Here is a 230,203-nt window from a genome sequence, read left to right as displayed (position 1 = left end):
CCAGCGACAGCACCACCATCGCGAAGGCCAGCATGGCGTAGCCGCGCAGGTCGAAACGGGTGCGATGGCTGGCGTAGTGGTCGGGCATGATCTTCATCGCCGCGATGAAGCCGATGACACCGATCGGCAGGTTGATCAGGAACACCCAGTGCCACGATGCGATCTCGACCAGCCAACCGCCCAGGGTGGGGCCGATCAGCGGACCGACCAATGCGGGGATGGCGATGAAGCTCATCGCACGCAGGAAGTCCTCGCGTGGCACCGAGCGCATCACCGCCAGGCGCCCGACCGGCAGCAGCATCGCGCCACCGATGCCCTGCAGTACGCGCGCGGCCACCAGCTGATGCAGCTGCTGTGCCATCGCGCAGGCCAGCGAGCCGAGGGTGAACAGGATGATCGCCACCAGGAAGGTGCGACGGGTGCCGTAGCGGTCGGCGATCCAGCCGGAGGCGGGAATGAAGGTGGCCACCGCCAGCGCGTAGCTGAAGACCACCGACTGCATCTGCAGGGGGCTCTCGCCGAGGCTCGCCGCCATCGCCGGCAAGGCCGTGTTGACGATGGTCGAGTCCAGCATCTGCATGAAGATCGCCAGCGAAACCAGCCACAGCAGGGGGCGCTGGCGGGTGTAGGTCGATGGCGCTGTGGACATGGGACGTGGCCGGTGCAACGTGGGGGGCGCCATGATCGCGCACTGCGGGTCACGACGCGATCAACATCGCGCCGTGACTGCATGCGGGATGCTCAGCGTTGGCTGTGTGCGTGCACCGCGTCGACCAGCACCTGTACATGGGCCGGGTCCATGTCCGGCGACATGCCGTGGCCGAGGTTGAACACATGGCCCTCGCGCGAACCGCCATTGCCGGCGGCATAGGTATCGAGCACGCGTGCGGCCGCGGCGGCGATCGCATCGGGCGAGGCATACAGCGTGGTCGGATCCAGGTTGCCCTGCAGGGCAACGCGGCCACCGGTGCGGCGCAGCGCTTCATCCAGGTCCAGCGTCCAGTCCAGGCCGAGCGCATCGGCGCCGGTCTGCGACAGCGCTTCCAGGTGCAGGCCGGTGCCCTTGCCGAACAGGATCAGCGGCGTGCGCTCGCTGCCTTCGCCGCGCTCCAGGCCTTCGGCGATGCGCTGCAGATAGCGCAGCGAGAACTCACGGTACATCGCCGGCGACAGCACGCCGCCCCAGGTGTCGAACACCTGCAGGGCCTGCGCACCGGCGGCGCGCTGCGCGCCAAGGTAGGCGATCACCGCGTCGGTGGTTACTTCCAGCAGGCGGTGCAGGGCCTGCGGATGATTCAGCGCCATCGCCTTGATGCGCGCGAAATCCTTGCTGCCGCCGCCTTCGACCATGTAACAGGCGAGTGTCCACGGGCTGCCGGAAAAACCGATCAGCGGCACCTGGCCGTCCAGCTCGCGGCGGATCAGGCGCACCGCGTCCGTCACGTAGCCCAGGTCCTGTTCCATGTCCGGCACCGCCAACCTGGCGATGGCCGCTTCATCGCGCACCGGGTGGCGGAACTTGGGGCCTTCGCCTTCGACGAAGTACAGCTCCAGGCCCATTGCATCGGGAATGGTGAGGATGTCCGAGAACAGGATGGCCGCGTCCAGCGGGAAGCGGCGCAGCGGCTGCAGGGTGACTTCGCAGGCGATCTCCGGGTTCTTGGCCATGGCCAGGAAGCTGCCGGCCTTGGCCCGGGTGGCGCGATATTCCGGCAGGTAGCGGCCGGCCTGGCGCATCAGCCAGACGGGGGTGCAGTCCACCGGTTCGCGGCGCAGGGCGCGCAGCAGGCGATCGTTGCGGAGAGGGCTGGTCACAGTGGGCATTCCTTGGGCAAAAAGGGCAGCGGCGCAGTCAGTCGCCGTGCGAAAGAATCTGGAAGCCCCGATGCAGTTCGGCATCGCGGGCCTTCTCGTAGGCGTGGCGGGCTTCGTCGGCCTTGAGGTACAGCTCGCGCCGCAGCTGCGAGCGGGCGCCGACGCGGCCGGATTCGCGCAGCAGCTCCCAGCCGCCGAACAGGTCCGGGACCAGGGTCAGGCGCAGGAAGCGCGGTGCCTGGGCACCGTCGGCGGGTTGTTGCAGGTGGACGTGCATGGCGTCGATTGTAGCGGGGGTGGTGTGACCCCTGCCGCAACGCTGATCCGGTAGTGCCGGCCGCTGGCCGGCAACCTCATGAAACCTCCCCGGTAGCGCCGGGCCATGCCCGGCGAATGCGGAAGCGGTCAGCCTTCGCCCAGTACCTTCAGTACCGCCGCTTCATCCACATCCGGCACCACTTCGGCACGACCCATGCCGCGCCACAGCACCAGGCGCAGGCGGCCGGCCACGTTCTTCTTGTCCAGGCGCATGCGGCCGAGCAGGGCCTGCGGGTCCAGTCCGACGGGGATTGCCACCGGCAGGCCCAACTGCTCCAACAGGGCCTGCAGGCGCACCCGGTCGGCGTCGTCGGCCAGGCCCAGCTGAGTGGAGAGGCGGGCCGCCAGCACCATGCCCACCGCCACGGCTTCACCGTGGTTGAGCGCATTGCGCCCCGGTGCGGAGTAGCCCTGTTCGGTTTCGATGGCGTGGCCGAAGGTGTGGCCGAGGTTGAGCAGGGCGCGTTCGCCCTTCTCGAACGGATCGCGCTCGACAATCGCCGCCTTGTGCCGGCAGCTGCGGGCGATGGCCTCGGCGATCACGGCATCTTCGCCGGCCACCAGTGCGTTGGCATGCTGCTGCAGCCATTCGAAGAACACGGCATCACCCAGCGCACCGTACTTCACCACTTCGGCCAGGCCGGCGCGCAGTTCACGCGGCGGCAGGGTGGCCAGCACGCGGGTATCGGCGATCACCGCACGCGGCGGATGGAACGCGCCGACCAGATTCTTGCCGGCCGGGATATCCACGGCCGTTTTTCCGCCCACCGAGGAGTCGACCATCGCCAGCAGCGTGGTCGGCAGCTGCACGCAGTCGACGCCGCGCATCCAGCAGGCTGCGGCAAAGCCGGCAAGGTCGCCGACCACACCGCCGCCGAGGGCGAACACGCAGGCATCGCGGGTCGCACCGAGCGCAGCCAGTGCCTCGATGACCGAGCCGAACTCGGCCAGGGTCTTGGAGGCTTCGCCGGCAGCCAGCACATGCTCAGCCACGATCAGCTCCGGGCGTGCGTCCAGCAGGGTCTGCCTGACGGCATCCAGATAGCGCGGTGCAACCTCACTGTCGCTGACCAGCAGCACATGACGACCACGCACATGGCTGGCCAATGCGGAACCTTCGGTCTGGGCGCCGGCGCCAATGGTGATGGAATAGGGGCGGTCGCCGCCAACGGCGACCTGCAGCAGGGCAGGGGAAGTCATGCAGTGGGGTCCTGTCGCTGCCAGTGCGTGGCCAGCTTGAGCACAAGCTGGGCGGTCGCATCGGCAGCGGTAAACGGGTCGGTATCAAGGGTGACATCGGCCAGCTCGCGATACAGCGGGTCGCGATGCGCCGCCAGATCATGCAGCACCTGTTCGCGGTCCGGCCGCTGCAGCAGGGGGCGCGCCTTGTCGCGTGACAGGCGCTCCAGCTGGGCTGCGACGCTGACCCGCAGGTAGACGACAAAGCCTCGCCGGGCAATAAGGGCACGATTGTCGGGATCGAGTACGGCACCACCGCCGGTGGACACCAGCTGGCCACGGCCGGCCAGCACCTGTGCCAGTGCCTGGCGCTCATGGGCGCGGAAGCCAGCCTCGCCGGAATGTTCAAAGATCGTGGGGATGCTGGCCCCGGTCGCATCGACGATGGCCTGGTCGACGTCGACGAAGTCCAGCGTGAAGCGCTCGGCGAGGCGACGGCCGATGCAGGTTTTACCGGCACCCATGGGGCCGATCAGGATCAGGTTCGGAGCGGGATTCATGCCCTCTGATGCTAACACCTCCGTGCCTTGGCCTTTACGTTCTTCACGTCAGGCTGGGGGTTCCTGCGGGGTTTCCCGCGCCTGACGGAGTACCTGCCATGTCGGTTGCCAAGGTCATCGAAATCAATGCGTCCTCGCCCAAGAGCGTGGAGGACGCGGTGCGCAGCGGATTGAAGAAGGTGTCCGGGACGGTCAAGGGCATTCAGGGCGCTTGGATCAACGAGACCAAGGTGGTCACCGACGGCAACGGTGAGATCACCGAATGGCGGGTGAACCTGCGGATCACCTTCCTGGTCGAATGAACCTGCTCAGCGCAGCGCCTGCACCTGGCGCTGCGCATCCAGCACTACCATCCGGTCGGCAATGGCCGGCAGCGCACGCAATGCCTGCCGGCTGACCCGCTCGTAGTACTGCACGAAGCGCTCCAGCTGCGGCCGGCTCATGCCGTGCCGGCCCGGCTGGCCCGCCTGCAGGTTCTGCTCCTGCTGCCAGCGCCAACGCGGTACCACCGAGAAATCCGGGGGCTGCAGGAACCACAGACGGTCGCAGCGCTGCCACAGCGCCGGATAGTCGCGGGCCAGCGCCTGGTTGCACCAGCGCCGCCAGCAGCCATCGGCATCGGCCTCGCGCTCCAGAGCGTTCAGAGGAGTATCCAGTTCGGAGGCGTCCTGCGCCGGAGTGCCGAGGAACCAGCCCTCGAACACCAGCAGGTCCAGCGGTTTTTCGAGTTGCGGCCACTGCGCTTCGGGCAGGCGCTCGTCGGCCAGTTTGTCGAAGCGGGGCAGGGCCAGGGGCTGTCGTGCGGCCACTGCATCCAGCACCGCATGCGCCAGCGACAGGTCATGGGTGCCCGGCGGGCCACGGGTGATCAACAAGGGATGCACCTGACGTGCCAGGCGCTGGCGCTGCGCGCGGGTGAGGTAGACATCGTCGATGGAGAGCGTTGCGGCGTTCAGGCCACGGGCCTGGGCACGGGCGACCACCTGCGCAGCCAGCGTCGATTTGCCGCTCCCCTGCAGGCCGCTGATCGCCAATACTGGAACGGCTGTACTGCTGCCCAGCGCGTCATCCAGCGCCTGCTCGACCACTGTTTCGAGGAATCCTTTCACCTGGGGCATGTACGCAGCAGCGACCATGCCGCCACAATAGCCCAAACCGTGTGAGAAGAATGCTGTCATGAGCGACCTGTACGCCGAAGCCCTGTCGACCTTTGCCGCCCTGTTTGAAGAAGCGAAACAGAGCCGCGAAGTCGAGCCCAATGCGATGACCGTAGCCACTGCCGATACGCAGGGCCGGCCATCGGCGCGCACCGTGCTGCTGAAGGCGTTCGACGAGCGCGGCTTTGTGTTCTACACCCACCTGGACAGCCACAAGGGCACCGAGTTGCAGGCCAATCCGCAGGCGGCGCTGCTGTTCCTGTGGCGCAGCCTGCGCGAGGCCGGAATCCAGGTGCGTATCGAGGGGCGCGTGGAGCAGGTGGCCGACGCCGAGGCAGATGCCTATTTCGCCAGCCGTCCGCGCATGAGCCAGATCGGCGCATGGGCGTCGCTGCAGTCGAAGACGTTGAGCACGCGCGAGGAGTTCGACGCACGCGTGGCGGAGGTCGAGGCACGTTTCGACGGCAAGGACGTGCCGCGTCCGGACGGCTGGAGTGGTCTGCGGGTGGTGCCTGACCGTATCGAATTCTGGTACGGCGCGCAGTTCCGCCTGCACGAGCGCTGGTGCTATGAGGCCGGTGCCGAAGGGCGCTGGAGCAAGCGTCTGCTGTACCCGTAAGGCGCCGTGATGAGGCGCGTGTGGCACTTGTAGTGCCCCGTGATGCCAGTAGATCCACGCCATGCGTGGATGAGATGCTTGACAGAAGAGCGGTGCGAACCAAGGTTCGCACCCATAGGCATCGGTTCGCACCCACCAGGCAATAGGTGGTTACAACCCTTCCGCGCGCAGCCACCGCCACAGCGTGGTGCGTGAGACGCCCAGCGCCTGTGCCATGCCCTCGCGGTCATTGCGGTGTTCCTGCAGCAGCGCCTCCAACTGCGCACGCGGTGGGCGCTTGCCGTTGCTTTCCAGCGGCAGTGTGGCGGCGCCTTCGCTCACCAGCTCCGGCGCCAGCTGCAACAGGCGTGCTGCATCGATCAGTCCTTCACCGGGCTGCCAGTGGATGCGCAGCCTATCCACCAGGTTGCGCAGTTCACGCACATTGCCCGGCCAATCGGCAGCGCTGAGCAGGGTCATCGCCTCTGCGTCCAGTGGTGCATCGATGCCGCGCAGCTCGCGGAAGAAGTGCGTGGTCAGCAGCGGGATATCGCCGCGACGCGCACGCAGGGTGGGCAGCGCGATGCGCAGCGCCGCCAGCCGGTAATACAGATCGCGACGGAAGCTGCCAGCTGCCGCGCGCTGCTCCAGCGATTGCAGGGTGGCGGCGACCACGCGCAGGTCCACCGGCGTGGGCTCGGTCGCTCCCACGCGCAGCACTTCGCGTTCTTCCAATACGCGCAGCAGGCGGGTCTGCAACGGCAGCGGCAGTTCACCGATCTCATCCAGGAACAGGGTGCCGCCATCGGCGGCCTCGACCAGGCCGACGCGACCACCGCGCCGTGCACCAGTGAAGGCGCCATCGCTGTAGCCGAACAGCTCGGCCTCCAGCAGCGATTCGCTGATCGCGCCGCAGTTCAGCGCAACGAAACGACCGCGACGACCGCTGGCGGCGTGCAGCTGGCGTGCAACCAGTTCCTTGCCGGTGCCGGTCTCGCCGGTAACCAGTACGGTGCTGTCGTGCGGGGCGTACAGCGCGATCTGTGCGCGCACGTCGGCCATCGCGTTGCTGTCGCCGAGCAGCGCATGCGCATCGGCGCGCGGTGCGGTCCTTCGGCGTGCGGCTGGGCGCGCGTCCGCCGAGCGTGCCAGGGTCTGGGTCAGTTCCAGCGCATGCTCAAAAGCCTGCCGCACCGAATCGGCCGAGTACAGCAGCACGCCCGGCAGGCCTGCCTGTTCGGCATGGTCGATGGCCATGCCGGTACCGACGATCACTTCGATGCCGTTGGCGCGCAGGTCGGCGATGCAGTCGCGGGCGTCTTCGCGGGTGACGAAACGGCGATGCTCGATGTCCAGGCCGAAGCTCTGCTGGAAGCTGCTGAATACCGGCACGTCACTGGCGTGGGTGACCAGCCCGATGCGTGGGGCGATGCGGCGCGCCCGCGCCAGCGCTTCCATCAGATCGAAACCGTTGGCCTGGATCGGCACCAGCGGCAGGTCCAGGCGGCCGCGCAGCCAAGCCGCGTTGGAGCCGCCGGCGATCACCACGTCGCAGTGCTCGCGGCGCAGGCGCTGGCCGATCACCGCCACTGCTTCCTCGAAGCCCAGGTTGATCTGCTCGATGCGTGCGCGGCGGTCGAATTCGGGAATGACATCGCCAAGCAGACCGGTCAGGCGCGAAACGCTGACGGTCCAGATCACCGGGCGGCCGGGGTCGGCATCGGCGTGGCGCAGGGGCGAGCGGGGCAGGTACATGGCGCGGGGGTCAGGTGTGGCGATGTTTCATGATACATCTGTTTCAATGTTTCATATGTTTCACTGCGGTTGGCTGGTCATTCCCGTGAAATCAAGCGCTTGCAGGTTGGCACGGTGCTTGCGCTTACCCCTCTGTCCTTCAACCTGGATCGCCGCATGACCGCTTCCACCCCCTTCTCCGCTGGTGCCCGCTTCCGCGAGGCGCTGGCTGCCGAATCGCCGCTGCAGGTGATCGGCGCGATCAACGCCAACCATGCGCTGCTGGCCAAGCGCGCGGGTTTCCGTGCCATCTACCTGTCCGGCGGCGGCGTTGCGGCCGGCTCGCTGGGCCTGCCGGACCTGGGCATCAACACCCTCGAAGACGTGCTGGTGGACGTGCGCCGCATCACCGATGTCTGCGACCTGCCGCTGATGGTCGACATCGACACCGGCTTCGGCCCGAGCGCGTTCAACATCGCGCGCACGGTGAAGTCGCTGATCAAGGCCGGCGCGGCCGCCTGCCATATCGAAGACCAGGTCGGCGCCAAGCGCTGCGGTCATCGCCCGGGCAAGGAGATCGTCTCGCAGGGCGAAATGGTCGACCGCGTGAAGGCTGCTGCCGACGCCAAGACCGATCCGGACTTCTTCCTGATCTCGCGCACCGACGCCATCCAGGTGGACGGCGTGGACAAGGCCATCGAACGTGCCATCGCCTGCGTCGAAGCGGGTGCCGACGGCATCTTCGCCGAGGCCGCCTACGACCTGGATACCTACCGCCGCTTCGTTGACGCGGTGAAGGTGCCGGTGCTGGCCAACATCACTGAATTCGGCGCGACCCCGCTGTTCAGCCGCGACGAGCTGGCCTCGGCCGGCGTGGCCATCCAGCTGTTCCCGCTGTCGGCGTTCCGCGCCGCCAACAAGGCTGCCGAGAATGTCTACCAGACGGTCCGCCGCGAAGGCCACCAGCGCAACCTGATCGACAGCATGCAGACCCGCGAGGAGCTGTATGACCGTATCGGCTACCACGCCTTCGAGCAGCAGCTCGATGCGCTGTTCGCCGCCAAGAAATAAGCAGTACCCTGCACCATCAAGTTTCGGAGGGAAACATGAACGATACGACCGCAACCCCGACCTTCAAGCCGAAAAAGTCCGTCGCCCTGTCCGGCACCGCCGCCGGCAACACCGCGCTGTGCAGCGTCGGCCGCAGTGGCAACGACCTGCATTACCGCGGCTACGACATCCTGGACCTGGCCAACACCAGCGAGTTCGAGGAAATCGCCTACCTGCTGGTGCACGGCAAGCTGCCGACCCGCGCCGAGCTGGTTTCGTACAAGGCCAAACTGAAGTCGCTGCGTGGCATTCCGGCTGCGGTGAAGGCTGCGCTGGAAGAGCTGCCGCCGTCGGCGCACCCGATGGATGTGATGCGCACCGGCGTGTCCGTACTCGGCTGCGTGTCGCCGGAGAAGGACGACCACAACCATCCGGGCGCACGTGACATCGCCGACAAGCTGATGGCCTGCCTGGGCTCGATGCTGCTGTACTGGTACCACTGGAGCCACAACGGCCGCGCGATCGACGTGGAAACCGACGATGACTCCATCGGTGGCCACTTCCTGCATCTGCTGCACGGCGAGAAGCCGCAGGATTCGTGGGTGAAGGCGATGCACACTTCGCTGATCCTGTACGCCGAACACGAGTTCAACGCCTCGACCTTCGCCTGCCGCGTCATTGCCGGCACCGGCAGCGACATGTACAGCGCGATCTGCGGTGGCATCGGTGCGCTGCGCGGTCCCAAGCACGGTGGCGCCAACGAAGTGGCGTTCGAAGTACAGAAGCGCTATGACAACCCGGACGAAGCCGAGGAAGACATCAAGGCCCGCGTCGAGCGCAAGGAAGTGGTGATCGGTTTCGGCCACCCGGTCTACACCGTGTCCGATCCGCGCAACAAGGTGATCAAGGACGTCGCCCGCGAACTGTCCGAAGAACAGTCGAGCCTGAAGATGTACGACATCGCCGAGCGCCTGGAAACGGTGATGTGGGACATCAAGAAGATGTTCCCGAATCTGGACTGGTTCAGCGCTGTCAGCTACCACATGATGGGCGTGCCGACCGCAATGTTCACCCCGTTGTTCGTGATCGCCCGCACCGCCGGCTGGAGCGCGCACATCGTCGAGCAGCGCATCGACGGCAAGATCATCCGTCCGAGCGCCAACTACATCGGCCCGGAAGATCGTGAGTTCGTGGCCATCGACAAGCGTTCCTGATCATCGCCACTGTTGCACTGTTGCACTGCTGCATGCATCCGGCCGGCCCCGTGCCGGCCGGATGTTTTCGCCGCCGCATCGCCGGCACCCGGCCCGCCTCAAGCATTCCGCCAGCCCATGAATATCGACTATCGCAAGAACCTCCCCGGCGCCTCGCTGGACTACTTCGACGCGCGCGCCGCGGTCGATGCCATCCAGCCCGGTGCCTATGCCACGCTGCCGTACGTTTCGCGCGTGCTGGCCGAAAACCTGGTGCGTCGCTGCGACCCGGCCACGTTGACCGACTCGCTGAAGCAGCTGATCGAGCGCCGTCGCGACCTGGACTTCCCGTGGTTCCCGGCGCGCGTGGTGTGCCATGACATCCTCGGCCAGACCGCGCTGGTCGACCTCGCTGGCCTGCGTGATGCGATCGCCGACAAGGGCGGTGACCCGGCCAAGGTCAATCCGGTGGTACCGGTGCAGCTGATCGTCGATCACTCGCTGGCGGTGGAGTGCGGTGGTTTCGATCCGCAGGCGTTCGAGAAGAACCGCGCCATCGAGGATCGCCGCAATGAAGATCGCTTCCACTTCATCGACTGGACCAAGCTGGCCTTCGAGAACGTGGACGTGATTCCGCCGGGCAACGGCATCATGCATCAGATCAACCTGGAGAAGATGTCGCCGGTGATCTACGTGCAGGACGGTGTGGCCTTCCCCGATACCTGCGTGGGCACCGACAGCCATACCCCGCATGTGGATGCGCTGGGCGTGATCGCCATCGGCGTGGGCGGCCTGGAAGCGGAGAACGTGATGCTGGGCCGCGCGTCGTGGATGCGCCTGCCGGACATCATCGGCGTCGAGCTGACCGGCAAGCCGCAGCCGGACATCACTGCCACCGACGTGGTGCTGGCCCTGACCGAGTTCCTGCGCAAGGAACGCGTGGTCGGCGCCTGGCTTGAGTTCTTCGGTGAGGGTGCCGCTGCACTGACCATCGGTGATCGCGCCACCATCTCCAACATGTGCCCCGAATACGGCGCCACCGCCGCGATGTTCTACATCGACGGGCAAACGCTTGACTACCTGCGCCTGACCGGTCGCGAGGAAAAGCAGGTCGCACTGGTCGAAAACTACGCGCGCAGCACCGGCCTGTGGGCCGATGACCTGGCCACCGCACAGTACGAGCGCGTGCTGCGCTTCGATCTGTCGACGGTGGTGCGCAACATGGCCGGCCCGAGCAATCCGCATCGTCGACTGCCGGTATCGGAACTGGTCGAGCGTGGCATCGCCGATGCCGCCAAGCTGGAGGCCGGCAAGGCCGAACAGGCGCAGGGCCTGATGCCGGACGGTGCGGTGATCATCGCCGCCATCACCAGCTGCACCAACACCTCCAACCCGCGCAACGTGATCGCTGCGGCGCTGCTGGCACGCAAGGCCAACGAGCGCGGCCTGCTGCGCAAGCCATGGGTGAAGTCGTCGCTGGCGCCGGGCTCGAAGGCGGTGCAGCTGTACCTGGAAGAGGCCGGCCTGCTGCCGGACCTGGAGAAGCTGGGCTTCGGCATCGTCGCCTTCGCCTGCACCACCTGCAATGGCATGAGCGGCGCGCTGGATCCAGAGATCCAGCAGGAAATCATCGATCGCGACCTGTACGCCACCGCTGTGCTGTCGGGCAACCGCAACTTTGATGGCCGCATCCATCCGTACGCGAAGCAGGCCTTCCTCGCCTCGCCGCCACTGGTGATCGCCTACGCCATTGCCGGCACCATCCGTTTCGACATCGAAAAGGATGTGCTGGGCGTGGACACCGACGGCAACGAAGTGCGCCTGAAGGACATCTGGCCGAGTGACGCCGAGATCGATGCGGTGGTGAAGGCGGCGGTGAAGCCGGAGCAGTTCCGCAGCGTCTACAACCCGATGTTCAACGTACGCGTGGAGCACGCTGCAAAGGTCAGTCCGCTGTACGACTGGCGCGCGCAGAGCACCTACATCCGCCGCCCGCCGTACTGGGAGGGCGCACTGGCCGGTGAGCGCTCGCTGGCCGGCATGCGTGCGCTGGCGGTGTTGCCCGACAACATCACGACCGACCACCTGTCGCCGTCCAACGCGATCCTCGCCTCGAGCGCTGCGGGCGAATACCTGGCGAAAATGGGCCTGCCGGAAGAGGACTTCAATTCCTACGCCACCCATCGCGGTGACCACCTGACCGCGCAGCGGGCCACCTTCGCCAACCCGAAGCTGTTCAACGAGATGGTGCGTAATGAAGATGGCAGCGTGAAACAGGGTTCGCTGGCGCGCGTCGAGCCGGAAGGCAAGGTCATGCGCATGTGGGAAGCCATCGAGACCTACATGGAGCGCAAGCAGCCGCTGATCATCATCGCCGGTGCCGACTACGGCCAGGGCAGTTCGCGTGACTGGGCCGCCAAGGGCGTGCGCCTGGCCGGCGTGGAGGCGATCGTGGCCGAAGGCTTCGAACGCATCCACCGTACCAACCTGATCGGCATGGGCGTGCTGCCACTGGAGTTCAAGCCGGGCACCACCCGCCTGACCCTGGGCATCGACGGCACCGAGACCTTCGACGTGATTGGTGAGCGTACGCCCCGCGCGGAGCTGAGCGTGGTGATCCATCGTCGTGATGGACAGGACGTGATCGTGCCGGTGACCTGCCGTCTGGACAGCGACGAGGAAGTGGCGATCTACGAAGCAGGCGGCGTGCTGCAGCGCTTCGCCCAGGACTTCCTGGAAGGCGCCAAGGTGGCGTGAGACATCCGACGGCCCGGCAACGGGCCGTCTTTCATTGCAAGGAACCGATCCATGGCATTTCTCCCGCAACTCCGTATTCCCGCCACCTACATGCGCGGCGGCACCAGCAAGGGCGTGTTCTTCCGCCTGCAGGACCTACCCGAAGCCGCACAGGTGCCGGGCGCCGCGCGCGATGCCCTGCTGATGCGTGTGATCGGTTCGCCCGACCCGTACGGCAAGCAGACCGACGGCATGGGCGGCGCCACCTCCAGCACCAGCAAGTGCGTGATCATCTCCACGGCTTCCGTGCCGGATCACGACGTCGACTATCTGTACGGTCAGGTCTCGATCGACACGGCATTCGTCGACTGGAGCGGCAACTGCGGCAATCTCAGCACCGCCGTCGGCCCGTTCGCCATCGCCAACGGCCTGATCGATCCAGCGCGGGTGCCGCGCGATGGCCTGTGCACCGTGCGCATCTGGCAGGCCAACATCGGCAAGACCATCATCGCCCACGTGCCGATGCGCGATGGGCAAGTGCAGGAGAACGGCGATTTCGAACTGGATGGCGTGACCTTCCCAGCGGCCGAGATCCAGCTGGAATTCATCGACCCGTCCGACGATGGCGATGCTGGCGCGATGTTCCCCACCGGCAACCTGGTCGATACGCTGGACGTGCCGGGCGTGGGCACTTTCGAGGTGACGATGATCACCGCCGGCATCCCCACCATCTTTCTCAACGCTGCCGACCTCGGTTACACCGGCACCGAACTGCAGCCGGCGATCAACGAAGACAAGGCGGCGCTGGAGCGCTTCGAGAAGATTCGTGCCCATGGTGCATTGCGCATGGGCCTGATCCGGACGCTGGAAGATGCGGCGACCCGCCAGCACACGCCGAAGGTGGCTTTCGTCGCTCCCGCGCAGGACTATGTGTCGTCCAGCGGCAAGGCGATTTCGGCTGCGGACATCGATCTGCATGCACGCGCGCTGTCGATGGGCAAGCTGCACCACGCGATGATGGGTACCGCTGCAGTGGCGATCGGTACCGCTGCGGCCATCCCCGGCACGCTGGTCAATCGTGCGGCCGGTGGCGGCGAGCGTGAGGCCGTTACCTTCGGGCACCCGTCAGGCACGTTGCGCGTGGGAGCGCAGGCAGCCCTCGTTGACGGTCAGTGGACGGTGGCCAAGGCCATCATGAGCCGCAGCGCCCGCGTACTGATGGAAGGCAAGGTGCGGGTGCCAGCCGAGTGATGCTCTGGTAAACGCCAACCAAGGTTGGCGACTGCCGGGCCGCGGAGACCGATTGCTTTGGTAGATGCCAACCTTGGTTGGCATGGTGCACGGGCAACCGTGCACCCCAACGAGGAGACCGAACGATGTCCAACAGCCACCCCCCATCCAACGCGCATGCAGCCTGGGATGCGCTGCTGGTGGACATCGTCGACTACGTGCGTGACACCCGCATCGATTCGCCGCTGGCGTTCCAGACTGCGCATCACTGCCTGCTCGACACGCTTGGCTGCGGGCTGGAGGCGCTGTCCTTCCCCGCCTGCAGCAAGCTGCTGGGTCCGCTGGTGCCGGGCATCAGCGTGGCCAATGGCGCGCGCGTGCCAGGCACCAACTTCGTGCTGGATCCGGTGCAGGCGGCTTTCAACATCGGCGCGATGGTGCGCTGGCTGGATTTCAACGACACCTGGCTGGCCGCCGAATGGGGTCACCCTTCGGACAACCTCGGTGGCATCCTCGCCGTAGCCGACTGGCTCGGCCGCAATGCAGCCGCGCTGCGGCGCCCACCGCCGACCGTGCACGACGTGCTGCTGGCGATGATCAAGGCGCACGAGATCCAGGGCGTGTTGGCGCTGGAGAACTCCTTCAACCGCGTTGGTCTGGACCACGTGCTGCTGGTCAAGGTGGCCACCACCGCCGTTGTCGCGCAGATGCTCGGGTTGGACCGCGAGCGCATGCTCAATGCGGTGTCGCTGGCCTGGGTGGACGGGCAGGCGCTGCGCACCTACCGGCATGCGCCCAACACCGGCTCGCGCAAGAGCTGGGCAGCCGGTGATGCGACCAGCCGTGGCGTGCGCCTGGCGCTGATGGCCGCCACCGGCGAGATGGGCTACCCCAGCGTGCTCAGTGCACCGACCTGGGGCTTCGAGGCGGTATCGATGCATGGCCGGGCGCTGACCCTCGGCCGCCCCTTCGGCAGCTACGTGATGGAGAACGTGCTGTTCAAGATCAGTTTCCCGGCCGAATTCCACGGGCAGACGGCGGTGGAGGCGGCGATCATCCTGCACCAGCAGCTGCGCGCGCAGGGGCGAACGGCCAATGACATCGAACACATCGCGATCCGTACCCAGGAAGCCTGCATCCGCATCATCGACAAGCAGGGCCCGTTGCATAATCCCGCCGACCGCGACCACTGCGTGCAGTACATGGTGGCCATCGCGTTGCTGCATGGACGGCTGGTGGCCGAGGACTACGAGGACGACATGGCGGCCGATCCGCGCATCGACACGCTGCGCGCGAAGATGGCCTGCCATGAAGACCCGCAGCTCAGTGCCGACTACCTGGACCCGGACAAGCGCAGCATCGCCAACGGCCTGAAGGTGCGTTTCGACGACGGCAGCGCGCTGCCGGAGGTGCTGGTGGAGTACCCGCTGGGCCACGCGCGCCGGCGCGAAGAGGGTATCCCGCTGCTGATGGACAAGTTCCGCCGGCACCTGGCGCACCGCTTCCCCACCGCCCAGCAGCAGCGCATCCTGGCCGCCTCGCTGGACCCGGTGGCGCTGGCGGCGATGCCGGTGACCGACTACGTGGACCTGTACCTGCCGGGGTAGGGCGGGGCCCGTTCCGATGCTCCACCGGGCACCCGCGCTGGACCTGCCCTGGTAGATGCCAACCTTGGTTGGCACAGCGCCGGCAGCGGATGCGTGACGCACAGCGCCAACCAAGGTTGGCACCTACCGGGTTTCCGGTACCGGGTGCCCGGCGTCAACGCCTTGACGCGGCGGCCCTATAATGGGCACCTCGATCAAGGAGTGACGACATGAGCGGTCCGGCACGGCGGATGCGGTGGGGATGGACGGCAGCAGTGCTGGCAGGAGGCCTGTTGCTGGGCCTGGCCGGTTGCCGCAACGACAGCGGGCAGCTGCCAAAGGCCAGCGGCGAAGCCATCGCCACCAAGGCCGAGCAGGTGAAGGAGTTCACCCTGCTGCGTGCCTACCCGGACCAGAAGAGTGAAGGCCTGTCGCTGGCGCTGGAGTTCTCGCGCCCGTTGGTCGGCACCCAGGACTTCGACAAGCTGGTGCGCTTCGAAGAGAAAGTCGGCAACGATGACAGCAGCTGGACGCTGTCCGACGACGGCCTGACCCTGCGCTACCCCTTCGTCGAAGCCGGCAAGGAATTCAGCCTGGTGGTCTCGCCGGACCTGCTGGCCGCCGATGGCAGCCGCCTGGGCAAGGAACTGAAGCAGAAGGTGTTCAGCGGCGAGCTGAAGCCGGTAGCCGGTTTCGCCTCGCAGGGCAGTGTGTTGCCGGCCAAGGACAGCCGTGGCCTGCCGGTGGTGTCGGTGAACGTGCCGGAAGTCGACGTCGAGTTCTTGCGCGTGCGCGAAAAGGACCTGCCGACCTTCTTCAGCCAGTACCAGCGCGGCGGTCGCCGTGGCAGCTGGGAGCTGAGCAGCGACTACGAGCGCAGCCCGATCAACAAGCTGGCCGAGCCGGTCTACGTCAACCGCTTCATTCTGGGTGGCAAGCAGAACGAGCGGGTGCTGACCTACCTGCCGACCCAGGACATCAAGGAGCTGCAGGAGCCGGGGCTGTATTTCGCCCTGCTCAAGCGCACCGGTGACTACGAGGGTGAGTTCGATACCGCGTTCTTCTCGGTCAGCGACATCGGCCTGCACACCCGCGCGTACAAGGACAAGCTGTTCGTCCATACCGCCGCGCTGAAGGACGGTGCATCGCTGAAGGGTATCGACCTGCGCGTGCTCGATGCCAAGGGCGAGGTGGTGCTGAAGGGCAGCACCGACAGCAACGGCAATGCGCTGCTGAACTACACCCTGGATGCCACCCACGTGCTGGTGGCCAGCAGTGGCAAGGACACCAGCTTCCTGCCCTTCAACCAGCCCGCGCTGGACCTGAGCGAGTTCGCCGTGGCCGGCCGTGACAACGCCTGGTTCGATGTCTACGCCTGGTCGGGCCGCGACCTGTACCGCCCGGGTGAGACGGTGCGCCTGTCGGCGCTGCTGCGTGACAACGACGGCAAGCCGGTCGGCGGGCCTGGTAAAAGCGCCCAGCCGGTGTTCCTGCGCCTGAAGCAGCCCGACGGCAAGACCTTCCGCGAAACCCGCGTGCAACCGGGCGAACAGGGCTACATCAACTTCGAGCAGACCATTCCCGCCGAGGCGCCGACCGGGCGCTGGCAGGTCGAGTTCCGCACCGACCCGGCCAGCAAGGAAGCGATCCAGGGCATGACCCTGCGCATCGAGGAGTTCCTGCCCGAGCGCATGAAGCTGGACCTGGACAGCGCGCAGAAGACCCTGAAGCCGGGTGAAGACCTGCGCCTGCAGGCCAACGGCGCCTATCTGTACGGTGCCCCGGCCGATGGCAACCGCTTCACCGCGCGCATGGCGGTGGCCGCCGAACAGAAGCCGGTGGAGGGCTTGCCGGGTTACTTCTTCGGCGACCCGACCCTGCAGCTGCCGCGCGAAGCCAAGGATGTGATCGACACCACGCTGCCGGCCAATGGCCAGCTGCGCGAAGACGTGTCATTGCCGGAAGAAGCGGTCAAAGCGAAGGCGCCGATCGCGGTGGTGCTGTCCGGCAGCCTGTATGAAACCGGTGGCCGCACGGTCACCCGCACCCTGAAACGGGTGGTGTGGCCGGCCGCCGCACTGGTCGGCGTGCGCCCGTTGTTCAATCCGAACGACGGTGCTGATTCCAACGGCAACGCGCGCTTTGAACTGATGCGCGTGGATGCGGACGGCAAGCCGCAGCCGGCCAAGGGCCTGAAGATCACCCTGGTGCGCGAGCTGCGCGACTACCACTGGACCTTCAACGACAACCGCTGGGATTACGATTTCACCCGCCGCTTCGAAAACAAGGAAACCCGTACCGTCGATGCCGGCGGCAGCGCGGTGGCCTTCGACTTCCCGGTGGAGTGGGGCGAGTACCGGGTGGACGTGTTCGATCCGTCCACCGGCCTGACCAGCCGCTATCCGTTCCGCGCCGGCTGGAGCTGGGGCGATGACAACCGTGGCCTCGATGCCCGCCCGGACAAGGTCAAGCTGGGCCTGGACAAGACCGGCTACAAGGCCGGCGATACCCTGGAAGTGACGGTGACCCCGCCGCACGCCGGCAAGGGCGTGCTGATGGTCGAGACCGACCGCATGCTGTACGTGCAGGACATCGACGCCAAGCCCGGTGCCACCTACAAGATCCCGGTCACCGCCGATTGGGAGCGCCACGACGTCTACATCACCGCGCTGGTGTTCCGCGGTGGCAGTGCGCCGAGCAAGATCACTCCCGCCCGTGCCGTAGGCGTGGTGCACGTGCCGATGGACCGCAAGGGCCGCACCGTGGCCGTCGGCCTGGCCGCACCCAAGCAGATGCGACCGGAGCAGGACCTGCCGGTGACGGTCAGCGCACCGCAGCTGGCCGGCAAGACCGCGCACGTCACGGTGTCGGCTGTGGACGTGGGCATTCTCAACATCACCCGCTTCCCGGTGCCCGATGCCGGCGCACACTTCTTTGCCCAACGCCGCCTTGGCATCGATGCCTATGACATCTACAGCCGGGTGATCGAGAGCTTCGACGGCAGCAGTGGCAAGTTGAAGTTCGGCGGCGACATGGCGCTGCAGGCGTTGCCGCAGGCCAAGCGGCCGACCGCGCGCGTGCAGACCGTGGATCTTTTCTCCGGCCCGGTGCAGCTCGATGCCAAGGGCATTGCCCGCATCCGCCTGAAGGTGCCGGATTTCAACGGCACCCTGCGTGTGTCGGCGCTGGTCTACAGCGATGACCAGTACGGCAAGCGCGATGTGGAAACCGTGGTGCGCGCGCCGATCCTGGCCGAGGCCAGCATGCCGCGCGTGCTCGCCCCGGGCGACCGCAGCACCGTCACCCTGGACGTGCAGAACTTCACCGGCAAGCCGGGTCAGTTCAATGTGCGCGTTGACAGCGAAGGCCCGCTGAGCCTGAGCGAGGGCACGCGCAGCGTGCAGCTCAATGCTGATGCCAAGACCACGTTGAGTTTCCCGTTGTCCGCGCGCGAGGGCCACAGCGTGGCCAAGGTGCGCGTGCGTGTGGATGGCAACGGCTTCAAGGCCGACCGCCGCTACGATCTGCCGGTACGCGCGGCGTGGCCGCAGGTGCTGCGTTCGCAGGTGCGCACGCTCGATCCGCTGGCGGCGGTAAGCCTGGATGGCAGCCTGATGGATGGGCTGATGTCCGAATCGGTCAATGCCCGCCTGCTGGTCAGCCCGCTGCCGCCGATTCCGTTCGCCAGCGCGCTGCAGGGCGCGCTGAACTACCCGTACGGCTGTGCCGAACAGACCACCAGCAAGGGCTACGCCGCGCTGATCCTGGACCAGGCCACGTCGTCCATGCTCGGCGCTGACGGCCTGGACGCGAAGACCCGTCGCGAGCGCATGGAAGGTGCGTTCGGTCGCCTGGCATCGATGCAGGTGGCCAACGGCAACTTCTCGATGTGGGGTGACGACGGCTACGTGAACCCGTGGCTGACGCCGTATATCGCCGAGTTCCTGCTCGATGCCAAGGACGGTGGTTTCGCGGTGCCGGACAACGTGCTGCAGAAGGCGCTGAACCGCCTGAGCGAAGACCTGCTGTCCGGTGGTAACCAGTTCTATGGCCAGGAAAAACGCGAGAGCCTGAAGTTCGCCAACCAGGCGTACTCGGGTTACGTGCTGGCCCGCGTCAACCGCGCGCCGCTGGGTACGCTGCGCACGCTGTACGACAACGAACGCAGCAAGGCCGTCGGTGGCCTTTCGCTGGTGCACCTGGGCGTGGCGCTGTCGCTGCAGGGCGATGCCAAGCGTGGCCAGGCCGCTCTTGCGGCCGGCTTCGCCAAGTCCAGCAGCGAACGCCCCTCGTACTTCGGCGACTACGGCAGTGCCGTACGTGATGATGCGCTGATGATCGCGCTGACCCACGAGAACAAGCTGGCCAAGCCGGCGTGGGATGCACGCGCGGTCGATCTTGGCCGTGGCCTGGATGCGCGCCGCAGCAGCGGGTGGATGTGGCTGAGCACGCAGGAACAGGTGGCCATCGCCCGCCTCGGCAAGGCACTGGCCGCCAACCAGAAGGCACTGGTGGCCGGCGAACTGGTGATCGGTGGCAGCACCGAAGCCATCGGCGAGCGCAAGCTGTTTGGCCGCAACTTCGATGCAGGACAGCTGGCCGCGGGCGTGCGCTTCACCCCGCAGGGACAGCCGCCGATGTTCGCCAGCATCGACGTGGCCGGCATTCCGCGCAGCGCACCGGCGCCGGACAACAGCGTGATCGGCGTGGAGCGCAGTTACTTCGGCACCGATGGCAAGCCCTGGTCGCCGCGTCCGCTGAAGGAGGGTGAAGCGCTGATCGTGCGCGTCACCGTCACCGCCGACAGCGAGATGCCCGATGCGTTGCTGACCGATCTGCTGCCGGCGGGCCTGGAGATCGAGAACCTCAACCTGGGCGATGCCAAGCAGTGGGCCGATGTGGTGGTGGATGGCATCACCATCAGCGACCGCAGCGAAGCGGCCGATACCAAGCACGAAGAGTTCCGCGATGACCGCTACGTGGCGGCGCTGAAGCTCTCGCGTGGCAGCAAGGCCAATGTGTTCTATCTGGTGCGTGCGGTCACCCCGGGCACCTACACCGTGCCGCCGCCGCTGGTGGAGGACATGTACCGGCCGCAGCTGCGTGGCGTCGGCCGCAGCAACCCGACCACGTTGACGGTGGTACAGCCGTGACCGTGCGGACGGGCCGCGACGGCGCGGCCCGTCCCACTGGATGCCGTGGATGAAGGTGGGATCGCTGAAAACGCGGCTGCCGCGCCTGCGGCAGCGGCTGCAACCGCTGTGGCCATGGCTGCGCTGGGGCACCGCTGCCTTGCTGGCGCTGCTGCTGGTGCTGGATTTCGCCTTCCCGCCGCCGTTGCCCAGGCAACGCGACACCAGCACGCTGGTGGTTGCCGCTGACGGCAGCCCGTTGCGTGCGTTCGCCGACGCCGAGGGCGTGTGGCGCTATCCGGCGTCGGTCGACAGCGTTTCGCCGCTGTACCTGCAGGCGCTGCTGACCTACGAGGATCGCTGGTTCTGGCAGCACCCGGGCATCAATCCGCTGGCGATCCTGCGTGCCAGCGGGCAGTTGCTGCGCGGTGGCCGCATCGTCTCCGGGGGCTCGACCCTGACCATGCAGGTCGCGCGCATTCTGGATCCGCATACACGCACCCCCTGGGGCAAGCTGAAACAGATGCTGCGTGCACTGCAGCTGGAAGTGCACCTGTCCAAGCGCGAGATCCTCGCGTTGTATCTGGAGCGCGCGCCCTACGGTGGCACCATCGAGGGCGTGGAAGCGGCCAGCTGGGCCTATCTGGGCAAACCGGCCGCACAGCTCTCGCATGCCGAGGCCGCACTGCTGGCGGTGCTGCCACAGGCCCCCAGCCGGCTGCGCCCGGACCGCCATCCCGAAGCGGCACAGAAGGCACGCGACAAGGTGCTGGCGCGCATGGCCGAGCTCGGCGCGTGGACGCCGGACGAAGTGGAAGATGCGCGCATCGAGAACGTGGTTGCACGCTCGCTGCGTCCGCCACTGCATGCCGCATTGCTGGCCCAGCGCCTGCACTCCGCGCATCCGGGGCAGGCACGGATCCAGAGCAGCATCGACATCGGCCTGCAGCGCACCCTGGAAGAGCGCGTCGCCAGCTATTTCTCCACGCTGCCCGAGCGCACCTCGGCGGCGCTGCTGGTGGTCGACAACCAGACCTTGCAGGCGCGTGCGTACGTCGGCACGCTGTCTTTCGGTGATCGGCAACGGCTGGGTCACGTGGACATGGTGCAGGCCTGGCGTTCCCCGGGCTCCACGCTGAAGCCGTTCCTGTACGCGATGGCACTCGATGATGGCCTGATCCATTCCGAGAGCCTGCTGGTGGATGCACCGCAGAGTTTCGGCAACTACCGGCCAGGCAATTTCGACATGGCCTTCAACGGACCGATCAGCGCCGCCAGTGCCCTGCGTCTGTCGCTGAACGTGCCGTCGGTCGATCTGCTGCAGCGGGTAGGTGCGGCACGCTTCGCCGCACGCCTGTCGCACGCCGGCATCCAGTTGCGCTTCCCGCCGGGCAGTTCGCCCAATCTGTCGCTGATCCTCGGCGGTACCGGCGCGCGGCTGGAAGACCTGGTCGGTGCGTTCGCTGCGCTCAACCGCAACGGCATTGCCGGCCGCGTGCGCTACACCGATGACGAACCGATGATCGAGCGCCGGCTGGCTTCGCCTGGTGCCAGCTGGATCGTGCGCGAGATGCTGGAATCGAATCCGCGCCCGGGCTATGGCGTTGGCACGTTCGACGTTGGCGGGCGGCCGCGCGTGGCCTGGAAGACCGGTACCAGCTATGGCTACCGCGATGCGTGGGCGATCGGCAGTACCCGCCACTACACCGTGGGCGTGTGGGTGGGGCGGCCCGATGGCACGCCCTTGCCGGGCCAGTACGGTGCGGTCACGGCGTTGCCGCTGATGTTCGAAGTGGTCGACAGCCTGCCGCGTCAGCGCGGCGATGCGGCGGCCGTGCCGATGCCGGCCAGCGTGACCCAGGCGGACATCTGCTGGCCGACCGGTGAACTGGCCGAAGCGTTGCCCACCGCGCTCTGCCAGCGACGGTTGTCGGCCTACCTGCTGGACGGCGCGGCGCCGCCCACGTTCCCGGAGCGCGACGCGCGGCGTTGGCAGCCCGGTCGTCAACGTTATCTGGCCGACGCGCGCACCGGCCTGCGGGTATCGGCTGACTGCAGCGCACCGCATGAAGAGGTCGCGCGTGAAATCGCGCGATGGCCGGCGCTGCTGTCACCCTGGCTGCCCAAGGCCACGCGCGATGCCTCACAGCTTCCCGTGCTGTCAGCGGACTGCCGCGACGATGGTCGTGAGGCCAGTGTGGCCCTGCATATCGATGGCCTCAACGAGGGCGCGACGTTGGCGCGTGCGCCGAATGCCGAGCACGGTGTACGCCTGCAGCTGCGCGCATTGGGCAGCGAACAGGCCGTGGATTGGCTGCTGGATGGCCGCTGGATCGCGCAGACGCGCGGTGCGCAGCTGATGCAGCGCGAGTTTGCCGATCCGGGGGCTCATACGTTGACCGCGCTGGCCGCTGACGGCGCCTGGACGCAGGTACGGTTCAACGTCCTCAGGTAGATGCCGATCTTGGGCATGCCCCGGCGCTACCGATGCACCATGACCCGGTAGGTGCCAACCTTGGTTGGCACGCGCAGAAGCACCCACCAAGGTGGGCGACTACCAAGGCGTTCACCGGGCATGACCCGGCGCTACCGATGTATCAGGACCCGTTCGATGTGCATGGCTCGGCACCCCTGATGCACCATGGCCCGGTAGCTGCCAACCTTGGTTGGCACGCGCAGAAGCTGCCCACCAAGGTGGGCAACTACCAGTGCGTTCGCCTGGCATGCATGGCCCGGCACTACTCCCCGATCCACCCCTCCAGCAGGTCGGCGAACTCATCGGCGTGCTCCTCCTCCTGCGCCAGGATCTCCTCCAGAATGCGCTTGGTGGTGGTATCGCTGTCGCCGATGAAGTTGATCATCTCGCGGTAGCTGTCGATGGCGATGCGCTCGGCCACCAGATTCTCGCGGACCATGTCGCGCAGGTCGCTGCCTTCCCTGTATTCGGCATGCGAGCGTGCGGTCAGCGTGTCCGGATTGAGGTCCGGCTCGCCGCCGAGCTGGACGATGCGCTCAGCCAACTTCCCGGCATGCGCCTGCTCCTGCTGCGCGTGTTCCAGGAACTCGGCCTTCACCGCATCGGCCAGCATGCCCTTGGCCATGAAATAGTGCCGGTAGTAGCGCAGCACGCACACATATTCGGTTGCCAGCGCATCGTTGAGCAGCTTGATCACCACCTTGCGGTCGGCGCTGTAGCTGTCGGTGATCGCTCCGTCCTCGATGTTCTTCCGTGCCCGCTCGCGCAGGGTCTGGCGATCGCTGATGCCTTCGATCCTGGCGGACGGAGAGGTGTTGCTGGCTTTGGCTGGCTTGTTGGACATGGCTGGCCGGTTTCCTGTGCAGTCAGGGTTTCAGGTAGGAAGGTGCTCCAGCACATGCTCGGCCGAAGACACCTCGAACTGTCCGGGTTCCTCGATCCAGGCTGCGCGTACCGTGCCGTCCACCACGTACAGGGCAAAGCGGCGCGAACGGATGCCCATGCCCGACGCACTGGCATCGAGCTCCAGGCCAAGCGCGCGGGTCAGTTCGGCGTTGCCGTCGGACAACATCAGCAGACCGTCGGGCACGTGCTGGTCGGTGGCCCAGGCTTTCATCACGAAAGGGTCGTTGACCGCCACGCAGTAGACATCGATGCCGCGATGGCGGAACGCCTCGAACTTTTCCACGTACCCGGGCAGGTGGCGGGTCGAGCACGTGGGGGTGAACGCACCGGGCACGGCAAACAGCACCACCTTGCGCCCATCGAACAGGGCGTGGGTATCAAGGGTCTCGATACCTTCGCGGATGCGCTTGAGGGTGACTTCCGGGATGCGGTCGCCGACATGGATGGTCATGGGAACTCCTTGCTGGGTGAGGGTAGGGGCCAGGAGGGGACGGGCGCGTCAAGACATTGGAAAACCCACGTATACACCCCATCTCTGTCGTCCGCGGGGGCTGTCAGCCACAGCATGGGGCAGGGCGATGGCTGGTGCATTGCGCTGGATCAGTCGGCCTCACCGTTGCCGCACGACCGGCGGCGTAGCATCGCCGGCGCGTAGAATGAACCCGGGGCAGCGCCACCGGCGCCGCCGAAGCGAATCGAGGTAGCTGGATGGAATTCAAGGATTATTACGCCACCCTGGGGGTGGAACCGAGCGCGGGCGACGCGGAAATCAAGACCGCCTATCGTCGGCTGGCACGAAAGTACCACCCGGACGTCAGCAAGGAGGCCGGGGCCGAAGACAAGTTCAAGGCCATCAACGAAGCCTACGAGGCGCTGCGCGATCCTGAGAAGCGCGCGGCCTATGATCAGCTGCGCGCGCAGGGCTATCGCCCGGGCGAGGAGTTCAACGTGCCGCCGAACTACGGCGGCGGCGGTTTCAATTTCGAGGAAGTATTCGGTGGTGGTGGCGGTGGCCCCAACGGTGGCTTCAGCGACTTCTTCGAGAGCCTGTTCGCGCGCCAGCGCGGCGGCCAGGGCGCAGGCCCCGGTCCGGGCTTCAGCAGCCACGGCCATGCACCCAACCGTGATACCCGGGCCAAGCTGTCGGTACCACTGGAGGCGGCCTACAACGGCGACAGCCTGCGCATCACCGTCAACGGCAAGCAGCTGGATGTGCGCGTGCCCAAGGGCATCCGCCCCGGGCAGGTGATCCGCCTGGCTGGGCAGGGCAATCACGGCGGCAACCTGCTGCTGGAAGTGGAGTACGCCGCGCATCCGCAGTTCGAGGTCGATGGCCGCAACATCCTGTACACGCTGCCGGTCACCCCGTGGCAGGCGGCGCTGGGCACCAGCATCAGCGTGCCGACCTTGGGCGGAGCGGTGGAACTGAAGATCCCGGCCGACTCCGATGCCGGTCGCAAGCTGCGCCTGCGTGGGCGTGGCCTGCCGGGCAGCCCGGAGGGCGATCAGATCGTCGAGCTGGAGATTGTCGCCCCGGCGGCGACCGACGAGGCGCAGAAGAAGGCCTATCGGAATCTGGCCAAGGCGTTTGGCGAAACGATCTGAGATCTGCTTCGGTGGGTGCGGACCTTGGTCCGCACGAATTGCGGTGGTGCCGGCCGCTGGCCGGCAAAGGCGTGCCAACCAAGGTTGGCACCTACCAGAGCAAAGGCGTGCCAACCAAGGTTGGCATCCATCAGGGCGGTGTGTCAGCCCTGGCCGGCGAACACCCGCTCCAGCACTTCGGACAGTTCGTCTTCCGAGAACGGCTTGGTGATGTAGGCCTTGGCGCCCTGGCGCATGCCCCACATACGGTCGGTGTCCTGGTCCTTGGTGGTCACCAGGATCACCGGAATGTGCCGGGTCGCTTCATCACGGGCCAGGGTGCGGGTGGCCTGGAAGCCATTGAGGTTGGGCATCACCACGTCCATCAGTACCAGGTCGGGCAGCTCGGCCTTGGCGGTCTCCACCCCGGCCGCGCCATCGGTGGCGGTCAGGATCTGGTGCCCGAGCTTCTCGACGATGCGCTGTATCCCCAACAGCTGCGACGGTGAGTCGTCGACGATCAGAATGCGTGCCATGTTGTTCCCCATGTGATGCCGGAAGTGTAGTGCCGGCATCCGGTTGGCGGGAGGGCGACAGCTGCCGTCCGTCGCCTGCCTGCGACGTTCAGTCGATCCGCACCACCGTGCGGCCAAGCGAGCCGCCCGCCAGCATGCGGTCGAACACCGCAGGCAGACCGTCCAGACCGACTTCGGCGGTGCAGATGCGGTCCAGGTGCTGCGGTTTCCACGCGTCACCCAGGCGTGCCCACACTTCTTCGCGCAGCGCGCGCGGGGCATTGGCCGACGAAACGCCGAGCAGCGAGACACCGCGCAGGATGAAGGGCATCACGGTCATGTCCAGCGTCGGGCTGGCGGCCAGGCCCGCACTGACCACGCTGCCGTAAGGCACGGTCTGGGCCAGCAGACTGGCCAGCATCGGCCCGCCGGCGTTGTCCAGGCCACCGCCGAAACGTGCCGACTGCAGCGGCCCAGTGTCGGCAAGGGCATCACGCGGCAGCACTTCGGCAGCGCCGATGCCGTGCAGGAAGTCGCTCTGCTCCGGTTTGCCGCTGATCGCGTGCACGGCATAGCCGGCGCGGCTGAAGATGTCCACGGCCAGGGCACCGACCCCACCGCTGGCGCCGGTGACCGCCAGTGGCCCAAGCTCGGGCGTCTGCCGGTTGTCCTGCAGGCGCAGCAGCGCCAGCGCGGCGGTGAAGCCGGCCGTGCCCAGCACCATCGCCTCGCGCGGGCTCAGGCCTGCCGGCTGGGCGATGACCGCGCTCGATTCCAGTCGCACGTACTGGCTGTAGCCGCCATCACGGGTTTCGCTGAGGCCGCAGCCGGTGGCCAGCACCGCATCGCCCTCGTGCCAGGCCGGATCGGTGGAGGCGACCACCGTGCCGGCCACGTCAATGCCGCCTACCAGCGGGAAGCGTCTCAGGATCCGGCCTTTGCCGGTGCCGGCCAGGGCATCCTTGTAGTTGACCGAGGACCAGTGCGCACGGATCAGCACCTGGCCGGGGTTGAGGTCGTCCAGGCTCAGCGGCACCAGGCCGCTGCGGTAGCCGGCGTCGTCTTTTTCGATGCGGAAGGCGGTGAACGGGGCGGTGGGGACCATCGGCGTTGCCTGACTTCGAGGAAAACGCCACCTTACCCGCTCCAGCCCCTTTCAATCCTGCCGGTCAGCCCCATCTTGTATGATCGGTAGTGGTTCATGGCTGGCGTTGCGGGAAGGGCCCGCGTCGCAGCCCACATCTTGATGGAGCGTGCATGGCCTGGAATACACCCGGCGGCAACAAGGGCGGACAAGGCCCCGAAGACAATCGACGCGGGCCGTTCGGGTCGCGCGGCGGTGGCAATGGTGGCGGCTGGGGCGGATTGCCCGGACCGCTGAAGGACCTGTTCGATGGCGGCATCCTGCGTTGGGTGGCGGCGGCAGCGGTACTGCTGGTGCTGTTCTCCAGCTTCCAGCTGATCGGCGAACAGCAGCGTGGTGTCGTGCTGCGCTTCGGCCAGTTCTCGCGCATCCTGACCCCAGGCCCGAACTTCAAGTTGCCCTGGCCGATCGAATCGGTCACCAAGGTCAACGCCACCGAGATCAAGACCTTCTCGATCCAGGTGCCGGTGCTGACCCGCGACGAGAACATCGTCAACGTCTCGTTGAACGTCCAGTACCGCATCGATGACCCGCAGCAGTATCTGTTCGGCACTGTCGATGCCAACCAGGTGCTGGAACAGTCGGCGCAGAGCGCGGTGCGCGAGGAAGTCGGCCGCGCCGACCTCAACGCCGTACTGAACAACCGTGGCCCGCTGGCCGTGGCTGCTGAAGAGCGCCTGCAGACATTGCTGACGGCCTTCAAGACCGGTCTGACCGTGACCGGCCTGACCCTGCAGGACGCCCGTCCGCCGGAGGAGGTCAAGCCGGCCTTCGACGAGGTCAATGGTGCCCAGCAGGTCAAGGAACGTCTGATCAACGAAGCCCAGGCCTATGCGGCCAAGGTCGTGCCTGAAGCGCGTGGCCAGGCCTCGCGTGCCCGTACTACCGCCGAAGGCTACAAGCAGGCCGTGGTGTCCAAGGCCGAGGGTGATGGTCAGCGCTTCAGTCTGCTGCAGGCCCAGTACAAGGACGCGCCGGAAGTCACCCGCAAGCGCCTGTGGCTGGAAACGGTGCAGCAGGTGCTGAGCGAGAACCGCAAGGTCATTGGTGGCGATGGCCGCCAGCTGATCTACGTGCCGATGACCGGTGATACCCGTGCCAGCACCTCGGCACCGGCGCCGGTACCGAACCCGGACGTGGTGATGCCGTCGCTGCCGGGTACCACGGCGGTTGAAGCTTCCCGTGATCCGGGCCGGCCGGTAGGCCGCCCGACCGGGCGTTCGAGCGGCCGTGAGGAGGGCAGCCGATGAGAAATTCCATTTGGATCGCCGCTGTCGTAGCGGTGCTGCTGGGCCTGCTGGGCTCGGTGTATGTGGTCCGCGAGGACCAGACCGCCATGGTCCTGAACCTGGGCAAGGTGGTGCGTTCGGATATCAAGCCGGGCCTGCACTTCAAGCTGCCGGTGGTGGAGACGGTGCGGGTGTTCGACCGCCGCTTCCAGGTGCTGGACACCGCGCCGGCCCGCTACTTCACGGCCGAGCAGAAGGACGTCAGCGTCGACTTCTTCGCCATCGGTTACATCTCCAACGTGGGTGATTACTTCCGTGCCACCGGCGGCGATCCGCGTATCGCCAACGCCCGCCTGGCACCGATCATCACCGACTCGCTGCGCAACCAGATCAACTCGCGCACCCTGCAGCAGCTGGTCTCCGGCGACCGCAGCGAGCTGATCGCCGAGCAGCTGAAGGGCATCAACGAAGCTGTTGCCGGGCTGGGCATGCAGATGATCGACCTGCGCATCAAGCAGGTGGACCTGCCCACCGACAGCCAGGTGATCAATGACGTGTACGAGCGCATGCGCGCCCAGCGTAAGCAGGAAGCCGCCAAGCTGCGCGCCGAAGGCGAGGAGCAGTCGCTGACCATCCGTGCCCAGGCCGACCGTGACAGCACGGTGCTGATCGCAGAAGCCGAGCGCGATGCCCAGCGCATGCGTGGTGAAGGCGATGCCGAGGCCGCGCGCATCTACGGCAAGGCCGGTTCGGCCGACCCGTCGTTCTACGCGTTCTACCGCAGCCTCGAGGCCTATCGCGGCTCGATGACCGACGGCAACGGCGTGATCGTGCTGGACAAGAACGACCCGTTCCTGCAGTACCTCAAGAACGATCGCTGAGACCGCACGGCAGTACTTCACGGGGCCCGGCCATGCGCCGGGCCCCGTGCTTTTCCGGAGTTCCCCCATGAAAGATCTGTTCGCCGCCGTCTGCCTGGTCGCGGTGCTGGAAGGCCTGTTGCTGTTCGCGGCTCCCGTGGCCTGGAAGCGCATGGCCGAACGCCTGCTGGACCTGCCCAGCCCGGCCCTGCGCAGCTTCGGTGGCCTGGTCCTGCTGGCCGGGCTGAGCCTGCTGTGGTGGGTACGGCATTAGCAGGGGGCAGATCCCTTTCCGCAGGAAAGGGATCTGACCCCATTCCGGACGTCCAGACGGGTGGCTGACCGGCTGGTGAAGCCGCCCGTCGGAAAGGTGGCACCGGACCCCGGAAACCCGGATAATGCACAAAAGCCGGACGGGCCTCCCCGTTCGGCTTTTTCCGTGTCTGGGCCTTCCATCGCCGGCCGCTCCCCGTTTGGAGCCGCCACCCAAGCGCTGGCCAGCCCCGCTGCGGTTTACCCGTCCGCGGCCCCGATGGCCGCAACAAATAGAGGAACCCGTCATGGGTCAGTCTGTCGTAGTGCTTGGTGCCCAGTGGGGCGATGAAGGCAAGGGCAAGATCGTCGATCTGCTCACTGAGGAAATCGGCGCGGTCGTGCGCTTCCAGGGCGGCCACAATGCCGGCCACACCCTGGTCATCAACGGCAAGAAGACCGTCCTGCACCTGATCCCGTCGGGCATCCTGCGTGACGATGCGCTGTGCCTGATCGGCAACGGCGTGGTGATCTCGCCGGCTGCGCTGCAGAAGGAAATCGCCGAGCTGGAAACCTCCGGCGTGGAAGTGCGTTCGCGCCTGAAGATCTCCCCGGCCGCGCCGCTGATCATGCCGTACCACATCGCCCTGGACCAGGCGCGCGAACGCGCTGCCGGCGGCAAGGCGATCGGCACCACCGGCCGTGGCATCGGCCCGGCCTACGAAGACAAGGTAGCGCGTCGCGGCATCCGCATCGCCGACCTGCATTACCCCAAGCAGCTGGAAGAACTCCTGCGCACCGCGCTGGATTACCACAACTTCGTGCTGACCAACTACCTGAAGACCGACGCGGTCGATTTCCAGAAGACCTTCGACGAAGCGCTGGCCTTCGGCGAGTACGTGCAGCCGATGAAGTCCGACGTTGCCGGCATTCTGCATGACCTGCGCAAGCAGGGTAAGCGCGTGCTGTTCGAAGGTGCGCAGGGCGCGCTGCTGGACATCGACCACGGTACCTACCCGTACGTCACCAGCTCCAACACCACCGTTGGTGGCGCGCTGGCCGGTGCCGGCGTCGGCGCTGATGCGATCGACTACGTGCTGGGCATCGCCAAGGCCTACGCGACCCGCGTGGGCGGTGGCCCGTTCCCGACCGAGCTGGACGATGAAATCGGCCAGGGCATCCGCGATCGCGGTGCCGAGTATGGTGCCTCGACCGGCCGCCCGCGTCGCTGCGGCTGGATGGACATCGTCGCCCTCAAGCGCGCCGTGGCCATCAACGGCATCAGCGGCCTGTGCATCACCAAGCTGGACGTGCTGGACGGCATGGAGAAGCTGAAGGTCTGCATCGCCTACGAATACAACGGCAAGCGTACCGAGTACGCGCCGCTGGACGCGCAGGGCTGGGAAGAGTGCACCCCGGTGTACCTGGAGTTCCCGGGCTGGACCGAGAACACCCACGGCATCACCAACTGGGACGACCTGCCGCCCGCCGCACGTGCCTACCTGCGTTCGCTGGAAGAGTTGGCCGGTTGCCCGATCAGCATCGTCTCCACCGGCCCGGACCGCGACCACACCATGGTCCTGCAGGATCCGTTCGCCTGAGTGACTGCCTGGTAGCGTGAAGAAAAAGCCCCGCGAAAGCGGGGCTTTTTCGTTAGTGTGTACGCAATGCCAGCAGGGAAGCGGATCGATGCCCGGCGATGTCAGCGTGAAAGGGACGAAGGTGCTGCGGATCACCCTGTGGGTGTTCTGGGGCCTGTGGGCAGCCGCTTGTGTGGTGCTGGCGGTGGGCGCTGTGGCCAACCACCTGGCCTCACGCACCCAGACCCTGCCGCTGGAGCTGAGCCCGGGTGCGAGCGCGGAGATCACGGTCTACCGCTTCATTGACGATCGCCTGCGGTTGCGGCTGCGCTATCCGCCCAACGCTGCCGACCCGGCCCTCGACCCCGACGTGCTGCTGCGCGTCGAAACCCCCAACGAGCATGCGGACTTCCGCGCGAGCGTGCGATCAGGCCCGCCCGCAACGGATGTCGTGCGCAGGGTGGAAACCGTTGAAACGGCGGGTTTCGCCGCCGCGTACTTCGGCTATGGCCGCGGTGACGCATTGCCCCGTGGCCGTTCCTGGCTGCGGGTGACCGTGCTGGAGGTGGAGCCGGCGCTGCTCGGCAGGCCGGCAACCATCGAGCTGCAACCGCCGCTGGATCTTCTGAAACTGACCGACCTGGACTACATCTGGCTGTGGCCGTTCTTCTTCTGGAAACTGGCGGCGCTGTTGCTGCTGATTCCAGGCATCGCACTGGTGATCTTCACCATCGCGCTGCGCAGGCAGAGCCCGCGCGCTGTATAGGCGTCCCGCAGAAACCGTGTGGGTTGCGACTTAATCCCCTCCGTCCCCTTTTTTCAGCAGCGGATAGGGATTGATCGACTCGCCCTTCCACCACTGCTTCTCTGGCCCCAATGTGTGCACTTCGAAATGCAGATGGGGAGCTTCGGGGTTGGCATTGCCGGTGCTGCCGACGTAGCCGATCACGTCGCCGTGCTTGATGGTCTGCTTCTCGGCCAGGCCGTCGGCGTAGCGCTGCAGGTGTGCGTAGTAGTAGCACCAGCGGCCGCTGGGTTCGAACTGGTAGATCGTCAGGCCACCGCGTTTGCTGTCGAACAGTTTCTCGACATGGCCATCGGCCACGGCCAGCACCGGCGTGCCGGCAGCGGCCATGATGTCGATGGCGTCGTGCACACGGCCTTCGCTGCGTGCGTCGGTGAAGGTGTCCTGCAGTTGCGACGGCGCAATGCCCTGTACCGGCAGCAGCAGGCCGGAGGGTGTGTCGCCGGTTGCTGGTGGGGCGGGCGCAGCGATTGCCGTCGCTGCCTGCTCCGCGGGTACGGCAGGTGCGTGGTCCGCCGCAACTACTGCAGAAGGGTGGACAGCCGCGCCATCGGAAGGCTCGCCATCGCGCTGCAGCCACCACCCGGCGGCGACGCCCATCACCAGTCCTGGCACGATCAGTTGCGCAAGTCGCATCGGCTTACTCCTGCATCACCACGACTACCGACGTATCCACCGCCGCGGCCACGCGCAGCGCATCCCAGTTGGTCATGCGCACGCAGCCGTGCGATTCGGTCTTGCCGACGTGGCCGGGCACCGGCGTGCCGTGCAGGCCGTAATGCGGCTTGGACAGGTCGATCCAGACCCGGCCGACGGGATTGTTCGGGCCGGGCGGAATCGTGGCTTTGCGATCGCCCTTCTTCGCGTCCCAGAACAGTTTCGGGTTGTAGTGGAACGGCGGATCCGGATACACACCAAGGATCTTCCACTCACCGATCGGCAGCGGGTCATGCTCGCTGCCCGACGACACCGGCACCTGTGCGATCAACTTGCCCTGTGCGTCCAGCAGCTGCAGGGTGGAGTCGGATTTGTCGACCACCAACTTGGTGGCCTTGGGCAAAGCGGCAGGCGCAATGTTGGGCACCTGGATGCGGCTGCCGGCCTTGCTCAGATCCACGCCGGGATTGAGTGCCTTCAACAGCTCCGGGGCGGCATGGAAACGCTCGCCCAGTGATTCTTCGATACTACTGAAGCCCAGGGATTTCAGTTTGGCCTGTTCGGCGGGCTTTTGGGGAACCGCAACAAACGGACCGGCCACATCCTCGGCGGTCAGCGTGTAGCTGGCCAGCGGACCAACCGAATCGGCCTGCAGGGCCCTCCAGGTGGCGTCGTCCAGTTCACCGCTGACGGTCAGCCCGTGCGCGGCCTGGAAGCCGGACACCGCCCGCCGCTGGTTGCTGCCCACTTCGCCATCGATCTCGCCCGGCGAGAAGTTCGCGCGGTCCAACAGCACCTGTGCGTGCAGAGGCGAGCGCGTTGCGGTGTCAGGTCCGGCCTCTTCGGCGATGGGCGCTGGCAGGCCGGCAGGTGGAGACGTCTGCGCGAAGGCGGGCGACATCAGCAGCGACAGGGCAAGCAGGGCGAGGCGGCATACGGGCATGGGCATTTCCAGACAGATAACGCCTTCACCCTGCCTGCAAACGCTGCGTAGCTGCCGTGAAAGGGAACTGATGCCGGCATGAGCAGCGGGGTGCATCGTCACGCCAAAGATCCACCGCAGAAGCGGAGGACGGCGCCTCACCAAGGTGAACGGCATCCGACGCAGGCGAGCGCGGGGCGATCAAGATTCCCGACAGGCAGGCCGATATGGGCGCATCTCCCCCGTTTTGGATTCACCCCATGAACTACTTGAGGAACGTCAGGGTTGCCTGGCGTCTTGGGCTTGGCTTTGGCCTGTTGTTGCTGCTGGTTGCCGCCGTGGTGGCCACCGGTGCTACCGCCACCACCGTGCAGAAGCGCGCGATGGAGCAGGTGGTCGAGGTTGGCGTAGCCAAGGTACGGCTGCTGTCGGAGATGCTCGATGCCAACAACCAGATGATGGTCGTGCGCCGCGAGATGCTGATCCGCCAGGGCGAAGACCGCGCCAACGACGAGCAGCGCATTGCCGATCTGGTCAAGCGCTACGAGGCCAGCTGGACTGCCTACCAGGCCCTGCCCGGCGATGCCGGGGGCAAGGTGATCGGCGAGACCATCGCCGCCAAGCGTGCGCTCGCCCGTCCGCTCAACAAGCAGACCAGCGAACTGATGGAGCAGGGCGATTTCCCCGGTGCCGTGGCGCTGACCCTGGGCCCGGTGCAGGAAGCGGCCAATGGCTGGAACAAGGCGCTGGCCGATGGCGTGGCCTATGAAGAAAAGGAAAGCCGCGAGGCTGCTGGCGAGGCGATCCGCCTGGGCGAGCGCAGCCTGTTGCAGCTGCTGGTGCTGGGTGGCGTGGCGCTGCTGGTCGGCATCGCCGCGTCGGTGTTGATCGGCCGCAGCATGACCGGCCCGCTGGCGCGTGCGGTGCAGCTGGCCGAGCGCCTGTCCAAGGGCGAACTGGACCAGGAATTCCGCCTTGGCGGTCGTGACGAGCTGACCCAGCTTGGCGAGGCCATGGCCAGTGTGCGCCAGAGCGTGCAGGCGGCGATCGGCGCGCAGCTGCAGATGGCCGAACAGCATGAAGCCGGTGCGATCCGTTACCGGATGGATGCCAGTGCGTTCCCCGGCGACTTCGGCCGCATGGTGCAGGCCACCAACCATCTGGTCGAGTCGCACGTGCAGGTGCAGCTGCTGATGGCCGAGGTGATGCAGCGCTATGCCATCGGCGATCTCAGCCGCGATCTGCCCGAGTATCCGGGCGAGAAGGGCACGCTGACCCGCACCCTGGCGGCGGTGAAGCAGAGCCTGATGGCGATCAACGCGCAGATCGATGAACTGGCCCGTGCCGCGCGCGCTGGCGATTTCAGCGTGCGTGGCGATGCTGCGGCATTCCAGTACCAGTTCCAGGCAATGGTGAACCACCTCAACGGCATGATGGCCAGCTCGCAGGCCAGCATCGCCGATGTCTCCGACGTGCTGCGCGCCATCTCGCATGGCAACCTCACCGCGCGCATGGAAGGCGAGTACGAAGGCGTGTTCGCGCGCATGCGTGACGATGCCAATGCCACCACCACGCAGCTGACCGGCATCGTGCGCGGCATCCAGGTAGCGGCTGACAGCATCAACAACGCGGCACAGGAACTGGCGGCCGGCAACAACGATCTGTCGCGCCGTACCGAACAACAGGCCGCGAATCTGGAAGAGGCTGCCGCCTCGATGGAGGAGCTGACTTCGACCGTGCGCCAGAACGCTGAGCTGGCCCGCCAGGCAGACAGCGAAGCGCATGCGGCCGGCGTTGCCGTACGCGAGACCGAGCAGGCCATGGCGCAGATGGCCACGGTGATGGGCGAGATCGATCAGTCTTCCGCGCGCATTTCGGAGATCTCCACGGTGATCGATGGCATCGCCTTCCAGACCAACATCCTGGCGTTGAATGCCGCAGTGGAAGCGGCGCGTGCCGGCGAACAGGGCCGCGGCTTCGCGGTGGTGGCCAGCGAAGTGCGTACGTTGGCCCAGCGTGCCGGTGTCGCTGCCAAGGAGATCAAGGAACTGATCGAGGACGCCGCTGCCAAGGTGCAGAGCGGCCTGGCCGTGACCGTGCAGTCCGAAGCCGCCATTGCGCGCGTGGCGCAGGCCAGTTCGCGTACCACCCTGCTGATGAGCGATATCGCCGCCGCCAGCAAGGAACAGGCGGCTGGCATCGAGCAGGTCAACCAAGTGGTGGTGCAGATGGACCAGGTGACCCAGCAGAACGCGGCGTTGGTGGAAGAGGCCACCGCTGCCAGCCGTGCGCTGGAAGAGCAGGCACATGCGCTGACCACGTCGGTGTTGGTGTTCCAGCTGGAACAGGGGGTGCGCATGCCCACCGTGTCTGCACGCGCGGCGTAAGCAGTCCGTAGTTGGAAGTTGGATGACGCCCTGCATGCGATGGCCCGCATGCAGGGCGCCGATGGGTCCAAAGGATGGGCACAGCTAGCGCCCGCGCGCGGAACGTTCGATCAACCAACCGGCCGCGTACAGCAGCAGCGTTGGAGGAACCAGCACCGCATACGCGGTCGACCAGTCCAGCTCATCACCCGTCGCGTCTTCATCTGTTGGCCATGCTTCAACGGACGTCGAAGCGCGCCTGCAGGGGCAGGCTCACATTCCGCAGCAGATCCCTGACCACCATCTGCGCGGTCCACGTGCCCCCCGGCCGCGGCGGTGGTGGCCGGTTGGGTGAGGGCGCTGCCCGCTACCGGCTAACCGCCAGCGCGGGTGCGTGCGGCCTTCTTCGCCGCGGTCTTGCGTACCGCCTTTTTTGCTGCACGCGTCTTCGCGGCCTTCTTCGCTGCGGTGCTGCGTGAGGCGGTCTTCTTCGTTGCTTTGCTGGCGGCCGCCTTCTTTGCCGGGGCTTTCTTCACCGCCTTCTTTGCAGCAGTCTTCCTGGTGGCCGCCTTCTTTGCAGGCGTCTTTTTCGCAGCGGTCTTCTTGGCCACCTTCTTCGCAGGCGCCTTGCTTGCGGAAGCCTTCTTCGCCGTTGTCTTTCTGGCCGCCTTCTTCGTTGCCTTGCGGGCGCTGCCGCTGCGCTTGCCGCCACCATCCTGCTTGTTCACGGTGGCCCAGGCGATGCGCTCGGCGGTGCCCTCGCTGGCACCACGTTCGCGCTCGCTCTGCTCGATATGCTCGGCCTGGCGCTTCTGCTTGTCGGTATAGGCGGATTTGTCACCACGGGGCATGGGAATTCTCCTGTCGTATGGTCAGGCCAGCAGGCGCAGCTTCGGCTCGCGTGCCCACTGGCGGATGGCGGCACCGGCGAGGAAGGCCTTGCTGTCTTCGGCCTCCACGGTGCCGGCATCGTTGCCGACGCGCGCTGCCTTCAGCAGGGCCTGTGCGCCTTCGTCACTGGCAATCGCTTTGAGGTGCGCCCAGGCGTCGCTGACGAAGCCGACGGCCGCCGCTTCCTTGGCCAACGCCTTGCCAGCATCGGCACTCAGCACCACCGCGACCGCATCGAAGATCACCGATGGGGTACCGGCCAGCTGTCCGTCGGCGGCCTGCACCTTGCCGTCGCTGAGGGTGGCGCCGCCCACTTTGGGTGCCACCAGCTTGACGCTGGCGCCAGCCTTTTCAGCGGCTTTGCGCAGGTTGGCGATCACTCGCGCATCGGAACCTTCGTCGAACAGGATGCCGATGCAGCGCCCCTGCAGCACTGGCTTGTTGCGGCCGATCACGCGTACTTCGGGTGCGGCGGGCAGGTCCTGCGCGGGGGTTGCCGTCGGTGCCGGGTCGGGCAGGGTACGCAGGGCCAGCCCATCGGCCACGCGTTTGGCCAGTCCTTCGTCGATGTTGCGCAGATGGCTGACGGTGCGCACGCGCACCTTCTCCGTTTCCACCTTCGACAGCTCGAACACCAGCGCCGAGGCCAGGTGCGCCTGCTCCGGTTTCTCCAGGCTGCGGAAGAACATCCGCGCCTGGCTGTAGTGGTCGGCAAAGCTCTCCGCGCGGGTGCGGCCTTTGCGCCCGTCATCGGCGCTGGCGTGGCTGCGGAAACCGGCGGGGGTCTCGCGCGGGCTGTCTTCCTGCAGCGAACTGGGGTCGTAGGCCACGCGCCCCTTCGGCACCTGCATCTGCATGTGGCCATCGCGCTGGTGGTTGGCGAACGGGCACTTCGGTGCGTTGATCGGGATCTGGTGGAAGTTCGGTCCACCGAGGCGGATCAGCTGGGTATCCAGATAGGAGAACAGCCGTCCCTGCAGCAGCGGATCGTTGCTGAAGTCGATGCCGGGCGGCACGTTGGCCGGGCAGAACGCAACCTGCTCGGTCTCGGCGAAGAAGTTGTCCGGCCAGCGGTCCAGCACCATGCGTCCGATCACCTGCAGCGGCACCAGCGACTCGGGGATGATCTTGGTCGGGTCCAGGTGGTCGAACGGGAAACCGTCGGCCTGTTCCTCGCTGAACAACTGCACGGCCAGCTCCCACTCGGGGAAGTCACCGCGCTGGATCGCCTCGAACAGGTCGCGCCTGTGGAAATCATTGTCGGCTGCCTGCAGTTTCAGCGCCTCGTCCCAGATGGTGGACTGCAGCCCCAGCTTCGGGCGCCAGTGGAACTTGACGAAGGTGGAGTTCCCTTCTTCATCCAGCAGGCGGAAGCTGTGGATGCCGAAACCTTCGATGGTGCGCAGCGAGCGTGGGATCGTGCGGTCGCTCATCGCCCACATGATCATATGCATCGATTCGGGCATCAACGAGACGAAATCCCAGAACGTGTCGTGCGCGCTGGCGGCCTGCGGGAACGCGCGGTCCGGTTCCATCTTCACCGCATGGATCAGGTCGGGGAACTTGATCGCGTCCTGGATGAAGAACACCGGAATGTTGTTGCCGACCAGGTCCCAGTTGCCCTCCCTGGTGTAGAACTTCACCGCGAAGCCGCGCACGTCGCGCGGGGTGTCGACCGAGCCAGCGCCGCCGGCGACGGTGGAGAAGCGGGTGAACACCGGCGTCTTCACCCCGACCTCGGTGAGGATCTTCGCCCGGGTCACCTTGCCCAGCGAGCGGGTCAGTTCGAAGTAGCCATGGGCGGCCGAACCGCGCGCGTGGACGATGCGCTCGGGAATGCGCTCGTGGTCGAAGTGGGTGATCTTCTCGCGCAGCAGGAAGTCTTCCAGCAGGGTCGGGCCACGCGGCCCTTGGCGCAGGGAATTCTGGTTGTCGGCGACCGGGATGCCCTGGTTGCTGGTCAGTACCGGATGGGCGCCTCCTGCGAGCTGATGCAGTTCATCGCCCTGGCCGCGGCTGTCACGGTCGGCGGAGGGAGTGGCGGGAGCGCGCTTGCCGGTCGGCTTGCTGGCGGCCATGGAGGATCTCCTGGAGCGGGTAGGGGCAGACTCCAGACACTGGCGCTGGCGGCGTTAATGCACGGTCCCGTAGGAGTGAACGCGCAGACAAATCGGCGGCTCGGGTATGCTTGCCGCATGCGAGTCGAACCCGCCGACATCGAAGCCCTGTTCGACGCCATTCCGGACGTGCTGTTCTTCATGAAGGACCGCCAGGGCCGCTACACCTACGTCAACCAGACCATGCTGCGACGGCTGGGCCTGCGTGCGCGCAAGGACGTGATCGGCCGCACCGCGGCCGAGATCTACCCCACCGGCCTGAGTGCGGACTATGTCGACCAGGACGCACGCGTGCTGTCCGGCGAGGTGATCGAGAACCTGATGGAACTGCACCTGTTCGCCAACCGCGAACCGGGCTGGTGCTTGACCTGCAAACGCCCGTTGGTGGTGGACGGGCAGGTCGAGGGCCTGATCGGCATCTCCCGCGACCTCGGCCAGAAGGACAGCCTGGGCACCCAGTATGAGCAGCTTCGTCTGGCCTTGGCCCACCTCAATACGCACTACGCCGAGAACGTGCGCATGCAGACCCTGCTGGACATCACCGGATTCTCGTTGTCCAAGCTGGAGCGCAGCTTCCGCAAGGTGTTCCAGATGACCCCGCAGCAGGTGCTGACCCGGTTGCGGATCCAGATGGCCATGCACCTGCTGCATGGCAACGAGAGCATCGCCTGCATCGGCCAGGCCTGCGGTTTCAGCGACCAGAGCGCGTTCACCCGCAAGTTCAAGGCTGAAACCGGTTTCTCACCACGCGCCTATCGCGCCCGTATTGGTGGGAATGTCAGCGGTAATCTCGGCGAGCCGGTACCGGCCTGAGTTCCCTGCTGCGCTGTGCCTATCCCCGCGGCGGCTGGACACGGTAAGGTGTCGCCCTTGTCGCCGCCGCCAGCCCTGCCGATGCCCGCCACCCCCGATCAGACCGCTTCGCCCTCCCGCCTCGGCCATTCGCTCAAGCCACGCCAGCTGATCATGATGGGGCTGGGCAGCGCCATCGGCGCCGGCCTGTTCCTCGGCTCCGGCGTGGGCGTGCAGGCGGCCGGCCCGGCGGTGCTGGTGTCCTACCTGGTGGCCGGTGCGCTGGTGATCATCGTCATGAACGCGCTGGGCGAAATGGCCGCCGCCAAGCCGACCAGCGGTGCGTTCTCGGTGTATGCGGCCGATGCCATGGGCGCCACCGCGGGCGCCACCGTGGGCTGGCTGTGGTGGGTGCAGCTGGTCATCGTGATCGCCGCCGAGGCGGTGGGTGCGGCCGGGTTGCTGGCCACGGTCTGGCCGGTGGTGCCGGTACCGATGGCGGCACTGGCATTCATGCTGTTCTTCACCGCGATCAACCTGCTCGGGGTAAAGAACTTCGGTGAGTTCGAATTCTGGTTCGCCATCCTCAAGGTGGCGGCGATCCTGGCATTCATCGCTGTTGGCGTGGCGCTGCTGATGGGCTGGCTGCCGCAGGTGGCCTCGCCGGGCCTGAGCAACTTCACCGAGCACGGTGGCTTCGCACCGAAGGGCCTGGCCGGCATCGGCGCGGCGCTGCTGGTGGTGGTGTTCGCCTTCGGCGGCACCGAGATCGTGGCCGTCGCGGCGGCGGAAACCGAGGACCCCGAGCGCAGCATCGCCCGTGCCATCCGCACCGTGGCCTGGCGCATCCTGGTGTTCTACATCGGTTCGCTGAGCGTGATCATCGCCGTGGTGCCGTGGACCAGCGAAGCGCTGAAATCGCCGTTCGCCGCGGTTCTCGATGTCGCCAATATTCCGGGTGCGGCCACGGCCATCACCCTGATCGCAGTGATTGCCCTGCTGTCGGCGCTCAATGCCAATCTCTACGGCGCCTCGCGCATGATGTATTCGCTGGCGCAACGCCGCGAAGCACCGGCCGTGCTGGGCTGGACCGACCCGCGCCAGGTGCCGGTGATCGCGGTGCTGGCCAGCGTCCTGTTCGGCTTCGCTGCCACCATCATGGAACTGCTGTTCCCGGACAAGGTGTTGCCGGTGCTGCTGAACATCGTCGGTTCCACCTGCCTGCTGGTGTGGACGTTGTCGCTGGTTTCGCAGCTGGTGCTGCGCCGTCGCGCCGACCGCCTGGGCACGCGCCTGCCGTTCCGCATGGCCGGCTTCCCGTGGCTGACCGTCTGCGCGCTGGCGATCCTGGCGCTGATCTTCGGCCTGCTGCTGAGTGAAGCGCATACGCGCCTGCAGTTCCTGTCGATGGTGGCGCTGACGGCGACCATCGCGGCCAGCAGCGCCATTGCACGGCGCATGCGCGAGGCGTGATGGGGCCGCCGGGCATGGCCCGGCGCTACCGATACGCCGCGCCCACATTCCGCGTGCCATCCTGATCGGGTGGGCCATCACCGGCCCGACGAACGGGAGCACCGCATGCTGCGCAGCCGTCCCTTCCTGATGTTCACCGGCCAGGCCGAAGCCGCGCTGGCCCTGTACGCCGAAGCCTTCGCGGAATTCCGCCTGCTGGCCCTGCAGCGCCATCCGGACGGGGCGGGCGCGGGCGTGCCCGGACAGGTCCGCCAGGCCATTTTCCTGCTCGGCGGCACCCACTACCTGTGCTTCGACAGCCTGGATGTGCATGACTTCACGTTCACGCCCTCGATGTCGCTGTTCGTGGAATGTGCGGGTGCCGAATCGTTCGAGCGTGCCGCGCGCGTGCTGGGCGACGGCGGGCATTGGCTGATGCCGGTGGGCGACTACGAGTTCAGCAGCCGCTATGGCTGGGTGCAGGACCGCTTCGGCGTGTCGTGGCAGTTGAGCCTGGGGCAGATGCCGGACCCGTGACGGCAGGGCATCCACGCATGGCGTGGATCTACTGCAAAGGAAAACGGCCCGCTTGCGCGGGCCGTTCTCAATTCCGGTACCGCGAAGGCTTACGCCTCTACTTCATCGTACTTGTAGGCATCGACCGGGATGCAGGCACACATCACGTTCTTGTCGCCGTACACGTTGTCGACGCGTGCCACCGGCGGCCAGTACTTCTGCAGCTTCAGGCTCGGCAGCGGGAACGCGGCCAGCTCGCGCGGGTAGGCGTGGGTCCATTCGCTGGCGGTCACTGCGGTCGCCGTGTGCGGCGCGTTCTTCAGCGGGTTGTCCTCGCGGTCCAGGCGGCCGTCTTCGATCGCGGTGATCTCTTCGCGGATCTGGATCATCGCGTCGATGAAGCGGTCCAGCTCGTGCAGCGATTCGCTCTCGGTCGGCTCGACCATCAGCGTGCCGGCCACCGGGAAGCTCAGGGTCGGGGCATGGAAGCCGAAGTCGATCAGGCGCTTGGCCACGTCTTCAGCACCGATGCCGCTGGTCTTCTCCAGCGGACGCACGTCCAGGATGCACTCATGCGCGACCAGGCCGTTGCGACCGGTGTACAGGGTCTTGAAGTGCGGGGCCAGGCGCTTGGCGATGTAGTTGGCGTTGAGCTGGGCGACCTGGGTGGCCTTGCGCAGGCCTTCGGTGCCCATCATCGCGATGTACATCCAGCTGATCGGCAGGATCGAGGCGCTGCCGAAGCTGGCGGCGCTGACCATGCCGACCGGACCGTTGTCACCCAGCTTGCCCGGCAGGAACGGGGCAAGGTGCGACTTGACCGCACACGGGCCAACGCCCGGGCCGCCGCCGCCGTGCGGGATGCAGAAGGTCTTGTGCAGGTTCAGGTGCGAAACGTCCGAACCCCACTTGCCCGGCTTGGCCACGCCGACCAGGGCGTTCATGTTGGCACCGTCGGTGTACACCTGGCCGCCGTGCTTGTGGATGATCTCGCAGATCTCCACCACCTCTTCCTCGAACACGCCGTGCGTGGACGGGTAGGTCATCATGATTGCGGCCAGGCGGTCGCTGTACTTCTCGGCGTTGAGGCGGATGTCCTCGACGTCGACGTTGCCGTTGGCATCGGTCTTGGTGACCACGACCTTCATACCGCACATCTGTGCCGAGGCCGGGTTGGTGCCGTGCGCCGAATCCGGGATCAGGCAGATATCTCGGTGATCTTCGCCACGCGAGCGGTGGTAGGCGCGGATCGCCAGCAGGCCGGCGTACTCGCCCTGCGCACCGGAGTTCGGCTGCAGGCTGACGGCGTCGTAGCCGGTGCACTCGACCAGCATCGCTTCCAGCGAATCGATCAGTTCCTTGTAGCCCAGCGCCTGCTCGGCCGGCACCAGCGGGTGGATCTGCGAGAACTCCGGCCAGGTCACCGGAATCATTTCGGCGGTGGCGTTGAGCTTCATGGTGCACGAGCCCAGCGGGATCATCGTGCGGTCCATCGCCAGGTCCTTGTCGGCCAGCGAACGCAGGTAGCGCAGCAGTTCGTGCTCGCTGTGGTGGGTGTTGAACACCGGGTGGGTCAGGAACGCGGACTGGCGCAGCAGGCCGGCCGGCAGTGCGTCGGCGGTGCTGGCATCCAGCGCGTCCACGTCAACGTTGGCACCGAACAGCGCGCCCACGGCGACGATGTCGGCGCGGGTGGTGGTCTCGTCCAGGCTGATGCCGACCGAGCTGCTGTCGATCGCACGCAGGTTGTAGCCGGCAGCACGGGCCTTGGCATGGATCGCGTCGGCGTCGATACCGGTGACGTGCAGGGTGTCGAAGAAGTCGGCACCGACCTGCACACCGGCGGTGCGCAGCGCGCTGGCCAGGATCGCGGCCAGGCGATGGGTGCGGCGGGCGATGCGGGTCAGGCCTTCCGGACCGTGGTAGACGGCGTACATCGAGGCCATCACCGCCAGCAGCACCTGTGCGGTACAGATGTTGGAGGTGGCCTTCTCGCGGCGGATGTGCTGTTCGCGGGTCTGCAGGGTCAGGCGGTAGGCCGGGTTGCCCTGCGCGTCGATGGAGACGCCGATCAGGCGGCCCGGCATCGAACGCTTGTAGGCGTCACGGCAGGCCATGAACGCAGCATGCGGGCCACCGAAGCCGAACGGCACGCCGAACCGCTGACTGTTGCCGACCACGATGTCCGCACCCCATTCGCCCGGGGCGGTCAGCAGGGTCAGTGCCAGCAGGTCGGTGGCCACGGCCACCAGGCCGCCGCGTGCGTGCACGGCATCGACCAGCGCCTTGTAGTCGCCGACCTGGCCGAAGGTGTCCGGGTACTGCAGCAGCAGGCCGAAGGCTTCCGCTTCCAGCGCTTCGGCCGGGGTGCCCACGCGCAGCACGATGCCCATGGGCTCGGCGCGGGTGCGCAGCAGTTCCAGCGTCTGCGGGTGCACGGCGTCGTGCACGAAGAAGGTGTCCGACTTCGACTTGGCCGAACGCTTGGCCAGGGTCATCGCTTCAGCGGCGGCAGTGGCTTCGTCCAGCAGCGAGGCGTTGGCGATTTCCATGCCGGTCAGGTCGGCGCACAGGGTCTGGAAGTTGATCAGCGCTTCCATGCGGCCCTGCGAGATCTCCGCCTGGTACGGCGTGTAGGCGGTGTACCAGGCCGGGTTTTCCAGGATGTTGCGCAGGATCACGTTCGGCGTGTGGGTACCGTAGTAGCCCTGGCCGATGAAGCTGCGCAGCACGGTGTTCTTGTCGGCGATCGCGCGGATCTTCGCCAGCGCCTGCACTTCGGTGATCGACTCCGGCAGCGCCAGCGGTGCCGGCGACTTGATCTTGGCCGGCACGATGGCATCGGTCATTGCATCCAGCGACGCGTGGCCGATGACGCCGAGCATCTGCGCGATCTCGGCATCGTTGGGGCCGATGTGGCGCTCGACGAACGCCGAATGGTGCTCGAGCTCACGCAGGGAAGGGGTGTTCTGGGACATGGCGAAGGATCCGTCAGGAAAGGGCACACGCACGGGCACAAGCCGCCGGTCGGCGGTCTGCGGGCGCCCCTCTGTCCTTTTGCCTGAGAGTTTAAAAGCGCGGAAAACCGCAGCTTCGTGCCCCTTCGGCGCCGGATCGAACCGGTCTCTCCAGAGTTCTGTTACGGGTGGTATCGGGCCTGAGCGATTACGGGCGTTGCGCCTTCGGCAGCGGTGACCTGCTTCTCCCACCGTGTTGCCCGCCGATTATAGCCTCTTGCCGACGCCCGACGGTGGTCCGGATCGGCCTCACGGGCCTGAATGGCCGATGGCCCGGGCGTGCGTTCTGTGCACCCGTGCATGGCATCGCACGCATTCCCCACCTATCATGGACGAATTCTCGTATTCATCTGGCGCTGTCCCTGCTGCAGGGGATCGGCGCCCGCCGTGCGTGTCATGCATGGCCCTGCCGGACGCTTGCCCGATGACCGCCGCTGTTGCTCCTTCCACCCGCCGCATGGCCCTGTTGCTCGCTGGCCTGGCCATGTTCGGTCCGTTCTCGATCGACACCATCTTTCCCGCGTTTCCGCAGCTGGCCCAGCGCTTGGCGGTGGACGAGGTGGCGGTACAGCAGACCATCAGCGTCTACCTGCTGTTCTACGGCCTGATGAGTCTGGCGCATGGTCCGCTGTCCGATGCATGGGGGCGCAAGCGGGTGATCCTCGGCGGCCTGGTGATTTTCGTCGGCGCCTCGGTGGGCTGTGCGCTGTCCACCGACCTGACCACGCTGCTGATGTTCCGTGCACTGCAGGGGCTGTCCGCCGGCGTGGGCATGATTGTCGGCCGCGCGGTGATCCGCGATCTGTACCACGGCCACGACGCGCAGCGGCTGATGAGTCAGGTGTCGATGCTGTTCGGCATCGCTCCGGCCATTGCGCCGATCATCGGCGGCTGGATCCTGCTCAGCGGTGCCGGCTGGCCGCTGATCTTCTGGTTCCTGGTGGTGTTCGCGCTGGTGCTGCTGGCGGCCACCGCGCGCTTCCTGCCGGAAACCCATCCGGTGGAGGCCCGCATCGCCCTGTCGCCACGCACGTTGATGCGCGATTACGTGCGCATCGGCTTCAACCCGCGTTTCCTGCGCCTGGCACTGGCTGGCAGCATCGGGTTTGGCGGCATCTTCCTGTACATCTCCTCGGCGCCGGCTATCGTGATGCAGCACCTGCATCTGGGTGAAGGCGGCTTTGCATGGCTGTTCATTCCCACCATCGGCGGCATGACCACCGGTTCGTTCCTGTCCGGGCGCATGGCCGGGCACAGCACACCGGCCCGGCAGGTCTCCCTCGGCTTCACCCTGTGTGCGGTCTCAGCCGCGTTGAACATAGGCTACGTCAGTCTGGCGCCGCAGTTCGCGCTGCCGTGGGCGGTGATGCCGATCTTCCTGGGCGGCATGGGCATGGCGCTGATCTTCCCGATCCTGGCGCTGGCGGTGCTGGACATGTATCCGTTGCAGCGCGGTCTGGCGTCGTCGCTGCAGGCCTTCGTGCAGCTGATGATCAGCACCGTGGTGGCCGGCGTGGTATCGCCACTGCTGCACGACAGCCCGCTGCATCTGGCACTGGGACAGGCGGCCTTCTTCGCGGCCGGCTTCGTGTTCTGGTACTGGGAGCACCAGCGCGAGCGCGCATCAGAGGCAGCCGGCACGGCGCATTGAGCGTCGCGCAGGGGTAGGGTGCGCCATCACGCGCGGGCCCGTTGCGGCGCCGGGAGCAAGGATTAGGCTGGGGTTTCCAGCGAGCCGGTTCGTGGATGCACGACAGCCAGCCATCCCGATGTCGTCGTATGAGGTACCCGCATGGCTGCGCAGCAGACCTACCGCCTGTTCGAGGTGGCGCTGAAGGAGCGCCGCGTTCTTTCTCCTTCCCTGGACCGCATGGTGTTCACCGGCGCCGACGTAGCGCGCATGAAGACCGAAGGCCCGGACCAACGCATCAAGGTGTTCTTCCCCTTGCCCGGCCAGGACGCGCCAGACGTACCCAGCGGCGAAGACTGGTATGCCCGTTACCGGGCACTGCCCGATGACGCGCGGCCGCCGATGCGCACCTTTACCCTCCGCCAGCTGCGCGCCCAGGAGTGCGAGGTCGACGTCGACTTCGTGCTGCATGGGCAGACCGGGCCGGCCTCGCGCTGGGCCATGCACGCACGGCCGGGCGACCGCGTGGTGCTGCTGGCCCCCGATGCCGACTGTGCGGACAGCAGCGATGGCTGGGAGTGGAAGCCGCCAGCTGGGGTTGGCCAGGTGTTGCTGGTGGCCGATGAGACCGCATTGCCGGCGGTGGCCGGCATCCTCGAGGAACTGGCCGGGCTGGCCGATCCGCCGCGCACGCTGGCCCTGCTGGAGATCGCCCAGGCGGGTGATGCGGTGCGATTGAAGGCACCGGCCACGGCCGAACTGGTGTGGTTGCCGCGCGGGCAGGAGGCCCATGGGCAGCGGTTGCTGCAGGCTGTGCAGGCGCGGCTGGCGGCGGCCTCGGCCGTGGCCGAAGGCGCAGAACTGGACGACATCGACGTCGACGCGCAGATCCTGTGGGAGCAGGCTGACGCCAGCGCGGACGGCGCGATGTATGCCTGGGTAGCGGGCGAGGCCGGCGCGGTAATGGCGATCCGCCGGCATCTGGTGAAGGACTGCGGCCTGGATCGCCGCGCGATCACCTTCATGGGCTACTGGCGGCAGGGGCGGGTGCTGGACTGAGCCGATGCCGTAGCGGTGTGAACCGGCATGCGGGGGGCGTGGGTTATCCTTGCGCCCCCGCAATGCAAGCCCCACTGATGTCGACCTCTTCCAAATCCCGCCGCGACCAGCGCCGTCGCCAGGAACAGCAGGCTGCCAACAAGGCCGCCGCCACCGCCTCGCCCGTCGAGCCGCACGCCGAACTGCGCGACACGCAGCGCACGCTGCTGGCCGGCGTCGTCCGTCGCGATGGCGAATGGGTGCTGGGCATGGATGGCCGCATCGCCGGCCAGAGCGAAAGCGCGGCACAGGTGCTGGCGCTGATCATGCAGGCCGGTGAACTGCACGAACGGCAGGGCACGCCGGTGCGCTTGATCTATTCGGATGCGCTGCGCGATGCGGCGCAGGCCGAAGCCAACGAGAAGGGTCAGACCTTCGAGGAATTCAAGGCCGCGCTGGCCGCGCAGTTGGCGGCCAAGAAGAGCAACTGATCGCGCCGAATCTGTAGAGCCGAGCCATGCTCGGCTTACCGTGCGCAGCACGGTGGAAAAGCAGCCGAGCATGGCTCGGCTCTACAACACCTGGAAAGGGGCGGATCCTCGCGGACCCGCCCCTTCGTTCATTTCGCCGCCGCTGCCGGTGCCGCGTTGGCCTGCCAACCGCACATCTGGCCTTCGTTCTGCTGCTTCAACCAAGCGTTGACCGGGCTGAAGTACTCGATCATCGGGCCGGCATCGAGTTTGTCCGAGCCGGTCAGTTCCTTCAGCGTGGCCTGCCACGGCTGGCTGGCGCCCTTGCTCAGCATCGCCCAGTACTTCTGGCCAGCTTCCTTGTTGCCGTAGAAGGTGCACTCGTGCAGCGGGCCCTTGAAGCCGGAGGCATCGCACAGGCCCTTGTAGAACTGGAACTGCAGGATGCGCGCCAGGAAGTAGCGGGTATACGGGGTGTTGCCCGGCACGTGGTACTTGGCACCCGGATCAAAGAACTCCTCGCCACGGGTGCTGGCCGGTGCCACGCCCTGGTACTTGGCCTTCAGGTCCCACCAGGCCTTGTTGTAGTTGTCCGCGGTGATCGAACCATCGAACACGCCCCAGCGCCAGCGGTCGATCATCAAGCCGAACGGCAGGAACGACACGCCCGAAAGCGCCATGCGCATCTGGTTGTTGATGACCGCCTCGCGGCTCTCGGTCGGCGCATCGACCAGGCCGATCGAACTGAGGTACTTCGGCGTCATCGCCAGCACGATGGTGTCGCCGATCGCTTCATGGAAGCCATCGTTGGCACCGCCCTGGAACAGCGGCGGCAGTGGGTTGTAGGCCAGGTCGTAATAGATGTGGCCCAGCTCGTGGTAGATGGTGGTGAAGTTTTCTTCGTTGGGCTTGATGCACATCTTGGTGCGCACGTCGCCTTCCATGTTCATGTCCCAGGCACTGGCGTGGCAGACCACGTCGCGGTCGTCGGGCTTGATGAACTGGGTCTTGTCCCAGTACGACTGCGGCAACGACGGCATGCCCAGCGATACGTAGAAGTCCTGCGCACGCTCGGTCATCTGCTTGGCGGTGCGCAGTTCGGCTTCGCGCTGTGCCTTGTACTGCGCGGCCACGTTCGCATCCTTGCCGGCCTTGGCCAGCGCCGCGCTCAGGTTGGTCTGGTACTGCTTTTCCAGCGCCGCGGTGATGTCCAGGCTGCCGGCGCCCGGGTACGGTTCCAGCTGGTCCCACAGGTTGGACCAGTCCTGCTGCCACATGTTGCCCATCAGGTGCGCGGCGATCAGGCCATTGCCCACCTCGGCCTTGTCCTTGCCATAGGTCTTGTCCAGCTTGCCGCGCGCATAGCAGTGCAGCTGCTCGTACATCGGCTTGACCTGTTCCCACAGGCGATCGGTTTCCGGGCCGATCTGCTCCGGCGGCATGTCATAGCCACTGCGCCACATCTGCCCGGCATCGGTGAAGCCCATGCCCTTGGCACCCTCGTTCACCAAGCCGACGAACTTCTGGTAATCACCGCGCATGCTCTTGGTGGTGCTGTGCCAGCCCTGCCAGGCATCGAGCTGCTGGTCATAGTCGCGGCTGCGCGCCAGCACCTGCTCCAGTTCGCCCAGCTGGCGACACGAGTTCGGATCGTTGGCGTCGGTGCAGTACTTGCCTGCGCCGTAGCTGCCTTCCATGCGGGTGGCGATCTGGGTCAGTTCGGCCAGCTTGGCCGGGTCGCGCGGTGCCGGCATCGACGACATCAGCTTCAGCAGGTGGATCGCGCGCTTGCTGTCCTCGCTCATCGGCTTGCCGTCGAACTTGCCGGCCTGCTCGATCCAGCTGTTGAGCTGGGTCAGCGAACGCTCGTTGGCCTTGGCTGCGATGCGCTCTGAATCACTGTTGATGTAGGTGGAGGACAGCCATTGGGCCGAGGTCATCTCCGGGTAGGCCGCCTTGAACTCGGCATTGATGCGGGCCACGAACTGGTCGGCGGTTTCGCCGGCCGGTGCGCTGCTGCTGGCGGTATCGGCGCCTGGGGCAGCTTCCTTGTTGCAGGCGGCCAGGGCCAGCGTAGCGGCGGCGATTGCCGAAGCCAGCAGGAGATGACGATGTTTCACGGGCGATCCTTGGGTGGTGAACGACCGCCGAAGGCTAGTGGGCAGGGCTTGCCACCGCAAGTGGCGGAAGTCGGCCGGGCGGCGCCCGGCGCCCGCAGAGGCCCTCAAGCAACGTCAAAAGCCGGAGCAACAGCAAGAGCCGGCCATCTTTGGTTTGGCGGGGCGGTGTGGGCTTGCAGGACACGCCGTAAACCCATCCATGGGGGCTCGATGGCGCCATCCATGGCGCCAACGGTCCTGCAAGCCCACACCGCCCCACCTCTGACAGTTTTCCGCGATCTGGTAGATCCACGCCATGCGTGGATGAAATCTGTCAGGTATCGAAAATCAAAATGGGGTCGGATCCGTTTTCCGGAGGAAAACGGATCCGACCCCGAGAGATGGCCTGACAGATCGCGGCCAACTGTCGAAGGCGGGGTGGGTCCGGTTGCGGGGGCGTGAGCCGCATGGATGCGGCGACCGAGCTTACATGGACGTACTTGCAGCGTCCCCCGCAACCGGACCCGCCCCGCCCCCCTCAGAAAACCCGCTTCTGCTGTTGCTTCGGCCGTTGCTGTTGCCGTTGCCTCTGCGGGTGCAGGGCGCAGCCCTGCCGACAAACCCTCAACTCTCGCAGTTGGCGAACAGGTCGCGATCACGCTCGTACAGCGACGTCTTCACCTGCATCAGCCCAAGCACCGAGGGGAACAGGTTGTCGTGGTCGGTGTAGCTGGCCGAGCGCTTGCGCACGCACTGCAGATCCAGCCCACGGCTGCTGGCAAAGCCCGGTGAGAACCACATCGTCATCGGTACCCGGGTCTGCTCGGCCGGTGCGATCGCGTATGGCACGCCGTGCAGGTACAGGCCCTTTTCGCCCAGCGACTCACCGTGGTCGGACAGGTAGATCATCGCCGTGTCGTAGTCCTGCAGACCCTGCAGCGTGCCGATTGTCTTGCTCAGGAAGTGGTCGGTGTACAGCACGGCGTTGTCGTAGCTGTTGGTGATCTCTTCGCGCGTGCAGCGGCCGATGTCGCGGGTATCGCAGGTCGGGGTGAAGCGGCGGAAGGCAGGTGGGTAGCGCTCGAAATAGGCCGGGCCATGGTTGCCCAGCTGGTGCATCACTACCACCCGGTCACCCGGGCGCGCACGCACCTGGGTCGCCAGGTCCTGCAGCAGGATCTCGTCCATGCAACGGCCATCGGCACACAGCCCCGGCGTGGTCGCGTCCGACAGTGACTGGAAGTCCAGGCCCTCGCATACGCCTTTACAGCCGGACTGGTTGTCGCGCCACAGCGGCGCGATGCCTGCGCGGTTCAGTACATGCAGCAGTGATTGGTGCGCACGGATCTTCTTTTCGTCGTACTCGTGGCGTCCCCACGGCGAGAACAGGCACGGCAGCGACACCTCGGTACTGGTGCCGCAGGAGTGCATGTCCGGGAAATTGACCACCGCCGCCTGGGCCAGCTCCGGCGTGGTATTGCGGCCACCATTCAGGCCCCAGTTCTGCGCACGCACCGTTTCGCCCATCACGATCACCAGCAGGCGTGGCTTGCTGGTCGGCGCGCGCGGGGTCGCCTTGGCATCGGTGCCGATCGGCAGCTTCGGCGCGCGTTGTACCGGGTTGTCGCCGCGTAGCGCACGCGGCAGCCCCAGCAGCACATTGGCGGGCGTTGCCAGGTAGCGCACCTCGCGCTGGTTGCGCATCAGGGCCGACACATCCTGGAAGGACACCAGCGCGCCACCGAGTGCGGTGGCCGCAGCGACCAGCAGGAAGCCGATGCGCCACAGCAGGCTGCGGCCCCAGCTGCGGCGGCGCAGTTCAACGCGCCACAGCACCACCATCGGCAGCGCGGCCAGCAGCAGTACCGGCCACAGCAGCGACATCGTCAACAGTTCGCGGCTTTCCTTCGGGTCGGTCGCCAGCACATTGCGCAGCATGTCCGCATCCAGATAGATGTGGTAACGGCTCATGTAGTGCGCGGCAAACGCGGTGACCAGCAGCAGTACGCTGATCACCACCTTGGCATTCCAGCGCCACACCAGGATGCCCAGCAGCACGCCGTGTGCACCCAGCAGCAGCAACAGCAGCGAAAGCGCATAGCGCAGGCTGCCCGGATGGCTGGCCATGGCGCTGTGCCAGAACAGTCCATTGCCGGCCACAGCGAAGAACAGGCTGGTCAGCACGATCAGTGATTCGGTGGACAGCTGCGGCCGCCATGCGCGGATGCTGGCCAGTGTCGGCAACCGCAAGGAACGTTGCACCGATGCGTTCATGCCATCGCCTCCTGGCGGGTCGAGCGGTCCAGCTGGCGACGAACCATCAGGTACAGGCCCAGCGACAGCAGCCAACATATCAACGCGGTGGCAACGTCATGCGAGAGGAAATGGGCACCGCGCAGCTGCTGGCCGATACCGAACACCAGGCCACTGCCGAGGCCGATCCACAGTCCGGCCCAACGCCAGGCGGGGCGCCACAGCAGTGCGAAGAAGTACAGGCACAGCCATGCATATCCCGCGCTTGCATGGCCGGCGGGGAAACAGGCGCGGGCGGCCATGCTGGTCGGGCGGCTGCTGAAAAGGCCGACGAACGGTTCGTGTCCGCCATAGCGCAGCAGATCCCACGGACAGTCCATCGGTACCAGCGACTTCAGCAGCGAGATCAGCCCGGTGCCGAGTGCCACAGCCATCACCACATACAGCAGCGCCCAACGCAGCGTGCGATCGCGGCCACGGCGCCAGTGGTGGAAGCACAGCAGCATCGCCACCAGGGCCGCAGTGGTGCTCAGCCACTTGCCGGCCTTGTGCACCACCGAACGTGTCAGCCACGCATCCTGCAGTGCCCAGTGGCCGCCTTCCAGCCGGAACAGTTGGTCGGCCAGCCACTGGTCGCCACCGAAGCCCATCAGCAGGGTGAACATCGCAACGCCGATGACAGAGGGCAGCCAAAGATGGGTAACGGCAAAACGCGACGCCAATAGCGATGGCGCGAAGGAGGCTGCCGGGGCAAGAGGACGAGCGGGCATGCAGGGAAGGGGCCGTTACGGGAATCCGCGGCCATGCTCGTCACTGGCATGTCGGAGAAGGGTCGTACGTGCGTTTGCGCCGGGTTAATACGTGCGCGGCGCAAATCGTCGTTCAGTCTTCATCGTCGTTGGCGCCGGCGCGTTCGGCGTGGCATGCCGGGTCCCACGCAGTACCCGGAAGCAATTGCCAACGATTGCGGTTTGCAACACCGATCTCGATGACCTGGGTCGGATCGACACAGGGGCTCATCGCCTTGTCCAGCACCAGCAACCAGCGCTTGTCCGGGACCTCGGCCAACCATGGGCCAGCGTCATGCCACTGCTCCGCCCACGGTCGCTTGAAGCCGAACTCGCGCACCGGCCGGTCGGCCTGCAGCAGGTTCTGTTCGCGCCAGGCCACCAGCGCAAGTTCCGCATCGGGGCCGATCCGCATGCCCACCCGGCGCATCACCGCCGACGCCGAGGCATAGGGGTCCAGCGCAGGTATCAGCACCAGTCCGTACAGCATCCACAGCAGGCCGTGGGTGAGCAGCACGAGCGTGGCCGCGCGTCGTACCCGCAACCACACCGCCAGCGTCGCCACGGCGATGGCGAAGGTCAGCAGGCCATCGCCGAATACGGGCAGCAACGTGTCGGGCATCGCCCGCCGTGCCAGTTGCGCCTGTGCCCAGGGGTTGTCGGTCAGCATCATCACACCAAGCGCGCCGGTGGCCAGCATCAGCAGCAGGCTGTAGCCGAACAGGTAGCGGCGCACGCACTGGCGACGCAGCAGGCCGGGCAGCAACGGTGCAACTGCCAGTGCCATCGCCGGCAACATCGGCAGTACATACACCTCACGCTTGCCAGGACTGGCAGTGAAGAACAGCAGGACCAGCGCGGCCCAGCCCAGCAGCAGCCATTGGCGCTGGTCACCGCGACGCAGGCGGCGCCACCATGGCTTGACCATCAGCGGCAGCAACAGGGCGCCGGGCAGCCACAGGGTGGCGATCACCTGCAGGTAGTACCAGACCGGTTGGCGATGGTGCCAGGCGTTGGCGTAGCGGGTGCCGGTCTGCTTGAACAGCAGTTCGTGTGCGTACGACTGCAGCGATGCACTGGGTTCATGCAGCAGCGCCCAGCCCAGCGGCGCCAGCCATACGGCCGTGCCGAGCAGGAACGCCGGAATCAGCCACAGGAGGCTGGCGGGGTGGGGGCCGTCCACCACCTGGCCGCGACGGCGTTGGTACAGCCACCAGCCGAACCAGGGCAGCACCATCAGCAGCGGCAGGAAGCCCACACCCTTGGTCACCGTGCCGACGCCAGCGGCGAAGCCGGCCAGCCACAGCGCCGGCAGGTTGCGGCGCTCGCAGAGATGGCGCAGCAGGCCCCACAGGGCCAGCGTGGTCATGCCCACCAGCACCATGTCGATCTGCGCGCGCTTGGCCATCAGGCCGAACTGCAGGGTGCAGAACAGTGCGCCAAGCGCGTACAGCGAATGGCGTGGCGACCACAGCCGGCGCGCCAGGTCCGAAACCAGCCACAGGCTGAGCAGGGCGGCCAGCAGCGACGGCAGCAGGAACGACCACTGCCAGCTGCCGACCACCTGATGGGCAGCGGCCTGCAGCCACATGAACACCGGCGGCTTTTCGGCGTACAGCTCGCTGCCCCGGTGCGGCAGCAGCCACTCGCCGCTCTCCACCATGGCCCGCGCGGCCAGTACGAACCGTGGCTCGTCCGGTGGCTGCGGCTGGCGCATGCCAAGACCGGCAGCCAGCGCCATCACGATCAGCAGCCACAGCAGGGGAAGGTGCCAGCGGCGGGGCAGGGCAACGGGCACGGGGGGGCTCCGGCAGCAAAACGGCCATTCTGATGAGGGGCACGTGGGAAAGCCGTCAGAGCCGCTGCCACGGCGACCGCATTCCGACATCTGCGGCGCTACCATGGTGGCACTTCCCGTGGATGTGTCGTGCATGCGCCTGTTGGTGATCGAGGACAACCGTCAGCTGGTGGCCAACCTGTTCGACTACTTCGAGTCACGCGGGCATGTGCTGGACGTTGCCCCGGATGGCATCACCGGCCTGCACCTGGCCGGCAGCCACCCGTACGACGCGGTGATCCTGGACTGGATGCTGCCGCGCATGGAAGGCCCCGAGGTGCTGCGTCGGCTGCGCTCCGAGCACGCGTCGGAAGTGCCGGTGATCATGCTGACCGCGCGCGACGAGCTGCCGGACAAGATCGCTGGCTTCCGTGCCGGAGCGGATGACTACCTGACCAAACCGTTCGCATTGCCGGAACTGGAAGTGCGCCTGGAGGCGCTGCTGCTGCGCGCGCAGGGCCGCAATCCGCGCAAGCGCCTGCAGGTGGGCGACCTGGTGCTGGACCTGGCGACCCTGGAGGCGCAGCGTGCTGGCCAAGTGCTGCACCTGTACCCGGCCTGCCGCAAGCTGCTGGAAGTGCTGATGCGGGCCAGCCCGGGTGCGGTGACCCGGCAGCAGCTGGAATTCGCCCTGTGGGGTGATGAACCGCCGGACGGCGACCTGCTGCGCTCGCATGTGTACGAGCTGCGGCGCAGCGTGGACGGTCCGTTTGCCGACAAGCTGATCCACACCCTGCCGCGGGTCGGCTACCGGCTGGCGTCCACTGCAGATGCCGACACCCGGAACGATGACGATGGCGCGTAAACCCGGGCCGCTGTACCGGCGGGTGGTGTGGTGGCTGTTGGGCTACCTGGCGCTGATTTCGCTGGCGGTGTTCAGCGTGGGCAACTACGTGCACGAACACGCCGAGCACGCCGCGTGGCGTGCGCTGCTCAATTCGGAACTGGACAGCATTGTCGATCACACCGAGCACGAGCCGCACTATCGCTGGCAGGACTCGGATACGCTCAGCCTGTTCCGCTTCAATGAAGCCAACATGCCCGCCAGCCTGCGCACCCTGCATCCGGGGTTGCATGACGGGGTGATGATCGGCGAGCGCGAGACGGCGGTGATGGTGCGCGATACCGGTTCGATGGGACGGGTTGCGCTGGCCCTGGACATCTCCGATTTCCACGACCTGGAACAGTTCGCCACACGCTGGGTGATGCTCGCCGGCATCATCATGATCTTCGTCACCGTGTTGATGGCCTCGTTCGGCATGGAGCGCATGGTGCGCCCGCTGAGCCTGCTGGCCCAGCACATCGGTGCACTGCGGCCAGGCGTGCAGGGCCAGCGCATCGACGTCGATCCGCGCGGCAGTTCCGAGCTGCATACCATTGCCGATGCGCTGAACGATTACCTTGACCGCAATGAGCAGTTCGTCGAGCGCGAGCGGGTGTTCATCAGCACCGCAAGCCATGAACTGCGCACGCCGATCGCGGTGATGACCGGTGCCGCCGAGCTGGCCCTGGAACAGCCGGGCCTGCCTGAGCGCGCACGCCAGCAGGTGCAGCGCGTACTGCGTACCGCGCAGGGTGTCGAACAGCTGATCGAGTTGTTGCTGGTGTTGGCGCGTGATCCCGCGCGTCTGGCTACCCGTGCCGAGCGCATCGCCCTGGACCAGCTGCTGCCGGAGATCGTCGATGACCATCGCCACCTGCTGGGCGATAAGGACCTGAGCATCGGTATCCAGGCGGCGCCGGTGGACATCGTCGCACCTCTGGCCGTGGTGCAGGCAGCGATCGGCAACCTGCTGCGCAATGCGATCGAGAACAGCGGCCGCGGTCATATCGAGCTGCGCCTGACCTCGGCAGCGGTATTGACCCTGCAGGATCCCGGCCACGGCATGAGCCCGGAGGAAATCGCCGCGATCCACGCGCGGATGGCACGCGGTGAGCGTGGCGATCGCGGCGGCATCGGCCTGGAACTGATCGCGCGGCTGTGCGAGCACCTGGGCTGGACCCTGCAGCTGCAGCCCTGCAAGCCGCGCGGTACGCGGGCCACCCTCGATTTTGGTACATCGCGGCCAGGCTGACCTGTCCGTCGACCAAGGTCGACGCCTACCAAGCAATGGCCGCGTGCGTTCTGGTAGGTGCCAACCTTGGTTGGCACGCTGGCCGCGTCACCGCCCCGTTGGCCGCGCCACATGCTGGTCGATCAGGATCACGTTGCCATCCGGATCGGCCAATTGCAGATAGGCGGGACCTGCGCCATCGGGATCGGCACGTGCAGTGAGCGCAATGCCCTTGGCATCCAGTTCTGCCTGTATCTCGCGTACGTCCTGGAAGGATGCCAGTTCCTGCTTGTGCTGGTCCCAGCCAGGATTGAAGGTCAACAGGTTGCCCTCGAACATGCCCTGGAACAGGCCGACCACGATGCCGTTGTTGCGCAGTACCAGCCAGTTCTGCGCCGCATCACCACCGGTCACCGAGAACCCGAGCGCCTCATAGAACGCGTGTGAGGTGGCCAGATCCTTCACCGACAGGCTGACCGAGAAAGCACCAAGTTGCATGGATGAGGCCGGGAGGGCGATGCCGCGATTCTCGGCGGGCCCGCGTCGTGCCGCAAGCAGCGAAGCATGACCCTGCGTGAAGACAATGTTAATCTCGACTTGCGCCGCCTCATGCGGCGTTTTTATTTCCCGCTCTTTCGATCGACAGAGGATCCCATGCCGACCGAACCCGCTACTGCCCTGATCAGCAACGACATCGTTGGCCTTGGTCTGATCGCCGCCACTCTCGCCCTGATTTTCTGGTCTGCCAGCGGCCCGACGCCCCTGCTGAAGAAGATCTTCGCCTGGGTACCTGCACTCCTGCTGTGCTATTTCATCCCCGCCATCTACAACACCGCCGGTGTCATCGATGGCCACAACACCTCGCTGTACAACCCGGTCGCACGTGATGTGCTGCTGCCGGCGGCACTGGTCCTGCTGACCCTGTCGATCGACCTGAAGGGCATCGCCAAGCTTGGACCGAAGCTGCTGCTGGTGTTCAGTGCCGGCACTGCAGGCATCATGCTCGGTGCCATCGTCTCCTTCCAGGTGATGAAGCTGATCCACCCGGAAACAGTCGCCGGTGACACCTGGGCCGGAATGGCGGCATTGGCGGGCAGTTGGATCGGCGGTGGCGCCAACATGGTCGCCATGCGCGAAGTGTTCGGCACCGATGCCACCACCTTCGGCCAGTTCGCAGTGGTCGACGTGGCGTGCGCCAGCCTGTGGATGGCGATCCTGCTGTTCATGGCCAACCGCGCCCAGCAGATCGATGCCCGCAATGGCGCCGACACGCGCGCCATCGATGAGATGAAGGCGCGTATCAGCGCCTACGAGGCACAGAACGCGCGCATTCCCAGCATGACCGACCTGATGGTGATTGTCGGTGTGGCACTGGGTGCCGTCGGCCTGGCCCATGCCATCGCCGCACCGCTGTCGGGCTGGTTCAAGGCCAATGTCAGCTGGGCCAGCCAGTTCAGTCTCGACAGTCAGTTCGTGTGGGTGATCCTGTTGTCCACCGCGATGGGCCTGACCCTCAGCTTCACCCGTGCACGACGGCTGGAAGCGGCAGGCGCCTCGCGCCTGGGTACCGTGTTCCTGTATTTCCTGATCGCCTGCATCGGCATGCAGATGAACCTGTTGTCGCTGCTGGATCGTCCGTGGCTGTTCCTGCTGGGGGCAATCTGGATGGCCACCCACGTGCTGGTGCTGTGGATCGTGGCCAAGCTGGTGCGTGCCCCGCTGTTCTTCTTCGCGATTGGTTCGCAGGGCAACATCGGTGCTGCAGCGTCGGCACCGGTGGTGGCGGCGGCGTTCCACCCGACGCTGGCGCCGGTGGGCGTGCTGCTCGGCACGGTCGGTTATGCCACCGGTACCGGACTGGCGTACGTGACCGGGTTGATCCTGAAGTGGATGGCCAACGGCTGAGTGGTCCAGCCGGGCGGCGCCCGGCACCCGCGGTAGTATCGGCCGCTGGCCGGCAACCTCATACAGCAACAGCAACAGCGGGCATTCCGTGTGATGGCGGGGTGGGTCCGGTTGCGGGGGACGGCGCAAGTACGTCCATGTAGCCTCGGTCGCGCCATCCATGGCGCTCACGCCCCCGCAACCGGCCCCACCCCGCCTCCGACAGTTTTCCGCGATCTGCTGGATCCACGCCATGCGTGAATCAATTCCATCGGTATCCATGAACAAAGAAGGGGTCGGCTCCGTTTTCCAAGGAAAACGGAGCCGACCCCAGATGTTTCGCACCGTCAGCGGAAATCTGTCAAAGGTGGGGCGGTGTGGGCTTGCAGGACCGTTGGCGCCATGGATGGCGCCATCGAGCCCCCATGGAAGGGTTTACGGCGTGTCCTGCAAGCCCACACCGCCCCGCCAATCCCACAGAAACCCAGAGCCGACGCTTCGGCCGTTGCAGTTGCAGTTGCCGTTGCCGTCGCTTCTGCGGGCGCCGGGCTGCAAGCCCGGCGCCCACCGAGAACCTCAACAGCAGCGACCGCCGTTGCGCCCGCCATACCGCGCTTCCTGCCGCTCGCGGAAGAACGTCTTGTAGTCCATCGGCTCACGGTCCGGATGCTTCTCCCGGACATGCCGCACATAGTTGTCGTAGTCGGGAATGCCGCAGCACAGGCGCGCCGTCTGCACCAAGCGTCGCCAGATCCGGCGATGCGCCTGGTACTGCCCCACCGGAACCAGTTGTGTACTCATTACAGGTCCACCATTTCATGCGGCTTCAGCGCCACGTACGGGGTCTCGCGGTCGCTGCGCTGCGGATTGCGGCGCGCCGCCACGATCGTCTTGATCGAATACACCAGCACCGACGCCACCACCAGCAGGAACAACGCGGTCAGACCGGTGTTGACATAGGCGTTGACCACGATCTGCTGCATCTGTGCCACCGACTTGGCCGGTGCGGTGATGGTGCCGCTGGCCAGGGCGTCCTGGAACTTGTGTGCCTGGGCCAGGAAGCCCTGCGCCGGATTGCTGTCGAAGATCTTGATGAAACCGGCGTAGGTGGTGCAGATCAACAGCCACACCGCAGGCAGCGCAGTGACCCACGCGTAACGGTCACGCTTCATCTTGAACAGCACCACCGTACCCAGCATCAACGCGATGCCCGCCAGCATCTGGTTGGAGATGCCGAACAACGGCCACAACGTCTGGATGCCGCCGAACGGATCGACCACGCCGGTGTACAGCAGGTAACCCCACAGCGCCACGCAGCCGGCCGTACCGATGATGTTGGCGGTCCACGACTCGGTCTTCTTCAGTGCAGGAATGAAGTTGCCGAGCAGGTCCTGCAGCATGAAGCGACCGGCACGGGTGCCCGCATCCACAGCGGTGAGGATGAACAGTGCTTCGAACAGGATGGCGAAGTGGTACCAGAACGCCATCATCGCGTCGCTGCTGCTGGGAATCGCCTCATGCAGGATCTGCGCGATACCCACCGCCAGGGTGGGTGCACCACCGGCACGGTGCAGGATGGTCGGTTCACCGATCGCTGCCGCCGTGGCGGTCAGCTGTTCGGGGGTGATGGTGAAGCCCCAGGTGTTGGTGATGTAGTGCGCGGCCGACGCTGCATCGGTACCGATCACGGCTGCCGGGCTGTTCATCGCGAAGTAGATGCCCGGATCGATGATCGAAGCGGCCACCAGCGCCATCACGGCCACGAACGATTCCATCAGCATGCCGCCGTAGCCGATGTAGCGCATGTGCGCTTCGTTGGCCAGCAGCTTCGGTGTGGTACCCGAAGAAATCAGTGCATGGAAGCCTGACACCGCGCCGCAGGCGATGGTGATGAACAGGAACGGGAACATCCCGCCCTTCCACACCGGGCCGTCGCCGCTGGCAGCGAACTGGGTGAGTGCCGGCATCTTCAGTTCCGGCATCACCACCAGGATGCCGATGGCCAGCGCGATGATCGTGCCGATCTTCAGGAAGGTCGACAGGTAATCGCGTGGGGCCAGCAGCAGCCAGACCGGCAGCACCGAGGCGACGAAGCCGTAGCCGATCAGCATCCAGGTGATCTGGGTGCCGGTGAAGGTGAAGGCCGGGCCCCAGGTCGGGTCTGCGGCCACCTTGCCACCGAACCAGATCGCGGCGAGCAGCAGCACCAGGCCCACCACCGAGATCTCACCGATCTTGCCTGGCCGGATGTAGCGCATGTAGACGCCCATCAGGATCGCGATGGGCATCGTGGCAATCACCGTGAACATGCCCCACGGACTTTCCGCCAGTGCCTTGACCACCACCATCGCCAGCACAGCCAGGATGATGATCATGATCAGGAAGGCACCGAACAACGCGATGGTGCCGGGCACCTGGCCCATCTCCTCGCGCACCAGGTCACCCAGTGAGCGGCCGTTGCGGCGGCTCGACAGGAACAGGACCATGAAGTCCTGCACCGCGCCGGCCAGCACCACACCGACCACCAGCCATAGCAGGCCGGGCAGGTAGCCCATCTGCGCGGCCAGCACCGGGCCGACCAGCGGGCCGGCACCGGCAATGGCGGCGAAGTGGTGGCCGAACAGCACGTGCTTGTTGGTGGGTACGTAGTCCAAGCCATCGTTGTTGATCACCGCCGGGGTGGCCCGGCTCGGATCGATCTGCATCACCTTGTCGGCGATGAACAGGCTGTAGAAGCGGTAGGCGACCAGGTACAGCGATACCGCCGCCACCACGATCCACAACGCATTGATGTGCTCACCGCGTCGAAGCGCCACCGTACCCAGGCAGAACGCGCCGAGCAGGGCGAGCGCCGCCCAGCCTATTTTGGAAAAACCTTTCATGAGGTGCTCTCTCCCGGAAAGACAGGCAAAGAGTCCCGCGTGCCCCTGGCAGGGTCAATGTGCACGGGACCATTCAGCGGTAGTACTTTGGTCGTACATGGGTGTGGCAGGTGGCGATGTTCCCTCGCTGCCCACAACGCAGGCGGTGCCGGCGTGCGGACATGACATGCGGCGAACACCAGGGATGGAACAATCGGTTGCGACGGCATCCATTGGCGTTGCGCGCTGCAGCGTCCATTTTTACTGGCATCCATCCAACAGGAGTCACCATGAGCCTTCCCGAGCCGGTCCGCGTCCTGCGCACCATCCGTGGCATGCCCACCTCCGACGGTGCCGGTGTTCGCCTGACCCGGGTCATCGGCGGTCCGTCGCTGCCCGACCTCGATCCGTTCCTGCTGCTCGATGAATTCGGTACCGATCGCGCCGAGGACTACATCGCTGGTTTCCCCGAGCATCCGCATCGTGGTTTCGAGACCGTTACCTACATGCTCGATGGCCGCATGCGGCATCGCGACAATCACGGCAACGAAGGCCTGCTGACCCCGGGCAGCGTGCAGTGGATGACCGCCGGCCGTGGCCTGGTGCATTCGGAGATGCCCGAGCAGGAAAGCGGGCACATGCGCGGCTTCCAGTTGTGGGTGAACCTGCCGGCGCGCGACAAGATGACCGCGCCGAAGTACCAGGAATTCGCTCCAGAGAAGATTCCGGTGGTAGGCCCGGCCGAAGGCGTGCAGGTCAAGGTGATCGCCGGCACGGTCGAGGGCACGGTGGGCCCGATCGCACAGCCGGCTACTGACCCGCTGTACCTGGATATCGAACTGGCCGCCGACCGTGCCTGGACCTATCTGCTGCCGGAAGGCCACAACGCGTTCGTCTATGTGTTCGAAGGCGGGCTGACGGTGGGTGAGCAGGATGCTGCGCGCGACGTGGCGCGGCAGGAACTGGCGGTGCTGGGCGGCGGCGAGCAGCTGCATCTGTCGGCAGGTGCTGACGGCGCACGGTTGATCCTGGTGGCGGGTCGTCCACTGCGCGAGCCGGTGATGCGTCATGGCCCGTTCGTGATGAACACACGCGAAGAACTGATGCAGGCGTTTGTTGATTTCCAGGAAGGCAGGTTCTGAGGGGCAGCGCCGGGCCATGCCCGGCGGATGCCCGGCGTGCCGGATCCTGCGGGGACGCTGCAAGGCAGTCATCCCCGCAGCCCCTCAGCGGCCGTCGGCCACGGCAGAGGGCGTCAGGTTCATGCCCTGCGCAAGCTGCTGCAATGTGCCCAGTTCCTGGGAGCTGTCGGGATACAGCGCGATCTGCGCGTAGCGGCCCTTGTCCAGCTTGACCACGCTGATGCGGCGCTCGGCATAGCCCGGCGGCTGCTGGCCGCCCAGATCCGGCTGATACCAGTACATCGATTCACCGGCAAAGCTGCCCTTTTCCTGGCGCAGCGAGCGGGTCAGTGGAATGCCCGGATCGCGCTGGCTGAGCATCAGGCTCAACACTTCGCGACCATCACTGGTAGCTGCGCGGCAGACCAGGAAACCGGACTGTGCCTGCTGCTGCCATTGCAGGCCGCTGCTCGCGGGCAACGAAGGACAGTCGACCGGGGCCTGCGCGAAGGCAGATGCCGCAACGAACAACAGGCTCGACAAAACAACAGGCGCGAACTTCATGCATCCCCCAAGGTGGCGTGTCGTTGGCACCGCCGGTGTCACCGGCGGTCGAGGCATCCCATCCCCGGATGCCGTCCTGCCCGGCACAAGCGCGGGCGGATGACCAGACCTTAACGGAACGTGAGCGATCGCACAAATCGCGGTTACATCCGCAACCATTGCGGCCGAAGGTCGGCCGCAATGGCACGGTCACGGCTCAGCGGTCGTTGCCGATCCACTTGTAGATGATGCCGCCGCTAGCACCGCCCAGCAGCGGGGCGACCCAGAACAGCCACAGCTGGCCGGTGGCGCCACTGCCGGCAAAGAAAGCCACCGCCGTGGAGCGGGCCGGGTTCACCGAGGTATTGGTGACCGGGATGCTGATCAGGTGGATCAGGGTCAGGGCCAGGCCGATGGCCAGTGGCGCGAAGCCTGCCGGAGCCTTCCCATGGGTCGCGCCCATGATCACGATCAGGAACACCGCCGTGAGCACCACTTCGCACAGGAACGCGGCCGCCACACTGTAGCCACCGGGCGACAGCGCGCCATAGCCGTTGCTGGCGAATGCACCGGCCTGGCTGCCATCAATGGCGAAGCCGCTGGCGCCGGAGGCAATCTGCAACAGGATGAAGCCGGCCAGCAGGCCGCCGGCCACCTGGGCGATGATGTAGGGCACCAAATCCTTGGTCGGGAAGCGGCCGCCGGCCCACAGGCCCACGCTGACCGCAGGATTGAAGTGCGCGCCGGAGATATGGCCGAACGCGTAGGCGCCGGTCACCACGGTCAGGCCGAAGGCGAGGGCCACGCCGAGGAAACCGATACCCAGAGGATTGCCATCGCCACCGAACTTGGCGGCCAGCACCGCACTGCCACAGCCACCCAGTACCAGCCAGAACGTGCCGAGGAACTCGGCGGACAAGCGTTTACCCATGCTCATGTGTTGCACTCCTTTGACGGTCTAAATTGTGATTTATGTCACATTTCAGTGATCAGCGGGTGACTGTAGTGTCAACGCCGGGTGCAGGGATACACCTTTGGATGTGTGCAACACGCGATGCTCAATGCTCGGGCAGGGGAATGAATTCCTTGTCGTCGCCGGGAATGGTGCCGAAACGCCCGGCTTCCCAGTCGTGCTTGGCCTGCTCGATGCGTTCCTTCGAACTGGAAACGAAGTTCCACCACAGATGGCGCGGGCCATCCAGCGGCTCGCCGCCGAACAGCATCGCCTTCACCGGCGTCTTTGCGCGCAGGCGGCCGCGCGCACCGGCTTCGGGAATCACCAGGTGCTGGGCGGGAATGTCCACGCCGTCCAGCTGCGCTTGGCCTTCGAGGATGTACAGCGCACGCTCGCGGTGGCCATCATCGATGTCGATCTCTGCATCGGGGTCGAGGTCGATCGCTACATTGAGGGTGTCGGCGAACACCTTTACCGGCGACTCCTCGCCATAGGCGCGTCCGGCGATCACTCGCAGCCAGGCGCCGTTGCGACGCTGCTCGGGCAGCGTGGCGGCAGCATGGTGGTAGAACGCCGGTTCGATTTCCTCATGCGACTTCGGCAACGCGACCCAGGTCTGCATGCCGTGGATCGGGTTGTCATGGTCGCGGTCCGGTTGCGGCGTGCGCTCGGAATGGGCGATGCCGCGGCCGGCGGTCATCCAGTTGACGTCACCGGGACGGATCACCTGGTCCGAACCCAGCGTGTCGCGGTGGCCGATGGCGCCCGACCACAGATAGGTGACGGTGGCCAGGCCGATATGCGGGTGGGGGCGCACGTCGATGGCCGTACCGGGGTGCATGAGTGCCGGGCCCATCTGGTCGACGAACACGAACGAACCAATGCTGCGGGCCTGCAGGGTGGGCACTGCCCGGCGTACTTCCAGGCCGCCGATGTCGTGCACGCGCGGGGCGATGATGGTGGTCATGCGGGCGTTCTCGCTGGCAGGGATCAAGGTGGTCAGCATCGCATGCTGTCGTGAGGGTGACATTCCCCGTTCGGGTAACAGGTTGTTCCAGCCAACGGCGCAGCCTCTCGTGGCTGGTGGTTGGTCGCTGAAGGCAAAAGCAGAAGCCGCGCTTGGCCGGGCGGGTGGGTTGCGCAGGGGGCGCTGCAAGTACGTCCCTGTAAGCTCGGGCGCCGCATCCATGCGGCTCACGCCCCTGCGCAACCCACCCGCCCGGCCTCTGACAGTTTCCGTGTGCCGTCCAGCCACGGAGAAGAAAAAAGAAAATCAAAATCAAACGCTGGTCGCTTCGCTCGCATCCACGCATGGCGTGGATCAAGCGTGTCGACCAAGGTCGACACCTACCAGCAATCGCAGTTCACTGACCGTCACCGGGAAACTGTCAGGGGTGGGGCGGTGTCGGGTTGCGGGGTGTCCGCGGCATGGATGCCGCGGCCAAGCCCCCAAGGTGAAGTGACCCCCAAAAGCTGGACAGTTGGGCGGTCAGGCGGCCAGCTTGGCCTGTTCCCGGTACTTTACCGGGCTCATGCCCTTCAACTTCAGCTTGATGCGGTCTTCGTTGTAGTACCTGATGTACTCAACCAGGCCCGCTTCCAGGCTTTCGATACTGTCAAAGCTGTTCAGGTAGAAAAATTCCGACTTCAGTGTCCCGAAGAAACTCTCCATGGCCGCGTTGTCCAGGCAGTTGCCACGTCGGGACATGCTTTGTTTCAGGCCGCGCCTCTCGAGCTTGTGCCGGTAGTTCTCGTGCTGGTAGTGCCATCCCTGGTCAGAGTGGATCATCGGTCGATCTTCGGGTGAGAGCTTTTTGATCGCCTGATCCAGCATCTGACCCACCAGATCGAACACCGGCCGACGCTTCATCTGGTAGGCCACGATTTCGCCGTTGTAGAGGTCCATGATCGGCGAAAGATAGAGCTTCATGCCCTGCACTTTGAACTCGGTTACATCGGTCACCCACTTCTGGTTGGGAATTTCGGCTTCAAACTGACGGTCCAGTTCGTTGGGAACCACGACATTGGCTGTGCCCTTGAACGCGCGGTAGCGCTTGATGCGTACGCGCGACTGCAGGCCCAGCTCGGCCATCAGGCGCTGCACCCGCTTGTGGTTGATCGCCTCGCCCCGATTGGCCAGTTCCAGTGTTATGCGGCGGTAGCCATAGCGCCCTTGGCTTTCGTCGTAAATCGCGCGGATGCGCTCACGCAGTTCCACCTCGCCCTCATCAGGATGGGCCAAGGCATGAACCTGGTAATAGAACGTGCTGCGCGACAACTCGGCCGCCTCGAGCAAAAGCGGCAGGGAGTGGGCCTGCCTCAATCCTTGGACGGCTTGCGCTTTGTGCGCTGTGCCGCCTGCTCTTCCTGGATCAAGGCATCGAGCTTTTTTAAGTAGGCCGTCTCCGCACGCAGGTAGGCTACTTCCTTAAGGAGCTCATCGCGGCTCATGTCCTCGGCTGGCTTGGACGAGCGGGTCTTCTTCATCGGCTTTGGGGGCGGTAATGGTGGCGGCGCCAACGCTTGGGCGCCACCGTCAGCATACAGCCGTTGCCATTGCCCCACCGCGCCGGCATCTCCGATCTGGAAATAGGTCGTGGCCTCGCGCCCAGACATCCCTTCTTGACGCATCTTTTCAAGGACATCCAGCTTGAACTGGAGATCGTAGGACCGGACTTTGCGGTGAAACCCACGCCAACCATGCAGCCGGTAGGTCGCTGCCCAACGCCGGACCGTCGAAAACTCCAGACCGTGGCGACGGGCCACCGCCTTGACGGATGTGGAGGTCTTGCAGGCCTCCTTGGCGACCTGAAGTTTGAAGCGCGCGTCATACCTATTCATGAAATCCTCGGAGTTGGACGGGGTGTCCAACTTCCGGGGGTCACTTCAAGGATGGGTTTACGGCGTCCCCGCAACCCGACACCGCCCCGCCCAACAAACAGAAAAGCCAGAGCCGCTTTGGCTCTGGCTTCTGCTGTGGAACTTGACGTTGCCTCTGCGGGTGCCGGGCCGCAGGCCCGGCCGATCAAACCACCGGTTCGCGCAGAAGCGGGTTGTCCCAGCCCGGGCGCGGTGCGAAGCGGTCGCCGTGACGCTGCTGCAACGCCTTCAGGCGTTCCACCAGTGCATCGGCACCGACTGCACGGATGTGCTGGATCGGACCGCCGCGGAACGGTGCGAAACCGGTACCGAAGATCACGCCCGCGTCCAGCAGGTCCGCGTCGGCCACCACGCCCTCGTGCAGGCACGCCACGGCCTCGTTCAACAGCGGCAGGATCAAGCGATCTTCCAGATCGGCAGGCGCCTGGTAGTCGCGCGCTACGTCCGGCTTCTTGGCCCGGCCGTTTTCCCAGGTGTAGATGCCCTGGCCATCCTTCTTGCCGCGCTTGTCCGGTTCCACCGTCTGCAGCGCCGCCGGAATCTGCAGGCCCAGGAATGGAGCCAGTTCCTTGCCCACGCCAGCAGCCACGTCCAGGCCCACGGTGTCGATCAGTTCAATCGGGCCCATCGGCATGCCGAACTTCACCGCCGCCTTGTCGATCACCGGGCCCGGAATGCCTTCAGCGTATGCGGTGGCCGCTTCCAGCATGTACGGGAACAGCACGCGGTTGACCAGGAAACCGGGAGTGCCGGCCACCGGCACCGGGAACTTGCCCAGCGCCTTGCAGAAGGCTGCCAGGCGACGCTCGGTTTCAGCGGCCATGCCATCGTGATGAATGATCTCCACCAGCGGCATCTGTGCCACCGGGTTGAAGTAATGCAGGCCGGCGAACTGCGCCGGACGCTGGATGTGATCGCGCAGTTCCACCAGCGGAATCGACGAGGTGTTGGTGGTCAGCAACGCGTCGAGCTTCATCTTCGGCTCCAGCGTCTGGTACAGCGCACGCTTGGCTTCCGGGTTCTCGATGATCGCTTCGATCACCAGATCGGCCTGCGCCACGCCGTTGCCTTCCAGATCGGCACGCAGGCGCGCGGCGACGGCCGGGCGCTTGCTCTCGTCACGCACCTTCTTGGCGAACAGCGCCTGCGCGCGTTCCATGGCCGGGTCGATGAAGCGCTGCTCGCGGTCCTGCAGGGTCACGTCGAAGCCCTTGTAGGCCGCCCACGCGGCGATGTCACCGCCCATCACACCGGCACCGACCACGTGCACGTGGCGGATGCCGGAATCACCACCACCGAGGCCCTTCAGGCGTTCGGTCAGGAAGAAGATGCGGATCAGGTTGCGTGCGGTCGGTGTGCTGGCCAGCTTCACCACCGCGCGTCGTTCGGCATCCAGGCGTGCCTGCACCGGCTTGCCGCCGCTGCGCTGCCAGGTGTTGATCAACGCATACGGCGCCGGGTACTGGTCCTTCTTCGCCTTGCGCGCGACCTGCTTGACCATCTGCGGGGCCAGCAGCTGGCGTGCAAGCCAGGTATTGGTTGCCCACGCCGTCGCACGCTGCTTGAACGGGCGGGTGGTGCCGGACAAGGTCAGCGCCACGGCGGTGTCGAGTACTACGGCCGGTGCCACCACCTTGTCGACCAGGCCGATGCCGCGTGCGGCCGAGGCCGACAGCGTGCGTCCGGTCAGCATCATGTCCATCGCAGCGGGCGCGCCGACCAGCTGCGGCAGGCGCGCGCTGCCACCCCAGCCCGGGAAGATGCCCAGCTGGGTTTCCGGCAGTCCGATGCGGGTGGAACTGTCATTGGACGCGACGCGGTAGCGACAGGCCAGGGCCAGCTCGGTGCCGCCGCCCAGGCAATGGCCATGGATGGCGGCCACGGTCGGGCAGGGTAGTTCGGCCAGCTTCTGGTAGGTCGACTGGCCACGACGGATGGCGTCGTTGACGGTGCCGCGGCGATCGAATTCCTGGAATTCCTTCAGGTCGGCGCCGGCGATGAAGCCTGCCTTCTTGATCGACTGGATCACCACGCCCTTGGGCGGGTCCATGGCGATGCGCTCCAGCAGGTCGCCCAGCTCCAGCAGGACATCCTGCGACATTGCGTTGACACTGCTGTCCTGACGATCAAGGGAGAGGACCACCACGCCATCGTCGCGGATCTCGGGGTGCCAGTGGCTGAAGCGGAGACCATCGAAGCTTGAGAGCATGGACGTTCCATCCGGTTGTGTATGGAGAAGGGGGCTATGATCCAGAGGTTGTTTCCCCCGCGTCAAATCCCAATAGCAGGGGTGTGGCGCCCCGGATCGCAGGCCTTGGACCGGAACGTTAACGGAACGGTGGTTAAAAGCTGGTGCGGCGCCAGGTGATCGGCGACTGAACTTTTCCCGGGATTGGCAGTCTCATTGCCCGACGTCGGTTGGGCTGACAGGAGTGCGGCCCCTCATGGCCGATGTTGATACACCTCAGGAGCTGGATCTGGAACTGGTCCGGCGCGTGCAGCACGGCGAGAGTGCCGCCTTTGATGTCCTGGTGCGCAAGTACCAGCATCGGGTCGTGGCCCTGGTCGGTCGCTACATCGCCGACTGGAGTGAATGTCAGGACGTGGCCCAGGACACTTTCATCCGTGCTTACCGTGCGATTGGAAGCTTCCGCGGCGACGCCCAGTTCTCAACCTGGTTGCATCGGATCGCCGTGAATACCGCCAAAAATCACCTGGCTTCGCACAATCGCCGCCCGCCGACCGATGACATCGACATCGGCGACGCCGAGCAGTTCGACAGCGGCACTCGCCTGCGCGACACCGACACGCCCGAGCGCGAGTTGATGCGCCAGGAACTGGAACAGACGGTGATGAAGGCCGTCAATGCGCTGCCGGAAGAACTCCGGTCAGCGATCACCCTGCGCGAGGTGGAAGGCCTGAGCTACGAGGAAATCGCGCAGAAGATGGGGTGTCCGATCGGCACCGTGCGTTCCCGGATCTTCCGGGCGCGCGAGGCGATCGACACCGAACTCCGGCCGCTGTTGGACATCGGCAGTGCCACCCGCGAGAAGAACCGTATATGACCCGCATTCCGAACAACGAATCGCACAACCACCAGTCTCCCGCCGGGCAACGCCTGGACGAACGCCATCGCCAGCAGCTGTCGGCGCTGGTCGACGGCGAACTGGGTGCAGATGAGGCGCGCTTCCTGGTGCGCCGCATGGAACACGATCCGGAACTGGCCGGCTGCCAGGAACGCTGGCACCTGTTGGGTGATGTCATGCGCGGCCAGGCGTCGCTGCTGGCACCGGCCGGTTTCAGTGCCGCCGTGGCTGCCGCCATCGCCGCCGAGCCTGCACCGCTGGCCGAGCCGAAGCGTCAGGCCCGCCGCAGTGGTTGGCGTGCTTGGGGTGGTGGCGCACTGGCTGCTTCGGTTGCTGCCGTGGCGCTGTTCGTCGGCCGCGAAAAGCTGCAGGAGGCGCCCCCCGTCGATGTCTCCGCACCGCAGGTGATCGCCAGCCAGGCGCAGTTGCCACCGGCATCCGGGCAGCCTGCGGCTGTCACCGAGGCATCGGTGGACACCGCCGCGATGGCCGTGGCCAGCGTGCCGGCGGTGGCCATGGCAGCGGCCAGCCGTCGCCAGGACGCGCGCCGCGCCAGCGCCACCCGCAGCCAGCAGGCCGCACGCGTGGCCCAGCGCGATGACGCACCGCTGCGCGCGGTCGCCAGCCAGGCGCCGCTGACCCCGACCGTGCCCGCCAGTAGCGCGCGCAACCTGCCATTTGGCGAGGTCGGCAGCCTGCAGGCACGGCCGTGGCCGCGTTCCAGCCTGGCGCCCGCCGCCGCTGGCGCTCTCAATGCCAGCTTCCCGGCCCATGCCGGTGGCGCCGCGTTCTATCCATTCGAGCCACGCCTGCAGGACGACCTGCCGGCGTCGCCACGCCCGCGCGACTGAGCCGGGTACCGTCCCACGCCCCGCCGTCGGCGGGGCGCATTTTTCCCTTTCCATCCGACCCGGAGGTTGCCGTCCGATGACTCCCCGACTGCGCACACATGCCATTGGCCTGTTCGCCCTGACCCTGCCGCTGGTGGCCTGTGCCCAACCGGCGGCGCCTGCCGCCCAGCCGCAGGCCGCAGCCGCTGCTGCGGCGCCGCGCGCACCGGCGCAGCCGCTGGTCAGCGGCCTGCCTGACTTCACCAATCTGGTCGAGCAGGTCGGCCCCGGTGTGGTCAACGTCGACACCACCATCGTCCGCAGCAACCGCCAGGCACGCGGCGGCATGGGCCCGGGTGATGACGAGATGCCTGAATTCTTCCGCCGCTTCTTCGGCCCGGATTTCCCGATGCCGGGGCAGGGCCCCGGCGGCCAGGACGGCGGACCCAGCATCAAGGGCCGCGGCATGGGCTCGGGCTTCATCATTTCGCCTGACGGCTACGTGCTGACCAATTACCACGTGGTCGCCGACGCCAGTGAAGTGAAGGTCAAGCTCGGTGATCGTCGCGAGTTCACCGCCAAGGTGGTCGGCAGCGACCAGCAGTACGACGTCGCCCTGCTGAAGATCGACGGCAAGAACCTGCCGACCGTGCGCGTGGGTGATTCCAACAGCCTGAAGCCCGGTCAGTGGGTTGTCGCGATCGGTTCGCCGTTCGGCCTCGACCACTCCGTCACCGCCGGCGTGGTCAGTGCCCTCGGCCGCAACACCGGTGGGCCGGACCAGCGCTATGTGCCTTTCATCCAGACAGACGTGGCGATCAATCAAGGCAACTCCGGCGGCCCGCTGCTGAATACCCGTGGCGAAGTGGTCGGCATCAACTCGCAGATCTTCTCGGCCTCGGGCGGCTACATGGGCATCAGCTTTGCGATCCCGATCGATCTGGCGATGAGCGCGGTCGAGCAGATCAAGAAGAGCGGCAAGGTGACCCGTGGCCAGCTCGGCGCGGTGGTCCAGGAAATCGACGGCCTGAAGGCACAGGCGATGGGCCTGCCCGATAGCCGTGGTGCGCTGGTCAACCAGATCGTGCCGGACAGTGCCGCGGCCAAGGCCGGGGTCAAGATCGGTGACGTGATCCGCACGGTCAACGGTGCGCCGGTCAACAGCTGGTCCGATCTGCCGCCGCTGATCGGTGCGATGGCACCGGGCAGCCGGGTCACTCTGGGCGTCATCCGCGACGGCAAGCCGCGTGACCTGAGCGCGACCCTGACCGCTTTGGCAGAGGATGCGCAGGGCAATGCCCGCAGCCCCTCCGCAGGCAATGACACGGCAGCGCCGCAGACCGGGGCCAATGCCCTGCTTGGGTTGGAGGTTGCCGACCTGACCGCGCCGCAGCGCAAGCAGCTGGGCCTGGAGGCGGGCGAAGGCGTCCGCATCACCGCAGTGAAGGGCGAGGGCGCCCGTGATGCCGGCCTGTCGGGCGGCATGGTGATCCTGCAGGTGGCCAGCACCCCGGTCGGCAGCGTCGAAACCCTGAACCGTGCGCTGTCCGGGTACAAAAAGGGCGACGTGGTCATGCTGCTGGTCCGTACCGGCAGCGGCAACAGCGCCTTTGTGGCGGTCAAGGCCGGACCGTAACAACGCATGTCCGCCTTCACGGCGGTCCTTGTGGTACCCCCAAAGCCCCGCCCTGGCGGGGCTTCGGCCATTCCGGGGCTTGCCCGGACAGGCCAACCACGCGGCTACCCTCCGGGCGTGCGATAATCGACCGTTACCCTGACGACGCCGCGCGCCGCCGCCACCTCTCTATGTCCTCTGATTCGATGCGGAACATCCGCAACTTCTCCATCATCGCCCACGTCGACCACGGCAAGTCCACGCTGGCCGACCGCATCATCCAGCTCTGTGGCGGCCTCCAGGCGCGCGAGATGGAAGCGCAGGTGCTCGACTCCAACCCGATCGAGCGCGAGCGTGGCATCACCATCAAGGCGCAGTCGGTGTCGCTGCCGTACGTGGCGAAGGACGGCCAGACCTACCATCTGAACTTCATCGACACCCCCGGCCACGTCGACTTCTCCTATGAAGTCAGCCGCTCGCTGGCCGCCTGCGAGGGCGCGCTGCTGGTGGTCGATGCGGCGCAGGGTGTGGAGGCGCAGTCGGTGGCCAACTGCTACACCGCCGTGGAGCAGGGGCTGGAAGTGGTGCCGGTGATCAACAAGATCGACCTGCCCACCGCCGATATCGAGCGTGCCAAGGCCGAGATCGAGGCCGTGATCGGCATCGATGCCAGCGACGCAGTCCCGGTCAGTGCCAAGACCGGCCTGAACGTGGTCGACGTGCTGGAAGCGATCGTGCATCGCATTCCGCCGCCGGTGCCGCGTGATACCGACAAGCTGCAGGCGCTGATCATCGACTCGTGGTTCGACAACTACCTGGGCGTGGTCTCGCTGGTGCGCGTGATGCAGGGCGAGATCAAGGCCGGCGACAAGCTGCAGGTGATGTCCACCGGCCGCAACCACCAGGTCGACAACGTCGGTGTGTTCACCCCCAAGCGCAAGGTGCTGCCGGCACTGCGTGCGGGCGAAGTGGGCTGGGTCACCGCCAGCATCAAGGACGTGCACGGCGCGCCCGTCGGTGACACCCTCACCCTCGCTGCGGATCCCGCGCCGAAGCCGCTGCCGGGCTTCCAGGAAATGCAGCCGCGCGTGTTCGCCGGCCTGTTCCCGGTCGATGCCGAGGATTACCCGGACCTGCGCGAGGCGCTGGACAAGCTGCGCCTGAACGATGCCGCGCTGCGCTTCGAGCCGGAAAGCTCCGAAGCGATGGGCTTCGGTTTCCGCTGCGGCTTCCTCGGCATGCTGCACATGGAAATCGTGCAGGAACGCCTGGAACGCGAATACAACCTGGACCTGATCAGCACCGCGCCGACGGTGGTGTATGAAGTGCTGAAGACCGATGGCACGATCATCAACATGGACAACCCGGCCAAGCTGCCGCCGGTGAACCATGTGCAGGAGATCCGCGAGCCGATCATCCGCGCCAACGTGCTCACCCCCGAGGAGTACATCGGCAACATCATCAAGCTGTGCGAAGAAAAGCGTGGCAGCCAGCTCGGCATCAACTACCTGGGCAGCCAGGTGCAGATCAGCTACGAGCTGCCGATGGCCGAAGTGGTGCTGGACTTCTTCGACAAGCTGAAGTCGGTCAGCCGTGGCTATGCCTCGCTGGACTATCACTTCGTGCGCTTCGATGCCGGTCCGTTCGTGCGCGTGGACGTGCTGATCAATGGCGACAAGGTCGATGCGCTGTCGCTGATCGTGCACCGCAGCCATGCCGATCGTCGTGGTCGCGAGCTGTGCGAGAAGATGAAGGACCTGATCCCGCGCCAGCAGTTCGACGTTGCCATCCAGGCGGCCGTCGGCTCGCAGATCATCTCGCGCACCACGGTCAAGGCCATGCGCAAGAACGTTCTGGCCAAGTGCTATGGTGGCGACGTTTCGCGCAAGAAGAAGCTTCTGGAAAAGCAGAAGGAAGGCAAGAAGCGCATGAAGCAGGTCGGCCGCGTGGAAATTCCGCAGGAAGCCTTCCTGGCCGTGCTGCAGATGGACAACAAATAAGCCCCGAAACCGGCCTTCGGGCCGATCGTCCGGTGACGTTGCAAAGGACCCTGAATGAAACTGTTTGAGATCCTCCTGGTCGTGCTGACCCTGGCCTCCGGCCTGATCCTGCTGGCCGACAAGCTGTACCTGGCCAAGCGTCGCGCCCAGCGCGCCGGCCTGCTCGACACCGAGCCGGTGCTGGTGGACTACTCGCGTGCGTTCTTCCCGGTGCTGGCGATCGTGCTGATCGTGCGCAGCTTCATCGCCGAGCCGTACAAGATCCCGTCCAGCTCGATGATGCCGAACCTGCTGATCGGCGATTTCATCCTGGTCAACAAGTTCTCCTATGGCCTGCGCCTGCCGATCACCAATACCCGCTTCGTGCCGGTCGGTGATCCGGCCCGCGGCGACGTGGTGGTGTTCCACTTCCCCGGCCATGGCGACAACGATCCGGCCAAGGGCGAGAACTTCATCAAGCGCGTGATCGGCGTGCCGGGCGACACCATCGTGTTCGAAGGCGACGGTGTGATCCTCAACGGCGAGCCGCTGAAGTACGACAGCAAGGGCATCTACGCCGGCCACAAGGGCCAGGGCGAGGGCGCCAACCTGCTGGTCGAGCACCTGCCGGGCCGTACCCATACCGTGCTGGAGACCGACTATCCGCGTGGCCAGGGCCAGTGGACCGTACCGGCCGGCAAGTACCTGGTGATGGGCGACAATCGCGACAACAGCGACGACGGCCGTTTCTGGGGCCTGCTGCCGGAAGAGAACCTGCGCGGCAAGGCATTCCTGATCTGGCTGAACTGCCAGGGCTGGTTCTGCAAGGATGGTTTCGAACCGTCGCGGATCGGCTCGAGCATCAACTGACTTCACATCCACTCGCGTATCTGGGGAGAACGCAATGAAGACGATGAACACGCAGCGCGGCATGACCCTGACCTCGTTCCTGACGGTCCTGATCGTGGTTGGCTTCTTCCTCTACATCGGCATGAAGCTGTTCCCGATGTACCAGGAGTATTACGCGGTGCGCTCGGCGATGAAGAGCCTGGCCAAGGAACCCGGCATCGGCAGCATGGCGCCGGCCAACATCCAGGACCTGTTCTTCAAGCGGCTGTACATCAACTACTCGGACAACGTGAAGCCGGCCAACGTCAAGTTCGACCGTCGCGACAATGGCTGGACCCTCAAGGTCAACTACGAAGTGCGCCGCCAACTGGTCGGCAACCTGGATGTGGTTGGCAAATTCGATTCTTCCCAGGACCTGACCCGTAGCGGTGCCGAATAAATCTTTCCAACGTGAAGACCTGATCGGTCACACCTTCCGCGATCCAGGCCTGCTCAAGCAGGCGCTGACCCATCGCAGTGCCGGCGCGCCGCATAACGAGCGGCTGGAGTTCCTCGGCGACAGCATCGTCAACATGATGGTCGCCGAGGCGTTGTACCTGCGCTGGCCCAAGGCGGACGAAGGCGCGATGACCCGCGCCCGCGCCGAGCTGGTGCGCGAGGGTGCGCTGGCGGTGATCGCGCGCACTCTTCAGCTGGGTGACCGGCTGACCATGGGGCCTGGCGAAATGAAGTCCGGCGGTCATCGCCGCGACTCGACCCTGGCCGATGCATTCGAGGCCGTGGTTGCGGCGATCTACCTGGATGCCGGCTTTGAAGCCTGCCGGGCGATGGTCCTGCCCTGGTTTGCCGCCTCGATGGAGGCGCTGCCGGCCACCGGGCGACCGGAGAAGGACCCCAAGACCCGCCTGCAGGAATGGCTGCAGGGCCGACAGAAGGCGTTGCCACAGTACGAACTGGTGTCAGAATCCGGTGACGACCACGCCAAACACTTCCGGGTACGCTGCAACGTAGCCGACCCCGCCGCCAGCACCGAGGGCGAAGGCTCCTCGCGGCGGATCGCCGAACAACAAGCGGCTGCGGCCGTCCTTGAACAACTGGATTCCAAGTGAGCGAACAAACCCCCCATCATTGCGGCAGCGTGGCCGTCATCGGCCGCCCGAACGTGGGCAAATCGACCCTGACCAATGCCTTGGTCGGGGCCAAGGTCAGCATCGTGTCCAACCGGCCGCAGACCACCCGTCACCGCCTGCTGGGCATCGCCACCTACCCGGAAGGGCAGCTGGTGCTGGTCGACACGCCCGGTCTGCACAAGGTGCAGAAGCGTGCGATGAACCGGGTCATGAACCGCGCTGCCCGCGGTTCGCTGGAAGGCGTCGACGCCGGCCTGCTGGTGATCGAAGCCGGTCGCTGGGACGAAGAGGACAGCCTGGCTTTCAACGTGCTGCGCGACGCCGGTATCCCGGTGGTGCTGGTGGTCAACAAGATCGACCGCATGAAGGACAAGGGGGCGCTGCTGCCGTTCCTGCAGGAAGTGACCGCCGGCCGTGACTTCTCGTCGGTGCATCCGATTTCGGCGCAGAAGCGCAACGGCCTGGAAGCCCTGGTCCGTGATGTGCTGGCGCTGTTGCCGGAAGCCCCGCCGATGTTCGGCGAAGACGAAATCACCGACCGCAGCCAGCGTTTCCTGGCTGGCGAACTGGTGCGTGAACAGCTGATGCGCCAGTTGGGCGAAGAGCTGCCGTACGCCACCACGGTGGAGATCGAGCGCTTCACCGAGGACGGCAACCTGCTGCGCATCGGTGCGGTGATCTGGGTCGAGCGCGAAGGCCAGAAGGCGATCGTGATCGGCAAGGGCGGTACCCGCCTGAAGGAGATCGGGGCCAAGTCCCGCCTGCAGATGGAGCGTCTGTTCGGGGCCAAGGTGTTCCTGGAAACCTGGGTGCGCGTGCGTGAGGGCTGGTCCGATGACGAGGCCGCGCTGAAGGCCTTCGGCTACGACTAAGCCGCGACGGTCGCTTCGATGCTGATCGAGGACGACACCGGCTTCGTGCTGCATGCGCGGGCCTATCGCGAGACCAGCCTGCTGGTCGAGGTATTGAGCGCCGAGCACGGCCGGATCGGCCTGCTCGCGCGTGGTGTTTCCACGGCCAAGGGCCAGGTGCTGCGAGCGGCCCTGCAGCCCCTGCAGTGGATCCGCTTCAGCGCGCTGCAACGTGGCGAACTGGCCCAGCTGCGCGGTGCTGAAGCGCTGGATGTGGCGCCGCGCCTGCTCGGCCAGGCCATGCTGGCCGGGTTCTATTTGAGTGAACTGACCCTGCGCCTGGCGCCGCGCCAGGATCCGTTGCCGGAGTTATACCTGGCCTACGGCGAAGCGCGTGCACGCCTGGCCGTGGGTGCCGGATTGGCCTGGACCCTGCGCCGTTTCGAGCGCGAGCTGCTGGCGGCACTGGGCGTGGGCTTCGATCTGGAGACTGCCAGCGATGGCCAGCCGATCGACCCGGCGGCGCGTTATGAACTGGACCCGCAGGAAGGACCGCAGCGCCTGCTCAGCGAGCGCGGCGGCGAGCGTGGTGCAGCGGCTACTGGCTCAGCACTGTTGGCCCTGGCGGCCGACGACGAGCCGGACGCAGCCGATCTGGCCAGCCTGCGGCTGCCGATGCGGCGGGTGCTGGCTCATCACCTTGGCGCACGCGGCCTGAAATCGTGGGAGATGCTGGAGCAGCTCGCGCCCAGGCGTTGAGGGGTGTTCGGCAGGGCTTGCAGCCCTGCACCTGCCGAATCAACGTCAACGTCAACGGCAAGAGCTGGTTATCCGTGGGTAGGCGGGGTGGGCCCGGTGGCAGGGGACGCCGTAAATACGTCCCTGTAGGCTCGGTCGCCGCATCCATGCGGCTCACGCCCCTGCCACCGGACCCACCCCGCCTTCGACAATTGTCCGCGAGCTGTCGGAACGGCTTCCGGCTCTGGTAGGTGTCGACCTTGGTCGACGCGTAGATCCACGCCATGCGTGGATGCTCTTCGTTCAATTCTCGAAATATTCGATTTCGATGGAGATTCATCCACGCATGGCGTGGATCTACCAGACACCGGGAAACTGTCAGGGGTGGGGCGGCATGGGTTGGCAGGACCGTTGGCGCCATGGATGGCGCCATCGAGCCCCCATGGATGGGTTTACGGCGTGTCCTGCCAGCCCATGCCGCCCCGCCATCCCGCAGGAAGCCGCTTTGGCTTTGGCCGTTGCTCCGGCTGTTGCCTCTGCGGGTGCCGGGCGCAGCCCGGCCGAACCCCTCTTAGTGCAGCAGAGCCGCTACGGCGGCGCGGAACACCGCCTGTGCCTGCCCCGATTCGGGCGTGTGGTGCAGCTGCCGCACCGCGCGTGCCAGTCGCGCTGCACCCACGAACCCGCAGCTGGCCTGCAACCGGTGCAGCTGGCTGCGCAGCTGGCGCTCGTCGTGCTGGTCCACGGCCTGTTCGACCGCGTCGCGCACGCCCGGCAGTTCGGCCAGGAACAGTTCGCGCAGGGCGATCAGGTGGTTGCGCTGGCCATTGAGCGCGGCCAGAGCGGCGGTTTCATCCCAGTCCTCCAGCGCCAGCTCGACCGCCGCTGGCGGCACTGTGGAGCCGGCGGGGCTGTTGACCAGCGCACGACGGACCGCCTTCAGCAGCTGGTCGCGACCCAGCGGTTTGACCAGGGTATCGCTGAAGCCAGCCTCGCGCAGGCGTGCGTGAATGGCGGCATCGCCGTCGGCGGTGTGCGCCAGCGCCGGGGTGTCCGGATGCGAGCGGCGCAACTGGTGCAACAGCTGGGCACCATTGCCATCGGGCAGGTTGACGTCGATCAGCCACAGATCGTGGGCACCGGGCTCGGCGCGCGCCAAGGCGCTGGCCAGTGAGTCGGCGGTATCCACATCCGCTGGTAACGTTTCCAACGCCGCTTTGAAAAAACCGCGGCTGATGATGTCGTCCTCGACAAGCAGGAAGCGGGGTCGACTGGCCCGCGGGGTCATCTGCATCAGGGCTGCCTCCATGTCAGCTGGGGTCAATCATCAAGCACGGCGGCGGCGGGCGCAAGCGGCCAGCGGCCCTGCTGGTCAGGATCTGCGACAATACGCCCCCACTTTTGCCCGCAGCCTGTTGCCACGTGGCCCGATCCCGCTCCCGCATCGACCGTACTCCCTTCCAGACCGAGATCCTCGACCTCAGCCATGATGGTCGCGGTGTTGCCCGCCGTGAAGGCGAGGGCGGCAAGGTCACCTTCATCAGCGGCGCCCTGCCGGGCGAAGTGGTGATGGCCGAACAGACCGCCCGCAGCCGCCACTTCGATGAGGCGCGCACGGTGGAAGTGCTGCAGGCCTCGCCGCAGCGGGTGACCCCCAAGTGCCCGCATTTCGGCACCTGCGCCGGCTGCGTGCTGCAGCACCTGGACGAAGACCAGCAGATCGTCGCCAAGCAGCGCGTGCTGATGGACAACCTGGAGCGCATCGGCCATGTGAAGCCGGGCACCGTGCTGCCGCCGCTGGTGGGTGACAGCTGGGGCTACCGCCGCAAGGGCCGGTTCTCGGTGCGCCGGGTCGAGAAGAAGGACAAGACCCTGGTCGGCTTCCGCGAGCAGGACCCGCGCTTCGTCGCGGACCTGCAGCAGTGCCTGACCGTGATTCCGGAAATCGGCACCAAGGTGGAGGTGCTGTCGACCTTCATCGAATCGCTGGACGGCAAGCGCGACATCCCGCAGATCGAGTTCATCGCCGGTGACCAGGCGGTGGTGCTGACCGTGCGCCACCTGCAGCCGCTGAGTGGCGCCGATCGCGCAGCCTGGGCGGCCTTTGGCCAACAGCAGGGCTTTGTCATCTACCTGCAGTCGGGCGGCGTGGATACCGTGCAGCCGCTGGACGGGCAGGGCGTGGCGCTGTCGTTCCGGCTGGCGCCGTGGGATGTCGAACTGGCGTTCCGTCCGCTGGATTTCATCCAGGTCAATGCCAAGCTCAACGAGAAGATGATCGCCCACGCGCTGGACCTGCTTGAACCGGGTGCCGACGAGCGCGTGCTGGACCTGTTCTGTGGCCTGGGCAACTTCACCCTGCCGCTGGCACGCAAGGTGCGCGAAGTGGTGGGCGTGGAAGGTGATGCCGGGCTGGTGGCGCGTGCGCGCGAGAACGCCGAGCACAACGGACTGGCCAATGCGCAGTTCTACAGCGCCGACCTGACCCAGGACCAGCGCAGCACGCCGTGGATGCGCCAGGGCTTCGACAAGCTGCTGCTGGATCCGCCGCGTTCGGGCGCCATCGAAGTGCTGCAGCAGCTGCCGTTGAAGCAGTTCAAGCGCATCGTCTATGTCAGCTGCCATCCAGGCTCGCTGGCCCGCGATGCCGGTTACCTGGTCAACGAACAGGGCTTCACCCTGGTCAGCGCCGGTGCGATGGACATGTTCCCGCATACCGCGCACGTGGAAAGCATCGCGGTGTTCGAAAAACGTTGATGCCTGCGGCGCCGGGGGCTGCCCGGCGCCTGCCTTGCCGTTTGCACGGAAGCAACGCGGTCAGTCGCCCGGGGCGTTCTGCCACTGGCCGTCCACGCGCACGAAGGCCATGGACTGCTCGCCTTGCTCGTTGCCATCGCCCGCGCGCACCGTGCATTCGATGACGGCCCTGTCGCTGGCAACGTCGCAGCTCCTCACTTCCTGCACCTGCAAGGTGCCGGCCGCCTGCTCGTAGCGTGCGCGCAGGGTGGGGTCGGCCTGCTGCTGCGCCTGTACGGCGATCCGTTCCCGCAGCAGGGCCTGCACCCGATCCTTCGGCGGCGCCGGAACGGGGACATCGCGCTGGTCAGGCAGGGTCCACACGCCGCCCACCAGAGCCAACCGCAGCAGCTGCGGTCGCGAATTGATGCCTGCGCTGGCGGTGGCGATGCAATCGACGGCGTCGCCGGCCTCGGCGGGCGCGCAGCTGTCCAGGGCTTGCAGGCGGGGCCGGAAGGTCTCGGCAACCAGGCGGCTGCTGTCGCTGGCGGGGCGATCGGCAATGGCCTGATCGAACATCCGGTCCATCGCAGCCTGTGCCTGCTGCAGCGATGGCATCGCCGTTGATGCGGCATTGGCGGCCACACACGGCAGCAGTGCCGACAGGACAAGACAGCGGCGAAGACGACGGGGAAGTGTCATGAGCGACCATTCCTTGGTTGGGGGCCGCGCAGTGTAGTCGTGCCTGTCGCTGCGCCGATAGGCAGCGTCTGGCGTGAGTCGCATACTGTGCCCATGGGCATCGAAATCGAACGCAAATTCCTCGTCACGCATGATGGGTGGCGCACCGCCGCGCACCGGGTCATTCCGATGGCGCAGGGCTACATCAGCGATCTGGGGGCGCTCGACCGCGGCACCCAGAACGCCTCGGTGCGGGTCCGCATCGAAGGCGACAAGGCCGCCCTGAACCTGAAGTCGCGAACCTTGGGCCATACCCGGCAGGAGTTCGACTACCCGATTCCAGTGCAGGATGCGCGCGACCTGCTGGCGCTGTGCGTCGGCGGCCTGATCGACAAGCGCCGGCACCTGGTCCAGCACGCCGGCCTGACCTGGGAAGTGGACGAGTTCCTTGGCGACAACGCCGGCCTGGTGGTGGCCGAAGTCGAGCTCGACAGCGCTGACCAAGCGATCGACCTGCCGGACTGGATCGGCGCCGAAGTGACCGACGACGCGCGCTACTACAACGTGGCATTGGCCAATAATCCCTATTCACAGTGGTGAAGGCCTGGAACAGGGGCGAAGGGAGTAGCGACTTGATTTCCCTCCGTCCCCTTTTTTCGGCGGCGAGCAGGCCACATGTCGCAGTGATGAGAATCGACATCTACTCCGACGTGGTCTGCCCTTGGTGCTGGATCGGCAAGCGTCGCTTCCAGCAGGGTGTGCAGTTGCTGGGCGCCGACGCGCCTGAACTTGAAATCCACTGGCAGCCGTTCCAGCTCGACCCGGATGCGGACGCCACCCCGGTGCCGCTGCGGGAAGCCTATGTGCGCAAGTTCGGCGGTGCCGAGCGCACCGAGCAGATTCTTGGCCAGACCCAGACCACCGCGCGGGCCGAGGGCCTGCCGATGGACTTCAGCCAGGGCCAGGTGCGGGTAACCACGCTGCCGGCGCATCGCCTGCTGTGGCTGGCTGGCCAGCATGGCGCGCAGGAGGCGGTCGGCGAGGCGCTGTTCCGGGCGCACTTCGAGCATGGACGGAATCTGGCCGACCCGGCGGTGCTGGTCGAGGCCGGCGCCGCAGGTGGTCTGGGCGGAGATGAGATCCAGCAGATGCTGGCCGGCGATCGTGGCCTGGCCGAAGTGGAAGCGGGCCTGGCGCAGGCCCATGCCCTGGGTATTTCCTCGGTGCCCACCTTCGTCATCGACGGCCGCTGGGCTGTTTCCGGCGCCCAGCCCCCGGAAGCCTTCGCCAACGCCCTGCGCCAGATTGCTGCCGAGCAGGCGGGGCAGGGCGCGCAGGATGCCCCGGATGGCAGCGGCGGCGCCTGCGGCGCGGACGGCTGCAAGGTCTGACCGGACCGCAAAAGGGGACGGAGGGGATTAAGTCGTATTCGGCACCAGTGGGTCGATTGCGCGTTAATCCCCTCCGTCCCCTTTTTTCACCACTGCGCCTGTTGGCCGGTTCTGCGACAATGCGGCACTGCGCCATGCGGGCGCCCGTTGTGGAGATCGACCATGCTGCTGATCGGCGTTGCCGGTACTGAACTGACCGCCCAGGAACGTGACTGGCTGCAGCACGATGCTGTGGCCGGGGTGGTGCTGTTCAAGCGCAACTTCGCTTCGCGGCAGCAGGTGACCGAACTGTCGGCGGCAATCCGCGCTGCCGTACCGCGTCCGCAGTTGATCTGCGTGGACCAGGAAGGGGGGCGCGTGCAGCGCTTCCGCGAGGGCTTCAGCGAGCTGCCGCCGCTGCAGGACATTGGTGTCCAGTACGCCAAGGACCCCGACGCTGCACTGGCGCTTGCCGAGCAGCACGCCTGGCTGATGGCCAGTGAAGTGCGTGCCAGCGGTGTGGACCTGAGCTTCGCGCCGGTGGTTGACCTTGGCCGTGGCAATCGCGCCATCGGCAACCGTGCCTTCAGTGAAGACCCGCAGGTCGTGGCCGCATTCACCGCCGCCTACGTGCGTGGCATGCATGCGGTCGGCATGGCCGCCACCCTCAAGCATTTCCCCGGCCATGGCACCGTGCTGGAAGACACCCATGTGGACACCGCGATCGATCCGCGCGCGCTGGACGAGCTGCGCGCACAGGATCTGGTCCCGTTCGCGGCCGGTATCGCCGCCGGCGCCGATGCAGTGATGATGGCGCACGTGATCTATCCGCAGGTCGCGCCGGAACCCGCTGGCTACTCGCCGCGCTGGATCCAGCAGATCCTGCGTGACGAGCTCGGCTTCCGCGGCGTGGTGTTCTCCGATGACATCGGCATGGCCGCCTCGCACAGCGCCGGCGGCGTGCCGGCGCGCGTGCACGCGCACCTGGATGCCGGCTGCGATGTGGTGCTGGTCTGCCACCCGGAACTGGTCGATGAAGCCCTGCACGCGGTGCAGGGACGCTCCCTCAATACCGCTGCGCTGCTGGGCCTGCTCGGCCGCGGCGCGCTTGGCTGGGATGGCCTGCTGGCCGATGCCCGCCATGGCGACACCCAATCCCGTCTGCTTCAAACCCTTGGAAGAACCGTCTGATGCCGAACCTCACCATTTCCCAGGCCCTGGCCCAAGCTGACCTGCTGGTCGACCGTCCCACCATCGACAAGGCCATTGCCGGCATCGCCGACGCCATCGCGCGCGATTACCAGGGCGAGGTGCCGCTGTTCCTGTCGATCATGCATGGTGCGCTTCCGTTCGCAGGCCAGCTGGCACTGGAGCTGGGCGCGCGCGGCCAGGACGTGCAGTTCGATTACCTGCACGCCACCCGTTACCGCGGCGAGACCACCGGTGGCGACCTGGTGTGGAAGCACAAGCCGGCCACCGCGCTGTTCGGCCGTCGCGTGCTGCTGGTCGATGACATCCTCGACGAGGGTTACACCCTGCAGGGCGTGCGCACCTGGTGCCTGGAGCAGGGCGCGACCGACGTGCGCATTGCCGCGATGACCGTGAAGAAGCACGATCGCGCGCTGCCGGACGTCACCGCCGACTACGCCGGCATCGAACTGCCGGATCGCTACGTGTTCGGTTTCGGCATGGACGTCAACGAAACCCTGCGCTGCGTGCCGGCCATCTACGCGATGAAGGAATAACAACGCGGCCGACTGCGGCCTGCGTTTCCTGTCGCCGGCATCCTCGGGTGCCGGCGTTCTTTTTTCTCTGGAGTGCTTTTCATGCAACAGATCGCCCTGGCCGTGATTGGCGGCACCGGTGTGTACAACCTGGCCAAGCTTGACGACGTGCAGACCCACGAAGTCTCGACCCGTTTCGGACAGCCGTCCGGCCCGGTGCGGGTCGGGACATTGCTCGGTCATCGCGTGGCTTTCCTGGCGCGCCACGGTGAAGGTCATTCGCTGCCGCCGCACAAGATCAACTACCGCGCCAACCTGGCCGCGCTGCAGCAGATCGGTGCGCAACGGGTGTTGGCACTGAATACCGTGGGTGGCATCGGTGACGATTTCGGTCCGCGCGTGCTGGCCTGTCCGGATCAGGTAATCGATTACACCTGGGGTCGTATCAGCACGATCTGCGAAGAAGAAGGCACCGACGTGGTGCACGTCGACTTCGGCCATCCGTACACGCCGATGCTGCGCAGCAAGATCCTGGCGGCGGCGAAGGTGACCGGTGTGAAGGTCCACGACGGCGGTTGCTACGGCGCAACGCAGGGCCCGCGGCTGGAAACCATCGCCGAAATCGCGCGCATGCGCCGCGATGGCTGCGACCTGGTAGGCATGACCGGCATGCCCGAAGCGGCGCTGGCACGCGAGCTGGGGCTGGATTACGCCTGCCTGGCGATCGTTGCCAACTGGGCTGCCGGGTGCGGTGACGGCGAGGAAATCACCATGGCCGAAGTACTGGCCAATGTGCAGGCCGCCAGCAACGGACTTCCGGAACTGGTCGGCGAATTGGCGCGGGGGTGATTGTCTTCGCGTAACAAGCTTTGCATACTCAGCTTGTGCGCGGGTTCAGCGTACACCACCCATTCATTGCATAAGGTCACGCATCACCATGCCGAACGGTACCGTCAAGTGGTTCAACGACGCCAAGGGATTTGGCTTCATCTCGCCGGAGGACGGCAGCGCCGACGTCTTCGCGCACTTCTCCGCGATCAACTCCAAGGGCTTCCGCAGTCTGCAGGAAGGCCAGAAGGTCACCTACGACGTGACCCAGGGCCCGAAGGGCGCCCAGGCCTCGAACATCGTTCCGGCCGAGTGATCCACTCGATAGTGCGTTGAGAACCCCGCTTCGGCGGGGTTTTTTTTGCGGGCCGTGAAGATGCTCTTGCTGCGGGAGCGCCTGTCCCTGCGTGCGAATGTCCCCCGGCGCCGGCCTACGGCCATCGCCTCCTCCTTTACTTCGCACGCAAGGACAGGCACTCCCGTTGCGGAATCGCGCGCGCCAACAGAGGCCATGAAAGCCGAGCGCCGCCACCACTGCCGGCTCTCCTGCGAAGTAAAGGAGGAGGCAGCCGCGCAGAGGCTGCCGGGGGACATTCGCAGGAGAGACGGCAGTGGTGGCGGAGCCCGATGCAAATCTGCTCGGAAGAGGAGGCGGTCGATGTACCACCCCTGCGCCGATGGCACAATGCGGGCATGACGGAACGACTGCGCATCGCCGTAATTGGATACGGCACCGCTGGCCAGGCATTGGCCATCCTGCTCACCCGTGACGGCCACGAGGTGGAGATCTTCGAACGCGTGCCGACGCCAGGGCCGGTGGGCGCAGGGTTCCTGCTGCAGCCCAGCGGACTGCAGGTGCTGTGGCAGATGGGCCTGCTCGATGCCGTGCGTGGCTACGCCATGCCGGTGCGCCGGCTGTATGGTGATACCCCGTGCGAGCGCGCGGTGATGGACATGGGCTATGACGGCCTGGATGCGCGCCTGCACGGCCTGGGCATGCAGCGCGGGGCGTTGTTCTCGGTGCTGGACAAAGCGCGTGAAGGCGCCGGCGAACTGCATGTGGGTACGACCGTCGTCGAGGTCGATCACCAGCAGGGGCGCTTGCGCGACAGCGACGGCCGCACGCATGGACCGTTCGATCTGGTGGTTGCCGCCGACGGCGCTGCATCCACGCTGCGCAACGGTATCGAAGGCGGCGCGGCGCTGGATCGGGTGTACCCCTGGGGCGCGCTGTGGTGCCTGTTGCCGGCCGAAGACTGGCCGCACATGCAGCAGCTGCGGCAGCGCTACGTCGCCGCGCGCAAGATGATCGGCCTGCTGCCGGTCGGTACCCGTCCGGGTGACGATACGCCTCGCCTGAGCTTCTTCTGGAGCCTGCCGCGCGCGGATTTCGAGCGCTGGCAGGGCGACGGCATGGCGCCCTGGCTGGAAGAACTGCATGCGCTGTGGCCACAGGCGGGCGCGCGCTTCGCCCATCTGCAGGACGCTGGGCAACTGGCACGGGCGGTGTACCGCGATGCCGTGATGAAGCGTTGGCACCAGGGCCGGCTGGTACTGGTCGGTGATGCAGCACACGCGATGAGCCCGCAGCTGGGGCAGGGCGTGAACATGGCGCTGCTGGATGCGCTGGCACTGCGCGACGCGTTGCGCACCCATGGTGGCCGTGAACCGGCATTGCAGGCCTATCAGGCGCAACGGCGCGCGCATGTGGCGGTCTATCAACGCTGGAGCCGCTGGCTGACGCCGTTGTTCCAGTCCGATCGCGATGCGTGGGCGAAGGCGCGCGACGTGCTGCTGGGGCCGATGGGACGATTGCCTGGCGGGCGCGGACACATGCTGCGCGTGCTCAGCGGAACCCAGCACGGGTGGCTGGGCGCGTTGCCGCTCGATCCCGCATTCATCGAGGCGCTTGCCGCTGCGCCCGTGCCGGTACCGGGCGTGGCGATGCCGGCCATCGCGTGAAGCTCTTCGTCAGGTCACTTAACGATTGCCTCACCCCGTTTATGCGACAAGAGATGAGCACGCGGCAGCCGCGTCGCCCGCTTTCCTTTTCGTGATCGATCATCGCGTGGCCCGGGTGGCGCCGCCGTCGCTGCCTGCTGCGGCCCGGATGCGCCGCACGATGCACGAGGAGGACGCCATGTTGTTCGCGGTCGAGAAGCTGGAATCGGAAATCTGCAAGCTGCGCGGTCTGCTGCGGATGCTGCACGAGGACCAGCCCGACGTACTGGAAGATGTGTTCGAGTTCCATGTCGGCAATTTGATCAGCCACGCATCACCGGAAAGCCACGACCATATCCGCGCCTGCGCCCACGAGATGCTGGTGGCGATACAGGCACTGCCGCGCCACGCTGACGAGGAAGCGCCGGATTTCAGCCTGATGCCCGGGATCGTCGCCCGCCCGTCGTAATTGCAGGCCAGGCCTCGACGCAGGCCTCGACGAATCAGCGAACCGGCAGCGGCACCACGCTGTCTTCCACACAGGCGAGCAGCTGTTCGCCCGGTGCCAGTACAGGCACGACACCGGCGGTGAATGCCGAGAATGCCGGCAGGATGGTGATGCCCTTGCGCAGCCAGAACGCGGGAAAGCGTCGACGCAGCGCCGGCAACGCAACCTGCGGGTGCACATGGCCGGCCAGGACGTGCGCGGAGGCATCGGCCAGCGGCTCGTGCCGCAGCAGGAACGGCCCCAAGCGTGCGTCGTCATGCATCTGTACCTGCAGCGCTGCCTTCGGCAGATCACGATCGTGATTGCCGCGCACCACGTGGATGTCCAGGGCCGCGTGCTGCTCGCGCCAACCGAGCCATTGCTGATACCAAGCTGCGCGATGCACCGGGCCATGCAGGACGTCGCCGAGGATCCATAGTTGCTGGCACTGGCGCATGGTTACCATGTCCTGCAGGCGCTGCAGGTCATTGCCAGTGCCGCCCGACGGCAGGGCGATTCCCGCACGCCGGAACACGTCCGCCTTGCCCAGGTGCAGGTCGGCGATCAACAGCGTGCGACGCGCCGGCCACAGCAGCGCCCGACCGCCCAGCAGCAGCATCGACTCACCGCCCAGCTGCAGCGGCAGATCAGCGGCCATGGCGGCGCTCCAGCTGCTGCGCAGCACGCTGCACGCGCGTGCGCCAGTCTTCATTGCTGAACTGCCCACGCAGGCGTTCGGCCCACAGCGGGAATGCCAGCGGGGTCAGTGACGATGGCTGCTGCAGCGACAACGAACGCGTGGCGATGCCTGCCAGCACCTGCTGCAGCCCGGGCAGATCCAGGCTGTCGTGCAGTACTTCCTGCTCGGCCAGTGCCAGCAGCAGATGTTCCGGATCGTGCTCGCGCAGCACGTCATGCAGCAGTCCGGCGGAGGCCTGCAGTTGGCGCAGCGAGCGCGGCATGCCGCCAGGCAGGCTGGGTACCAGCAGGCCCGCCACGCGCGCGATGCCGCGGAACTGGCGGCGTGCCAGCTCGCCCAGGTTCACCGCTTCGCGCAGGTCCTGCAGCAGGTCGCCAGCGTCCAGCATCGCGCGCCAGTCTGGTTCCTGCAGATCCAGCGGCGTGGCTGGAGCGAGCACCAGGCCATGGTCATTCACTGCATAGCCGATGCTGTTGCGTTGCCGACGGGTGCAGCGCAGGGCCAGCAGCGCGGCCAGCGCTTCATGCACATGGCGGCCCGCAAAGGGATAGACGAACAGAAACTGGCCTTCGCGTCGGCGCACGTCTTCCACCAGCAGGTGGCCGGGCGATGGCGGCGCAGACAGCTGCGACTGCAATGCCAGCAGCGGCGCAAGCCACCGCGACTCCGCGCTCTGGTCGGCGCCTGACAGCACCTTTTCCAGTTCGCGGCCCAAGGGCATCGACAGTGGCAACTGCCCACCTTGCCAGCGCGGCACCACACCATCACCACCACCGCGCGCCATGCGCACGAACGCAGTCATGTCGCGCAGCTGCACCAGTTCCAGCAGCCGCCCTGCAAACTGGAAGCGGTCGCCGCGGCGCAGGCGGCTGGCGAACTGCTCTTCCACCGCGCCCAGGCTGCCGCCACGCAGGAACTGCACGCGCACGCTGCCGTCGCTGCTGATGGTGCCGATCGACAGCCGATGGCGCAGCGCCTGGCGGCGACCGGGCATGCGGTAGATGCCATCGGCATCGCGTACCACCTTGTGGAACTCCGGATACCGGGACAATGCACGTCCGCCCTGTACGATGAAATCGAGCACGGCATTCCACTGTGCGTCCTCCAGCGCGGCGAAGGCATGCGTGCCACGGACCTGTTCCAGCAGTGCATCGGCGTTGAAGCCGCCCGCCAGCGCGCGGCTGACCGCGTGCTGGGCCAATACGTCCAGCGACAACGTTGGAGGACGTCGCGCTTCGATCACACCGTCATGCAACGCGCGTCGGGCCGCCGCGTACTCGGCCAGTTCCAGCGCATGGCTGGGAATGCACAGTATTTCGCCACTGGCACCGGGCCGATGGCGCGCACGCCCGGCGCGCTGGCGCAGGCGGGCCACCCCCTTCGGACTGCCCAGCTGCAGCACCTGGTCCACTTCCGGAAAGTCCACGCCCAGATCCAGACTGGACGTGGCGACCACGCACCGCAGCGTGCCCGCACGCAATCCGTCTTCAACCTGCTGGCGCAGCGCGGGATCCAATGAGCCGTGGTGCAGGGCGAGCGTGCCGGCATCCTCCGGCCACACCGCTGCGAGGGCCTGGTGCCACAGTTCCGCCTGTGCACGCGTATTGGTGAAAAACAGGCTGCTGCGTGCGCGGAACACTGCATCGAGCACGCGCGGAAGCTGGGAAAGACCGAGATGCCCGGCCCATGGAAAGCGTTCGCCGGGTTCGGGCAGCAGGCTGCGGATCGTTACCGGCCGCTGCCGGGCACCTTCCACGATGGGTGACTGTGGCCGGTGTGGCAGCAGTACGTCGCGTGCCTGCGGCAGGTTGCCCAATGTGGCCGACAGCCCCCACAGCTGCATCGCGGGCGCCGCCGCACGCAGCAGCGCCAGGTTCAACTGCAGCAGCACGCCGCGCTTGTTGCCCAGCAGTTCGTGCCATTCGTCCACCACCACGCAGCGCAGCCTGCGCATGCGCTCGAGGGTGTCGGGATAGCTGAGCAGCAGCGCCAGCGATTCCGGTGTGGTCACCAGCACGTCGATGCGACCTTCACGCGCCAGGCGCCTGTCGCGAGTGCTGGCATCGCCGCTGCGCAACCCCACGCGCCAACCCAGGCCAAGGCCGTCGATCGGCGCCTGCAGCGCACGTGCGGTATCGCTGGCCAGCGCCCGCAGCGGTGTCACCCACAGCACCTGCAGCGGGCGTACCGCGCTGGCGCGACGTGGTGCGGGGGGCGGGTCGAGCATCGTCTGCAGCAAGGGGCCGCCGAACATGGCAAGCGTCTTGCCGCTGCCGGTGGGGGTATGCAGCAGGCCCGATTCGCCAGCCAGGTAGTGGCGCCACATCACGCGCTGGAAGGGCAGGGCGCGCCAGCCGCGGCTTCCGAACCAGTCGTTCAGGCGCTGCAGCGCATCGCTGCGCTTCATCGCGCCAGCGCCTGCAGCTGGGCCAGATGGTCGGCTTCGGCAGCCGGCTTGTCGTGGCGCCAGCGCAGGATGCGTGGAAAGCGTACGGCGATGCCGGATTTGTGGCGCGCGCTACGGTTGACCGCTTCGAAGCCGAGTTCGAACACCTGCTCGGCACTGACGCTGCGCACCGGGCCGAAGCGTTCGCGGGTATTCGCGCGGATCCAGCGGTCGAGGGCGAGGATCTCCTTGTCGTCCAACCCGGAATAGGCCTTGGCCACTGGAACCAGTGTCTCGCCGTCCCAGACCCCGAAGGTGTAGTCGGTGTAGAGCGTGCTGCGCCGGCCATGGCCTGCCTGCGCATACAGCAGTACGGCATCGATGGTGAGCGGCTCGACCTTCCACTTCCACCAGTCGCCACGACGACGCCCGGACTGGTACATCGAGTCGCGGCGCTTCAGCATCAGCCCTTCCACGCCGCGATCGCGCGATGCTTCGCGCAGCTGCGCGGCATGCTGCCAATCGTCGGCGGGTACCTCGGGCGACAGCTGGATGCGCGGATCGCCGAGCGCGCCGACCACCTCGGCCAACTGCGCGCGCCGTTGCTGCAGTGGCAGCGCACGCAGGTCCTGACCGTCGCGTTCAAGCAGATCGTAGGCGAGTACGCGCACAGGCGTGTTGCGCAGGGTGGCGGCGCCCGGCTTGCGGCGCTGGATGCGGGTCTGCAGCGCGGTGAATGCACGCGGCAGATTGTCGGCGTCGTCCCATGCCAGCAGCTCGCCATCGAGCACGCAGCCATCGGGCAGCGATGCTGCGGCCTGCTCGATCTCCGGGAAGCGACCGTCCAGCCGTTCTTCGCCGCGCGACCACAAGGCCACCTCGCCCTGGCGCCGCAGCAGCTGCAGGCGGATGCCATCCCATTTCCATTCCAACAGCCAGTTGCTGATCTCGCCCAGTCGCTCGGTGGGCTCACCTTCCAGCGGCGAGGCCAGAAAGAATGGATAGGGCTGCTGGCGATCGGTCGGCAGTTCTTCGGCAGACAACAAAGTGGCCAGCAGGCCAGGGGAAGGCACCCAGTCGCCTAGCATGCGTTGGGCGATGCGGGCGATGTCCAGCCCGGACCACTCGGCCAATGCCTGCTGCACCACGCGCTGCGATACGCCAACGCGCAGTGCGCCGGTCAGCAGCTTGTTGAAGACCAGGCGTTCGGCCGATGCAAGCTGTCGCCAGCCCTCGACTACAGCGGCACGACGCACGGGCTCCGGCTGGTTGGCGACGGCAAGCAGGTGCTGTTCGATCCAGTCGGCCAGAGGGCGATCCTCGCCTTCGCTGGCAGGATCATCCAGCAGCAGCGTGAGCGTTTCCGCAAGGTCGCCGACCTGCGCGTAGCTGTCCTCGACCAGCCATGGCGGCAGGCCGGATTCTTCGGCGATCCACGCCCGCAGTTCGCCACTGCCTGCGATCTTGCGGCGCGCGCCGCCCACCTTGCCACCACTGAGCAGGTACAGCGCCCACGCTGCGTCGTGCGGACGTGCGTGCTGGAAGTAGTCGATCAGCGCCGCGCGCTTGTCCAGCGTCGCCGTGCTGCGATCCAGCCGCTGGTACAGCGCGGCGAAGGCCTTCATTCCTCGCCTCCGAAATCGGTGCGGAAGGCTTCGGCGGCAATGCCGCGTTCGCGCAGATACGGAATAAGCGCATCGGTGTTGCCGTGGGTGGCGATGATCCTCCGTGCGCCGGTCTGCGTGATGGTCTGCAGCAGCGCCGGCCAATCGGCATGGTCGGAGATCACGAAGCCGCGGTCGACGTTGCGGCGCCGACGATTGCCGCGCAACTGCATCCAGCCCGAGGCGAAACCGAGCTGGTGGCGACCGAACCGGCGCAGCCAGGGCGTGCCGGCGGCCGAGGGCGGCGCCAGGATCAGCTGGCCTGCGGCATCGGCCTGACGTCCCTGTTCGGCAACCGTGAGCGTTTCGAGCATGGGTACGCCGGCCTGCCGATAGACGGCGACGCCGTTGGCGATAGCGCCATGCAGCCACGCAGGCTGGTCATCCACCGCGCGCAGCTCGGCAAGCACGCGTTGCGCCTTGCCCAGCGCGTAGCAGAGCAGCACGGCCGCTTCCCCCCGCAGCGCGCACTCGCGACGCCAGGCGGCGATCTCTGCCGCCACGGCGCGTGTATCGGGCCAGCGATAGATCGGCAGCGCAAAGGTCGCTTCGGTGATGAAGGTATCGCAGGGCACCACTTCGAACGGGGCGCAGGTGGGGTCGGGCTGACGCTTGTAGTCGCCCGACGCCACCCAGACCTGCTCACCGTCGTCGATGCGTACCTGCGACGAGCCGAGCACGTGGCCGGCCGGATGCAGCGATACCTGCACCCGGCCCAGCGCGAACGGCACGCCCTCGGCATGCGCGTGCAGCGGCACATCGCCCAGGCGCCAGTGCAGGATCGGCACGCTGCCGGTGCTGCAGTGGTATTCGCCCATGCCGGGTCGCGCATGGTCGCCATGGCCATGGGTGATGACCGCGCGCGGTACTGGCCGCCAGGGATCGATATGGAAATCGCCTGCCGCGCAGTACAGGCCTTCCGGCCGCAGTACCACCAGATCGTCATTGCCTGCCATGCCATCACTGTGGCGCGCCGGTCGTGCACGCGGCGAGAATCGGCCTGAACGCGGGGTTGCCGGACGATACGGCACAATCGGGCCGCACACCTCTTGCCGGCGGGGAAGGAACCGATGAGTGGACCGAGCTTCAACAGCAGCGCTCCCTACGAAACCCACGTGGTGCTCAACCAGCCGCCACCGTTCGCCGGTCGCCAGTTGTGGACCGACGACATCGCACTGATGGAGGCCGTGCAGCGCGAGGGTGCGGCAGCGTTCGCGCCCCGCCTGGCGGTGTATGGAGGGCTGGCTGGCGACGCGTTGTACCGGCTGGGCTTCGATGCCAACCGCGATCGCCCGCGCCTGCGCACCCATGATGCGCAGGGACATCGCATCGACACCGTGGAGTTCCATCCGTCGTATCACCAGTTGATGCAGACGGCCAAGGAGCATGGCGTTGCCGGGCTGTCCTGGCACGAGCCACAGCCCGGCGCGCATGTCGCGCGCGCTGCGCTGAGCTACCTGCACCACCAGGCCGAGGCCGGCACCAGCTGCCCGTTGACCATGACCCACGCCGCGGTAGCCGTGCTGCGCGGGCAGCCGCATCTGGCCGAGTGGTCGCGCAAGGCCGCCGCACCGGTATACGACCCGCGTGATGTGCCGGTGGCCGACAAGGCCGGCATCACCCTGGGCATGGGCATGACCGAGAAGCAGGGTGGCTCGGACGTGCGCGCCAACACCACCCGCGCCGAACCCATCGATGGCGAGCGCTATCGACTGATCGGGCACAAGTGGTTCTTCTCCGCACCGATGTGCGATGGCTTTCTGGTACTGGCGCAGGCGCCGGCCGGATTGACCTGCTTGTTGATGCCACGGCGGCTGGCCGACGGCGATCGCAATGCGTTCCGCCTGATGCGCTTGAAGGACAAGCTGGGCGACTGGGCCAACGCATCCAGCGAAGTGGAGTTCTGTGGTGCACAGGCCTGGCGGGTGGGCGAGGAAGGACGCGGCGTGGCCACCATCATCGGCATGGTGATGATGACCCGGCTGGACTGCATGCTGGGCGCTGCGGCGGAAATGCGCATGGCGCTGGCGCAGGCGCTGCACCACGCACGGCATCGGCGCACCTTTGGCAAGCCGCTGCTGGACCATCCGCTGATGGCCAACGTGCTGGCCGATCTGGCGCTGGAATCGGAAGCCGCCACGGTGCTGGCGATGCGTATCGCGCGCGCGGTCGATCACGCCGGCAGTGATCCGGCGGAGGCCGCATTTGCGCGGCTGGGCACGGCATTGGGCAAGTACTGGATATGCAAGCGTGCGCCTGCGTTCGTCAACGAAGCACAGGAATGCCTGGGCGGTGCCGGCTACGTGGAGGAATCGATGTTGCCGCGCCTGTACCGGCAGGCACCGTTGAATTCGATCTGGGAGGGCAGCGGCAACATCCAGTGCCTGGATGTGCTGCGCGCGCTGGCGCGCGAACCGGAGGTGCTGGCGACACTGCACGGTGAGCTGGAGGCGGTGGCCGACCGTGATGTGCGCTATGCGGCGGCGCTGCAGCAGTGGCGCGATGCGGCGGCACCGGAGGAGGAACAGGCGCGGGTGTTCTGCGAACGAACTGCATTGCTGCTGCAGGCGGCGTTGTTGCTGCGTGCACACAGTCCGATGGCAGAAGCATTCATCCGCAGCCGGCTGCAGGGCGAACATGGGTTGGCATTCGGCACGCTGCCGGCCGGGGTGGACGTGGCGGGGATGCTGGCGCGCGCGCTGCCGTAGCGGCGGCCAACGGCGGAGCCCCTCGTGGTGGGCGCTGCAGGAGCATGGGCAGGGCCGCGCGGGTGGGCTGCGCAGGGGGCGCCGTGAATACGTCCCTGTAGGCTCGGGCGCGCCATCCATGGCGCTTACGCCCCTGCGCAGCCCACCCGCGCGGCCTTGGACGGTTTCCGTGCGCGTCCAGCACGGAATCAACAGAAGAAGCGAAAAGCAGAAAGCAGAAAGCAGAAAAGCCGCGGCGATGCCGCGGCTTTTCCTCTAGAGCCGAGCACGGGCTCGGCTTATCCGGTAGCGCCGGGCCATGCCCGGCGAACGCGAAGGCCTTAGTGCTTGGCTTCTTCCTTGGCGGCAGTGGTCTTGGCGTCGTCGGCCACATCGCGAGCCTTGTCGGCAACCTTCTGCGCGGCATCGGCGGTGGCGTCGCTGGCGTGGGCGGCAGCATCGGTCGCTGCGACCTTGGCCTTGTCGGCCGCGTTGGCGGTGGCGGCGGCGGCGCTGTCCAGCGCCTGCTGGGTGTCGGCGGCTGCCTGCTCGGAGGCGGCGGCGGTCTTGTCGGCGGCGTCACGGGTGGCTGCGGCGGCCTTGTCGACGGCATCGCGTGCGGCGGCACCGGCGCTGTCGGCGGCCTGCGCGGCGTCCTGCTTGGCCTGTTCGGCTTCCGGGCCCTTGCAGGCAGCCAGTGCGAGCAGCAGGGAGGCGGCCAGCAGGGGGATGGTCAGCGGGCGAATCTTCATGGCGGTCTCCGGTACTGCAATGGATGGGGACGCCAGCCTATTCATACCGTTGTGAAGACGTGGTGGTGACCTGCGCACAGAACTGCGCGCAAAGAAAAAGCCGCTGGCGAACCAGCGGCTTCTTCAGAACAGCTTGAAGAAAGAAGTTATTACTTCTTGGCTTCTTCAGCAGTGTCCTTGGCCTTCTCGGCGGTGCCTTCAGCAGCCTTGGCAGCGTCGGCAGCAGCGCCGGCAGCAGCGTCGGTGGCAGCGCCAGCAGCCTGGGCAGCGGCGTCAACCGAAGCGTCAGCAGCGGTGGCGGCGGTGTCAGCGGCCTGCTGGGCAGCGTCGGCGGTCTGGGCGCCAGCAGCGGCGGCCTGGTCGGCAGCAGCCTGGGCTTCGGTGGCGGCCTGGTTGGCCGAAGCAGCGGCGTCCTGGGCAGCTTCCTGCTTCGAGCAGGCGGCCAGGGCCAGAGCCAGGGACATCGCGACCAGCAGCTTGTTGATGCTCATTGTGTAAATCCTCGTCGTTAGAATTAGGCAACGCGCATGCTGCGCGCCGACAACATGATGACAAGCCAAGATTGGGTGTCAAGCGATCCCGCATTCATTTTTGCGAAATAGACGTTAAACCCTTTCAGATCAACTCGATGGCGATAGCCGTCGCTTCGCCGCCGCCGATGCACAGGGTGGCAATGCCGCGCTTGCCGCCGCGCGTGCGCAATGCGTTGACCAAGGTGACCACCAGGCGTGCGCCGGAGGCACCGATGGGATGGCCCAGCGCGCAGGCACCGCCATTCACGTTGAGCTTGTCGTGCGGGATGCCCAGTTCGCGCATCGGGGCCATCGCCACCACGGCAAAGGCCTCGTTGATTTCGAACAGATCGATCTGGTCCAGCGACCAGCCGGTCTTCTCCAGCAGGGTGTGGATCGCGCCGATCGGGGCGGTGGTGAACCACTCCGGTTCCTGCGAATGGGTGGCATGGCCGACGATGCGCGCCAGCGGCTGCAGGCCGCGTGCGGCAGCATCTTCTTCGGTCAGCAGGACCACGGCGGCGGCGCCATCGGAAATGCTGGAGGAACTGGCGGCGGTCACGCTGCCGTCCTTCTTGAAGGCCGGGCGCAGGGTCGGGATCTTGGCGATGTCCGAACGGCCGGGCTGTTCGTCGCTGGCGATCTCGACTTCACCCTTGCGGGTGGCGACCTTCACCGCAACGATTTCGTCGGCGAAGGCGCCGTTGGCCTGGGCCGCCTGTGCGCGCCTGACCGATTCGATGGAGTAAGCATCCTGCTCTTCGCGGGTGAACTGGTACTTGTCCACGGCGCATTCGGCGAACTCGCCCATGGCCTTGCCGTCATAGGCGTTGACCAGGCCGTCGTGGGCCATGTGGTCCACGGCCTGGAAGTTGCCGAAACGGTTGCCGGTGCGCGAATTGGGCAGCAGGTGCGGGGCGTTGGACATCGATTCCATGCCGCCGGCGACCACGACCTTGGCCGAACCGGCCTTGATCAGGTCATGGCCGAGCATGATGGCCTTCATCCCCGAACCGCAGACCTTGTTGAGGGTGGTCGCGCCGACCGACAGCGGGATACCGGCGGCGATCGCTGCCTGGCGGGCAGGGGCCTGGCCGAGATTGGCCGGCAGCACGCAGCCCATCAGGACTTCGGAGACGTCGCTGGCAGGAACGCCCGACTGATCCAGCGCGGCGGCGATGGCGGCCGCGCCGAGGGTCGGGGTCGGAACGCCGTTGAACTGGCCGAGGAAGGAGCCGATGGCGGTGCGCTTGGCGGCGGCGATGACGATGTTGGACATGGCAATCTCGTTGATGCGTGAGCAATGTTCGGAAAGGAGACGACGGGCGTTGGAAGCGGCGCCGTTTCCCGGCAGACTGCGTGGGGGCCGGCTCAGTATAGAGGGTCGGCGGAGACTGCCGCAGGGCAGCACTGGATGCCTGCCCGGATGGCGGCAGGCCAACGTTCATGGGAAGGAAACGATGGAACGTAAGACGATGGGAAGGTCGGTCCTGGCATCGGCGCTGGCGGTGGCGCTGTCGGCGTGTGGCGGTGGAGGCGGTGGCAGCAACGTGCGCATCGACCCGCCACCGACCACGCCTCCCGTCCCCCCCCCGGTTACCCCGCCGCCAGCGGCCAGGCCGCTTGAGCCGGCCGTGGATGCGCATCTGGCACAGACCAACGCGAGTGCCGCACACGCCACTGGCGCGACCGGCCGCGGCGTCCGCATCGGCATCGTCGATTCGGGCGTGCTGCGCAGTGCCGAGGCGCTGAACGGACGGGTGGTGGCCAACCTCAACTACATCGACCCGAGTCGCAACAATCTCAACGTCGATGACGTGCTTGGCCACGGCACGGCCGTTGCCAGCCTGGCTGCTGGTGTACCGGTGGGGGTCTGGCCCGGGGGCATTGCACCGGGTGCGGAGATCGTTTCGGCGCGCATCATTTCCGATACCACGCCCGCAGATGACGGCAGCGGCAAGGGCAATTCCTTCAGCGGCACGCTGGGCGTGGCCGGGGTCCACCAGGACCTGATCAACTACGGCGTGAAGGTGATGAACAATTCCTGGGGCGGCCTGTACTGGACCGACCTCGGCACCACCGCGCAGGTCGCGGCCGAATACCGCCCCTTCATCATCAATCACGGTGGCCTGGTGGTGTTCGCCGCAGGCAATGAGGGGCGCGACCAGCCCAGCAGCGTGGCCGCGTTGCCCAGCCAGCGTGGCCTCGGCGGATCGCTGCCGGCAGCCGACCTGGAAAAGGGCTGGCTGGTGGCTACCGCGATCGATCCGAACAAGCCCGGTGAACGCGCACCCTGGGCCAATGCCTGCGGCGACGCCGCACGCTACTGCCTGACCGCTCCCGGCAGCGCGGTGTTCCCGGAGCCGGGTACCGGCAAGTATCTGTGGAACTACGGTACATCCTTCGCCGCGCCACTGATCTCCGGTGCTGCTGCGCTGGTCTGGCAGCGCTACCCGTACTTCGACAACGACCTGGTGCGGCAGACCCTGCTCGGCACCGCCACCGACATCGGTGCGCCGGGCGTCGATCCAATCTACGGCTACGGCATGCTCAACGTCGGCAAGGCGGTGAACGGTCCCGGCCGCTTCGACTGGGGCGATGTCACGGTCAATGTCGACGCGGCCTCTTCGGGCTCGATCTGGAGCAACGACATCGCCGGCGCTGGCGGCCTGGTCAAGCGCGGCGATGGCCGGCTGGAACTGAGTGGCAACAACAGCTACAGCGGTGCCACTCGCGTCGAGCGCGGCAGCCTGGCCCTGCGCGGCGGCGCTGTGATCCGTTCCAACGTCAGCATCTCTGGTGCCGGCGGTGCCTCGATGGCCGGCCTGCAGTTCATGCCGGGCACGCCGCGGGTGATCGGCAACGTCGACAACGGCGCCAGCGTGGTGCTGGTCAACGCCAACACCACCGCGACCATCGAAGGCAATTACAGCCAGCGGCCGGATGCGCAGCTGATCGTCGCACTGGGTGTGAACGCGCTGCAGGTGACCGGCACCGCACGCCTGGCCGGTGGCGTCGTGGTCGATGGCATCCTTTCCGGTTACGTGCCGCAGGCCGGCAGCCGCCAAGGGCTGATCCACGCCAACGGCGGTATCAACGGCACGTTCACCACGCCGGTGGCCAACACCGGCGCCAACGGCCTGACCCTGCTGCAGGCACAGTACGGCTATGGCAGCAACGACGCGTGGATGGACCTGACCCAGGTCAATGTTTCGGCCGCTGCGTCCGGCCTGGGCGCCAATGCACAGGCATCGGCACTGCGGGTGGCGTCGGCATTCACCGCGCTGGACCGCAACGCGAACCTGCAGGGTTCCGCATTTGGTACGGCCGCCGGGGCGCTGCAGCGAACGGCTGGCGGGACCGATGGCCTGTCGGCGAGCCTGGAGAGTCTGTCCGGACAGGCGCATGCGCGTGCTGAAGCGTCGACCTTCGACAGCGTGGACATGTCGCGCCGTGCGGTTGCCGAGCGCTTCGACCGCGTGCAGGCAGCACCGAAGCTGCGCGGCGCCTGGCAGAGTGCGCTGGGCGAAGCCGGGCAGGGCAGCTTTGCCGGCAACGCCGCCGACAGCCAGGGCTGGATGGCAGGTCAGGACGTGGCACTGGGCAGCAATGGCCTGCTGGGCATGGCTTTTGGCGAAACCCGCAGCAACGGCGGCAGCAACTTCAGTGGTGATCGTGGGCGTGACCGCCAGGCGCAGGCGCAGCTGTATGCCGGCTGGAACCTGGGGCGTGGCTATGCGCTGGCCCAGTTCGGCACCGGCCAGTTCACCCGGGAACTGGACCGCCAGTTGCTGCTGGGCGCCGGTGCCTACGGTGTGTCCGCGCGCTACGGTGGGCGCTTCAGCAGTGCCAGCGTCGAAGGCGGCTATCGTTTCGGACGCATCGGTGCATCGTTGACCCCATACCTCGGGGCCAGCAGCACGCGCCTGGATACCAATGGCTTCAGTGAGCAGGGCGGCTTTGGTTTCGGCCTGCGCGGTGAGGCATCACGTGCACAGCGCAGCCAGATGCTGGCGGGCCTGCGAGGCGAGCGGCAGTGGGGTCGTTGGACCCTGCGCGGCCATGCCGAATGGCAACAACGTCTGGATGGCAACGAACAAGCCTGGCAGGCAAGTTTTGTCGGCGTTGATGCCTGGGCGCCGTTGGTCGGTGTCGACGCACCGCGTGGCAGTGCCTTGTTCGGCTTGGCGCTGGAATCGTGGTGGGGCCGCAATGGCCGCCTGAGCCTGGGTATCGACCAGCGCGTGGGTGGTGATGATGCACGTCAGGCCGCGCTGCGCTACAGCTCTGGCTTCTGATCGTAGCGGCTGGCTTGCCCGGCGGTGCCGACCCACGGTCGGCACCCGTCCGGCTCGCGGGGGCGGGCGATCAGCCGCCGCGCAGGTTGCCCAGGCGCGGCGTGCTGCGGCCCAGCGGCATCTTCAGCTTGCCGATCGACAGGATGCGCGCTTCGGCGATGCGGTCGGCGGCACGCTGCGGGGCGATGTTCTCGCGCTGCGACAGTTCGAAGATGCGCGTCAGGTTGTGGTAGATGCTGCGGATCAGCCGCATCGCGCGTTCGCGGTTGTAACCGTCGATTTCCAGCGACACGTTCATCACGCCACCCGCGTTGACTGCGTAGTCCGGCGCATACAGGATGCCACGCGCATGCAGCTCGTCGCCGATCTCCAGGCTGGACAGCTGGTTGTTGGCAGTGCCGCAGATGATCTTCGCCTTGATCCGCGGCAGGGTGTCGGCGTTGATCGCGCCTTCCAGCGCGCACGGCGCGAACACATCGGCATTCACTTCGTGGATCTCGTCCGGCTTGACTGCCTCAGCGCCGAAATCGTTGACCGCACGATCCAACAGCGCGCTGTCCAGATCGGTCACGTACAGCTTGGCGCCACGGTCGCGCAGCAGCTTCACCAGTTCCATGCCGATATGACCCAGGCCCTGCACCGCGATGCTGGTCTTGCCCACTTCCTCATGGCCGAACTTGAAGCGCATCGAAGCCATCAACGCCTGCAGCGCGCCATAGGCGGTGAACGGAGCCGGATCTCCCGAGCCGCCATGGACCTGGTGCACGCCGGTGACGAACTGGCTCTCCAGGTAGATGTTCTCCATGTCGTTGACGTCGGTACCGACGTCCTCGGCCGTGATGTAGCGACCGCCCAGCGAATCGACATAGCGGCCGAAGGCGCGGAACAACACTTCGGTCTTGTCGACCTTCGGGTCGCCGATGATCACCGCCTTGCCGCCACCGACATTGAGACCGGCCAGCGCATTCTTGTAGGTCATCGTGCGGCTCAGCCGCAGCACATCGGCCAGCGCATCGTCGGTGCTGGCGTAGGGGCGCATGCGTACCCCGCCCAGGGCGGGGCCCAGGGTGGTGTTGTGAATGGCGATGATCGCCCGCAGGCCGGCATCCTGGTTGTGGCAGAACACCACCTGTTCGTGGCCGGTGGTTGCGAGGGTTTCGAATAGCATGGGGTCTCCGATGGCGCGATCAGCGGTGAACTGCGGCGAACTGCCAATGAACGGTAGGGTCCGAAAACAAAAAAAGCGACGTCGTCGGTAAAGGGGGACGGGTCGCGCGGCGCCATTCTAGTCCATTCGCCCGGGATATGCCGTCGACGCCGGAGGCGTCCGGGTTAAAGAAGATGAAAGTGCGGCCGATGCTGCGACGACGGCAGGTGGCCGGATGGGATGAAGGTGCAGGGGCAGGCCGTGGCAGCAGCAGGACAACGACAGGGTGGGCGGCGATGACCGCAGCGTGGTGGCGATCTGTGCTTCGTTGGCTGTCGCAGCTGACCGGGCAGGCCCCGTCACGTCTGGCCGCAGCCCCCCGCCAGGCCGTGGCCGCCGCGGCAGCCAGCCTGCAAGGCGATGCCCTGCCGGCAGCCGAGGTCGCCAGCCACCTGCAGCGCGGGCTGCATGCGCTGGCACTGTATCCGCGCTTGGCCGGCGAACCGGCTGCGGTCAGTGCGTCGGGCCTGGCCGAGGCGGTGGACCGGGCACTGCAGGACCGCGACTGGGCCACCCGACAGCTGCCGCGGCGCCCGCAACTGCTGCCGCAGCTGATCCAGACGGTCAATGACGACGTTGCGTCGGCGCGGGTGATGGCCGCGATCATCGGTCAGGATCCGGTGCTGACCGGCAACCTGCTGCGGATCGCCAACAGCCCGGTCTACAAGGTGCACGAGCGGCCTGTGGAAAGCCTGCAGCGAGCGGTGACCCTGGTCGGCACCGAAGGTGTGCGGCAGATCATCAGTGCAGTGCTGGTGCAGCCGGTGATGCAGGTGCAGTGCGAGGTGTTCCCGCAGTTCAGTTCGATCATCTGGGAGCACGCGCTGCTGGCTTCACGCGCGGCCGCCGACCACGCACGCACGGTCACCTTCGGCGATGCCTTCGCTGCGCAATGGCTGGGCCTGGTGCAGGGGCTGGGCGCGGCGCTGGTCATGCGGCAATTGCTGCAGGAAGCGCAGGTGCGCGGCGAAGAGGCGGAGCCGGCGCTGGCCCTGCAGTTGCTGCAGCGGTGGTCACAACCGTTGGCACAGCGAGTGGCTGCGGCCTGGGAACTGCCCGAACCGGTACATCAGGCCTTGGCACCTGACGCCGACGGTCCGCTGGCCGACAGTCTGCGACTGGCCAGCGCCGCTGCGGCGGCCAGCCTGTTGTGCCGGCACGGGCATGCCAGCCAGGGCCGCATGCTGGCCTTGCTGGAACAGCTGCCGGCGGCGCCACCGCAGGCGCTGCGCTGGATCTGGCGGCGCCTGCATGGGCGCAATGTGGAAACCTTGGACGAAAGCCTGCACGGCGATGGTGAAGGACTCGCGCCCTGATCGTTACAGCTGGGATTCCAGCGGCAACCAGCTGATCACCCGTGCCGTCCAGCGTTTGCCGGGGCCGCTGTCGGGCTCGCTGTCGACCCAGTGCGGCGGCGGCTCGCGCTGCAGCCAGCGCAGCCGGTCATCGGCGCCCAATGCCAGCCACCAACTGTGTTCCGGGCTGGCCAGGCGCAGATATTCCGCACGCAGTTGCGCGCCCAGCATCGGGTCGTCGAACAGCACACCCATCTCGGTGTTGAGGTAGGCCGATCGCGGATCGAGATTGAAAGAGCCGACGAACCCGCGGCGGTCGTCGACCAGCAGTGCCTTCGTGTGCAGGCTGGCGCCACTGCTGCCGAACAGACTGCGGTCGCCAGCCTGGTCATTGGCCTTCAGTTCGTACAACTGCACGCCGGCCTTCAGTAGTGGCACCCGGTAGCCCATGTAGCCACCGTGCACGGCAGCCACATCGTTGGCCGCCAGCGAGTTGGTCACCACGCCAACCTGAGCGCCGCGCCTGGCCATTGCGGAGAGACCATCCAGCCCTTCGCTGCCGGGCACGAAGTACGGCGAAATCAACAATGCCTTGTAACGCGTCGACTGCAACTGCCGGACCAGCTCGGTGACCAGCCAGCCGTCGCGCGCGTCATCGCGATGCTTCATTGGCGGGTCCGACACGATCCGCACCTGCCGGCTCCAGTGCAGCGGTTCCGGGCTGGGCCGCTGGCGCTGGCGGGAGTCGGCTACCCGCTGCAGGTAAGGCCGAGCCGCCTCACGCTGCGCTTCGTGATCCGATTCGCGCACGAGCAGCCGCAGTTGCGCCTCGGTGTGGAAGGCCAGTGCCGAGATTGGAATCGCCGCGTCGCTGTTCCAGTAGTCGTCGAAGATCTGGTTGGCCTGCTGCACGGCCGGGCCGGCCACCACCAGGTCCAGGTCCTGAAAATTCACGTCGCTGCGCGCGCTGAAGTATTCCTCGCCGATGTTGCGCCCGCCCACGATCGCGATGCGCCCATCGGCAATCCAGCTCTTGTTGTGCATGCGATGGTTCACGCTGAAGGCGCGTTGCACCAGCTCCAGCGTGCGGGCGATGCCGCTGCGGTTGCGGAACGGGTTGTACAGGCGAAGCTCGATGTTGGGATGCGCATCGAGCGCCATCATCAGCGCATCCTTGTCCTTGGCATTCATGTCATCGAGCAGGATGCGCACGCGCACGCCACGTTCGGCAGCGTCGTACAGCCCCTTGGCCATCAAGTGGCCGATCAGGTCGTCGTGCCAGATGTAGTACTGCAGGTCCAGGCTGCGGCCGGCATGTTCGGTGATCATCGCGCGGGCAGCGAACGCATCCATCCCATCGCTGAGGAAGGCCACGCCCGACTGCCCAGGATGGGCAGCCTGCAGCGGCATCATCTGTCTATCGATGGGCGTCTGCGCAAGCTGCAGAGGCAGTACCTGCGACGCTTCGCCGCGCGCCTGCGGGGCCAGGCGGTCGGCCAGCAGCAGGCCGGACAGGACCAGCAGAAGCAGGGCGGCGATGACGATCGCGGCGACGCGCAGCAGGCGTCGCCATAGGGGTTTGCGCAGACTCATGCCGCCGATGGTAGATCCACACCATGCCTGGAGGTAGATCCACGCCATGCGTGGATGAATCGCCACCAGTAGATCCACGCCATGCGTGGATGAATTGCCACCAGTAGATCCACGCCATGCGTGGATGAAGTGATTCAGAACCGCTCGTCGCTGCCCAGGTAGCGCCACTGGCCCACGGCCAGCGGGCCCAGCGCCACCCGACCGATGCGCAGGCGGCGCACCGCCACAACCTGCAGGCCGGCAGCCGTCACCGCAGTCCTCAACCCCTTCGCGGTCAGCCCCTTGCCTGCAAAGCGCAGGCGCTGCTCGCTCTGCCAGCTGACCTTGGGGCCGCCCGCCTCATGCTGCAGCCGGGCCATCAGCCACGGGCCACGTTCCGGGCCGCCTTCAGCCACTTCGACCAGGTATTCCTGTTCGGTGCGGCCCAGGTTCCGTTGCAGGTGCGCGAGCACGGCCGGATCCTGGCTGACCACTACCAGCCCATTGTCGTCGGCCGGCAGCGAGGATGCCAGCTGCAGGCCGTGGAAGTGCCGCTGCAGCGGACGGATGTCACTGGCATCCAGTTCGCTGCGGGTCTCGGTACGGATCAACGCGCACAGGGCATCGGCCGGCACGCCCGCCGGTTTGTGCAGCAGCATGCTGGCGCGCTCGGCCTTGCTGTCGCTGGCCTGCTCGGCCACCACGATGCTGGCGCTCTCGTCCACCGGGCGCTGCGGCTGTTCCACCACCTCGCCATCGACGCTGACCCAGCCGCCCTCGATATAGCGCCGCGCTTCACCACGCGGGATGCCGAGCAGGGCGGACAGGCGTTTGTCGAGTCGGGTCGGTTCCATGGCGAAAGGTCGGGCAGGGGGCGCGCAGTGTAGCCGCTACGCCGGCTCAGCGCTGGCCACGGTTGGCCAGCTCGGTCAGGTACAGCCGCGTATCGAACTCCAGCTGCAGGTAATCGGGCTCCATGTGCTGGCACAGCTGGTAGAAGGCCTTGTTGTGGTCAGCCTCCTTCAGATGGGCCAGTTCGTGCACCACGATCATGCGCAGGAAGGCGGCTGGCGCCTGCCGGAACACGGTAGCGATGCGGATCTCGCGGCTGGCCTTGAGCCGGCCACCGTGCACCCGGGAAATGGCGGTGTGGGTGCCCAGGGCATGCTTGATGACCTCCAGCGTGTTGTCGTAGCAGACCTTGTTGAGCGGCACCGACTTGCGCAGGTAGCGGTCCTTCATGTCCTGGGTGTAGTCGTACAGCTGGCGGTCGCTGCGCACCTCATGCGGGTCCGGGTAGCGCTGCTGCAGCCAGGGGCCAAGCTTGCCCTGTGCCAGCAGGTCGCTGACCTGGGCGACCAGGGGTTCGGGGTAGCCGGTGAGGTACTTCAGGACAGCCATGCAGGGGCGTCGGCGCGTCGGTAGAATGGGGCATCCAGATTACACGCGGTACGTATCGACCATGGCAAAGCCCAACGCGCTGCAGGAACAATTGCTCAAGGCCGGCCTGGCCAAGAAGTCACAGGCCAGTGCCGCCGCGCGTGAACAGGCCAAGGCCCGCCAGGGCAAGGCCGAGTCGACGTCGGCGGAGGTCCAGCGTGAAGCTGAACGCGCGCGCGCCGAGAAGATCGAGCGTGACCGTGCGCTGGCGGCCGAGCGCAATGCGCAGGCCAAGCAGGCTGAGCGCAAGGCGCAGGCCAAGCAGATCATCAGCGCCCACGCCGTACCGCACAAAGGCGAGGACGAGTACCGCTTCAGCGATGGCGCGGTGATCCGCACCCTGCTGATCGATACCAAGCTGCGCAAGGCGCTGTCGGTGGGCGTGCTGGTCATCGTGGCCCAGGGCGACAGCTACGCGGTGCTGCCGCGCGCGGCAGCCGAAAAGGTGCGCGAGCGCGCCCCGGAAGCCATCGTCGTCGACCATGGCACGCCCGGCTCCAGCGCCGAGATCTCAACCGGCAACGCCGAGGACGACGCCTACTACGCGCAGTTCCAGGTGCCCGACGACCTGGTCTGGTGAGTAAATAAAAGGGACGGAGGGGATTACGTCGCTTATGGCACGAACGACGTAATCCCCTCCGGCCCCTTTTCTGCTCAGGTTGCTGAAGAGTGGCCGAGCGTGGTCTGTTTCGTGGGAGTATCGTTCCCATATCAGGTGACACACCCTGAGGAGGATGGCCATGGCTACCGGTTGGGCCGGAGATGGCGCGGTCCAGGACCAGATCGACGCCACCGTTGACGATGCAATTGCGCGCGCGCGGCGCCAGCTGCGCCAGGGCCCGGGTCTGGACCACTGTGAGGAATGCGACGCGCCGATTCCCTTGGCACGACGTGAGGCGGTGCCTGGGGTTCGGCTGTGCGTGAACTGTCAGCAGGCGCACGACGAAGAGGAACAGGCGCAGAGTGGCTACAACCGACGCGGTAGCAAGGACAGCCAGCTGCGGTAAGGGGTGTTCGGCAGGGCTGTGCCCTGCACCTGCAGATGCTTCAAGCCAAGGCAAAGGCAACAGCAAAAGCTGGCATTCCGTGGGGTGGTGGGGCGGTGTCGGATTGCGGGGACGCCGCAAGTACGTCCTTGTAGGCTTGGCAGCCGCATCCATGCGGCTGACACCCCGCAATCCGACACCGCCCCACCTCTGACAGTTTTCCGGTGCCTGGTAGATCCACGCCATGCGTGGATGAATTCCGATGGAAATCGAATATTTCGATATTGGAATTTGATGAAAGAGCATCCACGCATGGCGTGGATTACAGCTCGCGGAAAACTGTCGAAGGCGGGGTGGGGCCGGTGGCAGGGGCGTGAGCCGCATGGATGCGGCGACCGAGCTTACATGGACGTACTTGCAGCGGCCCCTGCCACCGGGCCCACCCCGCCATCCCACAGGAACGCAGCTTTTGCTGTTGAGGTTGCCGGCCAGCGGCCGGCACTACCGCGGGTGCAGGGCGCAGCCCTGCCGACCAACCAAACCTCAGCCGTCGCCCTGGATGCCGCCGGGCGCCTGCGTCGGGTCGCGCCAGCGCCGCACCGTGCGCTGGAAGAACAGGTTGTTCGGCAGCTGCAGCACCGTGCCCTCGTGGCCGTCACCGGTTTCCTGCAACGTGGTGTAGATCAGGTTCACGTCGATCACCCGGCCCTTCAGCCCGGGCTTTTCGCCGTTCTCCAGCACTTCAATGTAGTCATGCAGGCGGAACGGCCGCGTGGTGAAGATCAGCAGCGTGCAGAAGATGTTGGACAGCACGCTCCAGGCCGCGAAGAACGCCACCGCGCCCACCGCAGCGAAACCGGTGAAGGCCGTCCACAGCACCGAGGGCGAGGCACCGAGCAGGCTGAGGATGTACAGCACCGCGCTGAAATAGACCACGAAACTGGTGATCCGGCGCGCACCCATCACCATTTCCGGTGGCAGCGTGTAGTGATCGGCGAAGCGGCGGATCAGGCGCCGCGCCAGCACCCGCAGCAGCCAGGCGGCGAGCAGGGTGATCAGGATCTGCAGGGCGATCCCAATGTCATGCAGCCAGGGGTGGGTCCAGGCGGGCAGGTGGTCCTTCAGCGACAACATCATGGGGCGACAACGTGTGACGGAAACGGGTCTTGATGTTACCCGGCGCGTGTCGGCGTTTCGACTGCCTGTGCCCAGGCCAGGCAGACAAGGTCCTGTTTGTACTGCTGCAGGCAGGCGCGGCCGCTGTCGGCGCGCCAGTGCAGGGAAACGCCGAACGCCTGCAGCAGCATGCAGGCCACGATCGCCAGCAGGGCGGCGCAGGAAGGACTGGACATGGGAGGCTCCTGGCCGGGCAGGCCTGCGGGGGACCTGTGATGGATGCAGCCAGCCACGAAAAGGTTGCAAGCGGAAAGTGTGTCGGCAGATCTAAACCTTTTTCCGGGTGGCCGCATCCAACGGATATGCTCGACACCACCATGCCCGCGCCGCCTGCCGCCAACGATGTCGTCGACGAAACCGCTTTGGTGCATGCGGCGGCGGCCGGCGATACCGCTGCCTACGAAGTGCTGTATCGGCGGCACTCGCCGCGGGTGTTTGCCACCTTGTGGCGCCTGTGTGGCGGCCAGCAGGCACGCGCCGAAGATGCACTGCAGGAGGCGTTCCTGCAGGCATGGAAGGCACTGCCGGGCTTCCGGTTCGAGAGCAGCCTGTCCACCTGGCTGCATCGATTGGGGGTCAACGCCGCGTTGATGGAGCTGCGCGGCCGTGCCGCCGGGCATGACCACGACAGCCTGGATGACGTGGACGGTGGATTGCCGGAGATGGCGGTGCACGATGGTTGCGCCGGCACCGAACGCGATCTGGAACGTGCATTGGCGACCCTGCCACCGCGCGCACGTGCGGTGCTGGTGCTGCACGATATCGAAGGCTGGAAACACCATGAAATCGCCGGCCAGCTGCAGATGGCGGTCGGTAGTTCCAAAGCACAGCTGCATCGCGCGCGTGGCCTGCTGCGCGCGCGCCTAGGAGACATGACATGAGTACGCACGACCCCGATCACGACCTGCTGGCGCGCTTGCGCGCCCTTCCCACTGAACGCAGCACACCGGCGGATGGCTGGGAACGCCTGTCGGCGCGGTTGCCCCCCCGCGAGCCGGTTGCCGCACAGGTGCCGAAGGACAACGTGGTGGCCTTGCCACTGCGCAGCCGTCGACGCAGGTGGTTGCCGGTTGGCGCGGCACTGGCGGCCAGCCTCGCGCTCTACGCGGTCGCGCCGTGGCGGCATGCACCCGAGGCGCTGCCTGCGCCCAGTGGCCTGCAGCTGCAGGCCGATGCGATGACCGAACAGTACCGGCAGGCCGTGGCGTCACTGCCTGATGGCACTGCGCCGGAGTGGCAGCCCGCGCTGCATGAACTGGATCGCAGCGCGGAACAGATCCGCGCCGCGATGGCGCAGGACCCGCGTGCGCCGCACCTGCTTGGACAGCTGAAGCGAACCTACGCGCTGCGGCTCGAACTGACCCGGCAGGCGGCCCAGGCCGCCACCGGTCTGACAACCTGAGGAGACCCCCCGGATGCGAACCCTTTTTCCTTTCTGCGCGGCCCTGTTGCTGGTGCCCGCCATGGCGCTGGCCGATACACGTGTCGACGAACGCCACAATGTTGCTGCAGGAGGCCGCATCGAACTGAGCAACGTCGCTGGCAAGGTGACAGTGCGCGGCTGGGACCGCAATGACGTGCAGCTCACCGGCACGCTCAGCGACGGCCTGCAGCTGCGTCAGGAAAAGAGTGCCAACCGGGTGCGCTGGGAAATCGAGTATCCGCGGCGCGGCAACAATGGTGGGGCCACCTTGACCCTCAACGTGCCGCGCTCGGTGGAGCTGCTGCTGAGCACGGTCAGTGCCGACCAGGACATCAGTGGCGTCGACGTGCGGCGGCTGCAGGCCGACACCGTCAGTGGCAATCTTGCCGCCGTCGGTCGTAGCGGCGACAGCGTGCTCAACACGGTCAGCGGCAATGTCACTGCGCGGTTGCAGACCCCGCGGCTGGACGTGAACACGGTCAGCGGCCGGATCGAGGCCGGTGGCGGGGTTTCCGGCGAGATCGGGGCGCAGACGGTGTCCGGCCGGGTCGGCGTCGATGCCGGTCGCATCCAGCGCCTGGTGGTGGAGACGGTATCCGGCGGCATTGACTTGTCGGCGACCGCTTTGGCGCCGGGGGGGCGCATCAACGTGGAGTCGGTCAGTGCATCGGTCAGCCTGCATCTGCCGCGCACGGTGTCGGCGCAGCTGTCGGTGAACAGCTTCAGCGGGTCGATCAACAGTGACGCCGGCAAGGTCGAGCGGCCGCGTTATGGGCCGGGCAGCAGCCTGGATGCCCGTTTGGGCAGCGGCGACGGCGATATCCGCGTGCAGTCGCACTCGGGCAGTGTGCAGGTACGCCTGGACCGCTGAGTGCGGTCCGGCAGGCCGCGGCGGCAGCGCCGCCGCGGTCGGGGGTGGGTCAGCTGGCTTTCTTCAGCGCCCAGGTGGTACCGAGAACTTCAATCTTGCCACCGCTCTTGCGGAACGCGGCCAGGTCGGAGGCGATCGAGTCGCTGTTGACCACGGTGCTGGCGGATGCGCCCTTGCGTTCGCTGCGGATGCTGTTGCTGGCCTTCGCGGGGGTCTTTGCCTTGCGGGGCATGGTTGCTCCTGTCAGGTGGAAGGGGAGGAAAGCGCGCAGGACTCAGCCTGGCGCAGGTAGTCCTGCCGCTCGCGGCGGCAGTCGTCGCCGCCCATCGAAAACTGGCGGCAGATCGCCGGGCGCTGCGAATAGATCGTGCAGCGCAGGTGATACGGATCGATCGCCGCGCACCAGCCTTCCTCGTTGCGCGCCATCACGGCACGGCCGTGTGCGTCGCGCGACAGGAACTGGCCGGGCACGTGGTCGCCGGGCTGCAGCAGGACCGGCAACCGGCAACAGACCGCGTCACAACGGCGGCAGTCGATGGGTGCAGGTTCAGCGTCAGGTTGTACGGCCACGGGGGCCTGGCGGGTGCCCAAAGCGGGTCTCGATGGCGGCTCGGGTAGTACGCGGACCATGATCGAGCCAAAGGGCATGGTCGCCAGACCCGCTGGGCGGGGCAGGCTGCACCATGGGTACACACACCGGCGAGGCCAGCGGAAGGTGCAGGGGTTTTCTAGCCGGCCAAGGGTAGCTCAGACCGCGTAACGTTTTGTTAATCCCGGCTGGCTGCCGCCAGCGCGAGGCCTTGGACGACTCCCAACGAGGGCTCGCCGTGGACCATCCGGGCGCCCGGGAACGCCTCGGCAGCCGCCTGTCGCAGGTAGCCGGCGCGGGACATGCCACCGGTCAGGAACACCGCATCCGGGTCGCCGCCGATGTCATTGCGGACCTGGGCGAGCAGTTCGCGGATCTGGCTCAGGTAGCCATGCGCGGCCGCGGCCAGGCCGTCGGTGCTGTTGTCCACGTGCAGGTCGCAGGCGATGTAATCCAGCGTGCTGCGGTGTTCGCTGGCACTGCTGAGGGCGATCTTGGCGCGCTCGACATCGCGGTACAGGCGGGCGGTGTTGCCGGTGTCCTGCAGTGCCTGCAGGCGCGCGCCCCACGGCGCGTCGACGTTGCCGTAGTTGTGCTGGCGGAACTCGCGCTGGCGGGTCATGTCCTGCACGGTGGCCGCTTCCACGTAGTGGTGGGTGGGCACGCGGGTGATGCCGCGGCCGAACAGCGGCATGTAGCCGGACAGGCTCAGGGCCAGGTCGATATCGGTGCCGCCGCGGGCGATACCCCAGGCGCGATGGATCCGTGGCGCTTCGCTGCCGCCCACTTCGGCGTGCGCGATATCGGTGGTGCCGCCGCCGATATCGACGATCACCGCCTGATGGCGATCGCTGCTTTCAGCGTGGTAATGCATCGCTGCAGCGGCGGGCTCTTCAAGGAAGTCGATCTGGTCGAAGCCGGCCTGGCTGGCCGCTTCGCGCAGGATGTCCAGGGCCTGGTCGTTGCCGGCCTCGCCGATCGAACTGCGGAACTGCACCGGGCGGCCGAGCAGGGCGCTGCGCAGCGGCTGACCGAGCTGGGCGCTGGCGGTCAAGCGGATGTGTTCGAGGATGTGCGCGGCGATGCCGGTGATGGTCTGCCGCGCGCGCGGGTGCAGGTTGTAGCCGAGCATGGACTTCGGGCTCTGCACAAGATTGCCTTCGTGCTCTTCGAAATACGCTTCCAGCGCATCGTCGCCGTAAACGGCGTTCTGCAGCAGGTCGCTGGCGCTGCGTTCCTTTCCAGCGCGGGCCTCCATCCACTCCCGGCGCAGGGCGCGCAGCGCCTCGCGGCGCAGGGCCTGTGGCGTGCGTTCCTGGCCAGCGGCACGGGCTGCTCGGGCGGCGCTGTCGATCAGCTGCTGCAGTTCGTGCTCCTGCCCGGCGTCGAGCTGGAAATCGTCCGGGTCGGGCACCACGCCGGGGAAGTACACGCTGGTGCGGAACTGTTCGGCCTCGCCGAAGCGGATCGGCAGCAGCTTCCCATCACGCACGATGGCGGCGGCGGAGTTGCTGGTACCGAAGTCGATGCCGAGGCGCATGGGGAGGTCCGGGGACGATCAGGGGCCGCGCACTCTGCTGGAGTTTGCCGCGCGCTGCAAGTTCCGGTGCCTGCCTCGGGCGGGCCGGGCGAGGTCCCATCCAGACCGTCGCCGGAAAATGAACGAAAGGCCGGGCGGTTACAATGGCCGCTGTTGATTCATTTCGAGGTACTTGCGATGTCTTCTGTTCCCGCCTGCCCGCAGTGCACCCTGGAAAACACCTATGCCGATGGCGCGCTCTGGATCTGCGCCGACTGCGGCTTCGAGTGGACGGCCGAAGAAGGTGCTGGCTCGACCCTGGTCGTGCGTGACAGCAACGGCAATACCCTGCAGACCGGCGACACCGTCACCGTGATCAAGGACCTGAAGGTCAAGGGTTCTTCGATCCCGCTCAAGCAGGGCACGGTAATCCGCAACATCCGCCTGGTCGAAGACGATGCCGAACACATCGAAGGCAACTCGGACAAGATCAAGGGGCTGGTGCTGAAGACCTGCTTCCTCAAGAAGGCCTGATCGCCCCTCAGCGCTTGGCCTGCTGCGCCCGCCAGCGGGCCAGGCTGTCCAGCTTGGCCTGGTAGCGGGCCTGCTGCGTTGAACCGCCCAGTTCCTGCGCCCGCAGCAGCTCGCGGTCTGCACGCTGCAGCCGGCCCGTCAGGAAATACACCCGGGCCAGGCCGAAGTGGAACTGGTGCGCGGTGTCGTACAGACGCACCGCCCGCCGGTAGTACGTGATCGCCTTGTCCATGTCGCCAGCGCGCTCGGCCTGGGCACCCTGCATGTACTGCGCGAACGGATCCTCCCGCTGCACCGACTGCAGCTTCTTCTGCATCGACTGCGCCTGCGCCGTCATGCCAAGCTTGCGATAGAGCGCGCTGGCGTTGTTCAGCGCCGCGCTCTGGCGTCCATCCAGGCGCAGGGCGGTGTCCAGTGCGCGGCGTGCGCCTTCGTCATCACCCAGGCGGTTGTCGAGCACGCCAATGTTGTTCCACGTCGCCGCGAACTCCGGGTCCTGCGCCAGCGCGGCATCGAAGAAGGCACGGGCCCCACTCAGGTCGCCGTCGGCCAGGTGCTCCGCGCCCCGGTTGTTGTAGTAGTGCGCCAGCGCCCGCTCACGGCCGATGGGCTGCGGCCCATGGCGGTCATACAGCACGTTGCGGTCAAGGTCGACGGTGCCGTAGCGACCGCCGACATCCACGCCGGCGTTGACGTGCCCGACGTTGTAGACCACGCCCTGGTCCTGGTCCTGATACCACGACACCACCTGGCCGACTTCCTGCACCCTCGCCTGGATGCCGGCCTCACGGGCAAGCGTGACGAACAGCAGGGTGAAGGCGAGGCAGTTGGCGCGCTGGTGCTGCCAGATCTCGCTGACGGTGTAGGTCGCATCGGCGTCGTACTGCAGGTCCAGACCGCGCTGGCTGAAGATCATTTCCACCAGCGCCTGCAGGCGCTGATCGCGCGAGTAGCTGCGGCTGATCACCTGATTCTGCAGCATCTCGCGCATCGCTGGCGGGATCGCGAGCACCTGTTCGGGCGTCGGCACGCTGGCGGCGGTGACCTTTACGGCAGAGATGGTCGGGATGGCGGGCGCGGGGGGCGGCGCATCCTGAGCACACAGGGCTGGCGCGCCGAGCGCGGCCAGTGACAGGAGAAAGCATCGAGCGGCAAGACGACGCATGACGGTTTCCGGCAGCGGCGGGCGCTTCCGCCTGCGGTCAGTGTAGACCTGCACGTGGCGGTCCGCATCCACCGGCGACCAACGCGCCGCTCATCCACAACCAATGTGGACCAGCACGCGACAAACCTGTGGACAACTGCCCTGCGCCCTTGCCCGGCAGGGGATGTGAGTGGCTGGTGAAAAAACAGCCAGCTTGCCCGGCGGTGCCAAGGGCGGGATCATCCACGCATGGACTTCGCCCCGCTGACCCTTGCTCCCGCCCATTGGCAGGCACTTCAGGATGCCTATGCAACGCCGCCGCGCGCCTACCACCACTTCGGCCATGTGCGTGCGGTCCTGCAGCATTGCCAGACGGTGGCCGAGGGGCCGGGCTGGCAGCAGCCGGCCGAGGTCTATCTGGCAGCGTTGTACCACGATGCGATCTACCAAGCCGGCCGCAAGGACAACGAGGTAAAGTCGGCCGCGCTGGCCCTGCAGGCGATCGCGGACTGGCCCGAGCTGGCATCGGTGGACGCAGGCCGGGTCGAGCAGTTGATCCTGCTTACCGCCCGCCATGGTGAGCTGGGCCCGGCCGATGTCGATGCCGAAGCTGCGCTGTTCCTCGACTGCGACATGGCGATCCTGGCGGCACCCGAGGAGGTGTTTGCCGCGTATGACCGCGGCGTGGCCGAAGAGTACAAAGGCGTGGTGCCGGGCTTCCTGTACCGCGCCGGACGCCGTCGCTTCCTGCAGGGGCTGCTGCGCGCGCCGCGGATCTTCCTCAGCGACTTCTTCGACCAGCGCCTTGATGCTGCCGCGCGGGCCAACCTGCGCCGCCAACTGGGCGCCTGAGCGCACCGCTACACTATCCATCTGCCATCGCGTGGTGTTGTTTGCAGCCGTGACCGTCTCCGATATCCCTGCCGATCCCCGTCCGCTGCCGCCGGAAGAACCCGGCCCCAACGAATGCTGCGGCAGTGGCTGCCCGCTGTGCGTGCTCGACCTGTACACCGAGGAGCTGCAGCGTTACCGCAAGGTGCTGGCTGAGTGGAAGGCTCGGCATCCGGACGCCGACCCATGAGCCGTGCCCGTCCAGCCGCGATGCTGGCGCTGGTGGCACTGCTGTTGTTCGTGGCGACTGCATTGTGGACGCAGTTCGCGCGTACGGATCTGGATTGGGTGAAGGCTACCCTGAGCCTGTACCTGCATGGGCCGTGGGGTCTGGCACTACGCACGGCCTACTGCATGCTGGCGCTGGCCATCGCCGTGCTCGGCGTCGCTTTGTATCGGTACAGCGTGGGGCCGCGGCGCAGCGCAGCGGCACCCTTGCTGTTCTGCGTGGCTGCCATTGGCCTGGCCATCGTTGCCATCGGTGACAGCTGGCTGCCCGCGGCAACGCCGTTGCTGGCGCCGTTGATCCATGGCCTGGCGGCCAATACCGCCTTCCTGTGCGCCAGCGTCGGCATGCTGCTGCAGGCCTGGTACCTGCGCCGCGAGCCGGGCTGGCGAGGCAGTGCGGCGCTGTTGTGGGGCTGGGCATGGCTGGCCTTCGTGCTGCTGTGGATGCACGTGCTCTGGCGCGGTGGCGCACCGCGTGGGCTGGGGCAGAAGCTGGTTATCGCGGTGATCGTCGGCTGGCTGCTGTGGTTGGCGCTGGCGCTGTATCGCCGCGGGCGTCCTGCCGGCACCCGCTGAATCAACCACCTGCCTGGTTGCAGGCCGCCTGTACCGGTACGTGCCGTGCACGCAGCGGCGGCGTATCGTGTGCGCATTCCAACGGATGCAAAAACGATGCGTGCAGGGCTGGGCGGGGCGATGGGACTGGTGTTGGCGCTGGCAGCGGTGCCAGCGGTGGCGTCAGTGCAGCAGGTCAGCCACGGACGTTTCGATCAGGTGCCGGTGCATGTACCGGCCGGGGCCCCCCAACGGGTGGTGATCTGGTTCCATGACGGCGCCGGTGCCGATGACAGCCGCATGCCGATTGAAGCGCTGCGCGCCGATGGAGCACTGGTCGCATCGGTGGATGTGGCCCACCTGCGTGGCGTGCTCAAGCGCGAAGGCAACAGCAGCTGTGCGTTCGGCGCGGGCGATGTCGAGAATTTCTCGCGTTGGGTGCAGGCATTCCTGCATCTGCCGGGGTATCACCTGCCGTTGGTTGGCGGCAGCGGCGAAGGCGCTGAACTGGCTTATGCGCTGGCAGCGCAGGCCGACACCCAGGTCTTTGCCGGCCTGCTGACCTCGGGTTTCTGCCCGGCCCACACGCACGAGCGCATGGTCTGCGGCGATGGCGTGAAGCACGACCGCCTGCAGCCCAGTGAACTGAATTTCCCGTGGTTGAACGCGGCCGGTGCGCCGGGGTGTTCAATCAACAGTGCAGGCCCGTTTGTGCAGCAGGTTGCGATGGCCCGTGAATTCAAGCGCACCGTTGCCGGCGATGCGACACCGGGGCTGGTGGCAGCCGCCCGGGTGATCGGTGCGCAGGCCGGGGTCGCGCTGGCACCGCCGCCGGATGCCCTGAAGGGGCTGCCGGTAGTGGAAGTGCCGGCGCAGGGCAGCGGTGACACCTTGGCGGTGTTCGTTTCCGGCGATGGCGGCTGGGCCGGCCTGGACAAGGACGTAGCCGGCGCCCTGGCCGAACATGGCGTGGCGGTGGTGGGCATCGATTCGCTGCGTTATTTCTGGAGCGAACGCACGCCGCAGGGATTCGCTGTCGATCTGCAGAAGATCATCGGCCACTACCGCCAGCAATGGCAGCGCGACAAGGTGATGCTGATCGGTTTCTCGCAGGGCGCCGATGTGCTGCCGGCCACCATCAACCAGCTTGATGCAGGCACCCGCGCCGGCCTAGAGCGCATCGTGCTGCTGTCGGTGGGCAGGAACGCCGACTTTGAATTCCATGTCAGCAACTGGCTGGGCGGTGGCGGCGGCGGTCTGCCGATCGCGCCGGAAGTAGCGAAGCTGCCGGCGGCCAGGACCCTGTGCGTGTACGGCGACAAGGACGAGGATGCGCTGTGCCCCGATCTGCCGGGCAGCGACGGCGTGCACAAGGTCAAGCTGCCGGGCGACCATCACTTCGGCGGTGACTACGATCGCTTGGCCGAAGTGATCCTCAAGGGCGGCGCGTAGGCCCTGGTAGACGCCGACCTTGGTCGGCGCTTGGGCTTGGAACTCCATGGCAGGAAGTGTGCCGACCAAGGTCGACACCTACCGAGCGGCAGGTAGCGCCGGGCCATGCCCGGCGGATCGGGGCGTCAATTCCGCCGCGGGTCCAGCGAGATCAGCCGCGTGGCATCCAGCAGCGCGGCCGGCAGGTGCATGCCGCCGGGTGCGGCCAGGTAGCGCGGTCGCCATTGCGGATCGAACTTCGACTTGAACCTGCGCAGGCCGCTGAAGCCATAGAAGCGCTCACCGTGTCGTGCGAGCAGGCCTGCCAGGCGGTTCCAGCGCCCGGCCAGGCGGTGCTGGGCCAGGCCCGACAGCGGCGCCATGCCCAGCGAGAACCGTGCATACCCCTGCGCGCGGCCCCACAGGAACAGCTCGATGAACAGGAAATCCATCGTGCCCTTCGGTGCGTCGCTGACGTGGCGCATCAGATCCACTGACAGTTCGGCGCCTGCCGGTGCCTGCCACAGGTTGGCGAAGGCCACGATCCGACCCTCGGCTTCGACCAGCGCGATCGGGAAACGCACCAGATAATCCGGGTCGTAGCTGCCCAGCGAGAAGCCCTTCTCGTCGCCGGACTTGTCGTCCAGCCACGCGTTGGAAATCGCATGCAGGCGTGGCAGCAGGGCAGGGATCTCTTCCGCTGGTGCTACGCGGAAGGACAGCCCACCGCGCTTGCCGCGGTTCCAGGCTTGCCGCAGGTCGGCACGCTCGCGGCCTTCCAGACCGAAGTCGTGCAGCGGCACCATGGCCTCTTCCCCCAGCTTGACCAGACCCAGGCCGAGATCGAGATAGGTCTGCCAATACGCTTCACCCACCTGGTAGAACACCGGGCGCAGGCCGAGCCGGTCGGCTTCCTCGCGGAAGCGCCAGATCAATGCACGCGCCACCTCGGGCGGCCCGACCGGATCGCCCATCGCGATCAGGGAACCGCCGTAGCGCTGCATCATCACAAAGCCCTTGTGTTCCGCATCGCGCAGTACCGCCTTGTCGGCGGTCAGCACCAGGCAGGCCTGGGTGTCGGTGGCGCCGGCCAGCACCGGTGTCAGCGCCTGCAGGGTTGCGTCGTCGGCAGGCGGCAGCGGGCTGCGCGTGCTGTGCAGCAACCGCGCCAGCCCGAACATCACCAGTGCCATCGCCACCAGCAGCAGCGCACGCAGCGCGCGCGGTGCATTGCCGGACACCGCGAACTGCCACCACAGCTCGTTCTGGTATTCGACATGGCTGTAGGTGAAGAACAGCAGCCAGGTCACTGCGACCAGCACCAGGCCGAGGTTGCGCAGCCATGGCCACGACCAGGCTTCGTCCAGCAGTGCGCCCTGGCGATAGAACTCGCGACGTGCTGCCCACAGCGCCATCGCCACCAACAACGCCGACAAGGCGATCAGCGGTTGGCCACCGCGCAGCCAGATCGGCAGCGGCGCGATTACGCAGATCGCCATCGCCAGCATCCAGGCTGCGTGGCTGCGGCGGGCCAGGCCCTGTCCGATCAGCAGCAGGGCGACGCCGGCCAGGCTGCCGATCAGGTGCGAGGTTTCCAGGATCGGCAGTGAGGCATTGATCAGGTGCCGGCGTGGGGTGGGCAGGGTGCCGTCGATGACCAGCGCGGCGCCGACACTGAAGGCGGCCAGCGCGATGATCTGCGGCAACCACGGACGCAGCGCGTACCAGCCGGCGCGGGTGGCACCTGCGCTGGCCTGCAGCGGTTGCCGCAGCGCGGGTGCCAATGCCAGGACGGTGGCCAGCAGCAACGGCAGCACGTAGTAGCTGACGCGGTAGATCAATGCCGCTGCCAGCACCGCCGCGGGGGCCACTTGCGGCAGCAGCTTCAGCAGGCTCCACTCGAACACGCCCAGGCCGGCCGGCACGGTGGAGACCAGGCCGGCCAGCACGGCCACCAGGTACAGGCCGACGAAACCAGGCAGCCCGGTCGGCGTGGAATCCGGCAGCAGCACGTAGAACGCGGCACTGGCCAACACCAGTTCGACCACGCTGAGCACGGTGACACCCAACATGGTGCGTCGGTCGGGTAGCCACAGGCCATGGCCGAAGATGCGGAACTGGCGACCGTCGCGGCCGACCAGGATGAAGGTGGCGGCAAAGGCGATCAGCGCGACGATGCCGACCACGCGCACCGCAGCGGGGTCCAGCGGCAGCGCAAGCGCGGCCGCGGCCGGCTCCATGCACAGGGCAACGCCGATCAGCAGCCACGCGCCGAAGATGAAGCCCAGCGTGCTCATCAGCACCACCTGGCCGATCTGCGCCAGGTCCAGGCCGGCACTGCGGTAGCCACGCAGGCGCACGGCACCACCGGTGAGTGCGGCAAAGCCCACGGTCTGGCCCAGGGTGTGGGCGAGGAAGGCGGTGATGCCGATCCGTGCCGGGTGCACGCGGATGCCACTGCGGCGCAGGCCGATCGCATCGAAGCCGATCAGGCACGCGTAGCTGGCCAGACCCAGCAGCACGGTCAGCGCGATCTGCGCACCGCTGAGCTGGCGGAAGGCCTGGCGGATCGCGCGATAGCCGTGCTCATCGAATTCGCCGGCCAGCCCGTGCAGGGCCAGCGCCAGGATCAACAATGGAACGACAATGGTGGCGACCCGCTTCCAGGTCGGGGCAGCGGCGGCAGGGACGGAATCGGTAGGGGCGGTCATCGGCGCAAGGGTGCGGCAGCAAGGGCGAGGGCGGTGTCAACGCAGGGCGTCGCGCATCGTGCGCCTGCCAGCGCGGTTTGACCAGCAGTGCGGCTGTGCCGCCGCTGGCGGTATTCAGTGGCCGCACCGGGCACACACTTCCAACGCCGGCTGGGTGAGAATGCAGTTCAGACCACCCGCAGGAGCCACGCCCATGATGGAGCGTTACGACGTCGGACCGCGCATGTCCGAGATGACCGTGTACAACAAGGTCGCCTACCTTTCCGGCCAGATTCCGGAAGACACCAGCCAGGACATCACCGGGCAGACCCGGCAGGTACTGGCCGAGATCGACAAGCTGCTGGCGCTGGTGGCCAGTGACCGCCAGCACGTGCTGCGTGCGGAGATATTCCTGGCCGACATGGCCGATTTCGAGGGCATGAACAAGGCGTGGGACGAGTGGGTGGTGGAGGGCGCGACCCCGGCCCGCGCCACCGTCGAAGCCAAGCTTGCGCACGCCGAATGGAAGGTCGAGATCATCGTGACGGCGGCAGTGCCGTAATGACTGGACAGGGGTCAGATCCCTTTTCTGGAGGAAAAGGGATCTGACCCCGTTACAGTTTCACCAGATCGATGCAATCCACCGGACACGGCGGAATACACAACTCGCACCCCGTGCACAGATCCGCAATCACCGTGTGCATGTACTTCGCCCCGCCGACGATCGCATCCACCGGGCACGCCTGTATGCACTTGGTGCAGCCGATGCAGTCAGCCTCCACGATCAACGCCACCTGCGGCGCCTTGTGCTCGCCACGACTGCGATCGAACGGCAATGCCGGCACACCCAGCACCTGCGCCAATGCCCGCGCACCGGCATCGCCACCCGGCGGACACCGATCCACGCCTACCTCGCCACGTGCCATCGCCTGCGCATACGGGCGACAGCCGTCGTAACCGCATTGCCCGCATTGGGTCTGCGGCAGCAAGCGGTCCAGGCGTTCGGTCAGGGGCGGAATCAGGCTCATGCGTGGCGAAGGCTGCGCGTTGGGGCTACTTCAGGGGTTTGCCGCGGTACCAGCGCTCGTGCGCCAGGGCCAGCATTGGACGATCTTCGGCACTGTCACCGTAGGCATGGATGCGGGCGTAGCGTGACAGATCGAACTGGCGACGGATGTGCTCGACCTTGCGCGGACCACAATCGCCACCAGCGTAGCGGCCGGTCAGGCGTCCGCTTTCGCTTTCCAGCCGATTGCAGATCAGCTGCAGGCCCAGTTGTTCGCACCACGGCCGCAGGTACAGGTCCAGTGAACCGGACACCACCACCACGGTGTGCTGCTGCTCCTTGTGCCAGCGGATCTGCTCCAGCATTTCCGGACGCACGACATCGGGCAGGAACTCGCGGGAAAAGCCCGCCGCCAGCGTCTCGATGTCATCGGCGTGGCGCTCGCTGAAGGTCAACCGGGTCACCCGTGCGCGGATGCGCTCGGCGGAGATCAGTTTCAGCTTGTAGGCCAGCAGCCAGGGGCCGACTTTCCACCAGGCCTGTGCCAGCTGTTCGGCGGTGGCGACCCGGCGCAGGAAGCGGCCATAGGTGTCGCAGGTGGTGACAGTGTGGTCGAAGTCGAACAGCGCCAGTTCCAACGCAGCATCTCCCATCACGGTACCTCCCTTCGCGGTGCTCATGACCGGGCGCGGCCGGGGCCGCGCCCGTGTTGCATCAACGCACCGGCATGCCAGGTTGCGCGCTGCTGTCGGCGTCCAGCAGCGCCAGCGCGCCGCCATCGAAACCGGCCGACAGGATCATGCCTTCGCTCAGGCCGAAGCGCATCTTGCGCGGGGCCAGGTTGGCGATGAACACCACGCTGCGGCCGACCAGCGCTTCCGGTTCGCCGTAGCTGGCGCGGATGCCGGAGAAGATCTGGCGCTTGCCGAGTTCGCCGGCATCCAGTTCGAAACGCAGCAGCTTGTCCGAGCCTTCCACCAACTCGCACACCAGCACCTTGCCGATGCGCAGGTCGAGCTTGGCGAAGTCGTCAATGCCGATGTAGGCCGGTGCGTCAGCGCTGTTTGCTTCGTCCTTAGCCGGTGCCGGAGCTGCCGGTGCGGCAGGCTTGCTTGCTTCAACCTTGGCAGCGGGGGCAGCAGCGGCGGCGGTCAGGGTGTCCTTGGAGGCGTCGATCATGGCGTCAATCTTCTTCGGGTCGATACGGGTGAACAGCGGGGTGTATTCGGTGATGCGGTGGCCCAGCAGCGGCTGCGCCAGCGCGGTCCAGTCATTCACCGGCGCGGCCAGGAAGGCCTCGGCCTGCGCAGCGGTGGTCGGCAGCACCGGCTTCAAGGCGGTGACCAGCACGCGGAACAGATTCAGGCCCTGGCTGCAGACCGCCTGCAGCTGCGCGTCGGCGCCTTCCTGCTTGGCGATCACCCACGGCTTGACGTCATCGATGTAGCGGTTGGCTTCATCGGCCAGGGTCATGGTCAGGCGGATCGCCGCGGCCGGGTCGTTGCGCTCGTAGGCTTCACGGATCGGTGCCAGGCCATCGACGAAGCGCTGGTACTGCGCCGCGTCGGGCAGCTGCGCGGCCAACTGGCCATCGAAGCGCTTGCTGATGAAACCGGCGCAGCGGCTGGCGAGGTTGACGAACTTGCCGACCAGATCAGCGTTGACGCGGGCGATGAAGTCGCCCAGGTTCAGGTCGAGGTCGTCGACGCCGCCACCGGACTTGGCGGCGAAGTAGTAACGCAGCGCCTCCGGTTCCAGGCCCGCATCAAGGAACGTACGCGCCATCACGAAGGTGCCGCGTGACTTGCTCATCTTCGCGCCATCGACGGTCAGGTAGCCGTTGACGTGCAGGCGGGTCGGCGCGCGGTGGCCGGTGCCGTGCAGCACCGCCGGCCAGAACAGGCCGTGGAAATTGACGATGTCCTTGCCGAGGAAATGATGCAGCTCGGTGCTGGTGCCGGCGCGCAGGTGCGCTTCGAAGTCCTCGCCGATCTTGCCGCACAACGTCTGGAAGCTGGACAGGTAGCCGATCGGCGCGTCCAGCCAGACGTAGAAGTACTTGCCCGGCTGGCCGGGAATCTCGAAACCGAAGTACGGTGCATCGCGCGAAATGTCCCACGCACGCAGGCCGCCTTCGGCGTTGAGCCATTCACCGAGCTTGGCCTTCACGCCGGGCAGGGCGACATCGCCGGCCAGCCAGTCGCGCAGGAAGCCGTCGAAGTGGCCCACCTCGAAGAAGAAGTGCTCCGAATCGCGCATTTCCGGTGTGGCCCCGGAGATCACCGAGCGCGGTTCCTTCAGGTCGGTCGGCGCATAGGTGGCGCCGCAGACTTCGCAGTTGTCGCCGTACTGGTCGGCGCTGCCGCAGTTCGGGCAGATGCCCTTGACGTAGCGGTCGGGCAGGAACATGCCCTTGGCCGGGTCGTAGAACTGCGCCACGGAACGGCGGCTGATGTGGCCGGCCGCTTCCAGCTTCAGGTAGAACGCCTCGGTCAGCGCCTTGTTGGCCGCCGAATTGGTCGAGTCGTAGTGGTCGAAGGCGACGCCAAAGGCGGCGAAATCGCGTTCGTGACTGGCCTGGATGTCGGCGATGAAGGCTTCCGGGGTGACCCCGGCCTTTTCCGCAGCCAGCATGATCGGCGTGCCGTGGGTGTCGTCGGCGCACACGAACCAGGCCTTGCCGCCGCTCATTCGACGCGCACGCACCCAGATGTCAGCCTGGATGTAGCCGACCAGGTGGCCCAGGTGCAGCGGGCCGTTGGCGTAGGGCAGGGCGGTGGTGACGAGCGCGGTACGGGTCATGGTCACGGGGTGCAGCCAGGGGGAACCGGGGATTATCGCATGCCCGCAACGCAGTGACCCGGCCGGAGCCGGGTCACTGGGGGGCCGTGCAGGACCGATGTGCCTACTCGCGCACCCAGGTCTGCGTGCGGCAGATGAAGGCGATGCAGCCGGCCACATCCAGCTTGGTGCCACCGGACTGGAGTTCCAGCTTGGACTTGTAGGTCTTGCCGTTGGCCGGGTCCAGGATGGTGCCACCGGACCACTTGCTGGTGCTGCCCTTGTCCTGGGCCAGATTCCAGAGGATGGTCATGCCGCGCACCGGCTTGTTCTTGTTGGCGCCTTCACAACCGTCGCAGATCGGATTCGGGCCCTTGTCCGAATGCAGGATCTCGACCACCCGGCCGGTCAGCGTGCCGTTGGCGGCCTGGCTGATCTCGACGATCGACTTCACCTTGCCGGTCTTGTCGTCGATGGTCTTCCAGCGGCCGGCGGCACTGTCGGCGGCCTGCGCGGAGAGCGCGGCCAGGCACAGCGGCAGCGCCAGCAGCAGGGTCTTGAAGGTCTTGCGCATGGTCCCCTCCCAGGGTTCATTCCGGCACGATGCCGGTACGGGTCGACTGTATACCCATTCGGTTGGGTATGGGGAAGGGGGGCTTTGGCCGGGTTGCGCCCGGCACCCGTAGAGGCAACGGCCGGAGCAACGGCAAAAGCGGCTGTTCCGTGGGATGGCGGGGTGGGTCCGGTTGCGGGGGACGCTGCAAGTACGTCCCTGTAAGCTCGGTCGCGCCATCCATGGCGCTCACGCCCCCGCAACCGGACCCACCCCGCCTTCGACAGGCTCCCGCTGCTGTTGGTAGGTGTCGACCTTGGTCGACACGCAGATCCACTCCACGCGTGGATGAATGTCCGCGATTGAAAATCGCTCAACCGATCTCGTACAGCTCCAGCGGCAGGTCGTCGGGGTCGGCGAAGAAGGTGAAGCGGCGGCCGGTGTATTCGTCCACGCGGATCGGTTCGCAGGCTACGCCATGGCTGGCCAGGCGTTCGATGAACGGTTCCAGCGCAGCCACCCGGAACGCGAGGTGGCGCAGACCCTGGGCTTCGGGGCGGCTGGGCCGTGCGGGCGGCGAGGGGAAGGAGAACAGCTCCAGTTGGCCGCCATCGGGCAGGGCGAGGTCCAGCTTCCACGAGTCGCGTGCGGTGCGGCGGTTCTCGGCCAGTATGCGCAGGCCCAGCACGCGCACGTAGAAGTCTTTCGAGCGCGCGTAGTCGCTGCAGATCAGTGCGGCATGGTGGATGCCCAGCAGGCCGGTGGTTTCGGTGGTCATTGCAGGGTGTCCAGCCAGCGCTGGGCGATCTTCAGCGCCAGCGGATAGGGTTCGGGGGCGTTGCGGTTGCTCAGCACGATCACGGTCAGGTGTTTGTCCGGGTAGCGCAGGATCACGTTGCGGAAGCCGATGCTCTCACCACTGTGCCAGTGCATGCGGCCATTCAAGCGCCAGCCGAAACCGTAATGCGGCACGTCCGCTTCAGTGGTGGCGGTGGCTGGGCTGAACATCGCCTTGCGTGATGCGACTGACAGCAGGCGGTCGTCGTACAGGGCTGCATCCCAGCGCGCGAGATCGTCCAGCGAGGCGTAGATGCCGCCGTCGCCGAGTACGGCGCTGGTGGTGCTCTGGTCGGTGCGCTGCCAGTGGCCGCTGACTTCGCTGTAGCCATAGGCACGCTGCGCCACCACATCGACGCCGTCCTGGTGGGCGACGGTATGCACCATGCCCAGTGGTTGGAAGATCCGCTGCTGCAGGAAGCTGGCAAAACCGGTGCCGGCGGCACGGCCGACGATCAGCGCCAGCAATGCGTAGCCGCTGTTGCTGTAGCGGTACTGCGTACCGGGTGCGAAGGCGAGCCGATCTTCGCGGGCGAGCAGGGCCAGCACATCGGCGTCGTGCACCTGCCGGGTGTCGGCAGGGTCCATCAGGTCTTCGTAGTCCAGCAGGCCGCTGGTGTGCGACAGCAACTGGCGCAGGGTGATGGCGGCAGCGGCGGGCGGCAGTTCCGGCAGCCAGCGCCGCGCCGGCTGGTCCAGCGCAAGGCGGCCATCCTCGACCAGCAACAGCACGGCGGCAGCAGTGAACTGCTTGCTGACCGAGGCCAGGCGGAAATTGCTGGCCGGTGTCGCTGCGCTGCCATCTTCGACCACGGCCAACCCGTAGCCGCGGCGGAATACCGGTTGCCCGTCGTGCAGTACCAGCACCGCCGCACCCGGCACCTGCCCATCGTAGGCCTGCATCAGGCCATCGATGCCTGCATCCGGCGGCGCCAGCGGTGCTGCCGCCAAGGTGATCGACGGCAGCACAGCGAGGACGGCGATACACAGCAGGGCGGCGGGGCGCATGGCAGCTCCGTGATGGTCAGGGTGCGGGTGCAGGCGTTGCCGCGGCCGGCTGGGCCAGCCAGCGTTCGATCTTGTGGTCCAGTACATCCAGTGGCATCGAACCGTCCTTCAGCACTTCGGCATGGAAGCGGCGCAGGTCGAACGCTGCACCCTGGCGTGCCTTGGCCTTGTCGCGCAGGGCGATGATCGTGGTCAGGCCCGCTACGTTGGACAGCGCCTGGCCGGGCTGGGCCATGATCCGTTCGACCTCGGCGTTGGCATCGTCGCTGCTCATGTCCACGGTCTTCTGCAGATAGGTCACGGCCTGCTGCTTGCTCCAGCCCTGCGCATGCACGCCGGTGTCGGCGACCACGCGCGCGGCGCGCAGCAAGCGCGAATACAGATAGCCGATGCGGTCGTACGGATCGGTGTACACGCCGAGGTCTTCGCCGAGGGTTTCCGCATACAGGCCCCAGCCTTCGACGAAGGCGAGGTCACCGCCGAGGCGGCGGAAGCGCGGCAGCTTGGTCAATTCCTGCTGCAGGCCCAGCTGCACGTGGTGGCCGGGAATGGCCTCATGCAGATACTGCACCGGCACGTTCCAGCGCTTGCGGCTGGGCAGGTCGCGGGTGTTGACGAACAGCACGCCGGGTTGTCCCGGGGGCGACGGCTGGTAGGAGGCTGCGGCGGCGGTCATGGCGCGCTCCGGCTCCACTGCATGGATCTGCAGCGGCGCCTTCGGCAGGGTGTCCAGCACCTGCGGCAGGCGTGCATCGACCTGCTGCTGCACCTGCCGGTAACGGTTGAGCAGCGCGTTGGCATCGCTGTACTGGAACTGGCGGTCGTTGCGCATGCTGCGCAGCAGCTTGGCCTGCGAACTGCGCAGCTTGCCATCGCGCATCACCGTGGTGATCTGTGCCTGCAGCTCCTGCACACGCTGTTCGCCCAGCGCGTGCAGCTGCGCGGCGGTCTGCTGGCTGGCGGTGGTCTGCACGATCAGGTTGGTGTACCAGGCCTGGCCATCGGGAAGGGCGCCCAGGCCGCTGCTGCTGCGCGTGGCAGGCAGGTATTCGGTGGCGATGAAGCCACGCAGGGCGCGGTAGGCCGGCATGATGCGCAGTTCGATCATGCGCTTGTACTCGGCGCTGATGCGCGCCTTGTCTTCGGCGGAGATGGACTCCGGCATGGTCCGGATCGGCGACCAGAAGATGCTCTCTTCGGCGGTCGGCTTGATCACCGCGTCCAGCTGCGGCAGGACCTTTTCCATCAGGTCGCGCGGCTGCACAACGCCGGCCTTCATGCCCTGGCGCATGTTGTCGATGGCCTGGTTGAACAGGTCGGGAATGCCGAGCGAGCGTCGCGACCAGGTGTCGTAGTCCTTGGCCGTGTTGAACGGCTGCGCACCCGCACCGGCGCCGAGGATGGCCATGATGCTGCCGACGTTGTAGTACTGGCTGATCGGCATCATCCAGCTCGGATAGCGTTCGGCGGCCAGCGAGGCGCGGGCGTCACGCACGAAGATCTCGTAGCTGAGCAGGTCCTGCCCCTGCAGGCCGTCGCTGCCGATCTTCTCGACCTTGCCCAGCCATTCGGTGGTGAAGTCGTGCGATTGCTGGCGCCAGGCGGCGGAGAGGATGTTGGGCAGCTGGTCGTTGTAGCGCGGCTCGCCCTGGAAGGTCGCCTGCAGCGGGTTCAGCCGCATGGAGGCATCCCAGTATTCGTCGTACAAGCGCTCCAGTTGCACCTGCTTGGGCACTGCGCGGGCCGGGGCGACCGGACGCGGCGCGGCGCGGCGCGCCGAACTGCCGCGGGCCGGCGGGGTGGCACGTGTGCCGGCGCGGGCCTTTGGCTTGGCAGCCTGGCGGGTCTGCGCGGCGGCGGGGCGGCTGCCCTTCTTCTTCGCTGCTTCGGCCGGCGGTACGGCGCTGAACAGGAACAACGCGGCGATGGCGGCGGCCAGGACGCGGGGGGAATACGGCATCAAGAAGCTTCCGTGGAACACAGACCGTGGAGCTTGCACGATCCGCGCGCGTACGGCCAGCGTGAGGGCGCAGTCAGCTTGCGCGCCGCTGGGGCTTCAGTCAGCCGCGGCCGCAGCGCGCAGGTCGGCGGCGCGGTGTTCGCCCAGATAGCGGGTGATTGCACGTCGCATCAGGTACAGCAACGGAATCAGGGCGATCGCAAAGCCCATCTTGTAGACGTAGTTGACACTGCTCACCGCCAGGAACAGCGATGTCGGCCAGTGCTGCGGCCCGAGCACGAAGGCGATCCAGATCACCACGAAGCTGTCCACCAGCTGCGAGACCGCGGTGGAACCCGTTGCGCGCAGCCATACATGGCGCTCGCCGGTGGCCTGGCGGATGCGATGGAACACCGCCACGTCGATCAACTGGCCGAACAGGAACGCCACCAGCGAACCGGCGATGGTCCACATGCCCTGTCCGAACACCGCCGCGAACGCGGCCTGGTAATCGGGCACGCCGTGGGCATCCATCGAAGTCACCCACCAGCTGGCCGGTGCCAGCGAGATCGCAGCGAAGGCGAACAGGAAACCGTAGGCGATCAGCACCACCGCCAGCCACGAGATGAAACGCACCCCGCGCTTGCCGAAGAATTCGTTGATGGTGTCGGTCATGATGAACACCACCGGCCACAGCAGCGTGCCGGCGGTGAAGCTCAACGAGCCGGTCTGGCCGAACAGGTTCCAGTTCAGCGGGTCGATGCCGAGGGTGTCTTCCAGGGCGAAGATCTTCACCCCGATCAGTTCGGCCAATACTGCGTTGCCACAGAAGAACGCGGCCAGCACGATGAACAGCAGGACCGCGCGGTCCTGCAGCGGGCGCGCGTGCGACGCCTCGCTCATTCGGAACGATCGCCGGCGCGGGTGAACGGAACGCTGGAGGGCGCCACTGCACCGCCGGAAATGATGAAGCTCATCGCCTGGTCCACCGTCCAGTCGGTCGGGGTGAGCAGCTCGACGGGCACGATCTCCAGATAGCCCGAGGTCGGGTTCGGCGTGGTGGGCACGTAGACGGCCGCCAGTTCGCGGTCGGTGCCCTGTTCCTTGATGACACGGGTGACCAGGCCGACCGATTTCATGTCGCGGTGCGGGAAGTCGATCAGCACCACGCGCTGGGTGCTGCCCGGCTCGGTCTGCAGCATGTCCAGCAGCTTCTTGGCGCTGTCATAGATGATGCTGGCCAGCGGAATGCGCTTGATGATCGCACCGACCCAGCGCAGCAGACGCTGGCCGACCACGCGGCGGCTGGCCACGCCCACCGCCAGGATCACCAGCAGGGTGGCCAGCAGGGCGATGGTGTTCTGGATCCATTCGGCGCGGACCCAGCCGAGGTAATGCGGGAAGCTGGTCGCGATCTGTTCGGACAGCGGCACTACCAGTGGGCTGGAAATGCCCGACAGCAGCACGAACACGAATTTGACCACCACCCAGGTCAGCCAGATCGGCAACAGGGTCAGCAGGCCGGTCAGGAACAGGCGCTGCAGGGAGGGGCGGGGAACCAGGGCGGGGGCTTCGAGCGACATGCGCGCATTGTAGCGGTCGCGGCCTCTCGTTTACGCTGTCCGTTGGCGGTGCAGGCCATACAGGGAAAGGATGCCGTGTTGAGGATGCTGCGGCGGTTGAGCTGGGCAATGCTGGGTCTGATGGTGATGGCCGTCGCGGCATGGCTGCTGTCGAGGTTCTGGCCGTTGTCGGCCGCCCAGCGGGAAGACAGGCGTCTGCTTGAGGCCGTGCAACCCAACGAAGGTCGCAACGGCTTCGCCCTGCTGTGGACGCTGCCGTTCGATGGGCTGGACCAGGCCCAGCGTGAGGTGGCGTTGGCCGACGATCTGCAGCGCTGGAAGGCCTCGCCATCGCAGGCGTCGCACGCCTCGTTGCTGGCGGCCAGGCACGCACCGTTGACTCTGGATGGGGCAGGTCGTTGTGCCGTCGGGCCCGTCGGCTGCCTGGCACAGGTACGCGCTGATCCGCAGCGCTTCGTTGATGCACACGCCGGGCATTCCGGCCTGCACGAGCGACTGGCGCGGATGGCGGACTATGATCGTTTCGATTCCCCGTTCCAGCCCTTCGAAAGCGAACTCCTGCCACTACCGGCGTACACGCCGCTGTTGGATGGCGCCAGTGCGCAGGCACTGGCCTATCTGCAGGGCGATGTTGCCGGTGCCGTCGAGGCAGGCTGCAGATCGGTTCGGTTCGGGCGGCGGATGATGCGCACCGGCAGCACGGTGGTGGACAGCATGATGGGTGCCGCCGTGGTGAGGTCCCATGCTGCATTGCTGGGTGACATGCTGGTCGAGCAATCACCGGATTACGTGCTGCCCGCCTCCTGCGAGGCGGCGCTGCAGCCGCTGGACGCCGACGAGCAGAGCCTGTGCCAAGCGATGCAGGGCGAATTTGCGATGAACAAGGCTGCCATCGAGGCGTCCACGCAGACAGCAGGCAGCCGCCTGCTGCTGGATCGCGACCACACCCTGGCCCGGATCGCCGGCAATTTCGGCTGGGCATGCCGCCCCGCTGCAGTGAAGGCGCTGGCAGCCGATGTCCCGCTACTTGTGCCGCCACCGCCCCGATGGGATGTGGGCTGCCTGGCCAATCCGCTGGGATGCACATTGAGCGCCATCGCCGGGCCGTCCCACGCACAGTACGCGACGCGCAGCCAGGACGCAGCGGCGATGATCCGCCTGCTTGGCGCGCAGCGCTGGCTGCGGCAACAGGCCGGGCCACCCGACGAGGCACTGGCGCGGTTGCCGGCGCTGTGGCGTTCGGACGCCCGCATGCCACAACTGTCTGCCGACGGTCGCCGCCTGCAGGTATTGCGGCGTGGACCGGCGCGCGAAGGCGAGGGCCCGCATCTTTTGATGCCGTTGCGGGCGGACTGACCCTGGCTCAGTCGCCGTCGCCGAGCGGATTGAATGCCCAGCCATCGCCAACGCTGTCCAGCGTCCAGCGCTTGCGGTCACCCAGGGTCTGCCAGCGCACCTGTTCCTTGTCGTCCTGCATGCTGCCTTCGGTCAGCTTCACCTTGCCGGTGGAGAAGTTCACGCTGAGGCCTTCGGTCTGCCCGGAATTGCGCATCATCGAGTCCCGGTCGTAGCCGATCAGCGCGAAGTCGCCTTCCTGCCAGCGGAACGTGAACGTGGTGGTGCTCGTCGACCAGCTGCCCGCGCTGGAGAACGAGTACAGGCCCACCCGCAGTGCGCCGCGCTGGATCGACACGCCGGTGCCTTCGGCCAGCACATCGCTGAGCACGGGCGAGTCCGGCCGCGGAATGAGCGTGTGGTTCTGCGCGGCCAGCACGTAGCCGGACGGTCGCGCGAAGGCGATGGCGAGGATGCGCGGGTTGCTGTCATACGGCGACGGGCCGAACCCATCGTGCTCGATGATGTTGCGCGGGTCCTGCTGGCGCAGCACCAGCGCAAGGTCGGCGCGCCCGTCGTGGTCGAGGTCGCCTTCGATCCGGTATTCCAGCGCCCAGCCGGCTGGTACGAAACCCTTGGCCGTAGCGGCGTGCGCCGGCAGGGTGGGGTAGCGCACCGGCGGCACGTCCAGTGCTTCGGCGGCGAAGGGCAGGGCGGTCAGTACCGCAGCAAGGACGAAAAAGGCGCACGGCAGCCTCCATGGCAGGGCTGCAGAGGATAGCGGGGCGCCAGCCGGCCCGCTTTACCGTGCGTGTGGCTTCAAGCGCACATAGACCTGCTTGCGTACCTGCGCGACGACCTCGCCGGCTTCGTCGACCACGTCGTTGCTGAACCAGCGCAGCACTTTTTCGCCACCGGCCGCCGCCGTACGCAGTTCATCCAACAGGGCGTCATCGATGTGGAAGGACGTGCGCACGGTTCCACGGCCGGGCTTGAGGAAATCGATCGCACCGGCACGATCCCAGACGTAATAGTCACGGCCAAGGGTATGCATCAGGCCCAGCATCCAGAACGGATCGGTCATCGCGAACAGGCTGCCGCCGAAGTGGGTGCCCACGTAGTTGCGGTTCCAGGGGCGCAGGCGCAGTTCCACGTCGATCTGCCGGTAGTCCGGAGTGATCCGGGTGACATGGATGCCGGTGAACAGGAACGGTGGCCACAGATTGATGCCGAAGCGGAACGTGCTGGCTTTCATGCGGGAACCGGGCAGGGGGCGGGGCTCCAGTCTGACCATTCGCATGCGTATGTTGTAGGCCGTGGCATCCACGTCAGGCCTGCCGGCCGCTATGACCCGGGCGTGCCGCCGTCGATCACATAGCCGTCGCGGCCATTGTCCTTGGCCCGGTAAAGCGCATTGTCGGCGCCTTCGACGAAATGATGTGGTTGCAGGTCGCTGTCCGGCACACGGGTGTAGACGCCGATGGTCAAGGTGACACCTGTGTCGCTGCTATCGCCGGGCGGTGGCAGGCCGCGTATGCAGGAGATCAGGTCTTCGATTACCTGCCGTGCGCCTTCAACCGGGGTGTCGGGCAGCACCAGTGCGAACTCATCACCTCCGTAGCGGGCAGCCATGTCACGGGGGCGCCGGGCATGCGCCTGGATCAGGCGGGCCACTTCGCACAACACGCGGTCGCCGACCTGGTGGCCATGACGATCGTTGTGGTGCTTGAAGTGGTCGACATCGATCAGGGCCAGGGTCAGGGGCTTGCCACTGCGGCGTGCCGCGTCGCATTCCTGTTGCAGCGACTGTTCGAAGCGCAGGCGGTTGCCCAGCCCGGTCAGCGCATCACGGTTGGCCTGGCGGTGCCAGGAGGCGATCCGCCAGGTCGCCCATGCAGTCAGCACCAGCACGACGCCGAGCAGCGCGCTGGCCGGCGCCCACCAGAGGCTGCCGGTGCGCAGCAGCAGCCAGCTCAGCAGCGGCGCGGCGGGCAGCGAGCACAGGGCAACCACCCAGGGCAGACGCAGCCCGAGCAGCAGTACGCACATCGCCACCAGCAGTCCGGCCAGTGCGTCCTGCCAAGCGCGGGGCAACACGTCTATCTGCTTGTCCTGCAGCAGCATCGAGGCGATGTTGGCCTGGTACTCGCTGCCGCTCATCCAGTATTCGCGGGTGGTGGGTGTCAACAGGCGAGGGGCGATGCCACTGGCCGTGATGCCCACCACGATGCGCCTGCCACGCAGCATCGATGCATCCACGCGCCCCTCAAGGACATCGGCGTAGGACACCTGCGGCAAGCGTTCCGGCGGCCCGGCATAGCGCACGCGCACGTAGTCGTCGCGACGCCATTGATAGGGCGAGGCCAGCGCGGGGGCGGGGTCGGGCAGGCCCTGCGTGTGTTGCGGCGGCAGACCCGTCAACGCCAGGCCAAGCGCCGGCCAGTGTGCCTGGCCGATGCCGGCATGCAGGTAGATCCCGCGGGCGACACCATCGCCGTCCACTTCAACGTCACTGTGGCCGATGGCGGCAGCGTTGGCAGCAATCAACGGGATGGGCAGCATCTCCTCGGCCATGCGGTCGCCGGCAGCCGGTGCGGCCAGGACCGGCAGCACTACGCGGCCGTTGCGACGGATCGCTGCTGCCAGCTCGGCATCCTGGCGCGCATCGCGGCGGTCGGGCTCGGACAGCATGAGGTCCAGTGCCACCCGCTCGGCACCGGCATCGGTCAAGCGGTCCAGCAGACGGGCATGCACCGAGCGCGGCCACGGCCACTGACCCAGCCGCTGCAGGCTGCCCTCGTCGATGGCCACGATCAGCACGCTGGGGTCTGGGCGGTAATCCCAGCTGCCGACCATCAGGTCGTAGGCGGTCTCGTCCTGTCGCCACAGCCACTGGCCGTGGCTGACCACTGCAGTCGCTACACCCGCCAGCAGTGCCAGCAGGATCCGTCGCGACCACGGTAGCGGCGAGCGCCTCACAGCAACAACCACAGCAGCAGGACACCGCCGCCCGCGCCGTAGCACAGGCGACACGGCAGCTTGACCTGCTGCGCAGGCGAGAACGGACCAGCGTGGCCATCGTCGTCGATGTACTGCACGCGGATGTGCAGCGTGCCGCGCCACGGGCGCTTGAAGCTGAGCTGCGGTTGGTCAACGGTGGTATCGACCAGCGGCGCGATGAAATCACCGCGACGATCGACCTGCACCCGGTAGCGCTGTCCATCGCTTCCCGCTTGCCAGCGCAGGGTCAGCTGGCCATCCGTTGCTTCGGGTGGCTGCAGTGCCGGGTCCACCGGTTCATCGGTCAGTTGCAGCGTCAGTGCTTGGCCATAGCGACCCTGGTGGCCCTGACCATCACGCGAAGCGATCCGCCAGTAGTACTGGCCGGGAGGCAGCGGCTCGCCCAGGCGCAGGTCGGTGCCGCCGGTGCTCTGTTCGCGCAGTGGCTGCAGGAACTGCGGCTCGTCGGCAACCTGCAGGACGCTGCTGCTGGCGCCGGGCGCCTGGCTCCAGTGGAAGCGCGGCCGATCACTGTTGACCTCCTGTCCCTGCAGTGGGGAAATGGTCAGTGGCGGTGGCGGCTGGTCGCTGAGGACGAAATCCTCGCTGGCATCGAGACCTTCCACACCCTGTGCATCCACTGCGCGCAGCAGCAGGCGCAGCGCTCCCGGCGGCAGCTCACCAATCACCAGTCCGGTGTCGGCGGTGTCGGCGGCAAACAACAGGATTTCCGGGGTGGCGGCCTGCACCACTTCCACCCGGTAGTGATCGGCGCCGGTCACCGGCTCCCACGCGAGTTGGGCCGGCAGGGCGCCCAGGCGGGTGGCATCGGCACGCAGGCGCGGTGCCGGCAGCAAACCGGAAACCGCTTCGGGTGCTGTTCCACTGCCGGCGCTGCGGCTGGCCTGACCGGGGTGCACCAATCGCTGGCCATGCAGGTTGCCGACCTGCACTTTGCCTTCCAGTACTTCGGTGGCGCCAGCATGGGCGTCATCGCCGGCGCTGACCCGGAACACGGTGCCGCGCACGCTGCTGGTGGCCGTCGGTGCATCGATGATGTAGCGCGAGGCGGGCCCGCGCGCAGGGGTGACCCGGTTGCTGGCGCGTCCCTGCTGCAGGCGCAGGCGGGTATCGACCATGCCGGTGCGACCATAACGGCTGAGCTGGTCCAGGCGCAGGCGTGAGTACTCGCGCAGCTGCAACCGCGACGCGTCGGCGAATTCAAGGGTGATGCTGGAGTCGGCCTTGGTCTGGATCGCGTCGCCGATGTGCAGCTGCTCGCCGGCGCGCACGGCGCGGCTGCTGCTGCCATCGGCTGCGCTCAGTTCAACCTGTCCACGCACTGCGAGTACCCGCGCCGGGGCGGGTTCAACGCGCAGCCAGCCGATCGGGAAGCGCAGCAGTTCGCCCGGCGGCAGCCGGTATGGATTGTCGATGCGGTTGTGCTGCTGCAGCTGCTGCCAGCCCACGCTGGGCTTGAGGTAGGCAGCGCCCAGGTCCCACAGGGTATCGCCGGGGCGGACCCGATAGTTCCAGTCCTGCGCGCTGGCGAGCGCCGGCAACAGGCAGACGGCACACAGCAGGGTGCGCAGGAAACGGATGATGAAAGACGACGAGCGGCCAACGGTCACGGAATGCTGTCCCGGCAAAGCGGGGGCGCAGCTGCAAGACCCCATGGCCCCGACCTCATCCCCCCGAACGGATCGTGGCGGCCCTGGGGGCCACCATCGCGGGCATTATTGCCCGCGTTCAGTGCAGGTATTCTGAACGATGCCGTCGCCGTTCAGAACAGCAGGGAGGCCATCCGGCGCCGCGAACGGCCTACCAGGTCTTCATCGGCGATGACGTTGAAGGCATCGATCAGCGCCTTGCGCGGCAATCCTTCCTGGAAACCGCGGTCGATCCGCAGCATCTCCAGGAACTGTTCCAGTGCGGCTTCGTCCTCGCCGGCCAGCAGCAACTGCACACCGCGCAGGTGACGCGCCTGCAGATCCTTGCCGTCGGCGGCGATGCGCGCATCCAGTACCTCGGCGGGCGGGGCATCCTTCAGCGCGGCGGCGAAGGAGAGCCGGGCGCGGCCACGCACGGCGCGGTCGTCGGTGGCCAGGTTGGCGGGCAGGGCATCGATCAGGGTGCCGGCTTCGTCCACGCCGCCGAGCTGCAGCAGGGCCAGGGCCAGGTCGAGCTTCAGCTCATCCTTGTCCGGCTCGGCGGCGATCTGCGCGCGCAGTACGTCCACCTGTGCCTGCGGGTCCAGCGGGGCCTCGTCCTCGGCACTGGTGTCGCCGATATCGGCCGGCACCACGCCGTGCTGGGCCAGGAATTCACGCAGCTGGCCTTCCGGCAGGGCGCCGGGGAAGCCGTCCACCAGCTGCCCACCCTTGACCAGGAATACGGTGGGCACCGAACGGATCTGGAAGGCCGCGGCAATCTGCTGTTCCTTGTCCACATCGACCTTGGCCAGCTCGAAGGCGCCGTTGTATTCGCCGGCCAGCTTCTCCAGCATCGGGCCGAGGGTCTTGCACGGCTCGCACCAGGCCGCCCAGAAGTCCACCAGGACCGGCGTCTGCAGCGACTTCTGCAGCACGTCCGCCTCGAAGGTAGCGGTGGTGGCGTCGAATACGTAGGTCGTCTCGGTCATGGGGCATCGTTCGGCATCTGGAGACCGATTCTATGGTGACGAACCATGTCGGTCTCAACCCTGGGGCCACTTCCTCATGAAATCCCGGACAGCTTGGCGGAGGTGCCAGCTGCCGCGACAATGCGCTGATGTTCTCCTGAAGAGTGGCTGCGATGTCCGTGGTTCGGCTGGATCGTTGGGTGGGCGTGCTCGCCGCAGCCCTGTTCGTGCTGTCGGTGGCCGGTTTTGGTGAAGCGCTGCCGGACTACTCGCAGGCACTGCATCCGGTGACCTGGCTGGGCGCGCACGGCATTCCCCATGCGCTGGGCTTCAACCTGCTGGGGCTGGTGCTGCCGGGGGCACTGGCGGTCGTGGTGGCCGAGCGCCTGCGCCGGCAACTACCGGTGGACGTCGCCTGGACGGCACGCGTGGGCAGCCAGATGCTGCTGCTGGCCGCGCTTGCCTTCATCGCAATGGGTCTGCTGCCGCTGGATTTCGAGGACCAGATGGACATGCAGGGCCCCGCCAGCAAGCTGCACGCCAGTGTGTGGATGGTCTGGGCGCTGGCTTTTGTCGCCGGCAGCGTGATGCTGGGTGCGGCACGGCTGCGGCATCCCGGTGGGCGCAGGCTGGGCCTGCTGGCGCTGGCCTGCGGGATCGGCGCCGGTGTGCTGGCGTTCGGCCTGCCGGGTGTACTGCCGGCGGCGTTGGCCCAGCGGCTGGCCTTTGCCTGCTGGGCGCTGTGGCTGGCCTTGGCCTTGCCTCTGTCGCGCAGGCGCTGAGACGCGTTCCACCGCCTCGCCGAGCGCTGGCCCGGCAGGCGGGATTGGAGCCATTTGCCGCACTGCGGTACGCTGTACCGCTTTGCCGCCGCAACCGCGTGTTACATGACCAGCGTCGAACCCAACGTTTACGATCCGCAGCAGGTTGAATCCGCCGCCCAGAAGTACTGGGACGCTACCCGTGCCTTCGAGGTCGATGAAGCCTCGGACAAGCCGAAGTACTACTGCCTGTCGATGCTTCCGTATCCGTCCGGTGCGCTGCACATGGGCCACGTGCGCAACTACACGATCGGCGACGTGATCAGCCGCTACAAGCGCATGACCGGCCACAACGTCCTGCAGCCGATGGGCTGGGACGCGTTCGGCCTGCCGGCGGAAAACGCCGCGATCAAGAACAAGACCGCACCGGCCGCCTGGACCTACAAGAACATCGACCACATGCGCAGCCAGCTGAAGTCGCTGGGCTATGCCATCGACTGGTCGCGCGAGTTCGCCACCTGCCGCCCGGACTATTACGTCCACGAGCAGCGCATGTTCACCCGCCTGATGCGCAAGGGCCTGGCCTACCGCCGCAACGCGGTGGTGAACTGGGACCCGGTCGACCAGACCGTGCTGGCCAACGAGCAGGTCATCGACGGCCGCGGCTGGCGCTCCGGCGCGCTGGTGGAAAAGCGCGAGATCCCGCAGTGGTTCCTGCGCATCACCGACTACGCCCAGGAATTGCTGGATGGCCTGGATGAGCTGGACGGCTGGCCGGACTCGGTCAAGACCATGCAGCGCAACTGGATCGGCCGTTCCGAAGGCCTGGAGATCCAGTTCGATGTGCGCGACGTCGATGGCGCCGCACTGGATCCGCTGCGCGTGTTCACCACCCGCCCGGACACCGTGATGGGCGTGACCTTCGTGTCGATCGCCGGCGAACACCCGCTGGCGCTGCATGCCGCGAAGAACAACCCGGAACTGGCTGCGCTGCTGTCGGAAATGAAGCAGGGCGGCGTGTCCGAGGCCGAACTGGAAACCCAGGAAAAGCGCGGCATGGATACCGGCCTGCGCGCCGTGCATCCGGTTACCGGTGCCCAGGTGCCGGTGTGGGTCGCCAACTTCGTGCTGATGGGCTATGGCACCGGCGCGGTGATGGCCGTGCCGGGCCACGACCAGCGCGACAATGAATTCGCCAACAAGTACAACCTGCCGATCCGCCAGGTCATCGCGCTGAAGTCGCTGCGCAAGGACGAGGGCGCCTACGACGCGACGCGTTGGCAGGACTGGTACGGCGACAAGACCCGCGAGACCGAACTGGTCAACTCCGACGAGTTCGACGGCCTGGACTTCCAGGGCGCCTTCGAAGCGCTGGCCGAACGGTTCGAGCGCAAGGCCCAGGGCCAGCGCCGGGTGAACTACCGTCTGCGCGACTGGGGGGTGAGCCGCCAGCGCTACTGGGGTTGCCCGATTCCGGTGATCTACTGCGACAAGTGTGGCGCGGTGCCGGTGCCGGAAGACCAGCTGCCGGTGGTGCTGCCTGAAGACGTGGCGTTCGCCGGTACCGGTTCGCCGATCAAGACCGATCCGGAATGGCGCAAGACCACCTGTCCGGAATGCGGTGGCGCGGCCGAGCGTGAGACCGATACCTTCGATACCTTCATGGAGTCGAGCTGGTATTACGCCCGCTACACCTCGCCGGGTGCCCGCGATGCGGTCGACAAGCGCGGCAACTACTGGCTGCCGGTCGACCAGTACATCGGTGGCATCGAGCACGCGATCCTGCACCTGATGTATTTCCGCTTCTACCACAAGCTGCTGCGCGACGCGCGGATGGTGGACAGCAACGAGCCGGCGCGCAACCTGCTGTGCCAGGGCATGGTGATCGCCGAGACCTACTATCGCCCGAACCCGGATGGCTCGAAGGACTGGATCAACCCGGCCGATGTGGAAGTGCAGCGCGACGAGCGCGGCCGCATCACCGGCGCCACCCTGATCGCCGACGGTCAGCCGGTGGTGGTTGGCGGTACCGAGAAGATGTCCAAGTCGAAGAACAACGGCGTGGACCCGCAGGCGATGGTCGGCAAGTACGGCGCCGACACCGTGCGCCTGTTCTCGATGTTCGCGGCACCGCCGGAACAGTCGCTGGAATGGAACGAAGCCGGCGTGGACGGCATGGCCCGCTTCCTGCGCCGCCTGTGGGCACAGGTGCAGAAGCACGCTGCCGACGGTGCCGCACCGGCGCTCGACGCGGCCGCGCTGGATGCCGGCCAGAAGACCCTGCGCCGCAAGACCCACGAGACCATCGGCAAGGTCGGTGACGACTACGGCCGTCGTCACAGCTTCAACACCGCCATTGCCGCAGTGATGGAGCTGATGAACGCGCTGGCCAAGTTCGAGGACGGCAGTGAACAGGGGCGCGCCGTGCGCCAGGAAGCACTGCAGGCCATCGTGCTGCTGCTCAACCCGATCACCCCGCATGCCAGCCACGCCCTGTGGCAGGTGCTGGGCCATGGCGAAACGCTGCTGGAAGACCAGCCGTTCCCGCAGGCCGACAGCAGCGCGCTGGTACGCGATGCCCTGACCCTGGCGGTGCAGGTCAATGGCAAACTGCGTGGCACCATCGAGGTCGCCGCCGATGCCGCGCGCGAACAGGTTGAAGCGCTGGCCCTGGCCGAGCCGAACGCGGCCAAGTTCCTGGAAGGCCTGACGGTGCGCAAGATCATCATCGTCCCCGGCAAGATCGTGAACATCGTCGCTGCCTGATGTACCCGGCACCGGCCGCCATCCTGGTGGCCGGTGCGTTGTCGCCACGCCGGGCGTGCCCGGCCGATGGCCCTGCGTTCACGCGGCCTCGGGCACCCTGTCTGTTGCCGTGATCGCCCGGCTCCGCCAGACTGTCTCCATGACCCGAATCCTGCTTGCCCTCGTTCTCGTCCTCGGCCTCGCCGGCTGTGGTTTCCACCTGCGCAACAAGCTGATGCTGCCGACCGATACGGCGCCGGTGAAGGTGGTATCCACCGCGCCCTACAGCGAGCTGGTCAAGCTGTTGAACCGCAGCCTGCTGGCCTCCGGTGCACGCTTGGCCGATGAGGACAGCAAGGGCCCCAATGCCCAGCTGCAGGTGCTGTCCGAACGCTGGGGCGACCTGCCCATTGCCATCGACTCGCAGGGCCGCGCGCAGGAATACAGCCTGCGCTATGCGGTGATCTTCATCTTCCGCCGCGAAGATGGCAGCGAACTGGTGCCGCAGCAGGTGATCGAACTGTCGCGCGACTACGTGTCGCCGCCGACCGACGCCACCGGTACCACCACCGAACGCGAGATCCTGGCTGACGAACTGCGCCGCGAAATGTCGGCCTCGATCATCCGCCGTATCGACAGCGTGGTCCGCGCCGAACTGGAAAAGGGCGGCAGCCTGTCGGCACCGAAGCCGGTCGAGCACGATCCGGTCGAGCCCGCACCCGCCGTCCAGCACTGAGCCGGGCGCCTGATGGAACTGCGACCGGAACAGCTGGCCGGGCAGGGCGGCGACACGGCGCTGGCGCCGGTATATCTGATCGCCGGCCCGGAAACACTGCGCGTGCTGGAGGCGGCTGACGCCGTGCGGGCCCGCGCACGCGCGGCCGGCATCGACGAGCGCGAAGTGTTCGATGCCGATGGCCGTGATTTCGACTGGAACCAGCTCGACGCCAGCTTCAATGCCCCCAGCCTGTTCAGTGCCCGCCGCCTGGTGGAAGTGCGCCTGCCCAGCGGCAAGCCGGGCAAGGACGGCGGTGAGGTGATCAGCCGGTTCTGCGCCAACCCGGCGCCGGACGTGATCCTGATGATCACCGCCAACGAATGGAGCAAGGCGCACCAGGGCAAATGGGCCGAGGCGGTGAACCGCGTCGGCGTGCTGTCGGTGGCCTGGGCCATCAAGCCACATGAGCTGTCGGACTGGATCGAACGGCGCCTGCGCAGCAGGGGCCTGCGCGCCGAGCCGGCCGCCGTGCAGCGCCTGGCCGAACGCGTGGAAGGCAACCTGCTGGCGGCTGCGCAGGAGATCGACAAGCTCGTCTTGCTGGCCGACGGCCAGACCCTGGACGTGGAACGGATGGAGTCGCTGGTGGCCGATGCCGCCCGCTACGATGTGTTCCGGCTGGTGGAAGCCACGTTCTCCGGCCAGCCACAGGCCGTGCTGAGGATGCTGGCCGGTCTGCGCGGCGAAGGCGAGGCCGTGGCCGCGCTGATGCCGATCGTGATTCGCGAACTGCTGGCCGGTGCCGGCCTGGCACGGGTACAGGCACGCGGCGGCAATCTGGCTGCGGAGATGAAATCCCGCGGTATCTGGGAGTCGCGGCAGGCACCCTACAAACGTGCCCTGCAGCGGCATCCGGAAGGCAAGCGCTGGGAGCGTTTCGTGGCCGAAGCAGGGCTGGTTGACCGCATCGCCAAGGGGCGCGCCGACGGCGATGCCTGGCTCGCGCTTGAGCGCCTGCTGGTGGCGGTGGCCGAGGCACGCGCGGTACGGCTGCTCGTCCGGGCCTGATCCATGAGCCTGCGGATCTATTACGGGGGCACCTTCGATCCGGTGCATCTGGGCCATCTGGCGATCGCGCGCGCTGCGCGCGATGAGCTGCAGGTGGCAGTGCGCATGCTGCCTGCCGCCGACCCGCCGCACCGCGCGGTGCCGGGCGCGACCGCCGAACAGCGCTGCACCATGCTCGGCCTGGCCGTCGGCGATGAACCGGGCCTGCTGCTGGACCGCCGTGAGCTGGATCGGGCGGCGCGCTTTCCCGGCAGGCCGTCCTATACCGTCGATACCCTGCGCGAACTGCGTGCCGAACTTGGCCCCAGCCGTCCGTTGGCGTGGCTGGTGGGGGCCGACAGCCTGCTGGGCCTGCCCAGCTGGCATGAGTGGCAGGCGCTGTTCGGGCTGGCCCATTTCATCGTCGCCGAGCGTCCAGGCAGTCCGCTTCTGGCCAGTGTCGACGGTGCGCTGGGTCAGGCTACCGAGGGGCGCTGGGCCGACAATGAGCAGGCCCTGCTTGCCAGCCCGGCCGGCCGCATCCTGCGCCTGCACCACCCGCTGCGCGAGGAATCGGCCAGTGCCGTGCGCACCCAGATCGCCGCGGGCGGCCCCTGGCGGGCCATGCTGGCACCGGCGGTGGCCGACTATGTTTCTGGCCACGGCCTGTACCGCTCCGCCACCTCGTGAATACGGTTGCCGCGCTGTGGCCGTATAATCGCTTCTACGTTTATCGAGTCGACCCGCTTTGAGCAACCAGACCCAGCCCCAGACCATCAAGGTCGATCTGCCCAGCCCGCCGCCCTCCGTGCCGGAACTGCTGGCCAGCGTCCGTCAAGCCACCGAAGACCTGAAGGCCAAGGACCCGGTCGAGATCGATGTACGCGGCAAGTCCAGCGTCGCCGACTACATGGTGGTCGTGTCGGGCACTTCGACCCGCCATGTGAAGTCCATCGCCGACGAGGTCGTGCGCTTCGCCAAGAAGATCGACGTCATGCCGCTGGGTGTTGAAGGCGAGCGTGAAGCCGAATGGGTGCTGGTCGACCTGGGCGACGTCATCGTGCACGTGATGCTGCCGCGCGTGCGCGAGTTCTATGCGCTCGAGCGCCTGTGGACCGTTGGCGACCAGCCGCCGTCCTACGACGACGACGAAGTGGCCTGAGCCATTCGTTGATGCGGTTTTCGACGGCGCCGATGGCGCCGTCGACGTTTTGGAGGAATGTGGATGAAAGCCCGCCTGATCGCCACCGGCGAACGCGCGCCCAGCTGGGTGGCGCAGGGGTTTGCCGAGTACCAGAAGCGGCTCTCGCACTGGCTGCCCTTCGAGCTGGTGGAGATCGAGCCTGGCCTGCGTGGCAAAGGGCGCGACGCGCGTCGCGCCACCGAGGACGAAGGCAAGCGGGTGATCGCTGCGTTGCCGAAGAATGCCTATGTCGTTGCGCTGGACGTACCGGGCCGGCAGCTCAGTTCCGAGCAGCTGGCGCAGCGCCTGGAGCACTGGCGTGGACAGGGCCGGGACCTGGCGTTCCTGATCGGCGGCCCCGAAGGGCATTCGCCGGAAGTGTCTGCGCTGGCCGATGAAAAGTGGTCGATCGGCCCGCTGACGCTGCCGCACATGCTGGTGCGGCTGGTGGTGGCCGAGCAGTTGTATCGCGCTGCTGCGATGTTGGCCAATCACCCCTACCATCGCGCGTGAAGAGTCGTTATACTGGCGGTCTGCCCGAATAGCTCAGCCGGTTAGAGCACTTGACTGTTAATCAGGGGGTCGTTGGTTCGAGTCCAACTTCGGGCGCCACATTCAAGAGGCCTGCATCGCAAGATGCAGGCCTTTTTTGTTGTGTCGCGCCGTGCAATCGCGTGCGGCGGTGGATCCACGCCATGCGTGGATGCATTGCGAGGGATCGATCAAGCAGGCCCGGCGCTACAAGTTCAGCGCACCACGTGAGAACGCCACCAGCGTGGCGATCGCCACCACCAGGATCGCGCCGAACAGCACCCACTCCCAACGTGTGAACACCCGCTCGCCGCGCTGGTGCCGGGTCAACGCGTACAGCACCACGCCCGGCACATACAGCAGCACCGACAGCAGCAGGTTGTCCAGGCCACCGGCATACACCAGCCACAGCGCATAGGCGCTGGCCAGCAGCGCGACGATGAAGTCGCGCCAGCGGGCACCGGCCGCGCTGGCGTAAGCCTCGCCCTGCCAGGCCAGCTTCACGCCGAACGCGCTGGACAGGAAGTACGGCACCAGGCTCATGGAAGCCGCCAGCAGCACCAGACTGGTGTAGCTGCCCGAATTGAACAGCACCAGCAGCAGGAACAACTGGATCAGACCGTTGCTCAACCACAGCGCATTGGCGGGCACGCCGCGTGCGTTCTCGCGGCCGAGAAAGGCCGGCATCGTGCCATCGCCAGCGGCGGCAAACAGTACTTCGGCGCACAGCAGCACCCACGCCAGCAGCGCGCCCAGCACCGAGATGATCGAGCCGATGATGATCACCGTCGCGCCCCATTCGCCAACGATCGCGCGCAGCACGTAGGCCATCGAGGGATTGGGCAGGCCCGCCAGCTCGGCCTGCGACAGCACACCCATCGACAGCAGGCTGACCAGCACCAGCAGCAGCCACACGCCGATGAAGCCGATCACGGTGGCGCGGCCGACATCGGCGCGTCGTGTGGCCCGGCGCGAGTAGATGCTGGCGCCTTCAATGCCGATGAACACCCACACGGTGACCAGCATCATTCCGCGCAGCTGTTGACCCATGTCCCCCAGCGCGGGAGCGCCGAAGAAGTCGGCGCGGAACACGTCCATGCGGAATGCGCCGGCCGCCAGGATCAGGAACAGCGCGATCGGCACCAGCTTGGCCACGGTGACCAGGCCATTGACGATCGCCGCGGTGCGCAGGCCGCGCAGTACCAGCAGGTGCACGGTCCACAGCAACAGCGACGATGCGGCAATGGCGGCCGGTGTATTGCCTTCGCCGAACACCGGTGCGAAATGGCCGAGACCGCTGAAGATCAGCACGAAGAAACTGGCGTTGCCGAGTACCGACGCGACCCAGTAGCCCCAGGCGGCGGAGAAACCGATGTAGCTGCCGAAGCCTTCGCGCGCGTACGCGTAGATGCCGGTGTCCAGGTCGGGGCGACGATTGGCCAGAGCCTGGAACACGAAGGCGAGCATCAGCATGCCGGCGCCGCTCACTGCCCAGCCGATCAGCGCTGCGGCCGGGCCGGCGCTGCGCGCCACGTTCTGCGGCAGCGAAAAGATGCCGGCGCCGACCATCGAGCCGACCACCAGTGCAGTCAGTGCGGCCAGGCCAAGGCGTTGGTTCGAAGAGGGCATCACGCGCGCCGCAGCTGTCAGGGTGCCCATGATGGACGCTGTCGCGTTTGGAAAAAAGCCAAGGCCCGGGCGTGAGCCCGGGCCTTGGCAGGTGACGCTGCGGTCGTATTACTTGAAGGTGTACTTGAAACCGACGGTGAAGTAGCGACCCAGCGCACCGGAGAAGTGCATCGGGTTGTAGTTCACGCCGCCGTAGGTGGTCGGGTCGAGCGGGGCGATGCGATCGAACACGTTCGCCACCGAGGCGTTGAGTTCGAACGAATCGTTGATGCTCCAGCGACCGGACAGGTCCATCGTGGTGAACGAAGAAATCTTCTTCACCGGCTCACCATCGGCGTAGAAGGCCAGGTAATCGCCGCCACGCTTGTCGATGTTGTCCATCTTGCTGATGTAGTTGGCAACGGCGCTGACGCTCCACGGCCCCTGCTTCCAGGTGGTGCCGAAGTTGACCTTGTCCTTCGGCGTGCCGATGCAGTTGGTGACGTCGCAGTTGCCGTGGGTACCCACGTAGTCAACCGTGTCGCCGCCTTCGGTTCGCTCGAACTTCAGGATATGGCTCCACTGCAGGTCCAGCTCCAGCTGGCCCGGGCCGATGTCGAAGGTCTGGCGGATGTCGGTATCGATACCACGGACGCGCGAGGAGCTGGCATTCACGTAGGCCGTGTTGACCGCCAGGATGGTGCCGCTGTTGGCCACGCCATTGAGATCGTTGCTGTCGCGCAGGACGTTGCCGGCGAGGATCGCCGCCGAGGTGCTGCCCTGCACGATTTCATTGGTGCGCTTGATCTGCCAGGCATCGACGGTCATCGAGGTGGACGAGGTTGGCTGCAGCACGATGCCGACCGAGTAGCTCTTGGACTCTTCCGGCTTCAGCAGCTTGTTCGGCTTGGTGATGATCGCCACCGAGTTGGCGCCGCACTCTGCTGCGTTGTTGCCGCTGATCTGGCAACGAATCGGGTCGACGGCAGTGGAGAAGGCGGCGAGGCCACCGTCACCGTTCTCGGCCGGGTTCGGTGCGCGGAAACCTTCGGCGTAGCTGGCGCGCAGGGCGATCCAGTCGGCCGGGGTCCACTTCACGCCCAGCTTCGGCGTGGCCTTGCCCTCACCGCTCTCGTACTTGTCATAGCGCATCGCAGCGGACAGCTCCAACTGCTCCAGCACCGGCGCGGACAGTTCGACATAACCGGCGTAGACGTTCTGGGTGCCGTCGTAGGCCGAGTAGCCCAGGCCAATGATGTCGCCGGTGTCGGTGAAGGTCTGCGGGGTCAGGCTGTTGCTGGTCTTGCGCCACTCGGTGCCGAACGCCAGGCCCAGCGGGCCGCCCTTCATGTCCATCAGGCTGCGCGACATGGTGAAGTCGAACATGTCCAGGCTGGACTTGGCGCGCGCGCTGATCATCGGCGAGATGAAGTCGTACAGTGCCTGCGAGTTCTCGCCGGCGTTGTCGCCAATGCGCCACACACCGCCGGCGCAGTTCGGGTTGGCCAGCGCACAACGCACGTTGTCGTAGTTGAGGAAACCGGTGCGCTTGTTGGTCAGGTCGGTGCCCGAATGCAGGTAGGCGGTGTCGTAGCTCCAGTCACCCCAGTTGCCTTTCACGCCAACCAGGAAGCGGTTGAACTCGTTGGTGTTGTCGGTGACGCGCGGGCCGACGTCCCACGCCGAGTAGCGCAGGCGCACCGGCGCACCGGTCGGGTTGTCCGGATGGGTGGCCCCGAGCGTGGTGGCGCCCGAGCCGCTGTTGGCATTGACCGGGCCGCCCGGGTAACCCCAGCCGCCGGAGACACCGGACGGGGTATTGCTGAAGATCGTCTGCTTCTTGGAGTAGCCGATCTCGGTGTAGACCTCGCCGCCTTCACCGAAGGCGAAGCTGGCGCGACCGAACACGTTGACGTACTTCTCTTCGGGAATCAGGTCGCGGTACTGCTGCGCCGGATCGAACAGGCAGCCGTCGGCGGCGATGCTGGCCGGGGTCTGGCCACCGATGGTGGTCAGGCCCGCGCAGCCGGGCAGGGGCACCAGGTGGCCGGTGGCATCCAGGTAGGAGCCGTTCGGCCCGGAACCGCCCGAGGTGCCGCCACGGGTGTACGCGCCGCCCAGGAACTGCGCGGTCTTGTCATAGCCCCACTGACGGGTGTCGCCGGTGCCGATCCACTTGCGGTTCTTGCGGTCGCTGATCTTGATGGCGTCGGTCTTGCCGACGTCCAGGCTGAAGAACGCGTTCCAGCCATCGCTGGCCAGATCGCCGGTACCGGCGGTCAGGGTGGCCTTCTTGGCGTCGCCATCGCTGTCGCCGGACAAGCCGTAGGAACCACGCAGGATCACACCCTGGAAGTCACTGCGCAGGATGATGTTGACCACGCCGGCGATGGCGTCGGAGCCATAGATCGCCGAGGCGCCGTCCTTCAGCACTTCCACGCGTTCGACAGCGTCGAGCGGAATGGTGCTGAGGTCGGTGAACACCTTCTGGCCATCATCGGCCAGGCCGTAGGTGGCCATGCGACGGCCGTTCAACAGCACCAGCGTCGAGCCGGCACCGAGGCCGCGCAGCGAAATGCCGGCGCCGCCACCGGCGAAGCCGTTGCCGAAGGTCTTGGGAATGGAGCCCGCACCGTCAGCGGTGATGGTCTGCAGATACTCGGCCAGCGAGGTCTTGCCGGTGCGATCGATTTCCTGGCGGGTCACCACCTGCACCGGCGACGGTGTCTCGGTGTTGGTGCGCGGGATGTTCGAACCGGTGACCGTGATCCGGTCAAGGTTGGTGGCCTGTTCCTGCGCGAATGCAGAGGAGGAAGCCACGGCGCCGGCGAGCAGCAGGGCACCGCCGGTGAGGATATGGGTGATGGACGTTGCCAGGTGGTTGCGGCGGCGGCTGGCGGGCCGTTGGATCGGGTGTTTCACAGCTTCTCTCCTGACTGGAAAACTCGAGCATTGAGGGCTGTCTCCGGTGTGTCCCGGGACGCGTCAATCTAGGTTTCCGGCAGGTGACGGAGGTGTGAAGTTTTACTAAATTCGTAACGGTTTTCCAACGAAGTTCAAATAATCGGGCAGATTGGCCCTGTTGCGGCCCATTCACCGTTGTGGCCGGCCCGGCGTGCTGCCGGGCCGGCCTCTGACTCAGTCGGGCAGGGAGAACTGCACGGGCACCATGCCGATGGCCGGAACGGCCACGCCATCACGCTCGGCCGGCACGAAACGCCAGTGGCGCAGCACCTGCTGCCGAGCGGCCTGGTCCAGGCTGCGCGAGCCGCTGCTGCGTTCGATGCTGACATTCACCGGCTGGCCACTGGGGTCCACTTCCACCCGCAGCAGCACCGTGCCCTGCTCGTGGTTGCGCAGCGCCTGGATCGGGTAGCTTGGCGGCGGGTTGCTGCGGTACTGCAGCTGGGCGCCGGCCAGTGGCGTGGACGGGGCGATCGGCGCCGCCGCCTGCACCGCTGTCGGCTCGGCGGCCGGCAGGATGATGCCCTGGGCCTCTTCGACGGTCGCGGTGGGCGCTGGCAGTGTTGGCGGGACCGGAACGGCCTGCTGCTTCTGCACCACCTCCACCTTTTCAGGCTTGGGCGGCAGGGGGGCGGTCTCCGGCGGCTTTGGCTCTTCCTTGGGAATGAACCTGATCGTGGTCTGGTCGCGAGGAAGTGCGGTGACGGCCTGGTAGGTCGCCGGAATCAGCAACATCAGGAACGCAAGCAGATGCAGGGCGATGGCCGCACTCCAGGCGGCAACGCGGGCGGGATCGAAGTGCAGGGGTACTACGGGATACGTACGAACCATGGTCCACCTCCATGCCAGTGTCGAAGTCCTCAACGCACCAGGGCCGCCATCGGGGTTGCCGCACGCGGCTGGCAGTCAATCATTAGCGCGCCGCCTCCACCACTGCCTAGAGGCAGGGGCGGCAGCGTTGAGCTGGCCTTCATCTAACGAGGCGGGCACGGCGACGACGGAAACGAAAACGGCGCCCCGCAGGGCGCCGTCAGGTTGAACTGAAGGGGCCTCAGCGGCCCAGTTCGAACACCACGTCCAGATTCACCGAGACGGTCGACTCACCCGGGGCGACCGGGGTGGCCTTGTCCATGGCCATGCCGGCGGCCTGCGCACGCATCATCGGCATCGGGCGGAAACCGCCACCGGCGTTCTCGGAGATGCTGACAATGCGGCGCACCTGCAGGCCAAGCGACTTCGCATAGGTCTGGGCGCGGGCCTGGGCCTTCTTCAGTGCCGCCAGGCGGGCTTCGTCATAGACCGGTTCGGGCTGGTCGATCTCGAACTGCGGGCCGTTGATCTGGTTGGCCCCCTGCGCGGCCAGCGCGTCCAGCACCTTGCCGAGCTTGGCGATGTCGCGGACCTTCAGGCTGACGGTGTTGCTGGCCTGGTAGCCGGTGATCTTCGGTGCTTCGTTGTCGGCATAACGGTACTGCGGGTTGAGGCTGACGCCGCTGGTCTGCACGTCGCGCTCGGCGATGCCGGCGGCTTTGATCGCGGCCAGTACCTTGTCCATCTGCTGGGCGTTCTGGCGCATGGCGCTGTTGCCGTCGGCGGCCTGGGTGACCACGCCGGCCGACAGGGTGGCCACGTCCGGCACGCGGGTGGCTTCGGCGTTGGCCGAGATGTTCAGCAGCGTGCCTTCGGCCGGGGCGGCGATCGACGGCGACGACGGGTCGGCATGAGCGGTCATCGAAGCTCCAAGAGCGAGGGACAGGGCAAGCAGCAGCGGGGTGGCGGTGCGGCGCATGGGATCTCCTTGTTGTGGCGGTGAGGGTGGTGTCGTAGCGATGAACGCGCTGTGAGTCCGTTCGGGGTTGCAGGCGCCGGGGAAGGATTGTCCGACGATTCAGGTACCGGCGTCAGGTTATGCTGTGTCGATGCTCTATCTTGCTTCCCGCTCCCCCCGACGCAACCAACTGCTGGCCCGACTCGGACGCCCTTTCCAGGCCTTGGACCTGGAGGTCGTCGAGCAGCGCGCGGCTTCCGAAAGTGCCCAGGACTATGTCTGCCGGGTCGCCGCCGACAAGGCGCGCGCCGGCCTGGCACGGGTGCTGGCCGATGACCCGCAGGCGCGGGTGCTGGGCTCGGATACCGAAGTGGTGCTCGATGGCGACGTGTTCGGCAAGCCGGCCGACGCCGCCGACGCGCGGGCGATGCTGGCGCGGCTGGCCGGGCGCACCCATCAGGTGATGACCGCCGTGGTGGTGGTGGACGCGCAGGGGCTGGACAGCGAGCTGGTCGTTTCCGAGGTCACCTTCGCCGCGATCGATGCGGCCGACATTGCCGCCTACGTCGCCACCGGCGAGCCGCTGGACAAGGCCGGTGCCTATGCCATCCAGGGCGGCGCCGAGCGCTGGATCGAACACCTTTCCGGCAGCTACTCCGGTGTCATGGGGCTGCCGTTGCTGCATACCGATCGTCTGCTGGCACGCTGCGGCGTGCTGGCCCCAACTGCTGATGCCGCCAGGGAGGCTGCCGATGTCTGAGGAAATCCTGGTCAATGTGACCCCGCGCGAAACCCGGGTCGCGGTGATCGAGAACGGCATGCTGCAGGAACTGCACATCGAGCGCGGTTGGCGCCGGGGTGTGGTCGGCAACATCTACAAGGGCAAGGTGCAGCGGGTCATGCCGGGCATGCAGGCGGCATTCGTCGAAGTGGGGCTGGAGCGCGCCGCGTTCCTGCACGCCAACGACGTGGTGCGGCCGGCACCGGTGGCCAGTGCCGACACCGAGAATACGACCCTGCCGCCGCCGTCCAGCGTGCCGATCGTGGAGCTGCTGCGCGACGGCCAGGACATCGTGGTGCAGGTGGTGAAAGATCCGATCGGGACCAAGGGCGCACGCCTGACCACCCAGATCAGCATCCCCTCGCGCTACATGGTGCTGCTGCCGCAATCGAAGGTGGTGGGCGTGTCGGCGCGCATCGAGGACGAAGGCGAGCGCGCGCGGCTGAAGGCGCTGGTGACCGAACTGTCGGCCCAGCACGGCGGCTACGGCTACATCGTGCGCACCAATGCCGAGGGCCAGCCGGCCGAGGCCATCGCCGAAGACATCGCCTACCTGTCCCGTGTGTGGAACGTGGTCGAGCGCCGCGGCCGTGAGGCGGCGTCGTGCAGCAACATCTACGAAGACCTGAGCCTGCCACTGCGTTCGGTGCGCGACCTGATCCGCAAGGACGTGGACAAGGTGAAGGTGGACTCGAAGGAGACCTTCGCCCAGCTGCAGGCCTTCGTGGCCAAGTACATGCCGGTGCTGGCAGAGAAGATCGAGCTGTACAGCGGCGATCGCCCGATCTTCGACATGTTCGGGGTCGAGGACGAGATCGGCCGTGCGCTGGACAAACAGGTGCCGCTGAAGTCCGGTGGCTACCTGGTGATCGACCAGACCGAGGCGATGACCACGATCGACGTCAATACCGGCTCGTTCCTGGGCCAGCGCAACCTGGAAGAGACGGTGTTCCGCACCAACCTGGAGGCCGCGCAGGCGGTGGCCAGGCAGCTGCGCCTGCGCAACCTGGGCGGCATCATCATCATCGACTTCATCGACATGGATGATGCCGAGCATCGCCGCCAGGTGCTGCGTACCCTGGAGAAGGCGCTGGCCCGCGACCACGCCAAGACCACGGTGTACGACTTCTCGCCGCTGGGGCTGGTGGAGATGACCCGCAAGCGCACGGTGGAAAGCCTGGAACGCCAGCTGTCGGAAACCTGCCCGCAGTGCAGTGGCCGCGGCACCATCAAGACCACCGAAACGGTGACCTACGAGATCTTCCGCGAGATCACCCGTGCGGTGCGTCAGTTCGATGCCGCGCGCCTGCTGGTGATCGCTTCCAGCAAGGTGGTGGCGCGGATCACCGATGAGGAATCCACGGCCGTGGCCGAGCTGGAGGAGTTCCTTGGCAAGAGCATCCGCTTCCAGGCGGATGAGCAGTACCTGCAGGAGCAGTTCGATGTTGTTCTGCTCTGATCCAGGCCGACTGTCTGCTTTCGGTGGCCGATGAGCGCGCCGCCGCGCCTGCGACTGCGAAGGATCCGCCGTCATTTCATCACCGCATGCGCGGTCGGCCTGGTCGGGCTTGCCCTGTTGGTCGGTACCCTCAGCCAGCTGCTGCCGCTGGCTGAGCGCCATCCGGACAGGATCGCGGCCTGGCTGAGCGCGCGCGCCGGACAACCGGTGCGCTTTGAACGCCTGGACACCACCTGGACCCGACGCGGTCCATTGCTGCAGTTGAAGGGCCTGCGCATCGGCACGGGCCAGGGCTTGGCCATCGGTGAAGCCGAGGTGCTGGTGTCGATGTACAGCGGCCTGTTGCCGGGCCGCTCGCTGACCGAACTGCGCCTGCGCGGCCTGGCGCTGGACCTGCAGCAGGCCGCCGATGGCCGCTGGTCGGTGCGCGGCCTGCCACAGTCCAGCGCTGGCGGCGATCCGCTGGATGCGTTGCGCCGGCTGGGCGAACTGCAGGTGATTGGCGGCCGCCTGGGCGTACATGCGCCAGCGCTGGGTGTCGATGCCACGCTGCCACGTATCGACCTGCGCCTGCGCGTGGATGGCGACCGCCTGCGGGTGGGCGTGCGCGCCTGGGCACAGACCGACGCCTTGCCGCTGACGGCGGTGCTGGACCTGGATCGCCAGCGCGGCAACGGCCAAGCCTGGCTGGGTGCCGATCCGATCGATTTCCGCGCCTGGTCGCCGTTGCTGGCTGCCGGCGGCCTGCGCCTGCGCGAGGGCAAGGGCGAGCTCAACCTGTGGCTGACCCTGCGCGATTTCGCGCCGGTGGCGTTGACCACCGATTCGGACCTGCGCTATCTGCGTATCGAAGGCGCGCCGATGCGTGGCGTTGCGCGCCCGGAAATTCAATTGCAACGGCTGCAGGCGCGCCTGCGTTGGCAGCGGACGGCCGACGGTTGGGCGCTGCAGGCGCCGCGCCTGCGCCTGCAGGCCGATGGCAGTCAGCAGCAGCTGGATGGCCTGCAATTGCGGATGGGCAAACAGATGCAGGTGCAGGCCGAGGAGGTGCAGGCGGGTATCGCTTTGCGCGCGCTGGCGCTTAGCGACCGGCTGGATGCGGGCCTGCGGCGTTGGCTGTATCTGGCCAAGCCGCAGCTGGACGTGGCGCAGGTGCTGGTGCGCGGTCAGCAGGATGGCCCGTTGTCGGTACAGGGCGAACTGCAGTCGCTGGGCTTTGCCAGCGTTGGCAACTCGCCGGGCCTGCGCGGCCTGGGCGGCCGCTTCGAGGGCGATGCCGATGGCTTCAGCCTGCAGCTGCAACCGCAACGCCAGCTGCAGTTCGATTGGCCGACCGGTTTCGGCGTGCGCCACGACCTGCACCTGGCCGGACAGATTGTCGGTTGGCGCGACGAGGCCGGTGGCTGGCGCATCGGCACCCCGGCGATGCGCGTGGAAGGCACCGACTACGCCGCCGATGTGCGCGGCGGCCTCTGGTTCCAGGGCGATGGCACCCGGCCGTGGATGCAGCTGGCGGCCAAGCTGGACGACGTGCCGATGACCGCCGCCAAGCGTTTCTGGATCCATTCCAAAATGAGCAAGGGCGCCACCGACTGGCTGGACATGGCCTTGGCCGGTGGCCAGGTGCGCAACGGCATCGGCCTGGTCAGCGGTGACCTGGACGACTGGCCGTTCGACAACAATGACGGCCGCTTCGAGGCCACCGGCCACATCACCAACGGTGACATCCGCTTCCAGCACGACTGGCCGTTGATGAGCCAGGTGGACGCCGATGTCGCCTTCATCGGCCCAGGCTTCCACATGCAGGGCCGCGGCGATCTGGCCGGCGTAGCGGTACAGAAGTTCGAAGCCGGCATCCAGGACTTCGGCCAGCAGCCGCTGTATGTGCGCGCCGACAGCCAGGGCGATGCCGGCAAGCTGCTGGCAATGCTGCGGCAGAGCCCGCTGCACAAGGGATACGGCGACACCCTGGACAACCTCGCGGCAAGCGGCCCGGCCAACGTGCATTTCGACCTGCTGCAGCCTCTGCATCATGACCAGGGTGGTGGCCACCTGCAGGGCACCGTGGACCTGGCTGGGCTGAAGCTGGTCGACAAGCGCTTCCAGCTGGAGTTCGACAACATGCGCGGGCAGGCCCGCTACCGCAATGATGGCTTTGCCGCCGAGGAACTGGCGGTGCGCCACCTCGGCCAGGACGGCCGGCTGAGCTTGCGCGCCGGTGGTTTCGTGCGTGACCCCAGGCTGGCCTTTGAATCGGAACTGGCAGCCACGCTCGACGCGGGCGTGCTGATCGACCGCGCACCGGAAATGGCGTGGCTGAAGCCCTACATCAATGGCACCTCGCCGTGGACCATCGCGGTGAACCTGCCGAAGGTGGCACCGGGTGCGCCGGCGCCGCCGAGTGAGCTGCGTCTGCGCTCGGACCTGGTGGGCACCCGCCTGGACCTGCCGGCACCGCTGGAAAAGCCGGCCAGCGAGCCGCTGCCGACCACCGTGGCCGCGCAGTTGCCGATGGGCGCCGGCCGCATCGATGTGGCGTTCGGCCAGCGTCTGGCACTGGCCGCGCGCAGCCACAACAACCAGACCGGCGTGCAGGTCACCCTGGGCAGCGACCGTGTCGACCGCGAGCCACCGCCCAGCGGGTTGACCATCAATGGCCGCAGCCCGACCCTGGACGCGCTGGAATGGATCGGCCTGGCCCGTGGCGCTGGTGGCGATGGCGACCCGATGCCGCTGCGCGCGGTCGACGTGCAGGTCGGCCAGCTGATGCTGATCGGCGGTGTGTTCGAGCAGACCCGCCTGCAGCTGCACCCTGGCCCGCAGGCGCTGGACGTGCGCCTGGATGGCCCCTCGCTGGCCGGCAAATTGAACGTACCCAACGCCGAGGGCGGCACCATCAGCGGCCAGCTCGAGCGGGTGTACTGGCAATCATTGCCGACCCTTCCCGGCGCCACGGCGGCACCGGCACGGGTGCAGGCCGGTGCCGACGACATGGACCCGGCCAATCTGCCGCCGTTCGCACTGGACATCGCCGACCTGAAGTTCGGCAAGGTCGTGCTGGGCCAGGCGGTGCTGCGCACGCGGCCGGTTGCCAATGGCCTGAGCGTAGAAGAACTGCGCTTCCGTGCCCCCAGCCAGGAGATCGACATCCGTGGCCGTTGGCTTGGCAAGGGTGGCGGTTCGCGAACCGCGCTTGATGCGCAGGTGCGCAGTGAAGACCTGGGCGGGTTGCTGCAGAACCTCGATTACGGTGGCCAGTTGCGTGGCGGCTCCGGTCACGCCCAGCTGCAGGCGTCGTGGCCCGGTGGTCCGTCGGACTTCCAGCTGGGCAACCTGCAGGGCCAGCTTGATGTGAATGCCCGCAATGGCCAGCTGCTGGAGCTGGAACCGGGTGCCGGCCGCGTGCTGGGCCTGCTCAGCGTCACCCAGCTGCCGCGGCGGCTGATGTTCGACTTCCGCGACTTCTTCTCCAAGGGTTTCGCGTTCAACCAGGTCGAGGGCAGTGTGCTGTTCGGTGAGGGCATGGCCCGTACCGACAAGGTGCTGATCGAAGGGCCGGCAGCGAACATCACCATCCGTGGCGAGGCCGACCTGCGCAAGCAGCAGTTCGACCAGACCATCGACGTCAACCCGCGCGCGGGCAACCTGCTGACCGTGGTCGGCGCGGTGGCCGGCGGCCCGGTAGGCGCGGCGCTGGGCGCAGCCACCAATGCGGTATTGTCCAAGCCACTGGGTGAGATCGGTGCCCGCACCTACAAGGTGACCGGCCCCTGGAAGGAGCCCAAGGTGGAGGTGATCGAGCGCAGCCGCGAACGTGCACCCGCACCCGCACCGCCGCCGCGCCTGCCGCCGTTGCCGGCCGTGCCGCCAACCGTCACCGAACCGCCGCCGCCGCGCTGAGCGCGGTCCCCGTTTCTCCCGGCGGACTTGCCTGGCCGCCTTCACACCCCCAGATCGAGACCATGACTGACAACGCCCTGACGCTTGCCCAAGATCGCCTGTTGCGCCCTGGTGGCCTGGATACCGCTGGCCTGGAGCGCGCCTTCGGCCAACTGCTCGGCCCCGGTGTGGACTTCGGCGACCTGTACTTCCAGCACGCACGGCGTGAAAGCTGGAGCGTGGAAGACGGCATCGTCAAGGACGGCGCCCATTCCATCGAGCAGGGCGTGGGCGTGCGCGCGATTGCCGGCGAGAAGACCGGCTTTGCCTATTCCGATGACATCCACGCCGGTGCACTGCTGGCGGCGGCGCAATCGGCACGTGCGATCTCGCGCGAAGGTGGCGCGCAGACCGGACGCTCACTGCTGCGCGGCGATGCGCGCGTGCTGTATCCGGCGGTGGACCCGATCGACGGCATGGGCAACGAAGCCAAGGTCGAGGTGCTCAAGCGCCTGGACGGCTACCTGCGCGCGGCCGACCCGCGCGTGAAGCAGGTGATGGTCAGCCTGTCCGGTGGCGTCGATACCGTGCTGGTTGCCCGCACCGACGGGGTGCTGGGCGCCGACGTGCGCCCGCTGGTGCGCTTGAACGTGCAGGTGATCGTCGAGCAGAACGGCCGTCGTGAGTCGGGTTATTCCGGTGGTGGCGGTCGTTATGGCTATGAAGCGCTGTTCGCCGATGGCCGCCCGGAAGCCTTCGCGCGCGAGGCGCTGCGGCAGGCATTGGTGAACCTGGAAGCGGTGCCGGCGCCGGCCGGTGTGATGCCGGTGGTGCTGGGCCCGGGCTGGCCGGGCGTGCTGCTGCACGAGGCGGTCGGCCATGGCCTGGAAGGTGACTTCAACCGCAAGGGCACCAGTGTCTACGCCGGCAGGATCGGCGAACGCGTGGCCGCCCCGGGCGTGACCATCGTCGACGACGGCACTCTGGATGGGCGCCGTGGTTCACTCAACATCGATGACGAAGGCCATCCGACCCAGTGCACCACGCTGATCGAGGACGGCATCCTGGTCGGCTACATGCAGGACAGCCTCAACGCGCGGCTGATGGGCGTGGCGCCGACCGGCAATGGTCGACGCGAATCGTTCGCGCACATGACCATGCCGCGCATGACCAACACCTACATGCGCGCCGGCCAGCACGATCCGCAGGAGATGATCCGTTCGGTGAAGAAGGGCCTGTACGCGGTCAATTTCGGCGGCGGCCAGGTCGACATCACCAGCGGCAAGTACGTGTTCTCGGCCACCGAGGCCTACCTGATCGAGGATGGCCGGATCACCGCTCCGGTGAAGGGCGCGACCCTGATCGGCAACGGCCCGGAAACCATGCAGAAGGTGCGCATGGTCGGCAACGACCTGGCCCTGGACGAGGGTGTGGGCATCTGTGGCAAGGACGGACAGAGTGTGCCGGTCGGTGTCGGCCAGCCGTCGCTGCTGATCGAGGGCATCACCGTCGGCGGTACCCAGGCCTGAGCACGGCGATGGCCACAGCCACCGCCATGCCCGACGGGGACTCAGTCCTCGTCGGCGTCGTCGACCGGTTCGTCGGCCTCGACATCCTCTCCGGATGCCTTCAGGCCCAGCGCGGCCGGCAGCATCAGCGCGCGCAGCACCTGGAAGATTTCGCGGTAGGCACGCGGCGGCTTGTTCTTGGCCTTTTCGGCCTGGGCGTTGCGCACCAGCGTACGCAGCTGCTGGCGGTCGGCCTGCGGGTAATCGTTGAGCAGTGCGGCCAGCGCAGTGTCGCCCTCGTTCATCAGACGTTCGCGCCAGTCTTCGGCACGGTGCATCATCGCCACTTCGCGCCGGCCGGTCTCGCTGTTGGCGTCCAGCGCATCGCGGATCGCGTCCAGCGCGGCATCGTCCTCGCGGCGCATGTGCTTGGCCAGGAACGCCAGCTGCCGCTTGTGCGCGATATGGGCGGTGATCCGCTTGCACTCGGCGATGTGCGGCAGCAGGTCCTCCGGGATCGGCAGGCGCGCCAGCTGGGCCGGGGTCAGCGACACCAGCTTCTCGCCCAGGGCCAGGACGTCGAGCGCATCGCGCCGGTTCTGGCTGCGGCTCTTGTCGTGGAATTCACCGGTTTCTTCGTCGCGTCCGCGCATCGTCCATACCTGATTTCAAAAAAAGTCGCCCGGCGTGATGCCGGGCCCAACCCGCACAGGATAAAGCATTGAACGTGATCGCCCCTGAAGTCGCCGTCGGCGACGACAGCCCGGCCCGGCTGGAACGGCTGGCCGACATCTCCCAGCAGCTGCTGCAGCGTGCCCGCGCGCTGGGCGCCAGCCAGGCCGAGGTCAGCTGCAGCGAAGACCGCGGGCTGGAGGTCAATGTCCGTCTCGGCGAGGTGGAGACTGTGCAGTCCACCCGTGACCGCGGCATTGCCGTGACCGTCTACTTCGGCCAGCGCAAGGGCAGTGCCAGTACCGCCGACCTGCACGAGGCCAGCCTGCTGGCCACCGTCGAGCAGGCCTGCGCGATCGCCCGCCATACCGAGGACGACCCGGCCGCCGGCCTGGCCGAGGCCGGATTGATGGCCCGCGACTTCCCCGAACTGGACGGCTGGCACCCCTGGGAGCTGCAGGCCGATGAGGCGGTGGACCTGGCACTGGCCTGCGAGGCAGCGGGCCGTGAAGCCGATGCGCAGATCCGCAATTCCGATGGCGCTTCGGTGTCGAGCATGCAGAGCGTGTCGGTCTATGCCAATTCGCATGGCTTCATCGGTCGCGAGCGCGGTACCCACCATTCGATCGGCTGTGCGCTGATCGCCGGCACCGGCGATGGCATGCAGCGCGACGGCTGGTACACCGGCGCACTGGCCCGCGAGGACCTGGAAGATCCGGCCAGCGTCGGTCGCCGCGCCGCCGAGCGCACGGTCGCCCGCCTGCAGCCGCGCTCGTTGCCGACCGGCAGCATGCCGGTGCTGTACGCGCCGGAAGTAGCGCGCAGCCTGGTGGGCCATCTGCTGTCGGCGGTGTCCGGCGGTGCACTCTATCGCCAGGCCAGCTTCCTGCTGGACAGTGTCGACCAGCAGCTGTTCCCCGACTGGATGCAGATCGAGGAGCTGCCGCACCTGCGACGCGGCCTGCGCTCGGCCGCCTTCGACGGCGACGGCGTGGCCACGCGCGCATCGGCACTGGTCCGCGACGGCGTGCTGCAGCGTTACGTGCTGGGCAGCTATTCGGCGCGCAAGCTGGGCCTGCAGACCACCGCCAATGCCGGCGGCGTGCACAATCTGCAGCTGGCGGCCAATGCCGGTTCGCTGCAGGACATCGCAGCGCAGATGGGCAACGGCCTGCTGGTGACCGAGCTGATGGGGCAGGGGGTGAACGGGGTGACCGGCGACTACTCGCGCGGCGCTGGCGGCTTCCGCGTGGAGAACGGCCAGGTCCAGTATCCGGTGGACGGCATCACCATCGCCGGCAACCTGCGGGACATGTTCATGGCCATCGAGGCGGTCGGCAGCGACGTCGATCCGCGCTCGCACATCCGCACCGGCTCGATCCTGGTGGGACGGATGACGATCGCCGGCAATGATTGATGCCATTGATGGCGTAAGCTAGGCCCGCCTGACGCGACCGGCTTGCCGCCGGTCGGTCAAGACCACCCAATAAAAAGGAGTTTTGTCGTGAGCGAATTCGAGAACGTCCCGGCGGCGACCAGCGTACCGGCCGACCAGCGCACCATGGCCCTGGCGGCGCATCTGCTGGGCATCTTCACCGGTTTCATCGGCGCCCTGGTCATCTGGCTGATCAACAAGGATGACGCCAGCAAGGCCTTCGTCACCGACCAGTCGAAGGAAGCGCTGAACTTCCAGATCACCGTCGCCATCGCGATGTTCGCCTGCATCATCCTGACCTTCGTGGTCATCGGTGCGTTCCTGGCGCCGATCGTCGGCCTGCTCAGCCTGGTCTTCAGCATCATCGCTGCGGTGAAGGCGAACAACGGCGAGACCTACCGTTACCCGTTCGCGCTGCGCCTGATCAAGTAAGCGGCAACGATCAACGACGCAAAAAGAAACGCCCGGCAATGCCGGGCGTTTCCGTATGGAGCGCGCATGGTAGCGCCGGGCCATGCCCGGCGAGCGCGCAGCGCGGCAGCTCCATTGCTGCGATCAGTGGTCGCGTTCCACCGCCAGCGTGGCCAGCGCGCGCAGCGCATCGGCTTCTTCGTGATAGCCCGCCAGCGCCTGCTGCATGTGCGCGGACAGTTCGCGCAGCTGCGCCTTGGCACCGTCCATGCCGAGCAGGGCAGGGAAGGTGCTCTTGTCCTGGGCCTGGTCCTTGCCGGCCGTCTTGCCCAGCTGCTCGGAACTGGCTTCGACATCGAGGATGTCATCGCGGACCTGGAAGGCCAGGCCGAGCGCATCGGCGAAACCGTCTAGCTGGGCCAGCACCGGTTCAGGCGCATCACCGCACAACGCGCCCATGCGCACGGCAGCGCGGATCAGCGCACCGGTCTTCAGCGCATGCATGCGGGTGAGCGCTGCCAGCGACTGCTGCTGGCCGGTGGCAGCGATATCCAGCGCCTGGCCGCCGCACATGCCGGCCGCGCCGGAGGCATGAGCCAGGGTCTGCAGGCATGCCACGCGCAATGCCGCCGGCAGCGGCGCATCGGCCAGCAGGCCGAACGCACGGGTCTGCAGGGCGTCACCGGCGAGGATCGCGGTGGCTTCGTCGAAGGCGATGTGGGTGGTGGGCTTGCCACGGCGCAGGGCGTCGTCATCCATGGCCGGCAGGTCGTCATGCACCAGCGAGTAGGCGTGGATCAGCTCCACCGCCATCGCGGCGGCATCAAGCCTGTCCAGCGGGGCACCGAACACCTGGCCAGCGGCATAGACCAGCAAGGGGCGCATGCGCTTGCCGCCACCGAGTACGGAATAGCGCATCGCCTGGTGCAGGCGTTGCGGGGCATCGGCCGGTGAGGGCAGGGCGGCGTCGAGCTGGCTTTCGATACGGTCGCGCCAGCGCGCGAACAACGCCTCAGCCGTCATGGCTGGGCGGATCGAAGGGTTCGGCGGTTTCGGGCTGGGCCGGATCGCTGAGCAGGCGCACGCGCAGTTCGGCCTGCTCCAGCGCCTGCTGGCACTGGCGGTACAGGCCCACGCCACGTTCGTAAGCACTGAGCGAGGCTTCCAGGCTCAGCTCGCCGGTTTCCATCTGCTCCACCAGTTGTTCCAGCGATTCGAGCGACTGCTCGAACTGGGCGACCGGGGAGGCGTTTTCGGGGGACTTCTTGGCCATGCGACAAGTGTGGACGGCGCGCGCGCGAGGGTCAATTCACCAGCCGCCCGGACACCACTGCAACTGCGCATTGCGCGCCTGCAGCCAAGCCTGCATCGGCGCGGCAATGACCACATCGGCGGCTGCCAGCAGCTGCCCCCGGTCAAACAGCAGGGGCAGCTGCGTGCGTCGCCAGGGCGCCAGGTGCTCGCGCTGCAGGCAGTCCTTCAGCGCGGATGAATGCGTACGGCCGGGCAGTACGATGCGTTCGCCCCCTTGGCGGGCGCGCAGTTGCAGCGGTTGTTCGAAGCCGTCCGTGCCGAGCAGGCGCAGCTGGCCACCGTCGGGCAGCTGCAGCGGCGCGCGGCCATCCCACGCCGCCTGCCAATCCTCCGGCAGTGACGGCAGTTCTGCCGGCAGCAGGTAGGCGTGCTGGCGCCACTGGCGGATGGCGTGCTGTTGCCAACGCACCTGCGATTGCCGATCGGCGCCTGCCGCCATCAATTCGTTCTGCACTTGCTGCAGTACGTGTGCCGGCAACGGTGCTGCGTCATGACGGCGCACCCACGCACGCAGCACGCGCGCAGCACGCTCCGGCGCAACCTGGCGCAGCAGCTCCAGCGACAGCACCCGGGGCGCCACTTCCAGGTGAGTGAGCAGTTCGGCGTCTTCTTCATCGAGCAATGCACGGGTCTGCGCGCAATGCGCGGCGCTGCCGGCCAATGCGGCGGTGGCATGCGGCCAGCGCTGGCGCAGCAGTGGCAGTACCCGCAGGCGCAGGAAATTGCGGTCGGCGTGGTCGTCGCCATTGCTGGGGTCTTCGATCCACTGCAGGCCGTGTGTGGTGGCATAGGCCAGCAGGGTGCTGCGAGGTACATCGAGCAATGGCCGCCACAGCCGATGGCCGTCGAGCGGGCTGTCAGCGGTCATCGCCGCCAACCCATCGATGCCCGAGCCGCGCAACGCGCGCAGCAGGAAGGTCTCGGCCTGGTCATCCTGGTGCTGGGCCAGCGCCAGCGTTTCCGCAGTCTGCAACTCGGCGGCGAATGCCGCGCGGCGTGCCAGCCGGGCGGCACCTTCGATCCCATGCCCGCCCTCACGCGTGACCTGCACGCGGTGCACAGCCAGCTCGATGCCCAGCGCAGCACATTGCTGCTGGCAGTGGCGCACCCAATCATCGGCAGCCGGTTGCAGGCCGTGGTGGACATGCATGGCACGCAGCGGCGTGCCGGCGGCCTGCGCCGATTGCCACAGCCAGTGCAGCAGCACGGTCGAATCCAGGCCGCCGCTGTAACCGGCCAGCAGCGGTGCATCCAGCGGAACGAGGGCGGGGAAGGCGGTCACGGCGGCAAGTATAGGGTGGGTCGGCAGGGCTGCGCCCTGCACCTGCGGTAGTGCCGGCCGCTGGCCGGCAACCTGAGCAGCAACAGCAACAGCAACAGCAACAGCAACAGCGGGCTATCCGTGGGATGGCGGGGTGGGTCCGGTTGCGGGGGACGCTGCAAGTACGTCCCTGTAAGCTCGGTCGCGCCATCCATGGCGCTTACGCCCCCGCAACCGGACCCACCCCGCCTTCGACAGATCTCCGCGATCTGTTGGAATGGCATACGTGCCCTGGGTGGGTGTCGACCTTGGTCGACACGGATCTGACCCCAGATTGATTTCGATATCTGACAGAGATTCATCCACGCATGGCGTGGATCTACTGGCCACCGGCCAACTGTCGAAGGCGGGGCACTGTGGGTTTGCGGGGTGTGAGCCGCATGGATGCGGCGACCAAGCCTCCATGGACGGATTCACGGCGTCCCCGCAAACCCACAGCGCACCGCCATCCCACGCAATGCCGCTTTGGCTGTTGCTTCGGCCGTTGCTGTTGCTTCGGCAGGTGCAGGGCGCCGCCCTGCCGATAAACGCCTTACTTCAGCCGGCGACCGGAACGATCGATGCGGAACCACTCGCCGCCTTCCATCGGCGTGTGGCCATCGGCATCGGGTGTACCTCGGCGGCAGCCGTTGCAGACCTCGGCCACGCCGTCCTGGAACGGCCAGGCAAAATCGAACGTGTCCGCAATCACCTGCTCGAAGGCGGCGTTGAAATAACCCACGCGATCGCCGACGCGGCCGCGGAACAGGCCTTCCTGCAGGGAGTCTGCGCCGTTGTCCCAGGCGATCACCGCCTGGCTGCGGCCGCGACGGTCGACGTAGTGGAAGCCATCGGCGGTCTGTACCAGCGCCAGGCCATCGCCGTCGTAGGGAAGATCCTGCAGGGTGTCCGCGCTGATCTGCGGCTTCTGATCGACGACCTCGCAGCCGGGCAACATCCACAGCCCGTGTTCTTCGGTCATGACCTTGCAGGCAGGCCCCTGCGCTGACGCGCAGGTGCTGGCCAACACGCCCAGCAGGGCCAGCCAGCGCGCACGGCGCAGGCTGACCCGAGCAGGGCGTGCCTGCCGGGCCATCACTTGCTGTCAGCCTTGCGTTCGAAGGTGGCCGGTGCCGGCAGTTCCACCGGTACGCCCTTGTCGTCGCAGGTACCAGCCTTGCACAGGCGATCGCGCAGGGCCGGGGTGGCCTGCACGATCATGTGGTAAATCGCGTTCTGTTCCAGTGTGCCGCGGATCGCCTTGCTGCCCGGGCCGCGTGCCCAGATGCCGACGTCTTCGCCACCATGCGATTCGGACTTCATTGGTACCAGCGCTTCCTGCATGTAGTCCGGATGCTCGGTATCGACATCGTGCAGGTTCGGGCGGCCGTTGGCCGGCTCGAAGCTGCTGGGGTTGTGCGGGTAGCGCTTCGGGCCGGCCGGCTGCTGGTTGCTGGTGCCGGTGTGGCCGGGGCCGTTGGCATAGCTCAGGGTGGTGTAGGGCTGGCCGTTGCCATCCAGTGCCAGGTCGAGCTTGCCCGCGCCGTCTTCGCCGCCCTTGTCCTTTACCTTGCCCAGGATCGGGTTGCCACGGGCCGGGTAGCCGACGAAGTTCAGGGTGTGCGAATGATCGGCGGTGACAATGATCAGCGTGTCCTCGGCCGAGGTCAGCTCGTTGGCCACGCGCACGGCATCGGACAGGGCCACGGTTTCGGTCAGTGCACGGTAGGCGTTTCCGCTGTGGTTGGCGTGGTCGATGCGCGCGCCTTCGATCATCAGCACGTAGCCTTCCTGATGGCGCGACAGGTTCTTGATCGCTGCAGCGGTCAGCTCGGCCAGGCTCGGTTCACCGGCCGGGTCCTGCGGACGTTCGTAGTCGTAGCGCATGTGGTCCGGCTCGAACAGGCCAAGAATCGCCGGTGCGTTGGCGGCGGCCTGCAGCTGCTTGCTGTTCCACACGTAGGCGCCCCGTGGGTGCGCCCGCTGCCATTCCTGCACCAGGCTGCGGCCGTCCAGGCGCTGGCCGACCTTGTCGTCGTACTCGGGGTCGCGCTCTTCCACGGTGGTGAATTCACCACGACCGCCGCCCAGGGCGACCAGCGGGCCACGGCCATAACGGGAGGTCGACAGCAGCTGCTGGGCGATGTCCTTGCAGCCGGCGGCCTTGGCCGCTTCGGTCAGGTCGGTGTCGTTTTCCCAGTTGCGCTCGGGCGAGTGCGCATAGGTCGCGGCCGGCGTGGCATGGGTCAGGCGTGCGGTGGACACCACGCCGGTGGCCAGGCCGGCGCTGTCGGCCAGCTGCAGCCAGGTCAGCAGGCCTTTGGACAGGCTGTCGGCGCAGTCGGTACGGGTACCTGCGCTGACGCCGATCGCACCCATGTGGGTCTTCACGCCGGTGGTGATGGCGGTCATGGTGCCCGCCGAATCCGGCGTCTGCGAATCGGTGTTGTAGGTCTTGCTGAACGCGGTGGCCGGGAAGCGCTCCCACGACAACAGGTTCTCTTCGCCCGAGCCGCCCTTCTGCTGGCCTTCGTAGATGCGCGAGGCGGCCACGGTGGTCAGGCTCATGCCGTCACCCAGGAACAGGATGACGTTCTTGGCCTTGCCGGCCATCGCGCCATTGGCGGCCGCCTGGGCGGCACCGCTGCGGTACCACCACTGCGGGGTTTCACCAGCCGGGTGGGCGACGGGGGCGACGCTGACCTTCAGGCCGGCCGGGGCGGACGCGGGAGCGGTGCTGGCGCAGGCGCCGAGCAGCAGGGTCGTGGCGCAGGCGGCCAACAGGGAGACGGAACGACGCATGGACGCTGGGATCTCACAAAGTGTAACGGGACGTTCATTATGCCCGGCCTCGCAAGGCACGCCGATGACACACTGATTTGCCATGCGGGCGGTCGTTCTGTGGCCCGCCTTGGGCTATCGTTCCAGCATCCCTTCCTACCCCCTTGGATTGCCTATGAAGCTGGTCTCTGCCTGGCTGCGGATTCCATTCTGGCAGCGCGTGGTCGGTGGCTTCGTGCTTGGTGCGTTGGCCGGCTGGGCGCTTGGCCCGGCGGCTGAAACCTGGTTCGGCCCGCTCGGCGAGCTGTACGTGACCCTGATCAAGATGATCGCGGTGCCGCTGGTGTTCTTCGCGGTCATCAACGCGATCTCTTCGCTGCACGGCCAGAAATCGGTGGCCGCGCTCAGCGGGCGCACGTTCCTGTGGTTCGTGATCACTGCCACGCTCGCGGTATGCGTGGGCCTGGGCGTGGGTACGGTGCTGCAGCCCGGCGCCGGTGGCCTGCAGCTGTCGATGGCCAGCAACTATGTTCCGCGCGAAGTGCCCAGCGTGGTGCAGGTGTTGCTGGATGTGGTGCCGTCCAACGTGTTCTACGCGCTGTCGGGTATCGGCACCAAGGTCAACGCAGCGGGTGAGACGGTGCTGGCGGCGGGCCGTGGTTCGATCCTGCCGGTGATCTTCTTCGCAGGCCTGGTCGGCTTTGCCATCGTCAAGCTCGGCGAGAAAGTGACCGAAGCACGCAAGCTGGTCGGGCAGATGAGCGACATCATGATCCAGGTGACCCGCTTCGTGCTGGAAGTCACCCCGATCGGCACCTTCGGCCTGATCGCCGGCCTGGTCGGCAGCTATGGTTTCGAGAAGCTGCTGCCGCTGGGCCACTTCGTGCTGGCGCTGTACGTGGCCTGCGCGCTGCACATCGTGGTGGTGTACAGCGCGCTGCTGCTGGCGCATGGCCTGAACCCGCTGAAGTTCTTCCGCGGCGCGGCGCCGGGCATGCAGGTGGCCTTCGTCAGCTCCTCCAGCTTCGCGGCGATGCCGGTCGCGCTGCGTTCGATCACCCACAACCTGGGCGTGAACAAGGACTACGGTTCGTTCGCGGTGCCGCTGGGCGCGAGCATCAAGATGGACGGCTGCGGTGCGATCTATCCGGCGCTGTGCGCGGTGTTCATTGCCCAGTACAGCGGTGTGCCGCTGACGCCGGAGCAGTACGTGGTGGTGCTGATCGCTTCGGTGCTGGGCAGCTTCGGCACTGCCGGCGTGCCGGGTACGGCGGTGATCATGGCGACGGTGGTGCTGAGCGCGGCCAACCTGCCGCTGGAAACCATCGGCTATCTGTACGCGATCGACCGTATCCTGGACATGATGCGCACGATGACCAACGTGACGGGCCAGATGCTGGTGCCGGTGCTGGTGGCCAAGGAAACCGGCCTGCTCGACCAGACGGTGTACGACAACCCGTCCACCAACGTCGGCATCGATGATCCCGACCCGAGCCCGCCGCGCGCCTGAAGCGGCACTGCATCGGGCTGTATCAGTACCTGTAACACTACTGATACAGCCCCGATGGCGCCTTGCGCAGTGGTGTTTCCTGCGCGTTAAGGCCAACGAAATCCGAACGAAGTTGTAACACTGCCGCGTCATGCCGCCGTGCTGTTGCCGGTCAAACCCCTGCTGCGACAGCCTCCCGGAGTTGGCACGAAAGCTGCTCACTCCCTGCGCATAGGCAACGGGAGAGCGGCATGGACGGCAGCACCACCCTTTTCACTGTTTCTGGCCGGCAGCTGGCGCTGCTGCTGGTGCTGGTCGTTCCACTGGCGGCCGCTGCTTCGGGGGCGCGGCAAGGGGTGAAGGCGCAGCCGGGCGAGATCGTCCTGCTGCGTGACGTCGCCACGCGCCCGGCCTACCGCATGGCGCCGCCCGGCGTGGCGTTGATCGCCGATCCGAAGCCGCAACATGAGATCGCCGCCGCACTCGGCAGCAGCGCCGCTCCCAGTGGCATGGATGAACTCAGCGATGACGACTACGCCGGTCTCGGCGCCGGTCAGTCCGGCAGTGTGCAGGCGCACGGTGTCACCACCGTCGAGCGGGTGACCCAACAGGCCCTGGGCGGAACCCTTGGCCGCTCGGGCGAGGGGATGATCAGCGGCAGCAGCCTCAGCGGTGCGATGAGCGGCCCGCTGGGTGCGGTCGGCAATACCACACGCGGCATCGGCGATACCGTGCGCGGCGCACTGTCGCAGTTCCCGCTGGGCGCACCTGCGCAGGCGGGTGGCAAGTGAAGCGCACAGTGCTGCTGGCGGCCTTGTTGGTTGTGCCGGCCGCAGTGTTGGCCGAAGACTACAGCGGCATGCTGGCCTACCTCGACGTGACCCGCATCGATGGCCGTGCACTGGCGGGAGCCAGCGGCGCCATCGCCATCAACCAGGCGGCGGGCGATCTCAACATCCAGGCCAACCTGCATGGCATGGCCAGCGGCGACCGCGCCGACGTGGCCATCGCTGCGCGGCAGCAGCACAGCAACGACGTCGTGCTGTCAGCACCACTGGAAGCCAGTGCACACATTGCCGGCCAAGCGCTGGCAGGCGCCAGCGGCATTGCATCGATCAACCAGGCCAGCGGCATCGCCAACACGACGCTCAACGTCGTCAGCGCGACGCTGGCCCGGCAAGGAATACGCGAGTCCGATGACACGGCGTTGGCCGCCTCGGACATCGCGTCAGCAGGGGGGCAGGGCGATACCGGTAACGGTGTTGCGGCGGGTATCCGCAGTGTCGGCGTTTCGTCGACGGCACTGCGGGGCTTCGACGGTGTCCTGCAACTCAATCAGATCGCGGGAGCGCGAAACGATACGGCCAATGTTCTGGGCCTGGTCGTGCAGGGCAACCCGTGAGTACCACCCACCCGAACCAATCACCTGATGAGAGAGAGGGCACCATGAAAGCGACTGTCAAAAAGACCGTACTCGCCATGGCAATTGCCACTGCCTCGACCGCTGCTGCGGCCAATGGCTGGGACAACCAGAACGCCAATGCGAACATCAACCACAACCATGTCGTGACCGAAACCCGCAACGACACGCACAACCACACCGACAACGAAGTCCGCAACTGGACCCGCACCAACACCACGGTACGCAACAACACCGACACCTCGAACGTGAGCCGCACCCGCACGGTGAACGTCAACGAGCAGGTGCAGAAGAACAGCAACATCCAGGCCGACGAGCGCAAGGAAAAGAACAACCACGGCGTCGACGTGAACCTGGAGAAGGACCTGCGGCTGAGTTCGGACATCAACTTCTCCGGCGATCCGACCATCACCGGTGACATCGATCTGGATTCGGCAGCCATTGCCGTGATCGACAACCGCCAGTCGATCAGCAACAACGTCACCGGCAACAGCCTGGTCACCAACAGCGCTTCGATCGCCGATGATGTCGGCGCCGGTGCCTCCGGCAACCTCGGCTTCAACGTGGTGGCTGGCGACAACAACGCGCAGGACAACGCTGCGTCGCTGTCGGCTGCGGATGCGTCCTTCAGCTTCGGCATGGCCGACGCCGAGGTGTTCGTCAACCAGGCCGGCTTCGGCAACACCACCATGAACTCCGGCGTCACCAACGCCGCTGGCCTCGGTGGCAATGCCTTCGGCGGTGCCTCGGGCAACATCGGCGTGAACATCGCCTCGGGCAACAACAACGAGCAGAAGAACGCACTCGCTGCCTCGGTAGCCACCAGTGCGATGGCGCAGTCGAGCATCAGCTCCAACCAGGTGTCCACCGGCAACACCGTGTCCAACGCCGGCTTCGTGCAGTCCTACACCGATACGGTGCAGGTCGGCCTGAGCGGTCGCGTCGCTGGCGGTACCCTGGCCGTGGGTGCCGGTACCTATCGCGGCACCGGCAATGCCTACCAGATGGCCAACTACTACCTCGATACGTGGAGTGGCGATCTGCCGCATCCGGGTGGCAACGCGACTGGGCACATCGATCTGGACAACGAGATCCAGAACGCAACGATGAACCCGAACCGGCCGGGAGTGGGTGGCCTGGGCTTCGACACGCGTGAAAGCGGCACCAGCCAGTTCGTCGAACTGGGCGTGGCCGACCTGTATGCCAGCCTCAGTGGCACGGTCAGCACCACCCGCTGGGTGAACGTCAATGCGACCAACACCTCGGCACTGTCCGGCAGCGCGTTCTCCGGCGCGTCCGGCAACATCGGCGTGAACGTGGCATCGGGTACCGGCAACCTGCAGGCCAACAGCCTGGCATTGGCCGTGGCGCAGCCGAGCACCGGCGGTGGGACCGGCGGCGGCGAGTGATCCACGGTGTGACCGCTTTCGCAGCGAACCTGCGTTGAGCGCAACAAGCCCGGCCATCCGCCAATGGCCGGGTTCCCCCGGGGGCCCCTGTCCCTCCTCCCCCTTGGGGCAGGGGCCCCTTCCTTCTCGTGGAGAACGGCATGGCCGGTCATCGCTGGTGGTTGCGTCTGCTGCCCTGCCTGCTGCTGTTGACCAGCGCATCTGGCTGGGCAGGCGAGGTGGTGTTCAGCGGGGTGCTGCCCAATGGCGCGCTGCTGCAGCAGAAGGTGGAAAGCATGCAGGAGCGGCGTTACCGCAACCTGGTGCGGCAGCACACCGATTACAGCTGCGGGGCGGCCGCTCTGGCCACCATCCTGCGTTATGCCTACCACCTGGACACCACCGAGGCGACGGTGATCGAGGGAATGATGGGGGTATCCGATCCACAGCTGGTCAAGGAACGCGGTTTCTCGTTGTTGGACATCAAACGCTATGTCGAATCGCTGGGCATGCGTGGACGCGGCTATCGCATCGATGAATCGCGCCTGCGCACGTTGCGGGTTCCTGGCCTGGTGCTGATGGATGTACGCGGCTTCCGGCATTTCGTGGTGCTCAAGCAGGTGCGCGATGGTGTGGTGGAAGTGGCCGATCCGATCCTGGGCAACCGCAGCCTGTCGCTGGCCGAGTTCAGCGCCGCTTGGCCGTCACGTGCTGTTTTCGTCGTGATCGGCAGCGACTTCGATCGCAATACGGCGCTGCTGCAACCCAGCGAACGGCCCAGTGCCCGCGCGTTGTATGCGCGGCAGGGACCGATCACCGATGCCGAACTGGTCGACTTCGGCTTCAGCCACGCCGACCTGTTCTGAAGGAGGCACGATCATGCAATGCCAACGTGTAGTACTCGCCCTGCTGCTGATGCTGTCGGTGTCGCCGTTGATGGCGGCAGACGGTGCACCGGGGCGAGGCCTGAAGGAAATACCCGATCCCGAACTGAACCTGATGCGTGGCCGCTACACCGTCGGTGGCAACAACGTGGCCTGGTTCGGGGTGACGATGATTTCGCAGTGGCAGGGGCCCAACGGTGCGGTGGTGCAGGGCGCGCTGACCCTTGGCATGGATTTCCGCAATGGCGGAACACCGAAGCTGAGCTTCCAGCCGAGCGTCCACGTCACCGCCGCTGACGCACCGTTGCCGACGACGACAGGGCGCAGCATCGACAGTACCGGCCTGGCCAATGCCAGCGGACTGGTGCAGAGCGTGCAGGTGGCCGGTGATGGCAACACCGCACGCAACATGACCACGCTGACCGTGCGTGATGGCGCCGTGCCGACTGCAATGAGCGACGACGGCAGCCGCATGGCGCAGGTACAACAGGGAGGCACCACCGCAACGGCCGTGCTTGATGGCAACCAGGCGCGCCTGCTGCTGCAGGTCGACGGGCAGAGCCTGGTTCAGCAGTGGATCCGCAATGGCAGCGTGGGGCAGGGCATTGCCCTGGCCGGCGATGGACAGACCGCCAGCAACCGGCTGCAGCTGGAGCTGGTACGCAATACCGCGGCCAACAACCTGCCCTTGAGCCAGAACGTGGCCCAGGCAATCGGGATGAACCGCGGCATGGGCCCAGGCCAGTAACACGGTCTGGTCGGGGGGAATCGACGTACAACGCAGGTCACCGACATGCACACTCTCTACCGGCTTACTCCGCTGGCGCTGGCGGCGCTGGCGGTCACTGCCTTCGCCCAGCAGCCCGCGCCCAGTGACGGCGCCGACATGCAGGCATTGATCGCGCAACTGGAACAGCTCAAGGCCAATTACGCACAGGAGGTACGCCGCCTGCGCGAACTGGACATGCAGGTGCAGGCGATGCAAGCGCGGCTGAGCGGCCGCGCAGGACCCGCTGCGACCCCCGCTGCACCGTTGGCGTCCGCTGCGGCATCCGTTGTTCCGCCCAGCAGCGAAGGCTATGCCAGCAGCGCCGCCGAGGCACAGCAGGCCAAGCAGGAGGCCCGGCGCAGCGTGGATGACGTCAAGCAGCAGCAGGCGGCGTTGTTCTCGCGCCGGTTCACCATCGAGAACGGCCTCACCTATGCGCGCTACGACCGCAAGCAACTCACCCTCAACGGCTTCCTCGCCCTGGATGCGATCTTCCTCGGCAACATCGCGATCGAGAACGTCGAGTCCGATTCGTTGACCTACAACCTGGCCGCGCGCTGGGGCGTCAGCCCCAACCTCACCTTGAACATGGACGTACCGTACCTGGCCCGGCGCACGGTCTACCAGAAGGGCGGTGCCGGCGGTGCGGCGGCGGCGATCGCGCAGGAAGAAACCAACGGCAGTGGCATCGGCGATGTCAGCCTGAGTGCCAATTACCGGCTGTTCGCCGAACGCGGCTGGCGCCCGGAGACGGTACTGACCGGTGGCGTGACTGCTCCAACGGGTCGCGCACCCTATGGCCTGGACTGGAAAGTGATCGAGCGCGACGATGATGATTACATCCGCTTCGCGGTGCCGCAGGAACAGCCGACCGGCAACGGGGTGTGGCAGGCCAACCTCGGCGTATCGATGGTGAAGACCGCCGATCCGGCCATCCTGTTCGCCAACGCCGGCTACATCCATTCGTTCCCGCGCGGCTTCAGCGATATCGACAGCAACCCGGATACGGTCAACCCCGGTGACGTGAAGCTGGGCGGTTCGGTGTACTTCGGTGCCGGCGTAGCCTTCGCGTTCAACGAGCGCACCAGCCTGAGCATTTCCTTCAGCGACAAGATCAGCACGCGCGCCTCGACCCGGTTCAAGGGCGGTGAGTGGGTGAAGGTGATCGGCAGCGATGCCAATGCGGCGTCGCTCAATCTCGGCGTGACCTACGCGTTGAACCAGCACACCACGCTGGTGACGATGCTGGGCATCGGCCTGACCCCGGATGCGCCGGACTTCACGCTGGCCTTCAAGGTGCCGTACATGTTGTAGGTGGGGCCGGGCCATGCCCGGCTGCTTCAAGCTGCCAGCGGTCAGCGCTGCGCCGGCAGCTCAAGATGATGTTTGCGGCACAACCGATAGACCGTCACCCGCGAGATCTGCATGTGCCGCGCGCACGCCGACACGTTGTAGCCGTGCTGGCGCAGGGCCTGCAGCAGCACATCGCGTTCCACCTGGCCACGTGCATCCTGCAGCAGCGCACGTCGTGCGGGCGCATCGGGTTCGGCCAGGTCCAGGTCGGCCGCGCTGATCAGTTCTCCCTCCGCCACGATCGCCGCCCGCTGTACGCGGTTCAACAGTTCGCGCACGTTGCCCGGCCAGTCGAACCCTCGCATCGCCTGGTGCGCGCCAGAATCGAAGCCACGTGCACGGCCGGCATGATGCTGGCGGAATGCGCGCAGGAAGTGTTCGGCCAGCAGCAGGACATCGGCGCCGCGTTCGCGCAGCGATGGCATCGGCAGGCGCAGCACATTGAGGCGGTAGTAGAGATCGCGCCGGAAGTGGCCCTGGGCAACGGCCTGTTCCAGTTCGACATGGGTGGCCGCCAGCACGCGCACATCCACCCGCAGTGGCTGATTGCTGCCCACCCGTTCCAGCGTGCCCTCCTGCAGTACCCGCAGCAGACTGGTCTGCGCATCTGCAGGCAGGTCGCCAACCTCATCGAGGAATACGGTGCCGCCATGGGCTGTTTCGAACAGGCCGATGCGACGTTGGGAGGCGCCGGTGAAAGCTCCACGCTCGTGACCGAACAGTTCGGACTGCACCAGGTTGGCGGGAATGGCGCCGCAGTTGACCGCCAGGAAGGGCTTCCCCGTACGCCCGGACAGCGCATGCAGCGCCTGCGCGGCCAACTCCTTGCCGGTGCCAGTCTCGCCTGTCACCAGCACTGGCAGTTCGACCGGGGCGAATTTGTGCAGGGCAGCGCGGACGGCCAGCAACGGGGCGCTGGTGCCGATCAGCGCTGGAAGACCGCCACCCTTGTGGACCGCGGCAAGTGGCAGGTCATCGCCGTCGCACTGGCGCTGCATTGCCGACAGCAGGTCGGGCAGCTCCAGCGGCAGCGAGAACTGATTCTGGCAGGCCCGCAGCAGCGCCCCCCAGGCAGGAGGAGGGCTGCCCAACCCCGCAGGCAGCACGGCCAACCACGGCAGGTGATGGTGCTGCTCGACCCACGGCAGCAGCAACTGCGCCGCCTCCGCATCCAGATGACGAAGATCGACCACGGCGACCAGGTGATCGCGGCTGCGCAGGCCAATGGCCATGGCAGGCGCAGGGCTGACACAGCGCAGTTGCCATCCGGCGGCCGCCAGCGCGCCGCGTTCGGCGGCCGGTGGCTGGCCGAACCAGATCACGCAGCGCGATGGAATCTCCTGGCTTGCCGCCATGCCTTCCCCCAGCATCCGGGCAACGCGGGCGGCTGACAGGTCATCATCGGTGTGCCGCCCCACGCCGGGATGCTGCGGCCACGCGTGGGTGGCCGGTTGCGGCCCAACAGGACCGTGACATCAATGACCAACGCAGCATGCGTCGAGCAGCGGCCATCGCCTGCCCAATGAGCCAACAAAAAAGCCGCTGCAGGGCAGCGGCTTGTCAGGTCAGGCGTGGACGGCCTCGAATCAGAGGTCGACCCGGCGGGCCTGCATGAACTTGTTGCCCCAGTAGCCACTGAGCAGGGTGTCGACGCGGACGTCCTTGCCGGTGCTCGGGGCATGCAGGAAGCGGCCATCACCCACATAGATGCCGACGTGGTCGACCCGGCCCTTGCGGCCGAAGAACACCAGGTCGCCTGCGGCCAGGGCGGCGCGGTCGTTGATCAGTTCGGCATTGGCGTCATGCGCCATTTCACGCGAGACGCGCGGCAGCTCGATGCCCAGGGCCGAGCGGAACACATAACCGACCAGGCCGCTGCAGTCGAAGCCGCTGTCCGGATTGCTGCCACCCCAACGATACGGGGTGCCGAGCAGGGTCATGGCACGGCGCAGCAACGACTGCACCTTGCCGTTGTCGGCAGCGGTACCGACCACGACGCTGCCATTGGCGGCGCTGCTGGTGTCGTAATTGGCGAGCAGGCGGCTGAGGTCGCCGGCCACCATGGCCGAGCGGTCCATCAGGGGAATGGTGTCGTTGGCGGCCAGGTGCGGCAGCAGGGCGGCCAGAGTGGCGCTGGCGGCGGCATCGGCGCGGCTGCGCTGCGAAGCGGTGGCGTCGGCCTTGGCGGCTGCGCGGGGGGCGGTCTCGGCGGTGGCAGCCGGGGTCGCATCGGTACGGGTGGGAGCGGACTGCGACCAGGCGGGAAGGCTGGTCAGACACAATGCCAAGCCCAGCAGAAGCGGGCGGACACTACGCGAAGAAGCGGCGGTCTGGCCTTGGCACGTCGGGTCGTTTGTCGTCACGCGTCGGTCACAAGGAAAAAAACGATGGGGCATCATGCCCTGTAAAAGCGGTAATAAGTTAAAAATTCCGTTAGTAAATCGTTAGTTACGCAGTGACGTCTGTCACAATTTTGAACATATCGCCTGTTCATTTTAGCGAAGGACGCGTTTCGCCCCTGTGTAGTGGTCCTTCCAGTAGGGTCCGCTAAGCGAATCCAGGCGCACCGTTCCGCCGGTGCTCGGGGCGTGCACGAATCGACCTTCGCCCACGTAGATCCCCACGTGACTGACATTGCCGCGGCTGCCAAAAAAGACCAGGTCGCCGGTCGCCAGGCGCTTCGGATCGATCTTCGGGCCCTGTACCGCCGCCAGGTCGCGTGAGGTCCGCGGCAGCTTCAGATCCAGCATTTCACGATAGACGTAGGCGACCAGGCCACTGCAGTCGAAGCCGGATTCAGGCGTGTTGCCGCCATAGCGGTAGGGCGTGCCGACCAGGCTGATGGCGCGCATCAGCACCGAATTGGCGGCCTCGGGGTTGTCCGGTGTGGTGCTGGGCCAGCTTGCCGCAGGCGGTGGTGGTGCGGAACGGACGGCCTTGCCGCCGCCACAGGCGGTCAGCAGAAGGGGCAGGGCCAGCAGCAGGGCGGGCGCGAGGCGCCGGCGCGTGCCGGACGAAACTGGCGTGATGTGCATGTTCTCCGGATAATGCGCGACCTTGGATTGGCCGTCATGATGGCGGCGTCCCCGCCGGGCGACAACCCGCCCCAACCCGCCTGCCTCCGGCAGATCCAGACAGAGTTGCGCATGAAGATCGAAAAAGACCGCGTTGTCCGCTTCCACTACACCGTCTCCGAGGCCGGCCAGGAGCCGATCGAATCGTCCAAGGACCGCGGCGAGCCGCTGGCGATCCTGATCGGCCACGGCAACATCATCCCGGGCCTGGAAAACGCCATGATGGACAAGGAAGCCGGCGCGACCTTCGACGTCGACGTCAAGGCGGCCGATGCTTACGGCGAGCGCCGTGATGGCCTGTCCCAGCGCGTGCCGAAGAAGCACTTCGGTACCGCCAAGCTGGTCCCGGGCCAGCAGGTCGTGCTGCAGACCAACTTCGGCCCGCGTGCCGTGACCGTGCAGAAGGTCGGCATGAGCGTGGTCGACGTCGACCTGAACCACCCGATGGCCGGCAAGGACCTGCATTTCGACGTCGAGATCGTCGACGTGCGCGAAGCCGGCAAGGAAGAGCTCGAACACGGCCACGTCCACGGCGACGGCGGTCACCAGCACTGATCGCGTTGCGATCGTGATGGCAGCAACGGCCCGCTTCGGCGGGCCGTTGCGTATGTGGAACAGGGCGGAGCCATCCATGGTCCGCAGGCCGGCGGCATAATGACGGACCTGCACGCCGGATGCCCCGTGAACACCGCTTCCCCTTCCCTGCAACCGGTGGCTTCCGGCGAACGCATCGCCCTGCTGGACATACTGCGTGGGTTTGCCCTGCTGGGCATCCTGTTGATGAACATCGAGGCCCTCAGCGGGCCGCTGGACCTGGCCTTCACCGGCATCGACGCCCATTGGCAGGGCATCGACTACTGGGCCGATGCCTTCGTCTACGTGTTCGTGCAGGGGAAATTCTTCACCCTGTTCTCGCTGTTGTTCGGTGCGGGCTTTGCGGTGATGGCCCAGCGTGCTGAAGCGGCGGGTCGCCAGTTCACGCCGTTCTACCTGCGCCGCAGCGCCGGGCTGTTGCTGATCGGCCTGTGCCACGCGCTGCTGGTCTGGTCGGGCGACATCCTGGTGTTGTATGCACTGGCCTCGCTGCCGTTGCTGGCCTGCCGCGAAGCACCGCGCAGCTGGCTGCCGTGGATGGGTCTGCTGGTGTATGCACTGGGTGTTGCGCTGATGCTGCTGGTCGGCGCAATGGTGTCGATGGCCACTCCGCAGGACCTGCAGAAGATGCTGGTCGACGCGCAGCAGGGCATCGACCAGCAACGTCTGGTGTATGGCCAGGGCGACTGGATGCAGGCCAACGTGCAGCGCCTGCAGGAGTTCGGCGCGTCGCTGGGTGGCATGTTCATTTCCGGACCCGAAGTGCTGGGCATGTTCCTGCTGGGTGCCTGGTTCGCTGGCAGCGGCGCATTGACCGCGCCGGAACGTTTCCCCCGGTTGTATGCCGGCCTGCGCTGGGTCGCGCTGCCTCTGGGCCTGCTGGTCACCCTGGCGGGTGTGTTGTGGAAGCCCTATCTGGCGCCGGGTGTCTATGACCTGCCGACCACCGCGGCAATGGCCCTGGTGGCCGTGGGCGGCGTGCCGATGTGCCTGGGCTACCTGGCCTGGATCGTGCACTGGCGTGCGCGCATGGGCTGGCTGGCGCCGGTCGGCCGGATGGCGCTGACCCATTACCTTGGTCAATCGCTGGTCTGTACGTTGCTGTTCTATCACTACGGGCTGGGGTGGTTCGACGCAGTGCCGCGTGCCTGGCAGCTGCTGTTGGCCTTGCTGCTGTTCGCTGCGCAGGTAATCCTCAGCCGTCTGTGGCTGCGCCGTTTCCGCTTCGGTCCGATGGAATGGTTGTGGCGTGCGATGACGTACCGGCAATGGCCAGCGATGCGCCGTGGGGCCGGGCAGGGCTGATCGATGCTGGCCACGCACAACTCTTCCTGCGTGGCTGCGTGCATCGCCACGCGTGTCGCTGCATACCCTCACGTCTGGCCTGCAGCGGGCCATGGCATGCTCGCAGCAGCATGAGTGCCTGCGCCAGCCAGCTGCCTGTCGATCTTCTCTGCGGGCGCGCGCCCGCCATCGATCCTGTTCCCTGTCGACCCGAGCGATTCCGATGAACACTCCCTCTTATGACTACGATCTGATCGTCCTTGGCGGCGGTTCCGCTGGCCTGGCCGGCGCCATCCGCGCTGCGCAGCATGGCAAGCGTGTTGCCCTGCTGGAGCCGGGTGAACTGGGCGGCACCTGCGTGAATGTAGGTTGCGTGCCGAAGAAGGCGATGTGGCTGGCGGCCGACCTGGCCGAGCGCATCGGCCTTGCCAACGCGATGGGCTTCGACGTGGAGGCGCGCCCGGCGCTGTCGTGGAAAGAACTGGTGATCCATCGCCAGGCCTACATCAGCAACATCCACACCAGTTATCACAAGCGCCTGGATGAAACCGGCGTGGTGCGTATTCCGGCCCGTGGCCATCTGCTGGATGCGCACACCGTGGCGTGCAGTGATGGCGTGCAGTACAGCGCTGCACAGATCCTCATCGCTACCGGGGCGCATCCGCAGCGGCCCGACATTCCCGGCGCCGAACTGGGCCTGGTGTCCGATGACTTCTTCGACCTGCGTGCGGCACCGGCCGAGGTCGCCATCATCGGCGGCGGCTACATCGCGGTGGAACTTGCCGGGCTGTTGCAGGCGCTGGGCAGCAAGGTGAGCCTGCTGGTACGTGGCAGTCGCCTGCTGGAGCGCTTCGACTACGAGCTGACCGCGCAGCTGGCCGAGAACCTGCGCCAGCAGGGTGTCCGCATCCACTTCGATTACCGTCTGCGTGAGTTGAAGCGTGACGGCGAACGCGTGCGCGCTTTCGGCCATGACGGTCCGACCGACAGCATGTTCGATGCCGTGTTCTTCGCGACCGGTCGGCGCGGCAACAGCAGGGATCTGGGCCTGGAGGCGCTGGGCATCGGCATTGGCGAACACCAGCAGGTGGAGGTGGACGAGTGGCAGACCACGGCGGTACCAAGCGTGCATGCGGTCGGTGACATCGCAGGCAAGGTCGGCCTGACGCCGGTCGCCGTGGCTGCATCGCGACGTCTGATGGATCGTCTGTTTGGTGGCCGCCCGGACGCGAAGATGGACTATGACAATGTGGCCAGCGTGGTGTTCTCGCACCCGCCGCTGGGCGCAGTGGGCATGAGCGAGGAAGACGCACGTGCGCGCTTCGAGCAGGTGACGGTGTACCACAGCCGGTTCCGGCCGATGCTGCAGGCACTGGCCAACGGCACCCAGCGCAGCCTGTTCAAGATGGTGTGTGCCGGGCCGGAGGAGCGTGTGGTCGGCGTGCACCTGCTGGGCGAAGCGGCCGACGAGATCCTGCAGGGTTTCGCGGTGGCGGTGAAGATGGGTGCGACCAAGGCCCAGTTCGACGACACGGTGGCGATTCACCCGACGTCTGCTGAAGAGGTGGTGTTGATGCGCTGAGCCGACGCTCACGGTAGTGCCGGCCGCTGGCCGGCAACCTCTGTTGGTAGGTGTCGACCTTGGTCGACACGGTAGATCCACGCCATGCGTGGATCAGGCGTTGCAGTGGGCATGAACGGAAATCGGGTCGTTCGCCCGGAAGTGCCATGAGACAATTGGAAGCAATCCGGCTCCTTCCAGCCGCCCGTGCGGCCCGTTTTCTTCCTGATGTCTACTTCTTCCCCCCGTATCGCCACCTCGTCCCCGCGCATCGCCTTGGGCGGCATTGGCCTGGCTGCGATCGGCGCCATTGCCGCCTCGGGCAAGGCGATCATCGTCAAGCTGGGGCTGCGCCATGGCGTGGATGCCACCACGCTGCTGGCGCTGCGCATGCTGATGGCGCTGCCCCTGTTCGCGCTGATGGCGGTGTGGGCTTCGCGCCGTGCGGAGCGACTGTCCTGGGCTGACCGCGCACGCGTGCTGTGGCTCGGCTTCACCGGTTACTACCTGTCCAGCCTGCTGGATTTCCAGGGCCTGCAGTACATCAGCGTGACCTTGGAACGGTTGATCCTGTACTTGAACCCGACCCTGGTGCTGCTGATCAACGTGCTGCTGGCGCGGCAGCGGCCGGGTCGATGGCAGATCGGTGCGCTGGTGCTCAGCTATCTCGGCGTGCTGATCGCGTTCGGCCATGACCTGCAGCGCGAAGGTGGGCAGATCATTCTCGGCAGCCTGCTGGTGATGGGCAGCGCGCTCAGCTATGCGCTCTATCTGTTCGGCAGCGGGCAGGTGGTCGCTCGTATCGGCGCAGTTCGTCTGACCGCCTACGCCAGCTGCGTGGCCAGTGTGCTGGTGCTGCTGCATTTCACCATCACCCATCCGCTGCCGTTGCTGTGGCAGGCCCCCGCTGCCGTGCAGTGGCTGTCGCTGATCAATGCGACGGTCTGCACCGTGCTGCCGGTGCTGGCGATCATGCTGGCGGTGCAGCGCGTCGGCTCGTCGCTGGCCGCGCAGGTCGGTATGCTGGGCCCGGTTTCCACCATCGTGATGAGCCTATGGCTGCTCGACGAACCGATGGGGCCGGCGCAGATCGTCGGCACCGTGCTGGTCCTGCTCGGCGTACTGCTGGTGACGCGGCTGCGCCGCTGACGCCGGAGCAGGCGCGTGCGCGCATCCTGGCGGTTATCCATGCGATTCCGCCGGGACAGGTGATGGGCTACGGCCAGGTCGCGATGCGCGCGGGCCTGCCCGGACGCGCCCGGCTGACCGCGCGCATCCTCGGCCAGAATGAGGATCCCTTGCTGCCCTGGCACCGGGTGCTGCGCTCGGATGGGCGCATCGCCATGGCCGAAGGTTCGGCCGGCTGGCGCGAGCAGTCGCAGCGGCTGCGTGCCGAGGGTGTCGTCGTGGAAAACGGGCGGGTGCGGATGCCCGCAGTCGACCCGGCGGCGGCGCTGGATGCCGCCGTATGGGGGCCGGGTTGATCGCTGCCTGCGACTGAACGGGCGACCGTCCGCTCGGGTCAAAAAAGGGCCGGTGCTGCGGCTATGATGGAGGCCGTTCGATGCCGGTGTCCCCATGTTCCCGCGACTGCCAACCGTTACCAAGGCCCTGTTGATCGCCAACGCGATCCTGTTCCTGCTGCAGCAGCCGTTCCTGCTCGGCATGCAGACCTTCGAGCCGTTCATGCTGCAGCCACTGCAGCAGGGTTTCGATGCGTTCTCGCCGGGCGGCAACTTCCAGCCCTGGCAGCTGCTGACCTACGGTTTCCTGCATGGCAGCTTCTTCCATCTGTTCTTCAACATGCTGGCCGTCTTCATGTTCGGCGCGCCGCTGGAGCAGACCTGGGGTGAGAAGCGCTTCCTGATCTATTACCTGGTGTGCGTGGTCGGCGCCGGCCTGTGCCAGTTGCTGGTCGGCACCATGCTCGACAATCCGGCCACGGTGCTGGGGGCTTCCGGTGGCGTGTTCGGTCTGCTGCTGGCCTACGGCATGCTGTTCCCCAACCAGCGGGTGATGCTGCTGTTCCCGCCGATTCCGATGAAGGCGCGTACGTTCGTGATCCTGTTCGGTGTCGGCGAGCTGGTGCTGGGCATGACCGGTTGGCAGCCGGGCGTGGCCCACTTCGCGCACCTGGGCGGCATGCTGTTCGGCTGGCTGCTGATCCGCTACTGGCGCGGCCAACCGCCGTTCAACAAGCGTCGTCCCCCCGGCCCGCCGAAGCGCCCGAACCATCTGCGCAGCGTCAAATGAGCCGCAGGCTCATTTGACGCTGTGGGTGCCAACCTTGGTTGGCACGCTTTGACGCCGGTAGATGCCAACCTTGGTTGGCACTCACCTCTGCCACGTTGTGCCAACCAAGGTTGGCGCCTACCAACAGCAGGTAATGCAGGCGGCGGGTTGTACCCACATCCACGCATGGCGTGGATCTACTGGTCCTGCAGCACCACCTGCGCTGCATTGTGCCCGGGTGCACCGGTCACCCCACCGCCCGGATGCGTACCCGCGCCGCACAGGTACAGGCCGGGCAGGGCGCCGCGATAGCCGGCCTGGCCGACCATTGGCCTCGCCGAGAACAACTGGTTGGCGCTGAGCGCGCCGTGGAAGATGTCACCGCCGATCAGTCCGAACGTCCGTTCCAGATCCAACGGTGAGAGCGCCTGTCGACCGAGCACGCTGCCGGCGAAGCCGGGGGCGAAGTGATCGACGGTGGCGATCATCAGGTCGGCGACAGTATCGCGGTGGTCATCCCAGTGACGGCCATCGGGAAGCTCCGGCGCCACGTGCTGGCAGAACAGGCTGGCCACATGCTGGCCGGGTGGCGCCAGCGAGTCGTCCAGCGTGCTCGGAATCAGCATCTCCACGATCGGCTCGCGCGACCAGCCCTCGCGGCGTGCATCCAGCCAGGCACGGTCCATGTAATCCAGGCTGGGCGCCATGATGATGCCGGCACTGAGGTGGTCGCCAGGGCCGGGCAGGGCGCGGAAATCCGGCAGTCGCGACAGCGCCACGTTCATCCGGAACGTGCCCGAGCCGCAGCGCCAGTTCGCCATGCGTTCGCGGGTGGTGGCTGGAACCTGCGCAGGCAGCAGCAGCTGTTCGTACAGCAGCTTCGGATTGACGTTGGCCACCACGGCACGTGCGCGCAGGCTCTCACCGCCGGACAGCGTGACGCCGACCACGCGTCCGTCTTCAACCAGCAGGCGCTGCACGCCGGCATCCACGCGCAGCTCTGCACCTGCCGCACGCGCGGATGCGGCGATGGCCTGGCTGATCGCGCCCATGCCACCGATGGCATGGCCCCAGGCACCCTTGACCCCGTTGCACTGGCCGAACACGTGATGCAGCAGCACGTAGGCGCTGCCTGGCGTGTAGGGGCTGGCGTAGTTGCCGACAATGCCATCGAAACCGAACAGGGCCTTGATCGGCTCGCTCTCGAACCAACGGTCCAGGTACTCCGCGGCCGACAGGGTGAACAGATCCAGCAGTTCCTGCCGCAATGCAGGATCGAGTGCGGCCAGCTCGCGCCCCAGCCGGCCCATCTGCCACAGCGCGGGCAGCGCGCGCCAGCCGGCTGTCACCCCGAGGTCGGGCGGCGGACGCAGCGCCCAGTCGCGCAGCACGTCGGCAAATACTTCCAGGCGAGCCTCATAGGCGGGCAGCGCCTGCGCATCGCGCTCGGAAAATTTCGCCACTTCAGCCTGGGTGCGGCCCGGTGCAGACAGCAGGTGGCGACCGTCGGGCAACGGCAGGAAGTTGTTGGCCTGCCGCGCGACGATGCGCAGCCCGTGCGCATGCAGCTGCAGTTCCTCGATCACCTTCGGCTGCAGCAGCGATACCGTGTACGAGGCCACCGAGTTGCGGAAGCCCGGGTGGAACTCCTCGGTGACCGCAGCACCGCCGAGTACGCCGCGGCGCTCCAGCACCAGCACGCGTTGCCCCGCGCGCGCCAGATACGCCGCACACACCAGCCCGTTGTGGCCGCCGCCAACGATGATCGTGTCCCACGTCGTCATGCGTTGCGGATCGCCGCTTCGATGGTGGCGATGTCGATCTTCTTCATCGGCATCATCGCGTTGAAGGCGCGCTTGGCCAGGGCCTTGTCCTCGCTGGTCACCGCTTCGATCAGCATGCGTGGGCTGATCTGCCAGGAGATGCCCCAGCGGTCCTTGCACCAGCCGCATTGGCTCTCCTGGCCACCATTGCCGACGATGGCATTCCACAGGCGATCGGTCTCGGCCTGGTCCTCGGTGGAAATCTGGAAGGAGAACGCTTCGCTGTGCTTGAAAGTCGGGCCGCCATTGAGGCCGACGCAGGGGACGCCGCAGACCGTGAATTCGACGGTGAGAACGTCGCCCTGCTTGCCGTCGGGGAAGTCACCCGGCGCGTGATGCACGGCGGTTACTTCACTGTCGGGAAAGGTCTTTGCATAGAACGTGGCGGCCTCAAGCGCGCCGCTGTCGTACCAGACGCAGATGGTGTTCTTGTGAGCCATGGTGGGGCTCCGCAGTGGACGAAGGCGCAGCGATAGCACGCGTGGTGTTAATGCCGGATCGTGCTGCACTGCGGGAGCGGGCGGCGTCGCGCTACCATGGGCAGACGACACGACAGGGACGATGCGTGAAGATCCTGATTCTGGGTGGATATGGGGTGTTCGGGGGGCGTCTGGTCCGCTTGCTGGCGGACCTGCCGATGCTGGAACTGCTGATCGGTGGCCGCAACCTGGCGGCGGCACAGGCCTTCTGTGCAAGCTATGTGGGGCAATCGACGCTGCGCCCGCTGCAGGTCGACCGGCAGCAGCTGGCTGCGGCTTTGCAGGCCGAGCGACCGGCCCTGGTAGTGGATGCCTCCGGTCCTTTCCAGGACTACGGCGAACATCGCTACGGCGCGATCGAAGCCTGCATCGCCGCCGGCATTGATTATCTGGACTTCGCCGACGCGGCGGACTTCGTATTCGGCGTTTCGCAGTACGACGCGCAGGCCAGGGCCGCCGGCATCTACGTGCTTTCGGGCGTCAGCAGCTTCCCGGTTTTGACCGCGGCGGTACTGCGCGAAATGGCCACGCACATGGACATCGTCAGCGTGGAAGGCGGTATCGCGCCATCGCCGTATGCCGGCATTGGTCTGAATGTGATGCGTGCGGTCGTCGGCTATGCCGGTGCGCCGGTGAAGCTGCGCCGCAATGGTCGCGATGGGCACGGCATCGGCCTGGCCGAGAGTCGCCGCTTCACCGTCGCGGTGCCGGGGCGGCTGCCGCTGCGCAACCTGCATTTCTCTCTGGTGGATGTGCCCGATCTGCAGGTGCTGCCGCCCGAACACCCGGCGATGACCGACATCTGGATAGGAGCTGGCCCGGTGCCGGAAATCCTGCATCGCGTGCTGAACCTGTTGGCCAAGGCGCGCCTGCATCTGAAACTACCGTCGCTGGAGCCGTGCTCGCGGTGGTTCTACACGGTATTGAACCTGATGAAGTTCGGCGAGCATCGCGGCGGCATGATCGTGCGTGCGGTTGGTACCTGCGGCGGTGCGCGGGTGGAACAGAGCTGGCACCTGCTGGCCGAGGCCGATGACGGCCCGTACATTCCGTCGATGGCGATCGAGGCGGTGATCCGCAAGCAGCTGGCCGGTGATCGGCCGGCGCCCGGGGCGCGCGCGGCCACGCATGCACTGGAGTTGAGCGACTACGACCGCCTGTTTGAAGGCCGCACCATCCACACCGGTTTCCGCCGGGACATGCCCGGTGCCAGCCTATACCAGCGCGTGCTTGGCAGCGCATATGCGCAACTGTCGGCCAGCGTGCAGGCGCTGCACGCACCGTCTGCAGCCAAGCGCTGGAGCGGCACGGCGTCGGTCGAGCGTGGTCGCGGACTGCTGTCGCGGTTGCTGGGGAAGGTGTTCGGTTTCCCTGCCGAGGGCGGGAACGTGCCGGTCAGTGTGGAGTTCAGCCCGGAGGCGGGCGGCGAGCGCTGGACGCGGACATTTGCCGGCCGTCGTTTTTCTTCGTTGCAGACGCAGGGGCAGGGGCGCAACGAAGCGCTGCTGGTCGAGCGTTTTGGTGTGGTGTCGGTAGCGTTGGCGCTGCTGGTGGAGAACGGGCGGCTGCAGCTGGTGCCGCGGCGATGGTCGATCCTGGGCATGCCGTTGCCGCGCGCGCTGCTGCCGGGGGACAACAGCTTCGAGCATGAAGTGGACGGGCGATTCGTGTTCGACGTGGAGATCGGCGCGCCAGTGGTGGGGCGGATCGTGCATTACCGGGGAACGTTGGAGGCGGTGTGATGGGTATCGGTGCAGCGCTGGATACGCCATGAGTGTCGGAACCGGAACGCGGGGCTGTCGTATCGAACGCTTAACACAACGCATCGACCGCGTCCCTGTGACGTATGTGACCTCTGTTGTCCTGCTGCGGATGCTGTCGCCACGGTGTGGCTGATTGGCTGGAATTCCCATGTTTTCAGGCATCTGGCCCGATTCAAAGGCGTCGTCGATGCCCGCTTGTTGACGCTTTCGCCATGATTCATCGCGTGTTGCAGCACTGTCTCGCGAAGGACACCCGTGCCTATAAATCCCCGTCAGTTTCATCACGGGAGAGAGTTTCATGGCATTTGCATCCACGCATCGTGTGTTGAAGCGCTGTGCGCTTTCGGCAGTCTTGTTTTCCATCGTTGGTGCCGTTGCTGCTCAGAGCACGACGGGTACGTTGTACGGCACCGCCGCCGGTGGCGAAGGCGCTACCGTTGTCGCCCAGAGCGACAGCGGTCTGCGGCGGACGGCAGCCATCGATGCACAGGGCCGCTACAGCTTTGGCGCGTTGCCGGTGGGACGCTACAGCGTCAGCGTGCAGCGCGACGGCCGTGTCATCGAGCAGCAGGACAACGTCCAGCTGCGCGTGGGCAGTGGTACCGAAGTGAGCTTCGCCGCACATGGCCCGGCCATCACGCTGGACGCGGTCAACGTCACTGCAGCAAACCTGCCGAAGATCGATGTGACCCACACGGTCTCCAAGTCCGTCATCACGTCCGAACAACTGGATGTGCTGCCGCTGGGCCGAAGTGCCGAGGCCATCGCTCTGTTGGCCCCGGGGGTGGTCGCCGGCAGCGGTGAATTCTCCAACGGTTCGCGATCCGTGCTGTCGTTCGGCGGCGCAAGCGTTACCGAGAACGCCTACTACCTTAACGGCTTCAATGTCACCGACCCGCTGAGCAACCTCGGCGGCATCAGCCTGCCCTATGGTTCCATCGATCAGCAGGAGACCTTCACCGGCGGGTACGGCGCCGGCTATGGCCGCTCCACCGGCGGTGTCATCAACCAGCTGGGAAAACGCGGCACCAACCGGTGGCGGTTCGGTGCCCAGGTGACGTGGGCACCGGCGGAGCTTTCCGAGTCGCCGGCATCGGTCAACTACCCCGACATGGTCCTGCCGGATGGATATGCCTACGAGAACGAGTCCAAGCCGGGCACGTTGTACCGCTACCGTCGGGGGGACAAGGCGACTACCACCACCTACAGCGGGTATGTCAGCGGACCGCTGATTGAAGATCGGTTGTTCATCCATCTCGCGGCGGAGTCGGAACGGCGCGAAGGCATCTCCACAGCCAGCGAAGCCAGCGCGCAGCAGGCCCGCAACCACTACCGCGTGGATACACCGAAGTTCTACGGCAAGATCGACTGGAACATCAACGACAGCAACACGCTGGAATACACCCGCTTCCAGGACAATGATCGCTATGGCGGGTACTACACGGAGTTCGAATACCCGTCGTTGGCCGAAGGGGGGCGCACCGGCACCTTCCCCAACACCACCAAGGCCAGCACCGATGTCGACATCTTCAAGTACACCGGGTACCTCAACGACGACCTGACCTTGAGCGCAGTGTGGGGGCGCACGCGCGTCGGCAACTTGGAATTCAATCCATTGGATTCGGGCAACCCCTACATCAGTGGTGCCGGGAACCAGGATCCGACCCTCACTGGTGGAACGCCGGTCCGCAACGACCAGGCCGACCTGTATACCAAGGCCTCCGATGCGGGCAGCAGGACACAGGGCCTGCGCATGGATCTGCAGTACCGCATCGGTAACCACGAACTGACCGCCGGCATCGACAACATGGCCTACTGGGCGAACAACGAAGGCCAGTCCATGACCGGCCCAGGTCATGCCTGGATCTACTCCCGCGGCAATCCGGATGCGTCGCCAAACCCCGGCCTCGGCATCGCACCGCCGGGCGGCAATGGCTATTTCGTGCAGAAGTACATCTCCACCACCACCACCAGCATGTCGGTGAAGCAGAAGGCCTACTACCTGGAAGACCGCTGGCAGCTGACTCCCGAGTGGCTGCTGACACTGGGCCTGCGCAATGATCGTTTCACCAACTACAACAGCGATGGGCTTGCGTATGTGGAAAGTGGCGACCAGTGGGCGCCGCGATTGGGCGCCAGTTGGGACGTGTTCGGTGACGCATCGCTGAAGGTCTTCGCCAACCTTGGCCGCTACTACCTGGCATTGCCCAACAGCGTGGCCATCCGTGGTGCGTCCGCGTCGACCTTCACCCGTGAGTACTTCACCTATACGGGCATTGACGCCGACGGCAATCCCACGGGCCTGACGCCTCTGGGCGACGGTCCGGTATCAACCAACAACGAGTACGGCCAAGCTCCGGATCCCCTTTCGGTGGCGCCCACGGACCTGCGTTCCCAGTACCAGGATGAGCTGATCCTGGGCTTCGAAAAAACCTTGGGCACTACCTGGAACAGTGGCGCAAAACTGACCTTCCGCCGGCTGCAGTCGGCCATCGACGATACCTGTGATTCCGGGCGCTTCGCCGACCGGCTCGCTGGCATGGGCCTGGATCCCGATGCGTACGAGCTCCCCGGCTGCGTGATCTTCAACCCGGGGCAGACCAATTCGTTCCAGGTGCGCCATCGCGATGGGTCCGGCTATACGCCGGTCAGCATGAGCGCGTCCGATTGGGGCTACGACGGCAAGAAGGCCAAGCGCGACTACGTCGCGGTGGATCTGTTCATCGAACACCCGATGTCCGAGCGCTGGTACGCGCGCCTTGACTACACCTGGTCGCGCAGCTTCGGCAACACCGAAGGGCAGGTGAGATCCGATATCGGTCAGGATGATGTTTCCAAGACCCAGGATTGGGATGCGGTGTCGCTGATGGAGTATGCCGGTGGCTACCTGGCCAATGATCGCCGGCATCAGTTGAAGGCATTCGGTGCGTATCAGATCAATGACGAGTGGACCGCCTCGGCGACCGTGCGCGTGATGTCTGGCATGCCCAAGAACTGCCTGGGCTACTACGGAAGCGACCAGAGCGATCCGGCGCATGGCTACGGCTCGGCGTACCACTACTGCAATGGCGAACCGTCACGACCCGGCGATGCCGGCCGACAGCCGTGGACGGCGCAGCTGGACATGGGGGTGCTGTACCGGCCAGCGTTTGCCGACAATCGCCTTGGCCTGGGGTTGAATGTCTTCAACGTACTCAACCAGCGGCGTCAGCTGCAGTCGACTGCGACGTACCAGACAAGTCCGGATACGGTTTCCAATCTCTACGGCATGGGAACCCACTTCACGCCGCCGCGTACGGTTCGCCTGACCGCCTCGTACGATTTCTGACCTGCGCGCATAGCGGCTCACTCTCCGCATGGGTTGGCTTGGCCCTGATTCGTCAGGGTCCTTTTCCAGCAGAGCTCTTGACCCGTCCTGCCATAGGTTGACACCTATGGGGTGGATGATCCGGCCGCCGTCAGGCGGCCAAGGACGCCCGGTGCATCGCATCGGGCGTCTGCATTTTAAGGGACAGGTGGGGGCGCTCGGCGTTGTAGATCTCCACTGCCTCAGCCACCATCTGCCGAGCCTGTCCCAGGTCCCGTGGGCGACGGAGCAGAAACTCGCATTTGAGGATCCCGTTGATCCGCTCTGCCAGAGCGTTCTGATAGCAATCGTAGCCGTCGGTCATGGAGCAGGTCAGGCCGTGCTTGGCATGGATCTTCTGATAGTTGTCCAAGCAGTACTGGATGCCCCGATCCGAATGGTGGATCAGCCGTTGCCTCGTTTTCCGGGTTTTCAGGGCCATCTCCAATGCCTGCGCGGTATGTTCGGTCTGCAGCGTCTCATTCACGCTCCAGCCTACGATCTTGCGTGACCACGCATCGGTAACAAGGCTCAGGTAAACGAACTTCCCATCTGTTGGTAGATAGGTGATGTCAGCCACCCACACCTGTTCGCAGCCACTGGGAACGATGCATCCTTCACCGGATTTGAGCAGATTGGGATGCTTGCGGAAGCGATGATGGCTATCGGTCGTCTTGTGATACGCGCGGCGCTGCGGCACCAGCAAGCGCGCTTCTCGGAGCACGTCAAATAAACGATCGCGCCCCAGAGCGATCCCCGCCGCCTGCAGCTTCGGCTCAATCAGATGGTGCAGCTTGCGCGTACCGACCCGAGGCTGGCGCGCGCGGCAGTCGCTCACCAGCGACAGTGCCGTAGCATCAGCAGCGTCTCGCCGCTGATGGCGGTGACCGGCCTGATAGAACGCCTGCCGACTGATGCCGAAATGGCGGCAAGCCCTTGCCACGCTTACGCCTTTGAGGCGCCCTTGCGTGAGGACTTGCCGGAAGGCTTTTTTACGATTTTTACCCCGTAATCCTCTTTGAGGACATCCACGATGGCCTCGAACAACTGCGCCTTCTCGTTTGCCTCCCGCAACTGGACCTGCAGGGCCTTGATCTGTTGTTCCGGCGTCAGCGGCTTGGCCGCCCCGGCTTTGGGGACAGTGCTCATGGGAGGCAATGATGCCCCAGCTGACCAATCCTGCCGACCATGCCGACGAAGCCAGGAAAGCACCGTGCTGCGCCCTTGGATCCCATAACGCTCCTGGGCCTTTTTGTAGGTCAGCTCCCCGCGCTCGACCTGGTCTACCACCGACAACTTGAAGGCCAGCGAGTAATCCCGTTGGCTGCGCCTGATTGTTGATTTCATTGAACATTCCTTTTCCAGAGGGAAAAGGTGTCAACCCAATTCAGGACGGGTCATCTCGACAAAAAAGGGCGCCCGAAGGCGCCCTTTTCATCAACACGAAACCATCAACCTCAGCGCCAGACCTTGATCTGCTCGGCGTCGGTACGCTGCATCGGCTGACCCGGCTTGCAGCTGAAGCTGGCGCCGAACGCCGGCAGGTTCGACAGCGGGCCGTTGGTGCGCCAGCGGCCCGGTGCACGGATGTCGGCGGTCAGGCGGCGTGCGGCCTCGTTCGGCGACAGCTGCTGCGGCCACAGCGCGGCCCAGGCGCGGAAGAAGCCCTGCTGCTGTGCCGGCTTGGCCTTCGGCTCCTGCGCGGTGTAGGCGGCCCAGGCCAGTTCCAGACCGGCGATGTCGGCCAGGTTCTCTTCCTGGGTCAGCGTGCCGTTGACCTTGGCTCCCTTCACGCCGGGGAACTCGTAGCCGCCGTACTGGGTGGCGACACGGGTACCGAGGAGGGTCCAGGCGGTCTTGTCGGCCGGCGTCCACCAGCTGCGCAGTTCGCCCCTGGCATCGACCAGTGCACCCTTGGCGTCGATCGCGCGGGTCAGCTCGTGGCCGACCAGGCCGCCGAAGCTGCCGAACTTGTCCGCGGCGTCGGCCTTGGCGTTGAACACCGGACCCTGCAGGATCGCGGCGGTGACGATCAGCCGGTTCTGCGCCAGGTCATAGGCCAGCGACGGCTGCTGCGGCAGCACGTCCCAGCGGCGGTCGGCGTTGCCCTTGCCGATGCGCTTCATTTCCTCGCGATGACGCCAGGTGGAAGCGATCAGCATGTTGCCGCCGAACGAACCACGGCCCATCGGCTGCACGCTGTAGTCCAGGTCACGCAGCGGGGTGCCGATCTCGATCTTCAGCGCGGCCAGCTTGGCCTGCGCTTCGGTCTTGGCCTCGGCGCTCATCCAGCTGTTGTTCTTGACCGCCTCGATCTGCACTTCACGCACCTTGTCGACGATCCAGGCCGCCTGGCGACGGTCTTCGGCGGACAGGTAACGCGCGGCGTATTCGCGACCGACCATCGGGCCGGCGGCCACGTTGATCGCGTCCAGCACGCTTTCCCAGCGCTGCGGCGGCAGGGTCTCACCACGCAGCACGCGGCCACGGAACTCGAACTCCGCATCGCGGTACGCCTTGGACAGGTACGGCGCCATCGAGTCACCCACGCGCCAGCGCAGGTAGGCCTTCCACTGGTCCGGCTTGAGCTTGGTGACCATGCCGTCGAGCTGCTTGAACAGCGCCGGGTCGGCGAGCGACACCAGGTCATCGTTGACGCCCTGCGCCTTCAGGAACGCATCCAGCTGCAGGTTGCGGTAGCGGCTGTTGAGGTCCTTGGTGGAGATCGGCGCGTAGTTGTTGAACGGGTTGTTGATGCCCGCCAGCGACTGCGCATTGCGGGCCAGTTCGGTTTCCAGCGCGATCACCGCCTGCGACTCCGCGTCCAGCTTGGCCGCCGGGGTGCCGGTCAGTGCGAGGATCTGCTTGACGTAGTTACGGTAGCGGCCCATCAACGCGACGGTGTCGGCGTCTGTGCGGGTATAGAAGGCCGGATCAGGCAGGCCCATGCCGCCCTGCATGAAGTAACCGATGTGGCGGTCCAAAGCCTTCAGGTCCACATCGGGGCCGAAGTTGAAGGCCACCGGGATGCCGACCTGGTGCAGCGCGGCGATCGAGGCCGGAACATCCTTGGCCTTCTTGATCGCATTGATGCGGGTCAGCAGCGGCGCGATCGGGTTGGAGCCATCGGTTTCCACTGCAGCTTCGTCCAGGCCGCTGGCCCAGAAGTCGCCCAGCAGCTTCTGCACGTTGCCCTGCGGCGCCTTCATCGAGGCGTCCAGCAGTTCACGCTGTTGCTGCCGGCTGCGATCGACCAGCTGGCCCAATGCGGTGGCGGCACCGGTCTGCGGCACCGGGTTGGCCTTCAGCCAGCCCGCGTTGGTGACATCGTAGAAATCGCTGCACTGCGCACTGACGGCCGGGGCGCGTGCGGCCTTCTTCTTGGCAGCGAACGCATCGTGGGTCGGAACCAGGGTCGCCAGGCTGATGCCCAGGGCGATGGCAAGCGGACGGAAGTTGGGCATGTAGAACGAATCCGTGATGGATTGAGGGCGGGCGAACTATAGCAAGCCGGGCAGGGTGGGAGATGCATGCGCTGTGACGTCTGCAACGACGCAGATGATCTCCACCGCGCGGAAATACAAAGGCCCGGGAAATCCCGGGCCTCTGCAGGCAAACCGTGGCCTCAGCCGCGGCTTACCAGATCACCACCTGCGAATCGCCGGTGCGCGACATCGGCGTACCCGGCTTGCACTGGAAGGCCGCGGTGAAGGTCGGCAGGTTCGACGGCGCACCGATGGCGCGGAACTGTGCCGGCGCGTGCGGGTCGGTTGCCAGGCGGACCTTGGCGTTCTCCGGGGTGTACTTGGTGCGCCACACGGTAGCCCAGTTGAAGAAGAAGCGCTGATCGCGGGTGAAGCCATCGATCTTCGCGTCTTCCTTGCCGGCCGACGCCTTCTGCAGCGCGTCGTAGGCGGTGGCCAGGCCCCCCAGGTCGGCGATGTTCTCGCCCAGGGTCAGGTGGCCGTTCACGGCCTGGCCGTCGACCTTGTACTGGTCGAACTGCTTGACCAGCTTGCCGGTCAGACCAGCGAAGTTCTTCGAATCGGCTTCGGTCCACCAGTTCTCGAAGTTGCCGGTCGGCCCGAAGCGGCTGCCCTGATCGTCGTAACCGTGGGTCATTTCGTGGCCGATGACCGCACCGATACCGCCGTAGTTCAGCGCGTCGTCGGCCTTGGCATCGAAGAACGGCGGCTGCAGGATGGCGGCCGGGAACACGATCTCGTTCTGCAGCGGGTTGTAGTAGGCATTGACCGTCTGCGGGGTCATGCCCCATTCGGTCTTGTCCACCGGCTTGCCGATCTTGGCCAGGTTGTACTGGTAGTTGAACGCGGTGGCCGCGCGCACGTTGCCCAGGTAGCTGTCGCGGTTGGTCTGCAGGCCCGACCAGTCACGCCACTTGTCCGGGTAGCCGATCTTCGGAGTGAAGGTTTCCCACTTGGCGATGGCCTTGGCCTTGGTCTCTTCGCTCATCCAGGACAGGCCCTGGATGCGTTCCTTCAGCGAGGCGGCCAGGTTCTTCACCAGCTCTTCCATCTTCGCCTTGGCTTCCGGCGAGAAGGCGACCTTCACGTACAGCTGGCCGAAGGCTTCGCCGGCGTCGTTCTCGATGGTGCCCAGCACACGCTTCCAGCGCGGCTTCTGTTCCTTCTGGCCATTGAGGGTCTTGCCGTAGAACTCGTAGTTCTCCTGCACGAATGCATCGGCCAGGTACGGCGAGGCACTGTCCACGGTGTGGAAGCGCAGGTAGGCGCGCCACACCGACGGATCGGTATCGCCCAGCGCCTTGCTCACTTCCTGGTGGAAGGCCGGGATGGCCAGCGAGAACTTCTCCGGCGCGGCAACATTCTGCGCCTTGAAGAACTCGGTCCAGCTGAAGTTCGGGGTCAGCGCATCGGCCTCGGCCAGGCTGACCGGGTGGTAGTACAGCGAGACATCGCGCGACAGCTCGACGCTGGACTTGGACGCCTTGGCCAGGCGGGTTTCGAACTTGACGACTTCTTCAGCCTGCTTTGCGGCATCGGCAGCGGCGACGCCGGACAGTTCCAGCACCTTGGCCACGTGGGCCTGATAGGCCTTCAGCTTGTCGGCCTTGGACGCATCGGTATAGAAGGTCTTGTCCGGCAGGCCCAGGCCGCCCTGGCTGGCGTAGGCCATGTTCACGGCCGAGTTCTTGAAGTCGGCTTCGGCGCCGAAGCCGAACAGCACGTTCTCGCCCTTGGCGGCGCTGGTGCGCAGGTAGTTGGCGATGGCGGCCTTGTCCTGCAGGCCATCGATCGCAGCCAGGTCGGCCTTCAGCGGCTCGATGCCCTGGGCGTTGACCTTGGCTTCGTCCATGCCGGTGGCCCACAGGTCGCCGACGATCTTCTCGATGCCGGCCGGGTTCTTGACCTGCGCGACCTGCTCGGCCAGCTGGTGCTGCACGGCCACCGAACGCTCGTCGAGGATGGTGAAGGCGCCCCAGCTGGTGCGGTCGCCCGGAATTTCGTTGGCGGCCAGCCATTTGCCGTTGACGTAGTCGCCGAAGGCGGTGCAGGCATCAAGGTTGCTGTCCAGATCGCTGGCCTGGAAGGCGTTGTAGGCCGGCAGCTTGCTCTCGTCGAGCTTGTAGGTGGTGGCGGCGTCGGCCGCGGCCGGCGTGGAGGCGGTGGCATCCTTTGCCGGGGTTTCGTTCTTGCCGCAGCCGACCAGCGCGGCCGAAACGGCCAGGGTCAGCAGCACGATCTTGGGAGTACGGGTCACTTGAATGGCCTCCAGGCCGAGTGAGTCAGGGAAGGGCCGGGGGAACGGCCGTGGGCCGAACGATACGCCGCCGGCCCACACTGCAAGGGTGTCGAAGGTCATGGCCGGGCGCAAGGGGGCCTTGCTGGCACCGGAAAAAGACAGACCCGGCAAAAGCCGGGTCTGTCGGGGTGCTGCATGTTGCTGGATCAGAACTTGTAGGTCGCGCCCATGTACATGTAACGGCCGATGTTGTCGTACATCGCCGAACCGACGTCGGAGCCGAAGTAGTTCACCGGCGGATCCTTGTCGAAGGCGTTGTCCACGCCCAGGTAGACGTCGATCTTGTCGCCCGGGAAGCGGTAGCCGAACTGGAAGTTGTGGTAGACGTACGAGCCGTTGCGGATCGGGCTGCTCTGGCCCGGATTGGCCTGGTAGCTCTTCGGCTGCACGCGCAGGTTGCTGCTCACATAGTTCAGGTCCCACGACGCGCGCCACTGACCCAGCGAGTACTTGGTCTGCAGCGAACCGCGCCAGCGCGGGTCGGTCACCCAGGTGACGTTCTCGTCGTACTCGGTCGGGAAGTCCTGGAAGGCCCATTCACGCGACTGCAGCAGCCGGGTGCCGACCAGGCGGATCACCGTGTCGCCCTCAGCCAGCTTGAAACGGTAGTCCATTTCCAGATCGACACCGACGCGACGCGAACGAGCCAGGTTTTCGTTCAGTGCAACCCAACGGCTGATCGAATGCTCCGGGAAGGTCCGGCCGCCTGCATCGGTCATGCCACCGACCGGTGCGCGCTCGATGAAGCCGCAGAAGCTGTTGTTGATGCCTCCCGGCGAGTCCACGCAACGCGTTGCGTTGGTCTGACCTGAGACGGCACCGATGGCGTCCTTCAGGCTGATCCACCAGTAGTCCACGGACATGCCGAAGCCCTGCAGGAAGTCGGGCTGCCAGACCAGGCCATAGGTGAAGCTGCGCGCGCGCTCCGGCTTCAGGTTCGGGTTGCCGCCGCTGACGCCGGGGCGGTTCGCGGAGTACGTGTCGACCCAACCCACCGGCACGCCCAGCGCCGAGCAGTTGGCCTGGCGCAGGGCCGGGTCAGCTGCGGTATTCGGACGATTTGAATTGGTGGCCAGATAGTTGCAGGGATCGGCAATGGTGGCGAAGTTCTCGCTCTGCGGGTTGTACAGTTCGCCGATGCTCGGCGCACGCACCGCCTGCGACAGGGTGCCGCGGGCGCGCAGGGACGGAATGATCGTCCAGTCCAGGCCGACCTTCCAGGTGGTGGTCTTGCCGATGCTGCTGTAATCGGACCAGCGGCCGGCAGCGTCCATGGTCAGGTTGTAGATGCCCGGGATGTCGGCCAGCAACGGCACGGTAGCTTCGACGAACGCTTCGCGCACGTCGTACTTGCCCATCCGGTTGGGAATCGCGTTGAGGAAGGTCAGGCCCTGCGCTGCCAGCGGATCGGTGATTTCGCGGCTCTTCTCGCGGCGGTATTCCACGCCACCGGCCACGCCGACGTCGCCTGCCGGCAGGCTGAACAGCGAGGCGTTGGCCAGCGAGGCGCTGAACACCGACTGCTGCAGGCGCGAATAGTTGAACGACCTGACGTTCATCCAGTCACGTGCGGCCTGGGTCACTGCACCGTTGCCGAACACCGAGAACGGGACGCAGCCTTCGCGGGCGAACTGCGAGTACACGCGGTTGCCGTTGTTCGGGTTGGTGGCGTTCGGGTTCAGCGTGGTGCGGCAGACGATCTGGCCGGTGGACGGATCGACCACGGTGTCCAGGCCTGCCTGCCAACGCTCATTGATACGATTGTTGAGGTTCCAGCGCTTGACTTCGCTCTGGCCCCAGTTTCCGTATACATCGTAGGTCCAGTTCTCGGTCAGGTTGCCTTCCACGCCGAGCACGAAGCGCTGGGTGTTGCGCTCCACGTGCTCGCCACGCTGGCCGGCATCGACGTTGAAGCGGCTCAGGGTCAACTGGCTGGCGCCGTTGGCGGCCATCAGCGCGCGCAGCTGCGGCGAAACGTAGGCATTGTCGCGCTGGATGCGCAGGGTCTGGTCGAACGACGGCTGGGCCAGGAAGTCCGACACGGTCTCGGTGTACTTGCCTTCGAAGTACAGGCGGTGGTTGTCGGTCAGATCGAAGTTGACGACCGTATTGACGCTCTTGCGGTCGAAGCCGGGCTGCAGATCGGCCACCGAATTGAGGTCGGCGAAGTCGCAGTTGACGCAGCTGGTGGTGCTCGGCATCACGCCGTCATAGCGCTGCGGGCGGTAGGTGCCGTCCGGATTGAACTGGTAACGGTTGCCCCAGGTCGCCTTGTTGGTGGGCGAGAACGCACCCAGCGTGAAGGTGCCGCCGAAGGAGATCGAGTGGTTGCCACCCGGGCCGCTGAGCACGGTCTGCGGATTGCTTTCGTTGGAGGGCTTGGTCGGGTCGTAGTTCGGGTTCGGCACCGACACCAGGAATTCGTTGCCGATGGCGCGGTCGCTGCGGACGAAACGGTCCTGCTTGCTGTATTCCAGGGCGATCGCCGCGCTGCCGCGGCCATTGGCGAAGTCGGTACCTGCCGAGGCGCTGATGAAGGAGCGGTTGAAGCCGCCCTCACTGGCCATGCCGGTCTGGGCGCGCACTTCGGCGCCGTCGAACGACTTCTTCATGATGAAGTTGACGACGCCGGCCACGGCATCGGCGCCGTACACGGCCGAGGCACCACCGGTGATGACTTCAACGCGTTCGATCCACTCGACCGGGATCGTGTTGACGTCGACTGCCGAGGAGCCGGAGGTCGCACCGACATGGCGGCGGCCATTGACCAGCACCAGCGTACGCGAGGTGCCCATGCCGCGCAGGTCCATCAGGCCCACACCGGCGGTGCCGATGAAGCGGGTGGAATTACCCAGCGTATAGGTCGGGCTCAGCGCCGGCAGGCGCGCCATCAGGTCGCCGATGTTGTTGGCGCCGGTGGCGCGGATTTCTTCGGCAGTGATGGCGGTGACCGGCGAGGGGGTCACGAAGCCGGTACGCGCGATGCGCGAGCCGGTCACGCTGACGCGGTCCAGGTCGATCGGATTGTTGCCGGAGCTGGCCTCCTGGGCCAGAGCCGGGGCCGCAGCAGCCATCATCAGGCCGGCGAGCAGGGCGTTGGTCAGCGGGTGGCGACCGGGCGTGCGGTAGTGCGTCATCAGGTGAATCCCCCCTAGTGGAAAGAGATCGACCACCTCCCTGTGTCTGTTATGTGGATGTTCATGTGTCGTCCTGACGTTCATCGAACCTAACACGCGCTTAACGGAAAAAGCATGGGTTCGTCACATTTCCTTGTGGAATGAGGGGTTCTCGATCATCAAATTGCAACAATTACAGGGGTTTAGTCTCAGTTGTGATAAGCGAACTTTGTTTTCTCTTCGCTTTATGAATTGGGTGTTAAGCGCACCTTTGCGCAATCTGGCGGTTGGCGGGTGGGGCGCTTGCCTCAAGGAGAGGCGTAGCGAGGACGCCAGACAGCTCCATTGATGCCGTTCTCCCTGCCTCTCTTGATCTTTCTGGCAGCCATTGCAAAGCCAGGCCAGCGTCGGGCCGTGATCGAGGGAGGAGGAGGGGGCAGGCCCGCAAAAGGAAAGGGCGGCTTGCGCCGCCCTTTCCGGGTTACTTGACCCGTCCTGAATTGGGTTGACACCTTTTCCCTCTGGAAAAGGAATGTTCAATGAAATCAACAATCAGGCGCAGCCAACGGGATTACTCGCTGGCCTTCAAGTTGTCGGTGGTAGACCAGGTCGAGCGCGGGGAGCTGACCTACAAAAAGGCCCAGGAGCGTTATGGGATCCAAGGGCGCAGCACGGTGCTTTCCTGGCTTCGTCGGCATGGTCGGCAGGATTGGTCAGCTGGGGCATCATTGCCTCCCATGAGCACTGTCCCCAAAGCCGGGGCGGCCAAGCCGCTGACGCCGGAACAACAGATCAAGGCCCTGCAGGTCCAGTTGCGGGAGGCAAACGAGAAGGCGCAGTTGTTCGAGGCCATCGTGGATGTCCTCAAAGAGGATTACGGGGTAAAAATCGTAAAAAAGCCTTCCGGCAAGTCCTCACGCAAGGGCGCCTCAAAGGCGTAAGCGTGGCAAGGGCTTGCCGCCATTTCGGCATCAGTCGGCAGGCGTTCTATCAGGCCGGTCACCGCCATCAGCGGCGAGACGCTGCTGATGCTACGGCACTGTCGCTGGTGAGCGACTGCCGCGCGCGCCAGCCTCGGGTCGGTACGCGCAAGCTGCACCATCTGATTGAGCCGAAGCTGCACGCGGCGGGGATCGCTCTGGGGCGCGATCGTTTATTTGACGTGCTCCGAGAAGCGCGCTTGCTGGTGCCGCAGCGCCGCGCGTATCACAAGACGACCGATAGCCATCATCGCTTCCGCAAGCATCCCAATCTGCTCAAATCCGGTGAAGGATGCATCGTTCCCAGTGGCTGCGAACAGGTGTGGGTGGCTGACATCACCTATCTACCAACAGATGGGAAGTTCGTTTACCTGAGCCTTGTTACCGATGCGTGGTCACGCAAGATCGTAGGCTGGAGCGTGAATGAGACGCTGCAGACCGAACATACCGCGCAGGCATTGGAGATGGCCCTGAAAACCCGGAAAACGAGGCAACGGCTGATCCACCATTCGGATCGGGGCATCCAGTACTGCTCGGACAACTATCAGAAGATCCATGCCAAGCACGGCCTGACCTGCTCCATGACCGACGGCTACGATTGCTATCAGAACGCTCTGGCAGAGCGGATCAACGGGATCCTCAAATGCGAGTTTCTGCTCCGTCGCCCACGGGACCTGGGACAGGCTCGGCAGATGGTGGCTGAGGCAGTGGAGATCTACAACGCCGAGCGCCCCCACCTGTCCCTTAAAATGCAGACGCCCGATGCGATGCACCGGGCGTCCTTGGCCGCCTGACGGCGGCCGGATCATCCACCCCATAGGTGTCAACCTATGGCAGGACGGGTCAACTGCTGTTACTGCCGGATCAGAACTTGTACTTCAGACGCACGAACGGGGTGCGGCCGTAGTAGTCGTACTGCGTGGCGAAGGCCGGCACGTTGCCGTAGCGGGAATCGGCCACGCCGGTGGAAACCAGCGGCGGGGTCTTGTTGAAGATGTTGCTGACGCCCACCAGGATTTCCCAATCGGCCTGCGCGTAGCTGACCGACGCGGTGTGGTAGATACGCGAGTCGGCCACGATGTCACGGTAGGAGTTCGGACGGCCCTGGTAGGTGAACACCGGATCCAGATCGATGTCTTCGGTCTTGTGGATGTAGGTGGTCAGCCAGTTGTACGACCAGTCGCCACGGGTCAGGCTCAGTGCCAGGTTGCCCACGACCTTCGGACGGCCGACATCTCCCAGCAGTTCCGACGAGGTCAGGCCGCTGGCCGCGGCGCTGGAGAACACCTGCTGGGTGTCTTCGATGGTGTAGGTGACCTGGGTCTCGGCCGAGAACTTGCCGAACGAGAAGTCGTGGTCGAAGTTCGCGGTCAGGTCGTAACCACGGGTGCGCTGCTTGTTGATGTTGATGAACTTGTTCTGGATCTCGGTCACCGCATACGGCTGGGTAGCATTGGCCGGATTGCGGGTCAGCAGATCGCAGTAGCTGTTCGGGAACACCGAGCCGCCATAGCAGCCACGCAGGACGTTGGTGCTGCCCAGCTGTGCGATTTCATCGCTCACCTCATAGTCGAAGTAATCGATGGCCACGCTCAGGTTGGCGAAGGTCGGGGTGAACACGATGCCGGCGGTCTTCGCGCGCGAAGTTTCCGGAATCAGCGTGTTGCCACCGCCCTGGCCATACACGGTGCCGCTGCTGCCACCACCGGCATAGTTGGCCGGAATGCCTGCCGCTGCGCAGTTGGCCTGGTAGCTGGTGTTGGAGCTCTCGCCCCAGCGCACGCACGGATCATTTGCCTGTGAGAAGAAGCCGGTCTGGTTGCCCAGGTACAGCTCGTACAGGCCGGGAGCGCGGTAGGAGGTGCCGATCGAACCCCGCACGCGCAATGCCGGGATGATCTGCCAGTTGACGCCGACCTTCCAGACATTGTCCGAGCCGGACACGGTGTCGTACTTGAACACGCGGCCCGAGGCATTGATGCTCAGTGACTCGACGCCCGGCAGGCCCTTCAGCAGCGGCACGTCGAGTTCGACGAAGGCTTCCTTGACCTTGTCATTGCCCTTGGTCACGTCAGCCGAAGACGAGCCCCAGATGTCGCCGGTGCGGGACAGTTCGCTCGGCTGGTCGTTCAGCGAGTAGTAGCGGTATTCCAGGCCAGCTGCCACGCCCACGGCGCCGGCCGGCATTTCAAACAGGTCGCCGCTGACGATCGCGTTGATCGTGGCCTGCTTGTAGATGGTCTTGCCCCAGTCCCACACGCCCAGCTTGTCGACCAGTTCGTCGACCTTGCGGCCGCTCAGGTAGTCCGGGTCGAAGTAGTTCACCGCCGGCGGAGCGTCGGTGTAGTCCAGGTCGCCGCTCTTGGAGGCCTGGATGGCCAGGTTGCCGTACTTGCCCTTGGAGTGGCTGAAGTTCGCGTTGACTTCCCACGCCCAGGTGTCGGTGCCTTTGAACAGGCCATCAAGCTTGGTCGCGGCGTAGAAGTAATCGACGGTGATGTCCTGCTGCGACTTGAACAGCATCACCGGGTTGGCGACGATCTGGGTGCCGGGAACGTAGGCATACGGGAAGAACTGGCGCCAGGAGAACGTCTCGGTCTCGCGGCGGTTGAACAGGAACTGGGTCTTCCAGTTGACCGAATCGAAGCCGAAGTCGGTGGCAAGGTAGGCCGTCTTGCGTTCCTGCTTGTTGATGATGTGGCCCTGGCCCCAGCGCGCGAAGTTCACCGGCTCATCGTAGAAGGCCTGGCCGCGCGTGTAGTTCTGGGTCTTGCGCGGGCGGTAGCCCGGCAGCGGGCCGACGGTGCTGCCATCACCCGATGGCACGTAGCGGGTGCTGCCGATGTCGACCACGTTGTGCAGCATGTTGTTGCAGTTGGCCAGCGGCGTACCGGCATTGAGCGAACGATCTTCGCGGTCGATGCGGTTGCCGTCGGCGTCCTTGATCAGGTCGTTGCTGCAGTTGAGGAAGTCGCGGTCGCCGCGGGTCAGCTCGTTGTGCTGATACCACTCGACGGCAGCGATGATGCTGCCCTTCTCGAAGTTCCAGCCATTGGCCAGCGACGCCGAGAACACTTCGCCACCGCCCTCGGTCGGCACGCGGCCGGTGACGGTCAGTTCCGGACGCTCGATGTTCTTCTTGGTGATCAGGTTGACCACACCAGCCACCGCATCGGAGCCGTAGATGGAGGACGAACCGTCCTTCACGATCTCGGCGCGCTGCAGGATCGCGGTCGGAATGACGTTCAGGTCGAAGGCGCCGACGGCGCCGCGGGTACCGGCCGGGCCCGGACGCTGGCCATCCAGCAGCACCAGGGTGCGGTTTGCACCCAGGCCGCGCAGCGAAACGGTCTGCACGCCGGTGCCGCCGTCGACGACGAAACCGCCGAACTGGTGGGTGATCTGCGTTTCAGCCGAGCCAATGGCCGACTTCTGCAGGAACTCGGCGACGTTGACCTGGCCCTGCTTGGCGTTGGTCTCGGCGTTGATGGTGAACACCGGTGAGGTGGTTTCGTAGTCCGCACGGCGGATCAACGAGCCGGTGACGGTGACCTTGTCAAGGTCGGTCGCACGCTGGTTGGAGGAAGAAGTGCTTGACGCCTTTGCTTCCTGCTGGGTGGTCTCCTGGGCCATTGCCGGTGCGACCTGGAGACAGGCCAGCACAGCGAGAGTCAGTGGTACGCGGCTTGGCTTGATATGGCGGTTGGCGTTGCGCATTTCGTCGTGATCCCCACTTGTTATGCTTCGGTTAATGGAGTGTATGTGTGGCGTAAAGTAAATGCAACATGAATGGATACGTCTCGTAACTTGTTGTTGCTAAGGGGGAATTCAGGAATTCGGGCATTAAAAAACCCCGCCGGTTAAGCCGGCGGGGTTGCTGATCGGGTGCTCTGTGGGTTACAGGCCGCCCGGCCCGCAGTCCTTGGCCAGGTAGTCGGCCATCAGGGTGAGGGTCGTCTGGAAGTGGCGCGGGTACCACGGCATGCTGTGCGGCATGTCCGGGATCAATTCGAACCTGGCCGGCACCTTGCCCTGCACTGCGCTGTAGAAGTTGCGGGCATGGAATGCCGGCGTGCGCACATCGCGGTCGCCGACGAAAGTCAGCAGTGGAATGGTGGCCTTGGCCGTGTTCTGCATCGGGTCCATGCCCTTCACCGTGCGTCCCTGCAGAATGCGCTGCAGGCGGTTCTGGCTCCAGGATGTGCCCAACCGGCCCAGATCGGTGACCGGTGCACCGGCGATGGCGCACTGGTAGGGCGATGGGCTGCGTACGGTGGCCGCTGCCGCGGCGAAGCCGCCATAGGAGTAGCCGAAGATCGCGATGCGATCCTTCGCCGCGATGCCCTGCGATACCAGCCACGCGGCACCATCGTCCTTGTCGTCCTGCATCTTCTGGCCCCACTGACCATCGCCTGCCAGCCACAGCTTGCGGCCCAGGCCGGAGCTGCCACGGTACTGCGGTCGCAGAACGGCATAACCGCGCGAGGTGAAGAAGGGCACCCAGCCGGACACGTCCCAGCCCGTGTAGTCGCGAGCCCACGGTCCTCCATGCGGATGCACCAGTGTCGGCAGTGGGCCGTCGCCCTGCTTCCAACCTGCCGGCAGGTCGAGGATCGCCGGGATCTGCTGGCCATCGCGGGCGGTGTAGGTCACCCAGCGCTGCTCGCCGATCTGCTTGCTGTCCACCCAGGGACGTTCGCTGCCCAGCGGCATCACATCCTTGCGGTCGGCCAGGATGTAATAGCTCTTCGGGTTGCGGTTGCTTTCAGTGGTGAACAGTACGCGCGAGAGATCGTCGTTGTAGCCGGTGATATAGATGGTCAGGCCCGGATAGGCCTTCTGCAGGCCTTCCTGCAGGCCCTTCATCTGCGGATCGACGTAGATCGCCTGGCGCTGCGGTCCGTCGATGTAGAAGCCCAGCACCTGGTTGAAGTTGCTCTTGCGCGTGCCAAGGATCAGCGAACTGATGGAGAAGGTCGGGTGGGCGGCCAATGGCTCCTTGTCGAACTCTTTCTTGACCGGGTCGTACAGGCGGGCCTGCACCAGATCAGAGAACTGGTCGGTCAGTACATACAGTTTGCCGCTTTCATCGTCGATGCCGACCACGTCCACTGTGTAGCGTTCGCTCAGCTTGGTGGTCAGCGGCGCATGGACCTCGAACTGGCCGGCGCTGTTCTTGATCAGCACGCGCTGTTCGAAATCGTCCGAGCCGCTGGATTCGATCTGGGTCTGGGTCACCACTTCGCCGGTGCGCGGGTGGAAAAGGCCCGGGGTTGTACGCGAGTTGCCCTTGAACAGCAGTTCGGTCTGGCCGGTGCGCAGGTTGAAGCGATAGTAGTTGGCTTGCAGGGTGGCTTCATTGAGCTGGTTGATGATGACCCGGTCCGGGTCCAGCGGCAGCTGGTGTACCAGCGAAGCGGTGCCGGCCAGTTCCAGGCAGCGCAGGGTATCGGCACTGACGCCCAGCGTTCGCGTGTTGCTGGCAAAGGCCTCGTCGAACTTCGCCTGGCTGGCGTCGGTCAGGTAGGCCTTGGTCAGGAATGTCTTGGTGGCACCGGTACTGTTGCCTTCGCCGCAGCCGCCCAGCTTGCCGGTCCACTCCTGGCGGCTGATGACCAGGTTGCGGCCGGCCTTGAGCGCGCTGGCGGCGATGAATTTCATTCGATCGCCGGACGGGGTGATGGCCACTGGCCCGGCGGCGAGGTTGTCCAGGTTCCAGTTGGCCAGCGCGGTGTCGGCGTTGTTGCTGCCGGGGGCGGCGATGATGGCGACGAGCTGCTTGCCGTCGGCACTCATCGTGACCGACTGCAGCGCGGGAATCTTGGCGAAATCCTCTGCGGGCAGAGGCGCGGCGGCGGCTTGGCCGACGCACAGGCCCAGCAGCATTGAAACGGCGGCACCCAGGCGGGCAGGCGTATATCGGAGTTGCATCATCAGCGGTTCCTTGTGGCGGGGCACGGCAACATGACCGGAAGATGAACGAAGCCCGGGTTTCCGTCAACTCCGCGTGAATATCCCCGCGTGCGCACCACCGATACAAGAGACCCCGCCGTAGCGGGGTCTCTTGCTGCAGAAAAAACGGCGTCGACGGATCAGTTGTTGCCGAACTCGTACTTGGCCTGCACGTAGATGGCACGGCCATAAGCGTTGTACAGGTAGTTGTTGTACGGCTGGCCGCTGGTGCCGGAGAAGCTGTACCGCTGGTTGTCAGGCATCTTGTTGAACACGTTGTTGACCATCAGCGACAGGGTCAGGTTGTCCATCGCCCGATAGTTCACGCTGAGGTTGTAGGTGGTGTACGAACCCCACTTGCCGGCCTTGTAGCCGGAGCTGTGGACGTAGTCGTAGCCATTGCCCAGGTAGGCCATGTAGTTCGGCGTCTTGCCGATGTAGTTGGCATACAGGGTGGTGGTCCACTTGTCCTTGGCCCAGCCGATCGAGCCGTCGGCGCGCACCTTGGCGTACGAGTCGTACACCCACATCGCATACGGGTCGCGCAGCAGGTCCAGGTACTCATCGCCCGGCTGTGGCTGCAGTTCGCGCTTGAGCATGTCGGTGTAGTTGCCGGAGAACTGCAGCGAACCGAAGCGGCCGATGTCCTGCACGTACTTGAAGCTGGCTGTCAGCGCCTGCAGGTTCTGGCTGGCCACGTTCATCTTCGGCGTATAGATCTCATCGAGCACGCCGGAAGAATCGCGGGTGATCCAATCGGTTACGTTCTGGCAGCTGGCCGAGGTGTTGTTGGTCTGGCCGTTGCGGCAGTAGTACTCGGCCAGCAGCAGCTGATCGGAGCTGAGGGTGTTGACCTCGTTCTTGATCTTCCAGTTGTAGTAGTCCACCGACACCGAAAGATTGTTGATCGGAGCCCAGACGATGCCCGCGTTCCAGACATCTGCGGTGATCGGTTCCAGGTCGGGATTGCCGGACTGGGTTCCGAATACCGACACGCTGTCATACGGGCAACCAGTGGTGTTGGCCGGGTCGTAGCCAAGCTGGCCACAACGGTAGTAGTCGGTAGAGCCGTTGGCGTAGTAACCGCTGACGCCCTGGAAGGCATCGGACAGGGTGGGCGCACGGAACGCCGTACCGTACTTGCCGCGGAACAGCAGGCTGTCGATCGGACGGAATTCCAGTCCGACGCTGTAGGTTGCCTTGTCGATGGTGCTGCTGCCGATCTTGAAGGCGTCGTAGCGGCCGGAGCCGGTCACCGTCAGTGATTCCAGCAACGGCATGCGCAGTTCACTGGTCACGGCATAGTTGCTGCGATGACCGGCGCCGGAAACCGCGGTGGTGCCCCAGACGCTGCCATCGACCAGGCGTGCATCCGGCGTATAGTCCCAGCCTTCGCTGCCACCTTCGACCACCACTGCGAAGCCGGCATCACCGCCGGGCAGCTTGAACAGCGAACCGTTGGTGACCTGCGCACGCAGCAGGTTCTGCCAGGTCCGGCTCTGGCTGTAGGTGTAGCCGGTGAAGCTCTGGAAATCACCGCTCGGCAGCGGAGAGTAGAACGCTTCCCAGTCGGGGCTGTAGATGTCGTAGCCGGTACTGGTGGTACCCAGCACCGGGCCCAGCACACGCTGCTCGAAGTAGTCGTTGATCGGATCGTTCCAGCGCACGAAGTTGCGTTCGGTCAGCTTGTACTCGCCGCGGGTGAAGCTTGCGCTGTAGTCCCAGTTGCCGGCCGTGCCGCGACCGCCGAGGGTGACCTGGTAGGCCTTGTTGCGATCGGTGTTCATGATGTCGCGATAGCCGCCGGCGCCGATGTCCTCCGGCGCGAACACGCGTTGCAGGTTCAGGTACTGGCCGCTGTCCTGGTCATAGAAGCGGCCCCAGCCGGAGGAGGTGCCCCACCAGGTGTAGTTCGAGCCGGTGGCGTACTTCACTTCCTCCAGGCTGTAGAGCGCATCGCCGAACAACTGGAAGTTGTCGTTCACATCGAAGGTCATCGAGCTGTAGATCTGCCCGCTTTCCTTGCCGTTCTTGATGGTCTTGTAGCCGGTGCCATAGACCGAACCGCAGGCCTGGCCGGTCGGCCGGGTGCCGAGCACGGTGGTGCCGTCGAACTGGCCCGCCACGTTGGCGCACAGGTTCGGGTCCATCATCGCGTAGCGGTTGCTGTTGGCCGGCAGCAGCACCAGGAAGTCATTGGAGACGTACTGGGGGCTGTAGCCGTCGGGGTTGTTGACCTTGGTCAGGTCGCGCTGGTAGCCCCAGATCGGACTGGTCTTTTCGTACTGCACGTTGACCAGCGCATTGAATCGATCATCGACACCATTGAAGCCGCGCGCCGCACTCACGCGCACGCTGTTGCCGCCGCCCTCGGAGTAGGCGCCGCCACGGACATTGAGCACGCCGCCGTCCATGCGCTCCTTGAGGATGATGTTGACCACGCCGGCGATCGCATCCGAACCGTACAGCGACGACTGGCCGCCGGGCAGGATCTCGATGCGCTCGACGATGTCGATCGGAATGCCGCTGATGTTGTTGAAACTGTCGCTGCCGTTGTACAGCGCCGGATACGAGAGCATCGGGCGGCCGTTGATCAGGTACTTGGTGTAGCCGGGGCTGAGCCCGAACATGCCGGCTGCCTCGGCACCCTGGGTGAACGAAGCGGAAGTCTGCCCGCCCTGCAGGCCGCCAGTGGACAGCGAGGACTGCTGCAGGACGTCGGCGACGCTGGTGAAGCCGCGGGTCTGGATGTCCTCGGCGGTGACGGTCAGGACCGGTGTGTGGTTCTCGATCTGCGTCTGGGGGATCAGTGAGCCGGTGACGGTGACGCGGTCAAGCTGGGTCGGCGCGTTGTCCTGCGCATAGGCTGCGCCAGAGGCGAGCAGGGTGCCGATCAAGGCAAGGGTCAGCGGGTGACGCGAAGGCGTGGAGCGATGGCGAGACATGATGGATCCCCGTGTGAGCGATGTCGTCTGGCTGATGTCCTCCCTGACACCTTCATGGTGTGTTCAGTTGCAATCCATTCAGCCGGACCGTAACACGATGTTCACGTTGTCAAAACGGCCTCGTCACACGGGTGTGCTGTTCATCGGAAGAAAATTCCTTTGAAATCAGTGCATAAACGCGATTGTCTGGGAATGTTTCAAAATGTTGCGTTGCAGAACGGAACTGGTCGAATCCAATATTTCGTATGTAGATCAATGGCTTGCTGATTCGCGGAAGCGTTTCTGATTGTTTGATTTATGAGACGCGTTTGGATGTTCCGTCTCAATTGGTAGACATGAAAAAGCCCCGCCGAAGCGGGGCCTTTTGGGTTGCTGCGAGACCGGCGCTTACTTCTTGCCGAACTCGTACTTGGCCTGCACGTAGACCGCGCGGCCGTAGGGGTTGTAGATGCTGCTGTTGTAAGGCGCGCCGATGTTGCCGGCGTAGCTGTAGGCCTGGCCGTCGGGCATCTTGTTGAACACGTTGTTGACCATCATCGACAGCGTCAGGTTGTCCATCGCCTGGTAATTCACGCTCAGGTTGTAGGTGGTGTACGAGCCCCACTTGCCGGCCTCGTAGCCGGACGGATGCACGTAGTCGTAGCCCTTGCCCAGGTACGCCATGCGGTTGGGCGTCTTGCCGATGTAGTTGAAGTACACGGTGGTGGTCCACTTGTCCTTCGCCCAGCCCACTGCACCATCCGCGCGCACCTTGGCGTACTGGTCGTAGTTCCACATCGCGTACGGGTCGCGCAGCAGGTCCAGGTAGTCGTCGCCCGGCTGCGGCTGCAGTTCGCGCTTGATCATGTTGGTGTAGTTGCTGGAGAACTGCAGTGCACCGAAGCGGCCGATGTCCTGCACGTACTTGAAGCTGGCCGTCACCGCCTGCAGGTTCTGGCTGGCGATGTTCATCTTCGGTGTGTAGATCTGGTCAAGCTTGCCGGCGCCATCACGGGTGATCCAGTCGCTCACGTTCTGGCAGCTGGCTGAGGTGTTGTTGGTCTGGCCGTTGCGGCAGTAGTACTCGGCCAGCAGCAACTGGTCGGAACTGAGCGTGTTGACCTCGTTCTTGATCTTCCAGTTGTAGTAGTCCACCGACACCGACAGGTTGTTGATGGGGGCCCACACGATGCCTGCGTTCCAGACGTCGGCGGTGATCGCTTCCAGATCGGGGTTGCCGGACTGTTCGCCGAACACCGATTCGTTGCTGTACGGACAGCCCACGGTATCGCTGGGGTTGAAGCCAAGCTGGCCACAGCGGTAGTAATCGACCGAACTGTTGGCGTAGTAGCCGCTGCGGCCCTGGAATGCGTCGGACAGGCTGGGCGCGCGGAAGGCGGTGCCGTACTTGCCGCGGAACAGCAGGCTTTCAATGGGACGGAATTCCACGCCGATGCTGTAGGTTGATTTGTCGACGGTCTTGTCGGCGATCTTGAACGCGTCGTAGCGGCCCGAGGCGGTCACGGTCAGCGATTCCAGCAGCGGCATGCGCAGCTCGCTGGTCAGCGCGTAGTTGCTGCGATGGCCGGCGCCGGCCACCGAGGTGGTGCCCCACACGCTGCCATCCAGCAGGCGCTGATCGGGTGTGTACGACCAGCCTTCGCTACCGGCTTCGGCAACGATCGCCAGACCGGCATCGCCGCCGGGCAGCTTGAACAGCGAACCGTTGGTGATCTGTGCACGGCCCAGGTTCTGCCAGGTGCGGCTCTTGTTGTAGGTGAAACCGGTGAAGGTCTGGAAATCACCGGCCGGCAGCGGCGAATAGAACGCGCCCCAGTTCGGGTTGTAGATGTTGTAGCCATCGTCGCTGACGCCCAGCACCGGACCCAGCACACGGTCTTCGAAGTAGCTGTCGATCTCGTTGGCCCAGCGCGCGAAGCTGCGCTCGGTCAGCTTGTATTCGCCACGGCTGAAGCTGGCGCTGTAGTCCCAGTTGCCGACATTGCCACGACCGCCCAGTGTGATCTGGTAGGCCTTGTTGCGATCGGTGCTCATGATGTCGCGGTAACCGGCGGGGCTGATGTCCTCCGGCGCGAACGCACGCTGCAGGTTCATGTACTCGCCACTGGCCTGGTCGACGAACGCACCGAAACCGACATCGCTGCCCCAGAATGCGTAGCCCGAACCGGCGTTGTACTGCACTTCTTCCAGGCTGTAGAGCGCGTCTGCGAACAGCTGGAAGTTGTCGTTGACATCAAAGGACATCGACGAATAGATCTGGCTGCTCTCCTTGCCGTTCTTCAGCGTCTTGTAGCCGGCGCTGAAGGGCGAGCCACAGGATTCGCCGACCGCACGCGTGCCCAGTACGGTGGTGCCGCCGAACTGGCCGGCCACGTTGGCGCAGCGGCTCGGGTCCATCATCACGTAAGCGTTCTGCTGGTCCGGCAGGTAGACCAGGAAGTCGTTGGTCGGAACCTGCGGTGTATAGCCCTTGGTGTTGTTCTGCTTGGTCAGGTCGCGCTGGTAGCCCCAGATCGGGCTGCTCTTCTCGTACTGCACGTTGACCAGTGCGTGGAAGCGGTCATCGAAGGCGTTGAAACCATGCGCGCCGCTGACGCGGAAATCGTTGCCGCCACCCTCGGTGTAACCGCCGCCGCGCACATTCAGCACGCCGCCGTCCATGCGGTCCTTGAGAATGATGTTGACCACACCGGCAATCGCGTCCGAGCCGTACAGCGACGACTGGCCACCGGGCAGGATCTCGATGCGCTCGACGATGTCGATCGGGATGCCGCTGAGGTTGTTGAAGGTGTCGCTGCCGTTATAGAGGGCAGGGTAGGACAGCATCGGCCGTCCGTTGATCAGGTACTTGGTGTAGCTCGGGCTGAGGCCGAACATGCCCGAGGCTTCAGCGCCCTGGGTGAACGAAGCGGAGGTCTGGCCGCCCTGCAGGCCGCCGGTGGTCAGCGAGTTCTGCTGCAGCACCTCTGCCACGCTGGTGAAGCCACGGGTCTGGATGTCCTCGGCGGTGACGGTCAGGACCGGCGTGTGGTTCTCGATCTGCGTCTGCGGGATCAGTGAGCCGGTGACGGTCACGCGTCCGAGATCGGTGGGCGTGTTGTCCTGGGCGAGCGCGATCGCGCTGCTGCTGGCCAGGATCAGGCCGCTGAGGACGGCGCGGGTGAGCGGGTGACGCGGGAAGCCATTGCGAGACATGCGGTACTCCGTGTGGTCGTGAGAAACGCGTTTTCCCTTTCCTGGGAACTCATGGATGGTTCAGCAGCCTGCAGATGCAGAAAGGCGGCGTTTTTCGAACGTAACACATGCTTAACTTGTTTTTCGCGGGCTTGTCGCGCTCTCGCAATGGCTCGTCGGAAGTTAATAAAAAAATCATCAAAAACAACTTGTTGCGATATTGGTGCGAATTTGCCGAGTTTGGCGTAATGAATATAAAGTAAATTCAGGGGCATTTAACAATCGAGATGATCCCGCAGCGATCAAGGGACTCGCGTTGTCCAAAAAAAAAGGCCCCGCCGAAGCGGGGCCTGGTCCGGAATCAAACCCGGAAAACGACGGGATTACTTGCCGAAGTCGTACTTGGCCTGCACGTACACGGTACGGCCGTAGACGTTGTACAGGTAGTTGTTGAACGGCGTGCCGGAGGTGCCCTGGTAGCTGTGGGCCTGCTGCTCGGGCATCTTGTTGAACACGTTGTTGACCATCAGCGACAGGGTCAGGTCATCCTGCACGCGGTAGTTCACGCTCAGGTTGTAAGTGGTGTACGAAGCCCACTTGCCTGCCTTGTAGCCCGACGCACCATGGGTGTACTCGTAGCCATTCAGGCCCGCCAGGTAGTTCGGGGTGTGGCCGATGTAGTTCGCGTACAGCGTGGTGGTCCACTTGTCCAGCGACCAGGCCACCGACGCGTCGGAACGGACCTTGGCGTAGCTGTCGTAGTTCCACATCGACTTCGGGTTGCCCAGCAGGTCCTGGAAGTCCTCACCCGGCTGCGCCTGCACTTCACGCTTGAGCATGTTGGTGTAGTTGCCCGAGAACTGCAGCGAACCGAAGCGGCCGATGTCCTGCAGGTACTTGAAGCCGACGGTCACGGCCTGCAGGTTCTGGCGGGCCACGTTCATCTTCGGGGTGTACAGCGAGCTCAGGTTGCCGGCCGAATCACGGGTGACCCAGTCAGCCACGTTCTGGCAGGTGGCCGAGGAGCCGTTCGGCAGGCCGTTGCGGCAGTAGTACTCGGCCAGCAGCAGCTGGTCGGTGCTGGCCGTATCGACTTCGTTCTCGATCTTCCAGTTGTAGTAGTCGGCCGAGATCGACAGGTTCGCCATCGGCGCCCAGACGATGCCCGCGTTCCAGACGTCGGCGGTGATCGGTTCCAGGTCCGGGTTGCCGGCACGCTCGGAGTAGACCGAGACGCTGTCCGCGTAGCGGCAGGCGTCAGTGTTGCCCGGCACGTAGCCCAGCTCGCCGCAACGGTAGTAGTCGGTGGAGTTGGCGGCGTAATAGCCGCTGCGGCCCTGGAACGCGTCCGGCAGGGTCGGCGCGCGGAAGGCGGTGCCGTACTTGCCGCGGAACAGCAGGCTTTCGATCGGACGGAACTCGACACCCACGCTGTAGGTGGCCTTGTCGACGGTGTTGTCGGCGATCTTGAAGGCGTCATAGCGACCGGAAGCGGTCACCGTCAGCGACTCCAGCAGCGGCATGCGCAGCTCGCTGGTCACCGCGTAGTTGCTGCGATGACCGTTGCCGGCAACAGCCGACGAGCCCCACACGTCGCCGTCCAGCAGGCGCTGGTCGGGGCTGTAGTCCCAACCTTCGCTGCCGCCTTCGACGACCACGGCCAGGCCGGCATCACCGCCCGGCAGCGAGAACAGCGAGCCGTTGGTGACCTGCGCGCGTGCCAGGTTCTGCCAGGTGCGGCTGTGGTTGGTGGTGTAACCGGTGAAGCCAGCGAAATCTTCCGGCGAGATCGGCGAGTAGAACGCGCCCCAGTTGGTGTTGTAGATGCCGAAGCCATCCTGGGTGCCCAGCTGCGGGCCCAGCACCTTGTCGGCGAAGTAGCTGTTGATGGCATTGCCGAAGCGCTGGAACTTGCTTTCATCCAGGCGGTATTCGCCACGGGTGAAGCTCAGGCTGTAGTCCCAGTTGCCGACCGCACCCTTGCCGCCCAGGGTGACCTGGTAGGCACGGCTCTTGTCGTTGTTCAGGATGCCCTTGTAGCCTTCGCCGCCGATGTCTTCCGGAGCGAACGCGCGCTGCAGGTTGACCAGCTTGCCGGAGGCCTGGTCGTAGAAGCCACCCATGGTGCTCTTGGTGCCCCACCAGAGGTAGTTGGAGCCCGAGGTGTATTCGGTTTTTTCCTTGCTGTACAGCACGTCGGCGAACAGCTGGAAGTTGTCGTTCACGTCGAAGGTCATCGACGAGTAGAACTGGCCGCTGTCCTTGCCGTTCTTGAGGGTCTTGTAGCCGGCGCCGAAGACCGAGCCGCAGGACTGGCCCGTCGGGCGGTTCGCCAGCACGGTGGTGCCATCGAACTGGCCGGCAACGTTGGCGCAGTTGCTCGGGTCCATCATGTACAGCGCATTGGTCTTGGCGTCGATGACGGCGAAGTCGTTCGACGGCAGCTGCGCGGTGTAGCCGTTCGCGTTGTTCTGCTTGGTCAGGTCACGCTGGTAGCCCCAGATCGGGTTGCTGCTTTCGATCTGCACGTTGACCAGTGCATTGAAGCGGTCGTCCAGCGCCGAGAAGCCGTGTGCACCGCTGACGCGGAAGCTGCTGCCACCGCCTTCAGTGGAAGTGCCGCCACGCACGGACAGGCTGCCGCCTTCCATGTGGTCCTTCAGGATGATGTTGACCACGCCGGCGATCGCATCCGAACCGTACAGGGAGGACTGGCCACCCGGCAGGACTTCGATGCGCTCGACGATGTCGATCGGAATGCCGCTGATGTTGTTGAACGCGTCGCCGCCGTTGTACAGCGCCGGGTAGGACATCATCGGGCGGCCGTTGATCAGGTACTTGGTGTAACCCGGATTCAGGCCGAACATGCCAGCGGCTTCAGCGCCCTGGGTGAACGAAGCGGAGGTCTGGCCGCCCTGGATGCCGCCGGTGGTCAGCGAAGACTGCTGCAGCACTTCGGCGACGCTGTTGAAGCCGCGTGACTGGATGGCTTCAGCGCTGATGGTCATGACCGGGGTCTGGGTCTCGACCTGGGTCTGCGGGATCAGCGAGCCGGTGACAGTGATCTTGTCCAGATTGGTGGCCTTGTCCTGGGCCAGTGCCGGCGAGGCGGCAACCAGGGCGGAGATCAAGGCGACAGCGAGGGTGTTGCGACGTGCGGAATTGCGAAGGTCTTTCATGTAGTTCCGTTCAGAGAGCAAATACGAGTACGGCACTGCGCATGCGCCATCGTGCGTGCCGTAGATCCAGCAACGCAGCCCAAAACCAGTGCTTAGCGAACGTAACATGAACTTAACAATCTGTGCACGAATCTGTAGCAATCCTGAATTTCAGTCAGCGTACGTCCAGCTAGTATGATGTTGGGTTCTTCTTATCGATTCACCCCGGAGTCCGCAGTGAACAGTTCTTCCCGTCGTCCGCATGCCAGCCAGGTGCAGAAGGGACTGGCGCCGCATGCGCGCATCCGCAACGTGATCGCGGTGGGCTCGGGAAAGGGTGGGGTGGGCAAGTCGACAACGGCGGTCAACCTTGCCGTTGCCCTGCAGCAGCTTGGCGCGCGCGTCGGCGTGCTTGACGCGGACATCTACGGCCCCAGCGTGCCGGCGATGCTCGGCCTGTCCGGTCGCCCGGAAAGCCCGGACAACAAGAGCATCGAGCCGATGCGTGCCTTCGGCGTGGACACCATGTCGATCGGCTATCTGGTCGAGGACGAAACGCCGCTGATCATGCGTGCACCGCGCGCGACGGCGGCGCTGACCCAGCTGTTCGAAGACACGTTGTGGGACGACCTGGACTACCTGCTGATCGACCTGCCGCCGGGTACCGGCGACATCCAGCTGACGCTGGTGCAGAAGATCCCGCTGGCCGGTGCGGTGATCGTCACCACGCCGCAGGACATCGCCACGCTGGATGCGAAGAAGGCGCTGAAGATGTTCGAGAAGGTCGAGGTGCCGGTGCTGGGCGTGGTCGAGAACATGGCCGTGCATACCTGCGGCAACTGCGGGCACGTGGAGCATCTGTTCGGCGAGGGTGGTGGCGAGCGCATGGCGGCGCAGTACGGCGTACCGCTGCTGGGGTCGTTGCCGCTGCAGATCGGCATCCGCGAGCAGGGCGATGCCGGTACCCCGATCACCGCCGCACAGCCGGATTCGGCGGCGGCCCAGGCCTACCATCGCGCTGCCCAGCGTCTGGTCGAGGAAGTGGGCAAGCGTCCGCGCGCCTCGATCCCGATCCTGTCCTCGCTGCTGTAAGGGCCCGCTGGCGGGGCTGCGGCGGTGACGCCCGGCCCCCTGCTAGAATCCTCGCGCCCCCTTGCACCCAGGACAGAGCATGAGCATCAAGAGTGACCGTTGGATCCGCCAGATGTCCGAACAGCACGGCATGATCGAGCCGTACGAGGCCGGGCAGGTCAAGCAGGTCAACGGCGAGCGCATCGTCAGCTACGGCACTTCCAGCTACGGCTACGACGTGCGCTGCTCGCGCGAGTTCAAGGTGTTCACCAACATCAACTCGACGATCGTGGACCCCAAGCATTTCGATCCGGGCAGCTTCGTCGATATCGTTGGCGATGAGTGCATCATTCCGCCGAACAGCTTCGCGCTGGCGCGCACGGTCGAATATTTCCGCATTCCGCGCGACACCCTGGTGGTGTGCCTGGGCAAGAGCACCTATGCGCGCTGCGGCATCATCGTCAACGTGACCCCGCTGGAGCCGGAGTGGGAAGGCCACGTGACCCTGGAATTCAGCAATACCACGCCGCTGCCGGCGCGTATCTATGCCAACGAAGGCGTGGCGCAGATGCTGTTCTTCCAGTCCGATGAAGTGTGCGAGACCTCGTACAAGGACCGCGGCGGCAAGTACCAGGGCCAGACCGGCGTGACCCTGCCGCGCACCTGAAGATGGCGCCGGGCGATGCCCGGCGTTCTGCGTGATCTCGAAGGCGGCGCATGCGCCGCCTTTGCTTATTTACCGCGACCGAACAGGATCGCGATGCCTACGGCCACCAGGCCGAGCGGCCACCAGGTCAACAGCAGGCGCGACAGGTTCAGGTTGGTCCAGCCCAGATTGCTGGCCAGCATGAACAGGCCGATCAGGATCAGCAGGATGGCGGCGACGATATTGAATCGCATCGGGTCGGCACTGGCTCAGGAATGGGCCGGATATCCTAGCCGTTCCTTCCAGTAGGCGACATGCTGGTCCAGCGCCGCGGCCTCATAGCGGTGCGCCGGGCCGCTGCCCCAGACCGGTCCCGGCCACGCCGGATCGCCGTCGTGGCGGCCGATCACGTGGAAATGCAGCTGGCGCACGATGTTGCCCAGCGCGCCGATGTTGATCTTCTCAACCCCGTCGGAACCGTGCAGCGCCTTGCAGGCGCGGTTGAGCTCGGTGCGCAGCTTGTCCTGCTGCTCGCCGTCCAGCTCGATCCACTCGGTGACCCCGGCCAGGCGCGGCACCAGCACCAGCCAGGGGAATCGTTCGTCGTTCATCAGTCGCACTTGCGACAGCGGGCCTTCGGCCACCAGCACGCTATCGCTGGCCAGGCGTGAATCGAGTTCGAAATCGCTCATCCAAGATGCTCCGAGAAGAAGTCCAGGGTGCGTTGCAGCGCCAGGGCGGCGCTGTCTGGATCATACGCATGTCCGACCTCCCGGTTGAAGGCATGGTCGGCCGGATAGACGTAGGTCGCCATCTGCGGCAGCTTCTCGCGGTGGGCCTGGATCGCCTCCGGCGGGATGCTCTTGTCCTGCGCGCCGAAGTGGAACATCACCGGGGCCTTCGGCGTTTCATCCAGGAACTGCACGTTGCGCGCGCCGTAGTAGCTCACCGAGGGCAGGCCCAGGCGCAGCGCCGACAGCAGGGCGACGCTGCCGCCCCAGCAGTAGCCGACCGTGCCGACCTTGCCATGCGGGGCCAGCCGTGTGGCGGCGGCGCGGACCACTTCCAGTGCCTTTTCCATGCCCAGGGCGGTGACCCGTTGCAGGCCATCCTTCACGCCTTCGGGGCTGTAGAGCAGGGCGTCCGGGTCGGCCTCGGGGCCGTCCACCAGGTCGAAGAACGACGGTGCCAGCACCGCGTAGCCCTCGGCCGCGAAACGTTCGGCCACGCTGCGGATGTGCGGGTTGGCACCGAAGATTTCCTGCACCACCACCAGTGCGCCGCGGGATTTGCCCTCGGGCAGTGCCTGCCAGGCGCGGACCGGGCCATGATGCGTGTCCAGGGTGATCCATTCGGACATCGGGGGGTACCTCGTTGCAGGGGACATGCCTGCATTGTCGGTGCTGGGCGGGTTAGCGCGATGTCAGCGGCTGTGCGGGATCGGGCGGCTCACACGATTCAGAGGCCGCCCCCCAACCCCGGTATACTGGCGCCCTTTCAGGCCCCGGCCCCCAGGTCCCCCTGCCATGCCGGCAGGGGCCCAGGCCCCCAGAGTCCCGCGATTCCATGTCCCAGCTGAACCCCAAAGTCGGCTTCGTCAGCCTTGGCTGCCCGAAGGCCCTCGTCGATTCCGAGCGTATCCTCACCCAGCTGCGGTCGGAAGGCTACGACATCGTCCCGTCCTATGATTCGGCCGACGTGGTGGTGGTCAACACCTGCGGCTTCATCGATTCGGCGGTGACCGAATCGCTGGATGCCATCGGCGAGGCGATGAACCAGAACGGCAAGGTCATCGTCACCGGCTGCCTGGGCAAGCGCCCCGAGCAGATCCGTGAGGCGTACCCGAACGTGCTGGCGGTGTCCGGGCCGCAGGATTACCAGAGCGTGATGGAAGCCGTGCACGCGGCGCTGCCGCCCAAGCACGACCCGTTCGTGGATCTGGTGCCGGACTACGGTATCAAGCTGACCCCGCGTCACTACGCCTATCTGAAGATTTCCGAAGGCTGCAACCACCATTGCAGCTTCTGCATCATTCCGTCGATGCGCGGCAAGCTGGTCTCGCGCCCGGTGGACGAGGTGCTGCGCGAAGCCGAGCGCCTGGTGCGCGGCGGTGTGCGCGAGCTGCTGGTGGTTTCGCAGGACACCTCTGCCTACGGCGTGGATGTGAAGTACGCCGAGAAGATGTGGCGCGACAAGGCCTACCAGACCCGCCTGAAGGCACTGTGCGAAGGCTTGTCCGAACTGGATGCGTGGGTGCGCATGCACTACGTCTATCCGTATCCGCACGTCGATGACGTGGTGCCGCTGATGGCCGAGAACCGGATCCTGCCGTACCTGGACATCCCGTTCCAGCACGCCAGCCCGCGCATCCTGCGCCTGATGAAGCGCCCCGGCGCAGTCGAGAAGACCTTGGAGCGCGTGCAGAACTGGCGCCGCATCGCGCCGGACATCACCGTGCGTTCGACCTTCATCGTCGGTTTCCCGGGCGAGACCGAGGCCGAATTCGAAGAGCTGCTGTCGTTCCTGGACGAAGCGCAGCTGGACCGCGTCGGCGCGTTCGCCTACTCGCCGGTGGAGGGCGCCACGGCCAACAACCTGCCGGACCCGGTGCCGGAAGAAGTGAAGCAGGAACGACTGGCGCGCTTCATGGAGAAGCAGGCGCAGATTTCGGCTTCGCGTCTGGAAGCCAAGATCGGCACGGTGCAGCAATGCCTGGTCGATGCCATCGAAGGCGATATCGCGGTGGCTCGTTCCAAGGCCGATGCGCCGGAGATCGACGGCCTGGTGCATATCCAGAACGCAGACCAGGTGGCATTGCGCGTGGGTGAGTTCGTCGACGTGGAAATCACCGAGAGCGACGAGCACGACCTCTACGGCGACGCGCTGCCGCCGACCACGCGCCCGGCCTTCGACCTCAAGGTGCTGTGACCAGGACGGAGACTGCTGATGGCGGCCCCCGCCGCTTCGTGGCACCGTTGCGCGCGGCGGTGGATCGGTCTGCGTTCGATCATCCGGTGTTTGCCGGTATCGCTGAATTCGCTGATCTGCTGACCGCAGCGGACTGGCCGCGCGTGTCCGACCTGGACGCGCGCCTGGCGTTGTCGGACAAGCGCGTTGTTGAACAGGATGCGGCGTTGCTGGCCGACGGCCTGCACTATGAAGCGCGCATCGCCGAAGGCCGCATCGCAACACGTGCCGACAACTGGCACGACCTGTTCAATGCCCTGGTCTGGGCACGCCATCTGCCGATCAAGTGCGCACTCAACGCGCAGCAATGCCGGCACATCGAGGGCATGGCCGCAGGACAACGCAATCGCGCGCAGGCCGCGCTGACCCAGTTCGATGAAACCGGCGTGGTGGTACGCGTGCGCGATCCGGCGTTGCTGGCAGCCTGGGATGCTCACCAGTGGCGCGTGCTGTTCGAACCGAGCCACTGGAAGTCGGGACGGATTGCCATCGCCGCAGTATTCGGTCATGCCTTGATGGAACAGGCGCTGCTGCCGGGCCGGCTGCTGGTCGGCAAATGTGTGGTGCTGCAGGGCGATGACGATGCGGGCTGCATCGTCACGGTCGCGCGGGCCATCAGGGAGGGCAGGGTGCTGCTCGATCCCATGGAGCTGCGTCCGCTGCCGTTGGCGGGCATTCCCGGCTGGCACACCGATCAGACGCCGGCCTTTTACGCGAACGACGACTACTTCCGCCCGCTGCGCGAAGGCCGTCGTTACCCGCCGCCGCTTCTGTAGAACTGCGCACCCATGCCCGGCTGAGCGCCGCTGCCCGCCACAGGCTCAGCCGTTGGGCGCAGCTTCGTACTCCACACCGATCACCGCAAAGGTGTGGTTGCCACTGGGCAGTTCCACCGAAAACTCATCATCCAGGCGCTTCTTCAACAAGGCCCGCGCCAACGGCGAATCGATGCTGATCCAGCCCAGTCCTGCATCGGTCTCATCCGGCCCGACGATGCGGTAGCGGCTGGTCTGCCCGCTGTCCACGTTCTCCAGTTCCACCCACGCACCGAAGAACACCGCTTGCGGATCGGTCGGCGTGGTGTCGACCACGCGCAGTGATTCCAGGCGCTTGGTCAGGTAGCGCACGCGACGATCGATCTCGCCCAGCTGCTTCTTGCGGTAGGTGTATTCGGCATTCTCCGAGCGATCGCCTTCGGCCGCGGCGGCGGCCAGCGCCTTGACCACCTCGGGTCGACGTACCCGCCACAGCTCATCCAGCTCGGCCTTCAAGCGTGCATGGCCGGCGGCGGTGATCAGCGCGGTGCTCTTTTCTGCGGGGGGACGCCAACGCGACATGTAATGCGGCTTCTCGTGCGGAATGAAACAACTACGGCGCGCCGTCGCCGGCGCGCCGTGAAGGTGAAGGTACTACCGGGGCTCTCAGCGCTTGCCGCCGAAGATGCCACCGAGGATGCCACGCACGATCTGGTTGCCCAGCTTGGTGCCGACCGTGCGCGTTGTCTGCTTGGCCATCGTCTCGATCATGCCCTGGCGGCGCTTGGTGCCAAAGATTGCGTCCTTGATCGACTGTCCGAAGCCGCCTTCCTGCGCCTCGTCCTGCTCACGGCTGCGCGCGGCCGGTGCATCGGCCTTCTCGACGGCCTTCTGCGCGCGCTGGGCCAGCAGTTCGGCGGCCGATTCGCGGTTGACGGCAGTGTCGTAGCGCGTGCCGACCGGGCTGCCGGCGCGCACCTGCACACGCTCGGCCTCGGTGATCGGCCCCATGCGGCAGCGCGGCGGGGCGATCATCGTCTGCTGCACCGGCATCGGTACGCCCTTGTCCTGCAGCGTGGACACCAGCGCTTCACCGGTACCAAGCTGGCTGAGCACCTTCACCACATCCAGCTTCGGGTTCGGCACGAAGGTCTCGGCGGCGGTCTTCACCGCCTTCTGGTCGCGCGGGGTGAATGCGCGCAACGCGTGCTGCACGCGGTTACCGAGCTGGCCGAGGATGTTGGCCGGCACGTCGTCCGGGAACTGCGAGCAGAAGTACACGCCCACGCCCTTGGAGCGGATCAGCCGCACCACTTGTTCGATGCGCTGTACCAGTGCGGGCGGCGCATCGTCGAACAGCAGGTGTGCTTCGTCGAAAATGAAGACCAGCTTCGGCTTGTCGAGGTCGCCCACTTCCGGCAGCTGCTCGAACAGCTCCGACAACAGCCACAGCAGGAAGGTGGAGTACAGCTTGGGCTTGAGCACCAGCTGGTCGGCGGCAAGGATGCCGATCACACCGCGGCCATCATGGTTGACCCGCATGATGTCGGCCAGTTCCAGTGCCGGTTCGCCGAAGAAATGCTCGCCGCCGTCCTGCGCCAGCCGCAGCAGGGCGCGCTGGATGGCCGCCACCGACTGCGCGCTGACCAGGCCGTACTCGGTGGAAATGTCCTTGCGCTCCTCGGCCACCAGGCCGAGCAGGGCGCGCAGGTCGTCCATGTCCAGCAGCAGCAGGCCGCGGTCATCGGCCAGCTTGAACACGATGTCGAGCACGCCGGCCTGGGTGTCGTTCAATTCCAGGATGCGCGCCAGCAGGGTCGGCCCCATCTCGCTCACGGTGGTGCGCACCGGGTGGCCGAGCTTGCCGTACAGATCCCAGAACACGGTGGGGCTGCCCGCCGGGGCGTAGTCGCCCACGCCGATCTCGGCCGCGCGCTTGAGCAGGTTGTCAGCGCCGGTACCCGGCACCGCCAGACCAGACACATCGCCCTTCACATCGGCCAGGAACACCGGTACCCCGATCCGCGAGAAGCCCTCGGCCAGGGTCATCAGGGTCACGGTCTTGCCGGTGCCGGTAGCGCCGGCCACCAGCCCATGGCGGTTGCCGAGTTTCGGCAACAGGGTGACAGCCACATCGTCGGTGATGCCTTTGCCGAGCAGAATCGGATCCATGGTCCAGCCCTTGTGATGAATGTGCCAATGCTAACCGCCGACAGTGACGGGCCGAAGGTCGGCTTGCCCCGACCTTGGCAGCGCCGCTACTCTGCCTGCCTGTTTCATACACAGTGCCACCAATGCCCGTTCCTGTCCTGATTTCCCGCACCTGGCCGCTGCTGGCCCTGGCTGGCCTGGTTTCCCTGGCGCCGGAGGCCCACGCACAGCGGGTTTCGGCCAAGGACAAGGTGAAGGTGGATGCGCTGCAGCAGCGCATGACTGCTGCCGAGAAGCGCTACAGCGATGCCGTGCTGCTGGTGGCCAACGCCGATCCGAAGGGTCGCAACGAGGCCGATGCTGCGCTGGAGGACATGGAAGATGTCATCAGCGAGTGCGTGAAGCAGAAGGGCTGCCAGATGAGCAACATGCTGGCGAGCTACAAGCGGCTGCTCAAGCACGATGCCGATGCCGCCGCCGATGATGACGTGGCCGATGAAGCCGGCGACCGCCTGGAAGCCGACCCGGACCATGTCGGCCCGCTGGCTGCCGACGTGCCCGAGGCGGCCCGCGCGGCAGCGCTGCTCAACGACAAGCGCCATGCCTTCGACAACATGGTCGAGTACAACCCGGCCGTGCAGGCCGGCATCCGCCGCTGGCTGACCGACATGCGCCCGGCGCTGATGACCACCTACGAGAACTACCAGAACCTGCGCGCGGTGATGTGGCCGGAATGGGAGAAGCGCGGCCTGCCCGAGGCGCTGCTGTTCGGCATCATGGCCAAGGAGTCCAATGGCCGCGTGCATGCGTCCTCACGCGCCGGCGCCGCGGGCCTGATGCAGTTCATGCCGGCCACCGGCCGCCGCTTCGGCCTGGGCCCGGACGGTACCGGTTTCGATACCCGCTTCGACGCGCGCAGCGCTGCCGAGGCCAGCGCGACGTACCTCAACGAGCGCATGCGCGAACTCAACAACAACGTCGAACTGTCGCTGGCCGGCTACAACGGCGGCGAGGGCCGCGCGGCGCGCGTCTACAAGCAGTACCCGGGCCAGAGCTTCTGGGTGGACAGCGTCTACAACCAGTTCCCGGGCGAAACCAAGGACTACGTGCCGATGGTGATCGCCGCGTCCTGGATCTTCCTGCACCCGCAGCAGTACGGCGTGGAGTTCCCGAAGATCAACGCACAGCCGGCCACCATCCGCCTGGCCCGCTCGACCACGATCTACGAACTGACCATCTGCCTGGGCAGCCATGGCACCCGCGATGGTTACATGCGCGCATTGCGCAACCTCAACCCGCGCTATGAGGCCGATGGCTGGATTCCGGCAGGAACCCTCATCAACGCCACCAACCGCATCGCCGGCCTGTACACGCGCAACTGCGTCAGTGGCCCGCGTGCCGATCTGGCCCGTACCCTGATCACCGCAGACCTCAATGCGGCGATCATACGCCCGAGCGCCGCCAGCTACACCGGCAGCGTGGCCGTGGGCGGGGTGGTGCCGGTGGTCGATCCCAATGCCGCCAGCAGCGTGTCGACCACGCCCGCAGCGCCGGTCGCTGCGCCGCGCCCGGCGCCGGCCCCGCGTGCAAAGCCGGCCCGCAGCTACAAGGTCGGCAAGGGTGAGACCCTGGGCCGGATCGCCGCGAAGTTCCAGTGCGATGTGCCGGTGCTGGCCCGCGCCAATGGCCTCAAGGCCCCCGGCTACAGCCTGCGCCACGGCCAGGTGCTGAAGCTGCAGGGCTGCGACAAATAATCTCTCCGCACTCTGGATATCGCATGGACCTCGAAGACACCCGCAACCTGTTCACCAACCTCCGCGAGAACACCGATTGGGACCTGGACGCCCCGCTGCTGTGGGGGTACTTCTTCGTGCACTCCACTGCCGAGCCGCTGCAGGCACTGGGCACCCACCTGCAGGCGCAGGGCTATGTGCTGGTGGAACTGTTCGAGCAGGAGCCGGAAGACGGTGACGCTGCATTCCACGTGCTGCACGTGGAGCGTGTGGAAGTCCACGACGAAACCTCGCTGGACAAGCGTAACCAGGAACTGAGCGCGCTGGCCACGCAGATGGGCGTGGAAGACTACGACGGCATGGACGTCGGCCCGGCGCCGACCCTGCAGTAAGCAAAAAGGGGACGGAGGGGATTAAGTCGCTTGTGTCACAAACGACTTAATCCCCTCCGTCCCCTTTTCTCAGCGCAGCTTCGCCAGTGCCTGGCCCAGCTGCACCGGATGCTCGGCATCCAGATGCGGGGCGAATTCGGCCACCCCCGGTGGCAGCAGCACGATCACGGTCGAGCCGTAATTGAAGCGCGCCATCTCTTCGAAGCGCTGCAGGGTGATGCCGCGGCCCCGGTAATCCTTGCGGGTGATGCGGTCGCCGTAGTGCGGAATCTCTTCGCCGCTCCACACCGTTTCCACGCCCGACACCAGCAGCGCGCCGACCATCACGCTGACCATCGGGCCGAAACTGGTGTCGAAGTGGCAGACCAGGCGTTCGTTGCGTGCGAACAGGCCTGGCACGTTGTTCACCGCGGCCGGGCCAACGCTGAACAGGCGGCCGGGTACGTGCACGGTTTCGCGCAGGGTGCCGGTCCACGGCATGTGCACGCGGTGGTAGTCGCGCGGTGACAGATACACCGTGGCATACAGGCCCTCATTGAACGGCTTGGCGTCCTCGGCGCTGCCCAGCAGTTCGGCGGCGGTGAAGGACTGGCCCTTGGCCTGGAAGATGCGGCCGGCGTCGATCTTCCCGAGCTGGCTGATGCGGCCGTCGGCCGGCATCACCAGGCTGCGCGGATCGGCATCGGCCACGCGCGCGCCGGGTTTCAGCGCGCGGGTGAAGAACTGGTTGAAGGTCGGGTAGCTGCGCGGGTCCGGATTGGCCGCTTCATCCAGGTTGACGTTGAACTTGCGGGTGACCGTGTCGATCAGCCAGCGCGATACGCGCGGGTTGTCCGAGTACGCCAGCGAACGCGCCATCGAGGACAGCAGGCGGTGGGGCAGGACGTACGTCAGGGCGGTGGTCAGACTCATGGGGCGGATTTCTCGGTCAGCTTCTGCAGGTCGCGGGCGATCGCCGGCGCGTTGAACGGGGGCCGCACCAGGCCGGCAAGCCGGCCCTGCGGGTCGAGCACGGCCAGGCTGGCAGAGTGCTCGAGGGTGTAATCCTCGGGATTCTCGTCGAAGTGCTTGCCCGGCACCTTCTGGAACACGAAGCCCAGCGAGGTGGCAAAGCGCTCCAGCGAGGGGATGTCGGCGGTGGCCGCGAGGGTGTCCTTGTGGAAGCCATGGGCGTACTCGCCGAGGCGCATCGCGGTGTCGCGCTCAGGGTCGACAGAGACGAACAGCACGCGCGGGCGCAGGCCATCGGGCAGGGCTTCCCACTGGTTCTGCGCACCGGCCAGCTCGGCCAGGGTGGTCGGGCAGACGTCCGGGCAGAAGGTGAAGCCGAGGAACACCAGGGTCCAGTGGCCCTTCAGTTCGCCGGGAATCAGGCGCGTGCCGTCGGACTGGGCCAGGTTGTAGTCGGGCAGGGCGCGCGGCTGCGGGTACAGGGTGATCGCTTCGGTGGCCGGCTGCCCGGCCGGCGGCTTCGGCGCGAACACCTGCTGGGCGGCGAGCAGGCCAAGGCCCGCTGCCAGGGCGATCAGCAGGATGATGCCGACGTTGCGATTGAACATGGGATTCCGCCGCAGGAAGTGGCCACCATCATACCGGCTGTGACTGGATCGTTTCCGCCGCAACGGATGCCGGCGCAGGCGGCAACCCCTATAATCGGGGGCCACTTTGCCCGCAGTACCGCCATGACCGCTGAAACGGCCGCCGAACTCCATACGATCATCGATCTGATCCGCTACGGCACCAGCCGTTTCAACGCTGCGGGCCTGACCTTCGGGCACAGCTACGACAATGCCCTGGACGAGGCCACCCAGCTGGTGCTGCACGGCCTGCATCTGCCGCACGACCTTGGCCCGGCCTACGGCCAGGCGCGCCTGCTGCGGGAAGAGAAGCTGGCGGTGCTGGAGCTGTTCCAGCGCCGCATCGACGAGCGCATCCCGGCCGCCTACCTGACCGGTGAAGCCTGGTTCGCCGGCCTCAGCTTCAAGAGCGACACGCGTGCCCTGGTGCCGCGTTCGCCGATCGCCGAGCTGATCGAGTGCGGCTTCGAGCCGTGGCTGGCCGGCCGTGATGTCAGCCGCGCGCTGGACCTGTGCACCGGTTCGGGCTGCATCGCCATCGCCATGGGCCACTACTACCCGAACTGGGAAGTGGACGGCGTGGACCTCAGCGATGAGGCGCTGTCGCTGGCCGAAGAGAACAAGGAACGTCTGCAGGCGCACAACGTGACCCTGCTGAAGTCGGACCTGTTCAACGGCCTGACCGGCCGCCACTACGACCTGATCGTCACCAACCCGCCGTACGTCACCAATGACGAGACCGATGCCCTGCCGCAGGAATACTCCTACGAGCCGGACATGGGCCTGCGTGCCGGCGACGACGGCCTCGACCTGGTGCTGAAGATCCTGCGCGACGCGCCGCTGCACCTGAGCGAGGACGGCCTGCTGATCTGTGAAGTGGGCGAATCCGAACAGCACCTGATCAAGCTGCTGCCGGAAGTCGATTTCGCCTGGGTCGAGTTCAAGGTCGGCCAGATGGGCATCTTCGCGGTCGAGTGCCGCGAGTTGATCGCCCACAGCGCACGCATCACCGAATTGGCGGCACAGCGCCCGTGAGCTCCAATTCGTTCGGCAAGCTGTTCACCGTCACCACGTTCGGCGAATCGCACGGGCCGGCCATCGGCTGCGTGATCGATGGCTGCCCGCCGGGGCTGGCGCTGGACGCGGCCGAATTCAGCCACGACCTGCAGCGTCGCGCCACCGGCAAGAGCCGGCATACCTCGGCGCGGCGCGAGGCCGACGAGATCGAGATCCTGTCCGGGGTGTACGAGGGCCTGACCACCGGCACCCCGATCGCGCTGCTGATCCGCAACACCGACCAGCGCAGCAAGGACTACAGCAACATCGGCCAGCAGTTCCGTCCGGGTCATGCCGACTACAGCTACTGGCACAAGTACGGCATCCGCGACCCGCGCGGTGGTGGCCGTTCTTCGGCGCGCGAGACCACCATGCGCGTAGCCGCTGGCGTGGTCGCCAAGAAATGGCTGGCCGAACGCTTCGGCGTCACCGTGCGCGGCTACCTGTCGCAGCTGGGCGAGATCACCCCAGCCGGTTTCGACTGGTCGGTGGTCGAAGACAACCCGTTTTTCTGGCCGCATGCCGCGCAGGTGCCCGAGCTGGAGGCGTACATGGATGCGCTGCGCAAGTCCGGTGATTCGGTCGGCGCCTGCGTGGACGTGGTCGCCGACAATGTGCCGCCGGGTTGGGGCGAGCCGATCTACGGCAAGCTCGATGGGGAACTGGCCGCCGCACTGATGAGCATCAACGCGGTGAAGGGCGTGGAGATCGGCGACGGTTTCGCCAGCGCCATGCAGAAGGGCACCGAGCACCGTGACCTGCTGACCCCGCAGGGGTTTGCCAGCAACCACGCCGGCGGCATTCTCGGCGGCATTTCCACCGGCCAGCCGGTAGTCGCCTCAATGGTGCTCAAGCCGACCTCCAGCCTGCGCCTGCCGGGTGAGTCGCTGGATACGGCCGGCAATGTGGTGGAGGTGGTCACCACCGGCCGCCATGATCCCTGCGTCGGCATCCGCGCCACCCCCATCGCCGAGGCGATGATGGCACTGGTGCTGATGGACCAGGCGCTGCGCCACCGCGCGCAGTGCGGCGACGTCGGCACCATCACTCCGCGCATTCCCGGCCAGCTTGATGGCTGATGCGCGGCCGACGGTATGGGTGAGCCAGCCGCTGATCGACGCGGCCATCGCGCCGCTGCGCGATCGCGTGCAGCTGCGCACCACCGATACCGTCACCGCCTGGTCGCCGCAGCAGATCGCCGCGCAGCTGGCTGAAGTCGACGGTGCGATCATTACCCTCAACGAGCGCATCGGTGCGGCCCAGGTCGCTGATGCCGCGCAGCTGCAGGTGATCGCGAATGTCGGGGTCGGCTACAACAATCTGGACGTCGACGCGCTCAGCGCCGCCGGCATCCTCGCCAGCAACACCCCGGACGTTCTCACCGAGACCACCGCCGATCTCGGCTTCGCCCTGCTGATGGCCACCGCGCGCCGGATCACCGAATCCGAGCGCTGGCTGCGCGAGGGCCAATGGGGGCAGTGGTCGTTCCAGACCATGCTCGGCGCCGACATCCATGGCAGCACGCTGGGCATCCTCGGCATGGGCCGCATCGGCCAGGGCATCGCCCGTCGCGGTGCGCACGGCTTCGGCATGAAGGTGCTGTACCACAACCGTTCGCGGTTGCCGGCCGACGCCGAAGCCGCGCTCGGTGCGACCTATGTGGATCTGGACATGCTGCTGGCGCAGTCCGACCATCTGTTGACCGTACTGCCGTACACCGCTGCTTCGCACCACATCATCGACGCCGCCGCGCTGGCGAAGATGAAGCGGTCCGCCACGCTGGTGAACATCGCCCGCGGCGGCATCGTCGACGAACTTGCGCTGGCCGATGCACTGGCCAACGGCCGGCTGGCGGCGGCCGGTCTGGATGTCTACGAAGGCGAGCCGAATGTGCGGCCGGAACTGCTGGCCCTGCGCAACATCGTGCTGACTCCGCACATCGGCAGCGCGTCGCTGGCCACGCGTACGGCGATGGTGCAGATGGCCGTGGACAATCTGCTGGCCGGGCTTGGCCTGGACGGAAGCCCGTCGCGCATGCCGAGTGCGATCAACGCCGACGCGGCCCTTGCCGCGCGCGCTTCCATGGATAAAAAAAGCGGGAAACGATAGGGAACCTCCGCGCATCCATCCGTGGAGGCTCCCCGAACCCAGCTGTCGTGCGTGAGTTTTCCCCCCTTCCCGTTTTCGTGAGAGTTCCCCCATGAGCAATGCACAACGCAGCTTCCACGTCGCCATCGTCGGCGCCACCGGTGCGGTCGGCGAGACCATGCTGGCCATCCTGGCCGAACGCGATTTCCCGATCGGCACCCTGAGCCTGCTCGCTTCCGAGCGCTCGGCCGGCGGCGAAGTGGAATTCAACGGCAGCAAGGTCAAGATCCAGGACCTGGCCACCTTCGACCCGAGTGGCGTGGACATCGCCCTGTTCTCGGCCGGTGGCAGCGTGTCCAAGGAATACGCCCCGAAGTTCGCCGCCGCTGGCGCGGTGGTGATCGACAACTCCTCCGCCTTCCGTTACGACGATGACGTGCCGCTGGTAGTGTCGGAGGTCAACCCGGACCAGATCGGCAACCGTCCGCGCGGCATCATCGCCAACCCGAACTGCTCGACCATGCAGATGCTGGTTGCGCTGGCACCGCTGCATCGCAAGTACGGCATCGAGCGCATCAACGTGTCCACCTACCAGTCGGTATCCGGCGGTGGCCGTTCGGCGCTGGAAGAGCTGGGCAAGCAGACCGGCCAGCTGTTGAGCTTCCAGGAAATCGATCCGCAGCGTTTCCCGGTGCAGATCGCCTTCAACCTGATCCCGCACATCGACGACTTCCTGGACAACGGCTTCACCAAGGAAGAGATGAAGCTGGTCTGGGAGACCCGCAAGATCCTGGGCGACGACAGCATCCTGGTGAACCCGACCGCTGTGCGCGTGCCGGTGTTCTATGGCCACTCCGAATCGGTGGCGATCGAAACCCGTGACAAGGTGACCGTGGCCGAAGCGCGCGCGCTGCTGGAACAGTCGCCGGGCATCGAGGTGGTGGATCGTCACGAGGCCGGTGGTTACCCGACGCCGGTCACCCATGCCTCGGGCACCGACGCGGTGTACGTCGGCCGCATCCGTGAGGACCTGTCGCATCCGCGCGGTCTGAACCTGTGGATCGTGTCGGACAACGTGCGCAAGGGGGCTGCCCTCAATGCGGTGCAGCTGGCCGAGCTGGTCGCCGCCGAGAAGCGCTGATCCCGCTGTTGCATGACCGGTAGCGCCGGCCGCTGGCCGGCATTGCCTTATCGGTGCATGCCCGTGCCTGCCGGCCAGCGGCCGGCACTACCGCAGGCCGAATCCCCGGTGGGTGCGGACCTTGGTCCGCACGCTTTATAGTGTCGCCCATGAATAAACGAGCCAAGGGCGCACGGCGTCCGCTCACCTGTCTCTCCGCCGCGCTGCTGGCCCTGGTCAGCAGTTCAGCCATGGCGTTGGGGCTGGGCGACATCCGGGTCCTGTCCAAGCCGGGACAGCCGTTGCTGGCCGAGATCCCGGTGATCTCCGCCGATCCATCCGAACTTGAGAACCTGCGCGTCGCGCTCGCCTCGC

At 66.2% G+C, this 230,203-nt stretch carries 192 protein-coding genes, 1 tRNA gene, 1 pseudogene and 1 riboswitch (2 of these 195 running past the window's edge); of the genes and pseudogenes, 101 read left to right on the top strand and 93 right to left on the bottom strand.

What is annotated here, in order from left to right:
• The 5 genes from mdtD to ACEF39_RS15755 form a co-directional block, all read right to left on the bottom strand.
• On the bottom strand, positions 1-649 hold the 5' portion of the coding sequence (mdtD, locus tag ACEF39_RS15775) for a multidrug transporter subunit MdtD (RefSeq protein ID WP_500285728.1). The gene continues 761 nt to the left of window position 1, outside the view; 649 of the gene's 1,410 nt are visible here — the first part of the coding sequence; its start codon is at positions 647-649; the stop codon falls past the left edge of the window.
• Between the two features lie 92 nt (positions 650-741).
• Complete coding sequence (gene hemE / locus ACEF39_RS15770) at positions 742-1,824, bottom strand: uroporphyrinogen decarboxylase (protein WP_500285727.1); 1,083 nt, start codon at positions 1,822-1,824, stop codon at positions 742-744.
• Positions 1,825-1,852: 28 nt separating this feature from the next.
• Positions 1,853-2,092, bottom strand: coding sequence for a WGR domain-containing protein (locus tag ACEF39_RS15765; RefSeq protein WP_099818886.1), 240 nt, complete (start codon positions 2,090-2,092; stop codon positions 1,853-1,855).
• Positions 2,093-2,220: 128 nt separating this feature from the next.
• Positions 2,221-3,333, bottom strand: coding sequence for a 3-dehydroquinate synthase (gene aroB, locus ACEF39_RS15760; RefSeq protein ID WP_500285726.1), 1,113 nt, complete (start codon positions 3,331-3,333; stop codon positions 2,221-2,223).
• The gene (locus ACEF39_RS15755; RefSeq protein ID WP_346559766.1) at positions 3,330-3,872 is read right to left on the bottom strand and encodes a shikimate kinase; all 543 of its coding nucleotides are present in this window, start codon (positions 3,870-3,872) and stop codon (positions 3,330-3,332) included. Before ACEF39_RS15755 ends, aroB begins: the two co-directional genes overlap by 4 nt.
• 98 nt (positions 3,873-3,970) lie before the next feature.
• Here ACEF39_RS15755 and ACEF39_RS15750 point away from each other — a divergent pair, with 98 nt between their 5' ends.
• Positions 3,971-4,174: a dodecin family protein gene (locus tag ACEF39_RS15750; protein WP_049465447.1), complete on the top strand. Its 204-nt coding sequence runs from the start codon at positions 3,971-3,973 to the stop codon at positions 4,172-4,174.
• 6 nt (positions 4,175-4,180) lie between these two features.
• On the opposite strand, the gene ACEF39_RS15745 is transcribed toward ACEF39_RS15750, so the two are convergent.
• On the bottom strand, positions 4,181-5,008 hold the full coding sequence (locus ACEF39_RS15745) for a kinase (RefSeq protein WP_500285725.1): 828 nt from the start codon (positions 5,006-5,008) through the stop codon (positions 4,181-4,183).
• A gap of 40 nt (positions 5,009-5,048) precedes the next feature.
• Between ACEF39_RS15745 and pdxH the strand changes: the two genes are divergently transcribed.
• Positions 5,049-5,648 carry a pyridoxamine 5'-phosphate oxidase gene (gene pdxH / locus ACEF39_RS15740; RefSeq protein ID WP_500285724.1) on the top strand — a complete coding sequence of 200 codons (600 nt, stop codon included), beginning with the start codon at positions 5,049-5,051 and terminating at the stop codon, positions 5,646-5,648.
• Between the two features lie 150 nt (positions 5,649-5,798).
• Here the strand turns inward: pdxH and prpR are convergent, their stop codons facing one another.
• The gene (prpR, locus tag ACEF39_RS15735) at positions 5,799-7,382 is read right to left on the bottom strand and encodes a propionate catabolism operon regulatory protein PrpR (protein ID WP_500285723.1); all 1,584 of its coding nucleotides are present in this window, start codon (positions 7,380-7,382) and stop codon (positions 5,799-5,801) included.
• Between the two features lie 156 nt (positions 7,383-7,538).
• Here prpR and prpB point away from each other — a divergent pair, with 156 nt between their 5' ends.
• The 7 genes from prpB (at position 7,539) to pbpC (ending at position 22,743) form a co-directional block, all read left to right on the top strand.
• Positions 7,539-8,432 (top strand): methylisocitrate lyase, encoded by an 894-nt coding sequence (prpB, locus tag ACEF39_RS15730; RefSeq protein WP_500285722.1) that lies wholly within the window; start codon positions 7,539-7,541, stop codon positions 8,430-8,432.
• 35 nt (positions 8,433-8,467) lie between these two features.
• Positions 8,468-9,625, top strand: a complete 1,158-nt coding sequence (gene prpC, locus ACEF39_RS15725; protein ID WP_089236472.1) for a bifunctional 2-methylcitrate synthase/citrate synthase — start codon at positions 8,468-8,470, stop codon at positions 9,623-9,625.
• A gap of 117 nt (positions 9,626-9,742) precedes the next feature.
• On the top strand, positions 9,743-12,361 hold the full coding sequence (acnD, locus tag ACEF39_RS15720) for a Fe/S-dependent 2-methylisocitrate dehydratase AcnD (RefSeq protein ID WP_500285721.1): 2,619 nt from the start codon (positions 9,743-9,745) through the stop codon (positions 12,359-12,361).
• A gap of 51 nt (positions 12,362-12,412) precedes the next feature.
• Positions 12,413-13,591 carry a 2-methylaconitate cis-trans isomerase PrpF gene (prpF, locus tag ACEF39_RS15715; RefSeq protein WP_500285720.1) on the top strand — a complete coding sequence of 393 codons (1,179 nt, stop codon included), beginning with the start codon at positions 12,413-12,415 and terminating at the stop codon, positions 13,589-13,591.
• Between the two features lie 125 nt (positions 13,592-13,716).
• A complete protein-coding gene (locus tag ACEF39_RS15710; RefSeq protein WP_500285719.1) occupies positions 13,717-15,177 on the top strand; it encodes a bifunctional 2-methylcitrate dehydratase/aconitate hydratase in 1,461 nt (486 codons plus the stop codon).
• 209 nt (positions 15,178-15,386) lie between these two features.
• Positions 15,387-20,309, top strand: coding sequence for an alpha-2-macroglobulin family protein (locus ACEF39_RS15705; protein WP_500285718.1), 4,923 nt, complete (start codon positions 15,387-15,389; stop codon positions 20,307-20,309).
• 49 nt (positions 20,310-20,358) lie between these two features.
• Positions 20,359-22,743, top strand: coding sequence for a penicillin-binding protein 1C (pbpC, locus tag ACEF39_RS15700; protein WP_500285717.1), 2,385 nt, complete (start codon positions 20,359-20,361; stop codon positions 22,741-22,743).
• Between the two features lie 283 nt (positions 22,744-23,026).
• On the opposite strand, the gene ACEF39_RS15695 is transcribed toward pbpC, so the two are convergent.
• Together ACEF39_RS15695 and ACEF39_RS15690 are read right to left on the bottom strand one after the other, a co-directional pair.
• The gene (locus ACEF39_RS15695) at positions 23,027-23,608 is read right to left on the bottom strand and encodes a ferritin-like domain-containing protein (RefSeq protein WP_500285716.1); all 582 of its coding nucleotides are present in this window, start codon (positions 23,606-23,608) and stop codon (positions 23,027-23,029) included.
• Positions 23,609-23,638: 30 nt separating this feature from the next.
• Positions 23,639-24,121 carry a peroxiredoxin gene (locus ACEF39_RS15690; RefSeq protein WP_500285715.1) on the bottom strand — a complete coding sequence of 161 codons (483 nt, stop codon included), beginning with the start codon at positions 24,119-24,121 and terminating at the stop codon, positions 23,639-23,641.
• A 257-nt stretch (positions 24,122-24,378) separates the two neighbouring features.
• On the opposite strand from ACEF39_RS15690, the gene ACEF39_RS15685 reads away from it, so the two are divergent.
• Positions 24,379-25,275 carry a DnaJ C-terminal domain-containing protein gene (locus ACEF39_RS15685; RefSeq protein WP_500285714.1) on the top strand — a complete coding sequence of 299 codons (897 nt, stop codon included), beginning with the start codon at positions 24,379-24,381 and terminating at the stop codon, positions 25,273-25,275.
• Positions 25,276-25,418: 143 nt separating this feature from the next.
• Here ACEF39_RS15685 and pilH read toward each other — a convergent pair whose 3' ends face one another.
• Both pilH and ACEF39_RS15675 read right to left on the bottom strand, forming a co-directional pair.
• Positions 25,419-25,790, bottom strand: a complete 372-nt coding sequence (pilH, locus tag ACEF39_RS15680; protein ID WP_005410644.1) for a twitching motility response regulator PilH — start codon at positions 25,788-25,790, stop codon at positions 25,419-25,421.
• Between the two features lie 88 nt (positions 25,791-25,878).
• Positions 25,879-26,874: a YhdH/YhfP family quinone oxidoreductase gene (locus tag ACEF39_RS15675; protein ID WP_500285713.1), complete on the bottom strand. Its 996-nt coding sequence runs from the start codon at positions 26,872-26,874 to the stop codon at positions 25,879-25,881.
• A gap of 152 nt (positions 26,875-27,026) precedes the next feature.
• Between ACEF39_RS15675 and hflK the strand changes: the two genes are divergently transcribed.
• From hflK to ACEF39_RS15650, 5 genes are all read left to right on the top strand, one after another.
• Positions 27,027-28,163: an FtsH protease activity modulator HflK gene (gene hflK / locus ACEF39_RS15670; protein ID WP_500285712.1), complete on the top strand. Its 1,137-nt coding sequence runs from the start codon at positions 27,027-27,029 to the stop codon at positions 28,161-28,163.
• Positions 28,160-29,023, top strand: a complete 864-nt coding sequence (gene hflC / locus ACEF39_RS15665) for a protease modulator HflC (protein ID WP_500285711.1) — start codon at positions 28,160-28,162, stop codon at positions 29,021-29,023. Before hflK ends, hflC begins: the two co-directional genes overlap by 4 nt.
• Positions 29,024-29,090: 67 nt before the next feature.
• Positions 29,091-29,276: a DUF2065 domain-containing protein gene (locus ACEF39_RS15660; protein WP_089236459.1), complete on the top strand. Its 186-nt coding sequence runs from the start codon at positions 29,091-29,093 to the stop codon at positions 29,274-29,276.
• Between the two features lie 286 nt (positions 29,277-29,562).
• Positions 29,563-30,855, top strand: coding sequence for an adenylosuccinate synthase (locus ACEF39_RS15655; protein WP_380654040.1), 1,293 nt, complete (start codon positions 29,563-29,565; stop codon positions 30,853-30,855).
• A 106-nt stretch (positions 30,856-30,961) separates the two neighbouring features.
• The gene (locus ACEF39_RS15650) at positions 30,962-31,600 is read left to right on the top strand and encodes a hypothetical protein (RefSeq protein WP_500285710.1); all 639 of its coding nucleotides are present in this window, start codon (positions 30,962-30,964) and stop codon (positions 31,598-31,600) included.
• Positions 31,601-31,630: 30 nt separating this feature from the next.
• Here ACEF39_RS15650 and ACEF39_RS15645 read toward each other — a convergent pair whose 3' ends face one another.
• Together ACEF39_RS15645 and ACEF39_RS15640 are read right to left on the bottom strand one after the other, a co-directional pair.
• Positions 31,631-32,275, bottom strand: coding sequence for a M23 family metallopeptidase (locus ACEF39_RS15645; protein WP_500285709.1), 645 nt, complete (start codon positions 32,273-32,275; stop codon positions 31,631-31,633).
• Between the two features lie 4 nt (positions 32,276-32,279).
• The gene (locus ACEF39_RS15640; protein WP_500285708.1) at positions 32,280-33,245 is read right to left on the bottom strand and encodes a L,D-transpeptidase family protein; all 966 of its coding nucleotides are present in this window, start codon (positions 33,243-33,245) and stop codon (positions 32,280-32,282) included.
• Positions 33,246-33,478: 233 nt separating this feature from the next.
• On the opposite strand from ACEF39_RS15640, the gene ACEF39_RS15635 reads away from it, so the two are divergent.
• Entirely contained in the window at positions 33,479-35,605 is a 2,127-nt protein-coding gene (locus ACEF39_RS15635; RefSeq protein WP_500285707.1) for a methyl-accepting chemotaxis protein, read from the top strand.
• A gap of 353 nt (positions 35,606-35,958) precedes the next feature.
• Here ACEF39_RS15635 and ACEF39_RS15630 read toward each other — a convergent pair whose 3' ends face one another.
• On the bottom strand, positions 35,959-36,435 hold the full coding sequence (locus tag ACEF39_RS15630; protein ID WP_500285706.1) for a hypothetical protein: 477 nt from the start codon (positions 36,433-36,435) through the stop codon (positions 35,959-35,961).
• A 21-nt stretch (positions 36,436-36,456) separates the two neighbouring features.
• On the bottom strand, positions 36,457-38,553 hold the full coding sequence (locus tag ACEF39_RS15625) for a catalase (protein ID WP_500285705.1): 2,097 nt from the start codon (positions 38,551-38,553) through the stop codon (positions 36,457-36,459).
• Positions 38,554-38,670: 117 nt separating this feature from the next.
• Between ACEF39_RS15625 and ACEF39_RS15620 the strand changes: the two genes are divergently transcribed.
• From ACEF39_RS15620 to ACEF39_RS15610, 3 genes are all read left to right on the top strand, one after another.
• A complete protein-coding gene (locus ACEF39_RS15620) occupies positions 38,671-39,405 on the top strand; it encodes a PAS domain-containing protein (RefSeq protein ID WP_500285704.1) in 735 nt (244 codons plus the stop codon).
• An 81-nt stretch (positions 39,406-39,486) separates the two neighbouring features.
• Positions 39,487-40,857 carry an amino acid permease gene (locus tag ACEF39_RS15615; protein WP_306669828.1) on the top strand — a complete coding sequence of 457 codons (1,371 nt, stop codon included), beginning with the start codon at positions 39,487-39,489 and terminating at the stop codon, positions 40,855-40,857.
• Between the two features lie 105 nt (positions 40,858-40,962).
• Entirely contained in the window at positions 40,963-41,373 is a 411-nt protein-coding gene (locus tag ACEF39_RS15610) for a VOC family protein (RefSeq protein ID WP_100460032.1), read from the top strand.
• Between the two features lie 89 nt (positions 41,374-41,462).
• On the opposite strand, the gene gcvP is transcribed toward ACEF39_RS15610, so the two are convergent.
• The gene (gene gcvP / locus ACEF39_RS15605; protein WP_500285703.1) at positions 41,463-44,330 is read right to left on the bottom strand and encodes an aminomethyl-transferring glycine dehydrogenase; all 2,868 of its coding nucleotides are present in this window, start codon (positions 44,328-44,330) and stop codon (positions 41,463-41,465) included.
• A 61-nt stretch (positions 44,331-44,391) separates the two neighbouring features.
• Positions 44,392-44,494: riboswitch (glycine riboswitch) on the bottom strand.
• 299 nt (positions 44,495-44,793) lie between these two features.
• On the opposite strand from gcvP, the gene ACEF39_RS15600 reads away from it, so the two are divergent.
• The 3 genes from ACEF39_RS15600 to ACEF39_RS15590 all read left to right on the top strand — a co-directional run bounded on the left by ACEF39_RS15600 (position 44,794) and on the right by ACEF39_RS15590 (position 47,528).
• Positions 44,794-46,020, top strand: coding sequence for a multidrug effflux MFS transporter (locus tag ACEF39_RS15600; protein ID WP_500285702.1), 1,227 nt, complete (start codon positions 44,794-44,796; stop codon positions 46,018-46,020).
• A gap of 141 nt (positions 46,021-46,161) precedes the next feature.
• Positions 46,162-47,058: a siderophore-interacting protein gene (locus ACEF39_RS15595; RefSeq protein ID WP_500285701.1), complete on the top strand. Its 897-nt coding sequence runs from the start codon at positions 46,162-46,164 to the stop codon at positions 47,056-47,058.
• Positions 47,059-47,135: 77 nt separating this feature from the next.
• Positions 47,136-47,528 (top strand): hypothetical protein, encoded by a 393-nt coding sequence (locus ACEF39_RS15590; RefSeq protein ID WP_089236443.1) that lies wholly within the window; start codon positions 47,136-47,138, stop codon positions 47,526-47,528.
• Between the two features lie 128 nt (positions 47,529-47,656).
• Here the strand turns inward: ACEF39_RS15590 and ACEF39_RS15585 are convergent, their stop codons facing one another.
• From ACEF39_RS15585 to ACEF39_RS15570, 4 genes are all read right to left on the bottom strand, one after another.
• Positions 47,657-49,627, bottom strand: a complete 1,971-nt coding sequence (locus ACEF39_RS15585) for a M2 family metallopeptidase (RefSeq protein ID WP_500285700.1) — start codon at positions 49,625-49,627, stop codon at positions 47,657-47,659.
• Positions 49,628-50,230: 603 nt separating this feature from the next.
• Positions 50,231-51,880 (bottom strand): phosphoethanolamine transferase, encoded by a 1,650-nt coding sequence (locus tag ACEF39_RS15580; RefSeq protein ID WP_500285699.1) that lies wholly within the window; start codon positions 51,878-51,880, stop codon positions 50,231-50,233.
• Positions 51,877-52,629 carry a phosphatase PAP2 family protein gene (locus ACEF39_RS15575; protein ID WP_500285698.1) on the bottom strand — a complete coding sequence of 251 codons (753 nt, stop codon included), beginning with the start codon at positions 52,627-52,629 and terminating at the stop codon, positions 51,877-51,879. The genes ACEF39_RS15580 and ACEF39_RS15575 overlap by 4 nt, the downstream gene beginning before the upstream one ends.
• A 112-nt stretch (positions 52,630-52,741) precedes the next feature.
• The gene (locus ACEF39_RS15570; protein ID WP_500285697.1) at positions 52,742-54,445 is read right to left on the bottom strand and encodes an ArnT family glycosyltransferase; all 1,704 of its coding nucleotides are present in this window, start codon (positions 54,443-54,445) and stop codon (positions 52,742-52,744) included.
• A gap of 133 nt (positions 54,446-54,578) precedes the next feature.
• Between ACEF39_RS15570 and ACEF39_RS15565 the strand changes: the two genes are divergently transcribed.
• Positions 54,579-55,289 (top strand): response regulator transcription factor, encoded by a 711-nt coding sequence (locus ACEF39_RS15565; RefSeq protein WP_500285696.1) that lies wholly within the window; start codon positions 54,579-54,581, stop codon positions 55,287-55,289.
• On the top strand, positions 55,279-56,559 hold the full coding sequence (locus tag ACEF39_RS15560; protein WP_500285695.1) for a sensor histidine kinase: 1,281 nt from the start codon (positions 55,279-55,281) through the stop codon (positions 56,557-56,559). The genes ACEF39_RS15565 and ACEF39_RS15560 overlap by 11 nt, the downstream gene beginning before the upstream one ends.
• Before the next feature lie 87 nt (positions 56,560-56,646).
• On the opposite strand, the gene ACEF39_RS15555 is transcribed toward ACEF39_RS15560, so the two are convergent.
• The gene (locus tag ACEF39_RS15555; protein WP_500285694.1) at positions 56,647-57,036 is read right to left on the bottom strand and encodes a VOC family protein; all 390 of its coding nucleotides are present in this window, start codon (positions 57,034-57,036) and stop codon (positions 56,647-56,649) included.
• A gap of 156 nt (positions 57,037-57,192) precedes the next feature.
• Here ACEF39_RS15555 and ACEF39_RS15550 point away from each other — a divergent pair, with 156 nt between their 5' ends.
• Entirely contained in the window at positions 57,193-58,443 is a 1,251-nt protein-coding gene (locus ACEF39_RS15550) for a DUF819 family protein (RefSeq protein WP_500285693.1), read from the top strand.
• A gap of 555 nt (positions 58,444-58,998) precedes the next feature.
• Here ACEF39_RS15550 and ACEF39_RS15545 read toward each other — a convergent pair.
• Entirely contained in the window at positions 58,999-59,223 is a 225-nt protein-coding gene (locus ACEF39_RS15545; RefSeq protein WP_025877091.1) for a YbdD/YjiX family protein, read from the bottom strand.
• Positions 59,223-61,304 (bottom strand): carbon starvation CstA family protein, encoded by a 2,082-nt coding sequence (locus tag ACEF39_RS15540; RefSeq protein ID WP_500285692.1) that lies wholly within the window; start codon positions 61,302-61,304, stop codon positions 59,223-59,225. Before ACEF39_RS15540 ends, ACEF39_RS15545 begins: the two co-directional genes overlap by 1 nt.
• 269 nt (positions 61,305-61,573) lie before the next feature.
• Here ACEF39_RS15540 and ACEF39_RS15535 point away from each other — a divergent pair, with 269 nt between their 5' ends.
• Positions 61,574-62,425, top strand: a complete 852-nt coding sequence (locus tag ACEF39_RS15535; RefSeq protein WP_500285691.1) for a pirin family protein — start codon at positions 61,574-61,576, stop codon at positions 62,423-62,425.
• A gap of 84 nt (positions 62,426-62,509) precedes the next feature.
• On the opposite strand, the gene ACEF39_RS15530 is transcribed toward ACEF39_RS15535, so the two are convergent.
• The 5 genes from ACEF39_RS15530 to ACEF39_RS15510 all read right to left on the bottom strand — a co-directional run bounded on the left by ACEF39_RS15530 (position 62,510) and on the right by ACEF39_RS15510 (position 68,991).
• A complete protein-coding gene (locus tag ACEF39_RS15530; protein WP_500285690.1) occupies positions 62,510-62,968 on the bottom strand; it encodes a hypothetical protein in 459 nt (152 codons plus the stop codon).
• A gap of 196 nt (positions 62,969-63,164) precedes the next feature.
• Complete coding sequence (gene aqpZ / locus ACEF39_RS15525) at positions 63,165-63,884, bottom strand: aquaporin Z (RefSeq protein ID WP_500285689.1); 720 nt, start codon at positions 63,882-63,884, stop codon at positions 63,165-63,167.
• Between the two features lie 121 nt (positions 63,885-64,005).
• Positions 64,006-64,869, bottom strand: coding sequence for a pirin family protein (locus ACEF39_RS15520; protein ID WP_230113353.1), 864 nt, complete (start codon positions 64,867-64,869; stop codon positions 64,006-64,008).
• Between the two features lie 522 nt (positions 64,870-65,391).
• A protein-coding gene (locus tag ACEF39_RS15515) for an IS3 family transposase (RefSeq protein ID WP_500285688.1) occupies positions 65,392-66,743 on the bottom strand; the annotation gives its coding sequence in 2 pieces (ribosomal slippage) (positions 65,392-66,287 and positions 66,287-66,743; 1,353 coding nt in all).
• A 184-nt stretch (positions 66,744-66,927) separates the two neighbouring features.
• Positions 66,928-68,991 carry a 3-hydroxyacyl-CoA dehydrogenase NAD-binding domain-containing protein gene (locus tag ACEF39_RS15510; protein ID WP_500285687.1) on the bottom strand — a complete coding sequence of 688 codons (2,064 nt, stop codon included), beginning with the start codon at positions 68,989-68,991 and terminating at the stop codon, positions 66,928-66,930.
• A 235-nt stretch (positions 68,992-69,226) separates the two neighbouring features.
• Between ACEF39_RS15510 and rpoE the strand changes: the two genes are divergently transcribed.
• From rpoE to recO, 9 genes are all read left to right on the top strand, one after another.
• Complete coding sequence (rpoE, locus tag ACEF39_RS15505; protein WP_280884841.1) at positions 69,227-69,847, top strand: RNA polymerase sigma factor RpoE; 621 nt, start codon at positions 69,227-69,229, stop codon at positions 69,845-69,847.
• Positions 69,844-70,719, top strand: coding sequence for a sigma-E factor negative regulatory protein (locus tag ACEF39_RS15500; protein ID WP_500285686.1), 876 nt, complete (start codon positions 69,844-69,846; stop codon positions 70,717-70,719). Before rpoE ends, ACEF39_RS15500 begins: the two co-directional genes overlap by 4 nt.
• A gap of 76 nt (positions 70,720-70,795) precedes the next feature.
• Positions 70,796-72,334 carry a DegQ family serine endoprotease gene (locus ACEF39_RS15495; protein ID WP_500285685.1) on the top strand — a complete coding sequence of 513 codons (1,539 nt, stop codon included), beginning with the start codon at positions 70,796-70,798 and terminating at the stop codon, positions 72,332-72,334.
• Between the two features lie 185 nt (positions 72,335-72,519).
• Complete coding sequence (lepA, locus tag ACEF39_RS15490; protein WP_162291979.1) at positions 72,520-74,313, top strand: translation elongation factor 4; 1,794 nt, start codon at positions 72,520-72,522, stop codon at positions 74,311-74,313.
• A 54-nt stretch (positions 74,314-74,367) separates the two neighbouring features.
• Positions 74,368-75,162, top strand: coding sequence for a signal peptidase I (gene lepB / locus ACEF39_RS15485; protein WP_500285684.1), 795 nt, complete (start codon positions 74,368-74,370; stop codon positions 75,160-75,162).
• A gap of 34 nt (positions 75,163-75,196) precedes the next feature.
• Positions 75,197-75,580: a DUF4845 domain-containing protein gene (locus ACEF39_RS15480; protein WP_089236423.1), complete on the top strand. Its 384-nt coding sequence runs from the start codon at positions 75,197-75,199 to the stop codon at positions 75,578-75,580.
• Positions 75,570-76,250 carry a ribonuclease III gene (rnc, locus tag ACEF39_RS15475; RefSeq protein ID WP_236512326.1) on the top strand — a complete coding sequence of 227 codons (681 nt, stop codon included), beginning with the start codon at positions 75,570-75,572 and terminating at the stop codon, positions 76,248-76,250. Before ACEF39_RS15480 ends, rnc begins: the two co-directional genes overlap by 11 nt.
• The gene (era, locus tag ACEF39_RS15470; protein ID WP_500285683.1) at positions 76,247-77,143 is read left to right on the top strand and encodes a GTPase Era; all 897 of its coding nucleotides are present in this window, start codon (positions 76,247-76,249) and stop codon (positions 77,141-77,143) included. Before rnc ends, era begins: the two co-directional genes overlap by 4 nt.
• 18 nt (positions 77,144-77,161) lie before the next feature.
• On the top strand, positions 77,162-77,881 hold the full coding sequence (gene recO, locus ACEF39_RS15465) for a DNA repair protein RecO (protein WP_500285682.1): 720 nt from the start codon (positions 77,162-77,164) through the stop codon (positions 77,879-77,881).
• A gap of 550 nt (positions 77,882-78,431) precedes the next feature.
• Here the strand turns inward: recO and ACEF39_RS15460 are convergent.
• Entirely contained in the window at positions 78,432-79,154 is a 723-nt protein-coding gene (locus ACEF39_RS15460; protein ID WP_089238050.1) for an Hpt domain-containing response regulator, read from the bottom strand.
• 128 nt (positions 79,155-79,282) lie between these two features.
• Between ACEF39_RS15460 and rlmD the strand changes: the two genes are divergently transcribed.
• Complete coding sequence (rlmD, locus tag ACEF39_RS15455; RefSeq protein ID WP_500285681.1) at positions 79,283-80,617, top strand: 23S rRNA (uracil(1939)-C(5))-methyltransferase RlmD; 1,335 nt, start codon at positions 79,283-79,285, stop codon at positions 80,615-80,617.
• A gap of 60 nt (positions 80,618-80,677) precedes the next feature.
• Here rlmD and ACEF39_RS15450 read toward each other — a convergent pair whose 3' ends face one another.
• Positions 80,678-81,298 carry a hypothetical protein gene (locus tag ACEF39_RS15450; RefSeq protein ID WP_500285680.1) on the bottom strand — a complete coding sequence of 207 codons (621 nt, stop codon included), beginning with the start codon at positions 81,296-81,298 and terminating at the stop codon, positions 80,678-80,680.
• A gap of 93 nt (positions 81,299-81,391) precedes the next feature.
• Here ACEF39_RS15450 and ACEF39_RS15445 point away from each other — a divergent pair, with 93 nt between their 5' ends.
• The 8 genes from ACEF39_RS15445 (at position 81,392) to ACEF39_RS15410 (ending at position 87,609) form a co-directional block, all read left to right on the top strand.
• Positions 81,392-81,877: a CYTH domain-containing protein gene (locus ACEF39_RS15445; RefSeq protein ID WP_500285679.1), complete on the top strand. Its 486-nt coding sequence runs from the start codon at positions 81,392-81,394 to the stop codon at positions 81,875-81,877.
• A gap of 86 nt (positions 81,878-81,963) precedes the next feature.
• Positions 81,964-82,668 (top strand): DsbA family oxidoreductase, encoded by a 705-nt coding sequence (locus ACEF39_RS15440; protein ID WP_500285678.1) that lies wholly within the window; start codon positions 81,964-81,966, stop codon positions 82,666-82,668.
• Between the two features lie 162 nt (positions 82,669-82,830).
• Positions 82,831-83,838 carry a beta-N-acetylhexosaminidase gene (gene nagZ / locus ACEF39_RS15435; RefSeq protein ID WP_500285677.1) on the top strand — a complete coding sequence of 336 codons (1,008 nt, stop codon included), beginning with the start codon at positions 82,831-82,833 and terminating at the stop codon, positions 83,836-83,838.
• Positions 83,838-84,392: a hypoxanthine-guanine phosphoribosyltransferase gene (locus ACEF39_RS15430; protein WP_025879180.1), complete on the top strand. Its 555-nt coding sequence runs from the start codon at positions 83,838-83,840 to the stop codon at positions 84,390-84,392. Before nagZ ends, ACEF39_RS15430 begins: the two co-directional genes overlap by 1 nt.
• A gap of 81 nt (positions 84,393-84,473) precedes the next feature.
• Positions 84,474-85,220, top strand: a complete 747-nt coding sequence (locus ACEF39_RS15425; protein ID WP_099818943.1) for an S-methyl-5'-thioinosine phosphorylase — start codon at positions 84,474-84,476, stop codon at positions 85,218-85,220.
• An 88-nt stretch (positions 85,221-85,308) separates the two neighbouring features.
• Positions 85,309-85,515: a transcription antiterminator/RNA stability regulator CspE gene (gene cspE / locus ACEF39_RS15420; protein WP_019183439.1), complete on the top strand. Its 207-nt coding sequence runs from the start codon at positions 85,309-85,311 to the stop codon at positions 85,513-85,515.
• Between the two features lie 377 nt (positions 85,516-85,892).
• On the top strand, positions 85,893-87,161 hold the full coding sequence (locus tag ACEF39_RS15415) for an FAD-dependent oxidoreductase (protein WP_500285676.1): 1,269 nt from the start codon (positions 85,893-85,895) through the stop codon (positions 87,159-87,161).
• 178 nt (positions 87,162-87,339) lie between these two features.
• On the top strand, positions 87,340-87,609 hold the full coding sequence (locus ACEF39_RS15410) for a hypothetical protein (RefSeq protein ID WP_500288037.1): 270 nt from the start codon (positions 87,340-87,342) through the stop codon (positions 87,607-87,609).
• 34 nt (positions 87,610-87,643) lie between these two features.
• Here the strand turns inward: ACEF39_RS15410 and pdeM are convergent, their stop codons facing one another.
• Genes pdeM through ACEF39_RS15390 form a run of 4 tightly spaced genes read right to left on the bottom strand, consistent with a single transcriptional unit; the run spans position 87,644 to position 93,333 of the window.
• On the bottom strand, positions 87,644-88,285 hold the full coding sequence (gene pdeM, locus ACEF39_RS15405) for a ligase-associated DNA damage response endonuclease PdeM (RefSeq protein WP_500285675.1): 642 nt from the start codon (positions 88,283-88,285) through the stop codon (positions 87,644-87,646).
• A complete protein-coding gene (locus tag ACEF39_RS15400; protein ID WP_500285674.1) occupies positions 88,275-90,734 on the bottom strand; it encodes a ligase-associated DNA damage response DEXH box helicase in 2,460 nt (819 codons plus the stop codon). The genes pdeM and ACEF39_RS15400 overlap by 11 nt, the downstream gene beginning before the upstream one ends.
• A complete protein-coding gene (locus ACEF39_RS15395; protein WP_500285673.1) occupies positions 90,731-92,338 on the bottom strand; it encodes an ATP-dependent DNA ligase in 1,608 nt (535 codons plus the stop codon). Before ACEF39_RS15395 ends, ACEF39_RS15400 begins: the two co-directional genes overlap by 4 nt.
• Positions 92,335-93,333, bottom strand: coding sequence for a ligase-associated DNA damage response exonuclease (locus tag ACEF39_RS15390; RefSeq protein WP_500285672.1), 999 nt, complete (start codon positions 93,331-93,333; stop codon positions 92,335-92,337). Before ACEF39_RS15390 ends, ACEF39_RS15395 begins: the two co-directional genes overlap by 4 nt.
• A 114-nt stretch (positions 93,334-93,447) precedes the next feature.
• On the opposite strand from ACEF39_RS15390, the gene ACEF39_RS15385 reads away from it, so the two are divergent.
• On the top strand, positions 93,448-95,085 hold the full coding sequence (locus ACEF39_RS15385; RefSeq protein WP_500285671.1) for an acyl-CoA dehydrogenase family protein: 1,638 nt from the start codon (positions 93,448-93,450) through the stop codon (positions 95,083-95,085).
• Positions 95,086-95,405: 320 nt separating this feature from the next.
• Here ACEF39_RS15385 and ACEF39_RS15380 read toward each other — a convergent pair whose 3' ends face one another.
• The 3 genes from ACEF39_RS15380 to ACEF39_RS15370 form a co-directional block, all read right to left on the bottom strand.
• Complete coding sequence (locus ACEF39_RS15380) at positions 95,406-95,816, bottom strand: hypothetical protein (protein ID WP_500285670.1); 411 nt, start codon at positions 95,814-95,816, stop codon at positions 95,406-95,408.
• 149 nt (positions 95,817-95,965) lie between these two features.
• Positions 95,966-96,307: a hypothetical protein gene (locus ACEF39_RS15375; protein WP_500285669.1), complete on the bottom strand. Its 342-nt coding sequence runs from the start codon at positions 96,305-96,307 to the stop codon at positions 95,966-95,968.
• Positions 96,308-96,431: 124 nt separating this feature from the next.
• Complete coding sequence (locus tag ACEF39_RS15370) at positions 96,432-97,607, bottom strand: thiolase family protein (protein ID WP_500285668.1); 1,176 nt, start codon at positions 97,605-97,607, stop codon at positions 96,432-96,434.
• Between the two features lie 181 nt (positions 97,608-97,788).
• On the opposite strand from ACEF39_RS15370, the gene ACEF39_RS15365 reads away from it, so the two are divergent.
• Positions 97,789-100,626 carry a S8 family serine peptidase gene (locus ACEF39_RS15365; protein ID WP_500285667.1) on the top strand — a complete coding sequence of 946 codons (2,838 nt, stop codon included), beginning with the start codon at positions 97,789-97,791 and terminating at the stop codon, positions 100,624-100,626.
• Between the two features lie 70 nt (positions 100,627-100,696).
• Here ACEF39_RS15365 and ACEF39_RS15360 read toward each other — a convergent pair whose 3' ends face one another.
• The gene (locus tag ACEF39_RS15360) at positions 100,697-101,794 is read right to left on the bottom strand and encodes a Glu/Leu/Phe/Val dehydrogenase dimerization domain-containing protein (RefSeq protein WP_500285666.1); all 1,098 of its coding nucleotides are present in this window, start codon (positions 101,792-101,794) and stop codon (positions 100,697-100,699) included.
• Between the two features lie 275 nt (positions 101,795-102,069).
• Between ACEF39_RS15360 and ACEF39_RS15355 the strand changes: the two genes are divergently transcribed.
• Complete coding sequence (locus tag ACEF39_RS15355; RefSeq protein ID WP_500285665.1) at positions 102,070-103,149, top strand: HDOD domain-containing protein; 1,080 nt, start codon at positions 102,070-102,072, stop codon at positions 103,147-103,149.
• A gap of 3 nt (positions 103,150-103,152) precedes the next feature.
• Here the strand turns inward: ACEF39_RS15355 and ACEF39_RS15350 are convergent, their stop codons facing one another.
• The 3 genes from ACEF39_RS15350 to ACEF39_RS15340 form a co-directional block, all read right to left on the bottom strand.
• Positions 103,153-104,721: a phospholipase D family protein gene (locus ACEF39_RS15350; RefSeq protein ID WP_500285664.1), complete on the bottom strand. Its 1,569-nt coding sequence runs from the start codon at positions 104,719-104,721 to the stop codon at positions 103,153-103,155.
• 134 nt (positions 104,722-104,855) lie between these two features.
• Positions 104,856-105,554 carry an RNA pseudouridine synthase gene (locus ACEF39_RS15345; RefSeq protein ID WP_025879164.1) on the bottom strand — a complete coding sequence of 233 codons (699 nt, stop codon included), beginning with the start codon at positions 105,552-105,554 and terminating at the stop codon, positions 104,856-104,858.
• A 46-nt stretch (positions 105,555-105,600) separates the two neighbouring features.
• Positions 105,601-106,101: a M48 family metallopeptidase gene (locus ACEF39_RS15340; protein WP_059064772.1), complete on the bottom strand. Its 501-nt coding sequence runs from the start codon at positions 106,099-106,101 to the stop codon at positions 105,601-105,603.
• A 61-nt stretch (positions 106,102-106,162) separates the two neighbouring features.
• Here ACEF39_RS15340 and ACEF39_RS15335 point away from each other — a divergent pair, with 61 nt between their 5' ends.
• A complete protein-coding gene (locus ACEF39_RS15335; RefSeq protein ID WP_500285663.1) occupies positions 106,163-106,720 on the top strand; it encodes a DUF2058 domain-containing protein in 558 nt (185 codons plus the stop codon).
• 160 nt (positions 106,721-106,880) lie between these two features.
• Positions 106,881-107,147: a DksA/TraR family C4-type zinc finger protein gene (locus tag ACEF39_RS15330; protein WP_500285662.1), complete on the top strand. Its 267-nt coding sequence runs from the start codon at positions 106,881-106,883 to the stop codon at positions 107,145-107,147.
• Positions 107,148-107,669: 522 nt separating this feature from the next.
• Here the strand turns inward: ACEF39_RS15330 and ACEF39_RS15325 are convergent.
• Both ACEF39_RS15325 and ACEF39_RS15320 read right to left on the bottom strand, forming a co-directional pair.
• Positions 107,670-108,263, bottom strand: coding sequence for a mechanosensitive ion channel family protein (locus ACEF39_RS15325; RefSeq protein WP_080353823.1), 594 nt, complete (start codon positions 108,261-108,263; stop codon positions 107,670-107,672).
• A 35-nt stretch (positions 108,264-108,298) separates the two neighbouring features.
• Entirely contained in the window at positions 108,299-108,478 is a 180-nt protein-coding gene (locus ACEF39_RS15320) for a hypothetical protein (protein WP_500285661.1), read from the bottom strand.
• Between the two features lie 126 nt (positions 108,479-108,604).
• Here ACEF39_RS15320 and ACEF39_RS15315 point away from each other — a divergent pair, with 126 nt between their 5' ends.
• The 3 genes from ACEF39_RS15315 to ACEF39_RS15305 are packed head-to-tail and all read left to right on the top strand — an operon-like array spanning position 108,605 to position 110,596.
• Complete coding sequence (locus ACEF39_RS15315; RefSeq protein ID WP_500285660.1) at positions 108,605-109,183, top strand: RNA polymerase sigma factor; 579 nt, start codon at positions 108,605-108,607, stop codon at positions 109,181-109,183.
• Positions 109,180-109,704: a hypothetical protein gene (locus ACEF39_RS15310; RefSeq protein ID WP_500285659.1), complete on the top strand. Its 525-nt coding sequence runs from the start codon at positions 109,180-109,182 to the stop codon at positions 109,702-109,704. Before ACEF39_RS15315 ends, ACEF39_RS15310 begins: the two co-directional genes overlap by 4 nt.
• 13 nt (positions 109,705-109,717) lie before the next feature.
• Positions 109,718-110,596, top strand: a complete 879-nt coding sequence (locus tag ACEF39_RS15305) for a DUF4097 family beta strand repeat-containing protein (protein ID WP_500285658.1) — start codon at positions 109,718-109,720, stop codon at positions 110,594-110,596.
• 49 nt (positions 110,597-110,645) lie between these two features.
• Here ACEF39_RS15305 and ACEF39_RS15300 read toward each other — a convergent pair whose 3' ends face one another.
• From ACEF39_RS15300 to ACEF39_RS15290, 3 genes are all read right to left on the bottom strand, one after another.
• Positions 110,646-110,828, bottom strand: coding sequence for a hypothetical protein (locus ACEF39_RS15300; protein ID WP_025879072.1), 183 nt, complete (start codon positions 110,826-110,828; stop codon positions 110,646-110,648).
• 11 nt (positions 110,829-110,839) lie between these two features.
• Positions 110,840-111,097, bottom strand: a complete 258-nt coding sequence (locus tag ACEF39_RS15295) for a YkgJ family cysteine cluster protein (protein WP_032977121.1) — start codon at positions 111,095-111,097, stop codon at positions 110,840-110,842.
• 266 nt (positions 111,098-111,363) lie between these two features.
• Positions 111,364-112,725 carry an Hsp70 family protein gene (locus ACEF39_RS15290; RefSeq protein ID WP_500285657.1) on the bottom strand — a complete coding sequence of 454 codons (1,362 nt, stop codon included), beginning with the start codon at positions 112,723-112,725 and terminating at the stop codon, positions 111,364-111,366.
• 177 nt (positions 112,726-112,902) lie between these two features.
• On the opposite strand from ACEF39_RS15290, the gene ACEF39_RS15285 reads away from it, so the two are divergent.
• Positions 112,903-113,238 (top strand): zinc ribbon domain-containing protein YjdM, encoded by a 336-nt coding sequence (locus ACEF39_RS15285; RefSeq protein ID WP_099818962.1) that lies wholly within the window; start codon positions 112,903-112,905, stop codon positions 113,236-113,238.
• Between the two features lie 7 nt (positions 113,239-113,245).
• Here ACEF39_RS15285 and ACEF39_RS15280 read toward each other — a convergent pair whose 3' ends face one another.
• The gene (locus tag ACEF39_RS15280) at positions 113,246-114,403 is read right to left on the bottom strand and encodes a tetratricopeptide repeat protein (protein WP_500285656.1); all 1,158 of its coding nucleotides are present in this window, start codon (positions 114,401-114,403) and stop codon (positions 113,246-113,248) included.
• 228 nt (positions 114,404-114,631) lie between these two features.
• On the opposite strand from ACEF39_RS15280, the gene ACEF39_RS15275 reads away from it, so the two are divergent.
• From ACEF39_RS15275 to ACEF39_RS15260, 4 genes are all read left to right on the top strand, one after another.
• Positions 114,632-115,234 (top strand): HD domain-containing protein, encoded by a 603-nt coding sequence (locus tag ACEF39_RS15275; RefSeq protein ID WP_500285655.1) that lies wholly within the window; start codon positions 114,632-114,634, stop codon positions 115,232-115,234.
• A gap of 49 nt (positions 115,235-115,283) precedes the next feature.
• Positions 115,284-115,463, top strand: a complete 180-nt coding sequence (locus ACEF39_RS15270) for an oxidoreductase-like domain-containing protein (RefSeq protein ID WP_500285654.1) — start codon at positions 115,284-115,286, stop codon at positions 115,461-115,463.
• Positions 115,460-116,077, top strand: a complete 618-nt coding sequence (locus ACEF39_RS15265; protein WP_500285653.1) for a DUF998 domain-containing protein — start codon at positions 115,460-115,462, stop codon at positions 116,075-116,077. Before ACEF39_RS15270 ends, ACEF39_RS15265 begins: the two co-directional genes overlap by 4 nt.
• Positions 116,078-116,173: 96 nt before the next feature.
• A complete protein-coding gene (locus tag ACEF39_RS15260; RefSeq protein ID WP_500285652.1) occupies positions 116,174-117,508 on the top strand; it encodes a virulence factor family protein in 1,335 nt (444 codons plus the stop codon).
• 125 nt (positions 117,509-117,633) lie between these two features.
• Here the strand turns inward: ACEF39_RS15260 and mprF are convergent, their stop codons facing one another.
• Positions 117,634-120,198, bottom strand: coding sequence for a bifunctional lysylphosphatidylglycerol flippase/synthetase MprF (mprF, locus tag ACEF39_RS15255; RefSeq protein WP_500285651.1), 2,565 nt, complete (start codon positions 120,196-120,198; stop codon positions 117,634-117,636).
• 193 nt (positions 120,199-120,391) lie between these two features.
• Between mprF and ACEF39_RS15250 the strand changes: the two genes are divergently transcribed.
• Positions 120,392-120,739 carry a RidA family protein gene (locus ACEF39_RS15250; RefSeq protein ID WP_025879081.1) on the top strand — a complete coding sequence of 116 codons (348 nt, stop codon included), beginning with the start codon at positions 120,392-120,394 and terminating at the stop codon, positions 120,737-120,739.
• Positions 120,740-120,791: 52 nt separating this feature from the next.
• Here the strand turns inward: ACEF39_RS15250 and rnfB are convergent, their stop codons facing one another.
• The 9 genes from rnfB to ACEF39_RS15205 all read right to left on the bottom strand — a co-directional run bounded on the left by rnfB (position 120,792) and on the right by ACEF39_RS15205 (position 129,884).
• The gene (rnfB, locus tag ACEF39_RS15245; RefSeq protein ID WP_500285650.1) at positions 120,792-121,205 is read right to left on the bottom strand and encodes an Rnf electron transport complex subunit RnfB; all 414 of its coding nucleotides are present in this window, start codon (positions 121,203-121,205) and stop codon (positions 120,792-120,794) included.
• 25 nt (positions 121,206-121,230) lie between these two features.
• Positions 121,231-121,821, bottom strand: a complete 591-nt coding sequence (locus ACEF39_RS15240; protein ID WP_049463898.1) for an HAD family hydrolase — start codon at positions 121,819-121,821, stop codon at positions 121,231-121,233.
• A gap of 76 nt (positions 121,822-121,897) precedes the next feature.
• Positions 121,898-123,985 carry a methionine--tRNA ligase gene (gene metG / locus ACEF39_RS15235; protein WP_500285649.1) on the bottom strand — a complete coding sequence of 696 codons (2,088 nt, stop codon included), beginning with the start codon at positions 123,983-123,985 and terminating at the stop codon, positions 121,898-121,900.
• Positions 123,986-124,088: 103 nt separating this feature from the next.
• Positions 124,089-124,538: a DUF2147 domain-containing protein gene (locus ACEF39_RS15230; RefSeq protein ID WP_500285648.1), complete on the bottom strand. Its 450-nt coding sequence runs from the start codon at positions 124,536-124,538 to the stop codon at positions 124,089-124,091.
• A gap of 352 nt (positions 124,539-124,890) precedes the next feature.
• Positions 124,891-125,295, bottom strand: coding sequence for an SMU1112c/YaeR family gloxylase I-like metalloprotein (gene gloA2 / locus ACEF39_RS15225; RefSeq protein WP_500285647.1), 405 nt, complete (start codon positions 125,293-125,295; stop codon positions 124,891-124,893).
• Complete coding sequence (locus ACEF39_RS15220) at positions 125,292-126,362, bottom strand: serine hydrolase domain-containing protein (protein ID WP_500285646.1); 1,071 nt, start codon at positions 126,360-126,362, stop codon at positions 125,292-125,294. Before ACEF39_RS15220 ends, gloA2 begins: the two co-directional genes overlap by 4 nt.
• Positions 126,363-126,378: 16 nt before the next feature.
• Entirely contained in the window at positions 126,379-128,322 is a 1,944-nt protein-coding gene (locus tag ACEF39_RS15215) for a DUF885 domain-containing protein (protein ID WP_500285645.1), read from the bottom strand.
• Positions 128,323-128,418: 96 nt separating this feature from the next.
• A complete protein-coding gene (locus tag ACEF39_RS15210) occupies positions 128,419-129,204 on the bottom strand; it encodes a queuosine precursor transporter (protein ID WP_025879090.1) in 786 nt (261 codons plus the stop codon).
• A complete protein-coding gene (locus ACEF39_RS15205; RefSeq protein ID WP_236512165.1) occupies positions 129,201-129,884 on the bottom strand; it encodes a DUF502 domain-containing protein in 684 nt (227 codons plus the stop codon). The genes ACEF39_RS15210 and ACEF39_RS15205 overlap by 4 nt, the downstream gene beginning before the upstream one ends.
• Before the next feature lie 84 nt (positions 129,885-129,968).
• On the opposite strand from ACEF39_RS15205, the gene ACEF39_RS15200 reads away from it, so the two are divergent.
• Positions 129,969-131,240: a hypothetical protein gene (locus ACEF39_RS15200; protein ID WP_500288036.1), complete on the top strand. Its 1,272-nt coding sequence runs from the start codon at positions 129,969-129,971 to the stop codon at positions 131,238-131,240.
• Positions 131,241-131,247: 7 nt separating this feature from the next.
• On the opposite strand, the gene ACEF39_RS15195 is transcribed toward ACEF39_RS15200, so the two are convergent.
• From ACEF39_RS15195 to trxA, 5 genes are all read right to left on the bottom strand, one after another.
• Positions 131,248-131,895, bottom strand: a complete 648-nt coding sequence (locus ACEF39_RS15195) for a hypothetical protein (RefSeq protein WP_500285644.1) — start codon at positions 131,893-131,895, stop codon at positions 131,248-131,250.
• A 126-nt stretch (positions 131,896-132,021) separates the two neighbouring features.
• The gene (locus tag ACEF39_RS15190) at positions 132,022-132,474 is read right to left on the bottom strand and encodes a DUF4442 domain-containing protein (RefSeq protein ID WP_500285643.1); all 453 of its coding nucleotides are present in this window, start codon (positions 132,472-132,474) and stop codon (positions 132,022-132,024) included.
• A gap of 89 nt (positions 132,475-132,563) precedes the next feature.
• Positions 132,564-134,198, bottom strand: a complete 1,635-nt coding sequence (locus ACEF39_RS15185) for a CHASE2 domain-containing protein (RefSeq protein WP_500285642.1) — start codon at positions 134,196-134,198, stop codon at positions 132,564-132,566.
• Positions 134,195-135,895 carry a FecR family protein gene (locus ACEF39_RS15180; protein WP_500285641.1) on the bottom strand — a complete coding sequence of 567 codons (1,701 nt, stop codon included), beginning with the start codon at positions 135,893-135,895 and terminating at the stop codon, positions 134,195-134,197. The genes ACEF39_RS15185 and ACEF39_RS15180 overlap by 4 nt, the downstream gene beginning before the upstream one ends.
• A 107-nt stretch (positions 135,896-136,002) precedes the next feature.
• Complete coding sequence (trxA, locus tag ACEF39_RS15175) at positions 136,003-136,860, bottom strand: thioredoxin (RefSeq protein WP_500285640.1); 858 nt, start codon at positions 136,858-136,860, stop codon at positions 136,003-136,005.
• A gap of 152 nt (positions 136,861-137,012) precedes the next feature.
• Here trxA and ACEF39_RS15170 point away from each other — a divergent pair, with 152 nt between their 5' ends.
• From ACEF39_RS15170 to ACEF39_RS15135, 8 genes are all read left to right on the top strand, one after another.
• Entirely contained in the window at positions 137,013-137,621 is a 609-nt protein-coding gene (locus ACEF39_RS15170; protein WP_500285639.1) for a DUF998 domain-containing protein, read from the top strand.
• A 105-nt stretch (positions 137,622-137,726) separates the two neighbouring features.
• A complete protein-coding gene (leuS, locus tag ACEF39_RS15165; protein ID WP_500285638.1) occupies positions 137,727-140,366 on the top strand; it encodes a leucine--tRNA ligase in 2,640 nt (879 codons plus the stop codon).
• A gap of 139 nt (positions 140,367-140,505) precedes the next feature.
• Positions 140,506-141,081, top strand: coding sequence for an LPS-assembly lipoprotein LptE (locus ACEF39_RS15160; protein WP_049467022.1), 576 nt, complete (start codon positions 140,506-140,508; stop codon positions 141,079-141,081).
• 12 nt (positions 141,082-141,093) lie between these two features.
• On the top strand, positions 141,094-142,131 hold the full coding sequence (gene holA / locus ACEF39_RS15155) for a DNA polymerase III subunit delta (protein WP_500285637.1): 1,038 nt from the start codon (positions 141,094-141,096) through the stop codon (positions 142,129-142,131).
• Positions 142,132-142,134: 3 nt separating this feature from the next.
• Positions 142,135-142,800, top strand: coding sequence for a nicotinate-nucleotide adenylyltransferase (nadD, locus tag ACEF39_RS15150; protein WP_500285636.1), 666 nt, complete (start codon positions 142,135-142,137; stop codon positions 142,798-142,800).
• A gap of 58 nt (positions 142,801-142,858) precedes the next feature.
• Positions 142,859-143,272, top strand: a complete 414-nt coding sequence (gene rsfS, locus ACEF39_RS15145) for a ribosome silencing factor (protein WP_099818985.1) — start codon at positions 142,859-142,861, stop codon at positions 143,270-143,272.
• 63 nt (positions 143,273-143,335) lie between these two features.
• Positions 143,336-143,806: a 23S rRNA (pseudouridine(1915)-N(3))-methyltransferase RlmH gene (rlmH, locus tag ACEF39_RS15140; protein WP_025879294.1), complete on the top strand. Its 471-nt coding sequence runs from the start codon at positions 143,336-143,338 to the stop codon at positions 143,804-143,806.
• A 22-nt stretch (positions 143,807-143,828) separates the two neighbouring features.
• Positions 143,829-143,905, top strand: a tRNA-Asn gene (locus tag ACEF39_RS15135).
• A 126-nt stretch (positions 143,906-144,031) separates the two neighbouring features.
• On the opposite strand, the gene arcD is transcribed toward ACEF39_RS15135, so the two are convergent.
• The 4 genes from arcD to ACEF39_RS15115 form a co-directional block, all read right to left on the bottom strand.
• A complete protein-coding gene (gene arcD, locus ACEF39_RS15130; RefSeq protein ID WP_500288035.1) occupies positions 144,032-145,453 on the bottom strand; it encodes an arginine-ornithine antiporter in 1,422 nt (473 codons plus the stop codon).
• A 108-nt stretch (positions 145,454-145,561) separates the two neighbouring features.
• A complete protein-coding gene (locus ACEF39_RS15125) occupies positions 145,562-148,354 on the bottom strand; it encodes a TonB-dependent receptor (protein WP_500285635.1) in 2,793 nt (930 codons plus the stop codon).
• A 216-nt stretch (positions 148,355-148,570) separates the two neighbouring features.
• Positions 148,571-149,227, bottom strand: coding sequence for an energy transducer TonB (locus ACEF39_RS15120; RefSeq protein ID WP_500285634.1), 657 nt, complete (start codon positions 149,225-149,227; stop codon positions 148,571-148,573).
• A gap of 220 nt (positions 149,228-149,447) precedes the next feature.
• On the bottom strand, positions 149,448-150,185 hold the full coding sequence (locus ACEF39_RS15115) for an SIMPL domain-containing protein (protein WP_165377766.1): 738 nt from the start codon (positions 150,183-150,185) through the stop codon (positions 149,448-149,450).
• 130 nt (positions 150,186-150,315) lie between these two features.
• Here ACEF39_RS15115 and ACEF39_RS15110 point away from each other — a divergent pair, with 130 nt between their 5' ends.
• From ACEF39_RS15110 to tldD, 4 genes are all read left to right on the top strand, one after another.
• Positions 150,316-150,924 carry a Maf family nucleotide pyrophosphatase gene (locus tag ACEF39_RS15110; protein ID WP_089236369.1) on the top strand — a complete coding sequence of 203 codons (609 nt, stop codon included), beginning with the start codon at positions 150,316-150,318 and terminating at the stop codon, positions 150,922-150,924.
• Entirely contained in the window at positions 150,917-152,404 is a 1,488-nt protein-coding gene (gene rng, locus ACEF39_RS15105; RefSeq protein WP_025879287.1) for a ribonuclease G, read from the top strand. Before ACEF39_RS15110 ends, rng begins: the two co-directional genes overlap by 8 nt.
• Positions 152,405-152,434: 30 nt before the next feature.
• Entirely contained in the window at positions 152,435-156,304 is a 3,870-nt protein-coding gene (locus ACEF39_RS15100) for a YhdP family protein (protein WP_500285633.1), read from the top strand.
• 62 nt (positions 156,305-156,366) lie between these two features.
• A complete protein-coding gene (tldD, locus tag ACEF39_RS15095) occupies positions 156,367-157,812 on the top strand; it encodes a metalloprotease TldD (protein WP_500285632.1) in 1,446 nt (481 codons plus the stop codon).
• Positions 157,813-157,853: 41 nt separating this feature from the next.
• On the opposite strand, the gene yjgA is transcribed toward tldD, so the two are convergent.
• Entirely contained in the window at positions 157,854-158,444 is a 591-nt protein-coding gene (gene yjgA / locus ACEF39_RS15090; protein WP_500285631.1) for a ribosome biogenesis factor YjgA, read from the bottom strand.
• Between the two features lie 68 nt (positions 158,445-158,512).
• On the opposite strand from yjgA, the gene pmbA reads away from it, so the two are divergent.
• Both pmbA and ACEF39_RS15080 read left to right on the top strand, forming a co-directional pair.
• On the top strand, positions 158,513-159,880 hold the full coding sequence (gene pmbA / locus ACEF39_RS15085; RefSeq protein WP_500285630.1) for a metalloprotease PmbA: 1,368 nt from the start codon (positions 158,513-158,515) through the stop codon (positions 159,878-159,880).
• Positions 159,881-159,967: 87 nt separating this feature from the next.
• The gene (locus ACEF39_RS15080) at positions 159,968-160,330 is read left to right on the top strand and encodes a DUF4870 domain-containing protein (RefSeq protein ID WP_500285629.1); all 363 of its coding nucleotides are present in this window, start codon (positions 159,968-159,970) and stop codon (positions 160,328-160,330) included.
• A gap of 123 nt (positions 160,331-160,453) precedes the next feature.
• Here the strand turns inward: ACEF39_RS15080 and ACEF39_RS15075 are convergent, their stop codons facing one another.
• From ACEF39_RS15075 to ACEF39_RS15055, 5 genes are all read right to left on the bottom strand, one after another.
• Positions 160,454-161,332, bottom strand: coding sequence for a polyprenyl synthetase family protein (locus ACEF39_RS15075; RefSeq protein ID WP_500285628.1), 879 nt, complete (start codon positions 161,330-161,332; stop codon positions 160,454-160,456).
• The gene (locus ACEF39_RS15070) at positions 161,322-161,582 is read right to left on the bottom strand and encodes an exodeoxyribonuclease VII small subunit (RefSeq protein ID WP_006381978.1); all 261 of its coding nucleotides are present in this window, start codon (positions 161,580-161,582) and stop codon (positions 161,322-161,324) included. The genes ACEF39_RS15075 and ACEF39_RS15070 overlap by 11 nt, the downstream gene beginning before the upstream one ends.
• Before the next feature lie 36 nt (positions 161,583-161,618).
• Positions 161,619-162,905, bottom strand: a complete 1,287-nt coding sequence (gene tilS / locus ACEF39_RS15065) for a tRNA lysidine(34) synthetase TilS (protein ID WP_500285627.1) — start codon at positions 162,903-162,905, stop codon at positions 161,619-161,621.
• A gap of 571 nt (positions 162,906-163,476) precedes the next feature.
• Complete coding sequence (locus tag ACEF39_RS15060) at positions 163,477-164,022, bottom strand: WG repeat-containing protein (RefSeq protein ID WP_500285626.1); 546 nt, start codon at positions 164,020-164,022, stop codon at positions 163,477-163,479.
• Positions 164,019-165,725 (bottom strand): alkaline phosphatase, encoded by a 1,707-nt coding sequence (locus ACEF39_RS15055; protein ID WP_500285625.1) that lies wholly within the window; start codon positions 165,723-165,725, stop codon positions 164,019-164,021. The genes ACEF39_RS15060 and ACEF39_RS15055 overlap by 4 nt, the downstream gene beginning before the upstream one ends.
• 154 nt (positions 165,726-165,879) lie before the next feature.
• Here ACEF39_RS15055 and ACEF39_RS15050 point away from each other — a divergent pair, with 154 nt between their 5' ends.
• The 7 genes from ACEF39_RS15050 to ACEF39_RS15020 all read left to right on the top strand — a co-directional run bounded on the left by ACEF39_RS15050 (position 165,880) and on the right by ACEF39_RS15020 (position 172,968).
• Complete coding sequence (locus ACEF39_RS15050; protein WP_500285624.1) at positions 165,880-167,214, top strand: dicarboxylate/amino acid:cation symporter; 1,335 nt, start codon at positions 165,880-165,882, stop codon at positions 167,212-167,214.
• A 230-nt stretch (positions 167,215-167,444) separates the two neighbouring features.
• The gene (locus ACEF39_RS15045; RefSeq protein ID WP_500285623.1) at positions 167,445-167,984 is read left to right on the top strand and encodes a FapA family amyloid fibril periplasmic chaperone; all 540 of its coding nucleotides are present in this window, start codon (positions 167,445-167,447) and stop codon (positions 167,982-167,984) included.
• On the top strand, positions 167,981-168,595 hold the full coding sequence (locus tag ACEF39_RS15040) for a FapB/FapC family functional amyloid domain-containing protein (RefSeq protein WP_500285622.1): 615 nt from the start codon (positions 167,981-167,983) through the stop codon (positions 168,593-168,595). Before ACEF39_RS15045 ends, ACEF39_RS15040 begins: the two co-directional genes overlap by 4 nt.
• 44 nt (positions 168,596-168,639) lie before the next feature.
• Positions 168,640-170,022 carry a FapB/FapC family functional amyloid domain-containing protein gene (locus tag ACEF39_RS15035; protein WP_500285621.1) on the top strand — a complete coding sequence of 461 codons (1,383 nt, stop codon included), beginning with the start codon at positions 168,640-168,642 and terminating at the stop codon, positions 170,020-170,022.
• 140 nt (positions 170,023-170,162) lie between these two features.
• The gene (locus tag ACEF39_RS15030; RefSeq protein ID WP_100461139.1) at positions 170,163-170,867 is read left to right on the top strand and encodes a C39 family peptidase; all 705 of its coding nucleotides are present in this window, start codon (positions 170,163-170,165) and stop codon (positions 170,865-170,867) included.
• A 13-nt stretch (positions 170,868-170,880) separates the two neighbouring features.
• On the top strand, positions 170,881-171,633 hold the full coding sequence (locus ACEF39_RS15025; RefSeq protein ID WP_500285620.1) for a hypothetical protein: 753 nt from the start codon (positions 170,881-170,883) through the stop codon (positions 171,631-171,633).
• A 45-nt stretch (positions 171,634-171,678) separates the two neighbouring features.
• Positions 171,679-172,968 carry a transporter gene (locus ACEF39_RS15020; RefSeq protein ID WP_500285619.1) on the top strand — a complete coding sequence of 430 codons (1,290 nt, stop codon included), beginning with the start codon at positions 171,679-171,681 and terminating at the stop codon, positions 172,966-172,968.
• A gap of 41 nt (positions 172,969-173,009) precedes the next feature.
• Here ACEF39_RS15020 and ACEF39_RS15015 read toward each other — a convergent pair whose 3' ends face one another.
• The 3 genes from ACEF39_RS15015 to ACEF39_RS15005 form a co-directional block, all read right to left on the bottom strand.
• Positions 173,010-174,362, bottom strand: a complete 1,353-nt coding sequence (locus ACEF39_RS15015; protein ID WP_500288034.1) for a sigma-54 interaction domain-containing protein — start codon at positions 174,360-174,362, stop codon at positions 173,010-173,012.
• A gap of 231 nt (positions 174,363-174,593) precedes the next feature.
• Positions 174,594-175,370 (bottom strand): C40 family peptidase, encoded by a 777-nt coding sequence (locus ACEF39_RS15010; protein ID WP_500285618.1) that lies wholly within the window; start codon positions 175,368-175,370, stop codon positions 174,594-174,596.
• Between the two features lie 132 nt (positions 175,371-175,502).
• Positions 175,503-176,042, bottom strand: a complete 540-nt coding sequence (locus ACEF39_RS15005) for a C40 family peptidase (RefSeq protein ID WP_099819008.1) — start codon at positions 176,040-176,042, stop codon at positions 175,503-175,505.
• A gap of 111 nt (positions 176,043-176,153) precedes the next feature.
• On the opposite strand from ACEF39_RS15005, the gene ACEF39_RS15000 reads away from it, so the two are divergent.
• The 7 genes and pseudogenes from ACEF39_RS15000 to ACEF39_RS14970 all read left to right on the top strand — a co-directional run bounded on the left by ACEF39_RS15000 (position 176,154) and on the right by ACEF39_RS14970 (position 181,773).
• Positions 176,154-176,636 (top strand): FKBP-type peptidyl-prolyl cis-trans isomerase, encoded by a 483-nt coding sequence (locus ACEF39_RS15000; protein WP_025876084.1) that lies wholly within the window; start codon positions 176,154-176,156, stop codon positions 176,634-176,636.
• A gap of 99 nt (positions 176,637-176,735) precedes the next feature.
• Positions 176,736-177,980 carry a DUF418 domain-containing protein gene (locus tag ACEF39_RS14995; protein ID WP_500285617.1) on the top strand — a complete coding sequence of 415 codons (1,245 nt, stop codon included), beginning with the start codon at positions 176,736-176,738 and terminating at the stop codon, positions 177,978-177,980.
• Between the two features lie 54 nt (positions 177,981-178,034).
• Positions 178,035-178,186, top strand: a pseudogene (locus ACEF39_RS14990) (amino acid dehydrogenase); the annotation flags it as partial.
• Positions 178,183-179,541 carry a glutathione-disulfide reductase gene (gene gorA, locus ACEF39_RS14985; protein ID WP_500285616.1) on the top strand — a complete coding sequence of 453 codons (1,359 nt, stop codon included), beginning with the start codon at positions 178,183-178,185 and terminating at the stop codon, positions 179,539-179,541. The pseudogene ACEF39_RS14990 and the gene gorA, both read left to right, overlap by 4 nt.
• Before the next feature lie 207 nt (positions 179,542-179,748).
• Complete coding sequence (locus tag ACEF39_RS14980) at positions 179,749-180,669, top strand: DMT family transporter (RefSeq protein WP_500285615.1); 921 nt, start codon at positions 179,749-179,751, stop codon at positions 180,667-180,669.
• On the top strand, positions 180,576-181,004 hold the full coding sequence (locus tag ACEF39_RS14975; RefSeq protein ID WP_500285614.1) for an MGMT family protein: 429 nt from the start codon (positions 180,576-180,578) through the stop codon (positions 181,002-181,004). Before ACEF39_RS14980 ends, ACEF39_RS14975 begins: the two co-directional genes overlap by 94 nt.
• 94 nt (positions 181,005-181,098) lie before the next feature.
• On the top strand, positions 181,099-181,773 hold the full coding sequence (locus ACEF39_RS14970) for a rhomboid family intramembrane serine protease (RefSeq protein ID WP_099819012.1): 675 nt from the start codon (positions 181,099-181,101) through the stop codon (positions 181,771-181,773).
• A gap of 176 nt (positions 181,774-181,949) precedes the next feature.
• On the opposite strand, the gene ACEF39_RS14965 is transcribed toward ACEF39_RS14970, so the two are convergent.
• Positions 181,950-183,536 (bottom strand): phytoene desaturase family protein, encoded by a 1,587-nt coding sequence (locus tag ACEF39_RS14965; protein ID WP_500285613.1) that lies wholly within the window; start codon positions 183,534-183,536, stop codon positions 181,950-181,952.
• On the bottom strand, positions 183,533-184,015 hold the full coding sequence (locus ACEF39_RS14960; RefSeq protein WP_500285612.1) for a VOC family protein: 483 nt from the start codon (positions 184,013-184,015) through the stop codon (positions 183,533-183,535). Before ACEF39_RS14960 ends, ACEF39_RS14965 begins: the two co-directional genes overlap by 4 nt.
• A gap of 125 nt (positions 184,016-184,140) precedes the next feature.
• Between ACEF39_RS14960 and ACEF39_RS14955 the strand changes: the two genes are divergently transcribed.
• On the top strand, positions 184,141-185,796 hold the full coding sequence (locus tag ACEF39_RS14955) for a saccharopine dehydrogenase family protein (protein ID WP_500285611.1): 1,656 nt from the start codon (positions 184,141-184,143) through the stop codon (positions 185,794-185,796).
• 319 nt (positions 185,797-186,115) lie between these two features.
• Positions 186,116-189,145, top strand: coding sequence for a TonB-dependent receptor (locus ACEF39_RS14950; protein WP_500285610.1), 3,030 nt, complete (start codon positions 186,116-186,118; stop codon positions 189,143-189,145).
• Positions 189,146-189,275: 130 nt separating this feature from the next.
• Here the strand turns inward: ACEF39_RS14950 and ACEF39_RS14945 are convergent.
• The 4 genes from ACEF39_RS14945 to ACEF39_RS14930 form a co-directional block, all read right to left on the bottom strand.
• A protein-coding gene (locus ACEF39_RS14945; RefSeq protein ID WP_500285609.1) for an IS3 family transposase occupies positions 189,276-190,510 on the bottom strand; the annotation gives its coding sequence in 2 pieces (ribosomal slippage) (positions 189,276-190,159 and positions 190,159-190,510; 1,236 coding nt in all).
• Positions 190,511-190,620: 110 nt separating this feature from the next.
• The gene (locus ACEF39_RS14940) at positions 190,621-192,627 is read right to left on the bottom strand and encodes a M13 family metallopeptidase (protein WP_500285608.1); all 2,007 of its coding nucleotides are present in this window, start codon (positions 192,625-192,627) and stop codon (positions 190,621-190,623) included.
• 172 nt (positions 192,628-192,799) lie between these two features.
• Positions 192,800-194,905, bottom strand: a complete 2,106-nt coding sequence (locus ACEF39_RS14935) for a M13 family metallopeptidase (RefSeq protein ID WP_500285607.1) — start codon at positions 194,903-194,905, stop codon at positions 192,800-192,802.
• 188 nt (positions 194,906-195,093) lie between these two features.
• Complete coding sequence (locus tag ACEF39_RS14930) at positions 195,094-198,024, bottom strand: TonB-dependent receptor domain-containing protein (RefSeq protein ID WP_500288033.1); 2,931 nt, start codon at positions 198,022-198,024, stop codon at positions 195,094-195,096.
• A 578-nt stretch (positions 198,025-198,602) separates the two neighbouring features.
• Between ACEF39_RS14930 and ACEF39_RS14925 the strand changes: the two genes are divergently transcribed.
• Positions 198,603-199,837 (top strand): IS3 family transposase gene (locus ACEF39_RS14925; protein WP_500285606.1). Its coding sequence is split into 2 segments (ribosomal slippage): positions 198,603-198,954 and positions 198,954-199,837, totalling 1,236 coding nucleotides; the frame shifts between segments, so codons are not numbered across the junction.
• A gap of 70 nt (positions 199,838-199,907) precedes the next feature.
• On the opposite strand, the gene ACEF39_RS14920 is transcribed toward ACEF39_RS14925, so the two are convergent.
• From ACEF39_RS14920 to ACEF39_RS14900, 5 genes are all read right to left on the bottom strand, one after another.
• Positions 199,908-202,760, bottom strand: a complete 2,853-nt coding sequence (locus ACEF39_RS14920) for a TonB-dependent receptor plug domain-containing protein (RefSeq protein WP_500285605.1) — start codon at positions 202,758-202,760, stop codon at positions 199,908-199,910.
• 180 nt (positions 202,761-202,940) lie between these two features.
• Positions 202,941-204,974: an alpha/beta hydrolase family protein gene (locus ACEF39_RS14915; RefSeq protein WP_500288032.1), complete on the bottom strand. Its 2,034-nt coding sequence runs from the start codon at positions 204,972-204,974 to the stop codon at positions 202,941-202,943.
• Positions 204,975-205,135: 161 nt separating this feature from the next.
• A complete protein-coding gene (locus ACEF39_RS14910) occupies positions 205,136-207,940 on the bottom strand; it encodes a TonB-dependent receptor domain-containing protein (RefSeq protein WP_500285604.1) in 2,805 nt (934 codons plus the stop codon).
• A 387-nt stretch (positions 207,941-208,327) separates the two neighbouring features.
• A complete protein-coding gene (locus tag ACEF39_RS14905) occupies positions 208,328-211,135 on the bottom strand; it encodes a TonB-dependent receptor domain-containing protein (RefSeq protein ID WP_500285603.1) in 2,808 nt (935 codons plus the stop codon).
• A gap of 362 nt (positions 211,136-211,497) precedes the next feature.
• A complete protein-coding gene (locus tag ACEF39_RS14900) occupies positions 211,498-214,293 on the bottom strand; it encodes a TonB-dependent receptor plug domain-containing protein (protein WP_500285602.1) in 2,796 nt (931 codons plus the stop codon).
• Positions 214,294-214,509: 216 nt separating this feature from the next.
• Here ACEF39_RS14900 and apbC point away from each other — a divergent pair, with 216 nt between their 5' ends.
• Entirely contained in the window at positions 214,510-215,364 is an 855-nt protein-coding gene (apbC, locus tag ACEF39_RS14895) for an iron-sulfur cluster carrier protein ApbC (protein WP_500285601.1), read from the top strand.
• 79 nt (positions 215,365-215,443) lie between these two features.
• Positions 215,444-216,010 carry a dCTP deaminase gene (gene dcd / locus ACEF39_RS14890; RefSeq protein WP_089236335.1) on the top strand — a complete coding sequence of 189 codons (567 nt, stop codon included), beginning with the start codon at positions 215,444-215,446 and terminating at the stop codon, positions 216,008-216,010.
• A 65-nt stretch (positions 216,011-216,075) separates the two neighbouring features.
• On the opposite strand, the gene ACEF39_RS14885 is transcribed toward dcd, so the two are convergent.
• The 3 genes from ACEF39_RS14885 to ACEF39_RS14875 are packed head-to-tail and all read right to left on the bottom strand — an operon-like array spanning position 216,076 to position 217,349.
• Positions 216,076-216,243: a LiaI-LiaF-like domain-containing protein gene (locus ACEF39_RS14885; RefSeq protein ID WP_025876120.1), complete on the bottom strand. Its 168-nt coding sequence runs from the start codon at positions 216,241-216,243 to the stop codon at positions 216,076-216,078.
• Positions 216,244-216,258: 15 nt separating this feature from the next.
• Entirely contained in the window at positions 216,259-216,681 is a 423-nt protein-coding gene (locus tag ACEF39_RS14880; RefSeq protein WP_500285600.1) for an HIT domain-containing protein, read from the bottom strand.
• On the bottom strand, positions 216,678-217,349 hold the full coding sequence (locus tag ACEF39_RS14875) for a dienelactone hydrolase family protein (protein WP_500285599.1): 672 nt from the start codon (positions 217,347-217,349) through the stop codon (positions 216,678-216,680). The genes ACEF39_RS14880 and ACEF39_RS14875 overlap by 4 nt, the downstream gene beginning before the upstream one ends.
• Positions 217,350-217,555: 206 nt before the next feature.
• Here ACEF39_RS14875 and rimO point away from each other — a divergent pair, with 206 nt between their 5' ends.
• Together rimO and ACEF39_RS14865 are read left to right on the top strand one after the other, a co-directional pair.
• The gene (gene rimO, locus ACEF39_RS14870; RefSeq protein WP_025876127.1) at positions 217,556-218,917 is read left to right on the top strand and encodes a 30S ribosomal protein S12 methylthiotransferase RimO; all 1,362 of its coding nucleotides are present in this window, start codon (positions 217,556-217,558) and stop codon (positions 218,915-218,917) included.
• Entirely contained in the window at positions 218,914-219,732 is an 819-nt protein-coding gene (locus tag ACEF39_RS14865; protein ID WP_500285598.1) for a DUF3025 domain-containing protein, read from the top strand. Before rimO ends, ACEF39_RS14865 begins: the two co-directional genes overlap by 4 nt.
• 45 nt (positions 219,733-219,777) lie before the next feature.
• Here ACEF39_RS14865 and greB read toward each other — a convergent pair whose 3' ends face one another.
• Entirely contained in the window at positions 219,778-220,293 is a 516-nt protein-coding gene (greB, locus tag ACEF39_RS14860; protein WP_500285597.1) for a transcription elongation factor GreB, read from the bottom strand.
• Between the two features lie 84 nt (positions 220,294-220,377).
• The gene (locus tag ACEF39_RS14855) at positions 220,378-221,883 is read right to left on the bottom strand and encodes a helicase HerA-like domain-containing protein (RefSeq protein ID WP_500285596.1); all 1,506 of its coding nucleotides are present in this window, start codon (positions 221,881-221,883) and stop codon (positions 220,378-220,380) included.
• A gap of 122 nt (positions 221,884-222,005) precedes the next feature.
• On the opposite strand from ACEF39_RS14855, the gene ACEF39_RS14850 reads away from it, so the two are divergent.
• Both ACEF39_RS14850 and ACEF39_RS14845 read left to right on the top strand, forming a co-directional pair.
• Positions 222,006-223,616 carry a transglycosylase SLT domain-containing protein gene (locus ACEF39_RS14850; RefSeq protein WP_500285595.1) on the top strand — a complete coding sequence of 537 codons (1,611 nt, stop codon included), beginning with the start codon at positions 222,006-222,008 and terminating at the stop codon, positions 223,614-223,616.
• 23 nt (positions 223,617-223,639) lie between these two features.
• Positions 223,640-223,987, top strand: coding sequence for a ribonuclease E inhibitor RraB (locus ACEF39_RS14845; RefSeq protein WP_099819030.1), 348 nt, complete (start codon positions 223,640-223,642; stop codon positions 223,985-223,987).
• Between the two features lie 69 nt (positions 223,988-224,056).
• On the opposite strand, the gene asd is transcribed toward ACEF39_RS14845, so the two are convergent.
• Both asd and ACEF39_RS14835 read right to left on the bottom strand, forming a co-directional pair.
• Positions 224,057-224,899, bottom strand: coding sequence for an archaetidylserine decarboxylase (gene asd / locus ACEF39_RS14840; RefSeq protein ID WP_025876139.1), 843 nt, complete (start codon positions 224,897-224,899; stop codon positions 224,057-224,059).
• Positions 224,896-225,546, bottom strand: a complete 651-nt coding sequence (locus tag ACEF39_RS14835) for an SCO family protein (protein WP_500285594.1) — start codon at positions 225,544-225,546, stop codon at positions 224,896-224,898. Before ACEF39_RS14835 ends, asd begins: the two co-directional genes overlap by 4 nt.
• Positions 225,547-225,669: 123 nt before the next feature.
• Between ACEF39_RS14835 and prmB the strand changes: the two genes are divergently transcribed.
• The 5 genes from prmB to ACEF39_RS14810 all read left to right on the top strand — a co-directional run.
• Positions 225,670-226,599 (top strand): 50S ribosomal protein L3 N(5)-glutamine methyltransferase, encoded by a 930-nt coding sequence (gene prmB / locus ACEF39_RS14830; protein WP_100461075.1) that lies wholly within the window; start codon positions 225,670-225,672, stop codon positions 226,597-226,599.
• On the top strand, positions 226,596-227,699 hold the full coding sequence (aroC, locus tag ACEF39_RS14825) for a chorismate synthase (protein WP_500285593.1): 1,104 nt from the start codon (positions 226,596-226,598) through the stop codon (positions 227,697-227,699). Before prmB ends, aroC begins: the two co-directional genes overlap by 4 nt.
• Positions 227,692-228,729 (top strand): 2-hydroxyacid dehydrogenase, encoded by a 1,038-nt coding sequence (locus tag ACEF39_RS14820; protein WP_500285592.1) that lies wholly within the window; start codon positions 227,692-227,694, stop codon positions 228,727-228,729. The genes aroC and ACEF39_RS14820 overlap by 8 nt, the downstream gene beginning before the upstream one ends.
• A 91-nt stretch (positions 228,730-228,820) precedes the next feature.
• Complete coding sequence (locus tag ACEF39_RS14815; RefSeq protein ID WP_500285591.1) at positions 228,821-229,849, top strand: aspartate-semialdehyde dehydrogenase; 1,029 nt, start codon at positions 228,821-228,823, stop codon at positions 229,847-229,849.
• A 149-nt stretch (positions 229,850-229,998) separates the two neighbouring features.
• A protein-coding gene (locus tag ACEF39_RS14810) for a FimV/HubP family polar landmark protein (protein WP_500285590.1) crosses the window boundary here: on the top strand, positions 229,999-230,203 show its 5' portion. Its footprint extends 1,772 nt past the window's final position; only the first 205 of its 1,977 coding nucleotides appear in the window; the start codon lies at positions 229,999-230,001; its stop codon lies beyond the right edge, outside the window.

Source organism: Stenotrophomonas indicatrix (assembly GCA_041545745.1).
In the GTDB taxonomy this organism is placed as follows: Bacteria; Pseudomonadota; Gammaproteobacteria; order Xanthomonadales; family Xanthomonadaceae; genus Stenotrophomonas; species Stenotrophomonas indicatrix_A.
The sequence above is the reverse complement of the archived record's forward strand: the minus strand, read 5'-3'. Positions and strand labels throughout refer to the sequence as shown.

Excerpts from the sequence above, each read along its gene's own strand:
- hemE (WP_500285727.1), bottom strand. The coding sequence starts at position 1,824 with ATGCCCACTGTGACCAGCCCTCTCCGCAACGATCGCCTGCTGCGCGCC.
- ACEF39_RS15765 (WP_099818886.1), bottom strand. The coding sequence starts at position 2,092 with ATGCACGTCCACCTGCAACAACCCGCCGACGGTGCCCAGGCACCGCGC.
- aroB (WP_500285726.1), bottom strand. The coding sequence starts at position 3,333 with ATGACTTCCCCTGCCCTGCTGCAGGTCGCCGTTGGCGGCGACCGCCCC.
- ACEF39_RS15755 (WP_346559766.1), bottom strand. The coding sequence starts at position 3,872 with ATGAATCCCGCTCCGAACCTGATCCTGATCGGCCCCATGGGTGCCGGT.
- ACEF39_RS15750 (WP_049465447.1), top strand. The coding sequence starts at position 3,971 with ATGTCGGTTGCCAAGGTCATCGAAATCAATGCGTCCTCGCCCAAGAGC.
- ACEF39_RS15745 (WP_500285725.1), bottom strand. The coding sequence starts at position 5,008 with ATGGTCGCTGCTGCGTACATGCCCCAGGTGAAAGGATTCCTCGAAACA.
- pdxH (WP_500285724.1), top strand. The coding sequence starts at position 5,049 with ATGAGCGACCTGTACGCCGAAGCCCTGTCGACCTTTGCCGCCCTGTTT.
- prpR (WP_500285723.1), bottom strand. The coding sequence starts at position 7,382 with ATGTACCTGCCCCGCTCGCCCCTGCGCCACGCCGATGCCGACCCCGGC.
- prpB (WP_500285722.1), top strand. The coding sequence starts at position 7,539 with ATGACCGCTTCCACCCCCTTCTCCGCTGGTGCCCGCTTCCGCGAGGCG.
- prpC (WP_089236472.1), top strand. The coding sequence starts at position 8,468 with ATGAACGATACGACCGCAACCCCGACCTTCAAGCCGAAAAAGTCCGTC.
- acnD (WP_500285721.1), top strand. The coding sequence starts at position 9,743 with ATGAATATCGACTATCGCAAGAACCTCCCCGGCGCCTCGCTGGACTAC.
- prpF (WP_500285720.1), top strand. The coding sequence starts at position 12,413 with ATGGCATTTCTCCCGCAACTCCGTATTCCCGCCACCTACATGCGCGGC.
- ACEF39_RS15710 (WP_500285719.1), top strand. The coding sequence starts at position 13,717 with ATGTCCAACAGCCACCCCCCATCCAACGCGCATGCAGCCTGGGATGCG.
- ACEF39_RS15705 (WP_500285718.1), top strand. The coding sequence starts at position 15,387 with ATGAGCGGTCCGGCACGGCGGATGCGGTGGGGATGGACGGCAGCAGTG.
- pbpC (WP_500285717.1), top strand. The coding sequence starts at position 20,359 with ATGAAGGTGGGATCGCTGAAAACGCGGCTGCCGCGCCTGCGGCAGCGG.
- ACEF39_RS15695 (WP_500285716.1), bottom strand. The coding sequence starts at position 23,608 with ATGTCCAACAAGCCAGCCAAAGCCAGCAACACCTCTCCGTCCGCCAGG.
- ACEF39_RS15690 (WP_500285715.1), bottom strand. The coding sequence starts at position 24,121 with ATGACCATCCATGTCGGCGACCGCATCCCGGAAGTCACCCTCAAGCGC.
- ACEF39_RS15685 (WP_500285714.1), top strand. The coding sequence starts at position 24,379 with ATGGAATTCAAGGATTATTACGCCACCCTGGGGGTGGAACCGAGCGCG.
- pilH (WP_005410644.1), bottom strand. The coding sequence starts at position 25,790 with ATGGCACGCATTCTGATCGTCGACGACTCACCGTCGCAGCTGTTGGGG.
- ACEF39_RS15675 (WP_500285713.1), bottom strand. The coding sequence starts at position 26,874 with ATGGTCCCCACCGCCCCGTTCACCGCCTTCCGCATCGAAAAAGACGAC.
- hflK (WP_500285712.1), top strand. The coding sequence starts at position 27,027 with ATGGCCTGGAATACACCCGGCGGCAACAAGGGCGGACAAGGCCCCGAA.
- hflC (WP_500285711.1), top strand. The coding sequence starts at position 28,160 with ATGAGAAATTCCATTTGGATCGCCGCTGTCGTAGCGGTGCTGCTGGGC.
- ACEF39_RS15660 (WP_089236459.1), top strand. The coding sequence starts at position 29,091 with ATGAAAGATCTGTTCGCCGCCGTCTGCCTGGTCGCGGTGCTGGAAGGC.
- ACEF39_RS15655 (WP_380654040.1), top strand. The coding sequence starts at position 29,563 with ATGGGTCAGTCTGTCGTAGTGCTTGGTGCCCAGTGGGGCGATGAAGGC.
- ACEF39_RS15645 (WP_500285709.1), bottom strand. The coding sequence starts at position 32,275 with ATGCGACTTGCGCAACTGATCGTGCCAGGACTGGTGATGGGCGTCGCC.
- ACEF39_RS15640 (WP_500285708.1), bottom strand. The coding sequence starts at position 33,245 with ATGCCCATGCCCGTATGCCGCCTCGCCCTGCTTGCCCTGTCGCTGCTG.
- ACEF39_RS15635 (WP_500285707.1), top strand. The coding sequence starts at position 33,479 with ATGAACTACTTGAGGAACGTCAGGGTTGCCTGGCGTCTTGGGCTTGGC.
- ACEF39_RS15630 (WP_500285706.1), bottom strand. The coding sequence starts at position 36,435 with ATGCCCCGTGGTGACAAATCCGCCTATACCGACAAGCAGAAGCGCCAG.
- ACEF39_RS15625 (WP_500285705.1), bottom strand. The coding sequence starts at position 38,553 with ATGGCCGCCAGCAAGCCGACCGGCAAGCGCGCTCCCGCCACTCCCTCC.
- ACEF39_RS15620 (WP_500285704.1), top strand. The coding sequence starts at position 38,671 with ATGCGAGTCGAACCCGCCGACATCGAAGCCCTGTTCGACGCCATTCCG.
- ACEF39_RS15615 (WP_306669828.1), top strand. The coding sequence starts at position 39,487 with ATGCCCGCCACCCCCGATCAGACCGCTTCGCCCTCCCGCCTCGGCCAT.
- ACEF39_RS15610 (WP_100460032.1), top strand. The coding sequence starts at position 40,963 with ATGCTGCGCAGCCGTCCCTTCCTGATGTTCACCGGCCAGGCCGAAGCC.
- gcvP (WP_500285703.1), bottom strand. The coding sequence starts at position 44,330 with ATGTCCCAGAACACCCCTTCCCTGCGTGAGCTCGAGCACCATTCGGCG.
- ACEF39_RS15600 (WP_500285702.1), top strand. The coding sequence starts at position 44,794 with ATGACCGCCGCTGTTGCTCCTTCCACCCGCCGCATGGCCCTGTTGCTC.
- ACEF39_RS15595 (WP_500285701.1), top strand. The coding sequence starts at position 46,162 with ATGGCTGCGCAGCAGACCTACCGCCTGTTCGAGGTGGCGCTGAAGGAG.
- ACEF39_RS15590 (WP_089236443.1), top strand. The coding sequence starts at position 47,136 with ATGTCGACCTCTTCCAAATCCCGCCGCGACCAGCGCCGTCGCCAGGAA.
- ACEF39_RS15580 (WP_500285699.1), bottom strand. The coding sequence starts at position 51,880 with ATGAACGCATCGGTGCAACGTTCCTTGCGGTTGCCGACACTGGCCAGC.
- ACEF39_RS15575 (WP_500285698.1), bottom strand. The coding sequence starts at position 52,629 with ATGCCCGCTCGTCCTCTTGCCCCGGCAGCCTCCTTCGCGCCATCGCTA.
- ACEF39_RS15565 (WP_500285696.1), top strand. The coding sequence starts at position 54,579 with ATGCGCCTGTTGGTGATCGAGGACAACCGTCAGCTGGTGGCCAACCTG.
- ACEF39_RS15560 (WP_500285695.1), top strand. The coding sequence starts at position 55,279 with ATGGCGCGTAAACCCGGGCCGCTGTACCGGCGGGTGGTGTGGTGGCTG.
- ACEF39_RS15555 (WP_500285694.1), bottom strand. The coding sequence starts at position 57,036 with ATGCAACTTGGTGCTTTCTCGGTCAGCCTGTCGGTGAAGGATCTGGCC.
- ACEF39_RS15550 (WP_500285693.1), top strand. The coding sequence starts at position 57,193 with ATGCCGACCGAACCCGCTACTGCCCTGATCAGCAACGACATCGTTGGC.
- ACEF39_RS15545 (WP_025877091.1), bottom strand. The coding sequence starts at position 59,223 with ATGAGTACACAACTGGTTCCGGTGGGGCAGTACCAGGCGCATCGCCGG.
- ACEF39_RS15540 (WP_500285692.1), bottom strand. The coding sequence starts at position 61,304 with ATGAAAGGTTTTTCCAAAATAGGCTGGGCGGCGCTCGCCCTGCTCGGC.
- ACEF39_RS15535 (WP_500285691.1), top strand. The coding sequence starts at position 61,574 with ATGAGCCTTCCCGAGCCGGTCCGCGTCCTGCGCACCATCCGTGGCATG.
- ACEF39_RS15530 (WP_500285690.1), bottom strand. The coding sequence starts at position 62,968 with ATGAAGTTCGCGCCTGTTGTTTTGTCGAGCCTGTTGTTCGTTGCGGCA.
- aqpZ (WP_500285689.1), bottom strand. The coding sequence starts at position 63,884 with ATGAGCATGGGTAAACGCTTGTCCGCCGAGTTCCTCGGCACGTTCTGG.
- ACEF39_RS15520 (WP_230113353.1), bottom strand. The coding sequence starts at position 64,869 with ATGACCACCATCATCGCCCCGCGCGTGCACGACATCGGCGGCCTGGAA.
- ACEF39_RS15510 (WP_500285687.1), bottom strand. The coding sequence starts at position 68,991 with ATGCTCTCAAGCTTCGATGGTCTCCGCTTCAGCCACTGGCACCCCGAG.
- rpoE (WP_280884841.1), top strand. The coding sequence starts at position 69,227 with ATGGCCGATGTTGATACACCTCAGGAGCTGGATCTGGAACTGGTCCGG.
- ACEF39_RS15500 (WP_500285686.1), top strand. The coding sequence starts at position 69,844 with ATGACCCGCATTCCGAACAACGAATCGCACAACCACCAGTCTCCCGCC.
- ACEF39_RS15495 (WP_500285685.1), top strand. The coding sequence starts at position 70,796 with ATGACTCCCCGACTGCGCACACATGCCATTGGCCTGTTCGCCCTGACC.
- lepA (WP_162291979.1), top strand. The coding sequence starts at position 72,520 with ATGCGGAACATCCGCAACTTCTCCATCATCGCCCACGTCGACCACGGC.
- lepB (WP_500285684.1), top strand. The coding sequence starts at position 74,368 with ATGAAACTGTTTGAGATCCTCCTGGTCGTGCTGACCCTGGCCTCCGGC.
- ACEF39_RS15480 (WP_089236423.1), top strand. The coding sequence starts at position 75,197 with ATGAAGACGATGAACACGCAGCGCGGCATGACCCTGACCTCGTTCCTG.
- recO (WP_500285682.1), top strand. The coding sequence starts at position 77,162 with ATGCTGATCGAGGACGACACCGGCTTCGTGCTGCATGCGCGGGCCTAT.
- ACEF39_RS15460 (WP_089238050.1), bottom strand. The coding sequence starts at position 79,154 with ATGCAGATGACCCCGCGGGCCAGTCGACCCCGCTTCCTGCTTGTCGAG.
- ACEF39_RS15450 (WP_500285680.1), bottom strand. The coding sequence starts at position 81,298 with ATGACACTTCCCCGTCGTCTTCGCCGCTGTCTTGTCCTGTCGGCACTG.
- ACEF39_RS15445 (WP_500285679.1), top strand. The coding sequence starts at position 81,392 with ATGGGCATCGAAATCGAACGCAAATTCCTCGTCACGCATGATGGGTGG.
- ACEF39_RS15440 (WP_500285678.1), top strand. The coding sequence starts at position 81,964 with ATGAGAATCGACATCTACTCCGACGTGGTCTGCCCTTGGTGCTGGATC.
- nagZ (WP_500285677.1), top strand. The coding sequence starts at position 82,831 with ATGCTGCTGATCGGCGTTGCCGGTACTGAACTGACCGCCCAGGAACGT.
- ACEF39_RS15430 (WP_025879180.1), top strand. The coding sequence starts at position 83,838 with ATGCCGAACCTCACCATTTCCCAGGCCCTGGCCCAAGCTGACCTGCTG.
- ACEF39_RS15425 (WP_099818943.1), top strand. The coding sequence starts at position 84,474 with ATGCAACAGATCGCCCTGGCCGTGATTGGCGGCACCGGTGTGTACAAC.
- cspE (WP_019183439.1), top strand. The coding sequence starts at position 85,309 with ATGCCGAACGGTACCGTCAAGTGGTTCAACGACGCCAAGGGATTTGGC.
- ACEF39_RS15415 (WP_500285676.1), top strand. The coding sequence starts at position 85,893 with ATGACGGAACGACTGCGCATCGCCGTAATTGGATACGGCACCGCTGGC.
- ACEF39_RS15410 (WP_500288037.1), top strand. The coding sequence starts at position 87,340 with ATGTTGTTCGCGGTCGAGAAGCTGGAATCGGAAATCTGCAAGCTGCGC.
- pdeM (WP_500285675.1), bottom strand. The coding sequence starts at position 88,285 with ATGGCCGCTGATCTGCCGCTGCAGCTGGGCGGTGAGTCGATGCTGCTG.
- ACEF39_RS15400 (WP_500285674.1), bottom strand. The coding sequence starts at position 90,734 with ATGAAGCGCAGCGATGCGCTGCAGCGCCTGAACGACTGGTTCGGAAGC.
- ACEF39_RS15395 (WP_500285673.1), bottom strand. The coding sequence starts at position 92,338 with ATGAAGGCCTTCGCCGCGCTGTACCAGCGGCTGGATCGCAGCACGGCG.
- ACEF39_RS15390 (WP_500285672.1), bottom strand. The coding sequence starts at position 93,333 with ATGGCAGGCAATGACGATCTGGTGGTACTGCGGCCGGAAGGCCTGTAC.
- ACEF39_RS15385 (WP_500285671.1), top strand. The coding sequence starts at position 93,448 with ATGAGTGGACCGAGCTTCAACAGCAGCGCTCCCTACGAAACCCACGTG.
- ACEF39_RS15380 (WP_500285670.1), bottom strand. The coding sequence starts at position 95,816 with ATGAAGATTCGCCCGCTGACCATCCCCCTGCTGGCCGCCTCCCTGCTG.
- ACEF39_RS15375 (WP_500285669.1), bottom strand. The coding sequence starts at position 96,307 with ATGAGCATCAACAAGCTGCTGGTCGCGATGTCCCTGGCTCTGGCCCTG.
- ACEF39_RS15370 (WP_500285668.1), bottom strand. The coding sequence starts at position 97,607 with ATGTCCAACATCGTCATCGCCGCCGCCAAGCGCACCGCCATCGGCTCC.
- ACEF39_RS15365 (WP_500285667.1), top strand. The coding sequence starts at position 97,789 with ATGGAACGTAAGACGATGGGAAGGTCGGTCCTGGCATCGGCGCTGGCG.
- ACEF39_RS15360 (WP_500285666.1), bottom strand. The coding sequence starts at position 101,794 with ATGCTATTCGAAACCCTCGCAACCACCGGCCACGAACAGGTGGTGTTC.
- ACEF39_RS15355 (WP_500285665.1), top strand. The coding sequence starts at position 102,070 with ATGACCGCAGCGTGGTGGCGATCTGTGCTTCGTTGGCTGTCGCAGCTG.
- ACEF39_RS15350 (WP_500285664.1), bottom strand. The coding sequence starts at position 104,721 with ATGAGTCTGCGCAAACCCCTATGGCGACGCCTGCTGCGCGTCGCCGCG.
- ACEF39_RS15345 (WP_025879164.1), bottom strand. The coding sequence starts at position 105,554 with ATGGAACCGACCCGACTCGACAAACGCCTGTCCGCCCTGCTCGGCATC.
- ACEF39_RS15340 (WP_059064772.1), bottom strand. The coding sequence starts at position 106,101 with ATGGCTGTCCTGAAGTACCTCACCGGCTACCCCGAACCCCTGGTCGCC.
- ACEF39_RS15335 (WP_500285663.1), top strand. The coding sequence starts at position 106,163 with ATGGCAAAGCCCAACGCGCTGCAGGAACAATTGCTCAAGGCCGGCCTG.
- ACEF39_RS15330 (WP_500285662.1), top strand. The coding sequence starts at position 106,881 with ATGGCTACCGGTTGGGCCGGAGATGGCGCGGTCCAGGACCAGATCGAC.
- ACEF39_RS15325 (WP_080353823.1), bottom strand. The coding sequence starts at position 108,263 with ATGATGTTGTCGCTGAAGGACCACCTGCCCGCCTGGACCCACCCCTGG.
- ACEF39_RS15320 (WP_500285661.1), bottom strand. The coding sequence starts at position 108,478 with ATGTCCAGTCCTTCCTGCGCCGCCCTGCTGGCGATCGTGGCCTGCATG.
- ACEF39_RS15315 (WP_500285660.1), top strand. The coding sequence starts at position 108,605 with ATGCTCGACACCACCATGCCCGCGCCGCCTGCCGCCAACGATGTCGTC.
- ACEF39_RS15310 (WP_500285659.1), top strand. The coding sequence starts at position 109,180 with ATGAGTACGCACGACCCCGATCACGACCTGCTGGCGCGCTTGCGCGCC.
- ACEF39_RS15305 (WP_500285658.1), top strand. The coding sequence starts at position 109,718 with ATGCGAACCCTTTTTCCTTTCTGCGCGGCCCTGTTGCTGGTGCCCGCC.
- ACEF39_RS15300 (WP_025879072.1), bottom strand. The coding sequence starts at position 110,828 with ATGCCCCGCAAGGCAAAGACCCCCGCGAAGGCCAGCAACAGCATCCGC.
- ACEF39_RS15290 (WP_500285657.1), bottom strand. The coding sequence starts at position 112,725 with ATGCGCCTCGGCATCGACTTCGGTACCAGCAACTCCGCCGCCGCCATC.
- ACEF39_RS15285 (WP_099818962.1), top strand. The coding sequence starts at position 112,903 with ATGTCTTCTGTTCCCGCCTGCCCGCAGTGCACCCTGGAAAACACCTAT.
- ACEF39_RS15280 (WP_500285656.1), bottom strand. The coding sequence starts at position 114,403 with ATGCGTCGTCTTGCCGCTCGATGCTTTCTCCTGTCACTGGCCGCGCTC.
- ACEF39_RS15275 (WP_500285655.1), top strand. The coding sequence starts at position 114,632 with ATGGACTTCGCCCCGCTGACCCTTGCTCCCGCCCATTGGCAGGCACTT.
- ACEF39_RS15265 (WP_500285653.1), top strand. The coding sequence starts at position 115,460 with ATGAGCCGTGCCCGTCCAGCCGCGATGCTGGCGCTGGTGGCACTGCTG.
- ACEF39_RS15260 (WP_500285652.1), top strand. The coding sequence starts at position 116,174 with ATGCGTGCAGGGCTGGGCGGGGCGATGGGACTGGTGTTGGCGCTGGCA.
- mprF (WP_500285651.1), bottom strand. The coding sequence starts at position 120,198 with ATGACCGCCCCTACCGATTCCGTCCCTGCCGCCGCTGCCCCGACCTGG.
- ACEF39_RS15250 (WP_025879081.1), top strand. The coding sequence starts at position 120,392 with ATGATGGAGCGTTACGACGTCGGACCGCGCATGTCCGAGATGACCGTG.
- rnfB (WP_500285650.1), bottom strand. The coding sequence starts at position 121,205 with ATGAGCCTGATTCCGCCCCTGACCGAACGCCTGGACCGCTTGCTGCCG.
- metG (WP_500285649.1), bottom strand. The coding sequence starts at position 123,985 with ATGACCCGTACCGCGCTCGTCACCACCGCCCTGCCCTACGCCAACGGC.
- ACEF39_RS15230 (WP_500285648.1), bottom strand. The coding sequence starts at position 124,538 with ATGCGCAAGACCTTCAAGACCCTGCTGCTGGCGCTGCCGCTGTGCCTG.
- gloA2 (WP_500285647.1), bottom strand. The coding sequence starts at position 125,295 with ATGACCACCGAAACCACCGGCCTGCTGGGCATCCACCATGCCGCACTG.
- ACEF39_RS15220 (WP_500285646.1), bottom strand. The coding sequence starts at position 126,362 with ATGCGCCCCGCCGCCCTGCTGTGTATCGCCGTCCTCGCTGTGCTGCCG.
- ACEF39_RS15215 (WP_500285645.1), bottom strand. The coding sequence starts at position 128,322 with ATGCCGTATTCCCCCCGCGTCCTGGCCGCCGCCATCGCCGCGTTGTTC.
- ACEF39_RS15210 (WP_025879090.1), bottom strand. The coding sequence starts at position 129,204 with ATGAGCGAGGCGTCGCACGCGCGCCCGCTGCAGGACCGCGCGGTCCTG.
- ACEF39_RS15205 (WP_236512165.1), bottom strand. The coding sequence starts at position 129,884 with ATGTCGCTCGAAGCCCCCGCCCTGGTTCCCCGCCCCTCCCTGCAGCGC.
- ACEF39_RS15200 (WP_500288036.1), top strand. The coding sequence starts at position 129,969 with ATGCTGCGGCGGTTGAGCTGGGCAATGCTGGGTCTGATGGTGATGGCC.
- ACEF39_RS15190 (WP_500285643.1), bottom strand. The coding sequence starts at position 132,474 with ATGAAAGCCAGCACGTTCCGCTTCGGCATCAATCTGTGGCCACCGTTC.
- ACEF39_RS15180 (WP_500285641.1), bottom strand. The coding sequence starts at position 135,895 with ATGGGGTCTTGCAGCTGCGCCCCCGCTTTGCCGGGACAGCATTCCGTG.
- trxA (WP_500285640.1), bottom strand. The coding sequence starts at position 136,860 with ATGACCGAGACGACCTACGTATTCGACGCCACCACCGCTACCTTCGAG.
- ACEF39_RS15170 (WP_500285639.1), top strand. The coding sequence starts at position 137,013 with ATGTCCGTGGTTCGGCTGGATCGTTGGGTGGGCGTGCTCGCCGCAGCC.
- leuS (WP_500285638.1), top strand. The coding sequence starts at position 137,727 with ATGACCAGCGTCGAACCCAACGTTTACGATCCGCAGCAGGTTGAATCC.
- ACEF39_RS15160 (WP_049467022.1), top strand. The coding sequence starts at position 140,506 with ATGACCCGAATCCTGCTTGCCCTCGTTCTCGTCCTCGGCCTCGCCGGC.
- holA (WP_500285637.1), top strand. The coding sequence starts at position 141,094 with ATGGAACTGCGACCGGAACAGCTGGCCGGGCAGGGCGGCGACACGGCG.
- nadD (WP_500285636.1), top strand. The coding sequence starts at position 142,135 with ATGAGCCTGCGGATCTATTACGGGGGCACCTTCGATCCGGTGCATCTG.
- rlmH (WP_025879294.1), top strand. The coding sequence starts at position 143,336 with ATGAAAGCCCGCCTGATCGCCACCGGCGAACGCGCGCCCAGCTGGGTG.
- arcD (WP_500288035.1), bottom strand. The coding sequence starts at position 145,453 with ATGCCCTCTTCGAACCAACGCCTTGGCCTGGCCGCACTGACTGCACTG.
- ACEF39_RS15120 (WP_500285634.1), bottom strand. The coding sequence starts at position 149,227 with ATGGTTCGTACGTATCCCGTAGTACCCCTGCACTTCGATCCCGCCCGC.
- ACEF39_RS15115 (WP_165377766.1), bottom strand. The coding sequence starts at position 150,185 with ATGCGCCGCACCGCCACCCCGCTGCTGCTTGCCCTGTCCCTCGCTCTT.
- ACEF39_RS15110 (WP_089236369.1), top strand. The coding sequence starts at position 150,316 with ATGCTCTATCTTGCTTCCCGCTCCCCCCGACGCAACCAACTGCTGGCC.
- rng (WP_025879287.1), top strand. The coding sequence starts at position 150,917 with ATGTCTGAGGAAATCCTGGTCAATGTGACCCCGCGCGAAACCCGGGTC.
- ACEF39_RS15100 (WP_500285633.1), top strand. The coding sequence starts at position 152,435 with ATGAGCGCGCCGCCGCGCCTGCGACTGCGAAGGATCCGCCGTCATTTC.
- tldD (WP_500285632.1), top strand. The coding sequence starts at position 156,367 with ATGACTGACAACGCCCTGACGCTTGCCCAAGATCGCCTGTTGCGCCCT.
- yjgA (WP_500285631.1), bottom strand. The coding sequence starts at position 158,444 with ATGCGCGGACGCGACGAAGAAACCGGTGAATTCCACGACAAGAGCCGC.
- ACEF39_RS15075 (WP_500285628.1), bottom strand. The coding sequence starts at position 161,332 with ATGACGGCTGAGGCGTTGTTCGCGCGCTGGCGCGACCGTATCGAAAGC.
- ACEF39_RS15070 (WP_006381978.1), bottom strand. The coding sequence starts at position 161,582 with ATGGCCAAGAAGTCCCCCGAAAACGCCTCCCCGGTCGCCCAGTTCGAG.
- ACEF39_RS15055 (WP_500285625.1), bottom strand. The coding sequence starts at position 165,725 with ATGCGTCGTTCCGTCTCCCTGTTGGCCGCCTGCGCCACGACCCTGCTG.
- ACEF39_RS15050 (WP_500285624.1), top strand. The coding sequence starts at position 165,880 with ATGAAGCTGGTCTCTGCCTGGCTGCGGATTCCATTCTGGCAGCGCGTG.
- ACEF39_RS15045 (WP_500285623.1), top strand. The coding sequence starts at position 167,445 with ATGGACGGCAGCACCACCCTTTTCACTGTTTCTGGCCGGCAGCTGGCG.
- ACEF39_RS15035 (WP_500285621.1), top strand. The coding sequence starts at position 168,640 with ATGAAAGCGACTGTCAAAAAGACCGTACTCGCCATGGCAATTGCCACT.
- ACEF39_RS15030 (WP_100461139.1), top strand. The coding sequence starts at position 170,163 with ATGGCCGGTCATCGCTGGTGGTTGCGTCTGCTGCCCTGCCTGCTGCTG.
- ACEF39_RS15025 (WP_500285620.1), top strand. The coding sequence starts at position 170,881 with ATGCAATGCCAACGTGTAGTACTCGCCCTGCTGCTGATGCTGTCGGTG.
- ACEF39_RS15020 (WP_500285619.1), top strand. The coding sequence starts at position 171,679 with ATGCACACTCTCTACCGGCTTACTCCGCTGGCGCTGGCGGCGCTGGCG.
- ACEF39_RS15015 (WP_500288034.1), bottom strand. The coding sequence starts at position 174,362 with ATGGCGGCAAGCCAGGAGATTCCATCGCGCTGCGTGATCTGGTTCGGC.
- ACEF39_RS15005 (WP_099819008.1), bottom strand. The coding sequence starts at position 176,042 with ATGCACATCACGCCAGTTTCGTCCGGCACGCGCCGGCGCCTCGCGCCC.
- ACEF39_RS15000 (WP_025876084.1), top strand. The coding sequence starts at position 176,154 with ATGAAGATCGAAAAAGACCGCGTTGTCCGCTTCCACTACACCGTCTCC.
- ACEF39_RS14995 (WP_500285617.1), top strand. The coding sequence starts at position 176,736 with ATGACGGACCTGCACGCCGGATGCCCCGTGAACACCGCTTCCCCTTCC.
- gorA (WP_500285616.1), top strand. The coding sequence starts at position 178,183 with ATGAACACTCCCTCTTATGACTACGATCTGATCGTCCTTGGCGGCGGT.
- ACEF39_RS14980 (WP_500285615.1), top strand. The coding sequence starts at position 179,749 with ATGTCTACTTCTTCCCCCCGTATCGCCACCTCGTCCCCGCGCATCGCC.
- ACEF39_RS14975 (WP_500285614.1), top strand. The coding sequence starts at position 180,576 with ATGGCTGCTCGACGAACCGATGGGGCCGGCGCAGATCGTCGGCACCGT.
- ACEF39_RS14970 (WP_099819012.1), top strand. The coding sequence starts at position 181,099 with ATGTTCCCGCGACTGCCAACCGTTACCAAGGCCCTGTTGATCGCCAAC.
- ACEF39_RS14965 (WP_500285613.1), bottom strand. The coding sequence starts at position 183,536 with ATGACGACGTGGGACACGATCATCGTTGGCGGCGGCCACAACGGGCTG.
- ACEF39_RS14960 (WP_500285612.1), bottom strand. The coding sequence starts at position 184,015 with ATGGCTCACAAGAACACCATCTGCGTCTGGTACGACAGCGGCGCGCTT.
- ACEF39_RS14950 (WP_500285610.1), top strand. The coding sequence starts at position 186,116 with ATGGCATTTGCATCCACGCATCGTGTGTTGAAGCGCTGTGCGCTTTCG.
- ACEF39_RS14940 (WP_500285608.1), bottom strand. The coding sequence starts at position 192,627 with ATGCCCAACTTCCGTCCGCTTGCCATCGCCCTGGGCATCAGCCTGGCG.
- ACEF39_RS14930 (WP_500288033.1), bottom strand. The coding sequence starts at position 198,024 with ATGATGGCTGCTGCGGCCCCGGCTCTGGCCCAGGAGGCCAGCTCCGGC.
- ACEF39_RS14920 (WP_500285605.1), bottom strand. The coding sequence starts at position 202,760 with ATGCGCAACGCCAACCGCCATATCAAGCCAAGCCGCGTACCACTGACT.
- ACEF39_RS14915 (WP_500288032.1), bottom strand. The coding sequence starts at position 204,974 with ATGCAACTCCGATATACGCCTGCCCGCCTGGGTGCCGCCGTTTCAATG.
- ACEF39_RS14910 (WP_500285604.1), bottom strand. The coding sequence starts at position 207,940 with ATGTCTCGCCATCGCTCCACGCCTTCGCGTCACCCGCTGACCCTTGCC.
- ACEF39_RS14905 (WP_500285603.1), bottom strand. The coding sequence starts at position 211,135 with ATGTCTCGCAATGGCTTCCCGCGTCACCCGCTCACCCGCGCCGTCCTC.
- ACEF39_RS14900 (WP_500285602.1), bottom strand. The coding sequence starts at position 214,293 with ATGAAAGACCTTCGCAATTCCGCACGTCGCAACACCCTCGCTGTCGCC.
- dcd (WP_089236335.1), top strand. The coding sequence starts at position 215,444 with ATGAGCATCAAGAGTGACCGTTGGATCCGCCAGATGTCCGAACAGCAC.
- ACEF39_RS14885 (WP_025876120.1), bottom strand. The coding sequence starts at position 216,243 with ATGCGATTCAATATCGTCGCCGCCATCCTGCTGATCCTGATCGGCCTG.
- ACEF39_RS14880 (WP_500285600.1), bottom strand. The coding sequence starts at position 216,681 with ATGAGCGATTTCGAACTCGATTCACGCCTGGCCAGCGATAGCGTGCTG.
- ACEF39_RS14875 (WP_500285599.1), bottom strand. The coding sequence starts at position 217,349 with ATGTCCGAATGGATCACCCTGGACACGCATCATGGCCCGGTCCGCGCC.
- rimO (WP_025876127.1), top strand. The coding sequence starts at position 217,556 with ATGTCCCAGCTGAACCCCAAAGTCGGCTTCGTCAGCCTTGGCTGCCCG.
- greB (WP_500285597.1), bottom strand. The coding sequence starts at position 220,293 with ATGTCGCGTTGGCGTCCCCCCGCAGAAAAGAGCACCGCGCTGATCACC.
- ACEF39_RS14855 (WP_500285596.1), bottom strand. The coding sequence starts at position 221,883 with ATGGATCCGATTCTGCTCGGCAAAGGCATCACCGACGATGTGGCTGTC.
- ACEF39_RS14850 (WP_500285595.1), top strand. The coding sequence starts at position 222,006 with ATGCCCGTTCCTGTCCTGATTTCCCGCACCTGGCCGCTGCTGGCCCTG.
- ACEF39_RS14845 (WP_099819030.1), top strand. The coding sequence starts at position 223,640 with ATGGACCTCGAAGACACCCGCAACCTGTTCACCAACCTCCGCGAGAAC.
- asd (WP_025876139.1), bottom strand. The coding sequence starts at position 224,899 with ATGAGTCTGACCACCGCCCTGACGTACGTCCTGCCCCACCGCCTGCTG.
- ACEF39_RS14835 (WP_500285594.1), bottom strand. The coding sequence starts at position 225,546 with ATGTTCAATCGCAACGTCGGCATCATCCTGCTGATCGCCCTGGCAGCG.
- prmB (WP_100461075.1), top strand. The coding sequence starts at position 225,670 with ATGACCGCTGAAACGGCCGCCGAACTCCATACGATCATCGATCTGATC.
- ACEF39_RS14820 (WP_500285592.1), top strand. The coding sequence starts at position 227,692 with ATGGCTGATGCGCGGCCGACGGTATGGGTGAGCCAGCCGCTGATCGAC.
- ACEF39_RS14815 (WP_500285591.1), top strand. The coding sequence starts at position 228,821 with ATGAGCAATGCACAACGCAGCTTCCACGTCGCCATCGTCGGCGCCACC.